Genomic DNA, 230,686 nt, shown 5'->3' with positions numbered 1-230,686 from the left:
CCACGTTTCCGTTCGGATGACCGACCGCCATGACGGCTGGGTGCATCCCCCGCTCGTCTCCAGGACTACCGACACGAGCCGCACTAGTCGCGCCAGGTGAACGCTGTGCTCCTCCACCCGGACGACGTGATCTTCGTCCGGCAGGCGGAGCTGGTCCACGTTGCCGGAGACGTTGAGGAGTGCGGCCGGGGGCGAGCAGAGGCTCACGCCCTCGGCTTCGGGGACCGGGCATCGGTCCGCCGGATCGGTGGCCAGGTCGATCACGAGACTCGTCCGGCCGGCGTGTGCCAGCTCGTCGAGGACGGGGAGCAGGGTGCCGGCGTGACGGGAGGACCACGACAACGCGACGACGTCGGTCTGCGGAAGTTCCGAAGGAGGTGGACTCGGCGCCGCAGTGGCCAACGAGACAGGAGGAAGGCCGCGTAACTGCGCGGAACGCAGCGGGTTGTACGGCGCTGCGGCTCCCAGTACGTAGGCGACGCCGGACCATGTGACGGTGTAGGACCGGTACTCCCGGGAGCTGTTCGACCGTAATCCGACGAAGCCCTCGTACGGCGCCAGCCCCAGCGGTCCCGGTGCCTTCGCGAAGGGCTCCCAGGTGCTGAGAGCCAGCAGCTTGCGTACGAGCTGTGTCACCAGGCGCCGCGTCGGCACGTGCTGCGCGTACAACCATCCAGCACCGCCTGGTGTACTCGCGAGGTCGGCGCCGTACGCCTCAAGCTCCGTCATCACGTGGTCGACCAGTGTCTCCACGCGGTGCGCGTCGAGCGGCAGGGCCTCCAGATCACCCGTGGTGATCCCATCGGCCCGCATGCTTTCGAGGGCACCCTCGCCGACCAGCGCCCAGAGCGGCCGGCCACGGAACTCGGTGTGGACGATGCCGAGAGCGCTCCCTCCAGGAGTCTTCACAGCAGGCTCCCTTCGAGGAACGGGGCCCTGTTGCCGGCGGTTGCGAGGAACCGCCGAAGGTCCTCCGGGGAGTCGGCGACCTCGGGGGTGGGGGTGCTCGGACGGCCGTAGCCCCAGCCCGCGTGCACGAACGCGACACCGGCGCGGTGGGCAGCTTCCTGGTCGACCGCCATGTCGCCCACGTACATCGCGTCAGCCGGGTCGGCGCCGAGGTCGATCAGAGCGAGCAGGATCGGATCCGGCGCCGGCTTGCCGCGGCCGACCCCATTCGGCGTCCGCACGGTGGCGAACGGGACGCCGAGCTGGGCCAAGAGCGGGGCCGCGCGGTCCAAGGGCTTGGACGTGACGATCCCGAGCAGCCAGCCCGCGGTGGCGAAGGAGTGGAGAACCTCCGCGACGCCCTCGAACTGCCGGGCGAGGTGAGAGGCGGCCGTGGAAGCCTCTGCGTACGTCCGGTGAATCAGCTCGGCGTCCGCGAGTCCGAGCTGCTCCATGATGTCGCCGAAGGGCCGGCCCAGGTGGCGCTCGTACGCCTCGAGGGGCACGTCGAGGCCGTGAGCTTCCTGGACACTGCGCCAGGCGCTCTCCATGACGGGGCGCGTGTCGACGAGCCCACCGTCCAGGTCGAGCAGCAGCACGCGCGGTGCTTCGGAGCCGGGGTTCGACCACCTCCTGCTGGCGTGGCGTGAGGTCGGGGGCGTAGGCCGTGATGGCATGACGAAGATCTCCAGGGGAGTGGGTCAGTGAGAGACGGTGGCCTCGTGGCGCCGCACGAAGGCGATCACCCGCTTACCGCTGCCGTCGTCCTTGGGACAGGCGGTCCAGGCGGCGGCCGTCGCGGCAACCAGGCACAGGCCGCGGCCACTGGTCGCGTAGAGGGAGGCAAGCCTCGGGACCGGGGACTCCGGGGAGTTGTCCTCCACCTCGATCCCCACGACGCCGGCCTGGACGGCAAGAGTCAGCGTGATCTCATCGGCCCGCTCACCCTCCACGCCCGGCCGAACCTTGGCGTTCTCTGCCGGAGCTCGACCGTGGCGCTCGGCGTTGGTGGTGAGTTCGCTGACGATCAGCACGGCGTCGTCCATGAGGTCCTCGACACCCCACGCCGTCAGCGTCTGGCGGGTGAACGATCGGGCCCTGCCCGGTGCCCGGTCATTGGCGAGCAGGGTCAAACTCTGCTGATGCTCGGGGGCGTTGATGACGCTTCCGAGGCTCTCGATGGGCTCCATGCTCGCCTTCTCACAGCTCGTGCTGAAGTCCGCGAAGGACTCGACCGGCGGTGGTGTCGGAGGTGTCGAAATGGCGGAAGTTCTCGACGAGCACGGCAGCCGCAGGAAGGTGGCCGGCGCTCGTTTCCTCGGATGCGAAGCAGCGGGAACCGAGGCTGCCCGGAGCGGTCCTGGCATCGACACGCGTCGAGTGGCTGGGAATCACCGGTTTCCTCTCGGGCAGCGGCAGTTGGTGGTTTCGTTGACCACGAGCGAACCGTGAATCCCGTGGAGGCGGTATCTCCGGACGGTGTCGGAGGCCGTCAAACCCGTCAAAGATCGTTTTGGTGAACCGAGGTAGACGATGGCGCGCGAGCGGAACGTGAAGCTGGCCGACGCGATCGCGGAAACGGGCTGGTCGCAGCCCAAGGTCGCGGCCGCCTTCGTGAGGGTGGCGGCCGAGGTCGGAGCGCGGGAACTCCTCGGAACGAGCCGTTCGCACATCGCCATGTGGGTGGCAGGGACGCACCCTTCGGGCAGAGCGCCCGCTATCTTGTGCGAGACGCTGTCCCGGCGACTTCAACGCCCCGTCACGCCAGCCGAGATCGGACTTTCGACGCCCGGCGAGAGCACGGCACAGGCATCCGAATGGCACGTGGATACGCTGAGCTCGCTGGTGGACCTTGGGAGGAGCGACGTGGACCTGGAACGCCGCCAACTGCTCGCAGGCGCTGCCTACTCCGTAGGCGGGCTGGCCCTGCCCGGGCAGCAATGGTGGGACGAGGCCCCTCAGCGGGCCAGGTCTCGCCACAGCGCCACGGGTCGCAGAGTCGGGCTCGCCGAGGTCGGCAACGTCCATGAGATGACGGAGTTCTTCTCCCGGCGGGACCAGCGACACGGAGGGATGGACGGCCGTACGGCTCTTCACCAGTACCTCGTGGACGACGTTGCGAGGTACGTCGGCGGGGCCTTCACCAGCGAGGAGACGCGTCGCGACCTCCTCGCCGCCGCCTCCGAGGCGGTGTACGTCGCCGGCTGGATGAGCTTCGACGCCTCCCACCACGAGGCCGCACGACGCTACTTCAGCCTGGCGCTCAAGCTGGCGGCCGAAGCTGACGACGCCCCGCTGGCGGGACACATCCTGAGAGCGATGGCGCACCAGGCGACGGACCTCGGACACCCGCGAGCGGCCGTGGACCTCGCCACCGCTTCCGTGGAACGCAAGCGGTACACCCTGGCAACGCCCCGCGAGCGGGCTCTGCTCTGCGTGGTGCAGGCCCGAAGCCTGGCCGCGAACGGGCAGAGGCAAGAAGCGATCGCCGCGCTCCTCCGGGCTGAGGACGACCTCGCTGCTGCGGCACCCGGTGACGGAGACCCGCATCGGGTCTGGTTCTTCCAGCGAGCTTCCTTGGCCCACGAGACCGCCCGCACTCTGTGGACGCTGGGCGACCTCGAAGGGGCGCTCAGGGAGTTCGACAACAGCGTCCTGACCAGGAAGGCGGACACCTTCAGCCGAACCCACGCCGTGACGCTGGGCTACATGGGAACGGTGCAGGCCCGAAAGGGCAATGTCGAAGCCGCCTGCACCACGTGGGCACAGGCCCTGGACGCCATGGAAGGGGTTCAGTCGGGTCGGGCCCGCGATGCCGCTGTGAACATGCGCCGGGTGCTCTCCCCCTTCCGTCACCGCGGAATCAGTGCCGTGACGGAGATCGACGAGCGCGCCAAGGCCGTACTCGAACGAGTAGCCTGACGGCGTCATCGCGGCGAACCGAGGCATCGTACGAGTGCCCGAATCGCCCTGCTGCGAGCCGAGAAGAGGGAGTCCGTGTCCACAGGGTCCATCGAGGTTCCGGTGATCGCCGACGTGGTCGGAGGTCACACCGGGAAACTCGACGACTTCAAGGGGGGAGTGGAGTCGATCATCCGACTCCGTCCAGAGTTCCCGGTGGAGACGCTGCAGGGGATCGAGGAGTTCTCGCATCTCCAGGTCACCTGGTTCTTCAACCTGGGCTCGCCCGAGGACGTCGCGCTGCATGCTCGCAGCCCACGCGACAACCCGGCGTGGCCGGCGACAGGCACCTTCGTGCACCACAATCACCGGCGCCCAGCGAGGCTCGGCGTCTCGTTCCCGCGGCTGCTCCGCGTGGACGGACGAGACCTGCACGTCACCGATCTGGACGCGGACGAGGGCACGCTCGTGATCGACCTGGTGGCGGTCTTCAAGGAGTTCCTCCCGCGCGGCCCCGTCACACAGCCTTCGTGGCCCGGCGAGATGTTGACGGACTACTGGCAGGACGCCGCTGAACGCTAACGAGGTACCGGAGCCCGGCCGGACGCCTGCTCTGGCCAGCCGGGTCTTCATAGCGGTCGGTGCCGGCACGAGCCCGTTCTGGGAGGCGTTCACGACGCGGCACCCCCTGCGGCTGGTGCTGGCGCGGAACCGCTCGTCGCCGTGGACTGACCGCCCCGGACGAGGAGGATCTGCGCTCCCGCGGCGGCGAGTCGACTCCGACGGTCAGCCGCTATGTCCCTGGGCCCCAGATGGGAAGGCGCGGGGATCACGATGCCGTACGGCCGCGTGACCACGAGTGCGTCGAGCATCCCGACGAAGGCCGAGGATGTCGAAGGGCAACGCTCCATGTACACGGCGGCCAGCGTCAGTTCGTGCCGACGGCAGTAGTCGCTGATCGTCGTCGCCAGTGCCTTCTGTCGGCGGGCGGGTACTCCCACGAGCCGGAGGAATCCGAACACGAGCGGCCCCGTGACGTTCCGCTGCTCCGTGAGGAGTTCCATGATCATGACCTTCCATCGGGCTCGGCTGAAGTGACACTCCGAGCCTGGCCGTGACGCGGCGATCGGGGAATCCACGCTTGTCCCACTTCTGTCCCACAACTGCCCCTCCCGCCGTGGCCCGCGTGCTTCGATGGCAACGGAAGGGAGAGGCAAGTGGCGACGGTTCACGAATGGACCGGGCTGGAGGCGCTTGCCCTCCGCAAAGCCCTCCGGTTGAGCGTGCGCGCCTACTCCGAGCACCTGGGCGTTGCGGTCAACACGATCAGCAACTGGGAGAAGCACCGGGCTACGCGGCGCCCCAACACGGAGAGCCAGGCCATCCTCGACACTGCGCTGGCCCAGGCGGATGCCACGACTCATGTCCGATTCGAGACGGAGCTCGCGAAACTCGGCGAGGGAAGCGCCCCCGCCGCGAGCGTCGCGCGAGTCACCATTCCCCGCCCGCGGGCATGGGAGTACGAGTCGTGGTCCGAGGACATCGAGCGCACCGTCGTCGCTCTGTCGCACCAGAACTTCACTTTCGCCACGGACCTGCTTCACCGGTGGACGTCTCGCTACAGCACGTCAGACCTGGATGAACGCGGCTTGTACCTCCTGGCCCGGGCTTCTGCTCTCCAGGGCGATCTGAAACGGGACCAAGGCGCCGTCGTCGGGCCGCTCTCGGCCCAGCGCTCGTATGCCGGTGCCCGCTCGCTCTACACACAACTGCAGATTCCACGCCGGGTGGCGCAGCTCGACCTCTCGCTCGCGGTCGTCACCGAGATGGCCGGCGATCTGGAGCCTGCGGCTCGTCAGTATGAGGACCTCGTCGGCGACGAACGCCTCGCAGCTCGCGACCGGGCCCGTGCCCGTCTGTGGGTGGGAACGGCGCTGAGCAAGGACGGGCACCACGACTACGCGGCCCGCGTGATGGAAACGGCGATCCGCGAGTTCGAAGACCTCTCCGAGCAGGAGGATTGGTCGGTCGCCCAGCAGAAGCTCGCACTCGCCCACCGTGGGGCAGGCAACCTCGACGCCGCGCTGCGGCTCATCGACGTCGCCCGCAGCACGGGCGTGACGGAATCCCCCATGCAGCGGGTACGTCTGGACACCGCGTACGGCCACATCCTGCTATCGGACCCGGCCACCCTGGATGATGGGTTACACGTCCTCGATGACGCCGCCAAGCGGGCGGCCCAGTACGGGCTCACCCACCAGCTACGTAGCATCACGGACATCCGGAGGACGGCCGACGGGGCATCCAGCCCCACACGACGGTGATCAGGGAGACGAGCGCGTGACCGACAACCAGCCGGCCATCAACGAAGAGCAGATCCACAACGCCAAACTGGTCTGGGACTTCCACCAGATGCGACACGACGTTCGCCCCGTCGACGTCGCGATCGGCCTCGGGAGCCACGACCTCGGCGTCGCCGCCTTCACAGCTGAGCTCTACCGCGCCGGCCTCTTCCCCACCGTGGTGTTCACCGGCGGCAACAGCCCCACCACCGCCAAGGTCTTCCCCCGCGGAGAAGCCGTCCACTTCCGCGAGCACGCCCTGACGCTCGGTGTCCCGGACAACGCGATTCTGGTGGAGCCGAACGCCGGCAACACCGGCCAGAACATCGACTTCTCCCGAACGATGCTCGCCTCCGCTGGCATCCACCCGAAGTCCGTGCTCCTCGTCTCCAAGCCGTACATGGAGCGCCGCTCCTACGCCACGGCCCGCAAGCTCTGGCCCGAGGTCGAGCTGACCTGCGCCTCGGAGCCCATGGAATTCGACGACTACCTCAAGAGCATCGGCGACGAGAAGCTCGTCATCGACATGCTCGTCGGCGACCTCCAGCGCATCATCGAGTACCCGACGCTCGGTTTCGCGATCGAGCAGCATGTCCCGGAGGACGTACATGCCGCGTACGAGTCCCTCGTCCACGCCGGCTTCACCAGCCGACTCATCGGCGCTTGAGAAACCCCCACCGGGCGGGCTGTGCGCGATTCACCAGCCCAACTTCTTCCCCCGGCTGAGCACTCTCGCCAAAATCTTCGCGGCGGACTACTGGATCGTCCTGGACGACGTCCAGTTCGCCCGCCGCGACTACCAGCACCGCGCTCGCCTGGGCAGCAGGTCCGACCTCGCACAGCGTCAGTGGCTCTCGCTCCCCACTCACCTCCCTCGCGGCCGGTCGGCCCTGGTGAGGGAAGCCGTGCTGGCCGACCCGGAGCGGTCCCGTCGGCGGGTCATGCTCCTGCTCGCGCAGCAGTACGGGGACTGCACTGACTGGCCGCTCTTCCGCCACGAGTTGGAGTCCGTACTGCTCCAGTTCAGGCGGGCCGGCCGGACGGCCGATGTAGCCGAAGAGTCCACTCGGATCCTGCTCCGCCTCCTGGGGTGGAAGGGCCGAATCCTGCACAGCAGCCGGCTCCCCGCTCGGACTGAGCGGTCGCACCGCCTCGCCGACCTGGCCGCAGCCACTGGTGCGCGCGGATACCTATGCGGCACCGGAGGCATGCGCTACCTCGAGTTGGCGCCGTTCGCGGCTCAGGACGTGTCCGTCATCCCTTTTCGAACGCCGGAGGCCGGAATCTGGCAGGGCGGCCGCGAGGTGAGCGCCGTCTGCCCTCTCATGGCCTACGGCATTCGGACCGTCTCAGGGGAGCTGCATGCCGTTGCATCCCGGCCCGGACCCTCCACTCGCTCCGTGTAGAGGGCCGAGCGGACGCAGCCCGCGTCCGTCTCTCGGCGGGAGTATGGGGACCAGGCTTGGGGACCAGTGCGTACTACACCGATCTCCGGCAGCATGTTCCCATTCCCGCTCGGCTTGATGAACGTGGCGGCCACGGCGGGCTCGCCGCGCCGATCTTCCTGGAGGAGTTTCGGAGTCACGAGCCCTGGCTCAAGTAGGCAGTCAGGCTTCACGTTCCTCGCACTGAGTGTGCTCGGTCCCTTCCAGGACTGGCTGCTGCGGAGGCTCGCTGACGGGCGATCCGCCGATGGGCCGGGCGCCGCCGCGGGCTGTAAGCACGGGCCCATTCGTTGTGCACCCGGCGCAGGGTGAGGAAGATGAGCAGGGCGAAGGAGGCGAACGCGGCTCCTGTGCGGGCGGAGGCGAACGCCTACTAGCGGTTCGGGATCTGCTCGTGATTGCCAAGTGCCGAGGTGTCCGCCGATTCCTTGTGCGGCCGTTGCCGAACAGGGTGATCAGGAAGGATGCCAGGGCCAGCCCCGCCCCGCCGGCGACTTGCTCGCCACGGATTCGGCTGCCGGATGCCGCGACCATTAGCTCATCCACCTCGCTACGGAGTAATCGGGCCGTAGTCTGGCAGCCGCAGTCGTGGAGAGCAGCGGAGGAGGAAGCCAATGGCGTTTGCGGACAACGCTGGTGGGGGCGACGGTACATCAGCGCTTCTCTGGTCCGCTCCCATGGGTTCGCTGCCGGCGCCGCCGATCAACACTAGGGCTCAGGTGCTGCCTATCGGCGGACTGGAGTGGCCGGACGTCGAGCGCCTCTTCCTCAGGCTGCTACATACAGTCCGTCCGGTCCAGTTCGCCAAGCTCTTCGGAGTTCCTGGCCAGTCTCAAGCCGGTATCGACGCCTACGCTCGGCTGCCGCTCGACCTATCGCGTGGCGAATCAGGCGGGCGGGACTACGTCACCCTGCAATCTCGGCGGATCAAGGTGCTGACCGCAGCCAAGATCAAGCAGGCTGTCGACGATCTGCTCGATGGGGAGTGGGCGGACAAGACAGCGACGTTCTACTTCGCCACATCGTTCGACCTGCAGGACGCCAAGCTGGACGCTGCGATCCGTCAGCAAACCGAACGGCTGGCAAAGCTGAAGATCACCTTTGCTCCGTGGGGTGTGCAGGAAGTCTCGAGGCTACTCAAAGGGCACCCTCGTATTGTCGACGACTTCTTCGGTCGACCTTGGGTCGAGCGCTTCTGCGGACCAGGCGCAGCCCATGCCCTTGCCGACAACCTGCCTCGCCAGGACAGCAGAGAACTGCGCTCGGGACTTCGGCATCTCTACCGCGCTGTCTTCTCCGCTCAAGGCGGGGCTCACCCGGCTGAGACGGCGGGGTCCGATGGCGAGTTCGTCATCCTGGATGTCGATCCCAACCACCAGCGGGCCGACCTCAGCGATATTGAACAGTCCGAGTCGGGCACTGACGAGCGGCGACCTGAGCGAGAGTCGGCCGACAGTCACGCCTACATCGCCTCGCGTTTGGGCACTCGCCGACAGTCTTTCAGGTCAGCACGCAACCTTCTCAAGCGCAGTAGCCCCGCAGCGCCGACCAACGCTGGGACCATTGCGGCCGACGAGTGGCTGGCCAGCGGTACGTACCGGTTGCTTGTTGGCCGTCCGGGAGTGGGAAAGTCCAGTCTTCTACGCTTCATGGCAACGGATCTGCTCTCGCCCCAACCGCAGTCGATCACCCTGCAGCGGGAGCACGCGGGCGACCTCCCGATTTGGCTGCCGTTCGGGTACCTGTGTCGCCACCTCGAAGAATCGACGGAGAACTCGTTCATCTCGGCGGTCGAAGCCTGGCTAGCCTCGCAGAGCGCCCCCCAGCTCTGGCCTCTGGTCCAACGCGCACTGCGGGATGACCGCTTGCTCCTGCTCATCGACGGCGTCGACGAGTGGACCGATGTCGACGCAGCCGAACGCGCCCTGGGCGTCCTGGAGGCTTTTCTTGGACATACCGAGGCGTCGGCGATCCTCTCTACTCGCTCCTACGCTGTTGACCGGCTCAACTGGCAGCTTCACTGGACGCAGGCTGAGATCTCCCCGCTGACGGACCGGCAGCGCCGGACAATCGCAGCCGGGACCCTTCGATCCGTCGCACAGAGGGAAGCCGCAACTGCATTCCCGTCGACGTGGAGCGCCGGTGTCGAATCGTTCCTTGATCAAGTGGAGGCCGCCCCGGAACTGTCCGAGCTTTCTAGGTCGCCACTGTTCCTTACGCTGCTGGCTGCGACGTGGCAGGGTGAGGCCCTGCCGCGTCAGCGGTTCGAGATCTACGCTCGGCTTGTCGAACTGCTCGTGGCAAAGCACCCTCAGATGCGGAAGCGCGCATCCCATGCGCGACGCGCTGTCCTGGCCGCCTCCGTGGCGACGACACTTTTCGCCGCCGTGGCCTACCGCCTTCGTGTCAAGGACCCCACCGGCGCCGTCACGCAGTGGGAGATGCGAGAGCTCATCATCGAGTCGATGACTGACGACGACGTTCTCGGCTATCAGCGGGCTGACGCCCGCCGGATCGCGGACGAAGTTCTCGCCATGGCGGAGAACGAGTTCGGGCTCATCGTGTCGCACGGTGCTGGTTTCTACGGCTTCCTGCACCGAGTAGTGCTCGACCACCTTGCCGGCCAGTACCTTGCGATGCTGCCTGTGGAAGAGCAGATCGCGGCTATTCAGCGGCTCGTGCACGATCCGGCGTGGCGGGATGTGCTCCTGGCGCTGCTGACTGCACAGCTCAGCTCTCAGACAACCATGTCGCTGCTTTCCGCGGCCCTCGACACGGATGGCCGACGATGGGCGGACGTCGACGGATACGAGCTGCTCGCCGAGGCCCTCGCGGCAGGTATCAGGCTCACACCGAGAGCGCGGAGCGACTACATCAGCAGTCTTGTGGAGCGCGTGGAGACTCATCCGTCGCTGCGACATCGAGCGAACCTCATCACTGAGCTCACTGGCATGCTTGTCGGCCAGGCAGCTCGCACCCAACTGCTGCCGATCATGAAGCGTTGGCTCACAGCGCCCCGCCCGGACCCTTCGCCGACCATGTGGGCGCTGCGTGATCTCGACATCGCCGACGAGGTGGCACTCGAGTACCTGCTGTGGGGCATTCGACACCCAGAAGACAACGTGAAGGTCAACGCTGCAATGGCCATCGCACATCGATTCGGTGGCCGGCCTCGCGTGTTGGGCCGACTGTTGGCCTTCGCCGAGACCGGACCTTCCTCGGCGATCCAGGCCGCTGCCATCCTCGCTCTTGGCAACGGCTGGCCTGACGCACCCCAAACCACACAGCGGATCGACTGGGCGCGGCGTCAGCCATCGAGGTCGCTAAGGCTCGTTGGTCTACACCTGTTGCAACAGGGCAGCACCTCACGTGACACCGCACTCTTCCGACCGGAGGAACGTGACTGGCTGCTGTCCTTGCTTCGCCGGGAGGACCACTTCTCCGGTCCCTGGCCCGTAGTGGATCTCGTTACTATCGCTGCTACGGGTGATTCAGAAGTAGCTGATTTCGCGCTGGAGACCTTGACAACGAACGGGCGAAATGGCGGGGACCGTAGCCTTGCGTGGATGCTGGCCTGTAATACCTTCGCCTACGACCGTCGATTCAAGGACTGGGTGATCACAGAGCTCGAAACCCCGGATAATCATGGCCTGATCTTGTACAACGTCGGTCTGATCCCAGATAGTTGGAGTGCCGATGCCGCATTTGCTCAGGCTCTAAGCTCCTATGTGGAAACCGAGCTGCGGCAGTCGATGGCTCAAGGGGTGGCCGGTCTCGCTACCGCCCTGTCAGCCGCTGACGCCCGGACGGTGTTGCTGCGTGGTCTTGACGCCTCCCGCCCGTACGCCGCAGCCAGGACGTTGGTCGAGCGATACGCGGACGATCAGCACGTCCAAGCGGTCCTCGCCAGCCGGCTTCACGGAGACTTCGCCCAAGCCGCGCCATTTGCTGGCGTCGCCGTCGACGTGCTTGGTCATCAGAAAGGCTTTGCCGTCCTAGTGTCCCTGCTGCGGCAGACTGACGAAGATCCTTGGTCAGAGCGGCGCGTTGTCGTTGCTCAGGCCGTAGCCGAAGCCTGGCGACAGCTTGAGAACGCCGTCCGCGAGCCTGATCTTTCAGCTGAAGCCGCGCGAGAGACGCTGGCCAGCTACGATCCCGCCGAACTGGCTGCACTGTGCGCGGCGGTGAAGCCCCATCCGCTGATGTGGCACGTCCCAGTCGTCATCAATGCCTGGCCCGAACAGCCAGCTGTCCAAAGGTTTGCCGAGGATCTCATCCGCGACACGAGACCCATTACGGCTGGCATTCCGGACTCCATTCCCGCCGCTATCCTCAGGGCATACTGCGGCAGGTCCGAAGAAGCCTCGCTTCGAATCGTCGACAAGACTCTCAATTTGCTCAAGCATATCGAGCCGGAGCTCCGTGAAGTCCTCGCGTTCGAACTTTCGAGCAGCTCGCTCACTGCAGCCGACCTCATCGACGTTGTGGGCGAATGGAAGGATGAACCGGATACCGAAATTCGCCGGAGTGTCTTCATCGGACTAATTCAATCGGTCAAGCGTTACCAGCAGTCCCGTAATGACCTTTCCAATTCTGATGCGTCTACGCCCGAAATGGAATGGGCGCGCGATCAGGTCAAGAGCGCCCTATGTGCCTACGGCCCTGAACTCGAAGAGCGTCGGCAGCTAGCGTGGATCGGAATGCTCCTGCTAGGCGACCTAACACTGATTGACGGCATCAGTGAAACTATCGGTAGGTCAGGTGTGCCCGGAGTCAAACTCGGCACCTTGTACAACGGTGACGTGGACCAGATCCTTGTCGACCTCGTCGCCGAAAAATGGGAAGACTTGCGCGCTCACTTCGGTAACGGGGTCTTCGAGCGGCTGAACGGGAGGTCCGACAGTTCCCGAACGGCCAGTGAGCAGCGGCTCCATGTCATGTCAGCGCTCGCAACCGTCGCATCCCGACATCCCGACATCGCTGAGATGCTCCGTCGAGAGGCTGGCAATGACGTCACACTGCGCGGAGATGGGCGCTTCCTCTTGTGGGCCAAGGAGGAGAACAGGGGGATGAAGAAGTCCTCCGCGCGCTCGTGACGAAGCTCGGCCGAGCGACGCATCACGGGCAGGATCCAGTCCTCGACTCCATCCTCGATCGAAGCAGCTGGAATGTATCCGACGAGGTACTCAAACGTATTCTCGTTGGGGAGTCCATCGATGCCCGGCCACGATTCATCGATGCGAGCGGCCATCTAGCCGTCTACACCCAACTCTTTCCAACTGACGCCCTGTCCGTTGCCGCATACCGAGACCTTGAATCGTGGTTCGGGGAAGACCCTGAAACGCGCCAGCCCCGCGTCTGGGGTGAAACCTTGGCTATCGCATTTGGTGCAGCCGAAGCGAAAGATCTGCCGACCCTTGCAGTGCGCGCTCACTCACGAATCCGTATGGGTATGTCGGACCTCCATCTTCCCATTTTTGCCAAGCCGTTGCTGCGGCGACTGCGAGTGGATACGGACGCCGTTGATGCCTTCAAGGACGCTCTTGGTGCGCCCATGAGTATTTCTGAGGACAGCCCCATTATGGCAGCCTCCTGGGACCCGATTTCCGACGCGCACCCGGCAGCGCAATTGTTGCAGCGGACATATCTGTTCGCTGTCGTGCTGCGCCAAGCGGGCGTCCTTCCGCAGGCGCATGCGGCAGCAGCTACGCATGCTCTTGGAGCTGCGTCACCGGACACTGTCGTATACAACCCCTTCACCGGCCACGAGGGGCCACTCTGCCTCGCCGTACTCGACCTTGCTCCGCACTGACATCGTGATCGGGGCCAGCGTCTGACTGGGCGAATGGAGGGATGCCTCGACAGCGCGACGGCCTTGTCCTGGGCCTCGTGAGTAAAGAACTTCGCCATGCTTGGGATGATGTGTTGATGAGTCATGATGACAAGGTCCGAAGGTTGGGCACGAAGTTTGAGAAGGCGTGCTACCCGACGTTCGGTCCCATGCTGTTGGGGATGAGAGTCCAGGGCTTTCGCGGCGTGGCGGACCTGACGCTGGAGTTCAAGTCCCCTGTAACGGCCATCTCGGGGCTGAACGGCACCGGGAAGAGCACGGTTGCGCAGCTCGCGGCAGCTGCGTTTCGTCAGCCGGCCAGCCACCCTTGGAACCGCTACTACGTCGCCTACTTCTTCCCTGTTTCTGTCGCAGATCCCGAACCTTTCACTACTGGTGCCCAGGTGCAGTACCTCTACGCTGCTGACAGCGGGTCGGGCGTACAACAGGTCACTGTGACGAGGGCCGTGAAGGAGTGGTCCGGTTACAAGCGGCAGCCCGAGCGGGCCACCTATTACCGTGGCTTCACCCAGTTCATTCCGAAGGTTGAGAAGCGAGACCTGTCCATCTACGGCGGGTCCAGTCTGGAGCTGGGAAAGGCGAATCCGCTCGACCCGACGGCTGCCAGCCACGTCGGGCGGATCTTGAGTGTTCCCTACGAGCACCTGGGCTTCACCGAAGTGCTGAACACTCAGAAGACGGCAACGCTCGCGATGGCGGGGCGCGGCGGCCGACGCTACTCCGAGAACCACATGGGGACCGGGGAAGGGCGAGTGCTCTACATGGTGAACACTATGGAGACGGCGCCGCCCAAGAGCCTCATCATCCTTGAGGAGCCCGAGACCTCCTTGCACGGCGACGCTCAAGTCCGCCTCGCCAAGTACTTCGTCGAGGTGGCCTTGAGGCGTGGGCACCAGATCATCATCACTACACACAGCTCCGCGATCCTCGGACAGCTAGGCCGAGATTCAGTCGCCTACCTTCGACGCACGCCAACAGGAGATGTGACAGCCACGCACGGGCTCAGCACGTATCAGATCGACTCGCACCTCCAGCGGGAAGGTCGCACCCCCGGCGGTATCACGGTTTGCGTGGAGGATGCGTTCGCGCGTCATCTCGCCACCGAGATCTTCCGAACCGCTGACCCAGACCTTCTCGCTGGCTGTTCATTCCTCACCATCGGAGGAGGCCAGGAGATTCCAAAGGCGGTCAAGCTGTTGCGCGAAGCGAAGGTGCGCGCTGTTGGACTCAGCGATGGAGACATGCCCCACGACGGCACAGACGGCGTTCGGACGCTACCTGGTACCGACCCTCCAGAGAAGGAAGTATTTGCTCACCCCGCAGTCAAGAGCCATTTCGCCGACGTGCCGTACTCGATCGACCTGGACGAAGTCCTTGCAGGCGTAGCCGATCACCATGACTACGCCAAGACTGTGGCGTCGCGCCTCATGCTGGATGAGATTGCAGTGGTGAGTGTTGCGTGCCGGACATACGCGTCTGCGCATCGCCAGGGTGATTTTGATGCAGTCGTTAGCTTCGTCCGCAAGGAGGTCGGCGATAGACGGTAGTCGGCGCAGCCATCGAGAGGATCACAGAGTGCAGGTACCTGAGCCGATGAACTGACGAGAGTCCGTGTAGGCGTCGTAGACGGCGACAGACCAGCGTGTGTACTCCCAGCTCTTGTTGCTGTGGAACTCGAGCGTGAGCTTGCGGCAGACGGCCTCTTCGACCGTGCCTCTGAGGTTGGACTGGGAGGCGTGGCTGGTGAATCGGCTGTTGGGGTCGTCGGTCCAGACGTAGGCTGCGTGTTCGACGGGGTCGAAGCCGAGGCTGATGCCGTCGTTGAGGGTGATGGGGTCGTCTTTCGTCTCGGTGGTGTTGGTGTTCCAGGTGGCGACGATGGCCTTGACCGTGGCGTCGGCGACGCGGATCTCCGGCATGTCGCTGCTGGGGATCTCGGCCGTGGCCATGCCGGACTCGTCTCCGTGCCACTCGCCGGCTATCTCTGAGATGCAGCCGTCAGTGGCCTCCCCGTAGCCGAGGGCCGTTGCATCGAGATCGGATGTCTTCCAGTAGATGGCGAAGCGGCCGTAGGACCAGGTGGCCGGATCATTCTTGAGACGATGCGCGAGGGCGGAGCAGGCCGCCATCTCACCGGCCCTGCGAAACACCTCTTGGTAGTTCTCGGGCAACTGCGGGACGGGGCCACCGGTCACTATCATGGTCTGTGCCCGCTGGTTGAACGTAATGGTCGGCTTCATGAAGTCCATGTCCTTCGTAGCCAGCATGGACGTCATCCGGTCCCGGATCGTCTTCTCGGCGTCCCGCTCTTCGGGGCTGCTGGCAGTGGTGCTCGCTCTCCACTCGTCCGGGTGTGGTTGGGTCTCGTCGCCGGCTCTCGTGTAGGCGGGATTGGCCACCCCGGCGAGTGGATCCTTGGGGATCCTGATGGTCCGCGGATCGACCGCAGGCGCGAACGTGGTTTCGGCAGGCGTGCCAGAAGCCGTGGTTCCAGAAGCGCCGATCGGAGCGGATATCTCGGTGGAGGGTGTCGAAGGGGTGGTGCGGTCGGACGTAAGGGTCACATCCGTACGGTCGTCACTGTTGTACAAGGCGACGATGCCACCCGAGACGGCGGTGACGGCGATTGCGGTGACGGCGGCGGCGGTGATGAGTGCGCGCTTGCGCCTTGGGGGCGTGGGCAGGCTCCAGGCGGGGTCCTCCACGCTGGGGAGGTTCCACGCGGTGGTGAGGCGGTCACTGATCTGCGTCGGCTCAGGTTCGGCGGCTGCGCCGAGGACCTGGGTCGCCTGACCGGCGAGGAGCCGCGCACATTCCTCCGCTGCCGCGTCGGCGCTGATTCGCTCGGCGGGGTTCTTCGCGAGCGCCTTCGTCAGGGGCTCGCGCAGTTCGTCGGGGAGGCCGTCGAGATCGGGTTCCTCGGACATGACGCGATAGGCGACCACGTCGGGAGCTCCGGTCCCGAAGGGCGGGCGCCCCGTGGCGGCGTAGGCAACGAGCGTGCCCCAGGCGAACATGTCGCCCTCGGGGCCGGCGGTACCCGTGCGGTAGTGCTCGGGGCTGATCCAACCGGGGGTACCGGTCATGACACCGGTCCGGGTCACGGAGGTGCCGTCGGCGGCGTGTGCGATACCGAAGTCCAGGACTCGAGGACCGGCCGGGGTGAGGATGACGTTTTGCGGCTTCACATCCCGGTGGACGACGCCGGTGGAGTGGATTGCAGCGAGGGCCTGGGCGGTGCCGGTGGCGAAGGCGTACAGGGTGGCGCCGGTGAGCGCTCCGTGGGCGGCGAGATGCTGGTCGAGGGTGAGCCCGGGCGCGTAGGCGGTTGCCAGCCAGGGGGTCTCGGCATCCGGGTCTGCTGCGAGGAGAGGGATGAGGCACGGTCCGTGCACGCGAGAGGAGAGCTGGACCTCTCGGCGGAAGCGGGCCCGGAATTCATGGTCCTCGGCCTGTGCGGGGTGGATCACCTTCACAGCGACACGGAGGCCGGCTGGATCGAGACCGGCGTGGACGGTGCCCATGCCGCCCGAGCCGAGACGGCCGATGATCCGGTAGGGACCGACCCGCTTCGGGTCACCGGAGCGGGCAGGCTGCACCCGCCCGTCTACGCGAGCGATGCTCACAGGGTGTTCGTTCCTCTTCTGCGATGAAGCGCCATGAGGCTGACACACACCCATGAATGGAGTCCCAGCCCAGGAACGGGATGGTATCGGCAGACTGCATGCATGAGCGGGGCAGTTCGCTGCTTTTGTCGCTCGGAAGGATCGCGGAGGGGGATGAGGTCGAGCCCGTACGTGAGTTGGGGACTAGTTGGGGACCACACGGCATGCGCGATGGTGCACGACGGGCCGTCACGCTGGAGGTCAAGGGGGCGCAGGTTCAAATCCTGTTGCCCCGACCATGCGGAAACGCAGGGTCGGAGGCCGTTCTCTCATCCATGAGAGGGCGGCCTTTCGTGCGTTCCGGGCCATGGTGGTCGCAGTGTGGTCGCACGCCCGAGCCGGGGCTGGTTCGCCGCGGCACTGGCGTCGGGTGGTGCGGGGGAACGGAGCTTGTGGAGGGTTCGCGGAGCCGGTGGATGTAGTCGCGCGGTGGTCGCAGCCACGCCGGCCGGCCCGTACGACCGACCGTCTGCTCGGCTCCGCTGAGTACGTGGTCGATGGTGCCGACGGCTTGGTGCGCGGCTTGCTGGGTGAGGTGGCTGTAGAAGTTCGCGGTGGTCGGCAGTGGAATGCCGCAGCGCCTTGGACACCACGGTCAGCGGGACGCCGGCGGAGATGGTGATCGTGGCGGCGAAGTGCCGCAGGTCGTGGACCGTGCCCCGGGGGACGCCAGCTTCCTCAGACAGCCGGTGGAGGCGGTCTAGCACCAGACGCGGTCCGAGCGGGCGGCTGTCGGGTCGGCCTGCCCACGCCGCCGTCCGACCGCCGCTTTCTATGGCGTCATGCCAGCCTTAGCATGTTGAGTCACATCGAGCGGCCTGTCACCCCACCACCGCACAGCCGGCCGCATCAAAGCAACGCAAGCCGCAATTATCAAATCCGAGCTGAATTTGGTATCAGCGCCGAGCTGGCGCAGCAGGTCATCGACCTGTGCGTCCGCTTCCTCGGACCAGTGGATTGAGCATTCTGTCAACTCATCACCGGAGAGAGGGGATGAGATGTTCAGCTCGCACTCCACATCAGGAAACTTCGCTGCCAATACCGAGCTCTCCACGAGCTCCGTAAGTGACATCTTGAGCGCCGCAGCCTCGGAGGATACATCCACGGCTAGAGATATCGGCCAGTAGACGGTGCGTCGAACGAACGGGGAAAGAGTCCAGGCTGCAGTCGAGGCCATAGCGGCACCCCTATTTCAGGCGGCCAATGAAGCAGGAATTGTACGCCTGCTTGGAGTATTTTGTCAACGTACATATCTCCTAAGGATGCGATCCGACATCAATCCGAGACACATTAGGCTTGGGAAGCCAGGCCCCTGCCCCTCGGCCAGCATGGGAAGGTGAAGCGGAGGATCGAAGTTTCTGAGCTCCAAACTATCCCCTATGGCAAGTCCGCCGTTCCGCTTCCCTGGCACCCTCGCAGCATTAAAGGGCGCCATCCCCCGCAGATCATCCTCAAGCAGGTCGTCAATCCACCACAATCCGTCGAAGCCAGTTGCATTTATAACCCGATCATAGTGGAGTGGATCATCCTCGCCCGTTGAGTAGACGCTCACTCCGCCAAAGGATCCCCAAACCTTTATGTCTGCGACATCGAAACATTTTGTATAGAGATTTTCCGCCAAGCCAATCTCCTGCTTAGCCTCGAGAGAGAAGACTCCAGCGCTGGTGTGCTCGTTAAACTTCCTCCTTCCGTCGCTGCTGAATTTTATCCACTCCTGCGGATCGGAGTAGTGCCTATTCTCGTCATAGCTCTCTCCACGCGAATATACAACGCCATCCGGAGTCAGGATATCTACCATGAACGGGTTCTGTTTGGGGTCTGCAGATATGCGGGATTCAGATACTTGGAGCAAAGCCATGGCGACGGATGCCGCGGCTCCGCCCGCTCCGATCACTCCAAATCTGAGACTCCTGCCATCGACTACGTCCTCAAGGTACTTCCAAAAATTCCTGGCGTCTGTAGCGATGGGTGGGTGGTTCTCTGGGTCGTAACCCTTTAGCGTCTTAGGCCCGCCAGGGCCCGTGACAACCAATCCATCTCCAGGCACTGTCTCTTCTATGCCGAATTTGTCTACAACGACCACCTCCCACCGGTTCCCCACTTTCGATGCGGCCTTCACGCGTCGCTCATCTGGCGTGCAACCCGACTGCATAGCCACCCATTCGAGGTAGCCAGCCCACTCGGACAGGAGCGGAACTATTTCTCCTCGATCTACCCACGTCGCATAGTAATTCTTCTTCTCGAATTTCATCGTGCGGCGGGCGATCAAGTAGGCCGGCCAGCTGAACCTAAGCATCTCCTCGTCGACTTGAGCATTCTTCTGCGCATCTCCCCATTTTGACGCGTAGGGGAACCCGACATCCTTTAGGGGTGAGCTGGCGAGCCTCTGGCGCCCGTTGGTGTATTCCCCTTCCGTCCCTGTCCAATTTGCCGCCACACCGCTGTGATCAAATATCCTCACGCGGGGAACGTGAAGCCCGCAGGTTCTAAGCGCAGATACTTTCGCCCCCAGAGCTATTCCTTTGGGGCCTGCGCCCACCACGATCAGGCATGGGTCGTCCATCAAATCTCCAAGTGCTATCAACGATGGAGGCACCCCGAGCATCTCAACTCGCTGACAGGGCGAGTGGGTCGCACCTCCATCGTCACACCTGGTCCACTTCTCGGCGCGCCAAGCAGGGGCGTGCCCGCGGCGGTGGCTTGAGGGTGCCGAACGTGGGGACGAGGTCGTTGCGTACGTAGTCGGGATAACGGGCATCCGAGGTTGGCTCAGCACATGGGCGGCGACTGTTGGCGCGGTCCGCGTCGATTCCCTGGCCTCACCCTCCAAGGAACCGGCGCAGTGCACTTCGGCCGAGTCCTGACTGGCGAATCCGTTCCGGCGCACGTCCGGCGACGGTCTGGGGTGGGGACATCCACGGCGAACTTCCAGGTTCCGTGCCGTCGGTGAGCAGGTGCGGACAGCGAGCATCGGCCTGGTGACGGTGGGGGTCCCTGCAGCCACAATGGCGATTGACAAGGCTGCAGCCGGGGCTGGTACGAATGGCACACGCCTCCAGGCGGCGGAGAAGTTCGACGTCGGCCTGCGACGGCACGCCTCGACCACTCCTGTCGGACGTCTTGTGAGCAGCGCGGTTCCCTTGTCCGAGGGCCAGGGGCCCTGGGACAGGAGGTCGCCAGCGGCTCTTCGTCTGCTGGCGGTACACGGTTGCGCTGTTGCTGGTCAGGAAGGACGCCGCTGGGACGGCCAGTCGTTGGAGCGCAGCACGGCAGCTATCGGGCTCTGCCAGTGCCGGGCAGAGGAGTCTTAGGTCTTGGGTTCCTGGGAGCCTGTGTTGTCGGCTGCTTTCGGCGGGCGTGCGGCGCTGATGGGGAAGAACCCGCGGCGGCCCTCGGCCGAGCCAGTGAAGCGATAGGCGGTGACGTGGGGCAGGACGTCATCCGGGGGGTCACCGTTCTCGATGATGACGGCCTGGCCTGGGAATGTGGCCATGTCGCGGTAGAAGTGGTCGACGACGTGTCCGGTGATGTCGACGTCCTCACCTACGGGCTCTCGGTAGGTGACGACCGGGGAGTCGAGTACGACGAAGCCGGGGTGTGGGAGGTCGTGTTCGTGGCAGTAGCGGGCGAGCGCGGTGGTGAACGCCGAGTGCAGCACGGAGCGCACACCCTTGCCTCGTCCGGCGCGGGGCCGGCTTCCGGCGCGGATGTCGGCGGTGTACTGGTCGTACTCGGCGAAGTCGACAGCGGGCACCTTCCAGGTGTCGAGGGTGTCTCTGAGAAAACTGTCGAAGGCGTTCACGACGCGCGTGGGGATGTGGTCGGCCGGTCGGCTTGTCGCGACTGCGCCCTCGCCGTCGAGGGTGGAGCGTCGGTGTTCGAGTTCGCTGATGCGGGAGTGCAGCTCCAGTTCCCGCTCCACTGTGGATCGGGCAGCAAGAAGCTCGTCCATGTGTGCTCGCAGGGGTGCGAGCTGGCTCTCGGCTGTGTCGATCTGTGCGTCGAGGTCGGCAGCCTGAGCCCGGAGGGATTCGTGGCGTCTGCGCAGGGTGGCCAGCTGCGTGTCCAGCTCGGTGATGGTAGGCAGAAGGTCGGTGAGCAGGTTGGTGGTCTTGCCTGTCTCCGCCTGGACGGCCTGTTGGAGCTGGGTGGTCTCCTCGGCGCTGTGGCCGGGGTGTTGGTGCTCGGTTTCGGCACCGCAGAAGACGCAGGTTCCCAAGCGGAAGAACCCTAGGAGGCTGCCGACTTCACTGACCGTCTCCAACCGCTCCAGGTCGGAGCGGTACTGCTGCTCGAGGAGCCTGAATCGGGTGAGGAGGTCAGTGACCTCAGCCAGGCGGTTGTCCAGTGCCGCCAGTTCCTGGGATGTATGCATGCGGCTGGTGACGGCGTTCATGTGCCGGTCGGCGATGAACCTCAGGGACTGGGACTGCGCGTCGATGGTGGTCTGGATTCGGGTCAACCGCTCGCGCAGCTGCGTCTCGTTCTCCTGGGTGGTGAGCTTGCCCGTGAGTTCGAGGACGATCTGGTCCAGAAGGGTGATCTGTCCTTTGTGGACCCGGCGCTGGCCCTGGTTCGGGCCGGTGTCGATGACAGGGTCGTCTTGGCCGGTGAGGAGAAACTTCATCACCGAGGTGGCGGGAGTCTTGGTCGAGTTGGCGTGAGAGGTCAGGACCGGCGAGAGCGGGTCGACCATGCGGGTTTCCGTGACAACCGACAGGTGCGCGAGGTCGGCAAGCATCAGGTCGCGCGTTCCGCCCGCTTCGTTCTTGCGGATGCATACGTCGCCCAGGCCGAGCTCGCCCAGCAGGAACATGGACAGGCTGCGGGTGCTGCGTGCGGTGTGGGTGGCTGTCAGCTGACGGTCCGCGGGACGTGTCACCAGGTCTCTGAGGTCGGCGAAATGCGCCTGTACGGCGTTGCTGTCGGGCCGGCGCACGAGAGTGAGGGGGCTGCCGTCCGGCATGCGTAGGCCGAGGAGGATCTGACTGTAGCCCTCGGCTTCGGGGATGAGAGTCAGGTTGCTATTGCCGAGCATGTAAGCGATGGAATCGACGATGAACGACTTGCCAGTGTCGGAGGCTCCATAGATGACAGTCATGTCGTCGTCGAAGACGACTTGCGCGGGGGGCCTTGCTGATCCGGCATAGGTGAGGTGGAGCAGTCTCAGATCAGTCACGGTGGACCTCGGGCGGCAGAGGTGTGTCGGCGGGGCGGTTGATGAGGTCGCGAGTGAAGGCGTCCACTTCGATGTGGGGCGCGTACTCGTGCACGACCCACTCGGCGCGGTCGCGCAGGCGGTCGACATAGGGTGTTTCGAGGATGTCGATGAATGCCGGTCCCCGCTCAGTGGCCCGGTACATCAGGCCCTGCTGGTGTGCTTCGATCCCAGCCAGCCCGGCACGGATAAGTACGAGCAGGCCCTGCTCGAGGACCCGACGCTTCATGCCCAGCTCCCCGGTTCGCGCGGGTAGGTCGGGGTGCAGGCTTGGCGGGCCGTCGAATTCCGCGCTGTGCAGAAGGGCGTAGTCGAGCACGACCAGCTGGGCGAGGTCCATGGGTTCGGGGTGACTCTCGGCCAGCAGAGCCAGGGCACGCACACCGACCTCCAGCGGGCTGTTGAGCGGGTTCATGCCTTACCTCCTTGGCGCCAGGTGAGCCGATCGTCGTTCGCCAGGTGGTGACATACCCCTTTACGGTCGAGAGGTCTCACTTGCTTGGCGAGGATCGTCTCGGTGAGCGCCACGTGGCCGGCTGTGACGAGAACGGCTTGGAGTCGCTCAAGGGCGCTGGGGTGCCGGCCGCGGGCTACCTCGACGACGATGGCGTGGATGTCGTCGAGAACGGCTTCGAAGTGGCCCTCGGGAGTGGCGTCGCGGGCGAAGACGCGCAGGGACTCGGCGCTGTAGAAGGCTTCACGCTGACGGTTGAGGTGATCGCGGGCGTCCTCGTTCTCGGCGACACGCTCCAGCGTGTCGGTTTCTTCGCCCCATTCCTCGCGGTAAGCGTCGAGGAGTTTCTGGATGTACCGCGCCTCGAGGGGAGTGTGCTCGGCCGGAGGGTTCATGATCTGCGGGCGAGGGGGCAGCGGCTGGGTGAACCGGTCGGCCCAGTGCCGGGTGGTCTTGTGGAGGTCGAGCATCTCGTCCATGTTGACCGGTTCGAACATGGAGAAGTCGGTGCTCTGCGCCAGACTGACAACGCTCTCGCGCTCGGCAGAGCTGAGCGAGGTGATGACGGGGTCCTTGGTGGAGGAGAGTTCGGCGAGGAACTTCGCCCGCGTGTCAGAGGGTCTGGCGAACTGCTTCACCAGGCTGCGGCCGATGATTGGCGCGGCGAAGATGTACCGGCTCGGCAGTGTGTATCGCTTCTGTACGACTGAGGCGAAGAGCTTCCTGATCTCCGGTGCGGCCTTCGACCAGGTGAGAGCGTCGCCGTAGTGCTTGCACTGGTAGTTGTGCCACTCCCCTTCCATGGCCTGCGGTGTGAGGTATGCGGCGACGTCCACTCCGTGATCCCCGGTACCGCCGTGCCGTTCCACGCGCACGTAGCGGGTGTTGAGGGCTGGTACCCATTCCTCGACGAACTCTTCGAACTCGTTTGGGCCGTAGTCGAAGACCTGCTTCTTGGGGCTCGGCAGGGTCGGGAAGTGCAGCCCGGCTCCTGACAGCCTGAGCTTGACAGGCTTGTCACGATTCGCCGCGGCGTCGCCATCGTCCAGCACGCTTTCCCCCCGGTCGGCCACGTCCCGTAGTGATCAACACGGAACGGCGAGGCAAGGAATACCACTGGGCGCCTGTTCAAAGAAGAGTGGCCGCACGCTCTCCAGCCAGATTCGGCCATGCACGCGGTGCATGTGCTTACCCGGCCAGTCTGGAGTCGGCCGCCGACCGAACGGCAGCAGGGGGCGTTGATCGTGAACTGCGTGATCGACGTGTCGCAGAAGCAGTGAGCCCCGACGGGGTCGGCGCGCACGCGCATACGGATCCGCCTTCTGGTGGCACGCTCACGTCGTACGCGCTCGAGGCGAAACGTCAGAACGGCATCGGTCTCATGGGGACCAGTTGGGGACCACACGGTGGGCGCGATAGCGCACGACGAACGCTCACATACACCACCTGCACCCGGATTAAGTCTGCTATATCCAGAAAATACCCTTGACCCTCACTCCTGGGGGTCAAGGGGTCGCAGGTTCAAATCCTGTCGTCCCGACTAGAGTTCTACTCATAGTCGTAGGTCAGAGCCCTGTCTCACTTCGGTGAGGCAGGGCTCTTGATCGTTTTCTGGGCCAGTCGTGTCACATCTCGTCACAGATCCTGTCGATCATGCTGCTCCGGCCAGCAGCTCGCCCAGCTTGTCAGAGCCGGCCTTGAGGCTCTGCGGGTCGGGGTGAACGTAGACCCGCTTGGTGAAGGACAGGTCGCTGTGACCCGCCCACGCGGAGACGACGGTGTCAGGGACCCCGTTGTTGGCCATCCACGAGAGGCACGCGTGGCGGGCGTCGTACAGGCGCACCTTACGCACGCCGGCCTCAGCCATCAGCCGATGAGCCTCGCGACGTAGCTTGTCCGTCTTGAAGGGGCGGCCAAGATGGTCCACGACCACGTAGCCGCTGGCTTCGTACGCTTCCCCCCGCGGCGAGCCTCTCCTCGGCCTGGCAGGCATGAAGGGTCACGAGCGCCGCTTGCAGCGGCTTAGGCAGGGGCAGAACCCTCCTACCGTTTCGGGTCTAGGGATCCTTCTCTACGACCTTGTTTCGTGACCCTTTCGGCAGGCTGCGGTCGTAGACGATAGTGCGGGTGTTCCCCACCGCGATCGTGCCCGACCCGGTAAGGTCAGCGTCCTCCTCCCAGCGGGTGCCACGCACCTCGGCGGGACGCTCGGCAATAAGGGTCAGGAGCATCACGCCAAACAGACGGTCACCCTTGATCGCCTCGATGAACGCCTTGAACCCCGCCTCGTCCCAGGGCCGACGCTTCGCATCCGCCTGAGCCGCTTTTCTCACCGCTTCGCGTGAGACACGAACATGCTCTGCAACATTCCGGGCGACCCAACCACGACGAACCGCAAGGTTCAAGGCCGAGCGCAGTCGGCCAAGCGTGAGTCGCACAGAACGAAGACTCAGGCCCGTTCCTGCTTTCCCACCTCGCTGACGACCGGCGGACTCCTTGTGGGCCTGGTCCTGTTGCCTGATACGGGCAGCTCGTTGTAGCGGATGCTCGTCCTGCAAGCTCTGAGACTCAGCGTCTTGCGCCTGCCCGTTGGTCGTGGGATCCGGCTCTGTTGTCACAACGTGTTGGATCACCGGTCGTTCATCCGGGAAGGCCCCAGGCATCCGCTCCGGGCCGGCCTTCTCAGGAGGCTTGGGACCCGCAACGACGACAGGTGCTGTCTCCGGCTCTGGCTCAACGAGTTCATTAGTAGGCGTCTGGACGGCTTCGTGATTGGTGATGATCTGCGCGGTGTCCTGGACGTCGTCAGGCAAGCCTGCGACGGAGACTGCTCCAGTGTCGACCTGGTACCCCAGCGTCAATGCGCCATCAGGATGCAGTGCAACCGTTGAGTGCTCGTGCTCCCGGTCCTTCTGCAGAAAGACGATGCCCTCGTCTTCGACTGCAGGGAGTGTCCCGCCAAACAGCTCGATCCTCGCACCCTTAGTGGTGATGCGGGAGACGCCGGCTTCGGGGAAGGTGTCGAGACTCAAGAATGCCTTATCTGAGCTGACTTGGAAGTGCTGGCCCTCGCCGTAAGCGGGATCGGTGGCCTCTTGGGCCTTTGTCCTTAACGCCTTGGCGACTGCTTCCTGGTCAAATGATTGTCGTCCTCGTTCTGCCATATGAGGACGGATTATACGAAGCCAGGGCGAGGAAAGATGTAGGACAGATTACCAATTCACTCAATCCTGAAGTGATGAATCCAGAGGAGCGTAAATGCGATAGCCAGTAGGGTGAACAGTTCGATCAAGAGAATGAATTGACGGATCCGACGGAGCCATGCGCTGAGCGTTGAGGAATCCCTAATCAACAGGAAAGATGCGGCGAACGCGACAGGGACTAGGATGAGGGTCGCGTTCTTCGCTGTGAGTCCATCATCAATCAGAGATGTTGACTCCTTTGCGGGGTTGTGAGGCGGAGCCATATCTACAGGCGATAGCCCACGATTGAGCAACAAGAAAATGCCGAGCGCGGTAAGAAACATTGTGAGCCAGAGCATCCCAGAATGAAGCCGTGTCAGGCGTAGTGGACACTTAATATACACACGTTCAGGACGGCCCCTAGTTGAGTCTTGAAGCAAAAACACCTCAAAGGTGCTTTCCTCCTCGTCAACATTTCCGATGAACGGCTTATTGTCTTCGGTTAGAACCTCCGGACGGCCCATACGGACGGCAGTATCGTTGACTCGGATACTGACATGATTGGTTTCGGCATCGGCAAATGAAACCATCTGCCAAGCATCCTTACGGCGTTGACTCCGCAAGGAGGGCTTTCGATTGAGCCGCCTTTCTGGCTCGAAGTAGATGGCTCGTTTTTCCTCCACCGTCACAATGAATGGCCTGTTGACTGGGACAGTACATTTAGCGAAGGTCATCCAACGGTGCCCATAAGCGAAGTATGCACTTAGGAACTTGTCTTCGGCGGCAGGAGCTTCACTCCGTTCAGCTAGTGCATTACTCACGGCTTCGTACGCGCCGGATACCGCCTCGCTCACATACCTCATGAGTCGCGTAATATCTAGGATGTTTGGTACTTCCTGGCCATGTCGGTTTTCCATCTCTTGCAAAAAATACGGCAATGCAATGAGAGGATTCTCCGCACCGCTCGCGTAGTCGTGAACAACGTAATGCCTAGCCGCCTTCTTAATTTCTCTAACACAGGCCGTCCATGTGTAGTATTTCACGGGAATTTTCGCATCTGAAAGATACCGGAAGGTCGCGTCTTCTGTATTGAAGTTCGCGTCTTCTGTATTCGGATTATTTCCGCTTCTCAGGATTTGTTCATAAGGATAGTCCGGATGGTAGAAGAGGAAGGTGAGAAAGTCGAGAAGGTGCTTTGGCTCATCCTCGGGGAGCATTCGACCTGCATCTCGGGCCAAGCGAATAACGTATTTTGCTACAATTCTCGCACTTTCATCCTTCGAGAGACGGTAGACGTGGTGTCCGTCAACCGTGATATGGAGATCAAAAACCGGAACCTTGGGCAGCTCCGTAATCGGGAGCAGTAGTTCAATGTCCTTCTTTTGGCGCCCTTGCGGGCTAGATAGGTACCCCCGAAGTTCAACCGCCCCATTTGTCTGTTCCCCCATAATCTCCTCAAACGACCTAACGTGAATTTCTCGATGCCTTTCTGACCAAAAGGCGCTTGAAAGCTCCACCCGCTCGACCGCGCGCAGTCGCCAAGCGCGCATATTGGCAAGAAGCGCTACGGCGCCACCATCAAAAAGCCCGCCAATGTCATCCATTTGAAAATAACCCAACTCTTGTGACGGCGTGATGGCCGGTATCAGTACCCCTCTAGTCCTTCTTTCAAATTAGGTTTAACCCAGTCGTCGCAGAGGATTCACTCCTGCGGCTGAATTTTCACCTCTTGACTTTCTCCCGCTATTGTGTCTCAATTCATAGTGGTATGGAAAATGAAGAAGGGAGTCAAAATTTCTTTCAGCGTCGCAGGGCGGCCAGAGAGGCTCGCTATGAAGAAGCGCGAGACGAGCTGAACAAGGAGCAGGAAGTCCGAGTGGAAACAAGTAATCCAATGACGGTATCTGAATATAAGTAGCGATCGGCGAAGATACTCAAATCGAGAACACGAAGACAAAAGAATGAAGACAAGAAGTACTTGCAGCGCCACAATGGGGCCTGATGGCAGGAAGCTAGATTTACCCCCAATTTAATCCCCATTTCAAGCTCCAGCCTTGCAACGCACGAAGGCCTACTGATAGCCAACAGCCACATTCAGCACGTTGACACCATCCTTAAACCAGGATGATGCTTGAAGGCACACTCGCCTGAGAGTCGCGTGCCATGGCAAGACACTCTGAACCCCGCTACGTACGCGCGACCTACGTTGCTCCGACGATGGTCGCGGAGCTGAAGGCGCACAAGCTCACTGCCGACGCACTCACGGCGTGGGGCCTCGCCCACCTACTCGCCGACACCCAGCTCATCGTGACAGAGCTGGTCCGTGGCGCAGTCTTGGGTCTCACGCTCCGTGAGCAGTCCCCTGCCGAGATACGTCTCAGACTCGGAACGGTTGGCCACAACCTCGTGATTGAGGTTGAGGACCCCCTCATCGAGTGGATACCCGAGGTCTACTCAAACAACGACGTCAACCTTGTCGAGAAGATCAGTGACCTCTGGGGCGTCCGGCGATCCACGATGGGCAAGGCCATCTGGGCTCTGCTCTGGGATGACGATCAAGAACCGCCCCTCTATCTCTCGGGCGAACCCTGGCCGGCGTCTGGTGAACCGTGGCGACAACAAGAACCAGGATCGGGCTAACGCGCCATGTAGCTCCATTGAGCGGACGCTACGCGCCAAATGATCAAGTAGCAGAGCGGCGCCCCGCGCCGGCTTCCTGGAGGCTCAGGTGCCCTCACAGGGGCACCCCTGCACTGCCCCACCCGTGTCACTGATTTGTCACGCATCCCAACGCCTACGCCGACGCGTAGGCGCTCTGACCTGGACGTTTGCCGGACTGTGTGGACTGGACGGACGGGAAGGACTAGGCGTCAGCTTCTGGGGGTCAAGGGGTCGCAGGTTCAAATCCTGTCGTCCCGACTCGAAAGAGTCGCAGGTCAGAGGCCGTTTCAGAGCAATCTGAAACGGCCTCTGACTCGTCTTCGGGGACCGGTTGGGGGCCAACTCGCCTTGACCGCGTCAGCGCGCGACCACAATCGCGCTCGGCAGGGACCGAGGGGCGCGCAGCGCGCTGAGGTGTGCCGAGAGGGCGGCGCCTGCGGCGGTGATCTTGTGCACGTGGGGGCGCGGGGGCTTCCGTGGAGCTTGCCCTTGCTTGTCGCCGAGACGTGGCAGGCAATGAGTACGTCCCGGGTCGGTCCCAGCGGAACCTCAGGCGTGAAGAGGGAACCGAGTATGACGTGGCGAAGCCCATCGCGAGTCGAGGACATGTCGGCAGGCTATGCGCAGGCACTGACAATCCGCCGGTCAATCCGCCCTCTCCACCCTGCAGTGACCAGAGATGCCAGAGCGTGCCTCGCCGCCAGGACGGTGATCCTGGGGACCAGTTGGGGACGACACGCTACGCGGAAGACCGGCTGATTGACGAGCTGTTGTCCCGGGCTCAGGCCGAGGGTCTGCAGCTGACCGGCGAGGGTGGGCTGTTGCAGCAGCCAACGAAGCGGCTGCCCGCCCTGGACGGGAAGATCACCGACCGCCTCGGCTATGACAAGCCCAACCCGGTCGGGAAGAACGACGGCAACTCCCGCCACGGCGCTCGGGCAGCACGCCGACCCGATCGTCTTCCTGTCCGACGGGCGCGTCACCGCCTGTGGCCCCCAGCACCTCCTCGCCGCCAGTCCGGTCCCTTGCCGCCCTGGCCGCCGCCCAGACGCTCGCCCCCCAGCAGAACAACTGCGGTCTAGGAGAGGGCACTGCCGGCGGCGGGCAGGATCTGTTCGGCCCAGATGACCTTGCCGTCCGGTGTGTACCGGGTACCCCAGTGCTCGCTGAGCTGGGCCACCAGGAACAGTCCGCGGCCTCCCTCGTCCGTGGTGGCGGCGTACCGCAGATGTGGGGCGGTACTGCTGCCGTCCCACACCTCGCAGGTCAGCGTGCGATCGCGCAACAGACGAACGCGAACTGGCGCGGCGGCGTACCTTATGGCATTGGTGATGAGCTCGCTGAGGATCAGTTCTGTGGTGAAGGCGAGTTCCTCCAGGCCCCACTCCTCGAGTTGCTCGGCCGCGAGGCCGCGCACGGCGCCGACCTCGCTCGGGTCGAACGGTACGTCCCACTCTGCGACCTGGCTGGGGCCCAGGGTCCGTGTCCGGGCGATGAGCAGCGCGATGTCGTCGGCCGGCCGGACGGGGAGCAGGGCGTCGAGTACGGCGCGGCGGCTGGCTTGCGGGTCTCGGTCGGGGTGGCTCAGCGCCGTGCGCAGCCTTTCCAAGCCCTCTGAAATGTCCCGGCTTCGCTCCTCGACCAGCCCGTCGGTGTACAGGACGAGCTGACTGCCTTCCGCCATGTGCAGTTCCATGCTCTCGAACGGCATGCCTCCCAGCCCCAGCGGGGGACCGGCCGGCAGTTCCGAGATCGTCGTCGTGCCGTCCGGGGCGACCACGAGCGGTGGCATGTGCCCTGCCCGCGCCATGGTGCAGTTCTGCGAGACCGGGTCGTAGACGGCGTACAGGCAGGTCGCGCCCAGGACACCGCCGTCCGAGGGCGTGCTGTCGCCTTCCTGGTCCATGCGCTGGACGAGGTTGTCGAGACGGGCGAGGAGTTCGTCGGGCGGCAGGTCCAAGGAGGAGAAGTTGTGCACGGCCGTGCGAAGCCGCCCCATGGTGGCCGCGGCGTGCAGGCCGTGCCCGACGACGTCTCCGACGACGAGCCCGACGCGGCTGCCCGGCAGTGGGATCACGTCGAACCAGTCCCCGCCCACTCCGGACTGGGCGGGCTGGTAGAAGTGCGCGACGTCCACCGCGCTCTGCTCGGGCAGATCCCGCGGCAGCAGGCTGCGCTGGAGCGTCACGGCGAGATGGTGTTCGCGGGTGTAGCGGCGGGCGTTGTCCATGGTGACCGCGGCGCGGCCGACGAGCTCCTCGGCCAGGGACAGGTCGTCCTCGTCGAACGGTTCCGGCTTCTGAGACCGCCAGAAGTTGACCACCCCGAGCACGACGCCCCTGGCCTTCAGCGGAGCCGCGATGAGCGAGTGGATCCCGTAGCCGACGATCGCCGACGCCCGCGGCGCGTCCTGGGCGTGCCAGCCCGGCGCGTCATGGAGATCGGGCACGATTTCGGCTGTGCCCGTGCCGTATCCGCGGGCCTGCGGCGTGGACGGCAGGAATTCGATCAGGCTGCCGAGCGGATACAGCGGGTGATCGGAGCGAATGCCGCTGACCGCCGTGCGCCGCATGTCGGCGCCCGGGCCAGGCTCGTCGCCCTTCAATACCCGGTCGGCCAGGTCGACCGTGACGAAGTCGGCGAACTGGGGAACGGCGACATCGGCCAGTTCCTTCGCGGTACGGACCACGTCGAGGGTGGTGCCGATGTCACCCCCCGCGTCGTACAGCAGCTTGAGCCGCTTGCGGGCCGTCTCCGCCCGGCTGCTCAGGAGCTGCATCTCGGTGGAGTCGCGGATGGTGACTGCCGAGCCCTGCGGGAGCGTGGGCCGCTGATTGACCACGAGCAACCGGTCCCCGGCCTCCAGCACCTCGTCGGTGGCCACCCGGCCGGACAGCAGCAGCTCCGCCATTCGGCGATCCATGCCGACCTCGTCGACGGGGCGTCCTTCGGCGTCGTCCGGCAGGCCGAGCAGCCGTCCGGCCTCGTCGTTCGCCAGGAGTAGCCGTCCGTCGCCGTCCGTGATCAGCACTCCTTCGCGGACGGAGTGGAGCACTGCGTCGTGGTGCTCGTACATGCGGGTCATCTCCTGCGTGCCGAGCCCGTGGGTCTGGCGGCGCAGTCTTCGGCTGATCAGCGCCGTGCCGACGGTGGCCAGAGCCAGACCGATGGCGATGGCCAGGAGGATGACGGGAAGCTGACGGTCGGCGATGCCGGTCACGCTCTCCACCGTCAGACCTGCCGAGACCAGGCCGACGACCTCACCCTCGGGCGAGGTGACCGGGACGATCGCCTGGATCTCCTTGCCGAGGGGTCCCTCCACGCTCTCGGTGTGCACCTGGCCGGCGACTGAGGGCTCGATCGTGCCGACGAACCGCTCGCCGATGCGGTCGGGCTGGGGGTGGCTGTAGCGGATGCCGTTCGTGTCCATCACCACGATGAAGTCCACGCCTGCGTCCTTGCGTGTCTCCTCGGCGAGCGGCTGCAGGATCGCGGACGGGTCCGGCGACCTCAGCGCTTCCTGCAGGCCCAGGGAGTTCGCGAAGGTCTGAGCCACGGAGACCGACCGGTTGCGCGCTTCACGGTCGATGTCGTAATGCGACTGCAGCACCAGGGCCAGCAGGGCCCCGGCGGCGAGCAGCACCACGATCGCCACCTGAAGGACGAATACCTGTCCGGCGACGCTTCCGAGTCTTCTGCCTAGGTTCGACCGCACCGGTACGCCGGGCACGAGAGACGAGACGGGCTCACAACCCCAGTTGTAACACCTCTCCGCGGCCAGGGCTCCCGGCGTTCACGGTAAGCATCGGGGCCACGACACAAGGTTGCCACCGCTGCAGTTCAGGGGGGTGGGCGCGGCTCGCGAGCCACGGTCGGGAGGCGTCGACAGCTGGACGCGTGCGGTCATGCCCGCGCGCCAGAAGCGCTGCAGGGCCCGGAAGGCGATGAACAGCGGGACGACCGAGACGAGCGAACCGATGACCACGCGCGGAGCCGGTACGGCGACACCGTGAGTGGCGTTCCAGCCGATCAGGCCGACGGTGACGGGCTGGAGGTGGTCGTCGCCGCCTCCGGCCCGCGAGGCCACGCCACTGCCACCGCCCTCGACAGGAGCACGCAGGTACAAGCCGAAGCGCTTGCTCACCTGGAGAGTGCTTCTGTCCGTGCAGCCAACAGGACCCCCATAGGAGTTCCATCCTTGCAGGTCAGAAGCACTCTCCGCCTTCTTGATCAAGGCGTGGAGTGTCAGGCCGGGTGGCTGAGAACGGTCAGCCGGCGTTGCCGATCAGTTTCCAGGGCTCGTGGTCGGCGTCGGCCCCGGTGCCCGGGGCGCTGCCCTTCGTCTCCCACTTGGCCTTCCAGACCTTGCCGTTGTACTTGACCGTGGTCTGCTCGATCGGCTGGCCGGCCGGGGAGTAGATCTTGGTCGCATCCCAGTTCCCGGCACTACAGCCACCGGCCGGCGGGATCGCCGTACCGAGTCCCTTGAGGTTGTCGTTCACCGGCGCGTACGCCGTACCGCCGATCGACAGGCTCGTGTTCACCGGACCGGTGATCGGGAGGAAGTAGATGATCGGCAAGTCGAGCGATTTCCCGGCCGGGATGATCTGGCAGTAGTCCAGTGTCGTGCTGACCCGGTGGAACGTCGTCCCGGGCGCCAGCTTCCACTGGCCACCCTGGGCGCCGGTCTGCCAGTTGGCGTCCTTGACCAGCGGCGACGTCGAGGCCGGAATGTCGAACGACAGCTTGGTGTCCTTGCCACCGCCGAGCGTGCGCCCGGTGTTGTTGGTGATCCGGACGGTCGGCTGCAATGGCCACAGGTTCGCCGTGGCGGTCGGGTAGTTGACCATCTCGACGATCAGGTTGGCGGTCACCGTCGGCGCGACACCGCTGCTGCCGGTGCGCAGATTGTTGTCATAGGCGCCGATATTGCCCAGCTTCTCGTTCAGTCGGGTGGTCAGCGTGTACCCCATCCCGCACGGGGTGTCCGGCTGGACGTCCGCCGGGCAGGAGTAGTCGCCGCCGAGCTCCCAGATCATCACGCCGCCCGCACCGGTCGACTTGACCAGATCGGTGACCGCGTCGATGCCCTGCTCGTCCTCGGTCGACAGGAACACCTTCTTCTCGGCGTTCCACAGCCACGACGTCTTCGTGGTGTCGTCCCAGTACCGGGTGTACCGGCCCGTGCGCCGGTCGGTGACGTCGGTCTCCGGCTTCAGCCCGACGCTGCGTGCGTAGACCGGCGTGATGTTCTTCTCCAGGTTCTCGGTGTGCCACAGCGGGTTCGTCCCGGAGCCGAGCTCGCTGCCGTTGTTGGTCTCGTCGTGCCAGATGTTGTCGATGCCGAAGGCACCGTCACCACACGGTCGCTTGATGCCCGTTCCCGGCTCGCAGCCGCTCGGCTTCCGCGACGTGCCCCATAGGCCGTTCGTACCGCCGGTGACGTTCTGCCAGCCGCGCGTGTAGTAGGGCACACCGATGTTGACGCGCCCGGCCTGCATCGCGCCACGCATGTACTTCATGGCCCAATCGGTGTTGAAGTACCCGATCTTCCCGTACTCCGGAGTGGCGTACTGATCGGCCAGTTCCGGGTCCTTGCCGTCGTCGAACAGCGCCGCGTTCGGACCCACGACGTCGTTCCAGGTGCCGTGGTAGTCGTAGGCCATCAGGTTGGTGAAGTCCTGGTGGTCCAGCGCGGTCTGGTTCGCCATCCCGCGGGCCAGGTAGCCGGAGGCCGACGACGCCGAGGTGAGCAGGTAGTACCTGTCGTCCGCGACCGAAGCCCGGTTCAGCGAGTCCCGCAGCGTCTTCATCAACGCGGCGTACGTGGTGGGCAGACCCTTGCGACGCGGGTTCGACACCGCCCAGTCGGTCGGATTGCCGGTGTCCTCGAGGACCGTGGGGTACTCGAAGTCGATGTCGACGCCGTCGAACCCGTAGGTCCGCAGGAAGTCCACGACCGAGCGCGAGAACGTGTCGATGCCGCCCTGGTTGACCGAGCCGTCGGCGTTGGTGGTCATCGCGTAGAAGCCACCGGAACCGGCCCAGCCACCGACCGAGATCAGCGTCTTCACCCGCGGGTGCAGGCGTTTGTACTTCGTCAGCAGGTTGAAGTGCCCCTTGTAGGGCAGCGAGGGATCCATCTCGGCGCCGACCTCGCCGGGCCACTCCTTCTGGGTGGCGTTGGAGTCGACCTTGATCTGGTTGTTCTCCACCGACGCGAACGCGTAGTTGAGGTGGGTCACCTTCGACCACGGGATGTTCTTCACCAGGTAGTGCGGCGTGCCGTCGGCGCCCGTGCGGCCACCGTTGAAGTAGCCCACGACCCGGCGGTCCCGGCCCTGGCCGAGCCATTCCCGGCCGTCACTCTGATAGACCTTGCAGTACGGCGTCGCCACGCCCGGCGTGGCCGCCAGACCGTCCGGCCGGCAGTCGCCGGACGCACCCGGCCGCGAACCGCCGTCGTCGCCACCGGGGTGCGACTCCATCGGGTCACCGGCACCACCGTTGACACCGAGATCACCGGCACCGCCGTCGCTGCGGCTGCCGTCGCCGTAGCTCGGCACCAGCCAGCCGTCGATGTCGCCGGCGCCACTCGCCACGGCCGCCCTGACGGCGGTCTTCGCCGTCGTACCGGAGCGGATCATGGCGAAGTCCTCGATCCCGTCGCCGTCCAGGTCGGCGAAGGTCCCGACGGTGCCCTGGAACGGGTCGTCGGCGCGGATCACGCCCAGCGACTTCCAGCCCTTGGTGACGCTCCACGGAGCGCCGGTGTTCTGCCAGGCCCGGACCTCACCGGTGGTGTACTCGACCCGGACCGTGTCGGCCTTGCCGTCACCGGTGATGTCGGCGAAGGCGACCTGTGCGCCACGCGCCTCCCCCGGAGTGCCGAAGCCCTCGACCTTCTCCCAGCCGCCCGGAGTCGGCATTCCCCTGCCCTTGTTCTGCCAGGCGGTCGGGAAGCTCATCCGGTCCAGCGTGATCAGGTCGTCGCGGCCGTCACCGTCGAGGTCGGTGAAGTACAGGTCCGGCTCGTAGACGAGGTTGTTCGCGACGATCGTCGGGCTGTCCCAACTGATCTTGCCGCCGCTGCTGGTGTTCCTCGACATCCGCATCGCGGGGATGCCGGTCGGCGAGTCGGGCGGCATCAGGATCCGGATGTAGTCGTCCTTGCCGTCACCGTCGAGGTCGGCGAAGTAGACGCGGTCCGGGTCGTTCCCGCGGTCGGCCGGGCTGATGTCGCCCAGCGAGACCGCGGCCTTGCGCGGGTCGTCGTTGCGCCAGCCGGTGACCTTGCCGTCCGTACCGACCACCGCGTAGTCGGACCTGCCGTCGCCGTTCAGGTCGGGGAACGCGATCTTCGAGCCGGCCGGGGCGGCGTCCCGGATCTTGCCGAGCGGCTCCCAGCCGTACGAGCGGCCGCTGACCATGCGCTGCAGGACCGCGATCCGAGCGCCTTCGGCGAAGGCGTCCGCGATCTTCCGGTGGCCGGCGTCGGTCGGATAGATCTCGTTGGTGATGTCCTGCGGGGTGACCTCGCCCAGGTCGACCAGCACCAGCCGTGCACCGCCCTTGATCTTGGCGTAGGCGATCGTGCGGAGCTCGCTGTTGTAGGCGTCGATCCGGGCCTGGTAGGTCGGGTTCGTCGACGGCGGCAGGGTCCCGAGCAGGACCGTGGTCGTCGGCGAGGCCCGGTAGATCTCGTCCAGGAAGTCCCGCATCTTCCCGGCCGTCGCCGCACCGTCGGCACCGCCGGCCAGGTCGGCCGTGCCCGCGACCAGGGTCATCATGTTCGGCCGCAGTGTCCGCAGCGCGGGGATCGACTCGGCCTTGACGGCGTCGATGCCCTTGCCGTCGAACCCCATGTGGTCGGGGTCGCCCCGCTTGCCGTTCTTCAGCTCACCGACGAAATCCGTGCGCTTGAAGACGAGCTCGGCCACGGTGCCACCGACCACCGCAATGGTCGTCAGGCCGCCCAGGATGGCCTTCAGGTAGTCCCGGAAGCCACCGTCGTCGGTGCTGTGTACACCGGCCGTGATCCCGTCACCGGTCGGCATCACCCGGAGCTCTTCGATCGCGCCGGGCGACGGGCTGGGAAGGGGCGGCGGGCTGGTGCCGCCCGCGGTGAGCCGGCCGGACTGGGTCGGCCGGTGGTCGGAGTTGCCCTCGGGCCGGACCGTGACCGTCAGCGCGTGGTCGAAGTGGGTGGTGACGAAGTAGTCCAGCTCACCACCTTCCTGGTGGGTCCCCTGCCCCGAGCCGTGGATCCGCATGGTCGGCGGGAAGCTCGTCCGCTCCTCGAGGACCTCCGGTTCGACGTTGAAGTCGCCACCGACCGTCGCGTTGTAGGTGACGCCACGCTGGTTGCCCAGCCTCTCGATCTCGTCGTCGATGGCGTCCAGCAGCGTCCCGGAGTCGCCGCCACCGCCGGACAGGCCGTGCACGGTGAAGTACCACTCGTTGCCGAACCGCGCACCGAGCGCGTTCCGGCCGGCGTCGATCGGGTTGCCGACGACGGTCAACTCGTCGGGCGCCTCGGTCAGGACGAGCGCGTTGTTGACCCGGCCGCCGATCCGGCGCGGGTTGGTCGCGTCGTCGGCGGTCTGCAGGAAGTAGACCTCACGGGTCGGGATGGTGCTGCGGTAACCGCTGTCCACGGTCCAGGTCCGGTGCAGCACGGTGAACTGATGCGTGGCGTTCTGGCTGTCGGTCGTGGTGAAGGTCTGGTCGGGCTGGGCGACGCTGTTTTCAGGCGGGTGCGGGCCGACCTCCTGAAGCATCAGGATCGGCACCTGCAACGCCAGCCGCTGGACCGTGGTCCATTTGCTGCCGCTCTTCGCCTTGTTGTCGGCCCCCTGCATGTTCCAGGTGATCAGGGGCGTGGTGGCCGGAGGGAACTCGGTGGCGGCGGCCGGCACGACAAGCGACGCCGTCAACCCGGCCATCACCACCACTGCGGAGATTAATCGGCGGAACAAAAGTCCCCCTTCTCATTCAACAGATCGGGAACGACGGAATCGTTGGAAGCTACACGGTTCTCGACTGCAATCCTCCATCGGCCATGAGGATCCGTCAGCTCGCCCACGCCCTGGTGGCGAGTTCTCGTCGTGACTGCGGAGTCCGGGGACGGCTGGGCGCACGGCTGTCGCCTCGGGTGGGCGCCGGGTTCCACGGCTGCGGTGGGCGGAGCCGCAGGAGGCGGGGCTCCCAGAGCCGGGCCGGGCCACACTCTGGTCGGCGTGGCCCGGTCGTGCACCTCCCGCATCACGCCGTCCTCGTACTCCCGTACCCCGTCCACCCGGCGTGCCCCGGCGCTCCGGTCGCCGCTCACCTGCAGGATCCCCGAGGGGCTGAGGTAGCTCGGCGCGGTCGGCGGGGCCGATGACGCGCATGCGGAGTCTTTCGGCCAACCCTGCCTTCGATCATGGGATTTGACGCGTCGGCCTGTTAGCTTCGGCAGCAGTCTGACGGGGTCGGGGGGACTCATGGGACGGGAACAGGGCACGGGTGCGTACGCGCACTCCCGCGCGGCGAGCGCGACGTGCGGAACGGGCAGGAAGCGCCGGTGAGTACGCCGAGCCCGAGCCCGACCGGTACGGCATCGCCGAGCCCCAGCCCCAGCCCGAGCCCGCAGCCCACCACGACACCGACACCCGGCACGACGCATCTGCCGTCGCCGGGGCAGCCGTCAGGCACACCCAGTCCGCAGCCGACGCCGTCGCCGAGCCCGAACGCGTCGCCGACCCCGCCGGTTCCCGGTCCGCCGCCCCAGCAGCCTCCGTCGACCCCGCCCGCCGTGACCAACCCGTGGACGGGCCCCGGCGGCTTCGACGTTCAGCCGCTCCATCTGTACCAGGTGTCGGCGGCTCTCTCCGTCGAGCAGCAGTCGTTCCACAGGGCGCTCGTGCAGTTCCTCGACGTGCACGCGGGCTACTCCAAGGTCGGCGGATCCGGCACCGTCACGGCCGAGTTCGCCACCCAGTACGCCGCGGTCGTCGCCCTGCTCATGGAGGCACACGGAAAGGCCGTGGTCGCCATCGGCGGCGCGGCGGTCGGTTTCACCACCACGGCCAACAACTTCCGGCAGGCGGACGCGGCCACCCACCCGCTCAATCCGCCCTTCGCACCGCAGCCGCCGCCGCAGGTCATCTCCGCGCCGCCGGCATACACGGCTCCGCCGCCGTTCGGTGTCCGCGACGGCAACGCCGTCGACGAATTCGCCGACGTCTTCGACGGCGGCGACATCCCCGGCTCCCTGATGCGCACCGTGATCGAGGAGGCTCTGGGTACCGGCCGGGCGCTGGAGATCCTGCCGCTCCCGAACTACCTCAGGGTCAACCAGCTCTCGCAGGCATGGCTGCCGTACCAGACGGGCGTCGGCATCATCCAGGGGCAGCTCACCGCCACCATCGATGTCATCACGGACCACGCCAACGGGGACTGGCACGGGGCGATGCTGCAGTTCGTGTCGTCGGTGTGGGGCACGACGGCCTGGGGCAAGAACACGGCCGGCTACGAGTGGGGGCACAAGCCGCCGACCGGCGCGGGCACGAGCCTCCCGGTCTTCGGCGTCCTCAGCACCACGGCCCAGATCCTGGCCCAGGCCATCCGCACGTACGCGGAGGCCGCGGAGAAGGTCCGCACCGAACTGCGCGAGATCCTGTACAAGGCGATCAAGGACGCCTTGGCTCTCCTGGAGGCCACCGACCTCAAGGACTTCATCGGGAACTTCTTCGAGCGCCTCAAGAAGCTGTGGAAGGGCCTCGGCGCCGCAGTGCTCCTCAGCATCGACACGGACGCCGTCAACAAGGCCGTCGACACCTACGAGACGACGCTGCGGGCCCAGACGCAGAAGGTGAAGGGCCTGCTCGAACCGCTGCAGGAGGCCTCGCGCGCGGTGCCGACCTTCCAGTCGGAGTCGGCGAGGGCGGAGGCGTTCGGGGCGCGGTCGCTCTTCGAGTTCGACCGGTCGATCGTCCCGCTCAACGAGCAGTCGCGGGACCCGAGCAACAGGTTCGGCATCGACCTCGCGTCCATGGAATGGGAGCGCAACGATTTCCAGCCCCCGCCTCCCGAGGCGCTCAGGGCCGGCAAGGAAGCCCACACGATCGACAAGCACATCGGACTCACCCCGGAGCAGCTGATGCACCGGCTGCGCGACCAGGGCGGCGCCGACGCGTCGACATTCCGCGATCTGCGGTCCGCCCAGCAGTACGTGCAGACCGGGGTGAACGACCCCGCGAAGAAGACCGAGTTGGAGACCTGGATGCGCAACCAGGAGCGGAAGGTAGCCGACGGTACGTTCAGACCGGGATCCGTCAAGGCCTGGGACTTTCCGGTCACGGACGCGAACGGGCAGCCGGTGGCCGTGGGGAGCTCCGTGAGTCAGTCGGACTTCGCCGCGTCGGGCTTCTCGGCCCGGCCCAAGGACGTGCACACGGTGCACGTGGTCCTCGCCTACTCGCCCGAGTCGAAGTCCTTCTACGTGCTCACCGCCTATCCGAAGGCCCCTTAGCATGCGTCAGGTGAACGAACCGACCGACGCCGTCCTCACCAGCGGGGTGCTCGCCCGCCTCGTCGACCTCGCCGCGGCCTCGCGGAACCCGGGGGCCGCCCCCTTGGAGGACGAACTCCAACGTTTCGCCCGCCTGATGCAGGACTCGCACACGATCGCCTGGGTCATGCCCTTCGACGCGGTGGCCTCACTCCTGGAGGCCCTGGCGGACGAATACGGCACGGAGCGGTTCGCGGCGAGGCCGACAGTGTTCCTTGATCGGCTCGCCCGGGCGGCCGGCGACGAACACGCCGACGCCTTCCTGCGTACCCTGGCGGCACTCCTCCGCGACCCCTGGTTCGGCGACTGCCCGGGCTTTGACGAACTCCCGCTCTCGCAGTGGGAGGCACTCGCCCGGTTCGACGTCGTGAACGAGTTCGCGTCACAGCTGCCCACCGGTGAGTACGGCAGCGACCCTGAGGCGGAGGCACGCGACCTGGTCGCCATGGATCACCCAGACTGTCACGGCAGAATCGCCGATCTCGCCGGACAGCTCCAACGAGTCCTCTACATGTTCCGCTCGTCCGCCGAGCTCGACGCGGCCTTCGCGCCCGTCATGCCGTCGGTGACGACCGCGCGGCTGCGGCTGCTGCTCGACGCCGTCCACGCCCACTTCGCCGAGCAGCACTGACCCACCACTCCATCGCCCCGAAATGAGCCGCCGCCATGCCCATCGATCCGAACCTCGCCGTCGCGGACGAGGACCTGAAGCGTCTCGCGGACGATCTGGACGCCATGCGGACGTACATCGACGGGCAGGTGCGGCGGATGGACGCGATCGTCGACCGGGCCGAGGCGCGGTGGCGCAGCGAGGCGGCGACGGCGTACCGGAAGCTGCACCGCGAGGCCGGGGCGGACGCCGTTCGGGTCCGGGAGATCCTGGGAGTGCTGGCGCAGGCGGTCCGGATGAGCCGGGACGGGTTCACGCGCCAGGAGCTGGACACTCTGCGGCAGTTCCGGGCCGAGGTGAAGAAGGTCGACATCGACGCGGAGGTACGGGAGCTGTCCGGCGAGGCGCCGGGTGTCGGAGCGGCGCCGACCAGCAGGATCAACGACATCTGATCGCACATCTGATCGCACATCTGAACGTTCGTAAGGCAGGGGGAACATGAGCGACGACGGCTCGATCACCGTCGACCTGGTCGCGCTGCGCGAGATAGGCGGCGACCTCGAGGACATCGTGAAGACGCTCAACGAGCGACTGAGCGCGCTCTACGACCGCACGGTGCCGGTCGTCCTGGCCTGGCAGGGCGAGGCCCGCGAGGCCTTCGTGGACGAACTCGACCGCTGGGACCGGCAGATAGAGGATCTGCAGGCCGCGCAGAAGTGGCTGCACGCCGTGGTCACCACCGGGCACGCCAACTACTCCGCCGCCCAGCGGGCCACCCTGCGCGGCTGGGGCGGGGCCTGACATGACCCCCGACATGACGAAATCCTCGGGGCCCGCGCCGGCCCGCGCCGACCGCGCCGCGACCTTTCCGGACCGGGTGACCGCCCAGTGGGCCACCCAGCAGGTGATCACGCTGAACGAGCAGGTCATCCACCGCTGGCTCGCCCAGTCCACGCGGCAGCGGCTCGTGATCGAGGCCGCCTGGCCCTCGCGGCCCGATCCGGTGGGCACGCTGCTCACCACCGGGATGGCGCTCGCCGGCCAGGAGCCGATCCCGGTGCACGCCGCCAGGGTCGTGCTCCGCCGGACCGGATCCGGCGAGCCCGGAGGGTACCCCTTCACCGTGCACTCCTCCCTGCCCGTCGACCTGTAGAGGCCACCGTGTCCCTGAACCCTGCCGAGCACGACCGCAAGTACGGCGAGCTCGACCAGGTCGTCCGAGCTCACCTGGGCCTCGGTCCGCACGCTCCCGAGGCGGTGGCCGGCTATCTGCGGCAGACCTGGCGCACCCGGCCCTGGGCGATCGCCGTCGCGGCCGAGCAACTGCGCGTCTACGCCGACAATCCGCCGGGGCGGCTGCGGATGCGGCTCGGCGAGTACTACCGGCTGCCCGACGTGGGGCTACCGCCCGAGGAGACCCGGGACTGGCTCACGGGCCTCGCCGACCGGCTCGACGGCAGCCTGGCGAACGGACAGGCGCCACCGCCTGCCGCGCCCGCGACGCCCTGGGAGTGGCGGGCCCGCTTCCCCGAGCTGGCGCAACTGCTCGGCGGCTGGTTCTCGCAGGACATGCCGGACGAGTTCGGCGACCACGAGGCCGCGCTCGCCGACTACCTGGCGGGCACCGATACGGGGCTCGTCGCCCAGCTGACGGGGGAGTTGCACGACCTCCTCGCCCTCGGCCTCGACGAGGACGGCCTGGCCCTGGCGCTGGTGACACTCGGTGCGGAGGTCGAGCCCCCGGTACCGTTCACCCCCGGCGCCTGGCTCGCCACGCTCGCCGTACGGCTGCGTGCCTGAGCTGGTCCGTGATCGGGCCCGCAGTGGTGTCGTTGCGGTCTCCTGGCCGCGTGTCCGAGCAGATGGGCCGTGCTCGTCGGCGATCCAGTTCTCGGACACGGTCTCAGCCGCGGGAGCAGGGATCTCACGGCGATCCAACTCGCAGGGTGCAACGTTCGCGCCCATACTTGAACTCAGAGTCTGATGTAGACCACTGGCAACCGGGGGTGGTCGGGTCCATGCGCTCGCAGTAGCGAAGAGGCGGGGCTTCTGAAGTCCAGCGATGCCGAACGGCTGTCACGCACGGCAAGCCGGTAGCGACATCGCGGAGTACCACCGCTCCCGAACCCCCGAAGCGACGCTCCCGGCACGGGCCGGCGACGACAACTTCCTCTGCGGGTCGCTCGATCACGAAGGTCATGTAGTAATGAACGTACCCAACACCGAAGAGCTGCGTGTCGTAGCCGACATCCCGGTGGGAGCGAAGCCGGTTGGTGTGGCCGTGAGTGTCCACGACCGCGTCTTCGTGACCAACAGCGGTGCCAACACCGTGTCCGTGATCGATTCTTCGACCAACACGGTGACCGACACCATCATCGTCGGATTGCGTCCGGAGAGCGTCGCAACCGATCCTCAATTCGGCGCCTGCGTGGCCAACGGCGGCGACAACACCGTGTCAATGATCGACAGACTCAACGCCGTCATCGGCACTGTCGGCGTCGAAGGCCTGCTCATCCCACTACCCCACATGGTGGGGGTGGCGATCGATCACCATCTGAGTCGCGCGTACGTGACCAACCGTGGTCTCGGCAGGGTGTCGCTGATCAACATCAGCGGCGCGCTGCCCCCATTCGCCCCCGACTTCATCGATGTTCCCGGTGCACTTGGTGTGGCGGTTGATTCCGTGAGTCACCTCGCCTTCGTCACGCGACCCGACTTCAACAGCGTGTCGGTGATCGACCCTGCGACCGACGGGATCGTGGCGACCATCCCCGTACGACAGCAGCCCACCGGCATAGTGGCCGATGCCCAGAGGCGTCGTGTCCTTGTCGCCAATTCAGGCTTCCACACAGTGTCTGTGATCGATACCGCTACGGGTGGCGTCGCTGATATCGACGTGGCAGCAGGACCCGTTGGTGTAACGGTCGACTCTCGAGGCGACGCCTACGTCACTCACGTCGAAGGTACGGTGACGGTGATCGATGCCACGTCCAACAGCGTGAGCGCCACCATCCCGGTGGGCTCCCGACCGGAGGGCCTGGCCTTCGAGCCCCACAGCGATCGCGTCTATGTCGCCAACAGCGGCGACGACACCGTTTCGGCAATTGATCTCGCCGCCGGCTAGACGTCACCCCATCCGTGACATCGTGGTGCCATGACCATCGTGGTTCGCCCGGCTTCGGTCTTCGAGGATGTCCGCACCCTGGTCGGGCCGAAGTCACCCGGGGCCAACGTCTGCTGGTGCCTGAGCTACCGGATCCCGTCCAAGCTCAACAACGAGCTCCGTGGGCCGGCCCGCGGGGAGTACGTCGCCGGGCTGTGCCGGTCGGTCCCCGCCCCGGGGGTGCTCGCGTACGACGGTGACGAGCCGGTCGGATGGGCCGCCGTGGCGCCGCGCTCGGACACCGCCTTCGCGCGCAGCCGTAAGATCCCGCACGTCGACGAGCTGCCGGTCTGGTCGCTGTGGTGCATCCGCGTACGCCCCGGTCATCGCAAGAGGGGCATCTCGCACGCCCTCATCGCCGACGCGGTCGAGTTCGCCCGCAGCCACGGCGCACCGGCGATCGAGGCGTACCCGATCGACAGCGGTGACGCGAAGGTCGACATGACGATGGCGTACGCCGGGATCCGGAAGAACCTCGAACGCGCCGGGTTCACCCACGCCGCCGACACCACATCGGTGCTTGCCGGTCACCCCCGGGTCCTGATGCGACTCGACCTGCGCTGACAGACCGGCCCCGCGGGCCCTCAGCCGACGTGGACGCGGGGGCGGCGGTCGCGGTCGGGTTCCGCCTCGCGCAGGACCTCTCGGGTGACCGGGGCGACCTCGCCCTGGCCGAGGAGGAAGAAGCGGAGGAAGTTGGCGAAGGGGTTGCCCTCGGTCCACTCGAAGTAGATGTGGGGGCTGACGCCCGTCATGTCGCGGGAGTGGAGGAGCAGGGCCGCCAGCGCGTTGGGGACTGAGGAGGACTCCACGGTGAGGACGCGGAAGCGGCCGTGCAGGACCTCGCCCCGCACCGTCAGGCCCGCCTCGAACTCCGAGGGGTCGGTGACCGTCACCTCGACGAAGACGAAGTCCTCGGTGGTCGGCAGGTCGTTGTCGGCGCGGATCTGCTCGATCTTGTCGCGGTACTCGGCGACGTCCCGGTTGTCGGGCTCGTTGGCGATGAAGCGCGGAGTGCGGCGGGAGATGTCCTGGATGAAGCGCTGGGCCATCTCGTCGAGGTCGACGTGGGTGACGCGGAGCTCGAAGGCGCGGCCGAGGCGGGAGAGGAGGGAGATGAGGATGATGCCGGCGATGAAGCAGGCGCCGATCTTCACACCGTCGGGGCGCTCGATGACGTTGACGACGGTGGTGTAGAGGAACACGGCGGAGATGACCCCGAAGCCGATGGTCCAGCCCCGCTGGCCGGCCTTGCGGGCCGCGATGGTCACCGCGATGGCGGCCGAGCAGATCAGGACCAGGACACCGGTGGCGTACGCACCACCCTGAGCGTCGACGTCCGCGTCGAAGATCCACGTCACGAGGAACGCGACCAGGGTGAAGACGATGACCATGGGGCGGACGGCGCGGGCCCAGTGCGGGGCCATGCCGTACTTCGGCAGGTAGCGCGGCATCAGATTGAGCAGGCCGGCCATCGCCGAGGCGCCCGCGAACCACAGGATCAGGATGGTCGACACGTCGTAGACGGTGCCGAACGCGTTGCCGAGGTACTCGTGCGCGAGGTAGGCGAGGGCGCGGCCGTTGGCCTTGCCGCCGGACTCGAACTCCTCGTGCGGGATGAGGACGGTGGTGATGAAGCTCGTGCAGATCAGGAAGACGCTCATGATGAGCGCGGCCGTCGTCAGCAGCTTCTTCGTACCCCGGATGCGTCCGGCGGGCTTCTCCTCCGTGTCGCCCGGCTCGCCCTGGACGTGCGGCATGACCGCCACACCCGTCTCGAAGCCGGACAGGCCCAGCGCGAGCTTCGGGAAGACGAGCAGGGCGACGCCGATCATGGCGAAGACGTTGCCGTGCTCGGTGGTCAGTGCGGCAGTCCAGTCCGTGACCACGTGGCCCTCGGTCAGGACGTGCCACAGGCCCGTCACGACGACGACCGCGTTGAGCGCGAGGTAGACGCCCACGAGGACGACGGCGACGCCGATGGCCTCCAGGAAGCCCTTGAGGAACACCGCGCCGAGCAGCGCGATCAGGACCATGGTGATCAGGACCTGCTTGTCGTGCAGGGCCTCTTCCAGGTGCGGGTTCTCCACCAGGTGGGTGGAGGCGTCGGCCGCCGACAGGGTGATCGTGATGAGGAAGTCGGTCGCGGCGAAGCCGAGGAGGGTGAGGACGAACAGCTTGCCCTTCCAGAAGGACAGGAGCCGCGACAGCATCGCGATCGAGCCCTCGCCGTGCGGGCTCTCCTCCGCCACCCGCCGGTACACGGGGAGCGCGCCGGCCAGGGTGACGATCACCAGGACGATGGTGGCGATGGGGGAGAGCAGGCCGGCGGCCAGGGCGGCGATGCCGGGCTGGTAGCCGAGGGTGGAGAAGTAGTCCACACCCGTCAGGCACATGACCCGCCACCAGCGCTGCCCCTTGTGTCCGGCGTCCGGCGCCGACTCCTTGGGCCGGGAGGGCTTGCCCTTCCCCATGTCGGAGAGGCCCTCCAGCATCCACGCGCGCAGTCGCCCGGTGCGCGCGTCCGGTGTGGTGGCCATGGGGGTACTCCTGAGCTGCTGCTGGATGAGGGGATTCGCCGTCGTGCGGACGGGCCGGGCCAGCGTAAGCAACGCGTCAACGGCCGATCAGGCCGGGCGCGTCAGGAAAGCGTCAAGATGCACCGGTCAGGCTCATCCTCGGCGCTGACCGATCGAGCGCGCGGGCGGTCAGCGCGACCGGGAGACGCCGACGTGTGCCTCCGCGGGAGCGCGTCGGCCTTGATGGCAGGGCGTCGCTGGAGCGGTCATGGGCGGTAGACGAGCTCGATCAGGACGGCCGCGATGAGGAGCCAGGCTCCTGCGCCGAGCAGCCACAGGGTGTCGTACGCGACTCCGAGGGCGCAGACGGGCAGAGCCGTGGCGGCGAGCGACAGCGACATGCGTCGCATGCGGCTGTCGGCGGGCGTCCGCGCGCTGTTCCGGCTCATGGCACGACCGTAGCCCCGTGGACGCCCGTGGTTGCCGAGCGCTCGCGTCAAGAAGGTGTGAAGAGAGCGCCGCCGGGCGCCAAGAACCCGCCAGGAACGAGGGGGAGCGTGCTGACCGGGACACACCCTGAGCGGACCTGAGCACGAAGGAGAACACCCGCATGTCCGCTCCGACCACCGAGAACGGTGCCACGCCCGTCGTCGAGGAACCCCCGGACACCGGTGCGCGGCACAAGCTGACGACCGTCACCGGACTCGCCGCGCTCTCGCTCGACGCGATGGCCTCGGTGGCGTACGGCCCCGAGGCCGTCGTTCTGGTCCTCGCGGCAGCCGGCGGATACGGGATCGGCTTCACCCTTCCGGTCACGCTGGCCATCGCGGGCCTGCTGGCCGTCCTCGTGGCCTCGTACCGGCAGGTCATCGCCGCGTTCCCCGACGGCGGCGGATCCTACGCGGTGGCCAAGGCGCACCTCGGTCGTCGCACCAGCCTGGTCGCGGCGGGTTCGCTCGTCCTCGACTACGTCCTGAACGTCGCCGTGGCCGTGACGGCCGGCGTCGCCGCCCTGACCTCGGCCCTCCCCGAGCTGTACGGCGACCGGCTGTGGATCTGTCTGGCGGTCCTCGTGCTGATCACGGGCGTGAACCTGCGCGGGATCGTCGACTCGGCCCGTGTGTTCATCGCCCCGACCGCCGTCTTCATCGGCGCGATCCTGGTGCTGATCGTCGTCGGCCTGTTCCGCGACGCCCCCGTCTCCACGGCCGCGTCCGACGGGCACGCCTCCGTCCTCACCGACAACGCCACCACCGTCGGCGCGCTGCTCCTGCTGAAGGCCTTCGCCTCCGGCTGCTCGGCCCTCACCGGCGTCGAGGCGATCGCCAATGCCGTGCCGTCGTTCCGCGCCCCGGCGGCCCGCCGGGCGATGCGCGCGGAGGTCGCGCTCGGCGCGCTGCTCGGTGTGATGCTGATCGGCCTGTCGGTCCTGATCTCCCGCTTCGGGCTCCAGCCGGTCGAGGGCGTCACCGTCCTCGCCCAGCTCGCCGACGCCTCCCTCGGACACAACTGGGCTTTCTACGTCGTGCAGTTCGCCACCATGGTGCTGCTGGCGCTCTCCGCGAACACCTCCTTCGGCGGCCTTCCCGTCCTGCTGAAGCTCCTGGCCCGCGACAACTGTCTGCCGCACGTCTTCGGCCTGAAGGCCGACCGCCAGGTCCACCGCCACGGTGTCGTCTGGCTCGCCGTCGTCTCCGCCGCGCTGCTCGTCTTCTCCGCGGGCGACACGAACACGCTCGTCCCGCTCTTCGCGATCGGCGTCTTCGTCGGCTTCACGATCGCCCAGACCGGCATGGTCCTGCACTGGCGCCGCGAGCGCGGCCCCAAGTGGGCCGCGAAGGCCGTGCTGAACGGTCTCGGCGCGGTTCTCACCGGTGTCTCCGCGGTCGTCGTCACCGCCACCAAGTTCCACGACGGGGCCTGGCTGATCGTCATCGCCCTGCCGGTCCTCGTCCTCGCCTTCGAGGCCGTGCACCGGGCGTACGGGCGGATCGGCGAGCGTCTCGGCGTCGGCCGGATCCCCGAACCGCCGCACCGCGAACGCTCTCTCGTCCTGGTCCCCGTCTCCTCGCTGACCCGCCTCACCAGCGAGGCCCTTACGGCCGCGGTCTCCCTCGGCGACGAGGTCCGCGCGGTCACCGTCTGCCACCCGGACCCCGAGGACGTGGCCGCCACCGAGGCCCTGGAACGCGACTGGGCGCTGTGGAACCCCGGCGTCCCGCTGGTCCGGCTCCCCTCCGAGCGCCGTTCGCTCGGCCGGCCCATCACCGCGTACGTACGCGACCTGGCGGCGACCGAACCGGGCACCCGGGTCACCGTCCTCGTCCCCGAGGCCGAACCCGAGCACCTGTGGCAGCGGGCCCTGCAGAACCAGCGGGGCGCGGTCGTCGCCCACGCCGTCCGCCGCGACACGAACGCCGTCGTCTGCCGGCTCCGCTTCCGCTGCTGAGCATGCCGGGGACAGCGGGGGCCGGATCCTGCGAGGTGGATCATGAGGATTCCGCTTCGGGACACGGCTGCCGTCGCCGCCGGAGTCCTGGACACCTGGTGGACGTACTCGTGGGCCAGCCGGAAGCCCGCGGTCCAGGCGAGGAGGCGGCTCGGGCGGTTGTCGCGGGAGCAGCTCCAGCCGGCGCGGCGGCCGCGGGCCGCGATGTCGGCGGTCAGTCCGGCGACGCAGGCCAGGGCCAGGTGCTGACGGCGCTCGTCGGGCGCGGTGGACGTAGAACATCCCCTCCCAGGGGGCGAGTTGCTCGAAGGCGGTACCGAGCACGGGGACGAAACGGCCCGGCGGGATCGACGAGGAACTCACCGCCCGCATCCGTGACCTGCGGGCGACACAGAGGCGCCTGCGCCGACTCGCCGCCGGAGAGTTGGCACCGGTGCCTGCGGAGGTCGCCGCCCACCTGACGCAACTGGCCGACTGGGGATTCACCCCGCGCTGGGTGGACCTCCAGCGAGACCTGTGGATCCTCGTCTTCGCCACCCATCCGGACCATGCGGGCGCGCTCTTTCGCGACCAGTCCGAGTCCCTCGCCGACCCGGCGCTACGGCAGCTCTTCCTCGACTACGACCGCGCTCACGACCTCGACGCCGGGGATCCACGCGTCGACGCACTCGCCCACCGCATCGTCGACGCGACGCGGCGACGCTACGGCCCCGGCGAACCGCCCGAGGTGGACTCGGCCTCCGAGATCCCCGCCCTCATCCAGGCGGCGGTCAACGCCTCTTCCCCGGCCTGGCGCCGACTCGACACACTGATTCGCGATCGACCGGAGGCGTGACCGGCCCCGGGACTCCGGTTGGTGTGTTCGACGACCTGCCCCTGTCCGCCCTCGCTGCGGCCGCACTCGCGGGGTGGTGTGGAAGGTGGGATCGGGGGCAGGCGGGTGATGAGCGCATGGGACCGCTCCTCGTGCTCGCGGACTTGCCGTCCCCCCTTTCCGGCAAGCCCGTGAGCAGGCGAACGGCCCGCACCTGGCAGGGGTGCGGGCCATTCGGCCTTCCGCGGCCTGCGGACCGCTCCGGCGTACGTGCACCTCGGCCCGTGACGACGTATGAGCGGCGTACCTGCACCTCGCCCGTGACGCAGGGTGCGGTGCCATGTGGTCCAGGTGGCCCCCGTGGCCGTGCGAGCGCCTGTCCGGCGGGTCACCATCGACGTGACCGGGGAAGCGGGGGACGCGGGAGAGACGGAGGCCGTCATGGCAGCAGGTTGGGAGCCCCGGCCCACGGACGGCGCCGGTGCCGACGGGTTCGGCGGGGCCGAATGGCGGCCCGTTCTGGACGTGCCCCCGCCGGGGCAGCAGCGTCGGTGGACGGTGTTGCTGCGCTGGCTGCTGCTCCTCCCGCAGTTCATCGTCGTCGCCCTGCTGTCCTTCGCCGCCTTCTTCGTCACGATCGCGGGTTGGTTCAGCGCCCTGGTCCTGGGCCGGCTGCCCGACCCGATCGCGTCCTTCCTCGGCTCGGTCCTCGCCTACCAGACCCGCGTCTCGGCGAGTGCGGCCCTCCTCGTCGACCGGTACCCCCCGTTCGCCTTCGACGCGCCCGACTACCCGGTGCGCATCGAGCTGCGCGCCACCCCGCTCAACCGGCTCGCTGTCCTGTTCCGGCTGATCCTGATGATCCCGGCGGCCATCGTCAGCAGCCTCGCGCAGTCCGGCTGGTTCGCCATCAGCTGGGTGTTCTGGCTGATCGGCATCATCCTGGGCCGCCTCCCCGAACCGGTCTTCGGAGCCACGGCGGCCGTCGTCCGGTACCGGATGCGGCTGGCCGCCTACGCGATGATGCTGACGCCCGTGTACCCCAAGGGGCTCCTGGGCGACGCCCCCGAAGCCGCCGCACAGCCCGCGTACTCCGCGACCCGTCCGCTCCGGCTGAGCACCGCCGCGCAGGTACTGGTCTGGCTCTTCCTGCTCCTCGGGCTCGCCGGTCATCTGACCTCGGGCACGATCGACTACGACGACACCGGCGACGACTACCCGGGCGCGGCCGCCGGTCGAGTCGCGGGGTGACCGCCCCGGCGGGCTTGCGTATGTACTGGACGCCGCCGCGCGGGGAACACGGCTGACGCGTTCCCCGTGGTGCGGTGGGGGAAGAATGCCTCGTCTTACGGTGGTTCGATGCGATTCGTTCCCAGATGGGCTCTGTTGTCCTCGGGGTGTGCCCCGCTGCTGCTGGTCGGTGGCTGGATCGTCGCGGCGCTGCTCGAAGGACCCGCCTACGATCCCGTCACGCAGACCATCAGCGTCCTCGCGGCCTACGGGGCCGAGGGGTCCTGGGTCATGACCGGGGCGTTCCTCGCGCTGGGCGTCTGCCACCTCGTCACCGCATGGGGGCTGCGGCCCGCTGCTCCCGCCGGGCGGGTGGCGCTCGCCGGTGGCGGTGTGGCGGCCTTCGTGGTCGCGCTGGTGCCCGCGCCGAGCAGTGGGGGGTCCCTGAAGCACGGAGCGGCCGTCGTGGCCGGCTTCACGCTGCTCGCGGTGTGGCCGGTGCTGGCCGCCGTACGCCGTGGCGGCGTGCCGTGGGGGCTGCGGCTGACGCCCTCCGTCGCCGTGACCGTACTGATGGCCCTCGGTGCGGTCTGGTTCCTCGTCGAGATGGACCGGCAGGGGTCCGCCGGTGTCGCCGAGCGGCTCGTGACCTGCATCCAGTCCACCTGGCCCCTGGTGGTGGTCGCCTCCTGCCTCCGCTACGCCGGTGACTTGAGCGGCAAGGGAGGTAAGGGAGGCAAGAGTGGTGAGAGTGGTGTCAGTGACGAGAGTGATGAGAGCGACGAGACGTCTGCGCCGCCTCGATGACCGTGGCGTGGGGAAGCGAGGCGCGCCGCGTCGTCGACTCTGCTCGCTTGTATGTTCGATTTGGCGTTATGGTGGGTCCGTGACCGACGCACGACCCGCCCTGCCCGGACTCCAGGGTTCCTTGTTCGACCAGGGCGACGAGATCCGCTACGGCCCGCTGGACGGTCTCCGGCGGACACCGCTCGACGGTGGCGCCTGGGTCGACCACCTCCCCGGCTGGCTGCACGGCGCCGACGCGCTGTTCGAGGAGCTCGTCGGCCGGGTGCCCTGGCGGGCCGAGGAACGGCCGATGTACGACAACGTCGTCGCCGTACCCCGGCTCCTGGCCCACTACGGCGAAGGAGCACCCCTCCCGCACCCGGCCCTCGCCGAGGCCCGGGAGACGCTCGGTGCCCACTACGCCGCCGAGCTCCGGGAACCCTTCGTCTCGGCCGGTCTCTGTCTCTACCGCGACGGCCGCGACAGCGTCGCCTGGCACGGCGACCGCACCGGCCGTTCCGCCCATCACGACACGATGGTCGCCATCCTCTCCCTGGGCGACCCCCGCGACCTCGCCTTCCGCCCGCGGGCCGGCGGCCCCACGTATCTCCGCCTTCCGCTCGGCCACGGCGACCTCGTCGTGATGGGCGGCTCCTGCCAGCGCACCTGGGAACACGCCGTCCCCAAGACGAGCCGCGCCGTCGGACCCCGCATCAGCGTGCAGTTCCGCCCCCGCGGAGTCCGCTGAGACCCGAGCCCGTGTCCGGACCTGCGCCCGGACGGTGTCTGGACCTGCGCCTGGACCGGGGGCTGGACCGGCGGCTGGACCTCGGTTCGGGGCTAGACCTCGGCCCCGGTCTCCGTCTTCGCCCGGTGCGGGCGGAGTGCGATGGCGCACCAGACGGCCGCCACGATCAGGGCCGCCGCCGCCATCGCGCCGGCCGGCGGTGCCTCCGGGCGCCAGCCGAGGGAGATCCGGGTGCCCAGATACGTCAGCCCGGCCGCGATCCGGCCGGGGGCGTAGACCGGGACCTTCGCGGCGGTGGCTCGCAGGACGGCCGCCACGGCGAGGCCGATCGCGGCCCAGGCGACCAGGTACGGCCACAGCGCGCCGGGCGCGGCGGGCGGGAGGCCGTACTCCTCGGGGCCGATCCGGAACAGGGAGGTGAGCCAACCCGCCGCCACCGCGGCGGCGCTGACGCCCACCACCCAGAGCGCGTGGCGCCAGAAGGGGCCCGGTCGTACCGTCTCCTCCTCGTCGAACGAGTCGGATCCGGAGGGGGAGTCGGGTGCGAAGAGGTCGGTCACGGTCGGTAGGACGCCGCGCGGCGGTACGGGGTTGCCCCTCGGCGCCCCGAAGATCGTCGGCCCGTCAGCCGGCCCAGCGCCCGGTCAGATACGTCAGGGCGAACAGCGTCGACAGGGGTGCGGCGAGGCAGAAGTAGGCGGTCCTGAAGCGTGGTGAGCGAAGGGTCCACGCGGCCAGCGTGATCCACAGGGGCCACCACAGGAGGGTCGCCCGGGGGATGGACTGGTACCAGTAGGACGTCCCCAGGGCCCACAGGCTGAGGCCGACGTAGGCGGCTTCGGGCCAGCGGCGGCGGCGTACCAGGAGGGCCACCAGCGCGAGGCCGACGACCATGGCGAGGAGTTCGGCCTGGAACATGAAGGCGTAGCCGGTCGTCTGGACCTGGTCGAACGCGGACTGCCAGGTGTTGCTCCAGGCGTCCCACGGTGCGTGGAACTGGCGGTACCACCCCCGCTCCTGGGCGTGTTTCCAGGCCATCCAGTCGCCGGTGTGGGCGTGCAGATACCAGGCGTACAGGGCCGCGGGAAGGGCCGGCAGGGCGAGCCAGGGCAGCGGCCGCCAGTCGGACCGGGCACGGGCCGTCAGGACGAAGTGCAGGGCGAGGGCCGCGGCGAGGAACAGACCGCTGATGCGGACGGTCGTCGCCAGTGCGGCCAGCGCGGCGGCCAGGGGCCAGTTGCGGCGGTGGGCGGCGAGCCAGGCCGGCAGGGCGAGGGAGAGGAAGAGCGACTCGCTGTACCCGGTGGCGAGGAAGACCGCACACGGCGAGAGCAGCAGGAGCTGAGCCGTCCGTCGGCCGGCGTTCGCGTCGGGCAGATACAGGCGTGCGATCCGTACGAGTGCCAGAACCGCGATCCCGCCGGCGACGAACGAGATCAGCAGCCCGGCCGCGGTCCAGCTCGGTACGACGGTGTGGAGGGCCCGCAGGGCGAGGGGGAATCCCGGGAAGAACGCCTCGCGGTTGTCCCACTCGGCGTCCCACGGGCCGCTTCCCGCCGGGAAGTAGCCGTCGCGCGCCACGTTCAGGAAGTGTCCCCAGTCCCAGCGTTCGAAGGGCGCGAGGACGGGGCCCGCGTCGCGTGCGCCGGCGTCGGCCGGGAAGAGCCATCGTGCGCCGTAGGCGGTGATCCACAGGGCCGTGCGGGTGAGCAGATACAGCCACAGCACGTCCCGGTCCTCGGCGCTGAGCGGCAGCGTCAGCAGCCGCCGGCGGCGGTCGGTGCGGGGGAGGGGGAGGGGGAGGAGCGGGGGAAGCGGCGTCGTCTTTTCCCGCGACCTCGGGGATATCGCAGACATAGGGGACTTTCGTCGGGGTGGGAGGGCACGGCGGATCGCGCGACGGCGGCGCGTCACGGGGCGAGGGGGCCATGCGGCGGAGGTCAGGTCGGGCGGGGGCTGGGGTGGTCAGGGGCCGCCCGGGGAGGTCAAGTGGCCCGCCGGGGTGGGCAGGGGCGCGGTTCGGTGGTCCGGCCGGTTCGAAGGTCCCGGCGGTTCGGTGGTCCGGCCGGTTCAACGGTCCCGGCGGTTCGGTGGTCCGGCCGGTTCAGGGATTCGGCCCGCGCTGTGCTCAGGGCGGCGACGTCGTCACCCGTCCCGACGGCTCCGTCGTCGTCGCCGACGGATCGCCGTCGGGGCCCTCCTGGGTGGGCGAGCCCGGTGCTGTCGAGCTGCTCAGCGGCGGGCCGGTGGTCTCCCCGGGGGACGGCGCGTCGGCCGAGGGGCTGACCGCCGGTACGACCGGAGTCGGCGCGTCCGACAGGAGAGCCGCCGCGGTCACCCCGCCACCGGCGAGGATCAGGCACGCGGCCCCTGCGGCCACGGCGACGCGGCGCCGGTGCGCGCGCCTGGCGCGTTCGGCGATGCGCGCGACCGATACGGCGCGGGCGCGGGCCTGCCCGGAGGCGGCGGCCTGCCGGAACATGTCGCGAAGAGGGTCCCGGGGGTCCTGGGCGTCCTGGGGGTCAAGCACCGGGGTCCTCCTCAACGTTCCGGGGCTGCAGTCGATCGGCGAGGGCGACCCGGCCACGGACCAGGTGCGTCTTGACGGTGCTGGCGGACTGGCCCGTCTCGCCGGCGATCTGTTCGACGCTCAGGTCGCACAGGTAGTGCAGGGTCACCGTGCGGCGCTGCTGGGCGGGCAGGTCGCGCAGCGCGTCGATGAGCACCACGTACTCGGGGCCGGGTCCCTCGACGGGCGGTGGAGCGCCCGCGCGGTCCCAGGCGTCCGACGTGCGCCTGCGGAAACGCCAACGACTCACCGCCAGGCGCCAGGCGACCGTACGGATCCACGCCTCCGGCTGCCCGTCGCGGTCGAGCTGCCGTCGCCGGCTCCATCCCTTGACGAACGCCTCCTGTACGACGTCCTGAGCCTCGTGCAGATCGCCCAGCATCACGTACAGCTGCCCTGTGAGTCGCGCGACCGCCTGCTCGTAGAACGCCTCGAACTCCTCAACGGTCAACACTCACTCCCGGATCTTTCGCTTCACCACGCATACGCCTGGCGCCAGGCGTCCGGTTGACACGGTTCGCGCATCCACAGAGTGATGGTGGTCACAGAACCGGGGCGGTCGCACGACGTGCGGCGGACGGCGCGAAGGCGTGTCCACGACGGTCCGGTCCGCGTCGACAGCCCGGTGGGACCTCCCGGGGGCTTCGGCTCGGCCAAGGGGGCGAAAGGAATCCGGACGCCGATGTCGAGAACCCGCGGTCGGCTCCGTCCCGGGGGTGGAAGTGACCACAATGGGTCGCACCGGCACCGAGGAGACGATCCGCCATGGCCAAGTACCTGCTGCTGAAGCACTACCGAGGCGCTCCCGCCGCCGTCAACGACGTCCCCATGGACCAGTGGACGCCGGAGGAGATCTCGGCGCACGTGACGTACATGGACGACTTCGCGGACCGCCTCAAGGAGACCGGCGAGTACGTCGACAGCCATGCGCTCTCCCCGGAGGGCACCTTCGTCCGGTACGACGGTGAGGGGCGGCCGCCGGTCACCGACGGCCCGTTCGCCGAGACGAAGGACGTCATCGCCGGCTGGATGGAGATCGACGTCGACAGCTACGAGCGGGCGGTCGAACTGGCCGGCGAACTGTCCGCGGCGCCGGGCGCGGGCGGCAAGCCGATCCACGAGTGGCTCGAACTGCGCCCGTTCCTGTCCACGGCGCCCACCATCACGGAGTGATGAGCCCTTCCGTGGACGACGCCCTGCTCAGGAGCCTCACGCCGGGCGTGCTCGGCATCCTCGTCCGCCGCGGAGCCGACTTCGCGGCGGCCGAGGACGCCGTACAGGACGCCCTGGTCGAGGCGGTCCGTTGCTGGCCGGAGGACCCGCCCCGGGACCCGAAGGGCTGGCTCGTCACCGTCGCCTGGCGGAAGTTCCTCGACGCGACCCGGGCGGACACCGCCCGGCGCCGGCGCGAGGACCTCGTCGAGGAGGAGCCGCAGCCCGGGCCCGCGCCCGCGGTCGACGACACGCTCCGGCTCTACTTCCTCTGCGCCCACCCCTCGCTGACGCCGTCCTCCGCGGTCGCGCTCACGCTGCGCGCCGTCGGCGGGCTCACGACCCGCCAGATCGCCCAGGCCTATCTGGTGCCCGAGGCAACCATGGCGCAGCGCATCAGCCGCGCCAAGCGCACCGTCTCGGGAGTGCGGTTCGACCGGCCGGGCGATGTGGCCACCGTGCTGCGCGTCCTCTACCTGGTCTTCAACGAGGGCTACTCCGGCGACGTCGACCTCGCCGCCGAGGCCATCCGGCTCACCCGGCAGCTCGCGGCCGTCATCGACCACCCCGAAGTGGCCGGGCTGCTCGCCCTCATGCTGCTCCACCACGCGCGGCGGGCCGGCCGTACCGCACCCGACGGCAGCCTGGTGCCGCTCGCCGAGCAGGACCGGGGCCGCTGGGACACCGCGCTGATCGCCGAGGGCGTCGAGATCCTGCAGGCGGCCCTGGCCCGCGACCGGCTCGGCGAGTACCAGGCCCAGGCCGCCGTCGCCGCGCTCCACGCCGACGCGCCCACCGCGGAGGAGACCGACTGGGTGCAGATCGTCGAGTGGTACGACGAGCTCGCACGGCTCACCGACAGCCCCGTCGTCCGGCTCAACCGCGCCGTGGCCGTCGGCGAGGCCGACGGGCCGCGGGCCGGGCTCGCGGCGCTCGCGGATCTGACCTCCTCCGTGGGCTCGTCCACCCGTGGCCATGGCCACCCCCTGCCGCGCGCCACCGCGGCGGCGGCGTACCTCCACGAGCGGGCCGGGGACCTGGGGACGGCGGCACGGCTCTACGCCGACGCGGCCCGGGTGGCCCCCAACCTCGCGGAACGCGACTACCTGACCCGCCAGGCCGCGCGCCTCAACACCCGCCTGCGCGGCTGAGGACGGCCGGGCCGGATGCGGAGCCGGTCAGTTGAGGGCGTCGTCCATGGAGCTCTGCCAGTACGTCACGCGCAGCGAGCTGTCGACGTACACGCCCTTGCCGGCGAGCCGGGGCCTGGCGGTCGTGCCGTTGGTGAAGCCGACCGTGAGGCTCGTCGTCGTGTAGCCGTCCTGTCCGCTGCCGTCGGCGGCGGACAGGATCACGCCCGCGTACCCGGACTCACCCGGAGCGAGGGTCACGACCGCCTGCGGGTGGGTCTCCTCGATGACCGGCGGGACGGACTGGGCCTCGCCGAAGCGGGCGACCGGGTAGCCGAGGAGGTCGCAGAGGCCGGAGCCGGTGTTGGTGACGGTGAACAGCATGTGGTTGAGCGGGCGGGCGACCGGGGTGGCGGTGGTCTTGGTGTTGCCCGCGCCGCACTGCTTGTTCCGCGAGGGCCCGCTCGTGTCGTCGCCGCCGCCGGACGTCGAGGCGTTGGCCCCGCTGTTGCCGCCGGTGCCGTTGCTTCCGGCGGAGCCGCTGCTTCCGGCGGAGGTGGTGCCGCCGGACTTCCCGCCGGTTGCGGTGCCCGTTCCGGCGCCCGTGGTCGTACCGCCGCTCTTCGATCCGCCGCTCTTCGATCCGCCGGTCGAGCCGGCCGTCGAGCCACTCGTGGAGCCCGCCGTGCTGCCGGACGAACCGTCCTCGGGCTTCGTCGTCGTGTCGCCCGTGGGGGTCTTGGTCGGGGTCTCGGCCTGCTGCGTGGCCGAGGCGGTGGGTGCGACGGACGTCGTGGCGGCACCTTCGTCCTTCGCGGCGCCGCTGCCGCAGGCGGTGAGCGAGAGCGCGGCGACCGCGAGCGTCGTGGCGGCGAGAAGACGGGTGCGGGTGGTGCGTCCGGACATGGGAGTCCCCCTCAAGGATGGGGTCGGAAATCGGTCGTTGTGCGGCGTCGGCCACCGGTTCCCCGTGGCGGCCTTGCTTCGCCGACCACAGCTTGTGACAAGATCCGTTCCAGCTGCCGCTCCTGGCGGGTGGTACGGGACGCTGGAATGAAATCAAGGCGCTGACCTGCACTGATGTCCCTGTCTTGGGACGCGGGGACGAACGCCGGAAGAGGGTGGAACGGTGGCGGGGGACGAGTTCGCGGCACTGTTGGGGCAGCTCAAGGAACGCTCGGGGCTCAGCTACGGCACGCTGGGCAAGCGTCTGCACATGAGCGCCTCGACCTTGCACCGGTACGTCAACGGCGACGCCGTACCGGTGGATTACGCGCCCGTGGAGCGGCTCGCGCGGCTGTGCCGAGCGACCCCCGACGAACTCGTCGAGCTGCACCGGCTGTGGGTGCGGGCGGACGTCTCGCGCGGGCGGAAGGCCGCGGCCGTCCCGGTGGACCCGGCTGCCGCCCGGGCCTCGGCCCCGGCTGCCGCGACGGAGCCGAGGGCCGAGCCGTCGGCCGAGGCGCGGTCCGAGCCGTCGGCCGAGGCCTCGTCGACGGAGTCGGCGTCGGCGTCGGCGGACGAAGCAGCCGTGCCCGGGGCGCCGCCCGCGGTGGCGGCCCCGTCCCCTCCGAAGCGCCGGCGGCTCCGGCGTACCGCCGTGGTCGTCGGCACCGCCGTGGTCGCCGCCGCCGTGGCGGTCGTGCTCGTCATGAACCTCTCGGGCGGGGACGGACCGGAGAAGGGGCGGTGGGCGGGCGACGCGACCGCGCCCTCCGGAGCGCCGGGGCGGTCCGGGCCCTCCGAGGGCAAGGCGACGGGGACGGCGTTCGCGCCGACCGTCGTCACCGCGCCCCACACCTGGGAAGGGCCCTGCAGCCAGCACTATCTGATCGACCGGGAGCCCGAGCAGGTTCCGCCGCCGCCCACGGAGCAGGACGCGCCGGGATGGATCGCCGCGCTCGACGCGGTGCCGGGCGCGGACCAGTTGCTCCGGCTGACCGTGCAGGGCACCGGGAGGCAGACGGTCGTCCTGGAGGCCCTCCACGTCCGGGTCGTGAGCAAGAAGGCGCCCCTGTCCTGGAACGACTACGTGATGGGTGTCGGCTGCGGCGGCAACGTGTCGACGAAGGCCTTCGCCGTCGATCTCGACGCCGGCCGGCCCACCGCCGTTCCCGTGGGCGGGCAGCGGACGTTCTCGTACAAGACGAGCGAGTCCGACCCCGTGATCTTCAACGTGGCCGCGCGCGCCCAGGCGCACGACGTCAGCTGGTACCTGGAACTCGTCTGGTCCAGCGGCGAGGAGCACGGCACGCTCCGCGTCGACGACAACGGCCGCCCGTTCCGTACCAGCGGCAACCTCGCCCGGCCCGCGTACGCCTACCCCTTGGGCTGGACCGAGTGGATCGACAACAACGTCGATACCGAGGGGCGCTAGGAACCGACCCGACACCCGCGGTCGGGCCGCCCCGACGTCTTCCACCTCACGGCCTGCGCGACGGCCACGGCCTCGCCAAGCCCCCTGTCTCGGCACGCCGCTCGCCGACCGGTCGGCGGGCGACGCTCCGCACGACGACCTCGGCACGGCGTGGTTGACCCGGCCGGCGTTCGCTCCCTCGCTCCTCACGGCGCCGGTGCCGCGCGCGGTGTGGGCGGCCGACCGGCTCGGGGACCGCCTCGGTGGCGGCGCGGTGTGAGGGCCGGGCAACAATGGCGTGACGTCGCCCGCACGCAACGGCACTTTCGACGAAGAAGAAGGCGAGAGACACCCATGAACGTCAGCGCACACATGGAAGCCGTCTACGCGGAGGTCCGCCGACGCAACCCCGGCGAGGCGGAGTTCCACCAGGCGGCCGCCGAGGTCCTCGACTCCCTCGCGCCCGCTCTTGAGCGGCACCCCGAGTACGCCGAGACCGCGATCCTGGAGCGACTGTGCGAGCCCGAGCGGCAGTTGCTCTTCCGGGTGCCGTGGGTCGACGACCAGGGCACCGTGCGGGTGAACCGGGGTTTCCGGGTGGAGTTCAACAGCGCCCTCGGCCCGTACAAGGGCGGGCTGCGCTTCCACCCGAGCGTCAACCTCGGCATCGTGAAGTTCCTCGGTTTCGAGCAGATCTTCAAGAACGCGCTGACGGGCATGGCGATCGGCGGCGGCAAGGGCGGCGCCGACTTCGACCCCAAGGGCCGCTCGGACGGCGAGGTCATGCGCTTCTGTCAGTCCTTCATGACCGAGCTCTACCGTCACCTCGGTGAGCACACGGACGTGCCGGCCGGGGACATCGGTGTCGGGGCGCGCGAGATCGGCTTCCTCTTCGGCCAGTACAAGCGGATCACCAACCGTTACGAGTCCGGCGTCCTCACCGGCAAGCCGGTGGGCTGGGGCGGCTCCCACGTCCGTACCGAGGCCACGGGCTACGGCGCGGTCTACTTCGCGGAGGAGATGCTCGCCACCCGCGGCCAGGGCTTCGACGGACGGCGGGTCGTGGTCTCCGGCTCCGGCAACGTGGCCGTGTACGCCGCGGAGAAGGTGCACGCCCTGGGCGGTCGCGTGGTGGCCTGCAGCGACTCGTCCGGGTACCTCGTCGACGAGGACGGCATCGACCTCGACCTGCTCAAGGACATCAAGGAGGTGCGGCGGGCCCGGATCTCCGCCTATGCCGAGGCGAAGCCGACCGCGCGCTTCTCCGCCCGGGGCACGGTGTACGACGTCCCGTGCGACATCGCCCTGCCGTGCGCGACCCAGAACGAGCTGGGCCTCGACGACGCCGTGGCCCTGGTCAAGCACGGGGTCCTCGCGGTCGCCGAGGGCGCGAACATGCCGTGCACGCCCGAGGCGGTGAAGGTGTTCCGGGAGGCCGGCGTCCTCTTCGGCCCCGGCAAGGCGGCCAACGCCGGCGGTGTGGCGACCTCGGCGCTGGAGATGCAGCAGAACGCGGCCCGCGACAGCTGGACCTTCGAGCAGACCGAGACCCGGCTCGCCGCGGTCATGCGCGGTGTCCACGCCGAGTGCCGTGCCACGGCCGAGGCGTACGGCGGCAACGCCGAGGACTATGTCCTCGGCGCCAATGTGGCCGGATTCCTGCGGGTGGCGCGGGCGATGACCGCGCAGGGCGTGATCTGAGGCCGCTGCCCGCACGGACACCCCCGCTCCGCGTGCCACCCGGCGCGCGGCGCGGAGCCGTCCGCCGCATGCCGGTCATACGGGCATGATCCGCAAAAGCGTATCAGCGCGGCCCTTCCGGGACCGGATGTTCACGCACTCTCCGCGCCCGAATGTGTTCATACGGTAGTCATGGGGGCCGGGAGGAACACATTGATCTTCAGTCGCAGCCGCCGCCGGAAGTCTGTCCCCAGCACCGGCACCTGCCCCTACGCGTCCGGGGACCCCGCGCCCGCAGCCACCGCCCACGAGGCCCGTGGCCGGCTGCCGCAGCTCGTGGACCGACACGAGGCGGAGCGGTTCATCCGTCAGTTCCACGACGAGCAGCCGGGTGCCGGAGAGGACGTACGGGGCCGGATGCGTGAGGTGCTGGCCGAGATCGACCGCACCGGGACCTACACGCACTCCCCGGCCGAACTCGCCTTCGGTGCCCGCGTCGCATGGCGCAACGCGGCCCGCTGCATCGGCAGGCTCTACTGGCGCAGCCTCGTGGTGCGCGACCTGCGGCACCTCACCTCCGCCGACGACATCGCCGCCGCGTCCTTCGAGCACCTCAGGCTCGCCGGCAACGGCGGCAGGATCCGGCCCGTGATCACCGTCTTCGCCCCCGACCGGCCGGGCCGCCCCGGCCCCCGGATCGTCAACGACCAGCTCGTGCGCTACGCCGGACACCGCACGCCGGAGGGAGCGAGGCACGGCGACCCGCGCGGCGCGTCCCTGACCGCCCAGGCCCGCGACCTGGGCTGGAAACGAGACGAAGAACCCTTCCAGGTACTGCCGTTGATGGTGCGGGAGCATCCCGCCGCCCGGCCCGAGTGGTACGAGCTGCCGGACGACGCCGTCCGCGAGGTGCCGCTGAGCCACCCCGACCACCCGTGGTTCGCCGGCCTCGGCCTGCGCTGGTACGCCGTGCCCGCGATCAGCGACATGACGCTGGAGATCGGCGGCGTACGGTATCCGGCGGCGCCGTTCAACGGCTGGTACATGGGCACCGAGATAGGCGCCCGGAACCTCGCTGACACCGAGCGGTACGACCTCCTCCCGATGGTGGCGGACCGGCTCGGGTTCGACCGGTCGAGCGAACGCACCCTGTGGCGGGACCGGGCGCTCGTCGAGCTCAACGTGGCGGTGCTGCACTCCTTCCAGGAGGCCGGGGTGACGATGGCCGACCACCACACCGAGTCCCAGCGGTTCCTGCGGCACATCGCCCAGGAGAGCCGCCACGGGAGGGAGACGCCCGCCGACTGGAGCTGGATCGTGCCCCCGGTCTCCGGCTCCGCCACCCCGGTCTTCCACCGGTACTACGACGCGGTCGACCCGTCCCTGCGGCCGGCCTTCCTGGCCCGTCAGCCGCCTGCCCCGGGGACCCAGTAGTCGTGCACGGGACCGGCGCCGCCCCAGGACGGATCAAGCCGCCCCCGGGTCGATCAGCGCCGCCCCAGGACCTCGGAGACCCGGGTGAAGCCCTCCGCGCCATGGCCCAGGCCCACCGTCCGGCGGGCCAGGCCCTCGGCGGCGCGCATCAGGCTCGCGTCGATGCCGTGCGCCTCGGAGGCGTGCACGATGTGGGCCATCGTCGACACCGCCGAGGTGAGCGGGTTGTCCTCGCCGGAGTAGCTGGCGCTCTCCACGTCCTCGGCCAGCTTCTGGAACAGCGGCGGCAGGATCGCCCCGATGCCCTGGGCGAACGGCGCCAGCTCGGTCGGGGAGATCCCCTCGGCGCGCGCCACCGCCAGGGCGTGGGCGTAGCCCGCCATCGAGGTCCAGAAGATGTCGAGCAGTGCGATGTCGTACGCCGCCGCCCGGCTGATCTCCTCCCCGAGGTGGGTGTGGGTGCCGCCCAGGGCGTCGAGCACCGCCCGGTGCTCGACACGGAGCGCCTCCGGGCCGCTGTACAGGAACACCCCGGCCGGAGTGCCGATGGAGGTGGTCGGGGTCATGATGGCGCCGTCGAGGTAGCCGATGCCGTGCTCGTCGGCCCAGCGCCCGGTGTCCCGGGCCCGGTCGGGGGTGTCGGCGCTGAGGTTCACGACGGTCCGCCCCTTCAGCGCGGCCGTCACGGCCTCCTGCCGCAGTACGGAGTCGGTGGCGTCGTAGTTGACCAGGCAGACCACGGTCAGCGGGCTCGCGGCGGCCGCCTCCTCGGCGGTCGCGGCCGCGACGGCCCCGGCGGCCACGAGCTCCCGGTCCTTGCCCGGCGTCCGGTTCCATACGGTGGTTCGTACGCCGGCCGCCAGGAACGCGGCGGCCAGCGCCCGGCCCATCGGTCCGAGACCGACGACCGTGACGGCGGTGTCGCGGGAAGAAGACATGGGTGAACTCCCTTGTAGACATGTGGAGACAGTGAAGAGAAGGACATCCCGGAAGAAGGAGAAGGACGCGGATGGCACGCGCCAGGGCCCAGGACTCGAACATGTGCGGAGTGAGTGCCGCGATCGTGGTCATCGAGGGCAAGTGGAAGACGTACCTGCTGTGGCTGCTCGAGTCCGGCCCGCACCGCCCCGGCGAACTGCGCCGGAAGATCCCCGAGATCAGCGAGAAGGTGCTGACCCAGGCCTTGCGCGAGCTGGAGGAGGACGGCCTCGTGCACCGCGAGGTGCACGACGTCCTGCCGCCGAAGACCGTCTACTCGTTGACCGGCTTCGGACATGAACTCTGCGGGGCGCTCGCCCCGTTGTCCGACTGGGGCCACCGTCGCCTGGAAAGGCTCGCGACCACGCCCGTCGCTTCCTGAGGCCCTGCTCTCTCCTTCCTCCGGGCCGCTCTCAGCTTCGCCCGGCGCCCGCACCCCCGACAAGTACGTACAAAAAAGTGGGTATGCGGGGGAGCACGCGAAAGGGGGCCTTCCCGAAAGGAAGGCCCCCTGAAAGGTCACGCGTCAGCCGTTCCGCTCCCCGAACGCGTCCAGGATCTGCTCGGCGGCCAGCGTCGCCGTCAGCTCGCCCGCGCGCACCCGCTGCTCCAGGGCGGGCGCGAGGTCCTGGACCGCCGGGTCCGTGTGGAGGCGGCGGAGGAGCTCGTCCTGGACCATGGTCCAGGTCCAGTCGACCTGCTGGTCGTGACGCTTGGCCGTGAGCCGGCCGGTCGAGTCCAGCAGGGCGCGGTGCTGTTCGAGCCGCCCCCAGACCTCGTCGAGGCCCGCCGACTCCCGGGCACTGCAACTGAGCACCGGCGGCGTCCAGAAGGAGTCCGCGCCGTGCATCAGCCGCAGCGCGCCCGCGAGTTCACGGGCCGCGGCGCGCGCGTCCCGCTCGTGCGGGCCGTCCGCCTTGTTGACGGTGACCACGTCGGCGAGTTCCAGGACGCCCTTCTTGATGCCCTGGAGCTGGTCGCCCGTGCGGGCCAGGGTGAGCAGCAGGAACGAGTCGACCATGTTGGCGACGGCGGTCTCGGACTGGCCGACGCCCACGGTCTCGACGAGCACCACGTCGTAGCCCGCGGCCTCCATCACGACCATGGACTCCCGGGTCGCCTTGGCGACCCCGCCGAGGGTGCCGGCGCTGGGGGAGGGCCGTACGAAGGCCGCCGGGTCGACGGCCAGCCGCTCCATCCGCGTCTTGTCGCCGAGGATGGAGCCGCCGGTACGGGTCGACGACGGGTCGACGGCGAGCACCGCGACCCGGTGGCCGAGCCCGGTCAGCATCGTGCCGAACGCGTCGATGAACGTCGACTTGCCGACACCGGGCACTCCGCTGATCCCGATCCGCACCGCGTTCCCGCTGTGCGGAAGGAGTTCCGTCAGGAGGTCCTGGGCGAGTGCCCGGTGCTGCGGGCGGGTCGACTCGACGAGGGTGATCGCGCGGGCGACCAGCGCCCGCTTCCCCTCCCGTACGCCCCGGACATACGTGTCGAGATCGATCACCGCTCGTGTCCGAGGTCGGCCGCCAGACGCGTCACCAGGTCGTGGGCCGCGTCGGGGATCACGGTGCCGGGCGGGAACACGGCGGCCGCGCCCATCTCCAGGAGCGTCGCCACGTCCTGCGGAGGAATCACCCCGCCGACCACGATCATGATGTCCTCGCGGCCCTCCGCCGCCAGTTCCTCCCGCAGCGCCGGTACGAGCGTGAGGTGTCCGGCGGCGAGCGACGAGACCCCGACGATGTGCACGTCCGCCTCGACGGCCTGACGTGCCACCTCGGCCGGGGTCTGGAACAGCGGGCCGACGTCCACGTCGAAGCCCAGGTCGGCGAAGGCGGTGGCGATGACCTTCTGGCCGCGGTCGTGGCCGTCCTGGCCCATCTTGGCGACCAGGATGCGCGGCCGACGGCCCTCGGCCTCGCCGAAGGCGTCCACCAGGGCCCGGGTGCGGTCCACGGAGGGGGACGCGCCGGCTTCGTTGCGGTACACACCGGAGATCGTACGGATCTGGCCGGCGTGCCGTCCGTAGACCTTCTCCAGGGCGTCGGAGATCTCGCCGACGGTCGCCATCGCGCGGGCCGCGTTCACCGCGAGTTCGAGGAGGTTGCCCTCGCCGCCCGCGGCCCGGGTGAGTGCGGCGAGCGCGTCCTGGCAGGCCTGCTCGTCGCGCTCCTCGCGCAGCCGCTTCAGCTTGGCGATCTGCTGGGCGCGCACGGAGGAGTTGTCGACCTTCAGGACGTCGATCTGCTCGTCGGTCGCGACCCGGTACTTGTTGACGCCGATCACCGGCTGCCGTCCGGAGTCGATCCGGGCCTGGGTACGGGCCGCGGCCTCCTCCACGCGCAGCTTGGGGATGCCCGCGTCGATGGCCTTCGCCATGCCGCCGGCCTGCTCGACCTCCTGGATGTGCTTCCAGGCGCGCCGCGCGAGGTCGTGGGTGAGCTTCTCGACGTACGCGCTGCCGCCCCACGGGTCGATGGTCCGGCAGGTGCCCGACTCCTGCTGGATCAGCAGCTGGGTGTTGCGGGCGATCCGGGCGGAGAAGTCGGTCGGCAGGGCGAGCGCCTCGTCGAGGGCGTTGGTGTGCAGCGACTGGGTGTGGCCCTGGGTGGCCGCCATCGCCTCGACGCAGGTGCGCGTGACGTTGTTGAACACGTCCTGCGCGGTGAGCGACCAGCCCGAGGTCTGCGAATGGGTCCGCAGGGAAAGGGACTTGGCGTTCTGCGGGTCGAACTGCTTGACCAGCTTGGCCCACAGGAGCCGCGCCGCCCGCAGCTTCGCGATCTCCATGAAGAAGTTCATGCCGATCGCCCAGAAGAACGACAGGCGCGGCGCGAACGCGTCCACGTCGAGCCCGGCCTCACGGCCCGCGCGGATGTACTCCACACCGTCGGCGAGCGTGTACGCCAGCTCCAGGTCGGCCGTCGCACCCGCTTCCTGGATGTGATAGCCGGAGATGGAGATGGAGTTGTAGCGCGGCATCCGCTGCGAGGTGTACGCGAAGATGTCGGAGATGATCCGCATCGACGGCCCGGGCGGATAGATGTACGTGTTGCGGACCATGAACTCCTTGAGGATGTCGTTCTGGATGGTCCCGGCCAGCTTCTCGGGCGGTACGCCCTGCTCCTCGGCCGCCACGATGTACAGCGCGAGGACCGGCAGCACGGCGCCGTTCATCGTCATCGACACCGTCATCCTGTCCAGCGGGATGCCGTCGAACAGCTGGCGCATGTCGTAGATCGAGTCGATGGCCACGCCGGCCATGCCGACGTCACCGGTGACGCGCGGATGGTCGCTGTCGTAGCCGCGGTGGGTCGGCAGGTCGAAGGCGACCGACAGGCCCTTCTGGCCGGCCGCGAGGTTGCGCCGGTAGAAGGCGTTCGACTCCTCGGCCGTGGAGAAGCCCGCGTACTGCCGGATCGTCCAGGGCTGGTTGACGTACATCGTCGGGTACGGGCCGCGCAGGTACGGGGCCATGCCCGGACGGGTGTCCAGGAAGTCCAGGCCCTCCAGGTCCTGCCCGGTGTACAGCGGCTTGACGCCGATGCCCTCCGGGGTCTCCCAGAGCAGGTCGTCCCCGCCCGTGGCCTTCTTGACGGCCGCGCGCCACGCGTCGGGACCGCCGTCGGCGGTCGGCGCCCCGAGCTCGATCCCGGAGAAATCGGGGATGGACATCAGGACACTCCCATGCGGTCGAGGGCGGTGGAGAGCAGGGCGACGGCGTCACAGCCCGCGAAGAGGTACGAGTCGACACCGGGGTGGTCCGCCGGGCGACCGGCGAGGAGGACGTGCTCGGCGCCCGCCGCGCGCAGCTCCGCGGCCACGGTCCCGGCCTGTTCCGCGTACAGCGCGTCGCTGGAGCAGAGGCAGACCTCGCGGGCGCCGCTCTCCTCGAACGTGCCCTCGGTGACCGGCTCGATGCCGCCCGCCTGGAAGAGGTTCGCGGCGAAGGAGAGGCGGGCCGAGTGCGCGACCGCCGGGCCGAGCGCGGCCAGATAGACCCGGGGCCGGGCGCCGGTGGCCGCGAGGTGCGCGTCCGAGCGGGCGCGCAGTGCCTCGTACGCCTCGTCGCGGCGGACCCGGGGAAGGCCGCCGGTCGGCTGTGCGGGAGCGGGCGCCCGCTCGACGGGCTTCTCCGTGAGGTGGGGGAACTCGCTGACGCCGGTGATGGGTTCGCGGCGGGTGGCGAGCTTCCTGCTGCGCGCGGACCAGGTCTCGGCGAGGCGCTCGCCGACCGTCCCGGACCGCAGCGCGGCCTCCTGGCCGCCCGCCCGCTCGATGACCTGGAAGAACTCCCAGGCGGCGTGCGCGAGTTCGTCGGTGAGCCGCTCCACGTACCAGGAGCCGCCCGCCGGGTCGACGACCCGGGAGAGGTGCGACTCCTCGATGAGGACGGTGGAGGTGTTGCGGGCGATGCGCCGCGCGAACGCGTCCGGCAGGCCGAGGGCGTCGTCGAAGGGGAGCACGGTGACGCTGTCGGCGCCGCCCACTCCGGCGGCGAGCGTGGCCACCGTGGTGCGCAGCATGTTCACCCACGGGTCGCGGCGCGTCATCATCACCGTCGAGGTCACGACGTGCTGGCGCTGCGCGCCCGCGTCCGGGGCGCCGCACACCTCGGCCACCCGGGCCCAGAGCCGGCGCGCCGCGCGGAGCTTGGCGATGGTCAGGAACTGGTCGGCGGTCGCCGCGTACCGGAACTCCAGCTGTGCGCACGCTTCGGCGACGCTCAGTCCGGCCCCGGTCAGACCCCGCAGATAGGCCACGCCGGTCGCGAGGGAGCAGCCGAGCTCCTGCGCGGCCGAGCCGCCGGCCTCGTGGTACGGGAGGGCGTCCACGGTCAGGGCCCGCAGCCCCGGGTACCGGTCGGCGCAGCGGCGCGCGAGTCCGGTCACGGACGCGAGGTCGTACGCCGGGCGGCCGGTGCGGGCCTCGTGGCCGAGCGGGTCCGCGCCGAGGTTGCCGCGGGCCGCGTCGTCGGCGACGCCCCGCTCCTCGTAGAGACCGAGCAGGATCTCGGCGGCCGCCGCGGTCTCGTCGCCCGCGTCGAGGACGACCGGCGCCAGGTCGAGGTAGACGCCGTCGAGGACCTTGGCGAGCGAGGAGACCGGGATGCCGGTGCCGCCGGCGCCGAGCCAGAGGGAGGTGACGCCGTTCTCCAGGTCCGCGAGGACCGCGTCGTTGTCGGCGGCGAGGTGCCGCTGGCGCACGTCCCAGCCGCCCAGGGTGTTGCCCTCGGCGCGGCCACCGCGCACGAAGGGCGCGAAGCCGGGGAGTCCGGCGTCGGGCGCGGTCTCGCGCGCCGTGTAGAGCGGACGGACGTCGAGGCCGTCCTCCAGAAGGGTGGAGAGGGCGTCCTCGGCGGCGTCGCCGGACACCTCTTTGCCGGACTTGCGCAGGACGCCTGCCACAAGGTGTTGCCACTGTTCGTGTGGCGCGTCGGGAAATTCGGACGCCAGGGTGAGCCCGTCGTCAGGCAGGACCGTCATGCTCGGATGCTAGGGGAGATCGACAAAGCAGCAGGAGGGCGTACGACTGTGACCTTCTTCTCGTTGTCAGTGGCGGCTGCGACGCTGTGGCGTATGGACAGGGACGAGGAGCTGCTGAGAGGCCGGGTCTACGGCCAGGACCACGACGACCCCAGGCCGGGCCCGAGGCCCGGCCGCGTCTACGCCGAGCTGGTCGGCGGCCCGCTCGACGGGCTGCTGCTCGACGTCACCGACCGGACGCCGGAGCAGCGGGCGGCCGGTGTGGCCCTGGAGACGGAGCTGGGGCGGTACGGCGCCGGGGGCCGGTCGCTGTACGACCCGCGCCCCGGCGATCCGAGCCGCCTCGACTGGTCCGGCGACACGCCGTGACGGGCGTGTCGCCGGGCCGTCGAGGGGTTCAGCGGGGCCGGCACCGGCCTCCCGCCGGCCTCGGCGCGTGAGGCCGGCCTCGGCGCATGAGGCCGGCCTCAGCGTGTGACATCGGCCTCAGCGCATGACGGAGGAGAAGTTGTCCAGCTGGATCCAGGTCACCTTGTTGGTCGCCTGGGGGCCGTAGACGTTGACGGCGCCTGCCGTGTTGGCCTCGATGCGGACCGCGTTGATGCCCAGGCTGTTGTTGCGGGGGCAGACGCCGCGGGTCAGCTTGGGCGGGCGGATGGTGGCGGGCAGCGTGCCGAGACGGCCGTCGGCGGTGAACGCGCAGGTGACCGTGCCGCGCAGCTGGAGGAACTCCGTCCCGGCGAGCCGGATCACGCGGGCCTCGGCCGGCGCGCCGGGCTCGTTCACCACAGCGGGGTCCACGGTGATCGCCGTCCAGTCGACGACGATCTGGCAGCCGTCCACGGGGTCCGCGGCGGCGGCCGGCGTGGCCGTGAGCAGCGGCCCCGCGACGGCGACGGCGGGGGCGGCGAGGGCCGCGGCGAGCAGGGAGCGGCGGCTGGTGGTGGGCTGGGTCATGCTCGATCCTCCGGATCGGGTGGGGCGTGCGGGCGGGGTGACGGGGCTGTTCACGAGGCTGTTCGCGGAGCTGTCCACGAGGCTGCTCATCGCCAGGCGACGGAGACGCCGTCGAAGTCGATCCAGGTGATGGCGTTGTCGCTGGTGGGGCCGTAGACGCGGAGGGCGCCGGTGACGTCCGTCTCGATCCGGCACACACAGCGGCCGGTGTTGTTGTTGCGGGGCACGTTCTGGCGCGTGAGGTGCGTCGCGCGCAGCCGGTGCGGCAGGGTCGCGATCCTGCTGTCCGCGGTCAGGCCGGGGGAGCAGGTGACGGTGCCGCGCAGCTGGAGGTAGGTGGTGCCGGCGAGGGCGATCAGCCGTCCGCGCGGGCGCTCGGCGCCGGGGGAGACACCGGCTTCGAGCGCGAGGTCCTCCCAGTCGGCGAGCACCTTGATGCCGTCCACCGCGGGCTTGGTGGGGTACCAGCCGATGGTGACGTCACGGGAGCCGGTGGTGCCGGGGACGGTGTTGCTGAAGCCGAAGAGCAGCCGGGTCTCGCCGGTCACGGGGTCGACCTCGGTGGCGATGCCCTCGGGCTCGCGCCGGGTGAGTCCGTCGGCGTTGGTGACCACCTGCCGGTCGATGCGCTCGCCGGTCGTCCACGAGTACGAGGTGATGAAGGCGATCCCCGGGAACGAGTCGGGTATCTCGGGGAAGTTCTTCTTGTCGTACGGCGCCCACTGGTAGGCGTAGAGGACGTCGCCCAGTGCCGTGTACCCCTGGGAGACGAGGGTCTTCTGCAGCGGGTAGGGGGTCGGCACGTCGGGGGTGACGTCCTCGCCGGCCGGCATGACGAAGGTGGTGCCCACCGGAACCCACGAGCCGGCGGCCGCCGCGGCGGGGTCGTAACGGGTGAAGTGCCGCTTTCCGTCCTTGTGGTACATGACGCACAGCTGGTTGTTCACCGGGTCGAGCGACGGGCCGGTGCTCGACGTGCTGCCGGGCGGGGTGAACTTCCGGCTCTGCGGTATCAGGGCCCCGTCGAGGACATCGCCGTCGACGAAGCGGAACCGGGTGACGGCCTTGCCGAAGGCGGCGTCGTCCGCGGAGAGCTGCAGCGGGCCGACCTCGGTCCAGAGGTAGGTGTCGGCGCCCACCGGCTCGGCGCCCATGGAGAGCCCGTGACCGAAGCCCTTCAGCTGCATCGAGCCGGTGACCGCGCCGGTCCTGCGGTTGATGCGGTTGAGGTAGAGGTTGCCCTGCGGGGCCGTGGCCGAGCTCTCGACCTGGAGCACGAAGACGTGCCCGTTGACGGTGTCGGTGGCGATCGCCTGCGGTGCGGGCCCCTTCACCAGGTCGACCGTCTGAATGAGTCTGCCGGTGACGCCGGACAGATCGACGCCGTTGGCGTCCGTTGTTCCCATGGTCTCTCCCCCTGGGGCGTGCGGTGGATCCGGAATGCGAAAGGGAGATCATCACATGAGGTGTCAGCCGCCCCGCGCGGTGCCGGATTTCGCCGTTCCGTAGCGGGCTCGGCATGAGTTAGCTTAGGCTTACCTAAGTAACGGTCCTGAGCGGCAGTCTCTGGTCTGTCTCCGTCACCTGTCCCGGGAGAACTCGGATGCGTCCCTTCACCACCCGCGTCACGCGGCCCACCCCTGCCGAGCGCGTGCGATCGATCCTGGCCGCCGCGCACTCGATGACGGTCGTGTCCGACGGACTCCACCAGGAGGTGCACCTTCTGGACGGGACCGGCCCCATGGGTCACATCCACCTCCACGACCCGTCCGGGGAGAGCCACACCGGGCAGGCCGCGCGGGTCCCCGTGCGCCTGGAGTTCACCGACATCGCCCCCACCCCCGTGCGCGAACGGCTCCGGGCGCGCGTCACCCTGACGGGACTCCTCGCCGCCCCGTACGAGCCGGAGGCGACGGCGAGCATCTGCATGGAGTTCGGCCAGGCGCTCCTGGAGGACCCCGACGGCCGCAGCTACATCACCCTGGAGGAGCTCCACGCGACGGACATCGACCCGATGGCCTCCTGCGAGGCGTCCATGCTGACCCATCTCGTCGACGGTCACAGCGAGCTCGTCCCCCTGCTGCTGCGCCTCGTCCGGCCGCGCCCCGCACGGGACATGGTCCGCGCCCTCCCCGTCGCGCTCGACCGGTACGGCATCACCCTGCGGCTCGAACACCCCGCCGGTCACCAGGACGTCCGGCTGCCCTTCCCCACCCCCGTCACCGACATCGACCAGGCCGGCCCGCGGATCCACGCCCTGCTCGCCGCGGCCCGCCGCTCCTCCCACCCGAACAGCCTCCTGACCTGACCTGACCTGACCCGACCTGATCGGCCCGGCGGGCCCGATCCCGCCCGTCACACCCCTCCTGGCCTGCCCGAACGCCCGCCCGCGCCGGTCGAGATGCCGGAGGGGCGAGGCAGGCGAACAATGGACGGGTAGACCCGCGCACGGTCGGTGCGGGGGACCGCTCGGGGACTTCCCAAACGGACACGGCCTTGCCATGAACGCAGGAAGCCCGGCCGCTACCCGGCCGACACCTCCCAGGGGTGCGCTGTACCGACTGGGACACTGGTGCGCCCGCCACTTCATCGTCGTCATCGCGCTGTGGCTGGCGGCGATGGTGGGACTCCAGATCACCGACAGGGCGGTCGGAGGACAGTACTCCGACGACTTCGACCTCCCCGGGGTGCAGTCGACGGAGGGCCTCGACGCCCTCCAGGCGCACGACCCCGCGGCCGCCGGCTACACGTCGCAGATCGTCCTGAACAGGACCTCCGGGCCGCTCACGGACGAGGCGTCCGTCATCAACTCGACCGTCGCCGCCCTGGAGAAACTGCCCGACGTCATCGGCGCCCAGAACCCCCTGCCGCCGCCGGGCACCACCCCGCCCGCCCTGCCGGCCGGGGTCCCCAACACCGGCCCGCTGTCCACCGACGGCAAGACCGCCTACATCACCGTGCGCTTCAGCGTGCCGCCCTCCACCCTCGGCACCGACTACCTGCCCGGGGTCGACACCGCCGTCCAACCGCTCCGCGACGCGGGCGTGGACGTCGAGTACGGCGGCCCGCTCGGCGAACTCGCCCGGCCCGCGGCCGACGACCGCACCAGCGAGGCGATCGGCTTCGCCGTCGCGATCGTGGTCCTCCTCATCGGCTTCGGCAGCGTCATCGGGGCCGTCCTGCCGCTGATCACCGCGCTCCTCGGGGCGATCTGCGGCCTCGCGCTCCTCGGCCTGATGGCGGCGGCCTTCACCTTCGGCACGGTCTCGCCCACGCTGGCCACCATGATCGGCCTGGGCGTCGGCATCGACTACGCGCTCTTCCTCATCACCCGCCACCGCCAGAACCTCATGAACGGGCACGATCCGGCCGAATCCGCGGGCCTCGCGACCACCACCAGCGGCCGCGCCGTCCTGGTCTCCGGCTGTACGGTCATCATCGCCCTCTCGGGCCTGTGGGTCTCCGGCGTCAGTTTCATCGGCAAACTGGGCCTCGCGGCCGCCTTCACGGTCGTCACCGCGGTCCTGGCCGCGCTCACCCTGGTCCCGGCCATGCTGGGGCTCGTCGGCAAGCGCATCGACCGCTACCACGTGCGCAAGCCCGTGGCGGAGACCGACGCCGAGCCCGGAGCGCCGGCGCACGGCACCTGGCACCGGTACGCGCAGCGGGTGGAGAAGCGCCCCTGGTGGTTCCTGACCGGCGGCGTCCTGGTGCTGCTCGTCCTGGCCTTCCCGCTGCTCTTCATCCAGCTCGGCCACATCGGCGACGGCGCCGACCCCAAGTCCTTCACGGACCGGCGGGCGTACGACCTGATCTCCACCGCCTTCGGGCCGGGCGCGAACGGGCCTCTGACCGTGGTCGTGGACCAGACGGCCGTACCCTCCGCGGACCGCGCGGACCTCGCCGACAAGCTCAAGCAGTCACTGACCGGAGTCCCCGACGCGGCCTACATCACCCCGCTCCAGGCCACCCCGGACGGGGACGTCCTGGTCGGCACCGCCTACTCGGTGGCCTCCCCGCAGGACGAGAAGACCACCCAGCTGACCAACCATCTCGTCGACGACGTACTGCCGCAGGCCGCGGCCGGCACCGAGGCGAAGACCTACATCACCGGCACGACGGCCGCCCAGGTGGACTTCCTCGACCTCGTCTCCAGCCGGCTCCCGCTGATCATCGCCGTGGTGGTGGGGCTCGCCTTCCTCGTCATCCTCATCGTCTTCCGCGGACTCCTCGTCGCGGTGAAGGCCGCCGTCCTCAACGTGCTCTCCATCGCGGCCTCGTACGGCGTGGTCGTGGCCGTCTTCCAGTGGGGCTGGGGCGGGCCCGCGCTCGGTGTCTCCGGCAAGGTGCCCATCGAGAGTTACGTCCCGATGATGATGTTCGCCATCGTCTTCGGCCTGAGCATGGACTACGAGATCTTCCTGCTGTCCCGTGTCCGCGAGGCGTGGCTGCGCACCGGCGATCCGAAGGCCAGTGTGGCCCATGCCCTTGAGATCACCGCCAGGGTGATCACCTGTGCCGCACTGATCATGGTGAGTGTCTTCGCGGCCTTCATCGTCTCGGACAACATCGTGGTCAAGATGCTCGGCCTCGGTCTGGCGGCCAGCGTCCTCATCGACGCCACCGTGGTGCGCCTGCTGCTGGTACCGGCGGTGATGACCCTGCTCGGCAAGCACGCCTGGTGGACCCCGGGCTGGCTGGACCGGATCCTGCCGCACCTGGACACCGAGGGCGAGGGAGAGGTGGAACCGGCGGCGGCCGGCGCGAAGAAGGGCTGAGGCTCAGCCCCGTGACAGTTCGCCGAGCAGCTTCCAGGTGCGTACGCGGTCGTCCTCCCCGTTCAGCTCCGTCGCCGTGAACACCACCTCGGTCGCCCCCGCCTCGCGGTAGCGCCGTACCTCCGCGGCGACCGTCTCCTCGTCGCCGATCACGGCGATCTCGGCAGCCCGGGCGGCGCCGGACGCCTCGATCGCGCGCCGGTACGACGGAATCCGCTCGTACAGCGCGAGCGCCTCGGCCGCCTTCTCCCGTACGGCTTCCACCTCGGCGTTCGCGGTGACCACGCCCGGGACGAGGGCCACGATCCGGGGCGCGGGGCGGCCGGCCGCCGCGGCGGCGGCGCTGACGGTGGGGACGATGTGCTCGGCGAGCGCGCGCGGCCCCGCCAGGAACGGCAGGACCCCGTCGGCGAGTTCACCGCTGACGCGCAGCGCCTGCGGACCCATCGCGGCCACCAGGACCGGCACGGTCGGCCGGGCGCCCGGCACCGCGGCCGAGTACGGCGTCGTCGCGGTGAGCAGTTCGCCGTGGAAGTCGGCACTGCCCGTTTCGAGCAGCGGGCGGAGCGCCGTCAGGAACTCCCTGAGCAGACCGATGGGCCGCCGGTACGGAATGCCGAAACCGGTCTCGGTCAGGTGCTGGGTGCCGAGGGCGAGCCCGAGGTGATAGCGGCCGCCGGTGGCCGCCTGGGCGGTCTGCGCCTGGCTGGAGACGAGCAGCGGATGGCGGCCGAAGACGGGGATGGCGGAGGTCCCGACCTGGAGGCCGGGTACCTCGCGCCCCACGATCGCGGCCAGGGAGGGCGAGTCGTACGCGAAGGTCTGGCCGAACCACGCCGAGTGCAGGCCCGCGTCGCGCGCCTCCCGCGCGAGCCGCACCGTGCTGTCGATCGTGCGCTGGACGGAGGTCGAACCGAGCGTTACTCCGAGAGTCATGCCATCGCCAACCGGCCCGCCCGCGAACGGGATTCCCGCCGGTGTGTGAACAGTGTGTTGCACGGTCGGGGAGCGGGTCGGCGAGGAGCCGGGGCGGGGGAGGCGAGGGGCGGCCGGGGGCGCCCCGGGATGATGGGGCGATGACGACTCTCGCCGAGGTGGACGCGCTCGCCGGCCGCGCGCACGCCGGACAGACCGACAAGACCGGTGTCCCGTACGTCGAGCACGTCCGGGCGGTCGCCGCCGGCCTGGAACCGCTCGGCCCGCACCTGGCCATGGCCGGGCTGCTGCACGACGTCATCGAGGACACCGCGTGGACGGCGGAGCGGCTCCGCGCCGCCGGGATCCCGGACCGCGTCGTCGCCGTCGTCGAGGCCGTGACCAACACGCCCGGCACGGCGTACGAGGAGAAGATCCGCCGGATCACCGAGGACCCCGACGCCACCCTCGTGAAGATCGCCGACAACGCCCACAACAGCCGCTCGGACCGGGCCGCCGCCCTGCCGCCCGAACAGCGGGAACGGCTCGCCGCCAAGTACCGCGCGGCCCGGGAGACCCTGTGGGCGGCCGCCGCCCCCGAGTACATCGCGACCATCCTGCGCATCGTCAACCCCGAACTCCTGGCAGAGCTCGCCTCCCGCTGTGACGCGGGTCACGGGAACCCGCTCCGGGGGCCGGACAGACGAGAGACGTGAACAACGACATGCGCGCACGCGTCCGGGACGGAGACCCCTCGGCCTTCGCCGAGCTCTTCGACTCCTACGCCCGGAGCGTCTACAACCACGCCTTCCGGCTGACCGGCGACTGGTCGGTCGCCGAGGACGTGATGGCGGCGACCTTCCTGGAGGCCTGGCGGCTCCGGCAGAAGGTGGACCCGGACGGGGGATCACTCCGGCCCTGGCTGCTCGGCGTCGCCACCAACGTCTCCCGCAACCACTGCCGCGGCAACCGCCGCTACCGGGCGGCCGCCGACGCGTACGCCGCCGCCGGACGGGCCGAGGCCTCGGTACCCGACCACGCCTCCGAGGTCGCGGGCCGCATCGACGACCGGCGCCGCATCGCGGCCACCCTGCGGGCGCTCGGCACCCTCCGCCGCACCGAACGCGAAGTCCTCGTCCTCTGCCTCTGGGAGGGCCTCGCCTACACCGAGGTCGCCCAGGCCCTGCGCGTCCCCGTCGGCACCGTCCGCTCCCGGCTCTCCCGCGCCCGCGCCAAGCTCCGTACCGGCGCCGAGGAGGAACTCGCCAGAGAAAGAAGCGAACGCGTCCCGGAAAACCGGGAACCCGCCTCCCGCACCCGACAGACAACAGGTGATCGCGTGAACGCGGTCCGGCCCGCGCAGGAAGGAATCCGATGAACCCCGACCCGTCCAGGAACCGTACGGCGAACCGGCACGAGACCGGAGGCCTCCCGGCGATCGAGGAACACGACCTTCCTCAGGGCCGCCACCAGTTCCACAAGGAGCGCCTGATGAGCCAGATCCACGAAGACCGCAGCGCCGCCGCCGCGCGTACCCCGCGCAACCCGTTCCTGCGGAAGGCGATCCTGCTTCCCGCCGCCACCGCACTCGCCGGGGCGCTCGCCGTCGGCGTCCTCGTCCTCACCCCCGGCGATGCCCAGAACCCCCTCGACCGCGCCACCGGCCCCGCCCTCACCACCACCATCGGCGCCGTGGACGCCAAGGGCGCGCCCCGGCTCCTCGACCGCATCTCGCTCGCCGCGGCCGGGGCCGAGGTCCCGAATGGCCGCGCCGGCCAGTACATCTACATCGAGACGCGGTCCGCGAACACCCATGTGAAGACCGTCAACGGCGAGAGCAGCCTCGTCAGCGACCCCCTGCACACCCGGCAGTCCTGGCGGTCGCCCGACGGCCTCAAGGGCTGGCTGATCGAGCCCGGCAACACCGGCCCCGAGGGCATCACCCTGGAAGGCCGCGACGAGAAGGGCGACGTGCCGAAGCCGCACCTCGGCGCGCCCTCGCACGACTACCTCGCGAGCCTCCCCACCGACCCCGACGCGCTGCTCCGGAAGATCTACGAGGAGACCGAGGGACAGGGCAGCGGCAAGGACCAGCAGGCCTTCACCACCATCGGGGACCTGCTCGTCGAGAGCTGGCCCACCCCGAAGCTGACGGCGGCCCTCTACCGGGCCGCCGCGAAGATCCCCGGCGTCGTCATGGTGGACGGCGCCACCGACGCCGCCGGCCGCAAGGGCGTCGCCGTCGCGCGGCTCGACGAGGCCAGCGGACAGCGCACCGAGTGGATCTTCGACAGCAAGACCTTCACCTTCCTGGGCGAGCGCACGGTCCAGGTCGAGGGTGACGGCGGCGAGGGCGGCCTGATCAAGCCCGGGACCGTCGTCTTCACCCACGCGATCATGGTGCGGGCCTTCGTGAACGACATCAAGGTCGTGCCGTAGCGGCTCAGCTCGGCAGGCCCGAAATCCAACCGCCCAGCTCCGTCGGGCGGTTGGTGATGATCCCGTCCACGCCGAGTGCCGTCAGGGCCGCCCAGCGGGCGGGGGTGTCCACCGTCCAGACGTTCACCGCCACACCCGCCGTCCGCAACTCGCCGACCACCTCCGGACGGGTCGCGAGCGCCGCGTCCGACACGTTGTACGCGGAGAGGCCCAGCTCCTTCGCGAGCGCCACCGGATCGGCGTCGAGGGTGCTGCGCAGCAGACCGATCGGCAGCTCGGGCGCCAGATCGCGCACGTGCTGCAGCGACGGGATGTCGAAGCTCTGGACGAACACCCGGTCCGTCATGCCCTGGTCCCGGACGTCCCGCACGATCCGGGCCACCTCGGCGTGACTGTGCCGGCCCTTGATCTCCAGGAGCAGCTTCCCGCCGCGCACCCGGAGGTCCGCCAGCTGGGCGGCGAGGGTCGGCACGCGGGTACCGGTGTAGGCGGGTGCGAACCAGGAGCCCGCGTCCAGCGCGTTCACCTGGGCGGCGGTCAGGGAGCGGATCGCGCCCGTGCCGTCGGTCGTCCGGTCGACGGTCGTGTCGTGCAGGATGTACGGCACGCCGTCCTTGCTGGGCTGGACGTCGTTCTCGATCCAGACGGACCCGCCCCGGCGGGCCACCTCGTCGGAGACCAGGGTGTTCTCGGGGGCGGCCGACGGGGCGCCCCGGTGGGCGATCACGGTCGGCGGCGCGGCGGCGCGGCGCATCCAGGGGCCCGCCGGTGCCCCCGCCCGCACCTCCGCCGGACGCGGCTCGGACCGCGAGGGCGGGGCCGTGACGACGAACGCGGTCGCGAGCCCCGCCACGGCGGTGGCCACCGCGAGCAGGGTGGCGACCCCGCGTCGACGGGACCGGGGGGCGGGCGGCTGAACGTCTCTCATGACCGCCCACCCTAAGGGGTGAGGGGCCGGCCGGGCCGAATCGCGGCGCGGTGCTCGCGTCGCGTCGCGTCGCGAGAACCGGAGACAGGGAGGAGTTCCGGAGATTCCCTCGGGGGCGTCCATCGGAACCGACGGCGACCTTCACCCGGCCCTCACCGATCGTCGACCGGGCCGCCCGGTCGATGGCGATATGACCGAATCATCACCAACTGTGCCCCGGTCAACGTGCCGTTGCCGGAAATGCGAACACGTTTGCGCTTCGCGCAAGCGTTCTGGAACTCTCCGTTCGACTTACTGACCCAGGAGCAACGGAGACAACCTCACATGCCCACAAGGCGCATACGTCGCGCGTGGCTCACGGCCGCCGCCACGGCCTCGCTCGCTTTCACCGGCCTCGCGGCGCCGGCCCAGGCGGAGGACCTTCCGCCCACCGTCCCGCAGAGCTGGATCCAGGAGCCCCGTACGACCGAGGCGACCGCCTCGCCGTTCACCACCCGAGCCTGGACCGAGCCCGGCGGCGCGGCCTCACCCGGTGACTTCACCATGTCGCCCGGCGCGCTGAACGCCGAGACCACCACCCGGGTGAACCGCCTGGACGCGGTGCTGCCCAAGTCCGGCGTCCAGAACCTGCTGGTCGGCGCCAACCGCACCGTCCAGCCCTGGTGCTCCCGGGACCCGTTCGGCACGGCCCCGGACCCCGACATCAAGTACTGCCTGCAGAACGACGACTCCGTCTCGCAGGAATGGGTCCCCCAGGGCATGACCGGCGTCTCCGACGCCAAGGTCAACGAGCTGTGGGGCGACGCCGGCAACATCCAGCTCTTCGCCTCCTACGACGGCTGGGACCCGGGCCGCGAGAACGACCCGCTCCCGACGGCCGGCGACTGCACCACGGCCGAGCTGGAGGCGAACGACGCCTGCAACCAGAAGGGCGTCCGCATCACCTTCGTCCAGAGCCGGACCAACCCGGCCACGGGCAGCCCCGAGGTCAAGTACCGGCACGTCCTGCTGGGCTGGACCTATGTGAACTCGGCCGACCACGTCTCCTTCGACGGTCTGCACGCCGCCGAGTACCCGATCCAGAAGGGCGTCCACGCCGGCGGGATCGTCTGGTACGGCAACTACCTCTACGTCGCGGACACCCGCAACGGCCTGCGCGTCTTCGACATGCGCTCCATCATGGACCTCGACCCGGACGGCGACCCCAAGACGCACGACGCGATGGGGTCCGACACGGACGGCGTGAAGACCACCGCCAACGTCGAGGACAAGACGAAGGTCGGCCGGCACGACAACGTCTGGTACAGCTTCGGCTACCGCTACGTGATGCCCCAGGTGGCCGCCTGGAAGTTCAAGGCGACGCAGAGCAACCCGCAGGGCTCGTACGCCTGTGTCTCCACCGGAGCACCGAAGGCCTCCTACATCTCGCTGGACCGCAGCACCGTCCCGGACCGGCTCATCATGGGTGAGTACTGCCGTCCCGAGAGCGGCTACCCGTCCACCGGCCGCATCGCCTCCTACCCGGTCGCGGCCCTGGAGGGCCGCTCGGCCGACGTCGCCGCCGAGGGCTGGGCGAACTACCTGCCGCTGGCCAACGGCGGCGCGCAGGGCGCGGCGGTGCACAAGGGCACCCTCTACGTGAACGAGTCGAAGGGCACCGACGAGCCCGGCAACCTCTGGCGCTACACGTGGGACGGCGGCCGGCTCGTCCAGAACGGGCAGGCCGTCAAGACCGCCCGGGGCGCCGAGGACCTCTATGTCGAGCGCGGCACCGGCCGGCTGTGGTCCCTCTCCGAACACCGCCCGGGACAGGCGTCGGACTGCGGGGCGAACCGTGACACCGGCGACCCGGCCGGCACGGACTACTGCCAGCGGGTGCTCTACGGGCACAAGCTGAGCTGGCTCGACGGCCAGCCGTAGCACAGAGAGGAAGGCCGTGCCGGTCGCCCGGCCCGGCCTTCCTCTCATGAACGCGGATCAGCCGCCGTCGGGAGCCTGCAGCTCACCCGTCCGCGCCACCTTCGCGTACCAGCGGGCGCTGGACTTCGGGGTCCGCTCCAGGGTGTCGTAGTCCACCCGGACCGCACCGAAACGCTTCGCGTAGCCGTACGCCCATTCGAAGTTGTCGAGCAGCGACCAGAGGAAGTACCCGCGGACGTCCACCCCGTCCGTGAGCGCCCGGTGCACCGCCTCCAGGTGCGCGTGCACATAGGCGGCGCGCTCCGGGTCGTGCACCGAGCCGTCCGGCGACACCACGTCCTCGTACGCCGCCCCGTTCTCGCTGATGACCAGCGGGAGTCGGGGGTACGCCTCCGACACCCGGGTCAGCAGGTCGTACAGCGCGCTCGCGTCGACCGGCCAGCCCATCGCCGTCCGCTCGCCCGGCGCCCGGTGGAAGGCGACCGAGTGCGAGCCCGGCCACGGCGAGTGGTCGCTGTTGCCGTGACCGTCGTCCTGCGGCTTCTCCGCACCCTCCGGGACGTGCGAGACGACCGTCGGCGTGTAGTAGTTGATCGCCAGCAGGTCCAGCGGCTGCCGGGCCGTCGCGGTGTCACCGTCCCGGACGAAGGACCAGTCGGTGACCTGCGCCGTGTCGAGGAGCAGGTCCTCGGGGTAGGCGCCCTCCAGCATCGGCCCCAGCCAGATCCGGTTGCCCACGGCGTCGATCCGGCGGGCCGCGTCCAGGTCCTCGGCGGAACCGGTGAGCGGCCGCACCTCGTGGAGGTTGAGCGAGACCGCGATCTGCCGGTCCGCGGGCAGCGAGGACCGGAGGGCCTGGACCGCGAGACCGTGCCCGAGGTTCAGATGGTGGGCGGCGCGCAGCGAGGCCACCGGGTCCGTGCGGCCCGGGGCGTGCACTCCGGAGCCGTATCCCAGAAAGGCGCTGCACCAGGGCTCGTTGAGGGTGGTCCAGCGGGTCACCCGGTCGCCGAGGGCGTCGGCGACGATCCCCGCGTACTCGGCGAACCGCTCGGCGGTGGACCGCTCGGGCCAGCCGCCCGCGTCCTCCAGCTCCTGCGGCAGGTCCCAGTGGTAGAGCGTGAGCGCCGGCTCGATCCCGGCGGCGAGCAGCTCGTCGACGAGGGCCCGGTAGAAGTCCAGGCCCTTCTGGACGGCCGGCCCGCGCCCGGTGGGCTGCACCCGGGACCAGGAGACGGAGAACCGGTAGGCGTTCAGGCCGAGTTCGGACATGATCCCGACGTCCTCGCGGAACCGGTGGTAGTGGTCCACGGCCACGTCACCGGTGTGCCCCTCGAAGACCTTGCCGGGGGTGTGCGAGAAGGTGTCCCAGATGGACGGAGTACGGCCGTCCTCGGCCGCCGCTCCCTCGATCTGGTACGCGGCGGTGGCCGCGCCCCAGAGGAAGTCGGACGGGAACGAGCGGGTGGCGGTGAGCGGCCGGGTTTCGGACGCGGTCATAGGAGAGGGCTCCCAACGCGGGTACGGGGTCGGTACGTTCGAGACGTTCGAGACGTTCGGTAGAGAGGGGCGGGGCGGCCGGTCAGCTCTTGACGGCGCCCGCGGTGATGCCGCCCACGATGTGCTTGCCCAGGAAGGCGAAGACCAGGAGGAGCGGCACGGTGGAGATGAGGGCGCCGGTCAGCACGACGGCGTGGTCCACCGTGTGGTTGCCCGCGCCGAGCCCGGCGAGTGCCACCTGAAGGGTGGGGTTGCCGTCCGGGGTGAGCGCGATGAAGGGCCAGAAGAAGTCGTTCCAGGCCTGGACGAAGACCAGCATGCCGAGCACGGCCATGGCGGGCCTCGCCACCGGGAAGACCACGTGCCAGATGATCCGGAGGCTGTGCGCGCCGTCCATCCGGGCCGCCTCCACCAGCTCCATCGGCAGCGCCTCCACCAGGAACTGGCGCATGAAGAACACGCCGAACGCGGCGACGAGCGAGGGCAGGACGACCGACTGGAGCTGGTCGAACCAGCCGAGGTCGGTGATGATCTGGTACAGCGGGATGACACTGAGCTGCGGCGGGATCGTCATGGTGGCGACCACCAGGGAGAGCAGCATGCCCCGGCCCCGGAACGGCAGCTTGGCGAAGGCGAAACCGGCGAGCGTGGAGAACAGCACGGTGGACAGGGCCACCAGGCTCGCCACGATCGTGGTGTTGACCAGCGCCTCGCCCATGTCGACCTGGTTCCAGGCGAAGCTGAGGTTGTCCAGGAGGCGGTTGCCGGGCAGCAGCGGCGCCGGCGCCTCCACGACCCGCTCGCCGCTGTGCGAGGCGGCGACCACGTTCCAGTACAGCGGGAAGAGCGAGACGAACGCGGCCACGACGAGCAGCACATAGGTGAGCGGTCCCGCGTGATGCTGCCGGCCGGCGGTCTGCCCGAAGCGGCGCCCGGGGCGGGCCGCCGCCGGGGCGGCGGCCGGGACTCCGGACTCGGCCGGACTCCTGTCGAGCGTGTGCGTCATGAGATCAGCCCCCCAGCTTCTTGCGGTTGTGGCGGGAGACGAGCGCCTGGACGCCGCCGACGAGCAGCAGGAGCAGCAGCATGACCCACGCGATCGCCGAAGCCTGGCCCAGTGCGCCGGTCACCCAGCCCTTCTCGTACATCAGCAGGCTCAGCGTCTGGAACTGGTTGCCGCTGCCACCGCTGATTCCGACGCTGCCGCCGAAGAGCATCGGCTCGCCGAACAGCTGGGTGGCGCCGATGGTGGAGACGATGATGGTGAAGAGGATGGTCGGCCGGATCGACGGGATCGTGACGCTGATGAACTGGCGCCAGCGCGAGGCCCCGTCGAGCGAGGCCGCCTCGTACAGGTCCTGCGGCACGGCCTGCATGGCGGCCAGGTAGATCAGCGCGTTGTAGCCGGTCCAGCGCCAGGTGACGATCACCGAGATGGCGATCTGCGCCGGCCACTTGGACGACTCCCAGTTCACCGGGTCGATGCCGATCCAGCCCAGGACGCCGTTGATCATGCCGTAGTCGGTGTTGAACAGCTGGGCGAAGACCAGGGTCGCCGCCGCGATCGAGGTGGCGTACGGGGCGAGGATCGCGACCCGGAAGAAGCCCCGGCCGCGGAGCTTGTAGTTGAGCAGATGTGCCAGGCCCAGCGCCATGAGCAGCTGGGGAACGGTCGCGATCACCCCGATGGTGAAGGTGTTGAACAGCGCGTTCCAGAAGAACTCGCTGGTCGCGAGGTCGGTGTAGTTCTCCAGACCCTTCCACGTCGGGTCCCCGCCGAGCTCGACCCGGTGCAGCGAGAGCCAGCCGGTGTAGATCAGCGGGAACAGGCCGAAGGCGGCGAAGGTGAGGAAGAAGGGGGCGACGAAGACGTACGGGATCGCCTTGATGTCCCAGCGGTAGAGCCTGCTGCGCAGGCCGCCGGGGGAGCGGCGGCCGCGCGGGCCGGGGGAGGCGGGCGGTGCGGCGGGCGGCGGGGAGCCGTCCGGCCTCGCCCGAACGGAGGTGGCCACGGGGGCGTCCTTCCAGGGTCGATGCGTGCGGTGGTGCGGACGGTGCCGGTCCGCCGCACGCGGGCGGCGGACCGGCGGGTGTCCCCGCTACTGGTCGATCTTGTCGTCGACCAGCTTCTTGACGTTCTCCCAGGCCTTCGCCGGGTCGGTGCCGCGCTGCTCGATGTCGAGGATGCCGTTGTCGGTGAGGAAGGTCTTGACCTGGCCGTCGTAGCGGCTGATCGCGGCCGGCGTGATCCCCGACGCCGCGCTGGAGAAGATCTTGCCGACGGGGGTGTCACCGAAGTACGGCAGCTTCGCCTCCTGGACGGCGGTGGAGGTGAGCGTGTCCCTGGACGAGGGGATGTTGCCGTTGACCGCGAAGACCTTGGCGTGCTGCGCCGGGGCGGTCAGCCAGGCGGCCAGCTCGGCGGCCTCCTTGGTGTGCTTGCCCGCCTTGGGCACGGCGAGGAAGGCGCCGCCCCAGTTGCCGGCGACCGGCGGCGCGGCGATGTCCCACTTGCCCTGGTTGGCGGGGCCCGCCTGGTCCTTGATGATGCCGGTCATCCAGCTGGGGCAGGCGACCGTGGCGAACTTCGAGTTCTTGAAGGCGGCGTTCCAGGTGCCCTTCTCGTCGAACTGGCGCAGCTTGGCGGTCAGTCCGCCCTGGGCGGCCTTGACCGCGGTGTCCCAGGCGTTCTTCACGCCGGGGCTGTTCTCCCAGTCGAGTTCGCCGCTGGTGTTGGCGTACTGCACCGGGTCGCTGGAGACGACGGCGTTGAAGAGGCCGCTCGCCGAGTCGTGGAAGGCGGTGCCGGCGGGCGCGGCGGCCTTGTACTTCTCGCCGGTCGCGAGGAACTTGGCCCAGTCGCCGGACCACAGCTTGCCCACGGCGTCGCGCTCGGTGGGCAGCTTGGCCTTGGCGAAGAGCTCCTTGTTGTAGCAGATCGCCATGGGGCCGATGTCGGTGCCGAGGCCGATGACCTTGCCGTCGCCGGTCGTCGCCTGCTTGACCTTCCAGTCGAGGAAGGCGTCCAGCTTCGCGCCGCCCTCCTTGCTCAGGTCGACCCACTTGTTCGCCATCGTCGTACCGGTCGCCTCGGCGATGTAGCCGACCTCGACGGCCTGGATGTCGGCGACGCCGCTGTTCTGGGTGAGGCGCAGCTTCAGCGTGTCCCAGTACTTCTGACCGTCGGAGACGTTCGACTCCTCGATCTTGATGTTCGGGTGGAGCCGCTCGTACTCGGCGTAGAGCTTCGCGCCGGTCTTGTCGTCGTAGCCGAAGGAACCGAAGGTCCCGACCCGCAGTGTGATCTTCTCGTTGCTCTGGCCGCCCCCGCCGCCCTTGCCGCCGTTGTCGTCGTCGCTGCCGCAACCGGTGAGCAGGGTCGTGCCGGTCACGACGACGGCGACCGCCGCGATCGCCGCACGGCGTCCGCGTCTGCTGCTGGAAGTGCGCATTCCACTCTCCTCGTCCAAGGTGGTGCTCGTTGTGCGCCAGGAGGTCCGGCCGGCTGATCGCGGCTCGGCGGCGCCTGCCAGGACCTGATGCAAGGCTGTGCGCATCCCGGATGGGAGCGCTCCCACGTCGTTGCCGGAAGGTTGCTCTCTGGCGGGTGTGGGTGTCAAGACATGAACGCGGATTCGTTACCGGAAGGTTTTCCGGGGGTTTCGCGGGCCCGGGCCGGGGCGGTCGCGTCATCTCCTGAACGCACCTCGTGGCGCGGAGGTGTGGGCTTGGACTACGGTGGGAGCGCTCCCATTCCCTGTGTTCGTTTCCGGCGGGACCGTGGTGAGCAGCGCGTTGTCCTACGAGGGGAGTTCGGGAGTTGTGAGCGGACGGCAGAGCGGCAGACCCACCCTGGAGCAGGTCGCGGCCAGGGCCGGGGTCGGCCGGGGCACGGTCTCCCGGGTGATCAACGGCTCCCCCCGGGTGAGCGAGCAGACCAGAACGGCCGTCGCCAGAGCAGTCGCCGAACTCGGTTACGTACCCAACCAGGCCGCCCGCGCGCTCGCCGGCAGCCGGACGGACGCGATCGCGCTCGTCATCCCCGAGGTCGAGGCCCGGCTCTTCGCGGAGCCGTACTTCCTCGACCTGATTCGCGGAGTCAGCGCCGAACTCGCCGAGGCCGACAAGCAGTTGCTGCTCACTCTGGTCCGCAGCGAGCAGGAACGGCAGCGCTTCGAGCAGTACCTGGCCGCCCAGCGCGTCGACGGCGTCCTGCTCGCCTCCGTCCACGGCGACGACCCGCTCCCCGACCGGATCAGGGAACTGGGCCTGCCGGTCGTGATGAACGGACGCCGTGCCGAGGCCGAGCCCGTGCCGTACGTCGACTCCGACAACATCGGGGCAGGCCGGGCGGCCGTCGCCCACCTAGTGGGGCGCGGGCGGAGCAGGATCGCGACCGTCACCGGTCCGCTCGACATGTACGTGGCCCGCGCCCGGCTCGGCGGCTACCGTGCGGGGCTCGCGGAGGCCGGACTCGCCCCCGACGAAGAGCTGGTCTCGGCGGGCGACTTCACCGAGGAGGGCGGCCGGCGGGCGATGCGGCTGCTGCTCGACCGCAGCCCGGACCTGGACGCCGTCTTCGCCGCCTCGGACGTCATGGCGGCCGGGGCGCGGGGCGCGCTGCGCGAGGCGGGCCGCCGGGTCCCCGAGGACGTGGCCCTGGTCGGTGTCGACGACTCGCCGGTGGCACGGCTGATGGACCCGCCGCTGACGAGCGTGCGGCAGCCCATCGAGGAGATGGGCCGCACGATGGCCCGGATGCTGATCCAGGAGATCCAGGGGATCGCCGAGGCACCGGAGGAGCCCCGCCGACGGGTGCTGCCGACGGAGCTGATCGTGCGGGAGTCGTGCTGAGCCGGTCCGGGGGCGTACGCGGCGGGCCGGGCGTTCGGGCGGATCTCTATCCCGGCGGCCGGGTGTCGGGGAGACCTCGAACCCGGTGGGCCGGGCGTCGGGCAGGCCTCGACCCCGGCGGGCCGGGTGTCGGCCGGGCGTCGGGTGGACCGGGACCGGTCGGGCGGGGTGGTCGGGCGGGGCGCACGAAGGCTCCCGCGGCCGGCCGGGACCCTGGGGTCCGGCCGGCCGCGGGGCCTGTGCGGGGTGTTACAGCGCCGGGTGGGCGTTCTTCAGGAGCTCCTGGAACTGGGCCGAGAACCACTGGCCCGAGATCGGGGCGTCCGGCAGTGCGCCCGACATGCTGTTCCCGTTACGGGCGTTGCCCGTGTACGTCGGGTCGCACATCCGGTCGAAGCCCTTGCCCTCGTTGTTCGGGATCTCCTTGCTGGCGCCGTCGGACTCGCCCGGCGGCTTGACCCAGACGTACGCGTCGATGCCCGCGGCGGGCGCCGCCTGGGGCCGTTCGCCGAGGCCCGCGCCGGACTGGTTGCACCAGTTGCCGAGGTGGATGCGACGGTCGTACTTGCCGCCGTTGACGTACGTGTCGACGGTGCTCGTCGGGCCCGCGGCGGTGGGCCGGGCGGTGCCGCCCCAGCCGTTGCGGGAGGTGTCGATCAGCATGCCGAGGTTGCTGTCGAAGCCGAGCGAGACGAGCTTGGTGCGCATCGCCTGGGCGTAGGACAGCTCGTCGGTGTAACGGTTCCAGTCGACCCACTTCGACTGGCGCACGGAGACGCCGTTGACGCTGTCGTTGATGGTGAAGTGGTCCTCCTTCAGGGCGCTGTAGTTGGCGGTGTTCACGATGAAGCCGTGGACGTTGGCGACCGTGGAGCCCTCGGCCGTGGCGGCCTGCTTGAACAGCTCGGCGGAGGCGCCGAAGTTGTCGTCCCAGCCCAGCCAGCCGTGGTGGCCGGCGTCCACGTAGTTGTAGACGTTGCCGATCGCGCCCAGCTTCCTCAGCGCGTAGCCGACGCCGGTGATGTAGTTGCCGTTGGCCTTCATGACGTCACAGTTGGCCGTGGCGGTCGGGCGTCCCGAGACGTTGGTGACCAGGTTGGGCAGCGAGTCGATCTCGACCGTGGTGACGATCCGCAGGCCCGCGTACTTCGAGTCGGCGAGGATCGCGGCGATCGGGTCGATGTACTCGGTCTTGTAGCGGCCGATCTCGGTCGGGCCGAGCTCGCCGTTGGAGGCGAGTGCGGCACAGTCGCGGCCCGGCAGGTTGTAGACGACCAGCTGGACGACGAGCTCTCCGGTGCCCTTCTGCCGCAGGGCCTCGTCGAGGTGGGCACGGAGGCCCATGGAGGTGGCGGAGCCGTTGACCGCGGCGATCCGGTCGAGCCAGACAGCGGTGGGCTGGTTGGAGACCTTGGTGCCGCCCGGCTCGGCCGCCGCCTTCGCGGACCACTCGGGGTTCACGTACACCTTGGCGCCGGCGTACGGGTTGTCGGCCTTGGTGCCGGCCGGCGGCGTCGTCGGCGGGGTGGTCGGGGGAGTGGTGGGCGGGGTGGTCGGGGGCGTCGTGGGCTCGGTGGCGCCGTTGCAGACGACTCCGTTGAGCTTGAAGGTCGCGGGCACGGCGTTGGTGCCGCTGTACGAGCCGTTGAAGCCGAAGGAGGTGGAACCGCCGGTGGCCAGGGTCCCGTTGTAGGAGACGTTCTTGGCGGTGACGGCGGCGCCGGACTGGGTGATGGTGGCGTTCCAGCCCTGGGTGACCTGCTGGTTGCCGGCGTAGGTCCACTCCAGGGTCCAGGAGGCCGTCGGGTCACCGGTGTTGGTGACGGTCACGTTGGTGCCGAAGCCGGTGCTCCACTGGTTGGTGATCTGGTAGTCGACCTTGCAGCCGGGGGTGGCGGCGCCGGCGGTGGCGGTGCCGAGGACGGTGGCGGTGGCGCCGGTGGCCGTGATGAGGCCGAGGGCCGCCAGGAGGGCGGTGCGACTGGTGCGGCTCATGCGGGTGGGGATTCCTTTCAGGGGGTGAGGCCGCGCAGGTGATCGCGCAGTCCGATGCCGAATGCGGTGGGGGTGCCGTCGTACGAACTGATCAGCGCGGGGCCGGAGTTGCAGTTCCAGGTGTTCCAGGTCCAGCCCAGGTACGAGAGGCCGCGGTCGTCGAACCACTTCATGACGCGGTCGATGAACGCGTGTCCGCAGGTGTTCTCACCGATCTCGCCCGCGAGGAGGGGAACCTCGGCGGCTACCGGGGCGAGGGTGTTGTTCCAGCACGTCTCGTCGGCGCAGGTGTTGAAGTTGTAGACGTGCCAGGCGGCGGCCAGATTGCCCGCCGGGTCCGTGGGGCGGTACGTGAGCCACTGGCTCAGGTCGTTGGAGTACGCGACGCCCGGGACGAGGACGAGGTTCTTCGACCCCGTGGCCCGCACGGCGTCCAGCAGGTCCTGCATGCCGGCGACCTCGTAGCCGATGCCGGGGCAGGTGCCGCCGTCACGCCAGCAGGACCAGGCCTGGGTCGCGGTGGAGGTCGCCCGGTCCGGATAGGGCTCGTTGAACAGGTCGAAGACGACCCGCTTGTCGTTCTTGAAGGTGTTCGCCACCGAGGTCCAGAACGCCGGTGTGTACTGGGCGTCGGGCATCGGCTTCTGGCAGGAGGCGTGGATGTCGGCGCAGCCCGCGGAGTTGCCCGTGTACTGGCCGTACGTCCAGTGGAGTTCGACCACCGGGGTCATACCGTGTGCGATGACCTTGGTGACCAGGTCCTTCACGGCGTTGATGTAGTTCGTGCCCCGGTACTCGGGCTTGATGTTGTCCAGGCCGAGCCAGCACTCCTCGTTGAGCGGAATGCGGACCGTGTCGGCCTTCCAGTCGGCGATGGCCTTGACGGAGGCGTCGTCGACGGGACCGTCCCAGATGCCGTAGCCCTGGACGCACATGAACTCGCCGCCGGAGCGGTTGACGCCGAGCAGGCGTCGGGTCGCGCCGTTCTGATCGATGAACCTGTTGCCGGACACGCTGAGTTCGGGCGCGCCGGTGACCGGTGTCGGCGTGGTCGGGGGAGTGGTGGGCGGGGTGGTGGGTGGCGTGGTCGGGGGAGTCGTGGGCGGTGTCGTCGGATCGGTGGGTGTGGGTGTGGGTGTGGGTGTGGGCGTGGGCGTCGGGGTCGTGCCCGAGTCGCACGGTGCGCCGTTGAGCGTGAACGCGGTGGGCGCCGTGTTGGCACCCGACCAGGACGCGATGAAGCCGCCCGTGGCCTTCGCGCCCGTACCGAGCGCGGCGTTCCAACTCTCGTTCACCACCGTGACGTCGGTCCCTGACTGGGACCACTTGCCGCCCCAGCCCTGGCTGACGACCTGGCCGGCCGGGAAGGCGAAGCCGAGGGTCCAGCCGTTCAGCGCGGCACTGTCGTTGGTGACGGTGACGGCACCCTGGTAGCCGCCGGCCCACTGGCCGACGACCGAGTACTCCACCGTGCAAGCGGGTGCGGCCGCGGCTCCTGAGGCCGTACCCATGAGGGCGAACGTGGTGCTCGTCATCGTGAGCGCCACTCCGGAGAGCAGCGCGGAGAGACGTGGGAGATGTCGCATGAGCGAGTCCTCGCAGCGAGGGCACACCCCTGACGGTGTGCCGGCCGGACGGATTCGCTCCCACTGGTCGGGCAGACCGTAGCGTCAACTACCGCCAAGCAAAAGAGGTGTTGGGTAAATTCCCCCGCCAATTGCCTTCGACTCTTCACGCACCTTGACGCCGATGCGTCCCAACTGCACAGTGGGAGCGCTCCCACTGGTTCAGAGCTTGTTTCCATGCACCTTCGCTCTTCGCTCCCCCGACCTCCCGAGCCGCGAGGAGAACCACCCGCATGCCACGCCTCCGACCAAGAACGCGACCCCGCCGACAGCTGACCGCGCTGGCCGCGGCGCTCTCCCTCCCCCTCGGCCTCACGGCCGTCGGCGCCACCACGGCCCAGGCCGCCGACGTGCAGTGCAGCGTCGACTACACGAAGAACGACTGGGGTTCGGGCTTCACCGCCGAGCTCACCCTCACCAACCGGGCCACCACCGCGCTCAACGGCTGGACCCTCACCTACGCCTACGCCGGTGACCAGAAGCTCACCAACGGCTGGAACGGCGTCTGGTCCCAGTCCGGCAAGAACGTCACGGTGACCAACGCCTCCTGGAACGGCACCGTCGCCGCCGGGGCCGCCACCACCACCGGCGCCCAGTTCACCTACACCGGTGCCAACGCCGCCCCCACCTCCTTCGCGGTCAACGGCACCCCCTGCACGGGCGCCCACCAGCCGCCCGTCGCCGTCCTCACCAGCCCCGCACCGGGCGCCGTCTTCACCTCGGGCGACGCGGTGCCGCTCGCCGCCACCGCCGCCGCGGCCGACAGCGCCACCGTGAGCAGGGTGGAGTTCTACAGCGACACCGCGCTCCTCGGCACCGACACCACCGCGCCCTTCACCTTCAGCGCGGCCGGGCTCGCCACCGGGGCCCACTCCCTCTACGTCAAGGCCTACGACAGCCTCGGCGCCTCCGCCGAGTCCGCGCCCGTCGGCATCACCGTCGCCGCCGGCCCCGCGCTCGTCGCCGCCCCGAGCCGGCTCGGGGTACGCCAGGGCGCCACCGGCACCTTCGACCTGAAGCTCTCCACCGCCCCCACGGCCAATGTCACGGTGAGCGTCGCACGCACCTCCGGCAACACCAGCCTCACCGCGACCCCGGCCTCGCTCACCTTCACCCCGGCGAACTGGAACACCGCCCAGAAGGTGACCGTCGCCGCCGCGGCCACCGGCACCGGCTCCGCCGTCTTCACCGCGACCGCACCCGGCCACGCCAAGGCCGAGGTGACCGTCGCCCAGCTGGCCGCGAACTCCACGTACGACGCCCGCTTCCTCGACCTCCACGGGAAGATCACCGACCCGGCCAACGGCTACTTCTCGCCCGAGGGCATCCCGTACCACTCCGTCGAGACGCTGATCGTCGAGGCCCCCGACCACGGGCACGAGACGACCTCGGAGGCGTACAGCTACCTCATCTGGCTCCAGGCCATGTACGGCAAGGTCACCGGCGATTGGACCGAGTTCAACGGCGCCTGGGAGACCATGGAGAAATTCATGATCCCCACCCACGCCGACACGCCCACCACCGGCTCCTACAACGCCTCCAAGCCGGCCACGTACGCCCCCGAGTGGGACCTGCCCTCCCAGTACCCGGCGCGCCTCGACTCCGGTGTGACCTCGGGCTCCGACCCGATCGCCGCCGAACTCAAGAGCACCTACGGCACCGACGACATCTACGGCATGCACTGGATCCAGGACGTCGACAACGTCTACGGCTACGGCAACGAGCCCGGGAAGTGCTCCGCAGGTCCGACGGCCACCGGCCCCTCGTACATCAACACCTTCCAGCGCGGGCCCCAGGAGTCCGTCTGGGAGACCGTCACCCATCCCACCTGCGACAACTTCACCTACGGCGGGCGGAACGGCTACCTGGACCTGTTCACCGGGGACGCCTCCTACGCCAAGCAGTGGAAGTTCACCAACGCCCCCGACGCCGACGCCCGCGCCGTACAGGCCGCCTACTGGGCCGACCTGTGGGCCAAGGAGCAGGGCAAGGGCGGCCAGGTCTCCGCGACCGTCGGCAAGGCCGCCAAGATGGGCGACTACCTGCGGTACGCCATGTTCGACAAGTACTTCAAGAAGGCCGGGAACTGCGTCGGCCCCACCACCTGCCCCGCCGGCACCGGCAAGGACAGCGCGCACTACCTGCTGTCCTGGTACTACGCCTGGGGCGGCGCCACCGACACCTCCGCCGGCTGGTCCTGGCGCATCGGCTCCAGCCACGCCCACGGCGGCTACCAGAACCCGCTCGCCGCCTACGCGCTCAGCGAGTACGCCCCGCTCAAGCCCAAGTCGACGACGGGCGCCGCCGACTGGGCGACCAGCCTCGACCGGCAACTGGAGTTCTACCGCTGGCTCCAGTCCGACGAGGGCGCCATCGCGGGCGGCGCCACCAACAGCTGGCAGGGCCGCTACGCCACCCCGCCGGCCGGCACCCCCACCTTCCACGGCCTCTTCTACGACGAGAAGCCCGTCTACCACGACCCGGCGTCCAACCAGTGGTTCGGCTTCCAGGCCTGGTCCATGGAGCGGGTCGCCGAGTACTACCAGCAGACCGGTGACGCCCAGGCGAAGACCGTCCTCGACAAGTGGGTCTCCTGGGCGCTGTCCAAGACCACGATCAACCCGGACGGCACCTACCGCGTCCCCTCCACCCTCCAGTGGTCCGGCGCACCCGACACGTGGAACGGGGCGAGCCCCGGCGCCAACGCCGGCCTGCACGTCACCGTCGCCGACTACACCGACGACGTCGGCGTGGCCGCCGCCTATGCCAAGACCCTCACCTACTACGCGGCCAAGTCCGGCCACGCCGAGGCCAAGCGCGTCGCCAAGGCCCTCCTCGACGGCATGTGGGACCACCACCAGGACCCGCTGGGCATCGCCGTCCCCGAGACCCGCGCCGACTACAACCGCTTCGACGACCCCGTGTACGTACCGAACGGCTGGACCGGCACCATGCCGAACGGCGACACGGTGAACACCTCCTCCACCTTCGCCTCGATCCGCACCTTCTACCAGGACGACCCGGCCTGGCCGAAGATCGAGGCCTATCTGGCGGGCGGCGCCGCGCCCGTCTTCACGTACCACCGGTTCTGGGCCCAGGCGGACATCGCCCTGGCCATGGGCTCGTACGCGGAGCTGCTCGAATAGCAGCCGCCCCGCACGGAGCGGCTCCGCGTACGACGAGGCCGGGCGGACCCCGAGAAGGGGACCGCCCGGTCTTCCGCCGTTCCGCCGGCACCTCCCGACGCCCTGTCACTGTCGTCCCCGACGTGGCAGACGGTCGCTTCTCGTCGCCCCGGCGGTGCTGCCGGTCCTGGGCCGGGGTCCATTGACGCGCGTGATCTCCCCTCCTACGTTCTCGTTCGGACATACGACCGTCGGTCGATATCTCGAACATCTTGAACGAGAGGGAATCGCGTGTCCCACGCCGAACGCACCACCCGCACCGCTCGTTTCACCCTCGACCCCGACTTCGCCGTCGGACCCGTCGACCCCCGACTCTTCGGCTCCTTCGTCGAGCACCTCGGCCGCTGCGTCTACACCGGCATCCACGAGCCCGGCCACCCCGCCGCCGACGAGGACGGGCTGCGCACCGACGTCCTGGAGCTCGTCCGCGAGCTGGGCGTCACCGCGATCCGCTACCCCGGCGGCAACTTCGTCTCCGGATACCGCTGGGAGGACGGCGTCGGGCCCGTCGGGGAGCGCCCGCGCCGGCTCGACGTCGCCTGGCGGTCCACCGAGACCAACCGCTTCGGCCTGCGCGAGTTCATCGCCTTCCTGAGGAAGGTCGGGCCGCGGGCCGAGCCGATGATGGCGCTCAACCTCGGCACCCGGGGCATCACCGAGGCCATGGACCTCGTCGAGTACGCCAACCACCCGGGCGGCACCGAGCTCTCCGACCGCCGGATCGCCCACGGCGACAAGGACCCCTTCGGCATCCGCCTCTGGTGTCTGGGCAACGAGATGGACGGCACATGGCAGACCGGGCAGAAGACCGCGGAGGAGTACGGCCGGCTCGCCGCGCAGACCGCGCGCGCCCTGCGCCAGATCGACCCGGGGCTCGAACTCGTCGCCTGCGGCAGCTCCGCGCGCGGACTTCCGACCTTCGCCTCCTGGGAGGCCACCGTCCTCGCCGAGACGTACGAGGTCGTCGACCACGTCTCGCTGCACGCCTACTACGAGGAGACCGACGGCGACCGCGACTCCTTCCTCGCCTCGGCCGTCGAGATGGAGGCCTTCATCGAGGAGGTCGTCGCCACCTGCGACCACGTCGGGGCCCGGCTGAAGTCGGCGAGGAGACTCACCCTCTCCTTCGACGAGTGGAACGTCTGGTACCAGCGCCGGCCCAACCCCCACCCGGTGGAGGACTGGCAGGAGGCCCCGCGCCTTCTGGAGGACGTCTACACGGTCACCGACGCCGTCGTGTTCGGCAGCCTCCTCGTCACCCTGCTCCGGCACGCCGACCGAGTCGCGATCGCCTGTCTCGCCCAGCTCGTCAACGTGATCGCACCGATCATGACCGAGCCCGGCGGCCGCGCCTGGCGCCAGACCACGTTCTTCCCCTTCGCCCAGGCCTCCCGGTACGGCCGGGGGACCGTTCTCGACGTGCGCGTCGACTCACCGACGTACCCCACGGAGCGGTACGGCGACGTCCCGCTGCTGCACGCCACGGCCGTACGCGACGAGGACGGCGGTGTCACCGTCTTCGCGGTCAACCGTGGCCGGAACGCACCGCTGACACTCGAGGTCGCCCTGCGCGGGTTCGAGCCGGGCCGGGTCGTCGAGCACAGTGCGCTCGCGGACGCGGACCCGGAGGCGTCCAACACGCTCGACGATCCGGAGCGGGTGGCGCCGCACGCGGTGGCGGGTGCGACGCTCGTGGACGGGACGCTGCGGGCCGTCCTGGAGCCGATGTCGTGGAACGTGATCCGGCTGCGCTGACGGCCGCGTCGTGGAAGGCTCTGACAGGCCCTTGGTTGAATCCTTTCAGCCTCCCGCTCGCGACCCCCTCGGCGAAGCGCTTCGAAAGATCCTGTCCGAAGCGTTGACGTGACTGACGGGCGAACCTACTTTGTCCCAGCAAGCGCTTTCCTGAAACGTTCAAATCACACGCGCGGGAGGACGAACTGTGCGTACTCACAGCACTGTCGACCGTCGGAATCTGCTGAAGTTCGCAGGCGGGTCACTGGCGGCTCTCGGCCTGACCGCCGCGGGATGCGGCGCCGGCTCCGGATCCGGGGACGGCACCGTCACCCTCCGATACGCCTGGTGGGGCTCCGACGACCGGGCCAAGCGGATCAACCAGACGATCGCCCTCTTCGAGAAGAAGCACCCGAAGATCAAGGTCAAGACCGACTTCCAGCCGTACGCCGACTTCTGGAAGAAGTTCAACACCCAGGCCTCGGGCGGCAACGCCCCCGACGTCTTCCAGAACGCCATCGGCTTCCTGCGCAAGTACGACGCGAAGAACGTCCTGCTCGACCTGCGCGAGCAGGCCGAGCGGGGCAACCTCCGACTCGACGGGTTCCGGGCCGGCCTGGAGACGTTCGGCGAGGTCGACGGCAAGCTCCTCGGCGTACCCGTCGGAAGCAACTCGATGGCCCTGGTCGTCGACCAGACCGTCTTCGGCAAGGCGGGCGTCACCCCCAAGGCCGGATGGACCTGGGACGAGTACCACGCCGCCCTCGCCAGGATCCGCGACACCCAGGGCCGCGCCGGAGACGCCGGCCCCTACGGAATCATGTACCTGTACGACCTCTACCTGCGCCAGCAGGGCAAGGCCTTCTTCACCACCGCCGGACTCGGCTTCACCGAGGCGGATCTGACGGACTGGTGGACCACGGCGCACCAGGGCGTGAAGTCCGGCATCTACGCCGACCCGAAGCGCACCATCCAGGCCAAGCCGAAGTCCGCGGTCACCGCCGAACTCGCCGCCTGCGAGTTCACCTGGGACAACTTCACCGTCCGCTACGCCTCCGAGGGCAAGAGCCGGTACGGTCTCGCCCCCATCCCGACCACCGACGGCCGCAAGACCGGCCAGTACCTCGGCTCGCTCATGCTCAGCGGCTCCCGGCGCACCAAGCACCCCGAGGAAGTCGCCCGGTTCATCGACTTCATGGTCCACGACCCCGAGGTCGGGAAGATCATGGGTTACGACCGAGGCGTCCCGGCCACCACGGCCCAGTACCAGGCGTACGTGCCGAGCGACCCGGTCGGCAGGCAGATCGCCGCGTACGAGAAGCAGCTGGTGGAGTCCCGCGTCCTGGAGCCCATCACCCCGCACCCGGCGGGTGCCGACGTCACCGAGGCCGCCTTCCTGCGGCTCGGCGAGGAGATGTCGCTGGGCACGAGGCCCGTGCCGGACGCGGTGAAGCAGTTCTTCACCGAGGCGAAGACGGCGCTCTCCTCCTGATGGACGCCGCCGTGACCTCCGTACCGAACGCCGGGCCGAACCCCGCACCGCATCCCGCGCCGGGGACCCCGCCGGAACCGGCGACCGCACCCGCGGACGCCGGCTCCGGCGGCGGGGGGCGGAAGGGCGCCGCCGGACCGCGCGGCCGGGGCCGCCGCGAGAACCTCGCCGGCTATCTCTTCATGTCCCCCTGGATCGCCGGCTTCCTCCTGCTCACCGCGGGGCCCATGGTCGCCTCGCTCTACTTCGCCTTCACCGACTACAACCTCTTCGACGCCCCGCGGTGGATCGGCCTCGACAACTTCACCGAGATGTTCGGAGACCCGCGCTGGCGCACCTCCGTCGAGGTGACCAGCTGGTACGTGGTGATCGGCACCCCGCTCAAACTGGCCGCGGCACTCGGCGTGGCGCTGCTGCTCAACCAGAGCCGCCGCGGGCAGGGCTTCTACCGGGCCGCGTTCTACGCACCCTCACTCGTCGGCGCCAGCGTCTCCATCGCCATCGTCTGGCGGGCGCTGTTCTCCGACGGGGCCGCGATCGACCGCGGCCAGCAGTTCCTCGGCATGGAGGCCGGCGGCTGGATCGGCGACCCCGACCGCATCATCTACAGCCTGATCGCCCTCACGGTCTGGCAGTTCGGCGCCCCCATGGTCATCTTCCTCGCCGGACTCAAACAGGTGCCGCGGGAGCTGTACGAGGCGGCGGAGGTCGACGGCGCGGGCCCCTTGCGCAGGTTCTGGAGCATCACCCTGCCGATGATCTCCCCGGTGCTCTTCTTCAACGTGCTCCTGGAGACCATCCACTCCTTCCAGATCTTCGGATCCGCCTACATCATCGGCAGCCAGGGCAACGCCTGCGGACCGGCCGACGGCACCCTCGTCTACACCTGCTACCTCTACATCCAGGGCTTCGAGAACAGCCGGATGGGCCTCGCCTCGGCGATGGCATGGATGCTGCTGCTCGCCGTCGCCCTGGTCACGGCGTTCCTTTTCTGGTCCCAGCGGCGCTGGGTGCACTACGAGGAGGGGGCCCGATGAGCCTCGTACGCACCCGGACCGGCGCGCGGGCGGGAGCGGGCCGCTCGGCGGGCTCGTTCGCCTGGCACCTCGGTGCCCTCGCCGTCCTCGCGGTCATCCTCTACCCCGTGGTGTGGGTCATCGGCGGCTCCTTCAAGCCGAACGACGAGATCGTCGGCAGCCTGTCCCTCTTCCCCACCGACCCCCTCACCGACAACTACCGGCGGCTCGCCGACGGCATCGCCGACATCCCCATCACCACCTTCTTCGGCAACTCGCTCTTCCTGGCCGTCGGTTCGGTCATCGGCGTGGTCCTCTCCAGCTCGCTCGCGGCCTACGCCTTCGCCAAGGTCCGCTTCGCCGGGCGCGGACTGCTCTTCACCGCGATGATCGGCACGCTGCTCCTGCCGTACCACGTGCTGCTCATCCCGCAGTACGTGCTGTTCCAGAAGCTCGAACTCATCAACACCTACACGCCGTTGCTGCTCGGGAAGTACCTGGCCACGGACGCCTTCTTCGTCTTCCTGATGCTCCAGTTCATGCGCGGACTGCCGAAGGAACTCGACGAGGCGGCGCGGCTCGACGGCTGCGGGCACCTGCGGACGTACTGGTCGATCGTGCTGCCGCTGTGCCGGCCCGCGCTCATCACCAGCGCGATCTTCACGTTCATCAACGCGTGGAACGACTTCATGGGGCCGCTGATCTATCTCAACGAACCCGAGAAGTACACGGTCTCGCTCGGCCTCAAGATGTTCGTCGACCAGGACGGGGTCGCCAACTACGGCGGCATGATCGCGATGTCGCTTGTGGCGCTGCTGCCCGTCGTCGCGTTCTTCCTCGCCTTCCAGCGGTACCTCATCGACGGCATGGCCACGTCCGGGCTCAAGGGCTGAGGGGCGGTGCCGAGATGAGAGCCAGGTTCCTGGCGCGGTTCGCCGTCTTCGCCGAGTGTCTGCTCGTCGGGGTGTGGATCGCCGTCGCCGCGCTGCCCCTCGTCACCCTCCCCGCGGCGCTCGCCGCCGGCGCCGCGCACCTGCGCCGCTGGACCGCGGACGAGGAGACCGGGCTGCGGTCCTTCGTCGCCGACCTGCGCGGGGCCCTGCGGGGCGGGGGGTGGTCGGCGGGCCTCGGCTACGGGGCGGTGCTCGCCCTGGTGGGCGCCGACCTCCTGTTCGTACGGGCGCTGCCCGTGCCCGGCGGTCGGGCCGCGGGAGCCCTCGCCATCCTCGCGGCGCTCTGGCTGACCGTCAGCCTGCTGAGGGCGGTCACGGCCTGGCGCCCGGACCGGCGCTGGCGCGACCTGCTCGGCCCCGCGGCCCGCCGCGCGCTGCGCGACCCGGCGGGCTCCCTCCTCGTCGTCTGCGGCCTGGCGGTGATCGTCGCGTCGGCCTGGTTCTCCGCCCCCCTGGCCCTCCCGGCCCTGGGCGTCCTCGTCGCCTCGGCCCTGGCGGCGGAACGCCGCCGGCCGTCTCCGGCCGCGGCCTGATCCGTCGGTCCGAACCGGGGCCCGGTCCCGCACCCCGCCCCTCCCCGCACCCCGCCCCTCCCCGCACCCCACCCCTCCCCGCCTCCTCCCGCTTCCGTCGGCATGCCCTCCTCGGCATGCCCATGAAAGGAGCTCCCTTTGTCCTCCGTACCTCGTCGCTCCCTCCTCAAGGCCGCCGCCGCGGCCGGGGCCGCCGTGCAGTTCAGCTGGGCGCTCGGGCGTGGGGACGCCCGGGCCGCCGCGGCCGCCGAGGCTCCGGCGGACGAACGGCCCGCGAGCGTCAGCTGGCTGGAGCCCGGTGGGCTCGGTGCCGCCGCCGGGTCGACCTTCGGCGTCGCCTGGCCCAAGGGCGTCCACCCCGGCGACCAGGCCTTCGCGCTCACCACCGCCGACGGTGCCGACGTGCCCGTGCAGACCTGGACCACCGCCCGCTGGCCCGACGGCTCCCTCAAGTGGACCGCGCACGCCGTCGGTCCCGAGGCCGCCGGGGCCGAGCGGTTCACCCTCGCGCCCGGCACCCCCGCGACCGCCGCGAAGACCGTCTCCGTCACCGAGACCGGGCGCCGGATCACCATCGACACCGGCACCGTCCGGGCCGTCGTCTCCAAGGACGGCGGGAAGCTCGTCGAGTCCGTCACCCGCGACGGTGTGAAGATCGCCACCGACGGGCGGCTCGTCCTGCTGCGGCAGAGCGACCTCGACGACGGCGACCACGGCGACGCCAAGTGGGACCGGTTCGACGGCGAGATCTCCGATGCCGTCGTCGAACAGCGTGGCCCCGTCCGGGCCGTGGTCCGCATCGACGGCAAACACCGCAAGGGAAGCCGCAGTTGGCTGCCCTTCTCCGTACGCCTCTACTTCTACGCGGGCTCCGAGTCGTTCCGTATGGTCCACACCATCACCTATGACGGCGACCAGCGGAAGGACTTCATCCGCGGCCTCGGCGTCCGCTTCACCGTCCCCCTGCGGGACGCCGTGTACGACCGCCACGTCCGGATCGCCGGCGAGGGCGCCGGGTTCCTCACCGAGGCCGTCCAGGGCATCACCGGACTGCGCCGTGACCCCGGGGCCGCCGTCCGCACCGCCCAGGTCAAGGGCGAGAGGCTGCCCGACCCCGCCACCTGGGACCAGCGCGTCACCACCCGTATGCAGTACGTCCCGACCTGGGGCGACTACACCCTCGCCCAGCTCTCCGCCGACGGCTTCACCCTCCGCAAGCGCACCCGGCCCGGCCACGGCTGGATCCCCGCCGGCGGCGGCCGTCGCGCGAGCGGCTTCGGCTACGTCGGAGGCGTGACCGGCGGACTCTCCTTCGGCCTGCGGGACTTCTGGCAGAAGCACCCCGCCCAGCTCGACATCCGCGGCGCCGCCGGTGACGCGGCCGAGGTCACCCTCTGGCTCTGGTCGCCCGAGGCCCAGCCCATGGACCTGCGCTTCTACCACGACGGCATGGGCCAGGACACCTTCCCCGAGCAGCTCGAAGGCCTCAACATCACCTACGAGGACCACGAGCCCGGCTTCGGCACCCCGTACGGCATCGCCCGCACCAGCGAGCTGATGTTCTGGGCCAACGCCGCCACCCCCACCGCCGCGAAGCTGGTCGACCAGGCCGCCGCCGTCCGCACCCCGCCGCAGCTCGCCGTCAGCCCCGAAGACCTCGTCCGTGCCCGGGTGTTCGGCGGACTGTTCTCGCCCGTCGACCGCTCCACCCCCGCCAGGGCGACCATCGAGGACCACCTCGACTACCTCTTCACCTACTACAAGGACCAGGTGGAGCAGCGCCGTTGGTACGGCTTCTGGGACTACGGCGACATCATGCACACCTACGACGAGGACCGGCACCAGTGGCGGTACGACGTCGGCGGCTACGCCTGGGACAACTCCGAGCTCTCGCCCGACCTGTGGCTCTGGTACGCCTATCTCCGCTCCGGCCGCGCCGACATCTTCCGCTTCGCCGAGGCCATGACCCGGCACACCGGCGAGGTCGACGTCTACCACCTCGGTACGTGGGCCGGCCTCGGCACCCGGCACGGCGTCCAGCACTTCGCCGACAGCGCGAAGCAGCAGCGCATCTCCACCGCCGTCTACCGCCGCCCCTACTACTTCCTCACCGCCGACGAACGCGTCGGCGACCTCATGCACGACCTGGTCGACTCCGACGAGACCTTCCTCGCCCTCGACCCCATCCGCAAGATCCGTACCGAGCCCTACACCCCCGACCGGCACGCCCTCTCCATCGGTTTCGGCACCGACTGGAGCGGTCTCGCCGCCGCCTGGCTCACCGAATGGGAACGCGGCGGACCCAAGGCCGCCAAGGCAGAGGCCCGGCTCCGCTCCACCATGGAGACCATCGCCGCCCAGCCCAACGGCTTCGTCCAGGGCACCGGCCTGTACGACCTCGACACCGGCCGCTTCGCCATCGCCGACAAGCCGGTCGTCGGCGTCTCCCACCTCTCCGCGATGTTCGGCCTGGTCGAGATGTGCGCCGAGCTCATCGAGCTCGTCGACCAGCCGAGGTTCAAGGAGGCCTGGCTCGACTACTGCCGCTACTTCAACGCCTCCAAGACCGAGCAGGCCGCCCGCTACGGCCAGAACTTCGGCACCCTCCTCCTCTTCCAGGGCCACTCGCGCCAGGACGCCTACGCGGCGGCCCAGTCGAACGACACCAGGCTCGCCCAGCGCGCCTGGGCCAAATTCGACAAGAGCGACGGCTACACCGCCGCCATGGTCTGGGACAAGACGCCCGTCCAGGGGCCGGCCGCCCTCGAACCGGGCTACGAGCACCTGTGGATCAGCACCAACACCACGGCCCTGTACGGACTGGCCGCCATCCAGAACCTCGCCCTCGTCGGCGACCACCTGCCCACGTGACCATCGGAGGCCACCCGATGAGGAAGACGGCCCTGCCCGCCGCCGCGGCGTCCCTGCTCGCACCCTCGCTCTGACGACGGAGAAGCGGGCGGCGCGGCTGCTCCGCCAAGCCGGGCCCGAGTGGCCTCGCCATCCTTGGACGTCCTGGCCGAAACGCACCTACTATGCCGGTGATCACCGCCGCCGTGACGTTCCACGGCGGCGTCACCGCATCCCGGGGGGGATTTCATGGACGCCTACAACGTGCCGGTCGGACCGGCTGCCGTGCGGGGCCCGCGCTTCAGATTCCGCAACCCGATCGGACCGGCGCTCGTCGTCCAGTCGCTGATCGCCACCCAGGCCCTCGCCGACGTCTACATCATCGCGTCCGGCGGCGAGGACTCGCCCTGGCTCGCCGAGGACATGGTCCCGTTCCCTGCCGTGCTCCAGGTGTCGTGCTGGATCGCGTTCATCGTCTGGTTCTTCCGCGTCCGCAGCAACGCCGAGGTCCTCGCCCCGGGCAGCCACAAGTACCCGGTGGGCTTCGCCATCGGCGCCTGGGCCATCCCGCTCGCGATGTGGTGGCTGCCGCGCCGCATCACCCTCGACATCCACCGGGCCGGCGGCCCGCCCCGCGACGCCTGGCTGATCAACGCCTGGTGGTTCGTCTGGCTCCTCGACGGCCCGCTCTCGGTCGCCTTCCACTTCCTGGTCCTCGACCACTTCGACTACCGCAACCCGGTCGACCAGAGCCTCAACATCCTCTGCGCGATCCTGGCGATCGCGGTCATCCGCCGGGTCACCGCCGCCCAGCCGGCCGGTCCCCTGCCGTACTTCAACATGACCTGAGCCCCGGCCCCCCGCCGGGGGACCGGGGAACACGGTCAGCCGAGCGGGGTGAAGGCGAGGGAGAAGGCGGCCGGGGCCGCGTCGAGCCGGTGCTCCGGCAGCACCCCCGGTCCGCAGGACTGCGAGCCGATGCCGTGCTGGGCGTGGTCCAGGTGCAGCCACAGCGTGTCGCCCGGCACCAGCTCGCCGCGGTGGGCGGCCGCGTCCAGCCGCTCGGTGGTCCAGCGGCGGGCCGTGAACGCGAACACCGGGTCGCCCTCCACCCGTAGACCCGCCGTCGGGGAGGTCAGCTCCACCCACCGCGTGTCGATCCGGGCCCCGTTCTCCTGCGGCCGCAGGTACGGGGTGTGGAGTGCGCCCACGGTCGCCTCCCAGCGGCCGAGCCGCGCCGCCTCCCGGGTGTCGGGGTACGCCTCGCCCGGCCCCGCGCCGTACCAGATCGCCCGGTCCAGCACGGCCGGCAGCCCGAGCCGGACCCCGAGCCGGGGGAGCGGCACCCGCCAGTCGCCCTCGGGGACCACCTCGACGTCGAGCCGCAGCGCGGTGCCGTCCGAGGTCCAGCGGTACGTGGTGCGGAGGCCGACGTCCGACGCGGCGGGTGCGACCCGCGACCGCACGGTCAACCCCCCGTCGTCCGCGACGACTTCGTCCGTACGGTGCCGCATCCGGTGCAGTCCGAGCGCGCGCCAGGCCGGGCCGTGGCGGTCCTCGGGCTGCCAGGGCGCGCCCTCGTCGTTGTCGGTCGGCGCCCGCCAGACGTCGAGGCGCGGGGCGGCGGTGACGGGCAGGGAGCCCAGGGCCAGGAGGAGACCGCTCCGGGAGTCGAAGACGCCGGGACCGAGAGTGGTCCGGTCGGCCGTGCGCGCCGGGTGGACGGTCGGCAGAGGCACGCGGCGGGCCGGCGCGCCGGCCGGGATCTGTCCCCAGGCGATCTCGTGCCCGGCGGGCGCCCACGCCGTGTCGTGCGCGAGCAACGCCCGTACCGTCCAGAGGGTTTCCGCCCCGGCGGGGTGTGCGGGCGGTGCGGGAAGCGCGATCCGCGCGCTCGCTCCGGCGGCGAGCGCGGGCACCTCCAGGGGGCCGGTGGCGAGGCTCTCCCCGTCGGCCAGGAAGGCCCAGGTGAAGGCGAGATGCGCGAGGTCGGAGACGTCATGGCCGTTGGTCACCAGGACCGTGCCGGCTCCTCCGTCGGCGATGCGGACCGGCTCGACGACCTTCTTGTACTCCAGGAGTCCCGGCGACGGCGTCCGGTCGGGGAAGAGCAGTCCGTCACAGACGAAGTTGCCGTCGTGCAGCTCCTCCCCGAAGTCGCCGCCGTAGCCGTACCCGTGGACCGGATGGACGAGACCGTGGTCGATCCACTCCCAGACGAAGCCGCCCTGGCAGCGCTCGTACGTCTCGAAGAGCCGCTGGTAGTCGGCGAGTCCGCCGGGACCGTTGCCCATCGCGTGCGCGTACTCGCAGAGGATGAACGGGAGTCGGCGACGGGCCTCGGGCCCCTCGTCGGCCCGGCGGCCGATCTCGTCGACCTCGGCGTGCGGCGGGTACATCCGGGAGTAGACGTCGGTGTCCGCACAGGAGTGGTCACCCTCGTAGTGGACCAGGCGGGACGGGTCCCGGTCGCGGATCCAGCGCGCCATCGCGGTCAGACCGGCCCCGGTGCCGCACTCGTTGCCCAGCGACCACATCACCACCGAGGGGTGGTTCTTGTCCCGCTCGACCAGCCGGGCCGCCCGGTCGAGCAGCGCCGGGGTCCAGCGCGGGTCGTCGACCGGGTTGCCCTCCCAGGCCAGCTCCGCGAAGCCATGGGTCTCCAGGTCGCCCTCGTCGATCACCCAGAGCCCGTACGTGTCGCAGAGGTCGAGGAAGGCGGGGTGGGGCGGGTAGTGGGAGGTGCGGACGGCGTTGATGTTGTGCCGCTTCATCAGCTCGACGTCCTGGCGCATGGTCGCGAGGTCCAGGCTGCGGCCGCGCTCCGGGTGGAACTCGTGCCGGTTCACGCCACGGAAGAGCACCCGGCGCCCGTTCACCGTCAGGACGCCGTTCTCGACGGCCACCGTCCGGAAACCGATGCGCAGCGGCACCCGCTCCCCGCCGGCCGCGAGCTCGGCCTCGTACAGGCGGGGGACCTCGGCGCTCCACGGCTCGACCGGCACCGTGGCCGCCTCGCCGGTGGCGAGGTCGAGGCCGAGCTCGGGCACGGTCACCCGGCCCGGCACGTCGCACTCCACCCGCAGGGTTCCGGCGCCGGTGACGTGGTCGTACGAGGCATGGGTGAAGAAGTCGCCGGGCGCGCCCTCCGGCCGGTGCAGCAGGGTCACGTCACGGAAGACGCCCGGCAGCCACCACTGGTCCTGGTCCTCCAGGTAGGAGCCGGAGGACCACTGGTGGACGCGGAGGGCGAGGACGTTGTCCCGGGGCTCGAGGAGGTGGCCGACCGCGAACTCGTGGGCGAGGCGCGAGCCCTTGAACTCGCCCAGCTCCACGCCGTTCAGCCAGACCCGGGCGCAGGACTCGACCCCGTCGAGACGGAGCACCGCGCCGCCGGCCACCGGCCAGTCGGCGGGCAGGTCGAAGCGGCGCAGATGGTCGCCGGTCGGGTTCTCGGTGGGGACGCGGGGCGCGTCGACGGGGAAGGGATAGCGGACGTTGGTGTAGACGGGGCCGCCGTACTCGCCGCCCGCGGGGTCGCCGTACCGGCCGCCCGCCGGCCCGCCGTACGCCTTGCCCTGGAGCACCCAGTGGCCCGGCACCGCCACGGTCCCCCAGGCGCCCGCGTCGAAGTCCGGCGCGGCGAAGGACTCGTCCTCGGCGTCGGCGGTGGGGGAGAGCCGGAAGGCCCAGTCCCCGTTCAGGGACAGGACGGCGGCGTCGGAGCGGGCGTACCAGGCACGCGGCGGGAGCGTGCCGCGACCCGGGGTGACGTCTTCGTACCAGGGCAGGGCGGACATGGTTCTCCTGTCGGAGACAGTGCGGGAGACAGTGCGGGAGAGAGCGTGTGAGAGGGCGCGGGAGAGAGCGTGTGAGAGGGCGGGGGAGGAAGGAGAGGGGAAACGGAGAACGAGGAGATCAGCGGCGCAGAAAGCGCCTTCCGTCCGCTGTCCATCCCATCGCGCGCGACGCCCCGGCACAACCCCGCTCGGCCACCCGACGCTTGGACTCTTCGCGGCCCGCCTGGACAGCTCGACGAGCGGCCGCTTAGGGTCGGGGTCCGAATCATCGACGGGCGCCGTTCGCCCGGAACACCGGGAACAGCCGAGGAGCGCGCACGTGATCACCCTCGCCGATGTCGCCCGCCACGCCGGGGTGTCGGCCAGCACCGTCAGCTACGTGCTCAGCGGCAAGCGCTCCATATCCGCCCCCACCCGCGAGCGGATCCAGCACAGCATCGACACCCTCGGCTACCGGCCGCACGCCGGCGCCCGCGCGCTCGCCAGCAGCCGTACCGGCATCCTCGCCCTGATGATGCCGCTCCGTACCGGTCTCTACGTGCCGGTCATGATGGAGATCGCGATGGCCGTCACCACCACGGCCCGCTCCCACGGCTACGACGTCCTGCTGCTCACCGGCGAGGAGGGCCCCGAGGCCGTCCGTCGCGTCGAGGGCAGCGCGATCGCCGACGCCATGATCGTCATGGACGTCGGACTCGACGACCCCCGGCTCCCCTGCCTCCAGGAGGCCGAGCGGCCCGCCGTCCTCATCGGCCTCCCCACCGAATCCGCGGAATCCGCCGACGCCGCCGGACTCGACTGCGTCGACCTCGACTTCGAGGCCGCCGGAGCGCGCTGCGTCGAGCACCTCGCCGGACTCGGCCATACCGGCATCGCCGTCCTCGGTGAACCGCCCGCCGTCTACGAGCGGGGTACGGGCTTCGCCGCCCGCACCCTCACCGGACTGCGCGCCGCCGCCGGGACCCATGGCGTCGGCCTGCTCCACCGGCCCGTCGACGGCACCTACGCGGCCGTCACCGCCGCCGTCACCCGCGTCTTCGAGGAACGCCCCGGCACCACGGCTTTCGTCGTCCAGAACGAGGCCGCCGTCGAGCCGCTGCTCGCGCTCCTGCGCCACCAGGGCCGCGCCGTGCCCGAGGACGTCTCCGTGGTCGCCATCTGCCCCGACCAGGTCGCCGTCCACGCCTCCGTACCGCTCACCGCCGTCTCCGTACCCGCCCCGGAGATGGGCCGCCTCGCCGTCGAACGGCTCGTCGGGCGCCTCGCCGGGGAGACGCCCCGGGGTACGGAGCTCATCCCGCCGCTGCTCACCGCGCGCGCGAGCACCGGCCCCGCCCTCACCGGCCCCACTGCCGGGGCCGCCCTGCCCGGACCCCACGGGTCCGGCTCCGCCCCCACCGAGGACCGTCGTGGTCGCGGCGGACACTGAGGCCGAGGAGAGCGCGGCCGAGTTCCGGGCGTTCTTCGAGCGCCACTACGCCGAACTCGCCCGTCTCGCCCACCTGTTGACGGGCGAGACCGACGCCGCCGACGACCTCGCCGCCGACGCCATGCTCGCGCTCTGGCACCGCTGGGACCGGGTGCGCGCCGCCGACCACCCCGCCGCCTACGCCCGCGGCGTCGTCACCAACCTCGTCCGCACCCGGATCCGCGGCACCGTCCGAGAGCGGCGCCGTATCGCCGCCTTCTGGGACCGGCGCCCCGACCACACCGAGGACCCGGACGTGCCCGCCGTCGTCGACGTGCGGACGGCGCTGCGCGCCCTGCCGTTCCGCAAGCGCGCCTGCGTCGTGCTCCGGCACGCCTTCGACCTCTCCGAACGCGACACCGCTCACGCGCTCGGCGTCTCCGTCGGTACGGTCAAGAGCCAGACCGCCAAGGGCATGGCCGAGCTCCAGAGGCTGCTCGGCCCCCAGGCCGCCACCGAACTCGCCGCGGGGAGGCGCTGATGGACGAGACACGGCTCCGCCACGAGCTGAGGGAGGCGGCGCTCGCGCACCGGCCCGACCACGCCCGCATGCTCGCCCGGGTGGAACGCGGCATGGCCGCACCCGCCCCTGCGGCCCAGCCGCCCCGGCCCGCGACCCGCTGGACCGGACGCCGCTGGACGGCCGTCGTGGCCGTCGCCGCGGCCGTCGTGGGAGTCGTCGGCCTCGGTGGTCTCGCCGCGACCACGCTGCACGACCGGCCCGCCGCGCCCGCCACCACGCTCCCCGCGCCCGGCCCGAGCGCACGGGCCACCGCCGCGATCGACCCCGGCAGCAACCGCTGGTGGGCGCAGAGCGATCTGGGCCTGACGACGGCCACCCCGGTCAGCGGCCTCACCGTCGAGCTGAGGATCGTCCGCAGCCCCGGCGTCGTGAGCACGGGCCACTGGCGCACCCGCCCCGCCGAGGACTTCACCGTGACGGTGACCGAGGAGGGCCGGGAGCTGGTCTACCGCTGGACACTCAAGCCGGGCCGGACGGTCCCGCCGGGCCCCCATGTCTTCGCCGGCCAGTACAACCACGCCGAAGGGGTACGGGACGCCTCGGCCGACACGTACACCGTCGTCCTGACGGGGGCCGACGGCGGCCGGTCGACCCTGCGCGGCGACTTCGGGACGCCCCGCCCGAAGTGACGACAGGGTCGGAATGACGACCAGGCCGGAATGACGACCATGGCGGAATGACGACCAGGCCGGAATGACGACCATGGCGGAATGACGACCAGGCCGGAATGACGGGCCGCCCGGGACGACGACCGGGCGGCCGGGTTCAGGCGCCCGTCGTGGAGCCTGGGCGGACGATCATCAGGACGACGACGACCGCCCAGAGGACGTTGAACATCCCGGTCACCATGGACAGCCGGGACGCGATGGGCCGCGCCTCCTCCTCCGTGGCCGCGCCCTCGGCGAGGGCGAGCAGGCGCCGCTGGCCCGGCAGGACGGCGAGGCCGAGCAGGGCCGCGGCGGCGACGGTCAGCACGAGCGAGACGATCAGCCACGCGTCGGTCAGTACACCGAGCTGGGCGCCGGTGGCGATGCCGAACACCGGCACGACGACACCGGCGACGGCGTACCCGGTGCAGACCCGGTGGAGGAGCACGGCCGCCCCCGTCCCCTCGGACCGGCCGTCCCCCTCCTTCCCGCCGCCGCAGGCCCGGAGCGCGAAGCGCGGGAACATCGAGGCGGCCACGGTGATCGACCCGACCGTGACGATCGCCACCAGGACGTGGACGGACAGCAGGAATTCGGTCACGGCGCATGCCTCCGGGCAAGAGCGGGATGTTCTGGCTGCCAATAGGTTGGCTACCAATACATACACTGCCTACGGCTCCCTTGTGTAGGCTGCCTACCCATGAAGGCGGATGCGGTGCGAGGGCACCTGGACGGACTGCTGCTCGCGGTGCTCGAACCGGGACCGCTGCACGGGTACGCGATCATCGCCGCGGTCCAGCAGCGCAGCGGAGGCGTGCTCGAACTGCGCACGGGCACCATCTATCCGGCCCTGAACCGGCTGGAGCGCACCGGCCTGCTGAGCAGCAGCTGGCAGTCCTCCGGGGAGCGGCGCCGCCGGTGCTACGAGCTGACGGACGAGGGCCGGCGCACGCTCGCCGGCGAACGCACGGCCTGGAACGAGTTCACCGCGGCGATCGGTTCGGTCCTCAACCCCACCACACCGCACGGGCTCGCCACATGACCGCCGCAGGTGTGGGCGCCGACACCGATGCCGCCGACACCGATGCCGCCGACGCCGATCCCGCCGGCACCGACACCGATGCCGCCGATCCCGTCGGCGACCCGCTCGCCGCGTACGTCGCCGACCTCACCGCCGCCCTGCACGGGCCCGCCCGGACCAAGGACCGGATGATCGAGGAGATCCGCGGCGGACTCGAGGACACGGCGGACGCGCAGATCGAGCGGGGCGTCCCACGGCGCGAGGCGATCGGTGCGGCGGTCCGGGAGTTCGGGACCGTCGACGAGCTCGTCCCGAGCTGTCAGCGGGAGCTGACCCTCGCCCAGGCCCGGCACACCGCCCGGGTCGTGGCGCTCACCGCACCCTTCCTGATCGCCTGCTGGTACCTCACCGGCGTGACCGCCCGGGAACCCGCGGGATCGGTTCTCCACACCTCACGACTTCTGGCCGCGCACCTGTCCGGAGTCTCGATCGCCGCCACCCTGCTCGCCGCCGCGGCTCTGGCGACCACCGGAACCCTCGCCCGCCGGCTGTCCCCACCGGCCCGGCTGCCGGCAGTGGTCGCCTGGACCGGCACGACCGCCGGAGCCGCCATGGCGGTGACGACGCTCGCCCTCGTCACCGCCGCCGCGCTCGCGACGAACTGGCCGCTGCTCGCCTTCGCCGGCGCGCTCGCGGCCGCCTCCCACGCCGTCGTGGCGACCTCGGCCCGCGCCTGCCGCCGCTGCGCGCGGCTGCCGGTCCTGGGGGCGCCGGAGCCCGGCTGATGCCGGACGTCGCGCGAGGGCACCCGGGGGGACCTCCCCGGGGCGTCTGCGTGGGGCGTTTGAGAAGGCCGTCCGCTCCGTCACGATGAGGGGATGAGCAACGGTTTCGCCACACGCGTCCTGGACGTCACCACCGGAGGATCGGAGAGGGTGTACGACCTGACCGGGGAGTGCGTCGCCTTCCTTGCCGAGGTGGCACAGGGGCGGGGAGGCCTCCTCAACGTCTTCACGCCCCACGCGACGACGGGCGTGGCGCTGATCGAGACGGGCGCGGGCAGCGACCACGACCTGCTGACGGCCCTGCACCACCTGCTCCCCGCCGACGAACGCTGGCAGCACCGCCACGGAAGCCGGGGCCACGGCCGTGACCACGTCCTGCCGGCCCTCGTCGCCCCGCACGCGACGCTCCCCGTGATCGACGGCGAACTGGCGCTCGGCACCTGGCAGTCGGTGTGCCTGGTGGACACGAACAAGGACAACCCCGACCGCCGGGTCCGCCTGTCGTTCCTCGGGTAGCGGACACGGCGGGTCGTCCCGGAAGCGGGCGAGGGCTCAGCAGGAGCGGCCGGCGCCCGCGTGGCGGTCGACGAGGGCCGGCACGGCCCGCGGGTGGTCGACCCGGGTGCGCAGGACGGGGGTCCAGCCCGCGTCGGCCCGCAACAGCTCCTCGGGGAACCGGGCGTTGTGGACGGCGAGGAGGTCGACCGGCTTGCCGTTCACGTAGTTGCCCACGGTGGTGACGGGCGCGTCCTTCCACTTCTTGAGGATCCTGCCCGCCGGTACGTCCCCGGCGAGCGTGAACGCGTTCTTCTCCGCGAAGAGCTGGGACTCCTGCCCGATGCCGAGGCTGTACGCGTACGCCGAACTCGGCACCACGAAGTGGTTGTTGTACGCGTCGACCTGCCCGAACCGGACCCGCGGCGCCCGCTCGATCACGTTCTTGAAGAGGTTGTGGTGCAGGGTGACCCGCAGCCTGCCCCGGTCCGTGGCGCCCGCGCTGTCGCTGTTGCCGATCATCAGGGTCTTGTCGTGGTCGGCGAAGACGTTCCACGAGATCGTGACGAGGTCCGCGCCCCGCACGACGTCCAGCTCGCCGTCGTGCTGCTGGTAGACCTCGCCGTAGTACGAGGGCAGCGAACTGTCCGGGTGGGCCCCGTCGGTGAAGGTGTTGTGATCGATCCAGACATGGGTAGAGCCGTACACGACCAGGCTGTCGTACTCGGAGTTCCACGCCCCGGTCGCGCCGTCCGTCGGGTCCCACTGCGGGAAGCAGTCGAGCGGGCTCTCCATCGTCAGATTGCGGACCACGACGTTGTCGACGCCCTGCACCTGGAGGCTGCCGCCGGTGATCCCGGCGTGCCTGCCGACACCGACGATCGTGGTGTTCGCGGGCACCTTGACCTTGATGGCCTTGCCCTGGGCGGTCGCGGACGCCGCCCGCAGGTCCTCCTGGGGGCCGCTGACCACGTTCTCGTAGCCCCAGACGGCGGGGTCGTAGTCGGCGAGATAGCGGGCGAAGTCGTAGCCCGGGGCCTCGAAGGCGGCGCAGCCGGCGGCGGTGGCGTTCAGTGTGCCCACGACCTTGACGATCCGGGGCTCGGTGCCGGGCACGGCCAGCGCGTCCCGGAACTCCTCCCAGCTGGTGACGGTGAAGACCCGGGAGGCGACGGCGGCCGCCCCTCCGGTGGTGCCGGTTCCCTCGGACGCCCAGCCGTCACCGGCCGGCAGCGTGGCGCGGGCGGGGTCGGCCCCGGGGCGCGGGGCGGCGTGGGCACCGGCCGCGGGTGCGGTCACCGTCAGGGTGAGGGCGGTCGCGGCCACCACTCCCAGTCGCGTGCGTCGGTTCACGATCGGCTCTCCTCGAACTCGGAAGCGGCAGGGGCGGGTTCGGGCCAGGTGATGAGCCCGGCGGGAATGTGGTCGTCCACGCGGCGCGTCTCGCGCGGGGCGAGGACATGGGTGCGGAGCAGCTCGGCGGTGACCAGCCGGGCCACCTCGATCGCCCCCGGTGGGTTGAAGTGGGTGTTGTCCTGCTCGGCCGCGGTCCAGTTGAAGTACGTCTTGGTGGCCTCGGGACCGAGCCGCTGCCACAGGGCGATCGACAGCGCCTCGACGTCGAGGAGGGGGACGTCCGACTCGCGGGCGGTCTCCCGCATCGCCGCCGGGTACGCGCCGAGCGTCCGCAGCGCGGTGCCGTCCACGTCGAACCTGCGCCGTTCGACGGAGGTGGCGAACACCGGAAGGGCGCCCCGGGACCGCGCGCCCTCGACGAAGACCCGCAGGTTGTCCTGGTAGGTGGTCCACGGTTCGGTGTAGCGGGTGGGATCGGCGGCCTTCTGGTCGTTGTGGCCGAACTGGATCAGGAGCAGGTCGCCGGGGCACAGCGCGGCCAGGATCGCCTCGAGCCGTCCCTCGTCGAGGAAGCTCTTGGTGCTGCGCCCGTTGACGGCGTGGTTGGCGACCCGAACGCCCCGGTGCAGGAAGAGGGGGAGGGCCATGCCCCAGCCGGTCTCGGGCGCGGCGTCGGCGTACTTCTGGGCGGCGGTGGAGTCGCCGGCGATGAAGAGGGTGCGCATGCGGGGGTGTCCTTGGGAACGGGCCGGGGGAGCCCCGGCCAGGGCGAGCGCGAGGCCCGCCCCGGCCGTGACCACCGCGCGGCGGCCGACGCTCACGGGTTCTGCTGCTTCCACTCGGCCTGCGCCGTGTTCAGCTGCTCGGCCAGGTGGTCGAGGAACTCCTTGGCGGTGGAGGTACCGAGCAGGACCTTCTGGAAGCCCGGCTCGTTCTCGGCCTTGGAGACCGTGTTCCAGTCCGGCAGGTAGTACGGCAGCTCCACGATCGTGGCCTTGCCGCTGAAGAGGACCTCGGCGCCGAGCTTCGTCGGCTCCGCCTCCTGGAGCCAGGGGTCCTGGGCGGCCTCCGTGTTGGCCGGGATGGCGCCGGCCGACTTGTTCCACTTGCTGTTGGAGGCGTGCGAGGCCGCGAACTCGATGAACTTCCAGGCCGCGGCCTTGTTCTTGCCGGAGGAGAAGAGCCCGAGCCCGTCGACCGGGTTGGAGACCTGCACCCGGGTGCCGTCGTCGAGGGTCGGGTTGGGGATGCCCCGGAACTTCTCCGTACCGAGGGCCTTCACGTGGTCCTGGTACGAGCCGAGGTTGTGGTTCAGCATGCCGATCTGGCCGCTGTCCCACTGCGCGACCATCTTGGTGAAGTCGTTGTTGACGTCGGCGGCCGGGGTGGTCTTCTTGAACAGGCCGGCGTACTTCTCGAGCGCGGCCACGTTCTTGGGGTCGTTGACGGTCGTCTTGTCGCCGTTCCAGAAGCTCGTGATGCCGCTCTGGCCGTACATGGCGTCCAGGGCCTGGGCGATCGAGCCCGCGCCGCCGCGGATCGTGTAGCCGAAGCGGTTCTTGTCGGTGGCCGTCAGCTTCTCGGCCGCCGTGTAGAACTTCGACCAGGTGGTGGGCTCCTGCAGGCCGGCCGCCTTGAACAGATCGGTGCGGTAGTACAGCACGCCGTTGCTCGCGGAGGTGGGGACGGTGAACAGCTTGTCCCGTCCGCCCGCCGACTTCACGCTCGCGACCATGCCGGCGTTCAGCCTGCCCTTGAGCGCGCTGCCCTCGATCCGTGCGTCCAGCGGCTCCAGGGCGTTCTGCGCGGCGATCCCGGCGAGCATCGCCGCGCCGACGCCGCCGACGTCCGGCAGGCCGTCGCCCTGGATCGCGGTGTCGTACTTCGACTGGACCTCCTTGGAGGCGATCCCGACGTACTCGACGTCGATGTCGGGGTTCGCCTTCTCGAAGTCCGCGATGATCTCCTTCCAGACGTCGGTGCGGACACCGCCGTTGTTGTCCCAGAAGGTGATCTTTCCCTTGCCCGATCCCTCGGCGCCCTTGCCGCCGCCCCCGCCGCTGCCGTCGTCACCGCAGGCGGTGGCGGTCAGGGCGAGGACGCCGGTCAGGGCGAGGGCGAGGGCGGCTCTGCGCCGTCCGCCGGGGAAGATGGTCATCGTCGGCTCTCTTCTCTCGGGGTGTTGCGGGGAGTACGGGGATGGGGTGTGGGGGAGTTCGGGGCGGGGCGCCGGTGGGGTGCCCCGGGTGATGCCGCTCAGGCGGCGGTGACGCGGAAGTCGGAGAACACGGCCGTCCCGGCGTGTCCCGTGCCTTCCGGCGCCCCGGCGAAGAGGCCGAGCAGTGCGCCGACCCAGCGCCAGGGCGTGGCGGCGAACTCCGGCCCGACCCGGATCGGACCGCCGTCGGAGCCGCCGTCGGAGCCGCCACCGGACCCGGACCCGGAGCCGGAGCCGGAGCCGGAGCCGGACCCGGAGCCGGAACCTGACCCGGGATCGGCGCCGGGAGCGGTGTAGTACGAGAAACGGCAGCGCGCGTCCGCCGTGACCTCGATGCGGAGCAGGACCCGGTTCCCGGTCAGCGGCCGGGAGCGGGCCGCGTCCCGTTCGCGGTCCGTGTTCGCCGGGGCGAACCGGTGGACGAGCCGGGCCGTGCCGTCCGGTGCCCGCTCCAGACCGATCCACGCGTACGCGTCCCCCAGGACGACGAGCCCCGCGCGGGCCCCGGGCGCCACCGAGTCGAGCCGGAGCCCGACCTCGACGACCACGGCCCCGGCGGGCAGCCGCTGGGTGAGGACGTGCGGCACGCTTCGGAGATCGGCCGACCGGTCCGACCGCACACAGTCGAGCCGCAGCCCGTCGCCCGTGTGCTGACTGGCCCAGCCCTCACCCGGGTTGGCGGTCCACTGCCACTGCCGGCCGAACCGGCCGCCGGGAAACGTGTCGTTCACGGCCGGCCGTGCGGGCGGCTGCTCCGGCAGGTCCGGCTTGCGGTGCACCCGGACCGGGGCGCCCTCGTCGCCGAGCACGGGCCAGCCGTCCGCGTCCCAGCGCATCGGCTGGAGATGGACGAGCCGGCCGTGCGCGCCCGACTGCTGGAAGTGCAGGAACCAGTCTTCGCCCGGCCCGGTGCGCACCCAGCCGCCCTGATGCGGGCCGTTGACGTCGGTGTCGCCCTGCGCGAGGACGATCCGCTCCTCGTACGGGCCGAAGAACGACCGCGACCGGAAGGCGCCCTGCCAGCCGGTGGCCACGCCCCCGGCCGGGGCGAAGATCCAGAACCAGCCGTCGTGCCGGTACAGCTTCGGGCCCTCCAGGGTGAACCAGCCGGGGAGCCGGTCGGCGTCCACGAGGACCCGGCCCTCGTCGAGGAGCCTCGTCCCGTCCGGGCTCATCCGGTGCCCGGTGAGCCGGTTGTTGAAGCCGGCGCGGGACTTCGCCCAGGCGTGCACGAGAAACGCCTCGCCCGACTCCTCGTCCCACAGCGGGCAGGCGTCGATCAGACCCCGGCCCGCCTTCACCAGGTGCGGGGCCGTCCACGGGCCGCGTACGGAAGGGGCGTTGACCTGGTGGATCCCGTGGTCGGGGTCGCCCCAGAAGATCCAGAACCGGCCGTCGTGATACCGGAACGAGGGCGCCCAGACCCCACGGTCGTGCCGGGGCTCCGTGAACGCGGCGGCCGGTTCGAGCCGCTCCAGGGCGTGTCCGACGAGCGTCCAGTTGACCAGGTCCCGGGAGTGCAGGAGCGGCAGCCCGGGGGCGCGGCCGAAGCTGGACGCCGTCAGGTGGTAGTCCTCGCCGACCCGGACCACGTCGGGGTCGGACCAGTCGGCGGCCAGCACGGGGTTGCGGTACGTACCGTCGCCGAGGTCCCCCGTCGGAAGGGCGGCACCGGCCCCCGTCACGACGTCACCGCCTTGCGCACCAGAGCCGCGGCCCCGTCCCGGTCGAGGCGGCCGTCGGCGACGACGGTCACCACCCGCCGTACGAAGGTCTCTCCGGCGGCCACCGGAAGCCGCTCGTCGTGGGCGAGCGAGGAACCGACGCCCGGGTACTCGGCCGCCCGGACGAACCACGGGTCCTCACGGGTCCGGGCGGTCGCCCCGGCGAACACCAGGGTCCAGCCCTCGCCCGCGAGGGCCACCCAGTTCGCGCGGGCCCCGTGCACCGCCGCCTCGCCGTCCGCGCCCGAACCTTCGGCGCCCACCCCGGACCCGAACACCACCGGAGCCGTCGCCTCCTTCGGCGCGCGCCAGAAGAAGCCGCCGTACGCGGCGCCCGGCCGGCCGTTCGTCGCGGGGCTGCCGATCGACAGGTCCCGCCCGGACACGTTGGTGAGGGAGAAGGTGAGGTCGAGCGCCCAGGCCGTCTCGGCGAGCGTGGTGGCCGCCACCGTCCGGTGCTCGCGGAGCAGCCGCTCGCCCCCGGCCGTCCAGGTCAGCTCCTCCACGAAGCCGTCCGGGTCGCACAGCTTGAACCCGTCGTGCCGCTGCACCCCGTGGTTGTCGAGCTCGACCGACCCGCGGTCGCGGACGAAGGTGCGGCCGCCCCAGAAGTTGTGGCCGGCGGCGTCGGGCACGGCGACGCCCACGCCGAGGTGGTGCGGATGGTCCTCGGGCACCGTCTCGGTCACCGGCCGGCCGCCGAGGGTCGTGACCGGGTGGAAGTACGGCCGGGGGGAGTGGTCGGGGGCCAGTTCGGGCCGGGTCGTGTACCGGGCGACGGCGCGGCCCGCGCAGCGCAGGACCGTCGGGGGCTCGGGGCTCATCGGGCCTCCGCCCGGGTCGACGGGGCCCAGGAGGCGCCGAGTTCGGAGAACAGCCTGAGCCCGTCGGCACTGGCGTCCACCAGGGCGTCGACGCCGTCGACGACCCGGCGCGGCGCGCTCTCGCCGGGCTCGGTGTGCCAGTGCGCGGCGGGTATCGCCAGCGGGTCGGGGGCCGTCCGTACCGCCTCGACGACCCGCATGAACGCGCCGGTCGCCGCCGGCGGCACCCACAGCGGCTCGCCGTCGGTGACGTGCGCGACGAGGTTCTCCAGGAGGTCGGTACGGGCGTACTCGGTCTCCACCGGTCCGTGCCCGGCGCGCTGCACGAGCACCCGGTCCTGCCGGTACCAGAAGGTGATCCGGCCCTGGGTGCCGTGGACGATGACGTACGGCTCCGAGGACCGCTCGGCGCAGAGCGTCGCCGCGACGGTGACCTGGGTGCCGGCCGAGGTGACGATCCGTACCGCAGAGGTGTCGTCGGACTCGATGGCGTGGGCGTGCAGCAGCTCGGTCTCGATGTGCTCGACGTCCTCGGCGCGGGTGGAGCCGGACAGGGCGAGCGCCGTGGCGACGGCGTGCGCGAGGGGGTTGGTGAGTGCCCCGTCGACGACGTCGGCGCCGCCGAGCCGGCGGTGGCCCGCCCAGGGGGCGCGTCGGAAGTAGGCCTCGTCACGGACCCAGGCCCCGGCCGCGCCGACGCCGAGGAGTTCGCCGATCGCACCCTCCGCGACCATCCGGCGGATCGCGGGCACCGCGTGCGACCCCAGCGACTGGAACCCGATCTGGCAGGCCACTCCGGCCGCCTCGACGCCGTCGGCCATCCGGCGGTACTCCGCGTACGACGGGGCCGGCGGCTTCTCCAGGAGGATGTGCGCCCCGTGCCGGGCGGCGGCGAGCGTCATGTCGGTGTGGGTCTGGATGGGGGTGCTGAGCACGGCGATCCGGGCGCCGGTGGAGGCGAGCAGCGCCTCGAAGTCGGCGGACTGCTCCGGGTGCCCGATGCCGTCGAGCTCGGCGGCGTCGAGCGGGCGCAGCTCGCAGACCCCGGCGAGGCGGACGAGTCCGCGCTCTTCGAGCCGGCGGATGTTCAGGAGGTGGCTGCGGCCGTGGCCGCGGGCTCCGGCGAGGACGACCGGCAGGGGTGTGTGTGCGGTGTTCATGTCTTCCCTGTGCACGGGGTTGCTGGTCATCCCTTCACCGCCCCGGCGCTGAATCCGGTGACCAGCCACTTCTGGATGAAGCCGAAGACGATGACGACGGGTACGGCGGCGATGACGCCGCCCGCGGCGAGCGCCCCGAGGTCGACGCTGTCGGCGCCCATGAGGGTGTTGAGGCCGACGGGGATCGTCTGCTTGTCCTGGCTGCTGAGGAACATCAGGGCGAAGAGGAAGTGGTTCCAGGCGTGCACGAAGGCGAAGGAGCCGACGGCGACCAGGCCGGGCCTGAGCAGTGGGAGGACGACGATCCGGAAGGCGGAGAAACGGTTGCAGCCGTCCACCCAGGCGGCCTCCTCCAGGGAGTACGGGACGTTCCTGATGAAGCCGCTGATAAGGATCATCGACAGCGGGAGCTGGAAGACGGTCTCGGCGATGATCACACTCCCCAGGGAGTTGATCATCTTCAGCTCGGCGAAGATCTGGAACAGCGGGACGAGGAGCAGGGCGCCCGGCACGAACTGCGAGCAGAGCAGGGCCAGCATGAAGCCCTTCTTGATCCTGAAGTCGAAGCGGGCCAGCGCGTAGCCGCCGGCGAGGGCGACCACGGTGGTGCTGATGAGCACCGCGACCCCGATGAGCAGGCTGTTCTGGAAGAAGACGCCGAAGCTCCGCTCGTTCCAGACCTTCTCGAAGTGCGCGGTCGTCATCGGCCAGGGCAGCAGTGAGGTGGAGCCGGCCGGGCGTACGGCGAAGAGCAGGATCCAGTAGAAGGGGACGAGGGTGAAGAGGAGGTAGATCCCGAGGGGCAGATAGATCTGCCAGCGGGGCACCTCGTCCCACGCCCTCCGCCTGGCGCGGGCTGCGGCGGGCGGCGTCCGGTCGGGGGGCGGCGGGACCTGCGCGGTCCCCGGGGAGGGAGCGGCCGTCAGGGTGGACTCGGCTGTCATGTGACGTCGCCTCCGAACTTGCTCAGGCGCAGATAGACCATCGAGCAGAAGAGAAGGATCACGAACGCCACCGTGGTGAGGGCGGAGGCGTATCCGAAGTTGTGGGCGTCGACGCTGGTGTGGGCGATGTACAGCGGCAGCGTGGTCGTCTCGCCCGCGGGGCCGCCGCCGGTCAGCGTGTACAGCAGGTCGACGTTGTTGAACTCCCAGACCGCGCGCAGCAGCGTGGAGAGGACGATCGCGTCCCGGATGTGCGGCAGGGTGATGTGGACGAACTGCCGTACCCGGCCAGCCCCGTCGACCTCGGCCGCCTCGTACAGGTCCTTCGGCACGGACTGCAGGTCGGCCAGGATGAGGATGGCGAAGAACGGCACCCCGCGCCAGAGATCGGCGACGATGGCCGCCGGGAACACGGTCGAGGTGTCGGAGAGCCAGGACGTGCCGTACGTGCCGAGGCCCATGTCGGCGAGGTAACGGCTGATCCCGGTCTGGGAGTTGTAGAGCAGCACCCAGATCGCGGAGGTGAGTACGCCCGAGACGGCCCATGGGGAGAAGACCAGGGCCCGGCCCAGGGCGCGGCCCACGAAGGTCTGGTTCACGATGAGCGCGAGCGCGAGACCGAAGAGGAGCTGGAGCGTCACCTCGACGACGACCCACTTGAGGCTGAAGGTCAGCGTTCCCCAGAACCGTGGGTCGTCCGTGAGGATCCGGGTGAAGTTGTCGAGTCCCGCGAAGCCGTTCCGCCAGGGCTTCGTGGGGTTGTAGTGCTGGAGGCTGTAGTAGAAGACGCTGATCACCGGGTAGGCGATGAAGCCCAGCATCAGCAGGCCGGCGGGGGCGATCAGCAGGTACGGCAGTCGTCGGGGGGTCGCTCCCGTGCGACGGCGGCTCCGTGCCGTGACGGCTTGGGGCGGTGGGGTCACAGCTGAGGCCATGACGGCGGCTCCGTTCTCGGTGAAGCGCTTCGCGAACGACGTTCGAGATTTCGGACAGGATGGGGTGGGTGGAGCTGATGGCGCTGCTGGGCAGGGTGGGGCTGTTCGGAGGGACGGGCTGGCGAACCGGCGCTGCTGTGCGGCGGGTTATCAGCCCGCGTACGGATCGGGGGTGATGCCCGGACGCGCCAGGAACGCGAAGTCGCAGCCGGTGTCGGCCTGGGAGATCTGCTCCATGTAGAGCGCGCCGTAGCCGCGCTCGTACCGGGCCGGCGGCGGTGTCCAGGCGGCCCGGCGGACGTCCAGCTCCTCGTCCGTGACGTGCAGGTGGAGGGAGCGTGCGGCGACGTCGAGGGTGATCGTATCGCCCGTACGGACGAGGGCAAGGGGTCCGCCGACATGGGACTCGGGTGCCACATGCAGCACACACGCCCCGTAACTCGTCCCGCTCATCCGGGCGTCGGAGATCCGCACCATGTCCCGCACTCCCTGTTCGAGCAGGTACCGGGGGATGGGCAGCATGCCGTACTCCGGCATCCCCGGACCGCCCTTCGGGCCCGCGCCGCGCAGCACCAGCACATGCTCGGGCGTGATGCCGAGCGCCGGGTCGTCGATGGTCCGCTGCATCGACCGGTAGTCGTCGAAGACGACCGCGGGACCGGTGTGCTCGAGCAACCGCGGCTCGGCCGCGATGTGCTTGATGACGGCGCCGTCGGGGCAGAGGTTCCCCCGCAGCACCGCGACCCCGCCCTCGGCGGCCAGCGGCCTCGAACGGTCCCGGATCACCTCCTCGTCGTGGACGAGCGCGCCGTCGAGCTGCTCCCGCAGCGTGGCGTGCGAGACCGTCGGGCGATCCAGGTGCAGGACGTCGGTGAGCCGGGAGAGGAAGCCCGGCATTCCGCCCGCGAAGTGGAAGTCCTCCATCAGGAACCGACCGCCCGGCCGCAGGTCCGCGAGCACCGGCACCGTCCGCGCGATCCGGTCGAAGTCGTCGAGCGTCAGCTTCACCCCCGAGCGCCCCGCCATCGCGATCAGATGGATCACCGCGTTGGTCGAGCCGCCGAGCGCCAGGACGGCGGCGACCGCGTCCTCGTACGCCTCCCGCGTCAGGATCCGCGACAGCCGCAGGTCCTGCCGTACGAGTTCCACGATCCGCAGCCCCGAGGCCGCCGCCATCCGGTCGTGCCCCGAGTCGACCGCCGGCACCGATGAGGCACCCGGCACGGTCACGCCGAGGGTCTCCGCGGCGGCGGTCAGCGTGGACGCCGTCCCCATCGTCATGCAGTGTCCGGGGGAGCGGGCGAGACCGCTCTCCAGCTCCGCCATCTCGCAGTCGCCGATCCGTCCCGCCCGCTTCTCGTCCCAGTACTTCCACATGTCCGTACCGGAGCCGAGCGTCTCGCCCCGCCAGTGCCCCGGCAGCATCGGCCCCGCCGGAACGAACACCGTCGGCAGGTCGACCGAGGCCGCACCCATGAGGAGCGCCGGGGTCGTCTTGTCGCAGCCGCCCATCAGCACCGCCCCGTCCACCGGGTACGAGCGCAGCAGCTCCTCCGTCTCCAGGGCGAGGAGGTTGCGGTAGAGCATCGGGGTCGGCTTCTGGAACGTCTCCGAGAGGGTGGAGACCGGGAACTCCAGCGGGAAGCCGCCGGCCTGCCACACCCCGCGCTTCACGGCCTGCGCGCGGTCGCGGAGGTGGACGTGGCAGGGGTTGATGTCGGACCAGGTGTTGAGGATCGCGATCACCGGCTTCCCGAGGTGCTCCTCGGGCAGATAGCCGAGCTGCCGGGTGCGGGCGCGGTGGCTGAAGGAGCGGAGGCCGTCGGTGCCGTACCACTGGTGGCTGCGCAGCTCCTCGGGGCGCCGGCCCCCTTCGGCGGGGCGCCGGCCTTCGCCGACGGGGTTCCGTCCTTCGTCGACGCTGCGCCGGCCCGTGTCGGCGGGCCCTTCGCCGCTCATACCGGCCACCCGGCCGCGATCGTGGCGACCTCGGCCCGCTCGCTCCCGGGGAGTTCACGGCTCGGCGGGCGGACCGCCCGGCGGCAGAGGCCGAGGGAGGCGAGGGCCTCCTTGACCACCGTCACGTTGTCGGCACTGCCGTTGGCCGCGCGCAGCTCCTCGAAGCGGCGGATCCGCTCCCAGACCTTCATCGCGGTCGGGTAGTCGCCGGACCGGAGTGCGTCCAGCATCTCCAGGGAGAGCGCGGGGGAGACGTTGACCAGGCCGGAGGTGAATCCGGTGGCGCCGCCGGCGAAGTAGGCGGGGGCGTACGGCTCGGCCAGGCCCGCCACCCAGACGAAGCGGTCGAGGCCCGCGTCCCGGGCGAAGCCGGCGAACCGGGCCGCGTCGGGGACCGCGTACTTCACCCCCACGACGTTGGGGCAGGCGGCGCCGAGCTCGGCGAGCCGGGCCCCGCCGAGCAGCGGGTTGCGGATGTAGGGGACGACCCCGAGCTCGGGGACGGCCTCGGCGATGGCCCGGTGGTAGTCGACCCAGCCGCTCTCGGAGACGTACGGGTGGACCGGCTGATGGACCATCACCAGGTGGGCGCCCGTGGCGCGGGCGTGCCGGGCGGCCTCGACCGCCGTCGGCACGTCGTGGCCGACGCCGACGAGGATCGCGGCACGGTCGCCGGCCTCGTCGACGGTGATCTCGGTGAGCAGGCGGCGCTCCTCGGAAGTGAGCGCGTAGAACTCGCCGGTGTTGCCGTTGGGGGTGAGGGTGCGGACCCCGCCGTCGAGGAGCCGGCGCAGCAGCGCGCGGTGGGTGACGGTGTCCACGGAGCCGTCCTCGGCGAACGGGGTGACCGGGATGGCCACGACGTCGGCGAGGGCGGCCCTCATCGTCTCGAATTCCATGCTCACTCGCTGTTCGGGGGGGACTGGTTCTCGGGGTACTGGGGGAAGGCGCGCTCGACGAAGGACGCGATGTGGTCGTGGACCGCGCGGCCCACCCCGCCGACGTCGCCGGCGGCCGCGAGCCGCAGGATCTCCTCGTGCTCGGCGGCCTCCCGCTCCCAGGAGGGGATGGCCGCCCAGGCGACGGTGGAGACCAGGGCGGCCTGGTCGCGGACCTCGTCGAGCATCCGGCCGAGCAGCGGGTTGCCGCAGGGCAGGTAGAGCGCCCGGTGGAACGCCCGGTTGGCCAGGGACCGTTCGGCCGGGTCCTCGGCCCCGGCCGCCCGGCGCAGGGCCTCCCGCGCCTCGTCGAGCGGGGCGCCGGACGCCACGGCGCGGCGGACCGCCTCGGGTTCCAGGAGGAGGCGTACGTCGTAGACGGCGCGGGCCATGTCGGCGTCGACCATCCGGACCGTGACGCCCTTGTACTGGTTCATCACCACGAGCCCGCTGCCCGCGAGGGTCTTGAGCGCTTCGCGGACCGGGGTCTTCGACACCCCGAAACGCGCGGCGAGTTCGGCCTCGACAAGTGCCTGGCCGGGTCTGAGCCCTCCGGTAAGGATGTCGTGCTTGATCGCTTCGAGCACGTACTGGGTGCGGGAGGGGATGGGGCTGGGGGCGAAGGCCATGGAGCACTCTCAGATCTCATGTATCGCGTCTCATATATGACGTACGAAGTGCAACGGGCATGAAACTAAGGGGGTGTTCGTGTTTCGTCAATGCTTCGCGCAAGCGCTTTCTGCGCGTGGCGACCGGCTGGACGGCCTGACGCTGCCTGTCGCCCCGGCAAGCGCGGGAGACCGGCAGCGGAACGGAACTCCCCTGCGCGGTCCGGGTCCTGGGCTCGGGCGGGTGTGATCGCGACGGCGTAGGGTCGGGGCCATGACGACGCATCCCGCGACACGAGAGCCCGAACAGCGCAAGAAGGACGTCCTCGCCCGGCTGGCGGAGGAGGTGGACATCTGGGTGGCCTCGGCGAGCGCCGACGCGCTGCCGTACCTCGTGCCGCTGGCCTTCCACTGGGACGGCACGGACGTCTGGCTGTGCACCCGGCTGACGAATCCCACCGGCCGCAACCTCGCCGCCGGCGGACGGACCCGGCTGGCGCTCGGGCACACCCGGGACGTCGTCCTGATCGACGGCGACGTGACGACCCTCGGCGGCGACGACGTACCGACGGAGGCGATCGAGGGCTTCGCCGCGAAGTGCGGCTGGGACCCGCGGAACTCGGGGCCCGCGTACGGCTGGTTCCGGGTCCGCCCCACCGCGGTGGAGGCCTGGCTTGAGGAGCCGGAACTGGCCGGGCGCCACCTGATGCGGGACGGCGTCTGGGCGGTCTGAGCGGTCGGGGACCGCGTCCCCGAGGACGAGAGGCGGACGCGCCGGGGGCCGGCGCCGCCGAGGAGCCGATCGTCAGTTCCTGAACCCGGCCGGGGACGGAGGGGGGCCCGAGCTGTCCCGTACGGTCAGCGCCGGCGTGAGCAGTTCGACCCGCGCCGTGTCCGCCCCCTCGCGGCGGGAGAGGCCCGCGACGAGCCGTTCCACCGCCCTGCGGCCCAGCTCCTGCGCGGGGATCGCCACCGAGCTGAGCGGCACCGAGGCCTGGGCGGCGATCTGGTCGGCGCAGACCGCGACCACCGACACGTCCTCGGGCACGGCCCGGCCGGTCCGCCGCAGCAGCGCGAGCAGCGGCTCGACCGCCGTCTCGTTCTGCACGACGAACGCGCTGACCCCGGGCCGCTCGTCGAAGATCCTGGTGAGTGCCCCCGCCACGGCGTCGTGGCCGCCTTCGCACGGCCGGTGCAGCAGCCGGACCCCTCGCTCGGCCGCCCGGTCGCGCAGCCCGCGCAGGGTGCGCTCGGCGAAGCCCGTGTGGCGCGCGTAGACGCCGGGCGACTCGCCGATGACCGCGATCTCCCGGTGCCCGAGGTCTGCCAGGTGCTCCACGCACAGCGCCCCGGCCGCCGCGAAGTCCAGATCGACGCAGTGCAGCCCCGCGGGGTCGGCCGGCAGCCCGACCAGGACGGCCGGCGGGCCCGCCACGCGCAGCACCGGCAGCCGCTCGTCGTCGAGCTGGACGTCCATCAGGATCATCGCGTCGGCGAGCCCGCTGCCGGTCACGCGGCGGAGCGCCGAGGGGCCCTCCTCGCCGGTGAGGAGCAGCACGTCGTAGCCGTGCGCGCGGGCGGCGGTGGCGACGGCGACCGCGATCTCCAGCATCACCGGCACATACATGTCGGTGCGCAGCGGGACCATCAGGGCGATGATCCGCGAACGGCTGCTGGCGAGCGCGCGGGCGCCCGCGTGGGGCTGGTAGCCGAGCTGCTCGATGCTGGCCCGCACCCGCCGCCGGGTGGGGTCCGAGATGGGGCGCCTGCCGCTGAGGACGTAGCTCACCGTGCTGGCCGACACTCCGGCGTGCCGGGCGACCTCGGCAAGCGTGACCATCCGTTCTCCCCGCGGGCCGTGACTGAGGTGAGGCGATGCGAATCGCTTCGACGATGTCACTCGAACGATCGCTTCGACGGCTCAGCGAGACCGTAACCCGGGTGTGTTGACGTGTCCAGAGAAGTGGGTCAAGAAGATCGAAGCGCTTCGACGGACGAGCTGTCGGAGTCGAAGCGCCGGAGTTCCCCCGGGTGCCGGGAACCGAGCGGGGACATTCCGCCGTCCGCCCCGTGCCGGGCGAGCAGGTCCAGGACGAGCCGGCCGCGCCGTACCCGCTCCCGCGCCGTGGCGAGGGCGAGCTCCCGCAGGTGGGCCCCGTACGGGTAGATCCCGGCCGCCCGGCTCAGCCCGAACTTCAGGTACAGGGGCGCGCCCCGCCGGATCAACTCGGCCGCCTCGTACATCCGGACGTAGCCGCCGAGGTCGTCCGGGGCCTCGACGTACAGGTCCATCGGCGCCCGGCTGACCCGCCGAATCTCGGTGAGATGGGCGAGCGTCAGGTCGGACGGCACATTGAGGGAATCGGCCCCGAGCCGCTCGTGGACCGCGTACGAGGCGGGGTTGACCGGCCCGATGAGCGCGGACACCTTGAACGTGGTGTCGGCGGGCAGCGTCCCCGCCTCGCGCATCCGGTGCAGCGTCCACAACACGCCCTCGTCGGCCACGAGCAGACACCGCACGCCCGACGAGGTGGCACGCAGGGCGTCTTCGACGCATCCGGCGAGCCCGTCGTGGCCGCGGGCGCGCAGGCCCGCGCCGCCCGAGTCGGTACGGGTGGCGGCCCCGGTGTCCCACGTTCCGCGCGGCCCGGTGAACAGGCAGAGCTCCACGGCGCGTTCGGCGCAGGCGGAGACCATCTCCGCGATCTCGGCGTCCGTGAGCATCCAGACACCACTGCCCTGGCTGACCCGGTGGACGGGGACGCCGAGCCGCTCGCTCTCCGCGAGGACGACGGCGAGCGCCTCGGGACTCTCGACGGAGGGGACCTCGGTGCGCCAGCGCCCCCCGTCGGGGAAGGAGTGCGGGGAGGCGTCGGCGGGGTCGGTCGGCGGTACGGGGTGGCCGATACGGCGGAGGGCGTCGCCGCCGGGGAGCCGGGGGGCCGGTCGCGTGGTCATCGGAATCCTCTGCTGGGGAGCGCGGACGCGGAACGGGGGTGGCTGCGGGACCGGTTCAGGGGCGGAGGAGGACCTTGCCCGTGTCCGGGGCGCCGCCGCCCACCAGGGCGAGGGCCTCGCCGAACCGGTCGAGGGGGAATTCGTGGGTGATCAGCGGGGCCGGGTCGAGAAGACCCAGCGAGAGCGCGCGGACGGCGTCGGACCAGGCCGCGGAGGAGGCGCCGAAGACGCTGCGGATCTCCAGCTGGCTGACGGACAGATGGACCGGGTCGATCCCTGCGGCCCCCGCCGTGAACATGCCGGTGAGGACGACCCGGCCGCCCCGGCGGGCGAGCAGACAGGAGGAGGCGGCGGTGGTGGGCGCGCCCGCGGTCTCCACGACGAGGTCGAAGCGGCCGGACAGGCCGTCCGCCTCGGCCGGGGTGAGGGCGCGGTCGGCGCCGAAGGCCGGGGCCTGAGCCGCCCGGTCCGTACGCGGGTCCACGACGGCCAGTTCGGCGGGGGAGGAGGCGGCGAGCCACTGGACGGCGAGCAGCCCGAGCGTCCCGGCGCCGACGACGGCGATCTGTTCACCGGGGCGCGGCCGGCCGGCCCGTACCGCGGCGGCGACGACGGCCGCCGGTTCGAGCAGTGCGGCGGCCCGGAGGTCCACCCCGTCCGGCAGCGGGTGCAGGAGCCGGGCGGGGACGAGGAGGTGGTCGGCGAAGGCACCCGGCTCGGTGAAGCCGGTCTCGGCGTATCCGGCGGTGCAGAGGCTGGTCTCCCCGTACCGGCAGCGCTCGCAGCGGCCGCAGGCCCGGAAGCCCTCGGCCACGCACGGCCGGCCCAGGAGCGCGGGATCGACTCCGGCGCCGACGGCGTCCACGGTGCCGGACCACTCGTGGCCGGGGACGATCGGGTAGCGGACGTAGCCCGGGGCACGGTGGCCCTCGTACAGCTCGCGGTCGCTCAGGCAGATCCCGGCGGCGGCGACCCGCACCCGGACCTCGCCGGGGCCGGGTGCGGGGACGTCCCGCTCGATCAGCCGGTGCACGCCGGGCCGTTCGACGAGGACGGCGCGGCTCACGGCGGGCGCGGGGCGGTTCGCGGCGGACGCGGGGCGGCTCTCGGCGGGGTCGGGACGGCCCGCGGCATCTGCGCCCGCATCGGCATCGGCCCGGCTCACTTCGGCTGCCTCTTCTCCCAGCCCTCGGCCCACAGGTCGAACCGGGCGCGCTGCTGAGGGAACTCGGCGGCGGCGTCCGCGTCGAACTCCACCCCGAGACCCGGCTCGTGGGAGACGGCGAAGCAGCCGGTCTCCGGGTCGACCTCGGGCGCGCCGCGCACGACCTTCTTGATCTCCGCGTCCGCGAAGTCGTTGAAGTGCTCCAGGACCTTGAAGTTGGGGGTGCAGGCCGCGAGTTGGAGGGAGGCCGCGGTGAGGACCGAGCCGCCCACGTTGTGCGGGGCGACGAGCACGTAGTGGGTCTCGGCGGTCGCGGCGAGCTTCCTGGCCTCCAGGATGCCGCCGATGTGACCGACGTCGGGCTGCACGATGTCGACGGCCTGTGACTCGAAGAGCTCCCTGAACTCGATCCGGTCGTGGATCCGTTCACCGGTCGCGATCGGCAGGTCCACCTTCTCGGCGACCTTCGACAGGGCCTTGAGGTTCTCCGGCGGCACCGGCTCCTCCAGCCATGCGGGCCGGAACGGGGCGAGTTCGCGCGCGAGCCGGACCGCGGTCGAGGGGGAGAAGCGGCCGTGCATCTCCACCATCAGCTCGGTGTCCGGGCCGACGGCGTCCCGTACCGCCTCGATGAGCGCGACGGCCTCCCGTGAACGCTCGGCGTCCAGCTCGTAGTGACCGGTCCCGAACGGGTCGATCTTCAGCGCCCGGTAGCCGCGCGCCACGACCTCGCGCGCCGCCGCGTGGTACGCCTCCGGGGTGCGCTCGGTGGTGTACCAGCCGTTCGCGTACGCCTTCACCCGGTCCGTCACCTTCCCGCCGAGCAACTGCCAGACGGGTACGCCGAGAGCCTTGCCCTTGATGTCCCAGCAGGCCATCTCGACGACGGCGATCCCGGACATGACGATCTCGCCGGCCCGCCCGAAGTCCCCGTACTTCATACGCCGTACGAGATCCTCGACCGCGAACGGGTCGGAACCGGCGATGTGGTTGTGCTCGGCCTCGCGGAGGTAGCCGACGAGCGCGTCGGTGTGCCCGAGCATCCGGGTCTCGCCGACACCGGTCAGCCCCTCGTCGGTGTGGACGAGCACATAGGTGAGATTGCGCCAGGGCGTGCCGACGACGTGTGTGGTGATTCCCGTGATGCGCACGGTGGTTGCTCCTCGGGGTTGTGGAAGTGGGCGCCTGCTTGTTCGAGATATCGAATATCGTTCGGTGGGTCGGCGTGACGGTAGGCAGCGGCCCGCCGGGGTGTCAACGGGAGCGTGCCCACGCGCCCTGTTCGCGGCGGGATCCCCGACGACCCGTTGCCCGGCGTGGGGCGCGCCGCTAGTCTCTGTTCGCGATTTCGGTCGTAGTACGGAATATCGAACGGGCAGAGGCGAGGTGGGGGACCCATGGGACGACTCGTTCCGGCGGTGACCAGGGCATTCGACGTACTGGAGCTCTTCCTGGAGGGCGACGGCACCCTGTCCGCCCCCGAGATCACCCGCAGGCTCCAGCTGCCGCGCACGACCACGCACGAGCTGGTCACCACCCTGACCGCCCGCAACTACCTCGTGCCGGTGCCGGGACAGCCCGGCCGCTACCGGCTCGGCGTCCGCACGTACCAGCTCGGCAGCCGGTACGCCGAGCAGCTCGACCTCGCGGCCGAAGGCCACCAGGTCGCGCGCGAGGTCGCCGACACCTGCGGCGAGACGGTGCATGTGGCCGTCCTGGAGGACATGGACGTCATCTATATCGCGAAGGTCGACTCGACCCACGCGGTACGGATGGTCTCCGCGGCCGGACGCCGGCTGCCCGCCCACTGCACGGCCGTCGGCAAGATGCTGCTCGCGTCCCTCCCGGAGGCCGACCTGGAGGAGCGCCTCGACGGGTACGACCTGGCGGGCATGACGCCCCGCAGCATCACCGACCCGGACGCGCTGCGCGCCGCGCTCGCCGAGATCCGGATCCTCGGCGTCGCGGGCGAACAGCAGGAGTCCAACCCCGACGTGAGCTGTGTGGCCGCGCCGGTACGGGACCGCTCCGGCCGGGTCGTCGCGGCGCTGTCCGTCTCGGTGCCGGTGCACCGCTGGAGCGAGGACCGCGAGAACGAACTCACGGCGCTGGCCGTGAAGGGCGCGAGCCGGCTGGCGGAGCGGCTGGGGTACCGGACCGTGCACTGAACCCCGGCCCGTCCTGCCGCAGTCGGGGCTCCACCGTGCCGGCTCCAGGAAGCCCGGGCCCGGCTTCGGGAGGCCCGCGCCCGGCTTCGGGGCTGCGCCGCCCGGCGTCAGGACTCCGTCCCCCGGCGTCAGGGCTCCGCGCCGGAGGACCCGGAGCGCCCGCCGTCCCGTCGATCCCGGGGCTGGCGCATCCGGCTGACCGGGCCGAAGACGTCCCGGTCGTCGAGGAAGCCCTCAAGGGCGAAGGCGGCCGCACCCCGGGTGACCGCGTTGTGCGGCACCGCGCTGCGTCGCAGGGTCGCCGCCCGGTGCGGCAACGCCAGCGCGTGCCGGGTGACGGCCTCGTACGTGGCGGTCAGCAGACGCTCTCCCAGCAGGTCGACGACCTGGTTGCCGAGGACGAGGGCCCGGGGGTTGAGCAGATTGACCAGATTGGCCACCGCCGCCCCCAGGTAGCGGCCGGTCCGGTCGATGACCTCGACGGCCGCCGGGTCCCCCTCCGCCGCCGCGCGCGCCAGGGCGGCGACCGTGGCCGCGTCGTCCGGCCCGGTCGCACGCTCGTCGCCGGGGGCGAGCTCGCGCCAGGTCTGGACGATGCCCCGCGTGCTGACGTACGCCTCCACGCAACCCCGGTTGCCGCAGGTGCAGAGTCGGCCGTCGATCGCGAGACAGGTGTGGCCCCACTCGCCGGCGCTGTTGGTGAACCCCCGGTAGAGCTGCCCGTCGATCGCGATCCCGGCGCCCACCCCGGCCCGCAGGGTCAGCACCACCAGGTCGTCCACCTCCCGGCCGGCGCCGAACCACAACTCGGCGACCGTGCTGGCCCGCAGGGGGTTGTCGAGCCGCAGGGGCAGCCCGAGGCGTTCGTCGAGCAGCGCCCGGAGCGGCACCTCGTGCCAGGACCAGTAGGGGGAGAAGGAGGAGACTCCGCCCTCGCGTTCCACCATGCCGGGCACGCTGACGCCGGCCCCGAGCACGCGCGCGCGGGGTACGCCGGAGACGCGCAGCAACTCCTCGACGCAGGCGGCGAGCGCGTCGACCACATCGGCGGGCCGGACATCGCCCGGGGGCAGGGGCCGCTCGACGGAGTGACGGACCTCCAGGGCGAGGTCGAAGAGCTCGGCGTGCACCGAGGTCTCGGCGATGTCGATGCCGATCAGCGCGCCCCGGTCGGCGTTGACGGCGAGCCGAGCGCGGGGTCGGCCACCGCTGGAGTCCTCGTGGCCCGCCTCGACGAGGACGCCGGCCTCCAGGAGCTCGGAGGTCAGATTGGCCACGGTGGCGAAGGACAGGCCGGTCGCGGCGGCGAGGTCCTGACGGCTCATCGCACCGGCCCCCGCGTAGAAGCGCCGCAGGACCTCGAAGCGGTTGAGACGGCGAATGTCCTGGGACGTCCGCTTGATCATGTGTGCTGTCCTCCGCTCGCGGGGTCCGTGCGTCCGTACGGCCCGTACGCGGCATCTTATTCAAAGGGTTGGAAGAAGCGTGGGGCGGGATATTTACAACCGTTAGACGAACCCGTAGCTTTTCTCCTGTCGCACCACTGGCACGACACCGAGGAGGCCAGATGCAGCACCTGAGGGCCCAGCCCTGCTCCCCCCTGCCCGGACGCCTGACGGAGGGGCCCGTCTGGGACGCCCGGCGCCAGGAACTGCTCTGGGTGGACATACCCGACGGCCTCGTCCACCGGGCCGCCCTGACGCACGAGGACGCGAAGCCGGACCTGGTCGGCGTCTCGACGCTCCGTTTCGACCGCCCCGTCGGCGCGGTCCAGCCCTGTGCCTCGGGAGCCCTGCTCGCGGCGGCAGGCACGTCCGTCCTCCGTCTCGAGGAGGACCGCCCGATCGCGGAGGCCGTCGAACTGGCCGCCCCGGTCCTGCCCGAGGACGGCCTGCCCCGCCGCATGAACGACGCCGCCGTCGACCCGGCGGGCCGGCTCCTCGCCGGAACGATGGCGTACGACGAGAGCCCCGGCGCGGGCGCGCTCTACCGCCTCGACGACGACGGCCTCACCACGCTCCTGGAGTCGGTCACCATCTCGAACGGCCTCGGCTGGAGCCCGGACGGCACGCTCCTCTACTACGCGGACAGCCCGACCGGCCGGGTCGACGTCTTCGCGTACGACGTGGCCACGGGCACCCTGAGCGACCGCAGGCCGTTCGCGGTCCTCGACCGAGGGGTGCCGGACGGACTCACGGTGGATGCCGAGGGACGGGTGTGGGTGGCGGTGTGGGGTGGCGGCGAAGTGCTCGCCTTCACGCCGGAAGGCACCCTCCACGCGCGCGTGGAGGTGCCCGCCTCCCACGTGACGAGCTGCGCCTTCGCCGGGCCGGACCTCGACGTCCTGGTCATCACGACGGCCACGGAGGGCCTCCCCGAGCCCCGCCGCCGGGCGGAGCCGGACGCGGGGCGGCTGTTCGTCTGCCGTCCGGGCGGGAGGGGATTGCCGAGCGTTCCGTACGCCGACCGCTGACCGGCCGCCGCCGGGGGAGCGGGAGGCGGCTTGAGGTGTGTCGGGGGAGGGCCCGCCCACAGGACGCCGACGGGCCCGACGGGTCCGGCGGGTCCGCGGACGTCCGCCCGACGGGTCTGCGGACGCCCGCCCGACGGCGGTGATCTGTGCCGACCGCCGGGCCAGATGGGCATGCAGCCGTGTGCCCGCCCCACTGCGGATGATCCGTGCCGACCGACGGGCCGCGCTGGTTGGGGTGCCCGTGAGAACGCCGGCCTCGCTCGCTCGCTCGCGCGGGCGGGCGCGCGGAGCGCCGTTGCCGTGGCCTGCCGCCGCATCTCCGCAGACCTGACCGCTCGTTCCGCCGATTCGCCCGGTGACGTCATGCCGGACGGCCTGCGGCGCGCCCGCCGTGAGCCGACTGCCGACCGCGACCGTCACACGGCTGCGGGCCCGGCCATTGCTCGGCCTCCGGCCGACTCCTGCGCCGTCTGCGCGGCCTTGCGCCGTCTCGGCCCGCCGCATCGCCTCCGCCTCCTCCGCCGCCTTCTCCTCGGTCTGCCGCCTCGCCGCCGTCGCCGGCCTGCGCCGCCCACCGTCGAGGAGCGGGGCTGTCAGCCGCGTCAGCCACACCCCCGTATCTCCCTCGGCCCCGACCCGATCGCGCGGCGGGCCGTCGGCTGCCGAGGCCTGCCCGTCGCCCGCCCCGTACCCCCCGACCCCACCCACCCCCGAGGAAGCACCCAGCCATGACCACCCCGCCCGCAGCCACCACACCTCCGCCCGAGCGGCCCAGCGCACCCGGGGGCGCCACCCCGTCCGAGGAGGGCGCCCCGCCCGAAGCGCGTACCCGGGCACAGGCGTCCGCCCACGAACTCCGCGCCGCCCTCGAATCCGCGCCCGTCATCGCCATCCTCCGCTCCACCTCCGCCGCCCGGTTCGCCGAAGTCACCGACACCCTGCTCGCGTCCGGCATCCGCGCCGCCGAGTTCACGCTCACCACCCCCGGCGCCCTCGACGCCCTGAGCGAGTACGCCGCCGACGCCCCGCCCGCGCTCGCGCTCGGCGCCGGGACCGTGACCACGCCCGCCGAGGCGCAGGCCGCCGTCGAGGCCGGGGCGACGTACCTCATCACCCCCACCACCTCCACAGAGGTCATCGCGGAGGCGGCCCGCCTCGGCGTCCCGGTGCTCCCCGGCGCCTGCACCCCCACCGAGATCCTCACCGCCTGGCGGGCGGGGGCCACGATGGTGAAGCTCTTCCCCGCCGCCACCGGCGGACCCGAGTACCTCCGCGCCGTCCGGGCCCCGCTGCCGTACGTCCCCCTCGTCCCGACCGGCGGCATCGGCGTCACCGAAGCCCCCGCCTATCTGGCTGCGGGCGCCACCGCCCTCGGTATGGGCGGTCCCCTCGTCGGCGACGCCTGCGAGGGCGGCTCCCTCGCCGCCCTCGGTGAGCGCGCCGCCGTCCTGCTCGACGGAATACGCCGATGAGCGCCGCGCGTCCGCCCGCCCTCGTCACCCTCGGCGAGGCCATGGCCGTGGTCGCCGCGACCCGCCCCGGACCACTCGCCCCGGGCGCGCCCCTCCGGCTGGGCTGGGCCGGTGCCGAGGCCACGGTCGCGATCGGCGTCAGCCGGCTCGGCCACGCGGCCGCCTGGACCGGCCGGGTCGGCGAGGACGCCGCGGGCACGATGGTCCTCGCCGGACTCCGCGCCGAGGGCGTCGACGTCGCCGCCGCCCGTACGGACCCGGCCGCGCCCACCGGTCTGATGCTCCGCGAGCGCCGCACCGCCGACCGGCTCCGTGTCAGCTACTACCGAGCCGGCCTCGCGGGCTCCCGGCTCGCCCCCGAGGACCTCGACGAGGTGCAGCTCACCGGAGCCCGGGTCCTCCATGTCACGGGTATCACCCCGGCGTTGAGCGCATCCGCCCGCGCCGCCGTCGAGCACGCGGTGACCCTCGCCCGCGCCGCCGGGGTCACGGTCTCGTTCGACGTCAACCACCGCGAACGCCTCTGGAGCCGCGCCGAGGCCGCCGAGGCCCTCGCCCGGCTTCTCGCGCACGCCGACATCGTCTTCGCCGGTCCCGAGGAGGCCGCCCTCTTCGTGCCCGAGGAGTCGCCGGAGCGGATGGCCCGCGCCCTCACCCGGCTCGGGCCCGGCCAGGCCGTGCTCAAACTCGGCGCGCGGGGAGCCCTCGTGGCCACGGACGACGGCGGTCTTCTCGCCCGCCCCGCCGTGCCCGTCACCGCTGTCGACCCCGTCGGCGCCGGCGATGCCTTCGTCGCCGGCTACCTCGCCGCCGTCCTCGACGGCGCACCGGTGGAGGAGCGCCTGCACCTCGCCACCCTCTGCGGGGCCTTCGCGGTCTCCGTCCCCGGCGACTGGGAGGGCCTCCCGCGCCGCGCCGAACTCGGCCTTCTCGCGGCCCAGGACATCAGCCGCTGAGCCCCGCCTCCCCGGCTCCCTCCGCACATCCACGCAGGCGCTGACGCTGACTCAGGCGCAGGCGCAGGCACGGACGTAGACACAGACATACACAGACACAGACACAGACACAGACACAGACACAGACACACCAGGGACCCACACCCATGAACCGATTCTCCGGCCGGACCGCCGTCGTCACCGGCGCCGCCTCCGGCATCGGCGCGGCCAGCGCCGCTCGGCTCGCCGCCGAGGGCGCCGCCGTGCTCGTCTCCGACATCGCCGACGAGGCCGGCGAGGCCGTCGCCGCCGCGATCCGCGCCGACGGCGGCCGAGCGGCCTACGTACGCTGCGACGTCTCCTCCGAGGCGGACTGGACCGCCCTCCGCGCCGAGGCCCACGCCCGCTTCGGCCCCGTGGGCATCCTCCACAGCAATGCCTTCACCCACACCCCGGCCGCCGCCCACGACCTCCCCGTCGCCACCTGGGACCGGGAGATGGCGGTCAACCTGCGGGCCCTCTACCTCGCCACCCGCACCTTCCTCGACGACCTGCGCGCCGAGCGCGGCAGTCTCGTCGCCACCTCCAGCGTGCACGCCGACTTCGGTCTGCCCGGCTATCCCGCGTACGCCGCCGCCAAGGGCGGCATGTGCGCCCTCGTACGGCAGTTCGCCGTCGAGTACGGCCCCGACGTCCGCTTCAACTGCGTACTGCCCGGCCCGATCCTCACCGACGTCTGGAACGACGTCGACGAGGAGGGCCGCAGGCTCTCCGCCGGCGCCACCGCGCTCGCCCGGCTCGGCAGGCCCGAGGAGGTCGCCGCGGCCGTCGCGTTCCTCGCCTCCGCCGACGCCGCCTACATCACCGGAACCAACCTGGTCGTCGACGGCGGCTGGACCGTGAAGAAGGAATCCAAGTGAAGATCACCTCCCTGCGCACCTACCTCGTCGCCCCCCGCTGGTGCTTCCTGCGCATCGACACCGACGAGGGCATCACCGGCTGGGGCGAGCCCGTGGTCGAGGGCCGCGCCCACACCGTCGCCGCCGCCGTCGACGAGCTCGCCGACCACCTCGTCGGCCAGGACCCGATGAGGATCGAGGACCACTGGCAGGTGCTCACCAAGGGCGGCTTCTACCGCGGCGGTCCCGTCCTCTCCAGCGCCGTCGCGGGCATCGACCAGGCCCTCTGGGACATCACCGGCAAGGCCCTCGGCGTCCCCGTCTGGCAGCTCCTCGGCGGCAACGTCCGCGACCGCGTCCGTGTGTACAGCTGGATCGGCGGCGACCGGCCCGACGAGGTCGCCTCCGAGGCCGTCGCCCGGAAGAACGAGGGCTTCACCGCGATCAAGATGAACGCCTCCGCCCAGCTGCGCCTCATCGACACCCCGGCCGCCGTCCACGGCATCGTCGACCGGGTCGCCTCGATCCGGGAGGCCGTCGGCGACGAGTTCGACATCGCCATCGACTTCCACGGCCGGCTCACCGCCTCCATGGCCCGCCGCGTCCTTCCGCTCCTGGAGCCGTACCTCCCCCTCTTCGTGGAGGAACCGGTCGTCCCCGAGATGAGCGACCACATCGGCGACATCGTCCGCTCCACCTCCATCCCCATCGCGACCGGCGAACGCCTCTACTCCCGCTGGGACTTCAAGAAGGTGCTCGGCCAGGGCATCGCGGTCGCCCAGCCGGACCTCTCGCACGCCGGCGGCATCTCGGAGGTGCGCAGGATCGCCGCGATGGCGGAGGCGTACGACGTCTCCCTCGCCCCGCACTGCCCGCTGGGCCCGATCGCCCTCGCCTCCTGCCTGCAGGTCGGCTTCGCCGCGCCGAACCTCCTGATCCAGGAACAGAGCCTCGGCATCCACTACAACACCGGTTCCGACCTGCTCGACTATCTGGTCGACCCCTCCGTCTTCCGGTACGAGGACGGGCATGTGGGCCTGCCCACGGGGCCCGGTCTCGGGATCGAGGTCGACGCGAAGGCCGTCGAGCGCGCCGCCGAGGTCGGCCACCGCTGGCGCAACCCGGCCTGGCGGCGCGACGACGGCTCCCTCGCCGAGTGGTAGCCGGAACGAGCGGAACGAGCGGAACGAGCGGAACGAGCGGGAGGGGCGGGCCCGTGAACGAGCCCGCCCCTCCTTGCGCACGGTCGGGTCAGCGGTGCGCCAGCCAGTTCGCCGCCGGAAGCAGCTTGCTGTCGTAGTCGAACAGCGCCTGGTTCTCCCAGCCGTTGCCGGACGAGGGGTCGGCCGGGTCCCAGCCGTTGCCCGTGACGGCCGTCCAGGTCGGCTCCCAGTAGAAGACGCCGAGACCGCGGCCGTTCGGGACCGCCTCGACGACGTTCATGACGTCCCGCAGCCAGGCCGACTGGCCGGCCGCGCTCGCCGGGTAGCCGGAGACCAGCTCCGAGGACAGGTCGATGATGTTCTCGTGGGCGTCCTCGCTGTCGAGGCGGAACGGATACGCGGTCTCGGCGACCATCACCTTCTTGCCGTAACGGGCCGAGATGTCGTCGAGGTTGGCCTGGAGCGAGGACAGGGCGCCGTGCCAGTAGCCGTAGAAGGAGAACGCGATCACGTCGTAACCGAGGCCCTGAGCCTTGGCGTTGTCGAACCATGCGCGGTACAGCGCGTTGTCGCCGCCGTTCGCGAGGTGCAGCGCGATCTGGGTGCCGGACGAGACCGCCTTGGACGCGGAGATGCCGGAGCCGAGCAGCCCCGCCAGCTGCGACCAGTTGCTCGTCGAGCCCTCCGGCCACAGCATGCCGGTGTTGATCTCGTTGCCGATCTGCACCATGTCGGCCGTGGTGCCCTGCGCCTTCAGGGCGTTGAGGACGTCGTACGTGTGGTTGTAGACGTCCGTCTTCAGCTGCGCGTACGAGTGTCCCTGCCAGGCGGCGGGCTTCGTCTGGGCGCCCGGGTCGGCCCAGATGTCGGAATAGTGGAAGTCCACGAGCAGCTTCATGCCCTGGGCCTTGATCCGCTGGGCGGTGGCGAGGACCCGGGCCTTGTTGTTGTAGCCGTCGGCCGGGTTCACCCACACCTTGAGGCGGCCGTAGTCGGCGCCCGCGTTCCTGAGGAGCGCGACCGCGTCACCCGTGGTGCCGGAACTCGACTTGTAGGTCCCGCCGAGATCCTCGCTCTTCCTGAGGGAGGACACGTCGACGCCCCTGATCGTGAGACCGGTCGTGCCGGAGGTGAACGTCAGGTCGTCCACGTTCAGCCAATTCCCGCCTTTGGCATCGGAGTTGATGCTGATGGTGCAGGCGCCGCCCGTCACGGTGACGGGAGTGACGATCCGTATCCAGGTGGACGTCACCGGCAGGTCGGTGCGCTGCTCGGCCGAGCCGCAGTTCCGCAGGGCGAGGTAGGCGGAGTTCTGGCCGCCGCCCGAACGGACCCAGGCGCTGAGCGTGTACGTGCCGTTGGCGAGTCCGGAGAGGTACTGGTACGTCTCGACCTTGTACGTGGACGCCGACCAGTGGCTCAGGCGGTATCCGCCGCCGTGGCCCCCGGCCTCGGTGAACGAGGCAGCGTTCTGGCCGGCGGCCGAGTAGGTCGACCAGCCGGCCGGGGTCGCGGTTCCGGTGGCGTCGCTCTCGAACCCGGCGTTCGTGAGGGTGGCGGCGGCCTCGGCCTGCTGTGCGGCGGGCAGCGGAGCCAGGAGTAGGGCGCCCAGTGCGGCGGCGACGGCCGCGGCGCGCAGGCGGATGCGGCTTCTGACAGGGGTGGGGTGCAACGTCGAGTCCCTTCGACGGTGGCCGATGTGAAGTGTGGTGCGGGCGGTTCCTTACGGGTGGTGCGGTTCACCCGGGGGCGGCGCAGCGGGCGCAGCCGCCCCCGGGTGAGATCAGGGCCCCGGCCGGGGCCGGGGCGGGGGAGGGGCGGGGAGGGGAAGGGGGCGGTCAGGCGTCGAGACGTACGACCCGCACGGCACCGGCCGGGACGATGACCTTCCCGTCGACCGGCGTGCCTCCCGAGGCGCCGCCGAGCAGCTCGGTCCCGGAGCCGTCGAGCGGCACCTCGGCGTCCTCGGCGGAGTGGTTGAGGGCGAACAGGTACTGCCCGCCGTCTCCTGCGCGGCGCACGACCTCCACGTCACGCGGCAGCGCACCGCGCGCCGCGACCCCCGCGTCCTCGCACGCCGCGGCGACGATCGCGTCGAGCGACGCCGCGTCCAGCCGGGTGGAGACGTACCAGGCGGTGCCCCGTCCGAGCCGGTGCCGGGTCACCGCGGGGCCGCCGGCGGCCGGCCCGTCGGCGTACGTCCACACGGTCTCGGCGCCGCGCGGCCGGACGAACTCCGTCCACACGTCGCCGGTGAGCGAGGCGCCGTCGGGTCCGGTGATCCGTACGCGCCGGTCGTCCAGGAGCGGCGACCACTCGTCCACGGTGAGGCCGAGGACGTCCCGCAGGGCGCCCGGGTAGGCGCCGGGGTGCACGGCGTCGTGCTCGTCGACGATCCCGGAGAAGTACGAGACCACGAGCGTGCCGCCGTTCTCGACGTACTCCCGGAGGTTCTGTCCGGCGGCCTCGCTCATGAGGTAGAGCGCGGGGACGACGACCAGCGGGTGGGCGGAGAGGTCGGCCTCGGGGTGGGCGAAGTCGACGGTGAGATGCCGGTCGTAGAGGGTCTCGTAGAAGCTGTCGGCGCGCTCGCGGGCGTCGTGGGCGGCGTTCGGCCGCCACTCCAGGTTCTGCGCCCACCAGGAGTGCCAGTCCCAGAGCATGGCGACGTCCGGGACGGTCCGGCTGCCACGTACCTCCTCCAGGGCCTCCAGGTCGGCGCCGAGGGCGACGACCTCGCGCCAGATCCGGGTGTCGGTGCCGCCGTGCGGGACCATCGCGGAGTGGAACTTCTCGGCGCCGCGCCGGGACTGGCGCCACTGGAAGAACATGGCGCCCTCGGAGCCGCGGGCCACATGGGCGAGGGAGTTGCGGGCCATCTCGCCGGGGCGTTTGGCAGGGTTGCGGGGCTGCCAGTTCACGCCGGACGTGGAGTGTTCGAGGAGCAGCCAGGGGGCGCCGCCGGCGACGGAGCGGGTGAGGTCGGCGGCCATGGCCAGGTTGACGTGGGTGCGGCGGCCGTCGGTGATCAGATAGTGGTCGTTGGTGACGAGGTCGACCTCGCGGCCCCAGGCCCAGTAGTCGATGGAGTCGCACTGGCTGAGCGCGGTCATGAAGTTGGTGGTGACGGGGACACCGGGCGCGAGCTCGTGCAGGATGTCCCGTTCCGTCCGGAAGTTCTCCCGGATGGTGGCGTCGGCGAAGCGCCGGTAGTCGAGCTGTTGGGCGGGGTTGCCGACGGTGGGGGTCACCCGGGGCGGGTCGATCTCCTCGTACGAGGAGTAGCGCTGCCCCCAGAACGCGGTGCCCCAGGCCTCGTTCACGGCCTCCACCGAGCCGTACGTGACGTCGAGCCAGCGGCGGAAGTGGGCGGCGCAGCTGTCGCAGTAGCAGGCGCTGACGGGGACGCCGTACTCGTTGTGGACGTGCCAGAGCGCCAGCGCCGGGTGGCTGCCGTAGCGGCGGGCCAGCTCGGTGGTGATGCCCGCGGCGGCCGTCCGATAGGCGGCGGAACTGTGACAGATCGCCCCGCGTGAGCCGTACGAGTAGCGCACGCCCTCGGCGGTGACGGGCAGCGCCTCGGGGTGCGCCCGGTAGAACCAGGCGGGCGGTGCCACGGTCGGTGTGCCCAGGTCGACGCGGACGCCGTGCTCGTGGAGCAGGTCGAGGAGCCGGTCGAGCCAGCCGAAGTCGTACCGGCCCGGCTCCGGTTCGAGGAGGGCCCAGGAGAAGATCCCGACGCTCACCATGGTGACGCCGGCCTCCCGCATGAGCCGGACGTCCTCCTGCCAGACGCTTTCCGGCCACTGTTCGGGGTTGTAGTCCCCGCCGAACGCGAGCCGGTGCAGGCCCTTGGGAGTGGTCTGCGGCATGGGTCTCTCCTGAAGCCTCGAGCGATGAAAGCTTTGGTTCGTTGTGAACGTGCACACAGTCGATCTCGATGTGGCAACGCAACATAACCGCACACGAACAACCATTGACAAGTGTCTGGAACGTTTCTCTACTGTGAACGCTCACAGATGCATGGTCGGCCTCCCCGCCCTAGGGAGAGGCCCTTTCGGTCAGGGAGAAGTACCCCATGCCCCACACGATGCGCCGCAGCCTCGCCGCCGCCACCGCCGTCCTGCTCGGCGCCACCGCGCTCACCGCCTGTGGATCCTCCGACTCCGGGGACGGGGCATCGGCCGACTCCGGCCCCGTCTCGCTCACCTACTGGGCCTGGGCCCCCGGTATGGACAAGGTCGTGGCCCTCTGGAACGCCGAACACCCCGACATCAAGGTCACGGTGCAGAAGCAGGCCTCCGGCGACGACCTCGTCACCAAGATCATCACCGCCGCCAAGGCGCACAAGGCCCCCGACCTGGTCCAGGCCGAATACCAGGCCCTGCCGACCCTCGTCTCCAACGACGCCCTCGCCGACATCGCCCCCGACGTCGCCGGCGTCCAGGACAAGTTCGCCCCCGGCGTCTGGCAGCAGACCACCTTCGGCGGCGAGGCCGTCTACGCCCTGCCGCAGGACTCCGGGCCGCTGATGTTCTTCTACCGCCAGGACCTGTTCAAGAAGTACGGCCTCTCCGTCCCCACCACCTGGGAGGAGTTCGCCGCCACCGCGCGCGATCTGAAGCAGAAGGCCCCGAAGCAGTCGCTGACCACCTTCTCCGCCAACGACGCGGGCCTCTTCGCCGGACTCGCCCAGCAGGCCGGCGCCACGTGGTGGACCTTCGAGGGCGACACCTGGAAGGTCGGCATCGACGACGCCGCCACCAGGAAGGTCTCCGACTTCTGGGGCGGCCTGGTCGCCGAGGGCGCCATCGACAACCAGCCGATGTACACCCCCTCCTGGAACAAGGCCATGAACACCGGCGAGCAGCTCGCCTGGGTCTCCGCCGTCTGGGCACCCGGCACCCTGACCACCGCCGCTCCCGACACCAAGGGCAAGTGGGCCATGGCCCCCCTCCCGCAGTGGACCGAGGGCGGCTCGTCCACCGGCAGCTGGGGCGGCTCCTCCACCGCCGTCACCACCGACTCGAAGCACAAGAAGGCCGCCGCGCAGTTCGCCACCTGGCTGAACACCGACCCGGTCGCCCTCGCCGCCCTCGTCAAGGAGAGCGGCATCTACCCGGCGGCCACCGCCGCCCAGACCAGCGGCGCCCTCGCCAAGGCCCCCGACTACTTCGCCAACCAGCCCGACTTCTACACCCGCGCCGCCGAGATAGCGAAGACCACCGCACCGGCCGCCTGGGGCCCCAACGTGAACGTCGCCTACACCGCCTTCAAGGACGAGTTCGGCAAGGCGGCCAAGGCCAGGTCCGGCTTCGACACCGCCCTGACCGCCGTCCAGTCCGCCACCGTGACGGACCTGAAGAAGCAGGGCTTCGAGGTCGCCAAGTGACGCAGCCCCCCAAGGGCGCGCGCCGGTCGTACGGGGTCAAGGCGGCCCCGTACGGCTTCCTCCTCCCCGCAGCCCTCCTCTTCGCCCTCTTCTTCGCCCTCCCCATCGGCTACGCCCTCTGGCTCAGCCTCCACAAGGTCGAGATCAAGGGTCTCGGCCTCGGCAAGGGCGCCAAGTCCGAGGTCTGGGCAGGCCTGGAGAACTACACCTCGGCCCTCACCGACTCCGAACTCGCCGCCAGCGCCCTGCGCGTCCTCGGCTACGGCGCCATCGTCGTCCCCGTGATGCTCGGCCTCGCCCTCTTCTTCGCGCTCCTGCTCGACTCCGAGCGCGTCCGGGCCCGCTCCTTCGCCCGGCTCGCGATCTTCCTGCCGTACGCCGTCCCCGGTGTCATCGCCGCCGTCCTCTGGGGCTTCCTGTACCTCCCGGACGTCAGCCCCTTCCACTTCGCCCTCGACAAGCTCGGCCTGCCCCAGCCCGACCTCATGGACGGCGGACCGCTCTACCTGGCGATGTCGAACATCGCGATCTGGGGCGGCACCGGCTTCAACATGATCGTCATCTACACCGCGCTGCGCTCGCTGCCCGCCGAGGTGTACGAGGCGGCCAAGCTCGACGGCTGCTCGGAGCTCCAGATCGCCCTGCGCATCAAGATCCCGATGGTCGTGCCCTCGCTGGTGCTCACCTTCTTCTTCTCGATCATCGCCACCCTCCAGGTCTTCAACGAGCCCATGACGCTCAAACCGCTCACCAACGGCATCCCCTCCACCTGGAGCCCCCTCATGAAGGTCTACAACGACGCCTTCACCGGCGGGAACATCCACGCCGCCTCGGCCACCGCCGTCGTCCTCGCCCTCGCCACCTTCGTCCTCTCCTTCGCCCTCCTCAGGATCTCCAACCGCCGCACCACGCAAGGAGCCGGCCGATGACCGGGCTCGCCTCCCCGCCGCTCCACAAGGACGCCACTGCCGCAGGCCATGCCGCGGGCACCACCCCGGGCGCCTCCCAGGGCACTCCCCGCCCCCGCCGCACCGCGCTGCTCCCCACGGCCGCCCTGGTCCTCGGGGCGCTCTACTGCCTGCTGCCCGTCGCGTGGGTCGTCGTCGCCGCCACCAAGCCCGACAACGAGCTCTTCTCCACCTTCACCTTCCTGCCCGGCGGCGGCCTCGCCGACAACGTCACCGACCTCAGCGCGTACCGCGACGGCATCTATTGGCGCTGGATGCTCAACTCCGTGTTCTACGCGGGCCTCGGCGCCGTCCTGTCCACCGTGGTCTCCGCACTCGCCGGCTACGCCCTCGCGATCTACCGCTTCCGCGGCCGCGAGGCCTTCTTCAACGTGATGCTCACCGGCGTCCTCATGCCCCCGGTCATCCTCGCCATCCCCCAGTACCTGCTGATGGCCGAGGCCGACCTGACGGACAGCTACGCCTCGGTGCTGCTGCCGCTGATCCTCTCCCCGTACGGCGTCTACCTCGGCCGTATCTACGCCGAGGCCGCCATCCCCACGGAGCTCGTCGAGGCAGGCCGCATGGACGGCGCGGGCGAGTGGCGGATCTTCCGGCGGATCGCCGTCCCCATGATGGCCCCGGGCCTGGTGACGATCTTCCTCTTCCAGTTCGTCGCCATCTGGAACAACTTCCTGCTGCCCTTCATCATGCTCGGCGACGACGAGAAGTTCCCCATGACCGTCGGCCTGTTCACCCTGCTCAAGCAGGGCGCCTCCCAACCCTCCCTGTACACCCTGGTGATCACCGGCGCGCTCCTCGCGATCGCCCCGCTCATCGCCCTGTTCCTCGTCATCCAACGCTTCTGGAGCCTTGACCTGCTGTCCGGCGCCGTAAAGTCCTGAGCACAGGGGATCGAGGGGAAACACACAGCATGAGCACAGCAGCGAGCAGGCGCCGCCCGGCGACCATCCACGACGTGGCCCGCGAGGCCGGGGTGTCGCGCGGCACCGTCTCCCGTGTCCTCAACGGCGGCCACTACGTCAGCCCGACGGCCAAGGCCGCCGTGGACGCCGCGATCCGCAGAACGGGCTACGTCGTCAACCGGCACGCCCGCTCGCTGATCACCGGCAAGTCCGACTCGGTCGCCTTCCTCCTGACCGAACCCCAGGAGCGGTTCTTCGAGGACCCCAACTTCAACGTGCTGCTCCGCGCCTGCACCCAGGCGCTCGCGGCCCAGGACATCCCGCTCCTCCTGATGATCGCGGGCACCGAGGACGAGCGCCGCCGCAACCTCCGCTACATCGAGGCAGGTCACGTCGACGGCGTCCTCCTCGTCTCCAGCCACTCCGGCGACCCCGTGGTGGCCCGGCTGCACGAGGCCGGTGTCCCCGTCGTCGCCTGCGGCAAGCCCCTCGGCCAGACCGCCAGGATCGGCTACGTCGCCGCCGACGACCGGGAAGGCGCCCGTGACATGGTCCGCCACCTGTACGCCTCCGGGCGGCGCCGGATCGCCACCGTCACCGGCCCGCTCGACACCCCGGGCGGGGTGGAGCGCCTCGCCGGATACCGCGAGACGCTCGCCGAGTTCGGGCTGCCCGCCGACGAGACGCTGATCGCCACCGGCGACTACAGCCGGGCCAGCGGCGAGGACGCCGCCCGCGCCCTCCTGGAGCGCGCCCCGGACATCGACGCCGTGTTCGTCGCCTCCGACCTGATGGCACAGGGCGTCCTCGACGCCCTCTCCCGCGCGGACCGGAAGGTCCCCGAGGACATCGCCGTCGGCGGCTTCGACGACTCCCCGGCGGCCCTGTCCTCCCGCCCCTCGCTGACCACCATCCGCCAGCCCTGGGACCGGATCAGCACCGAGATGGTACGGACGCTCCTCGCCCGGATCGCGGGCGAGGACCCGGCGACGGTGATCCTGCCGACGCAGCTGATCCAGAGGGAATCGGCCTAGGGCCCGTCCGGCGGATCATGGCCGGGGCCGCGATCCGCCGGACAGGCCCTAGCCGACGGCCTGACGCGGAGTCACCAGGATCACTTCCAGCGTCCGGGGGCCGTGGACGCCCTCGACCCGGTCGAGTTCGATGTCGCTCGTCGCGGACGGCCCCGAGATCCAGGTCAGCGGGCGGGCCGGGTCGAGCCGGGGGAGCGCCTGCGGCACGGAGGCCACCACCTGCTCGGGGGCCCCGACCACGCACACGTGCAGATCGGGCACGAGGGTGAGGGCGCGACGGCCCTGTCCCGGACCGCCGTCGAGGACGATCGTGCCGGTCTCGGCGACGGCGAGCGCGCACCCCGTCACCACCGCGTCGATGCCGTCGAGTTCGTACGGGGTGAGCCGGGGCGTGTCGCTCCGCCGCTCGGCGCCGGTCGCGGCGAGCCACTCCTCGGGCAGTCCGGGCGGTACGACGACACTCCGGGCGCCGCGCTCCGCGAGGAGCCGGGCGATGAGCTCCGGCAGGCCGTCCGGCGCGGAGCGGTGGACGTGGGCGCGGTAGTCGGCGAGGTTCTCGTGGAGCAGGTCGAGAAGCACGTCGGGGTCTTCGGCGCTGTGGCTCGTGCGGTAGTCGCGGGTGACGTCCGGGGCCTCGGGGGCGTCGGCGACGGCGGCGCGGATGCGGGCGAGCACGCGCGCGCGTGAGTCGGTGGTCATCGGCGGTTCTTCTTCCACCAGTCGCGGAACGGTTCGGCGGGCAGTTCGGGCAGGTTCCGGTGCTCGGACCACTGGCGGGCGCCCGGCCCCGGCAGCCGTTTCGGATGCAACGCGCGCGTGGCGGAGGCGATCCGCTCGCCCGCCGCGAAGGCGGCCGGGTGGTCGAGCACCCACGAGGAGGCCTTGATCGCCGCCCGCTCGAGGCGGTGTCCCTTCCCGCCCTCGGCCGCGACCCGCTCGCGCAGATGCACCAGGACCTCGGGGATGTCGATGGCCACCGGACACACCTCGTAGCAGGCCCCGCAGAGGGAGGAGGCGTACGGCAGGGAGGCGTCGACCTCGCTCACCGTGCCCCGGAGCTGAGGGGTGAGGATCGCGCCGATCGGCCCGGGGTAGACGGAGCCGTACGCGTGACCGCCGGCCCGCTCGTACACCGGGCAGACGTTGAGACAGGCCGAGCAGCGGATGCAGCGCAGCGCCTGCCGCCCGACCTCGTCGGCGAGCGCGTCCGTGCGTCCGTTGTCGAGGAGCACCAGATGGAAGTCGGACGGCCCGTCGTCGTCGCTCGTGCCGGTCCACATGCTCGTGTACGGGTTCATGCGCTCGGCGGTCGACGAGCGCGGCAGCGTCTGGAGGAACACCTCGAGGTCCTGCCAGGTCGGCACCACCTTCTCCACGCCGACGACGGAGATCAGGGTCTCGGGAAGCGTCAGGCACATCCGGCCGTTGCCCTCGGACTCGACGACGACGAGGGTGCCGGTCTCGGCGACCATGAAGTTCGCCCCGGAGATCCCGACCCTGGCCCGCAGGAACTTCTCCCGCAGGTGCAGCCGGGCCGCCTCCGCGAGCTCGGCCGGGGTGTCACTCAGCCCCTCCGGTGCGGGCCGCCCCCAACTCCCCATCTTCTCCCGGAAGATGTCACGGATCTCGCCCCGGTTGCGGTGGATGGCGGGGACCAGGATGTGCGAGGGCCGGTCGTCGCCGAGCTGCACGATCAGCTCCGCGAGATCCGTCTCGTACGCGGCGATCCCCTCGGCCTCCAGGTGCTCGTTGAGCCCGATCTCCTGGGTGGCCATCGACTTGACCTTGACGACCTCCGTCTCGCCCGTCGCCCTGACGAGGCCGGTGACGATCCGGTTGGCCTCGGCAGCGTCGGCGGCCCAGTGCACGGTGCCGCCCGCCGCCGTCACCGCGTCCTCCAACCGGAGCAGGTGCTCGTCGAGGTGACGGAGCGTCCGGTCCTTGATCTCCTTGCCGGCCTGCCTGAGCTCCGCCCAGTCGTCGAGTTCCGCCACGGCCCGCGCCCGCTTGTCGCGGATGGTGTGGGTCGCGTGCCGCAGGTTGGCGCGGAGCGTCGCGTCCCCGACCGCGGCCCGCGCCGCCTCCGGGAAGGCCGGCATACCCACGAAGGTCCCGCCGAACGTCTCGCTCACCGCCAGGGCTCCTCTTCCGTGCTCGCCAGGATGTCCGCCAGGTGCACCGCGCGCAGCGGCGCCCCCTGCCGGCTCAGCATGCCGCCCACGTGCAGCAGACAGGAGTTGTCCGCGCCGCACAGGACCTCGGCGCCCGTGGACAGCGCGTTCGCGATCTTGTCGGCGCCCATCGCCGCCGACACGTCCGGGTTCTTCACCGCGAACGTGCCACCGAAGCCGCAGCACTCCTCCGCGCCCGGCAGCTCCACCAGCTCCAGCCCCTTCACCGCCTCCAGAAGCCGGCGCGGCCGCTCCCCGAGCCCGAGGAGACGCAGACCGTGACAGGACGGGTGGTACGTCACCCGGTGGGGGAAGTACGCGCCGACGTCCGTCACCCCGAGCACGTCCACCAGGAACTCCGTCAGTTCGTACACGCGGGGAGCCAGGCCCGCCGCCTCCGCGCCGAACGACGCGTAGTGGTGGCGCACCATCGCCGCGCACGAGCCCGACGGGGTGACCACGTACGCGTACCCGTCGAAGGCCCCGACCGTGCGCCGTACCAGCGGTGCGGTCTCGGCGCGGTACCCGGTGTTGAACTGCGGCTGTCCGCAGCAGGTCTGCGCGGCCGGGAAGTCGACCTCCACGCCGAGGCGTTCGAGGACGCGGACGGTGGCCACGCCCGTCGCGGGGAAGACGGCGTCGTTGACGCAGGTGACGAAGAGGGCGACACGCATCACGGGGTCCTCGGGCTCCTCTGCCTTCACGCGCTGCTCTGCCTTCACGGGTTCCTCGGGGTTCACATGGTCCTCGGGGACGGTTCGATTCGGTCGGCGGCCGTGTCCCAGGCGGCCCGGCCGGCGCGGTCCTCGCGCGGTTCGTAGTGTCGCAGGGGCTGGGTGCGTGCGACGAGCCGACGCATCGCGGCGAGGTCGCCGACGAGCCCGGCGGCCCGCGCCTGGACGAGGACGTTCCCGAGGGCGGTGGCCTCCACGGGTCCCGCGACCACGGGCAGTCCGGTGGCATCGGCCGTCCACTGGCAGAGCAGCGGGTTACGGGCTCCGCCGCCCACCAGATGGACCCGCGCGACCTCCCGGCCCGCCAGCTCGGCGGCCTGCCGCAGCGTACGGCGGTGGGCGAGCGCGAGGCTCTCCAGGACGCACCGGACCACCGCCCCCCGGCTGCGGGGCGCGGGCTGTCCGGTGCGGCGGCAGTACGCCCGTATCCGCTCCGGCATGTCACCGGGAGCGAAGAACTCCGGCGCGTCCGGATCGACGAGCGCCGCGAACGGCTCCGCGGCCGCCGCCTCCGCGAGCAGCTCGTCCAGACCGACGGGCGGTCCGTGCGCCGCCCAGGTCCGCCTGCACTCCTCCAGGAGCCACAGCCCCATGACGTTCCGCAGGAAACGGACGGTGCCGTCGACCCCGCGTTCGTTGGTGAAGTCGGCCGCCCGGGACTCCTCGGTCAGGACCGGGGCGTCGAGCTCGAGGCCGGCGAGGGACCAGGTCCCGCAGGAGACGTAGGCGAAGTCCGGAGCCGTGGCGGGGACGGCGACGACGGCCGACGCGGTGTCGTGCGAGGCGACCGTCGTCACCGGTGTGCCGACGGGGAGACCGGTGAACTCGGCCACGTAAGGGAGGATTTCACCCGCCGGATCGCCGGGTGAGCGCAGCGGCGGCAGCAGACCGGGCGTGATGCCGATGCCGTCGAGCAGCTCCTTGGACCACGTGCCCGCGCGGGCGTCGAAGAGCCCCGTGGTGGAGGCGTTCGTCTGCTCGGCGCCGACCGACCCGGTCAGCCAGTGGACCAGCAGATCGGGCATCAGCAACAGCGTCCGGGCCGCCGCGAGTTGCGCGCTTCCGGCGGCCGAGGCCAGCTGGAAGACGGTGTTGAACGGCAGATGCTGGAGACCGGTGATCCGGTACAGCTCCGCCGCCCCGACCCGCGCCAGAACACCCGCCGCAGCCCCCTCCGTACGCCGGTCGCGGTAGTGGTGGGGCGCTCCGAGCAGCGCGCCGTCCGCGTCGAGGAGCCCGTAGTCCACCGCCCAGGTGTCGACGCCGACGGAGGCGACCGGACCGGACCGGGCGGCCGCGCGCAGTCCCTCCAGGACGCCCTGGAAGAGTCCGAGGACGTTCCAGCGCAGCCCGTCGGGCAGCAGGACCGGGGTGTTGGGGAAGCGATGGGCCTCGGTGAGTACGAGCCGGCCCGCGCCGACCTCGCCGAGCATCACCCGGCTACTGGTCGCCCCGAGGTCGGCGGCGGCGAAGACACGCCCGGTCGAGGGGGAGGACGGGACGCTCACCGGAGGAAGGCCGCCGCCACGCCCGCGTCCACCGGCACGTGCAGTCCGGTGGTGTGGGTGAGGTCGCCGCCGGTCAGGGCGAAGACCGCGTTGGCCACGTGCTCGGGCAGCACCTCGCGCTTGAGCAGCGTGCGGCCCGCGTAGAACGCGCCGAGCTCCTCCTCCGCGATGCCGTAGGTGGCGGCCCGCTGCGCGCCCCAGCCGCCCGCGAAGATGCCCGAGCCGCGCACGACCCCGTCGGGGTTGACGCCGTTGACGCGGATCCCGTGCTCGCCCAGTTCGGCGGCCAGCAGGCGTACTTGATGGGCCTGGTCGGCCTTCGTGGCGGAGTAGGCGATGTTGTTCGGGCCCGCGAACACCGCGTTCTTGGAGGCGATGTACACGATGTCGCCGCCCAGGCCCTGCGCGATCATGACCCGAGCGGCCTCCCGCGCGACCAGGAACGAGCCCCGGGCCATGATCGTGTGCTGGACGTCCCAGTCCCGCGCCGTGGTGTCCAGAAGCGGCTTGGAGATGGAGATGCCGGCGTTGTTGACGACCAGGTCGACCCCGCCGAACGCGAGCAGCGCCGTCCGGAACGCGGCCCCGATCGCCTCCTCCGACGTGACGTCCATGGCGACGGCCACCGCCCTGTCGGGACCGCCGAGTTCCTCCGCGACCGCCCCGGCGCTCGCCGCGTCGAGATCGGCGACCACCACGCAGGCCCCCTCGGCGGCGAGCCGGTGCGCGATCGCGCGGCCGATGCCGCTGCCCGACCCCGTCACGAGCGCCACACGGGTCGCGAGCGGCTTCGGCCCGGGCATCCGCCGCAGCTTGGCCTCCTCGAGCTCCCAGTACTCGATCCGGAACTTCTCCGGCTCCTCGATCGGCGCATACGACGAGACGGCCTCGGCGCCCCGCATCACGTGGATCGCGTTGACATAGAACTCGCCCGCCACGCGCGCGGTCTGCTCGTCCCGGCCGAAGGAGAACATCCCGACCCCGGGCACGAGCACGATCGCCGGGTCGGCGCCCCGCATCGCCGGGGAGTCCTCGGTGGCGTGCCGGGCGTAGTAGGCGGCGTACTCCTCGCGGTACGCCGTGTGCAGCTCCCGCAGTCGCGCGACCGCCCGGTCGAGCGGCGCGTCGGCCGGCAGGTCCAGGACGAGCGGCCGGACCTTCGTCCGCAGGAAGTGGTCGGGGCAGGAGGTTCCCAGGGCCGCGAGCCGCGGGTGCTCCGCGCGCGCCAGGAAGTCGAGCACCGTGTCCGCGTCGGTGAAGTGCCCGACCTGCGGGTTGTCCTGGGAGGCCAGCCCCCGGACGTACGGGGCGAGGGCGGCGGCGCGCTCCCGCCGCTCGGCCTCGGGGAGCGGGCCGAAGCCCTCGACCACCGGCCCGAACGGCTCCGGTCCGCCCCGCTCGGCGAGGAAGGCCTCGGCGGTACGGACGATGTGCAGGGAACGCCGCTCGCACTCCTCCGAGGTGTCGCCCCACGCGGTGATGCCGTGACCGCCGAGGACGCAGCCGATCGCCCGCGGATGGGCCTCCTTGACCGCCGCGATGTCCAGGCCCAGCTGGAAACCGGGTCGGCGCCACGGCACCCAGACCACCGCGTCGCCGAAGCACTCGGCCGTCAGTCTCTCGCCGTCGGCCGCGCAGGCGAGCGCGATGCCCGCGTCGGGGTGGAGGTGGTCGACATGGGCCGCGTCCACCAGACCGTGCATGGCGGTGTCGATCGACGGGGCCGCGCCGCCCTTCCCGTACAGGCAGTGGTCGAGGGCGGCGACCATCTCGTCCTCGCGCCCGACCCCCGGGTACGCCTCGGCGAGGGCGCGCAGCCGGTCGAGGCGGAGCACCGCGAGCCCGTCCTCGGTGAGCGTGCCCAGGTCGCCGCCGGAGCCCTTGACCCACAGGAGGGTGGTCGGGGTCCCGGTCACGGGGTCGGTGACGGCGCCCTTGGCGGAGGCGTTGCCGCCCGCGTAGTTGGTGGTGCGCGGATCGGAGCCGAGCCGGTGGGCGCGGGCGAGGAGGTCGGCGACTTGGGGAGGGCTGGTCGAGGCCATGAGGAACGTCCTTCGGGGCGGGGCGGGGGAAGGTGGGGTGGGGCGGGGCGGGGGAAGGTGGGGCGGGGCTTTGGGCGTGGCGGGGCTGCGGGACGGTCGGAGAGTCGCGCGAGGGGCCGGCGCGTCGGTCACCCGCTCAAGGGCCGGGCTACGCGCCCCAGCCGGCCTGTTCGCCGCCCACGCGTTCGGCGGCGATCCGTTCCTGCCGTCCGGAGCGGAGGTAGGCGCCGACCGGATCCGGGTCGAGCCCCCGCTCCTCGCGCAGCCCGCGCAGCAGGGGCCGTACGTCGGTGGCGTAGGCGTCCATCAGGACGGAGTTGGCGGCCAGCACGTCACCGTCCCGCTGGGCGGCGTCGAGGGCGTCGGCGTCGACGAGCAGCGCCTTGGCGGTGGCCTCCTGCACGTTCATGACCGACCGGATGACGGCGGGGACCTTCGCCTCGATGTTGTGGCACTGGTCGAGCATGAAGGCGATGTCCGCCGCCGGCGCCAGGCCGCCGTTGCGGACGACCTCGTGCATGATCCGGAAGAGCTGGAAGGGGTCGGCGGCCCCGGCCATCAGGTCGTCGTCGGCGTAGAAGCGCGAGTTGAAGTCGAACCCTCCGAGGCGTCCCTCCCGCAGCAGCAGGGCGACGATGAACTCGATGTTGGTGCCCGGAGCGTGGTGGCCGGTGTCCACGACGACCCGCGCCCGTGGGCCGAGCGCGAGGCAGTGGGCGTACGCGGTTCCCCAGTCCGGCACGTCGGTGGCGTAGAAGGCGGGCTCGAAGAGCTTGTACTCCAGGAGCAGCCGCTGTCCCTCGCCGAGCCGCCCGTACACCTCGGCGAGGCACTCCGCGAGCCGCTCCTGCCGGGCGGAGATGTCGTCCTGGCCGGGGTAGTTGGTGCCGTCCGCGAACCAGAGCTTCAGGTCCGCCGAACCGGTCGCGTCCATGATGTCGACGCAGGCGAGGAGGTGGTCCACGGCCCTGCGGCGTACGGCCGGGTCGGGATGGCAGACGCTCCCCAGCCGGTAGGCGTCGTCCTGGAAGGTGTTGGAGTTGATCGCGCCGAGTTCGACCCCGCGCTCCTTCGCGTACGCGGCGAGACCGGCCCAGTCGTCGACCCGGTCCCAGGGGATGTGCAGGGACACCTTGGGGGTGATGCCGGTGTACGCGTGGACCTGCGCCGCGTCGTCGAGCTTCTCGTACGGGGTGCGGGGCACGCCCGGCTGCGTGAACACCTTGAAGCGGGTCCCGGAGTTGCCGTAGCCCCAGGAGGGCGTTTCGATCCGCTGGGCGGCGAGTGCGGCCTTCACGGCAGCGATGTCGGGCATGTCCACCTCGATCTAATGAATCGATTCAGTCCATCGGCGAAGCTAGTCACCGAGCAGGAAGCGGTCAAGGCTCTTGACGCTGCTCCGATCGGCGCCCTAGCGTCCGAGCACGGCGCAGTGAAACATTTCAGTCGATCAGGGGGAGCCGATGGCGGCGATGCGGCGGGTCTGTTTCCTGCTCAAGGTCAGGGCCGAGCGGGTGGACGAGTACCGGGCGCGCCACGCGGACGTCTGGGCCGACATGCGCACGGCGCTCTCCGCGGCCGGCTGGCACAACTACTCCCTCTTCCTCCGCGAGGACGGGCTGCTCGTCGGCTACCTGGAGACACCGGACTTCGACCGGGCGCGCGCCGCGATGGAGTCGACCGGGGTCAACGCCCGCTGGCAGGCGGAGATGGCGGAGTTCTTCGAGGAGCTCGAAGGGCAGGCACCCGACGCCGCCATGCGCCCGCTGACGGAGGTGTTCCACCTCGCGTGAGGCGGTGGGAGCCGGGATGCGGGAGGACTTCGCGGCGACGATCCGGCCCGGAGGGGCCGCATAGGATGAAAACCGGGGCGGGACCTCGCCCGGACGGGGCGGTAGGGGCAGGACGGACCAGGTGGGACGGATGACGGACACCGCGCGGACGGTCGGGAACGTCGGCATCAAGGACGTGGCACGCGAGGCGGGAGTCTCCGTCGGCACCGTCTCGAACGTGATCAACCAGCCGGACCGGGTCTCGCCCGCGACGCTCGAACACGTACGGCGGGTCATCGCCCGCCTCGGTTACGTGCGCAGTGAGTCCGCCCGCCAGCTGCGGGCCGGCCGCAGCCGGATCATGGCGCTGCTCGTCCTCGACATGGGCAACCCCTTCTTCGTCGACATCGCCCGGGGCGCCGAGCGCACCGCGCGGGCGGCCGGTCTGGGCGTCATGGTCTGCAACAGCGACCAGAACGCCCGGGACGAGGCCGACTACCTCTCCCTCTTCGCCGAGCAGCGCGTCCGGGGCGTCCTGGTCACCCCCGCCGACCCCAGCGGCGCGAACCTGCGCGATTTCCGCCGCCACGGCATCGCGTCCGTGCTCGTCGACCGGGTGGCGGGCGACGACACCGGCTGCTCCGTCTCCGTCGACGACGTCGTCGGCGGCTCGCTGGCGATCCGGCACCTCACCGCGACGGGACACCGCTCCTTCGCGTACGTCAGCGGCCCCTCCCACCTCCAGCAGATCCGCGACCGGCGCGAGGGCGCGCTGCTCGCGCTCGCCGAGGCCGGACTGCCCGCGTCGGCCCTCCGGGAACTCCCCGCCGAGCGGCTCGACGTGGCCTCGGGACGCGACGCGGGGGCCCGCCTGCTCGGCCTCGCCGACCGCCCGACGGCCGTCTTCTGCGCCAACGACCTGCTGGCGCTCGGGGTGCTCCAGTCGCTGTACGCGGCGGGGGTCCGGGTCCCGGAGGACATGGCCATCGTCGGCTACGACGACATCGAGTTCGCCGCGGCCGCGACCGTACCCCTGACGTCGGTGCGCCAGCCGGCGCTGACGCTCGGGGCCAAGGCCGCCGAGCTGCTCCTGGACGAGACCGGCGAGCGGGCGGCCGACCACCGGCACGAACACGTGGTGCTCCAGCCGGAACTGGTCGTCCGCCGCTCGACACTCGCCGGGCACTGACCTCCCCGGAGTGCGGGCGTCAGCGGACGCCGAGCAGGTGCTCCAGGGCCAGCTGGTCGAGGTGCTCGAAGGCCATGGAGCGGGCGGCCGCCGCGTCCGGGTCGAAGGTCTCGTACGCCGTGGGGTCGGCGAGCAGCCCCGCGAGGCCGTCGGCGGCCGTGGGGACGGCGAGTTCGGGCAGGCGGGAGGCGGCCAGGGCCTGCTGGACGTCCGGGTCGGCGCGGAAGGCCGCCGTGCGCTCCTTGAGGATCAGGTAGTTGCGCATGCAGTTCTTCGCGGACTCCCACACCCCGTCGGAGCCGTCCGTCCGCACCGGCTTGAAGTCGAAGTGGCGCGGGCCCTCGTACCCGGCCGTCTCGAGCAGGTCCACCAGCCAGAACGCCTGGCGCAGGTCGCCCGCCCCGAAGCGGAAGTCCTGGTCGTACTTGATGCCGGACTGACCGTTCAGGTCGATGTGGAAGAGCTTGCCCGCCCAGAGCGCCTGCGCGATGCCGTGCGGGAAGTTGAGTCCGGCCATCTGCTCGTGGCCCGTCTCCGGGTTCACGCCCACGAGTTCGGGGCGCTCCAGGCGCTCGATGAAGGCCAGGGCGTGCCCGATGGTGGGGAGCAGGATGTCGCCGCGCGGCTCGTTCGGCTTGGGCTCGATGGCGAAGCGCAGGTCGTAGCCCTGCTCGGTGACGTACTGGCCGAGCAGGTCGAAGGCCTCCTTCATGCGGTCGAGCGCGACCTGGACGTCCTTCGCGGCGCCGGACTCGGCGCCCTCGCGGCCGCCCCAGGCGACGTAGGTGGTGGCTCCGAGCTCGACGGCCAGGTCGATGTTGCGGAGGGTCTTGCGCAGGGCGAAGCGGCGCACGTCCCGGTCGTTGGCGGTGAAGCCGCCGTCCTTGAAGACGGGGTGGGTGAAGAGGTTCGTCGTGGCCATCGGCACCGCGAGTCCGGTGCGGTCGAGGGCGGCCCGGAAGCGCTTGACGATCGCGTCGCGCTCGGTGTCCGGGGCGCCGAAGGGGATCAGGTCGTCGTCGTGGAAGGTGACGCCGTACGCGCCGAGGGCGGCGAGCCGCTCGACCGTCTCGACGGGGTCGAGGGCCGGGCGGGTGGCATCGCCGAACGGGTCGCGGCCCTGCCAGCCGACGGTCCACAGGCCGAAGGTGAAGCGGTCCTCGGGGGTGGGGGAGAAGAGCTCCGGCATGGTGTGTCCCTCTCTTGCTCTCGGGATTTGTTTTCTGAGATAACTAATACGGGACGGACACACCGGGGCGCCAGTCCCCGCCACGAATCGGCCCCGGTGACGACCTACGGTGACGCACTACAGGAAGAGGTGAGGACGTGCCCACGAGGCGCTCCGTCGTGATCGGCGTGGACAGTTCCACGCAGTCCACCAAGGCCGCGGCCGTCGATGCCGACACCGGCGAGCTCCTCGCCGTCGGCCGCGCCCCGCACACCGTCACCGGCTCCGCCGGCGCGCGCGAGAGCGACCCCGAGGAGTGGTGGACCGCCCTTGTCGCAGCGGTCCGCGCGGCGGTACGGGACGCGGGCGTCCCGGCCGCAGCCGTCACCGGCATCGCCGTCGCCGGACAGCAGCACGGTCTCGTCACCCTCGGCGCCGACGGCCGCCCCCTGCGGCCCGCACTGCTCTGGAACGACACCCGCTCCGCCCCGCAGGCCGCCGCCCTCGCCGCCCGCCTGGGCGGCCCCGCCGCCTGGCTGAACCGCACGGGGTCGGTGCCCGTCGCCTCCATGACCGCCGCGAAGTGGCAGTGGCTGCGCGAGCACGAACCCCGCCACGCGGAGGCCGTCACGGGGGTCCGCCTCCCGCACGACCACCTCACGGAGCGGCTCACCGGAATCGCGGTGACCGACCCGGGGGACGCTTCGGGGACGTGCTGGTACGGGAGGGGTGAGGGCGCCCAAGACGGCGGGGACGGGAAGGGAGCCGCGGACGAGGTCACCGGTGCGGGCGGCTCCGGTGCGTACGACCCCGAGATCCTGGACCTCATCGGTCTCGACCCGGCCCTGCTGCCCGCCGTCGCCCCCGGCGGCGCCACCCGCGTGGGCACCCTGACCGCGGCCGCCGCCGAGGCCCTCGGGCTGCCCCGTACCGTCGTCGTCGCCGCCGGGACCGGCGACAACATGGCCGCCGCGGTCGGCCTCGGCCTCGGCGGTGCCGGTCTCCTCGACCACCCGGTCGTCAGCCTCGGCACCTCGGGCACGGTCTTCGCCGCGACCCGCGCGCGCCCGGCGGACCCGGGCCTCGCGGGGTTCGCCGCCACCGACGGGACATACCTCCCCCTCGGCTGCACCCTCAACTGCACGCTCGCCGTGGACCGGTTCGCCACGCTCCTGGGCCTGGACCGCGAGGACGCGTCACCGGGCGGAGACGGAGGCGGCGGAGTCGTCGTCCTGCCGTACCTCGACGGCGAACGCACCCCCGACCTGCCCCACGCGGCCGGCCTGGTCACCGGCCTGCGGCACGGCACGGACCCGCGGTCGATCCTCGGCGCCGCCTACGAGGGCGCGGCCTTCACGGTGCTGCGCGCCCTCGACCACCTCCTCGCCGCCTGCGGCCTCGACCCGGCCGACCCCGGCGTACGGGACCGGCCGCTGCGCCTCATCGGCGGCGGGGCGCGCGGCCGGGCCTGGACCGAGACCGTCCGCCGGCTCTCCGGCCGCCCCCTGGTCGTCCCGGCCGCCGAAGAACTCGTCGCCCTCGGCGCCGCGGCCCTCGCCGCGGCCGCGGTGACGGGTGCGGACCCGGTGGCCCTGACGACGGCCTGGGGCACGGGCACGGGCGAGATCCTGCCCGCGGTCGGCCGCGACGAGGAGACCTGGAACCGCATCGCGGGGGTCCTGTCGGCCGCGACGCCGGCGTTGCTGTCATCGACCGTCGAAGAGGTGGGCCAAGGTGGTCGGGGTGAGACGGATGTCGTCGAAGTCGACGCGGCATCCCTCGCCGACGGGTGACTGGACCTCGATACCCGCCCGTACGGGACCGGGGCCGTCCAGGGCGAACTGCCGTACCAGGCGCCAGAACTCGCCGTCGTCCGAGACGTGGAAGGCGAAGCCCTCGCCGATCCGGCTGACGCGCAGCCACAGCGCTTCTCCCGCGACCGGGCCCGCGAGCGCGTCGTCGGACCGGCCGCGGGTCACGACGGAGTAGACGCTGGGAGTTCCGTCGGGCGCCTGCTCGAAGTTGAGCTTGGCCCAGTGGTCGTCGTCGGAGCGGATGAACAGGGCCCCCGCGTCCCATGCCGACCGGAAGCCGACGCGAAGGCGCGCCGAGAGCTGCCAGTCGCCGTCCGGGGGAGTGGTCAGGGCCACGGCGGCGTCACGCCGGGCCGCCCCGCCGACCGGGTCCGTGAAGGCGTCCGTGCGCGGGGCGGCCGTGACGGTGAGGACGCCGCCGGCGAGGGACCACGAGGCGGGGGCGGTCACCCAGTCGAGGCCGAGGGGGAGTGAGGTGTCGACGTTCATGACCTCATGATCGTGAGCCGGCCGGAAGCGTGCCACGGACTTCGCCGAGGATCCAAGAAGTGGCACGAGAGTCCAACTCGGCGCCTCCGCCGGGAAGAGAGCGAGTGCCCCGAACTGCCGCCCGTGGGCGTCCTGTTGAGGCCGACCCCCGGCCGACCGGTCGGCGGTGACGGCGTCCGGCGTCCGGCCTGGCGGTGACGGCGTCCGGCGTCCGGCCTGGCGGTGACGGCGTCCGGCGTCCGGCCTGGCGGTGACGGCGCCCGGCGTCCGGCCTGGCGGTGACGGCGCCCGGCGTCCGGCCTGGCGGTGACGGCGCCCGGCGCCCGGCGCCCGGCCCTTGGTCTGGCGGCGATGATGTCCGTCGCCGGCCCCCGCCCCCGGCCGACCCGCTCCTCTCCCTCAGGCTCCGCCGCCCGCCCCCGCCGTGACGCGCCGCTGGTGCACCCGCAGGTGCAGCGTCGCCAGGTCCAGGAGCGGGGTCGCCACGCCCAGGGCACGCGCGCGGGTGGTGAGGTCGCCGAAGAGGTGCTCGACCTCGGTCGGGCGGCCCGCCGTCAGGTCGCGGTAGAGGGACGGCACCATCGGCGACCCCGACGCGGCCACCACGGCGAGCGTCGCCGCCCGCTCCGCCTCCGGTACGGGGTGTCCGGCCGAGGCGGCGACCGCGGACGCCTCGTCGAGCAGCGCCGGGGCGAGGGCGGGACCGCCGGGCGCGTCGTGGACGTCGCCGACCGTGCCCCGCATCAGGCTGGTCACGGCGCCGAAGGTCGTGATGAACACCCACTTGTGCCACATCGCCGTGACCACGTGCTCCGGTTCCGGCGAGGCGATGCCCGCCTCTTCGAGCACCGCCCGGAACTTCGCCGCGCGCGCGGAGCGCGTGCCGTCCTGCTCGCCGAGGGTCAGATGGGCCAGCGGGGCGAGGCGCCGGATGTCACCGCTCTCGTCGAGCGTGGTCACCACCTTGGCCACGCCGCCGAGGACGACCGAGGTCCCGAAGCGGGCGTTGAGGGCGTCGATGTGCGCGAGACCGTTGAGGAGCGGCACGACGGCCGTGTCGGGTCCGACGGCCGGCGCTATGTCCTCGACCGCCTGATCGAGACCGGTGGACTTCACCGACAGGAGCACGAGGTCGTACGGGGTGTCGAGCGCGTCGGCCGTCACGAGGCGGGGCGCGAGGACCCACTCCTCGTCCCGGCCCACCACCCGAAGCCCGCGCTCGCGCAGCGCCGCCGCCCGGGCCGGGCGGACCAGGAAGGTGACGTCCTGTCCGGCGCGGGCGAGCAGGGCGCCGAAGTAGCCACCGGTGGCACCGGCGCCGACGACCAGGATCTTCATCGTTGTGGACCTCTCGTGGGGCGCCCCGAGGGCGCGGAAGTGAGCGGGGGGCGGAGCAGGGGCCGGAGCAGCCGGTGGGGCCGGGCGAGCGCGGCCGTCACCGGGTCGTCGTCCGGAGTGACAGGTGCGAGCCCCGGGCCCGGGGCGACCACGACGTCCGCGACGGGCACGGCCGTGCCGCAGCCCGTACAGCCCCCGTCCGCGTCGAGCGGGGCCTCGTCCCCGGCGTGCAGGAAGACGCGGCGCGGGCCGCCGTCCGCCGGGTGGAACTGCTCGCCCCAGGCGGTGAGCGCGCGGACCGCAGGCCAGAGGGCGACCCCCTTGGGCGTGAGCCCGTACACCTCGCGGCGGCCCGTGCCCGTCTCGGGGCGGCGCTCCAGGACGCCGGCCTCGGTGAGGGTGGTGAGCCGGTCGGTGAGCACGGCGCGGGGCACGCCCAGGTGCGCGGCGAACTCCCCGAACCTGCGGACCCCGTAGAAGGCGTCCCGCAGGATCAGCAGCGTCCAGCGCTCGCCGACGACCTCCATGGAGCGGGCGAGCGCACAGGTCTGACCGCGGTAGTCGCGCGGAAGCGTCATGGCCATGACCCTAGCGCAGAAGAGTTCGGTCATTGAACTGTTTGGGGCAGGAGGTGCAGATCTCCGGCGGCGGAGCCGTTTTCGGGTGAACGAACGGGGCGGCTAGGCTCGCGCTCACCATGAACCAGCCCACGGAACCCAAGGCCGACAAGTCGGGCGTGCGCCGGCACAACCTGAGTCTCGTCCTGCGGACCGTCCACGACGCGGGCGAGACCACCCGGGCGGCGGTCGCCGCCCGCGTCGGACTCACCAGGCCCGCCGTCTCCTCCCTCGTCGAGCAGCTCCTCGAACTGGGCTTCCTCGTCGAATCGGGCAAGACGTTCAGCGGGCAGGCGGGACGGCCGGGCACCGTCCTGAAACCCGCGGACACCGGTCCCGCCGGACTCGGCGTCGAGATCAACGTCGACTACGTGACGGTCTGCGTCGTCGACCTCACCGGCACCGACCGCGTCCGCCGCACCGAGCGCCTCGACAACCGGACCGCCGGTGCCCCCGGCGTGCTGGCCCGCGCCGCCCGTATCGCCGCCGACGTCCTCGACACGGCCGCCGGGCGAGGCCTCGCCCCGGCGGGCGCGGGACTCGCCCTGCCGGGCCTCGTCTCCGGCGGAGCCGTCCGGCAGGCACCCAACCTCGGCTGGTACGAGGTCGACGCCGAGCGCCTCTTCGGCGAGGCCCTCACCGCGCTGCGCCCCGGCACCGCGGGCCTCCCCCTGACCTCCGACAACGAGGCCAACATGGCGGCCCTCGCCGAGCTGTGGTTCGGCACGCTCGGCGACCTCCGCACCTTTCTGCACCTGACGGGCGAGATCGGCGTGGGCGGCGCGATCGTCGTCCACGGCGAACTCCTGCGCGGCGCCCACGGCTTCGCCGGCGAGATCGGCCACCTGGTCGTCGACGCCGAGGGCCCGCGCTGCCGCTGCGGCTCACGAGGGTGCCTGGAGCAGTACGCGGGCCAGGCCGCGCTCCTCGGAGCGGCGGGTGCCGCCGGCGTCCCCGAACTGGCGGACCGCGCCGGGGCGGGGGACCCACAGGCCCTCGCCGCGCTCGCCGAGGCGGGCAGGATGCTCGGGCGCGCCCTGTCGGGCGCGGTGAACCTCCTCGACCCCGAGGCGGTCGTCCTCGGCGGCATCTACCCGCAGCTGATGCCGTGGCTCGTCCCCGCCCTGGCCGAAGAGCTCTCCGGTCGCGCCGTCTCCGGCCTGTGGACCCCGGACGCGGGCCGCCTCCGTGCCGCCTCCGCCGCCACCGACGCCTCCCGGGGAGCGGCGGCCCTGGTCCTCCACGACGTCCTGGCCGACCCCCTGGCGTACGCCACGGTGACGGGGATGGGAACGGGAACGGGAACGGGGACCTGATGGAGGGCCCGTCCGCGGGGACGGGAGCGGGGACCTGATGGAGGGCCGTCCGTGGGGTCACAACCCCGCGGAGGGCCCCGGTACTTCGACGAACGGCCGGGTCAGGTGGGCCGTCGCGAGGACCGCCCCGCTGTCGGCGGCGCGCGCGAGCAGCTCCTCCCGGGAGGCCCGGGCGGTCGCGGGGTCGCGCTCGTGGGCGTAGGCCACGGCCGGCGCGGCGAGCTGCACGGCGTGTACGAGGAGATCGCCGGTGACCAGGACGTCCCGGCCGTCGGGCCGTTCGACCAGGACGGACTGGTGGCCGGGGGTGTGCCCGGGGGTGGGCAACAGCGTGACACCCGGGCGCAGTCGGTGCCTGCCGTCGACCTCGTGCAGCTGCCCTGCGGTGCGGAGCGGTTCCACCACCCAGTCCCACACCGGGTCGAGGCGGTCGAGAGCGGCCGTCTCCGCGCGCTGGACGATGTACCTGGCGTCCGGGAAGAACGGCCGGCCGGCGGCGTCGGCGGCCCAGCCGGTGTGGTCCTCGTGCAGATGCGTCAGAACGACGGTGTGGACGTCCGCCCGCTCGATGCCGGCCCGCGCGAGGACGTCCGGCAGCCGGCCGGGCACGGGGCACCAGGGCGCCCCGGGACCCTCGGCCGGTCCCACGCCCGCGTCGATCAGCGTCCAGCCCGAACCGTCCGGGTCGGCGACGGCGAAGCAGCGGAAGTCCAGCCGCCACGCGCCGTCGGGCCCGACCGCACCGGGGTCGAGGGCCGCGGCGGCCGCCCAGTCCGCCGCGACCGCCCCGGGGAAGGCGTCCCGCGCCGACCTGAAGAACAGCCCGGAGGCGTCCAGGAGTGCCGTCACCGGGCCCATTCGCGTCACTTCGGCGCTGCTCGACATGGCACCGACCCTGCCATCGCCGGGACCCGCGCGTACAGGAGACCGCTCACTCTCATCCCGCTCTCACGCCGGCCTTATCCCGCCATCACGCGCCGCCCCTAGCTTCACGCCCATGTTCTTCACCTACCTCCGGCGCGAACTGCGCCGCCGCAGAAAGGCGGCGCTCGTCGTCGCCTCCGGGCTCGCGCTCGGGATCGCGTTGGTCATCGTCGTCAACTCCGTGTCCTCCGGCATGAACCAGGCCCAGGGCAAGGTCCTCGAGTCCCTGTACGGCCTCGGTACGGATCTGACGGTGACCAAGGCACAGGAACGGCCCGCGGACGGTGCGCAGCCGCAGCGCCCCCGGTTCGAGTTCCAGGGCAAGGACGAGGGCGAGGAGCAGAGCAGCGACCGGCTGATGGTCCAGGGCTTCCAGACCCTCGCGGACTCCACCGTCGCCACGGTCGCCGGACAGCCCGGTGTCGACCGTGCGGTGGGCGGACTCAGCCTCGTCAACCTGAAGATCAACGGGGAGTTCGCGCGGGGCCGGATCCAGCGCGGCCAGACCCAGCCGGGGCAGCCGGGGCAGCCGGGCGCCGAGACCGGCGGTGGCAACGGTGGCGGCTCCGGTGGCGGCTCCGGCCCCGGTGACACCGTCACCGGCGGCGGCGCGGCCTTCGACGTCGACTCCTTCACGCTCTACGGCACCGACGTCACGGCCCCCGACCTCGGCCCCCTCACCACCTCCACCGTCTCCCAGGGCCGTACCTTCAAGACCTCCGAGACGGACGCCAAGGTGGCTGTCGTCGACAGCGCCTACGCCCAGGAGAAGGACCTCGCCGTCGGTGACGAACTGACCGTGAAGAACGTCAAGTTCGAGATCATCGGCATCGCGACCGCCGACCGCGGGCAGGCCGCCGCCCAGGTCTATCTGCCACTGAAGCAGGCGCAGACGCTGTCGGCCTCCGCGGCCAAGATCACCACGATCTACGTGAAGGCGACCGACTCGACGCGGATCGACGCGGTCAAGACCGCCATCCAGAAGAACGTCACCGGCACCACCGTCACCACCTCCGCCGACCTGGCCCAGACGGTCTCCGGCTCGCTCGACACCGCCGCCAACCTCGCCTCGAACGTGGGCAAGTGGCTCTCGTACGCCGTGCTGCTCGCCGCCGTCCTCGTCGCGGGTCTCCTCACCTCCTCCGCGGTCACCCGCCGGGTCCGTGAGTTCGGCACGCTCAAGGCGCTCGGCTGGAAGAGCGGCCGCGTCACCCGTCAGGTGGTCGGCGAGGCCCTCGTCAACGGCTTCATCGGCGGCGTCCTCGGCATCGCGATCGGCCTGGCCGGCGCGTACGCGGTCACCGCCGTCAGCCCGACGCTGACCGCCGAACTCGGCTCCACCGGCGGCATGTTCGGCGGCGGTGGTGGTGGCCGTGGCGGCATGGCCTTCGGCGGCGGCCCCGCCGCCACGGCCGCCGGAAAGACCGTCGACATCGCCCTCACCGCCCCGGTCAGCGTCACCACGGTGGGTCTCGCCGTCCTCCTCGCCCTCGGCGGCGGCCTCGTCGCGGGAGCCTTCGGCGCCTGGCGCGCCTCGCGGCTGCGCCCCGCCGACGCGTTGCGCCGCGTCGAGTAGCAGCGCCCGAACCCACCTACGTTCCAAAGGAGTTGGACCATGTACGAACTCATCGGCGTCACCAAGCAGTACCGGCGGGGGCAGGAGAGAGTCGACGCGCTCGCCGGGGTCGACCTCACGCTCGCCCAGGGCGACCGGCTGGTCATCCAAGGGCCCACGGGCGGCGGCAAGTCGACGCTTCTCCAGATGCTCGGCGGTCTCGACCGCCCCACCTCGGGCCAGGTCCTGCTCGACGGAACCGACCTCGCCGCGCTCCCCGAGCGCAAGCTGACCGCGGTCCGCGGCCAGAACATCGGCTTCGTCTTCCAGAGCTTCAACCTCATCCCCACGCTCACCGCCCAGGAGAACGTGGAGACCGCGCTCGTCCCGCTCGGCGTCAAGCCCGCCGAGCGGCGGAGCCGGGCCGCCGAGGCCCTGGAGTCGGTCGGGCTCGGCGAACGCAGCGGGCACCTCCCGTCCGAGCTCTCCGGCGGTCAGCAGCAACGGGTGGCGATCGCCCGCGCGCTCGTGAAGCGCCCGAAGGTGCTGCTCGCCGACGAACCCACCGGAAACCTCGACGAGTCGATGCGCGACGAGATCGTCGAGCTGCTCGAAGGGCTGTGGAAGGAACACGGGTTGACCTTCGTCATGGTCACCCACGACAGTGCGATCGCCCGCCGGGCGCCCCGCCTCGCCACGATCCGCAAGGGCCGGATCACGATCAGGGAGAACCCCCAAGCGGCGGTGCCGGAGCGGGTGTCGGGCCTGGTGTCGCCGGACCCGCTGCCAGATCCGGCGTCGGACCCGGCGTCGGACCCGGTCGAGGCCTGACCGACCGCCCCGACCGCCCCGACCGATCCGACCGCCCGACCGGCCTGACTCCTGGGCCGACCGGCCGACTCATGGGCCGCTACACGGGCACGCCGTGGCCCCGTAGGCAGCCCAGCGGGTCGATGCCCGAACCGCAGTACGGCGTGGTCCGCACCTCGAAGTGCAGATGCGGACCCGTCACCCGTCCGGTCGCCCCCGACCGCGCGATGTGCTGCCGGTACGTCGTGGCACGGCTGGTCCAGCGCCATTCGCCGGCCGCGTTCCGGAACCCACGTTCCTCTTCATTCCTGACGGGGGTCGGCCGGGCTGCCGCTCCGGGTGCAGAAGGCGACGGTCAAGTCCTTGACCAGGGCCTGGCGTTCGTAGTCGTCGAGGTCGACGAGTCCTCGCGCGGTCAGCCGGGTCACGGTGTCGTCCACGGCGTCGATCACGCCGGTGAGGACGGAGTCCCGGTGCTTGGCGTCCAGGACGGCGATCTGCCGGCGGTGCATGGCGGGGGCGACCTCGGGGGCGTACTCGATCCGGGTCGGCTGTGCGGAGAAGACGGCGACGCCGACCGGCCGGCACTCGGCGGCGAGCATGCGCGTGAGCGCGTCGCCGACCGCCTCGGCGTCGCGCAGGGTCGGTGTGTCGCCCCGGAAGGCGTCTGCGGGCAGCTGCGAGAGCACCCGTGCGACGGCGGCCTCCACCTGCGCGCGCAGATAGCCGAGATGGTCGTCGACGGAGAACAGCGCGCGCGCCGTGTCCCGTACCGACCACACGACCAGGACCACGACACGCAGCGCCGAACCCTCGGCGTCGACGACGGCGATCGGTTCACTGCGCCAGTGCCGCAGGCGTACGTCGATCCGGCGGCGGAGCACGACGGGGCTGATCCAGACGAGCCCGGTGCGGCGGACGCTGCCCCGGTAGCGGCCGAAGAGCGAGAGCACCCAGGCGGAGCCGGTCCGCCCACGGGTCAGGCCGCCGAACGAGACGACGGCGACGACGACGCAGCTCGCGACGGCGGCCCATTCCCGGGGGAGCAGTTCGACGTCGCCGAGCGGTCGGGCCCGTCCGAGGGTGGTGGCCATGCCGGTGAGCGCCGTGAGCCCGGTCAGGACGGCCACCCAGCCGGGGACGGCCGGTCCGGGGCGTTCCTCGATGCCGGGGTCGACGGGTGGGGGGCGGCGGGGAAGTGGGGTGGAGGCCGCCTCCGAAGCCCTGGAGGGAGCTGACGGCGCCGAGGCCTCCGAGCGGCCTGCGGGGTCGGGCCCGGGTCCGGGTCCGGGTTCGGTCCGACCCTTCGTCGGAACCGTGGTCCTCGGCAGGGCCGTGGTCCGTTGCCGGGTGGGGGCCGACCTGAAGAGGTCGTCCATCGGTATGCCGTCCGCGGGTCGGCGCGCACGGACGGGCAGGGGCCGCTTCTGGTACTCGGTCATGAGGCCCTTCCGGCCGTTCCTGAGGTGACGGCACGTCGGATGATCTTCAGGAGCCATCGTCACAGGGGTGTATGTCCGGAATGCCGCGACGAACGTCCTGAATGTCAGGGGCTTAGGTCCCTTGGTCAAGGCTTCACCGGGGGCCGTTGTCAGTGGGTGCCCCTACCGTTTTCACCATGACGACGACGACCTATCTGGAGCTGTCGCAGGACGACGGCGGCGCCCACAAGTTCTACGAAGTGACCGTCGAGGACCTCGCGGTGTCGGTCCGTTACGGCCGGATCGGGACCGCGGGCCAGACGCAGAGCTCCACGTTCCCCACGGCGGCGAAGGCGCAGGCGGCCGCGGCGAAGAAGATAGGGGAGAAGGCCCGCAAGGGATACGCCCCGGCGGTCCGGGGGCAGCGGGCGGCCCGCGCCGTGACGCGTCGCGCGGTGACCTCCGCGCCGTCCACCGCGCGCGCCGTCGCCCCGGTCCTGTGGCGCTTCCGGACCGGGTCGGCCGCCTTCGGCATCCACGTCGACGAGGAGCGCTGCTGGGTCGGCAACCAGGCGGGGGACGTCTTCACCCTCGACCGCTCGGGCGAGGTGCAGGCCCGGTTCAGCCTGCCGGACGGCGTCAAGTGCCTGGTCGCCGACGACTTCTGGATCTACGCGGGCTGTGACGACGGCAAGGTGTACGACCTGTCGTCGAAGCTGCCCTTCGCCGCGTACGACATCGCCACCGACGTCGACATCTTCTGGCTCGACATCCACGAGGGCGTCCTGCACGTCGCCGACCGCTCGGGCCGGCTCACCGTCATCGACCACGAGGACGAGCACCAGTGGGCGCGCGGCGGCCAGGGCGAGCACGCCTGGATGGTCCGCGCCGACGGGGACGCCGTCTACTACGGGGACACGCGGGGCGTCGCCGCCCACGCGCCGGACGGCGGCGGCGAGCTGTGGCACACGGCCACCGAGGGCGGGGTGCTCTTCGGCTGGCAGGAGGACACCGCGGTCTACGCGGGCACGGCCCGCAAGAAGGTCCAGCGGCTCGCCAAGAAGGACGGGCGCGTCGAGGCGGTCTACGGCTGCGACAGCCCCGTGTACTCCTGCGCCACCTCGCCCGGCGGCCGGTTCGTCTTCGCGGCCGACTCGGCCTCCTCCGTCTACTGCTTCGCGGAGGACGGCACCAGGCTGTGGAAGCTCGGTACGGGAGGGGGCTCGGCGCTCTCCATGCAGTACCGCGACGAGCGCCTCTACCTGGTCACCACGGACGGTTCGCTGGTGTGCGTGGACGCGAGCGAGGCGGCGATCCAGGCCGCCCAGGGCGGTACGGTGCCGGTCGCGCGGGACATCAAGCTCGCCGCGGCCATGCCGGTGTACGAGCCGGCGACGACCGTCAGCGCCGTCACCACGGTCAGTGTCGCGCCGGCCGGATCGGTGGTCGTGGAGTGTGTGAGCGAGTCGGGCAGGACGCGGGTCCGGGTCGTCTCCGAGGGCTACGACTCCGCGTGGAACGTGCAGTTCCCGCGCGCGATCCGGGAGCCCGGCGCGCGGTACGTGGTCGATGCCCTGCACACGGCCGCGGGAGGCTTCTACCGGGTCCGCGGTGACATCCGGCGGCTGCAGTGACGGCGGGCCACGGGGGCGGCGGCACGTTCGACGCGGCCACGGGGGACGGCCCGCCGGTGCCCGCTGCGGACATCGAGCAGCGGTCGAGGGAGGTCAGGGCCGCCCTCGACGGGCTGCTCCAGATCAGACGGCTGACCCACCGCCCGGACGGCGGTGAGCCGAAGGCCGTCCCGGCGGACTGGGAGCGCCGGCAGCCGGTCCGTGCGGTGGCCCTCGCCCTGGAGTCGGGCGGCCTCACGCCCTCGGCCGTGGACGCCTCCGGGGCGCGGATCACCACGGGCTACCGCGTCCGGCCGGGGGACCGGCCGGGAACGGCCGTGGTCGAGTGGCTGGGCCCGGCAGGCTCGGGAGCGGCTCAGGAGGAGGCGACGGCCCTCGGCGCCTGCGTACCCGCCCTGACGCGACTCGGCTGGGAGGCCCTGCTGTACAAGGGGCCGCGCGGGCGCCGCTTCCTGGAGGCGGAGCCGATGGCGGGCTGAACCTCGAAGGGCACGGCCGTCCCCGGTGGGCTCAGGCGATCGAGGCCGAGACGATCGCCGAGACGGCGATGTTGCAGGAGGCGGTCACCCAGACCGCCGGGTGCGGCTCGGGGTCGACCAGGGTGGCGCCCAGCTTGCCCGGCGTGACCAGGTCCACGACCAGGAACGCCACGGCCATCATCACCAGGCCGAGCAGGCCGAACGCGGCCGTGGACACGAGGCCCTTGCCGAAGTTCTCGTACGTCGTCCAGATCGAGGTGAAGACGATGCCGCCGATGCCCAGGAGCGCCGAGCTCAGCAGGATCGCGGCATTGCGGTTGCGGTCCTCCCAGATCTGCCGACGGAGCTTTCCGGGGGTCAGCAGATCCACGAGGACTATGCCGAGGATCAGCAGGACCACGCCGAGGGCGCCGTAGGCGCCGGCCCGGCCGAGGCCGTTGACGATGTCGCTCATGGTGTGCCGGTCTCCGGGAGAAATCACGATCACGGGGGATCGGTGGTCAAGGACCGGCAAAATGTAGCGCACGCGTCAACAGCACTCGCCGCCCGCCCGGGAATCGGGCGGACGGCGAGGGTCGGGCGAGCGGCCGGGGTGGGGAGGCGCGGATGCCGTCAGGCCCCCGGTGGCAGGTTCTTGGCGCGGGCGCGCACCTGGAACGCCGTGACGATCTCGACCGCGCCGACGGCGAGCAGCATGGACGGTTCCCGTCCTTCCGTGGAGGGGCGGGTCAGAGCGGGGTGGCGTAGCCGCTGAGGAAGAGCGCCTCGGCCAGCGCCATGTGCTCGATCTCGGAGGGGTCCACGCTCTCGTTGGGCGCGTGGATGAGACAGCCGGGCTCCTCGACGCCGATCAGGGCGATCTCGGCGGTGGGGAAGTGGGCGGCGAGCACGTTGCAGAGCGGGATCGAACCGCCCTGCCCCGACTGGACCATGTCCTTCCCGTACGCCTCGCGGAGCGCCGTCGCCAGGGCCCGGTAGGCGGGGCCGTCGGTCCTCGCCCGGAACGGCTGGCCGCCGCTCTCCGGCTCCACCTCCACCCGGGCGCCCCACGGGGCGGCCGAGGTCAGATGGGCGGCGAGGGCGCGCTGGGCGTCGTCGGCGTCGACTCCCGGCGGGATCCGCAGGCTGACCCGGGCGCTCACCTTCGCCTGCACGGCGGCCGAGGAACCCACCACCGGCGGGCAGTCGATGCCGAGCACGGTGACGGCGGGCCGCGCCCAGAGTTCGTCGGCGACCGAACCCGTACCGACGAGGGACACCCCGTCGAGGACGCCGACATCGGCGCGGAACTGTTCGGCCGGGTAGTCCACCCCGTCCCAGTCGCCGTCGCCGCTCAGCCCCTTGACCATGGTGTTGCCGTGTTCGTCGCGGAGGCTGTCGAGGATCCGGATCAGCGCGGCCAGGGCGTCGGGCGCGGGGCCGCCGAACATGCCGGAGTGCATCGCTCCCTTGAGGGTGGAGACGGTGACGACGACGTTGGCGAGCCCGCGCAGCGAGGTGGTCGTGGTGGGCAGGCCGCGCGCGAAGTTGCCGGTGTCGCAGATCAGCAGGGTGTCGGCGGCGAAGAGTTCGGGCTGCAGAGGAACGAGTTGCTCCAGGCCGCCGGTGCCCTGCTCCTCCGAACCCTCCGCCACGAACTTGATGTTCACGGGGAAGCCCCGGCCGTCCGGCCCGCCGAGCGCGCGGAGGGCCGTGAGGTGCATGGCGATGTTGCCCTTGCAGTCGGCCGCGCCGCGGCCGTACCAGCGCCCGTCGCGCTCGGTGAGTTCGAAGGGCGGGGTCTCCCATGCCGCGTCGTCCAGCGGCGGCTGTACGTCGTAGTGGCAGTACAGGAGCACGGTGGGCGCCCCCTCGGGGCCCGGCGCGTGCCCCACGACCGCGTCCGTGCCGTCCGGGGTCGTCACCCGTCGCATGTCCTGGAGTCCCGCCTCCGCGAAGGCCCGTACGAGGAAGTCGGCGGCCTTCGCGCACTCCTCCGGCGGGAACTGGCGAGGGTCGGCGACCGACCGCATCGCCACGAGCTCGGTGAGGTCCCTCTTAGCCCGGGGCATCAGGGCCCGGACCTTCTCCCGCAGGGCTGCGGTCCCGGTGGACTCGGCGGTCATGCGTACCCACTTCCCTCGGGCCGTGGCGGGTCGCGGCTCGCGGGGCCCGGCACGGCGACGGCCCTCTCACCCAAGCATTCGTGGACAAGTGCCGCAAAAGGTGACTCGTACGGAGTATTCGCCCGGGGTCCCGGGCGGCGGGTGCCGGGCAGGGCGACGACAGTGGACCGCGTACGAGTCCGCCCTTTCCTCCTCCCGCACCTGGAGAACCACATGGGCCACCCCAACCGACGCGACCTCGGGCTCCTCGTGCTGCGGGTCGGCACCGGAGCCGTACTCGCCGCGCACGGCACCCAGAAGCTCTTCGGCTGGTTCGGCGGCGGCGGCATCGAGGGCACCACCAAGGCCATGGAGGCCATGGGCTTCCATCCGGGCCGGGAGAGCGCCATCGCCGCCGGTCTCGGCGAGGCGGGCGGCGGCGCCCTGCTCGCCCTCGGCCTCGCCACCCCGGCCGCCGGAGCCGCGGCCGCCGGGGCGATGACCGGCGCCGTCGCCGTCCACGCCCCGGCCGGATTCTTCGCCCAGGGCGGCGGCTACGAGTACCCGGCGTTCCTGGGCTTCGTCGCCGCGGCGATCGGGGTCACCGGCGCCGGCCGGTACTCCCTCGACCATGCCACGGACCATGTCCTCGACCGTCCCTGGGTGGTGATCACCGCCTTCCTCGGCACCGCGATCGCCGCCGCGGCCGTGGTCAACCGGCGGGCCGACGACCAGGCCGCCGCCGAGGCCGCGGCGGAGGAGGCGGGACCGGAATCCGCGTGAAGCCGGTTGAAGCCGGGGGCCCGCACGCGTCCGCCGCGCGGGAGGGTTAGGCTCGCCGCAGAGGAAGGGACGGTCGCCGCGCATGAAGATCGATCTGACGGACACCAACTCCAGCAAGATCAACAAGGCGATCCTGGAAGGCCGCAGGGCCGTCGGCACACCCGCCGCCGGTGTCGTGCTCACCCTCGTCGTCGTCACCGACGAGGAGAACGCCTACGACGCGGTCAAGGCCGCCAACGACGCCTCCCGGGAACACCCCTCCCGCATCCTGGTGGTCATCAAGCGCCACGCCCGCTCGCCCCACGGGCGCCACGAGACCCGCCTCGACGCCGAGGTCCGGCTCGGCACCGACGCCGGTTCGGGCGAGACGGTACTGCTCCGGCTCCACGGCGAACTCGGCGACCGCGCCGACTCGGTGGTCCTGCCGCTGCTCCTGCCCGACGCGCCCGTCGTCGTCTGGTGGCCCGTCGACGCCCCCGAGGTGCCGTCCCTCGACCCGCTGGGCTCACTCGCCCAGCGCCGCATCACCGACATGTACGCGGTCGAGGACCCCCTCGCCGCGCTGGAGAAGCGGGCCGCCTCGTACGCCCCCGGCGACACCGACCTCGCCTGGACCCGGCTCACCCCGTGGCGCTCGATGCTGGCCGCCGCACTCGACCAGGCACCGCTGACCGTGACCTCGGCCGCCGTCGAGAGCGAGGCGGAGAACCCGAGCGCCGAACTCCTCGCCCGCTGGTTCGAGGTCCGGCTGGGCGTCCCCGTCGACCGGGTCGTCACCGACGGGCCCGTCGTCACGGCCGTCCGCATGGGCACCGCGGACGGCGAGATCCGCATCGACCGGCCCGAGGGGCCGGTGGCGCGGCTCTCCATTCCCGGTCAGCCCAGCCGGGTCCTTGCCCTCAAGGTCCGGACGACGGCCGAGCTGATCGCCGAGGAACTGCGCCGCCTCGACCCGGACGACGCCTATGCGACGTCCCTGCGCGGCCGCGGTGGAGCGGCGAGACCGACGGCCGGTCTGCGGTCCCGGGACTGACCTGCGGGACCGGGGCGCGACCTTGTGCCACCTGTGGGACCTGCGCCAGATCTCGCGAGACCCGAGCCCGAGCTCGTGGGACCCGAGCCCGAGCTCGTGGGACCCGAGCCCGAGCTCGTGGGACCCGAACCCGAGTTCGTGGGACCCGAACCCGAGTTCGTAGGACCCGAGCCCGCGGGACCCGCGCCCGACCTGGGCCGGCGCCCCCGCCTCGGCGCCGGCCCCGACGCGCGGCCTCAGGGCTTCTCGAACACCATGACGAAGTCGGCCATCTCCCGGACGCGGGGAACGTCCGGGTCCGGGAGTGCGAGGAGCCGCTCCTGGGCCTCCGCCACCAGGCGGGTGGCGTCGCCCGTGACCGACCAGGCGCCGGTGAAGAGGCCGCCCGACAGGGAGCGGGCCATCGCGCGGGGCGACACCCGGAAGGTCGTGGGGCGTTCGGACGCCGCGCCCCGGTAGACGAGCCCCCGCGCCTCGGCGATCGGCGCGAGGGTCCACGGCCCGTCCTGACGGGTCCGGAGCGGGTCGAGCCGGTCCTCCAACTCGCCCACCACGACCCCGATGTCGTCCGTGGGACGGGTGCCCCCGGCCGGGATCACCAGGTAGCGGCCGCCCGGGCGCAGGACCCGGGCGACCTCGTCGAAGACCGTGCCGTGGTCGGGCCCGGTGTGCAGCAGCCAGGTGGACACCGCCTGGCTCACCGAGGCGGTCCGTACCGGAAGCCGGCAGGCGTCCGCCACCGCCACCCGCGGACCGAGCCGTTCCAGGGCGCGGACCAGCATCCCGGTCGAGAGGTCGAGCCCGTACACCACATGGCCGCGCGCGGTCAGTTCGGCTGCCACGATGCCCGTGCCCACGCCGATGTCGAGCACCGGGCGGCCGGGGTCGAGCAGCGGCGCGAGCTGCTCGGCGAAGCCGGCGGCCCGGGTCGTGCCGCCGCGCGAGGCGTCGTAGCCGGGGGCGATCGCGTCGAACTCCGCCGTACCGGAGGCCGAGGTCATCCGTCTGTCTCCGTTCGTCTCTCCGTCGTCGGGACGACGGGTCAGGCCTCGGGCGTGAAGGCCACGGGCAGGGTCGCCATGCCGCGCAGGATGCCCTCGCGCCGGCTCAGATCCGCGTCCGGGTCGGCGAGTCGCAGGTCGGGGAAGCGGCGCAGCAGCGTACCGATGGCGATCCTCGCCTCCGCGCGGGCCAGCGGCGCACCCAGGCAGAAATGCACACCATGGCCGAAAGCGAGCTGTTGCGGAACCTCGCGGCGTGCCACGTCGAGGATGTCGGGACGGTCGTAACGGGCCGGGTCGCGGTTGGCGGCGGCGAGTCCGATGATGATCATCTCGCCCGGCGGGACGGTGACCCCGCCGATCTCGTACGCGTCGGTGGTGAAGCGGGCGACGCCACGGCTCACCGGGCCCTCGTAGCGCAGGAGTTCGTCGATCGCCCCCGGCAGCAGCGAGGGGTCGTCGCGGAGCGCGGCGAACTGGTCCGGGTGACGCAGCAGGGCGTGGACGCCGTTGGCGATGAGGCTCGCCGTCGTCTCGTGTCCGGCGAGCGTGAGCAGGATCGTCATCGCCGTCAGCTCGCGGTCGCTGATCCGCTCCTCCGCCTGCGCGGCGCACAGCGCGCTCAGTAGATCGTCCTTCGGATCCGCCTTCCGCTGCGCGATCAATGGCTCGAAGAACTCCGTGAGTTCGGCCCGTGCGCGAGCGCCCTTGGCGAGTCGCTCCGGGGTGTTGGGCGGCATGATCAGACCGACCGCGAGACGGGCGAAGTCGGGCTGCCCCTCGGCCGGGATGCCGATGAGTTCGCTGAGGACGGCCATGGGCAGCGGCAGTGCGAACTCGGAGACCAGATCGGCGGTTCCGCGTGCCGCGAAGGCGTCGAGGAAGGCATCGGTGTGCGCCTGGACACGGGGCGCGAGCTGCTCCACCCGACGGGCCGTGAAGGCCTTCGAGACGAGGTTGCGCAGCCGGGTGTGGTCCTCGCCGTTGGCGACGAGCATGCTCGCCATCAGGACGTTGGTGCGCTCCTGGTGGGCCATCTCCTCCTCAAGTCCGTTCACCCCGACGGGACTACTGCTGAGCCGAGGGTCGGTGAGCGCGGCGACGGCCTCGTCGTAACCGGTGACCATCCAGACTTCAAGAGTGGGATTCAGCCGCACGCGCTGGACGACACCGTGCTCACGGATGCGCTCGAAGAGCGGGTAGGGGTTGGGCTGTTGGGCAACGTTTACCGGGACATCGTGAATGATTGACTGCTCTTGACCGGTCATCTTCCGTAACTCCCCGAAGCTTTGTGAAAGATCTCTGGCAGGTAGTCATACCAGCCACCCCAGTTGCGTGGTAGCGTCACCGGCGCTCGGCTCGGATTGATGTTCGGAGAAGGACCGGCGAACTGTCGGTGACAAGATCAGCGAGGCGTTCAACCCACCGGTGACCGGCGTCTCGTACAGCTCGACTCGGTAGCAGCCAGGGCCTCAACCAGGCCCCATGCGCAGGGGGAGACGTTTCGTGGAGCAAGCGGCAGCCGTGGACCCGATTCTGGATCTGGCCCGTCCGTCGATCCTGCGGAACCCGTACCCCTCGTACGTCCGGATGCGGGAGGCCTCTCCCGTCCTGTGGCACGAACTGCTCGGTTCCTGGGTCCTGACCCGGCACGCCGACTGCCTCGCCGTGCTCACCGACAGCAACCGTTTCGCCTCCGACTGGCGGCGCGCCGGGGAGGAGATCCCCGCCCCGCTGCTCAGCGTGCAGACCCTCGACCCGCCGGAGCACACCGCCATCAGGCACCTGTTGCTCGACGGCTTCCGGGCACAGGACCGGCAGGCGCTCCACGACGACCTGGAGGGGCAGATCGCCGATCTGCTCGCGGAGTTGGCCCGCCGACCCTCCTTCGATCTGGTCGGGGAGCTCGCCGAGCCGGTGGCGCTCCGCTTCGTGACCGCCTTCCTCGGCGTCGAGGCCCCCGGGCTCGACTGGTTCGTGCCCATGTCCCGTACCGTCGTCGACGGCATGGACGCCGGCCTCTGGCCCGAGAAGCACGAGCCGGCCGTCGCGGCCCGCGCCCGGCTCGCGGAGTACGCGGGCGGCTGGCTCGCGGACCCGCCCAAGGAAGGCCTCATCGCGTACGTCGCCGAGCACGCGGCGGACAGCGGCGTGGCAGAAACGGTTCTGCGCAACAGTCTGCGCGCCGTCCTCCACGCCGGCTACGAATCCGCCTCCCGGCTCCTCGGCAACGCGGCGGCCGCCCTCCTCACCACCCCCGGCGCGCTCGAAGCGTTCCGGGCGACCCCGGCCACGGCCGTGGACGAACTCATCCGGTACGACGCACCGGTCCAGGCGGACGCCCGGGTCTGCGTCACCGACACCGAACTGGGTGGCGTCACGATGAAGGCGGGTGATCCGGTCACGCTCTTCCTGGGCGCGGCCAACCACGACCCGCTCCGTTTCGCCCACCCCACAGAGCTGCGACTCGACCGCGCCCCGAACCCTCACCTCGGGTTCGGCCGCGGGGCCCATGCCTGTCTGGGCGCGTCCATGGCGATCCGGCTCACCGGATCGGTCCTCGGCGCCCTGGCCAGGGACTATCCGCAGGCACGGGCAGTCGCGGAACCAGAACACCGGCGCAATCTGACCCTTCGCGGTCTCGACCGCTTCGAGGTCACCCTGCGTCCAGACACGGGGGAGGAGGTACGACCATGAAGTACTGGCACTGAAACCAGTGAGCGTGCGGCCCGTCCATGAGGCGGGCACCACGCCCGTGCACGACATCCGTGCACTTCGCCGGAGCCCGAGTCCGCTGCACGGCTCGGGCTCCGGCCCCTGCGCGCGGCGCGCGCTCGACGAGGCGCCGCGCAACCGACGAGCCGAGGAGTCGGGCCGAGCGGTGGGTCACCGGCCGTGTCCCGGCGCCACACTCGCGTCGTCGACGAGCAGGCACAGCGCGCCGTCGACGGGACACCGCAGGGCGACCGACAGGCGGCGCAGGTGGCCGTCCGGGCCGAGCGTGTAGGCGGCGGCCACCTGGAAAAGGTCGTGCCCGGCGGGACACGTCACCATGTCCATGTCCGTCCCCGGGGACAAAGCCGCGGGCGGCCGAAGCTCCAGGACCACCGGGTCCGCACCGCCGCACTCCTCCTCCTCCTCCTCCTCCTGGACGTCGAGCGGCAGGCAGCAGCCCTCGCAGAAGCACTCGTCCGACGTCACCTCGAACCGGTCCCAGGCGCAGTACCGGCAGACGAGGGGCCCGGTCACGATCCGCCGCTCGGCCCCGCCGGACTCCGTACCGGACTCGGCCCCGCCGGACTCCGTACCGGACTCGGCCCCGCCGGACTCGATACCGGCCTCGGCTTCTCCGGCCTCGATGCCGGCCTCGGCCTCTCCGGACTCGATACCGGGCTCTGCCCCGCCGACCTCGGCCCCGGACCCGCCGCCGAGCAGCCGCAGCAGGCCGCCGCTCGCGGCCGCCTCGTCGCCGACCGGTCCGTCACTCCATATCCGCGTGCTCTCCACGACAGTGATCCTTTCACCGCCGGGGCGGGCAGGCTCGACCGACCGCGCGTCAGCCCCGCAGCCTCCCCGGCAGCCAGCGGAGTTGGGCCGCCTGCTGGAAGGTGCCGCCGCCCTCGTGGTCGTTGAAGTCGTAGACCTCGATCGCCTTCTCGTCCCCGGCGTACGCGTTGAAGGCCGCGAACACCGTCGACGGCGGGCACGTCAGGTCCTCCAGGGCCGTCGAGAACAGGGCCGGGGCCGAGGCGCGGGCCGCGAAGTGGACCCCGTCGAAGTAGGAGAGGGTGTCCTGGACCAGGCGTACCCGGCCGCGATGCGTCTTGAGGTAGTTGCCTATCTCGCGGTACGGCGTGCGGTCCGTGACCGTCGTCGCACGCGGGAAGTCGCACAGGAACGGCACGTCCGCCGCCACCGCCACCAGGTCCCGTACGAGCCCCGCCACGGCGAGCGTGATCCCGCCGCCCTGGCTGACGCCCGTCACCGCCGTGCGGCTCGCGTCCACCAGGGGATGTGAGCGGGCGGCCTCGACGGCGCGGACCGCGTCGGTGAAGAGGCGCCGGTAGTAGTAGGTGTACGGATCCTCGACGCCGCGCGTCATGAAGCCGGGGAACGAGGGCGCGCTGCCCACCGGGTCGGGGGTGTCGCCGGTGGCCCAGCCGCTGCCCTGGCCGCGGGTGTCCATCACGAAGTGCGCGAACCCGGCGGAGGCCCAGAGCAGATGGGTGTGCGGAAGGCCGCGCCCGCCGCCGTACCCGATGAACTCCACGACGACGGGCAGCGGTTGGGAGGTGCCGGCGGGCAGGACGAACCAGCCCTTGACCGGCTGTCCGTCGAATCCGGCGAAGGTGACGTCGAACGTCTCGACCGTGGAGAGCCCCGTCGGAACCGGCTCGAAGCGCGCGTCCAGCGCGTGCGTACGGGCCTCACCGAGGGTCTTCGCCCAGAAGGCGTCGAAGTCCTCGGGCTCCACGGATGCGCTCCGGTAGGTACGGAGTTGGTCGAGGGGCAGGTCGAACTGCGTCATGAACACCGCCTGGTGAGTCGCCTGGTGAGGGAGGGGCACATTCGAAATCTCGACCGGTTCACCCCGGCCTGACCCACCCTAATCCGGGACCACCCGGATTCATATACGTGAATGTCGACAGGGTCTGCCGGACACTCCGCGCCGTCGGCGTCACGAGAAGGGCTCCGGGCCGGTCGCCATGGCATCCTCGGACGAACCGCCCACAGCGTGTCCAGTTGTGGGCCTTCGTCGTCCTGCGCGGAGGGACACCATGCTCATCAGCCACGTCGTACGTCACCATGTGCTGCACGTGACGCTCCACCGCGACCTGGACGTCACCAACCGGGCCGCCGCCGCCCTCCAGATCCAGGCCCTGGTCCAGGCGAACCGCCCGATCCGGGTGACCGTCGCCGTCCCGACCGCCGACCCCACGCCGGCCACCCTCAGCGCCCTGGCCCGCGCCCACCGCATGTGCGCGAGCCTGGACATCCCGCTGACCCTGAGCGGCGCGAGCGCCCGCACCCGCAGACTCCTGGACGTGACGGCCGAGTAGCCGGCCTCGTGGCCGGTGTCAGAGCCCCCGGCGCCGGGGCGCTGCCGAGGGGCGCCAGGCACGCAGCCGCAGGCTGTTGCCCACCACCAGGACCGAGCTCGCCGACATCGCGGCCGCCGCCACCATCGGGTTGAGCACGCCGAGCATCGCCAGGGGCACGGTCACGACGTTGTAGCCGAAGGCCCAGACGAGGTTGACGCGGATCGTGGCCAGGGTGCGCCGCGCGAGCCGTACGGCATCGGGCAGGGCCTCGATTCCCGTGCGCACCAGGGTGACGTCCGCGGCACCGATGGCGGCGTCGGTGCCGCTGCCGAGGCCGATGCCCAGGTCCGCCCCGGCGAGCGCGGCGGCGTCGTTCACGCCGTCGCCCACGACCGCGACCCGATGTCCCCGTTCCCGCAGAACGCGTACCAGGGCGGCCTTCTCCTCGGGGGTGCAGCGGGCGTGGACCTCCTGGATGCCCAGGTCGGCGGCCACGGCCAGGGCCGGAGCCTTCGCGTCCCCGGTGGCCAGGACGGGACGTACGCCGAGACGGCGGAGGGCGTCCACGGCTCGGTAGCTCCCGGGGCGCACCACGTCCCCGATCTCGACAAGAGCGGCCGCCTCGCCGTCGACGCGCACGAGGACCGGCGTACGGGCGGTGGCCTCGGCCGCCGTCAGCGCGTCGGCGAGGACGGCCGGCAGTTCGCCCGTCGGCGACCCGACTTCGACCAGCCTGCCGTCGACGACGCCGCGGGCCCCTCTTCCCGGCAGGGCGCGGAAGTCGACGACGCCGGGAAGTTCCGCATCGGCCCGCACCCGCGCGTAGTCGACGACGGCCCGGCCCAGCGGATGTTCCGAACCCTGCTCCATGGCCCCGGCGTACCGCACGACGTCCCCCTCGCCGAGACCGCCGGCACCGGGGACGGCGGTGAAGCGGGCGACGGTCATCCGGCCGGAGGTCAGCGTGCCGGTCTTGTCGAGCACCACGGTGTCGACATGCCGGAGCCCTTCCAGCGCCGCGGGGCCGCCGACCAGGATCCCGAGCTGGGCTCCCCGCCCCGTCGCGGCCATGAGAGCCGTCGGCGTGGCCAGGCCCAGCGCGCACGGACACGCCACGACCAGGACGGCCACGCAGGCCGTGACCGCCGACTGCGCGTCCCGGCCGGTCCCGAGCCAGAAGCCGAGGGTACCGACGGCCAGGGCCAGGACGACGGGGACGAAGACGCCGGCCACCCGGTCGGCCAGCCGCTGGGCGCGGGCCTTCCCGGCCTGTGCCTCCTCCACCAGCCGGGCGATGCGGGCGAGGCGGGTGTCCGCACCGACCGCCGTGGCGCGCACGAGCAACAGCCCGGCGATGTTGACCGAGCCTCCGACCACCTCGGAGCCCGGTTCGACCTCGACCGGCTCGCTCTCCCCGGTCACCAGGGACAGGTCCACCGCCGAACCGCCCTCGACCACTTCGCCGTCGGTGGCGACCCGCTCGCCCGGCCGCACGAGGAAGGTCTGCCCGGCACGCAACCGCTCAAGGGGTACGAGGCGTTCGCCACCGTCCTTCTCCCGTACCGCCACGTCCTTGACGCTCAGCCCGGCGAGCGAGCGAAGGGCCGCCCCCGTACCCCGTCGGGCCCGGGCTTCGAGGAAGCGGCCCGCCCACACGAACAGCGGTACACCGACGGTCGCTTCGAGATAGACGTGCGCCATGCCGTCCGCGGCTGCCCCGGGGGCCAGGGTGAAGGGCATCCGCATACCGGGCTCTCCCGCCCCGCCGAGGAACAGCGCGTACGCCGACCAGCCGAACGAGGCGACCACGCCCAGCGAGACCAGCGTGTCCATGGTCGACGCGGAGTGACGCAGCCCGCGCAACGCCCGTACGTGGAACGGCCACGCTCCCCACGCTGCCACCGGGGCGGCCAGCGCGAAGCACAGCCACTGCCAGTTGCGGAACTGCAGCGCGGGCGCCATGGACAGGACGAGCACGGGCAGCGCGAGGACCGCCGTGATCACGAGCCGTCGGCGCTCCGCCTCCTCCCCGTTGCGGACGGGGGCGGGCCGCCGGTCGGCCGGAGGCTCCGGAAGCGCCGCCGTGTAGCCGGCCTTCTCGACCGTGGCGAACAGCTCCTCGACCGGGAGACCTGAGGGATGGCGCACCCGCGCCCGTCCGGTCGCCAGATTGACCGAGGCGGTGACTCCCTCCAGGCGGGAGAGCTTCTTCTCGACCCGGTTGACGCACGCCGCGCACGTCATGCCGCCGACCAGGAGGTCCGTCGTGACCGAGTCCGCGGAGGCCGGCTCCGCCCGGGCGGCGGCCGGTCCGCGCGTCACGAGTGACCCCCGTGGTGGGGGTTCTCCGTGGCGGGCGCCGGGCCCGTCGTCGAAGACGGGTCCGGCGTGGGGCCGATCGGCCCCACCGCCGCTCCCAGCGCGTACGACCCCGTGAAGACCAGGGCCAGCAGCAGGAGGAAGCCCCCCAGAACGACGGGAGGAGAACCGAACCGCCCCGTGGCTCCCGCGGGGGACGAGGATGCGCGTGACTTTTCCATCGGTCGCCTCTCCAGAGCGCGTCGTACGGCACCGGAGGGATCGGGCCGTGTTTCCGGAGGAGTCGGACGGCCGAGCGTTCCGGTTCCCGCGAGAGGGGACAGGTCCGGGACGGGTCCGGGACGGGTCCGGGTCCGGGGCGGGGCGAGTCCGGGTACGGGTACGGGTGCGGGGCGGGTCCGGGTACGGGGGGGGCGGGGCGAATCGCGGCGCGATGCCGTGACTCCGCCCTCGCCCCCGCCCTCGCCCCCGTCGGCTGCGCGACGCGAACGGTCAGGCGAGCGCGGGCGCCCGCGTGAACCGCCTGCGTGCCGGAACGTCGCCACTCGGGGCGAGCACCGGCGACGGCAGCGGTTCCTCGGCGCCGCGCACCAGGGCGACCAGGGAGGTCCGGGCCCGTGCGACCCGCGAGCGGACCGTGCCGACGGGACAGCCGATGGCTTCGGCGGCCTCGGCGTAGGGCAGGCCGAGGAGCTGGGTGAGGACGAAGGCGTCCCTCCGCTCGGGCGGGATGGCGGCCAGGAGCTCGGCGAGCGCGACGCCGTCCTCGAAACCGGGAAGCCCCCGGGGCTGGGTGTGTTCGGCCTCCGCCTGCCAGTCGTCGCGGTCGGACAGGCGAGGGCGGGCGGCCGCGTGGCGCAGGCTGTCGACCACCGTCCGACGGGCTATCGACAGCAGCCACGTGCGGGCCGAGGAGCGCCCCTGGAAGCGGGGCAGTGCGGCGAGCGCGCGGAGGAACACCTCCTGGGTGAGGTCGTCGGCCGCCTGGCGGTCGGCACTGAGGTAGGTCACGTAGCGCCGGACGTCGCGGTGCAGAGCGCGTACGAAGAGATCGGCCTTGGCCGGGTCGCCGTCCCGGGCGGCCAGCGCGAGCCGGGTCGTCGCCGCGTCCGTGTCGGCGTCCGGTGCGTGCGCCGAGCGGGAGGTGCTCGTCGGGCGCTGAGGGAGGGTTTCGTGGGCAGGAGTCATCGCCACAAGTCCTTACGAGGCAAAGGGAGTCCGACCGGGCGCGCGGATGAGGTCGGCGCCGTGGCCGGTGACTGGTACGGCCGGCCGCGACCGGGTGGAAGCGGCATGACCGATGCCCGAGGGACGGAACGGAGCCGTCGAGCTCGGGGAGCCGGCTGTCAGAGGACAGCGAGTGCCTGGGGAGGACCTCGGGAGATGAGCGAATGAGCGAGGAGGAGCCGGCGTGGCGCCCGCTCGTCACCGGCTCGCACCGGCCGGAGCCGGGGCCGGTTCCGTACGACGGGGACGAAGAAGGCGAGCAGCGGACGCAGGGGGCGGAAGAGCCGCAGGGACGCGGCGAGCAGCAGGCGGAACGCCGCCCGCTCGCCGAACGCCATCCACAATCCGCTCAGGAGCGCGGCCAGGAGGTGGGCCGACAGCATCCCCAAGGACGACGACACATCTGTCATGTCGTGGCCGGCCGGAGCCTCGGACACCATGCCGGCGGACGCGGTCACGTCCCCGTGCCCCATGGCCGCGTGCGCCATGTGCGCGTGCGCCGCGTGCACGTCGTCCATCGGCATCGGCATCGGCATCGCCGTCCGCATCGGCGTGGTCGCCGGTGCGGTCGTCGTCGGCACGGCCGTCGTCTGGGACCACGAGAAGGCCGTGTGGAGCACGCTCTGCACGGCCATGCTCGCCGCGGTGACGGCGAGGAGGCCGCGCTCGCGGCCGGCGAGGACCCAGGTGACCGCCACGGTGGCGGCGAAGGCGAGGGAGAGGGTCCAGGCGGGCACGCCCCGGCCCGACATCAGGATGTGGCCGGTGGCGGCGAGCAGCACGCAGACGGCCGCGAACATCGCGGCCCGCACCCCTCGCGAACATCGGCCTGGTGTCATGGCGCGCCCATCCTTGCACCCTCCCCGGAGGAATGAGGGCGGGAACGGCCGTCCCGCGGCCGCCCCCACGACCTGTCGGGACATGAGTACGCGACTGTGACGGGTCCCACAAGTTCGCCTCGGGAACTTCCGGCACGGCCGCCACGACTCCTCGAAGGCGAGGGCGTTCGGCCCGATCGCCGAACGGGGGAGGGACACGCGGTGACGAGCGCGGGTACGGCGGCGGAGGCACCTGCCGATACCGGAGAAGGGCCGGCCCGCGGGCTGACCGCGCTCCTTACGACGGCCATGGCCTTCTCGATGATGCAGCTGTTCCTGCTCGGTGCGCTGGGTCCGCGTCTCGTCGACCGACTCGGTGTCACGGAGACCGTGTTGGGTCTGACCACCACGGTGGGCTTCGGCACGGCGGCCGTCCTCTCGCCCGTCGGAGGTCGGCTCGTCGACCGCGTCGGCCCCCGCCGGGCCCTCGTGGCCCTGCTGGCCCTCTCGGCGGTGGCGTTGGGCCTGATCGGCTCCGCGCCCGGCCCGGGTCTGCTGCTCGTGGCCGTCGCGCTCGGCGGGTTGCCCCAGGCGCTCGCCAACCCGGCGACGAACAAGGCGATCCTGGCGTCCGTACCGGCACCGAAGCGGGGCGCGGTCACCGGCACCAAGCAGTCCGGTGTCCAACTGGGGGCCTTCGTCGCCGGGTTGCCGCTCGCCGTGGCCGCCGGCGTGATCGGCTGGCGGGGTGCCGTCTGGGTGGCCGCCGGTGCCGCGCTCATCGCGGCCCTGTGGGCCTGGAGAGCGCTGCCGGCCGACGCGCCACCGCCGCCGACCGGGGCCGCCGGCGGTCCGGCACCGTCCCGCCCCGGTGGTCCCGTGCCGTGGCTGGCCGCCTTCTCGCTCTTCCTCGGTGCGGGCATCGCCTCCGTCAACACCTACCTCGCCCTCTTCGGAGCCCAACGCCTCGGCATGGGGCCGACGGTGGCGGGCGCGCTGGTCGCCGTCCTCGGCGTCGCCGGGATCGGCGGTCGGGTCGGCTGGTCCCGGGCCGCCACGCCAGGCCGGGCTCCATGGCTGCCCGCCCTGCTCGCGGGTGGGGCGGTGGGGGCGGCCCTGCTCCTGACCGCCGCCGTCCACGTCGAGCTGCTGGTGTGGGCGGCGGCCGTGGCGGTCGGCGTGTTCGCCGTGTCCGGCAACGCGGTCTCGATGGTCCTGGTGATGCAGCGCTCCGCGCCCGGCCGGGCCGGGCAGGACTCCGCCCTGGTCGCCGCCGGCTTCTTCGCCGGATTCGCCGTGGGCCCGCCCCTGTTCGGGCTCCTCGCGGAGCGCGGGCGGTACGGGGAGGGCTGGATGCTGGTCGCCGTGGAGTTCGCCGTCGCGGGGTCGGTCGCGCTCGCCTGGGCGGTACGGGACGGCCGTACGCGCGCGGAGGGTCCGCGGTGACCGCCACGGGACGGCCGTCCACGCGCGGACGGTCCGCGGTGACCGGCACGGACTGGGCCGAGGAGGCCCTCGGTCTCCTCCTGGGGCGGGTGGGGGAGACCGCGGAGCAGGTGGATGACCGCTTCCCTCTGTACGCCGAGCCGGCCGACGGCCGATGGACGACCACAGGGCGCGGATCATGGACGGGCGGCTTCTGGGCGGGACTGCTGTGGCTCCGGGCCGGCCGCACCGGGAGCGACCAGGACCGTACGGCGGCCGCCGCCGTCACCGGCCGGCTCGCCCCCTGGGTCGAGGCGGACACGGCGACCCGCGGCCTCATCCTCTGGTACGGCACGGCCCCGGCCACCGGGGACGCGATGGCGCAAGCCCTTCGGGAGCGGGCGGCGAAGGCCGCCGTCGACGCCTTCGACCCGGAACTCGGCCTCGTCCCGTGGGGCTCGGCCCTCGGCGGTGCGCGGTTGCGGGCCCGTGCGGACGGTGTCCCCGGTCTCGTACCCCTGCTGGCCTCGGCCGGACCCGAGGGGCGGGCGGCGGCCGCCGGGCACCTCCACCGCCATCTTGACCTGTGCCTGCCCCGCGACGGCACCGGGCGGCCCGCCCCGGCATGGCGCCGGGACCGGACGCACGGCTGGCTGGCCGAAGCCGATCCCGCGCCCGGCTGGACCCGGGGTGAGGCGTGGCTCCTCCTGGCCGTCGCGGACGCCCTGCTGCTCGCGGACGCCGTCTCCTGGCGCGCGGACCGGCTGACCCGGGCGGCCGAACTCCTCCTCGCCGGCTGCGCGATGCTCGCCGGCCCCCTGGTCCCGCCGACGGACGCCCGTCATGCGGACGGCCCGCTCGACACCTCCGCGGCCGCCATCACCGCGGTCGCCCTCCTGAAGCTCGCGCTCGTCCCCGGAGCCGCGTGGTCGACCGTGTGCGCGGCCCGGGCGGAGGCCGTTCTGTACCGGCTCGCGCACGACCACCTCACCCGGCCGGGCGGGCCCCGCCCGGCGGGGATGCTCCTCGACGGCTGCTACGACGCGCACAGCGGCACGGCCGTCCGCCACGAACTCGTCTGGGGAGACTTCTTCCTGACCCTCGGCCTTGCGGCGCTCCTCGGCCGGGTCGACCTCAGGCGGGTGTGACGGCAGAGTCCCGACGGCCCCGCAGGACGCGCCGGGCGACGGAGGAGACGTGCTGCTCGTCCGGCCCGTCGAGGATCCGGGCCGTCCGCCCGGTACGGAACAGCGCCGGCAGGGGCGTGTCCGGGCCGAGCCCGGCAGCGCCGAACACCTGGACGGCCCGGTCCGCGACGTCCTGGAGGGTGCGGGCCGCCGCCGTCTTCGCCAGGCCGACCTCCACATGGGCGTCGCGTCCGTCCGCGACCAGCGCCATCGCCTCGTGCACGAGCGGGCGAGCCGTCCTGAGTGCCAACAGGGCTTCGAAGACGTGCTGTTGGACGAGCTGACGGTCTGCGAGCGGGCCCCGGGTGCCCTGACGTCCGCCGGCGCGGTCGCAGAGGAGGTCGAAGGCCCTCTGGGCCTGGCCGAGCCATCGCAACGCCCGGAGGGTGCGCCCCAGTTGGAGACGCTCACCCGCGACCGCCAAGGCCTGCCCCAGGTCGCCGACGAGATGGTCCTCGGCGACCTCGACCCCGTCGAAGTCGATCTCGTACTGCCCGGTCGCGCCCAGGATCGGCAGCTCGCGCACGACCCGGAAGCCGGGTGAGCCGGTCGGCACGAGGAGGAGGGAGAGCCCGGTGCGGTCTCCGGCCGATCCGCTCGTCCGGGCGAGCACGGTCACCAGGTCCGCGTGCCCCGCGTTCGACACGAACCACTTGCGGCCGGTCACGCGCCAGCCGCCCCCCGGCAGCCGCTCCGCCCGGGTAGCCGTCAGCGCCGGCTCCGTCCCGGGCGTGTCCGGCTCGGTCATCGCGTAACAGGTGCGGAGACCGCCGGAGACCAGGCCCGGGACGTACGCCGAGCGCACCGGGGCCGTACCGTGCCGGGCCAGCATGGTCACGTCGAGGAGCGAGGCCGACCCGAGCGCCACGGGGCCGTGGTCGCTGGCGCCCTCCACCTCGGCGATCGACGCGTACGCGCCCAAGGGAAGGCCGCCGCCGCCCAGTTCGGCCGGGAGGGGGAGCGCCCACAGGCCGTCCTTCCGGGCCTCCTCGCGCAGCCGCTCGCGCAGATCCCCGGCGGGCCGCCCGCCGGCGTCGAGCAGGTGCTCCACGGGGAACACGTGGTCACGGACGAACGCGGAGACCCGCTTCCGCAGCAGATCGACATCCGGTACGTCATGATCCGTCACTGTTTCCTCCGTCTCGGGAACTCGGCAGAACACGCGTCCGACTGCCTGCCCGTGGAAGAGGTCGGGCCCACCGCCCCCCGAGTTCCCGTGACCGTGACAGTCCCCGCGCGACGGCCATCGCCGCCGCGCCAGGAGAGGAGAGGCATGGCGTCATCGCCGACCGCGCACACCGCGGTCCGCCGCCCGCTCGACACAGCCCGTCCGCTCGACGCACTGCGGTGCGACATCGGCGGCCCCGAGCCCCTGACCCGGGTCGTCTCCGGCCACCTGAGCCGCCTCGGGGCGACGGTGCGGGACGGCGGCCCGGGGGACATCGCTCTGGGCGGCGGGGAGTTCGCGCCCGTCATGGCCCGTACCGCCTGGGGGTCCGCCGGCTCCGGGATCGAGGACGAGGCCACCGCCCAGGCCGTCACCGGTGTCATGGCCGTCCACGGCCGCCGTCACGGGGCCCCGCGCGGCCTCGCCGTCGACTACCTGGCCACCGCCACCGGCGTGCTCACCGTCCAGGGCCTGCTCGCGGGGCTCGTCGGGCAGGCCCGGGGCGGCCCGCCGCCCCGCGTGCGGACGACGACGGCCGACACAGCCGGGCTGCTCACCGTCTCCCAGTACCTCGCGGCGGCCGGGGCCGACGAGCCGGAAGCCGTCGAACCCGCCCCGGGAGGACCGCCGTTCACCTCCGCCGAGGGCGTCCTGTTCGAACTGGAGACGCTCGACCCGGGAGCCTGGGCGGCGTTCTGGCGCGCCCTGGAGGCTCCCGCCGACGCGATACGGGCGGGCTGGCGGCCCTTCCAGTTCCGGTACGCCACCGCCTGCGCGCCGTTCCCCATCGACCTGCACGAGGTGACCCGCCGGCACCCGTGGGCACGGATCCGGCAGGCCGCCGCGCGGTCCGAAGCCGAGGTGTGCCGCCTGCGTACGCTCGCCGAGCGCGCCGCCGAGGACGACGGCGCCGACCCCTGGTCCCTGCGCGCGCTCGGCCCGGGCCGCCCGGCGACCGCCGCGGCCGGCACGACCGTCACGGCGGACCGGCCGCTGGCCGGACTGACCGTCCTGGAGGCGGGCCGCCGCATCCAGGCACCGCTCGCCGCCCACCTGCTCGGCCTGCTCGGCGCCCGTGTGATCCGGATCGAGCCCCCGGGCGGCGACCCGCTCCGGGGCATGCCGCCGGCCTGTGACGGGATCTCCGCCCGCTGGCTCGCGCTCAACCGGGGCAAGGAGGCTGTCGAGATCGACATCAAGGCGCCCGGGGACCGGACGCGACTGCGTGAACTCGTCGCCGAGGCCGACGTGTTCCTGCACAACTGGGCACCGGGCAAAGCGGCGGACCTTGAGCTCGACGCCGAGCACCTCACCACCGTGAACCCGTCCCTCGTGTACGCGTACACCGGCGGCTGGGCCGACCGGATCGACGACGCCCCCATGGGAACCGACTTCATGGTGCAGGCCCGGACCGGCGTGGGGGAGGCCGCCCACCCGGCCGGCGAACCGCCCGTGCCCTCCCTCATGACGCTCCTGGACGTCCTGGGCGGCCTGCACGGTGCCGAGGCCGTCCTCGCGGGCCTGCTCCTGCGCGAGCGCACGGGTCACGGCGTACGGGTCGAGTCCTCACTGCTCGGCGCGGCCGACACCCTCCTCGCCCCCGTCCTGCGACGGGCCGCCGGCGGCGCCGATCCCCGTCGTCCCGCCGGGTTCCGGCACCCGCTCCGGACCTCCGACGGCTGGATCGCGCCGAGCGACGCCGGCGCGGCCGCCGCCGCGGCGTACGACGTCACGGGCATGTGCACCGAGGACGCCCTGGACCAGCTGCGCGGCCACGGCCTGACCGCCACCGCCGTCACCACCGACCTGTCCGCCCTTCACCACGACCCGCGCCTGTCCGGCCCGATCGGCCGGGACGCGCACGGCGCCCCCGCCGTTCCCGACCCCTGGAGCCTCGCGTGACCGTCACCCTGACCGACCTGCTCCCCGCCGACCTCCGCCGATCGTGGGTGGTGGACGGCAGCTGCCCCGACCTCGACGTCTACAGCCTCTACCGGGCCAGACAGATCGCCGATCTGCACCGCACCGCCGTGATCGACGCCAAGGGCAAGCTCTGTTACACGGCCCTCGACCGCAAGGTCCGATCCCTTGCCGAGGGCCTTCGAGGGCTGGGCATCGGCGCCGGTGACGTCGTGGGCGTCCAGTTGCCCAACCACCGCAACGCCGTCATCGCGGATCTGGCGCTCGCCGCTCTGGGCGCGATCGCCCTTCCCTTCCCGGTCGGGCGCGGGGCGGTGGAGGCCGAATGCCTGCTGCGCCGCGCGGAGGCCGTCGCGGTCATCGCCGCCGTGGATCACCGGGGACAGACCCACGCCGCCGACCTCCAGACCCTCGCTCCGGCACTGCCGGCCCTGCGCCACGTCATCGCCGACGGCCGTGGCCCGGTACCTGACGGAACGATTCCGCTGTCCCCGCTGCTGCGTACCGACCCCGCCCGCTTCGTCCCGGCCCGCCCCGACCCCGACAGCGCGGCCCGCATCCTCGTCTCGTCCGGCTCGGAGGCCGAGCCGAAGATGGTGGCGTACTCCCACAACGCCCTGGCCGGAGGACGCGGCAACTTCCTCGCCTCCCTCATGCCCGACGACACCCCGCCCCGTTGCCTCTTCCTGGTTCCGCTGGCCTCGGCCTTCGGCTCCAACGGCACGGCCGTCGCCCTCGCCCGCCACGGCGGCACGCTCGTCCTGCTCGACCACTTCACCCCCGAGGCCGCCCTCGCCGCCGTACGGGACCACCGGCCGACCCACATCCTCGGCGTCCCCACCATGATCCGCATGATGCTGGAGGCCCTGGAGCGGACGGACGAGCCCCTGCCCGCCCCGACCGCGCTCGTCCTCGGCGGCGCGCCCCTCGACGAGGCGACCGCCAAGGCGGCGGCCGACGCCTTCGGCTGCCCCGTCGTCAACCTGTACGGATCGGCCGACGGCGTCAACTGCCACACCGGGCTCCAGCACACCGTGCCGCCCACCGACCGCTCCGGCGTCGTCGCCGGCCGCCCCGACCCCCGGGTCGCCGAGATCCGCATCACCGACCCCGACACCCACGAGCCGCTGCCCGAAGGGCGGATCGGCGAGATCGTCTCCCGCGGCCCCATGACCCCGCTCTGCTACGTGGGCTCACCCGAGCTCGACGCCCGCTACCGCACACCCGAGGGCTGGGTCAGGACCGGCGACCTCGGGTTCCTCGACGCCGACGGCGTCCTGCACGTCGCCGGCCGCCTCAAGGACGTGGTGATACGCGGCGGCGCCAACATCAGCCCCGCCGAGGTCGAGCGCGAACTCGTCTCCCACCCCCGGGTCCGGGACGCGGTCTGCGTGGGCGTGCCCGACCCGCTCATGGGCGAGCGGCTCGCCGCCTGCCTGGTCGCCAAGGGCCCGACGGCCCCGTCCCTCGCCGAGCTCGGGGCGTACCTGGCCGAGCGCGGACTCGACCGGCACAAGCACCCCGAGCACCTCCTCGTCCTGCCCGAACTGCCGCTCACCGCCGCCGGAAAGCCCGACCGTGCCGCGCTGCGGACCCGGATCGCGGAGGGCCGGAAGTCCGTTCTCGTCCAGGCGTGACGACATGGGTCTGCCCGGCGGATCCGGCGTGACGACACGGGCCTGCCCGGCGGATCAGGTGTGACGACGAGGGCGTGTCCGGCAGATCAGGCGTGACGACGAGGGCGAGTCGGGCGGATCAGGCGCGGCCCCGGCCCTGATCCGCCGGACAGGCCGAAGGGGGAGGGGCGCGGTGCGACCCTCCCCCTTCGGCCTGCCGTGCGGTCAGGAGCCGCTCATGGCCTTCTTCAACTCGGCCGCCGCGTTGCGGTACACCGCCAGCAGATCCAGGTCCTCGCCCGGGTAGTTCACGATCGTGACCTGCTTCGCGCCCGAGTCCGGCAGCACGGTGCCGGTCGACATGTGCGCGTTGTCGAGGACGAAGGCGGCCTTCTTCGCCGAGAGGGAGGCCAGCTGCGCGGGGGTGACCGGCTCGGGGCCGTAGGCGCCCACCGGGGTGGCGCCCGCGAGACCGGCCGCCCAGGCCGTGAAGACCTGGGAGACGACCGTCGGGCTCTTGCCGTCCGGCCAGGCGGCCTTGAGCTCGCCGTTCAGCTTCGTGACCTCTGCGTCGAGACGGGACTTCCACCGCGAGGCGGTGTCCTTCGTGCCGAACAGGCCGCCGAGGCGCTCGACTTCGGCTCCGGCCTTGGCCGGGTCGTTGTCGAGGTTCACCTCGACGAGCTTCGCCTTCGAGCCGGCCGCCTCCTTGATCTTCGCCGCGTACGGCTCGAACGGCGCGTACAGCACGAAGTCCGCCTTCGCGACGGCCGCCAGGTCGGAGGGCTTCGGGTCGTAGTCCGGGGCGTGGTGCACGGACTGCGGCACGATCACCGTGACGTCCTCGGCCCCGGCGGCCTTGGCGAAGGCGCCCTCCCAGGTGGTCGTCGCGACGACCACCGGCCTGTCTCCCGCCCCCTTGGTGTCGGTGCCGGAGGCCGGCTTGTCCTCCCCGCACCCCGCGAGCAGCGGCAGCGCCGCGCTCAGTGCGACGAGGGAAGCGAGACGGGCGGTACGGACGCGGGTGCGCGCCATGAGCTGTTTCTCCGTTCGGGGATGAGATGCACGGCGAGGACGACAACCCCCGCCGTCAGGACGAGGACCGGGCCCGGAGGCCAGTCCAGCCACAGGGCCAGCAGGAAGCCCGTGACGTTGACCGCGACGCCGATGCCGACCGCCCACAGCGTGATCGACCCCAGCGAGCGGCCCAGACGGCGGGCCGCGAGCGCGGGCAGCAGGGTCAGCGCGTCGACCAGGAGCGCCCCGGTCAGCTTGATCGCGCCGGCGACCGCGACCGCGACCAGCACCAGAAGAGCCGTGGTGAGGAAACGGACCGGTACCCCCGAGCACTGGGCGAGCTCGCGGTCGTACAGCAGCAGCGCCACCTCTCGGCGCCGCCACCAGAACAGTGCGGGCACGACCACGGCCAGCGCGCCGAGAACCACGAGGTCCGTCGTGCCGACCGAGAGGATCGACCCCCACAGCAGGGCGAAGGCCCCCGACGCGTTGACGCCGGAGACGGCGAGGAGCAGCAGCGCGGCGGCGATCGCGAGGCTCATCAGCAGACCCATCGCCCCCGAGAGCCCCGCCGGCGTCCGGGCCAGCGGCGCGACACCCGCCCCCGACAACGCGCACGCCACCAGCGCGCAGACCATCGGATCGATCCCGGTCAGCAGCCCGACCGCGATGCCGAGCAGTGCCACGTGCATCATCGCGAACCGCACCGGCATGATGTCGAGGCCCACGATGACGACGCCGATCACCGGCAGGCCGACGGCCGCGAGGAGCAGGGCCACCCCCGCCCGCTGGACCGGCACGAGCTGGAGCATGGCGCCGAGGTCGGCCGCCGCGAGCGCGCTCACCGCACCTCCCGCAGCCGCCCCGCGGCCATCTCGAGGACCCGGTCGCACCGGTCCGCCAGCGCCCGGTCGTGGGTCACGACCACGAGCGTGACCGGCAGCTCGGTCAGCACGTCGGCCGCCTCCTCCTGCCCCTCGAAGTCGAGGGCGGCGGTCGGCTCGTCGGCGAGCAGCACCTGGGCGCCCGCCGCGACACAGCCGATCGCCCGCGCCAGGTACATGCGCTGCAACTGCCCGCCGGACAAGGTGCCCACGGGACGCGAGGTCAGTGCCCCGACCCCGAGCCGTCCGGCCGCGCGCGCCGCATCGCCGGGCGCCCCGCTGCTCGCGAGCAGCTCGTCGCCCCGCAGCGGGAACCGTCCGGCGGCGGGCTTCTGCGGGATCCAGGCGCACGACCGGCGCCGCCACGCCCACTCGGCGGCCGAGCGCGCGCCGCGCCCGCCGACCTCGATGGAGCCGCTCGTCTGCCGGTGCATCCCGAGGACCGCACGCAGCAGCGTCGTCTTCCCGGACCCGTTCGTCCCCGTCAGGGCGACCCGCTCGCCGGCGGCGATCTCCAGGTCCACCCCCACCACGGCCTCGGCGCGGCCGTGCCGGCAGACGACCCCGCGCATGCGTATGTCCAGTCCGCCCATCCCGTGCCTCTCGCCGCTTCCGTGCCGGTGCGGTGGAGGAGTCGTACGGCGGAGCCGCCGAGTTCCCGGACCGTCCGGGGAACCGCAGCGGCGCACGGCCCGACCTCCTCCCCGTCATCCCTTCCGAAGCGGGATCGTGCTGCTCTCCGCCGCCGGGCTCGCTCACCACCAGCCGACGGACACCGCTCGTCGCCCCCCATCCTGCGGGGGGACGGGATCGAGGGCCTCGGGCTCGAACAGGACCTCACCGGCCTGGCGGACCGAGTACGGCTCGCCTCCGCCGGCCACACGGGGGCGGGCGTCGGCAGGGTGGGAACAGGCCACGCTATATCCCGCATTGATCGTTTGCCTATCCCCTTCCTCTTTCATCGAGCCTGAGGGGCGCGGAGCCCTTCGATCGACCGCCAGTGATCCAAGGGACAGGAGCCGACGCATGCGTCCGCGATGGAGTGACGACGACCGGCCTCATGACGAGGTCGCGCCACAGGGCGCGGACGGCGACGCCTACGTCGACCCGCCGGCCCGGGGTACGGAGACCGGACCGGCGCCGGAAGGGCGGCTGCTGCTCGCCGCCGATGACCACGTGCTCCGGGCGCTCACGGCGGCCGCGGAGCGGGCCGGATGCCGCGACGTCCGGGTCCGCCGGACGGGCGCGGGCGATGCAGAGGCGCGCGGCGGCCTCGCGGAGTGGGCGGAGAAGGAGACGCTCACGGCCGCCGACGCCGTGCTTCACGTCGCGCGTTCGGCAGCCGAGTTGGCGGCCACGGCCGACCAGTGCGCCGACGCCGGTGCGTGGCTGGGGCAGGTGCTGGTCCACGGGGACGAACTGTGGACCGGCCCGCTCGGTCCCGCGGACCGCACCGCGGCGGCCTCGGCCTGGCGGCGACTGCGCGGTTCTCGGGCGCAGGGCCGGCCGGACGGGCCGGTGGGCGCCGCGCCGGACGGCTTCGGCGCCGCGTCGATGGGCGGTGCGCCGGACGGCACCGCCGGCGCCGTGCTCGCCGACGGGCGGGCGGAATGGATCGCCGACCGGCTCCTGGGCGCCTGGCTGGGCCGCGGCGCCGCGGGGGCGGCGGGCGCCGTGGAAGGGACCGGAGGCGCGGGAAGCGTCGGAGACGCGGCAGCGGGTGGAGCGGGAAGCGGCGCAGCTGCGGGAGAGGCAGAGGCAGAGGCAGAGGGAGAGGCCGGAGCCGCGGGAGCTGCACGGGTCGGGGGCGTCGCAGGCGGCTGCGGGCACACCGGAGAGCCGTACCTCGTGCGTACCGACGTGCGGACGTCGTCCAGCGGTCGGCACCCCGTGGTGCCCCTGCCCCGGCCCGGCCGATCGGTCACCCGGGCGGGTACCGAGACGGGGGCGCGGGTCGCGTTCCTCGGGCGGATCGGGGGCGCGGCCGTCGAGCCCGCACGGCTGCTGGAGCGGATCGACGCCGTGGCGGACGCCCGGACCGGGCTTCTCGGGCCGGTCCCGGAGGCCACGCCGGGGCCGACCGGCCTGTGGGGGTGCGCGGTCGAGGTGCCCGACCCGTTCGGGCCGCTGCCCGCCGACGCGCCGGGTGTCACCGTGTGGGGTCACGGGCGGGACGCCCGGAGCGCCCGCCTCGCCGCCCTGCTCGACGCGTTCGCCGTGTACGGGACCCTCGCCGCCGCTCCGGACGCCCGGGGCGGTCGCGAGGTCTGGGGCCTGGACCTCGTCACCGACCGGCTGCGTCGGGTCCCCGCGGCCGAGGCGTACCCGGCCCCGGCGCACGGCACGCCGTACCGGCTGCCGACGGGCGCGGCGGCCGGGCTCACCTGGGTGGCCGCGGTGGAGGCCGCGCTGACCGGGCACTGCGAGGCGCTGGTGGTCCACCGGCTCGCCCAGCCGGGCGTACGCGTCCCCCGGCTCGCGCTTCCGGACCACGGGGGCCACGCCGCCCTCCGCGCGCTGCGTGCGGCGGGTGAGCCCGTCGCCCATGACCTGTCCGCGCTGCTCTCCGTGCCTGCCTGCGCGATCCGGCTCGGCGGCGACACCGTCGTCGCCGTCGCCGCCACGCGGAGCGAGGCCCTCGCGGCCGCCGCGGAACGCGCCCTGATCGCCCGGGAAAGGGGTGTCCCGCCCACCGGCGCCGGTCCCGTCGTCCCGACCGTCCCCTCCGTCACGCCGGACCGGGAGGCGGCCGGAAGGCCGCTCCCGGTGGAGGACGGTGAGTCCGGGCGGGCGGGGCTCGTCGAGGTGCTCCGGGCCCGGGGGCGCACCCCCGTCGCGGTGCTGCTCGACCACGATCCGCAGGCCGTCCGCCTGTTGCCGTATCTCGTCCATGTGGCGCTGCTGGACGGCTGACGCCCCCTCATGCCCGGTTCGTGCCCGATGCCGGGCACGGGCTCGCGGGGGGAAACATTCCCGGCGGCAGGTGCCGCTTCCGCGCGGCCCGTGTAATGATCTCGTGATCCGACGCCTGGCGTCAGGTCACTGTGCGACGGGGGTCGCGTAGCCGCGAGTGCAGAAGGCAGGATCCATGGGGGGGTCGATTCGGTTCAGCGTGCTCGGAGCCGTGTCCGTGCACAGGGGCGAGACGCCGATCACCATTGGTTCTCCGCAGCAGCAGGCCCTGCTCGTGGCGCTGCTGTTGCGCTCCGGCCGGGTCGCCTCCACGCACGAACTGATCGTTTCGGTCTGGGGCGAGGAGCCCCCGAGCTCCGCGCTGGCGAGCCTGCGCACCTACGTGTGGCGGCTGCGGCAGCTCCTGGAGGAGGACTCCGCCGAACCTCGGCTGCTGCTCTCCCAGCCCGACGGCTACCGCATGGTGGCGCCGCCGCTCTCGGTGGACCTGCACCGTGCCGAGCAGCTCGCCGTCGACGCCGGCCGGGCCCGGGCCGGGGGCGACGGCGAGGCCTGTGGGCGGCTGCTGGCCGAGGCGCTCGGCCTCTGGCAGGGCGCGCCGCTGGCCGGAGTGCCCGGCCCGTACGCCGAGCAGCAGCGGGCCCGCTTCACCGAGCTGCGGATCGGGCTGGAAGAGGAACGTTTCGCTCACGAGTTGCAGGCGGGCCGGTACGGCGCGGTCATTCCCGACCTCACCGTGTTCACGCAGGAACACCCGCTCCAGGAGCGGCCGTACGGCTTTCTCATGCGCGCCCTGTACGCCTCCGGGCGGCAGGCGGACGCGCTGGCGGTCTACGCGCGAGCCCGGCGCGTCCTCGCCGAGGAACTCGGCGTCGACCCCGGTCCCGAACTGACCGCGCTGCACGAACGGGTCCTCGCGGGCGACCCGCTCCTCGACGTCTCGGTCCGCGGCACCGCGCCGGCCGCAGCCGCTCCCGAGGCCCCCCGCGACCCGCGGAGTCCCGAGGATCCGCAGCCCTCCCCGGCGCTTCGAACCGCCGAACCCGACACCGGCCCCACACCCGCACCCGCCCCCGAGTCCGCCGCACCGGTCCTTGACCGCCCTGCCCAACTTCCCGCCGACGCATTCGACTTCACCGGCCGCGCCGAACAGGTCGAGGAGCTGAGCCGGGTCCTCACCGCCCCGGATCGGACCTCGCTTCCGGTCGCGTCCATCAGCGGCATGGGCGGCCTCGGCAAGACCACCCTCGCCCTGCGGGTCGCCCACCGGATCAAGCACGAGTTCCCCGACGGGCAGCTCTATGTCGATCTGCGCGGCAGCGGTCTCGAGCCCGCCGACCCGTCGGCCGTCCTCGGCAGCATGCTCGCCGCGATGGGCGTGCCGCCGCACGCGCTGCCGGCCATGACCGACGACCGCGCCCGGCTCCTGCGCACCCTGCTCGACGGGCGGCGCATGTTATTGCTCCTCGACAACGCCAGGGACCCCGCCCAGGTGGTCCCACTGCTGCCCGGATCGGCCGGCTGCGCCGTGATCGTCACCAGCCGGACCCGGCTCGTCGGGATCCCCAGCGCGGTCACCGCCGTGGCCCTGGAGGCCTTCGCGACCGACGAGGCGATCGAGCTGCTCACCGCGATCGTCGGCGCCGCACGCGTGGCGGCGGAGCCCGCCGCCGCGACCGATCTGGTGACCGCGTGCGGACATCTCCCGCTCGCCGTCCGGATCGTGGCCGCCCGGCTCGCCGCCCGGCCTCGCTGGCAGATCGAGACCATGACCCGTCGGCTCGCCGACGAGCGCCGCCGCATCGGCGAGCTGCGCGCCGGCGACCTGGCTGTCGCGGCCACGTTCGAACTCGGCTATCGCCAGCTCCCGCAGGAGCAGGCGTGCGCCTTCCAGCACCTCGCCCCGGTCGCCCGGCCCAGCATCGGCCTTGAGGTGGCCGCCGCGGCCCTCGGTCTCGACGCGTACGACGCCGAGGAGATCCTCGAGTCCCTGGTCGACGCGGCCATGCTGGAGGCCCCGCAGCCCGGCCGGTACCGCTACCACGACCTCGTCTGGGCCTTCGCGCTCCAGCTCGGCGTGTCGCCGGGCGACGGCGGTGCCGAGGCCGGCATCCCCGTGCTGCCGCCGCTCCTCGACCACCTGCTGGCCGCCGGGCGCGCCGCCTTCCAGTGCATGGTGCCCGGCGACCCGGACGGGATCTTCCTCACCCCCGGCTCCCTCGCCCCCGGCTCCGCGCCCGCGCCGCATTTCGCCGGGCTCGCCGAGGCCCGCGCCTGGGTGACCGCTGAGTTCGAATGCCTCACCAACGCGGTGATGCTGGCCGCCCGCAGCCCCGCCGGGGCGGCCCCGCGGATCCTGCGCGTCGCCGCGGACCTGCTCATCGCCCTCACGCCGTTCGGCAAGGACATCCCGTACGGGCAGCTCGCCGCCGCCGCGCAGGCGCTGGCCGAGACCGCCGCGCTGCGCGGCGACGACCATGTCGCCGGGCGGGCCCGCTTCGTCTGCGGGAACGCCGCCCTGCAGAGCGCCCGGCTCGCCGAGGCCGAGCTGTTCACCCGGCTCGCGGCGGAGGCCTGCGAGCGGGTCGGCGACCGGGTGATTCTCCGTCAGACACTCAACGACCGCGGCCTGATAGCACAGTTCCAGCACCGCTACGAGGACGCGGTGCACTGCTACGACCAGGCGATCGATCTGGCGGAGAAGCTCGGACACCGCTCGGGTGAACTGGTGACGCGGCTCAACGCGGCACAGGCCCGGCTGCGCGGCGGCCGCGCCGAGGAGGCGCTCGTCGCGTGCGCCGAGGCGCTGGCCGCGCTGCGTGAGGTCGAGGACCACCACGGCGCCGCCTACGCGCTCTATGTGCAGGGCATGGCCCTGCACGAACTGGGGCGGTACGACGAGGCGGTCGCGAGCCATGCCCAGTGCCTGCGCCTCTGCGAGGCCTGGCAGTTCCGCGGACAGGAGTCGCAGACCCGCTTCCGGCTGGCCGAGACCCTACGGATCACGGGCCGCCGGGAGGAGGCCGTCAGGGAGGCGAGCCGTGCGCTGGTGCTGTGCGAGCAGCGCGGCGCGGAGCGCGACCAGGGGCTCGCCCTCCTGGTGCTCGGCCGTACCCTCGCCGACCTCGGCGACTTCGGGGTCGCGGCGGCCAGGGCCCGGCAGGCCCACACGCTGTTCACCCGGCTCGGGCTGCCCGACGCCGACCACGCGGCGGCCCTCCTCACGGCCCTCGGCGAACCACTGTGAAGCTGCCCCCACCCCTCCGGCAGGAACGATATATCCGCAGCTCAGAGCGCATATCCAGGATTTATCCAGCATAGATCGGCAGTTGGCAGAGTCTCACTCGGCAGCACGAACGACGAGCGAACGGAAGACCGAGACATGCGAGCGATCACCTCCACTCCCCGCACCGCCCACACCCTGCGCACCGCCTGCGTCGCGGTCACCGCGCTGCTCGGCCTCTCGGTTCTGGCCGTCGCCGAACAGCAGCTCACGGCCCCCGCGCCGAGCACCGTCGTGGCCGACGGCCCGATCGTCACCGACCCCCAGGAGGAGTGGAACAGCCGCGGCTGACCACGTCGGCGCGTCCGTCGCAGACGACGGGGACGGACGGCGAAACGAACGAGCATGCATGGGGGAGTCATGACGGGTGGTAGTCCGGCGGCGTTGGCGGAACGAGACGTCGCCACCCTGGTCCGTGCCGCGCGGACCCGCAACGGGGTCAGTCAGCGGCACCTCGCCGAGAAGTCCGGGATCGGTCTGCGGACGCTCCGTGAGATCGAACGGGGCCGGGTCCGCGCCCCGAGATCCGGATCGCTGCGCAGAATCGCCGAAGCCCTGGACGAACCCGCGCTGCTCGCGCAGGTCGGCGCCACGGCCGGCGCCGAAGGGGAGGTCCCCGAGGACGCCCCGCTGGTCCTGAAGATCCTCGGCCGGCTCTCCGCCACGCGCGGCGCCGCCGAACTGCTCACCGGAACGCCGAAGCAGCGGACCCTGCTCGGACTGCTCGCGCTCCAGGCCCATCAGGTGGTCGAACGCGACGAGATCATCGAGGTCCTCTGGGAGGACGGCGAACTGCCGGACACATTCGGCCAGTTGATCCACACCTACATCTCACGCATCCGGCTGATGCTGGAGGCGCACACCCTCCCCGGCACCGGCCGGACCGCGGTTCTGCGGCGCGGCGGCGGCTACGAGCTCCGGATCGAGGGAGACAGCCGACTCGACGTCCTGGAGTTCGGCAGGCTGACGCACGAGGCCGCGCGGGCTCGCGCCGGCGACGACCCGCTGCACGAACAGGCCCTGCTAGCCGAGGCGTTGCAGCTCTGGCGCGGGCCGCTCCTGGAAGGCGCCCCACCACGGCTGGCACGCCATGCCGCTGCCGTCGAGCACGCCCGCCTGCGCGTGGCCTCCGCGCTGCGCCTCGCCGATCTCGCCCTCGCCCGTGGGCAGTACGAGGAGGTGCTCGCCCAGCTCGGGCCGATCGCCCGGCACGAGGTGCTGCACGAGGGCTTGCACGCCCGGCTGCTCGCCGCGCTCGCCGGTTCCGGCCGCCGGGCGGAGGCGCTGGAGCTGTTCGCCGCGGTCGACCGCAGGCTCCGCGTCGAGAGCGGCATCGAGCCCGGTGCCCAACTCCGCGAGGCCCAGATGGCCGTGCTGGGGGAGGACACCCCGGCCGCGACGGCGAGGACGGCGCAGCCCGCCGGCCGGGCCGACGCGCCGAGCTCCGTCCACCTGCCGCAGAGCGTCGGGGACTTCGTGGGCCGGGCCGAGCACTTCCAGGTCCGGCAGTACCTGACCGGGCAGGGGCCGCTGGCCGCGTTCGGCGCGGCGCCGGTCGCCGTGCTCCACGGACCCGTCGGCGTCGGCAAGTCCGCCCTGACCGTCCAGATCGCCGCGGCCGTCTCCCGCCACTTCCCCGACGGCGTCCTGCATGCCCGGCTGCGCACCGGCACGCCCGACGAGGTCCGCACCGTGCTGCGCGACTTCGCCCGGGCGCTGGGTGTGCCGACGGCCGGGCTGCCTGCCGGGCTGACCGAACTCGCGGCGCTCTACCAGGAGTCCGTCGCCGGCCGCCGGGTGCTGGTGGTCGTCGACGAAGCGCCCGGGGAACGCGCCGTCCGCCCGTTGCTGCCGTCCGGCCCCGGCGGCGCCGCGCTGCTGGCCGGCCGGACCCCGCTGTCCGGTCTGGAGGGCGCCCAGCACTTCCGCGTCGAGCGCTTCACCGCCGACCAGTCCGTCTCCCTGCTCGCCCGGATCGCCGGTGAGCGGCGGGTGCTGGCCGAACGGACGGCGGCCGAGACCGTTGCCGAGCTGTGCGACGGGATCCCGCTGGCCGTGCGGATCGCGGGCATGCGGCTCGCCGCCCGCCCGCACTGGACCCTCGCCCGGCTGGCGGACCGGCTGGCCGACGAGGAGCGGCGGCTGTCGGAGCTGGTCGCCGGAGACCTGTCCGTACGGGAACGGCTGACCTCCGCGTACGAGGGCCTGGACCCCGTGCTCCGCGACGCCGTGCGCGCCCTCGCCCGGTCCGCGGACCGGGCGTTCACCCCCGCCGGTGCGGCCGCCGTGCTGCGCTGCGGCGGACGCCAGGCGGAGGACCTCCTGGAGCGGCTTGTCGACCACCACCTGCTCGACCCCCCGGCGGGTGCCGGCGAGGAGTACGCGTTTCCGCCCCTTGTACGCCTCCACGCCTGGGAGCAATGAACGGCGTGAGGGGACGGTCGTCGATGCCCACCGTCCCCGTCCCCTCACGCGTCCTTCACGGCGGCGGAGCGCTCACGCGTCGCGGGTGCGGAGCGTCAGCCAGCCGCCGACCGCCGCAGCGGCCGCCCACACCGCCATGACCAGCACCCCGGTCATGGGGCTGTAGGGCGCGGCGACGGCGGGGTCGAGCCGCAGCCCGTACTGGCCGGCCCGGTCGGGCAGGTACCAGGCCAGCTCCTTCAGGCCGGGGATCTCGGCCAGCACGGGGGAGACCAGGAACAGCACCGGGATCAGGACGCCCATGGAGAGCATCAGACTGCGCAGCATCGCCGTGAACCCCATGCACATGACCGCGAGCAGCGGGAAGTACAGGGCCCCCACCACGATCGCCCGCACCGTCCCCGGATCGCCGAACGCCGTGCCGTGCTCGCCGAGCAGTTGCTGCGAGAGGAAGAACGTGCACAGCGAGGCGACCACGCCGGCCACCAGGGCCAGCACCGCCCCGACGGTCAGCTTGGCCGCGTACATCAGACCGCGCCGGGGCACCGCCGCCAGCGAGACCCGGATCGCGCCGTGCTGGTACTCGTTGCCGACCACCAGAACGGCGAAGGCGATCACGACGACATGGGCGAAGAGGATGCCGTAGTAACCGAGCTGCACCGGGTCGAAGCCCGGGCCGTCCGCCTCCTCGGGGCCGACCGACCCCGACACGCCGGCGCCGATGGCGACGAGCAGGGCCGCGGCCAGCGGCAGCGACCACAGGACCGGACGCACCGAGCGGATCTTCGTCCACTCCGAGCGGAGCACCGCGTTGACAGACATCGTCAGACCACCTCTCCGAGGGGTCGCCCCCCGTACTCCACCGAATCGGCGGTCATGCGCATGAAAGCCTCTTCCAACGAGTCCTCGACCTGGACCAGTTCCAGGACGGCGGCCCTCTCGTGAGCCGCGATCCGGCCGACATCGGCGGCCTCCGCCGCGTGCACCTCCAGCGCGCCGCCGTCGCCCGCTACCACCCGCAGCCCCTTGCGCACCAGGGCCTCGCGCAGCCGCTCCGGCTCGTCGGCCCGTACCCGCACCCGGGAGCGGCCGTGCTCCGCGGCGAACTCGGCCATGGACACGTCCGCCAGCAGGCGGCCCCGGCCGATCACGACCAGCCGGTCCGCAAGCAGCGCCGTCTCCGTCATCAGATGACTGGAGATCAGCACCGCCCGGCCCCGGGCCGCCAGTCCCTTGAGGAAGTGCCGCAGCCAGCGGATGCCCTCCGGGTCCAGGCCGTTGACCGGCTCGTCGAGGATCAGCACCTCGGGGTCGCCGAGCAGAGCCGCGGCGATGCCCAGCCGCTGACGCATCCCCAGCGAGAACCCGCCGACCCGCCGACGGGCCGCGGACTCCAGGCCGACCTGCTCCAACACCTCGTCGACCCGCGCCCGCGGCATGCGGCCGGTGTGGGCGATGCAGAGCAGATGGTCGCGAGCGGTCCGTCCCGGATGCGCCGCGCCGGCGTCCAGCAGCGCGCCGACGTGGCGCAGCGGCTCGACCAGCCGGCCGTACGGCCGCCCCGCGATGAGCACCTCGCCCGCCGTGGGCCGGTCCAGCCCCAGGATCATCCGCAGGGTGGTCGACTTCCCCGCACCGTTCGGGCCGAGGAAGCCGGTGACCGAACCGGCCCGCACCTGGAAGGTGAGGCCCTGCACCACCGTTCTGTCGCCGTAGGCCTTCGCCAGACCCCGTACTTCCACGGCGGGTGCGTCGCCCGCACCGTGCGCCGTTCCGTTGTCCCTGTTCATGTCCTCAAGCCAATCGTCCGGCGGACCCGGACGGATCCCCCGGCGGCGGGAGTCACCTCCCCCCGGGGAGGGAGTTGATCCCCATGAGACGTCTGCCGTCGACGCTCCACGACGCCCTGCGCCAGGGCCGTACGTACGCCCGCGGGCTCCATCTGCTGCTCGGCGGGGCCGTGGGACCGGTCTGCGTGCTGGTGTGGCCCGGCATCACCGACAACCTGGGCCGTACCCTCGCGGCCTGCGCCCTCGTGCCGGTGGTCCCCCTGCTGCTGCTCGGCCTGGTGCCGGGGACGCGGCGCGCGGAGGGCATCCAGGCGCGGCTGCTGCTCGTGCCGGACGACGAGAACGACATCGGCCGTGCCCCGGCCCGGAGCCTCTCCGACCGTCGGCGCACCAGCGTCTGGCTGGTGCTGCGCTGCTGGTGGGGACTGCTCGTCGCCACGGTCGTCGCCCAGCTGCTGTCCGTCACGGGAACGCTGGCGTCCGCGCCCGCCGTCGAGGGAGCCCGGACGATCCTCGGCGTCACCATCCCCGGCGGCCACCGGCATATCTGGTACCTGGGCCTGGTGCCGCCGCTGCTGCTCGCCGCGTTCGTGCTGGTCGTATGGGCCGGGCACGTACAACTCGCCCTCGCGCGCCGGCTGCTGGGCCCCTCGACGGCCGAGCGGCTCGCGGAGGCGGAGCGCCTGGCGGACGAGCTGCTGGCCCGCAACCGGCTCGCGGGCGAACTCCACGACTCCATCGGCCACGCCCTCACGGTCACCGTGCTTCAGGCGAGCGCGGCCCGCGAACTCATCGACACCGACCGGGACTTCGCGATCCGGGCGCTGACCGCCATCGAGGACACCGGCCGCCGCGCCATGGACGACCTGGAGCGCACCCTCGGCTATCTGAAGGAGGACGAGACGGCCGCCCGCACCGTCCGGCCCACGCTCGCGGACGTCGGGCAGCTCCTGGAGGCCAGCCGCGCGGCGGGCGTCACGGTGCGCTCGCGTACCGTCGCCGAGGTCGACGCAGTCCCGGGCGTGGTCTCCCGCGAGGCGTACCGCATCCTTCAGGAGGCGCTCACCAACGCCATGAAGCACGCGCCCGGTTCACCCGTGGACGTCGACCTGGACGTCACCGGCGAACAGGTGCGGCTCACCGTCGCGAACGCGCTGGTGGAGGAGGCCCCGCGGGCTCCCGGCACCGGCAAGGGGCTGCGAAGTCTGCGGGAGCGCGCCGCGCTGCTGGGCGGCCGGGCCACCGCCGGAGCCGCATCGGGGCGCTGGACCGTCAGCGCCCGTCTTCCCCTACGCTTGGGATCGTGATCATGGACATCTCCGTACTCCTCGTCGACGACGAGGAGCTCGTCCGGGCCGGCATGTCGGCCATCCTCGGCAACGCCGAGGGCATCACCGTGGTCGGCGAGGCCTCCGACGGCTGCGAGGTGGTGCCGCTCGTCCGGAGGCTGCGCCCGGACGTGGTCGTCATGGACGTACGGATGCCCACCGTCGACGGCATCACCGCGACCCGCGATCTCATGGCCGCCGTCGCCGACCCGCCGAGAGTCCTGGTGATCACCACGTTCGAGCGGGACGACTACGTCTACGAGGCGCTCAGGGAAGGGGCGTCGGGGTTCCTGCTCAAGCGGTCCCGGCCCGCCGAGATCGTCCAGGCCGTCCGTACCGTGGCGACCGGGGACTCGGTGCTCTTTCCCGCCGCGATCCGCTCGCTGGTAGAGGGGCGTCAGGCCCGTGAGCCGGGCGACGCGCTGGCCCGCGCCCAGCTCACGGAGCGGGAGGCGGACGTGCTGCGGCTGATGGCGCGGGGGATGTCCAACGCGGAGATCGCCGCGCAGCTGTTCCTGGGGGTGCAGACGGTCAAGACCCATGTCAGCGGCACCCTGGCGAAGCTGGGGGCGCGCGACCGGACGCAGGCGGTGGTCCTGGCGTACGAGTCGGGGTTCGTCGGCGCGGGCTGAGAAGGCTCCGGGGCTCACGGGGCCGACGGCATCCGTCAGCCGACGAGGTCCTTCAGGCGGGAGACCACCGTCGCCTCGGACTCGCCCTCCTGCGGCACCGGCACGACCTGGAGATGGGTGACCCCGGCCTCGCGGTAGGCGTCCAGGCGATCCCTCACATAGCTCTCCGTGCCGCAGATCGTGGTGGCTTCGAGCAGTGCGGCGGGCACGGCGGCCGCGGCCCCGGCCTTGTCGCCGACCCGGAACAGCCGCTGGATCGTCTCGGCCTCACGGGCATAGCCGTACCGGCTGATCAGGTCGTAGTAGTAGTTGTGGCCGGGCGCGCCCATGCCCCCGACGAACAGTGCGAGCTGGCCGCGGGCCAGCTCCCGGGCCCGCTCGGCGTCCGGGCCGATCGCGAGCAGCCCGCCCGCCGAGATCTGGAGCGGGCCCAGCTCGGGCGCGCGGGTCGCGGCGCCCTCCTTGAGCGCCGGCCCCCACACCCGGTCGCACCACTCGGGGACGAAGAACAGCGGCAGCCAGCCGTCGGCGGTCTCCGCGACCATCCGGACGTTCTTCGGGCCGAGCGCGGCCACCCACACCGGGACGGACGGGCGGACCGGCGGCGTCAGCAGCCGCATCGGCCTGCCGAGGCCGGTGCCCTGCCCCTCGGGCAGCGGCAGCGTGATCGTGGACCCCTGGTGGCGCACCGGCTCGTCCCGCCGCCAGAAGGCGCGCATGACCTCGATGGTCTCGCGGGTCCGGGCCACCGGCGCGCTGTACGGCACCCCGTGCAGACCCTCGACGACCTGCGGGCCCGAGGAGCCGAGGCCGAGGTGGCAGCGTCCGCCGGACAGGGCGTCGACGCCGGCCGCGGTCATCGCCAGCAGGGCGGGCGTCCGGCTGAACACCGAGAGGATGCCGGAACCGATCTCGATCCGCTCGGTGCGGGCGGCGAGGAAGCCCATGAAGCTGGGTGCGTCGTAGCCGTACGCCTCCGGCACCCAGACCAGGTCCAGGCCGGCCCGCTCCAGTTCGGCCACCTGGCCGGCCGCGGCGACGATGTCGGTGTCGTACTTCAGCTGCATGGAGATCTTCATGGCGGGGGCTCCGGGGGTGCGTCGGCGGGGTGACGGGACGTCGGGGGCGGGATTCGGCAGCACGCGTCAGGCGCGCGGTGCGTCGAGGCGGGGGAGGGCGCCCTCGGCGATCAGCTCCCGGACCCGGAACTTCTGGATCTTCCCCGAGGCGGTCAGCGGCAGCCCGTCCGCGAGGTACCACCGGGCCGGGATCTTGTGCGGGGACAGCTGCTCGCGGCAGAGGGCGACGCACTCCTCGGCGTCCGGGCCCTCCGGGCGGTCGGCGGCGGGCAGCAGCACCGCGGCGACGATCTCGCCCCACCGGTCGTCCGGCACCCCCACCACCAGGGCGTCGCGGACGCCCGGCAGCGTGCTGAGGAAGGACTCGACAGGCCCGGGCGCGATGTTCTCGCCGCCCCGGATGATCAGGTCGCTCAGCCGGCCCTCGATCCGGACCGCGCCGGTCGCGTCCATCGAACCGAGGTCCCCGGTGTGCAGCCAGCCGTCCGCGTCCACCTTCCGCGCGGTGGCCTCCGCGTCGCCGTAGTACGCGAGGAGCTGCTGGTAGCCGCGGGCGCAGATCTCGCCGGGGACGCCGAGCGGCTGCACCCGGCCGGTGTCCGGGTCCACGATCTTGCACGCGACGTGCGGCAGCGGCCGGCCGACGGTGCTGGTCTTGTCCTCGGCGGTGTCGTCCGGGCGGGTCAGGGTGACCACGGAGGCCAGCTCGGTCTGCCCGTACAGGTTGAACACCGTGGTCGAGAACAGTTCCTCGGTCTCGGTGATGAGCTGCGGGCGCACCGGCGCCGCGCCGGTGAGGACGGAGGAGAGCCGGACCGGCGTGCCGTCGGCGGAGCGTGCCACGTCGTTCAGGGCGGTCAGCACCGTCGGCACACTGGTGAGCACCGCGCCGGGGGAGCGGCGCAGCACCTCGAAGAGGACCTTGGGGTCGAAGCGCTCCAGGAGCGTGAAGACGCCGCCGCTCCACAGCGGCCCCAGGCAGGAGATGACACAGCCGGCGGTGTGGAACATCGGCAGCGGGGAGACCACGGTCGCGCCGTCGTGGACGCCGAGCCCCTCGAAGGTCAGCCGGGCCACGTTGACCACGGACCGGTGCGAGAGCAGCACCGCCTTCGGGTCGCCGGTGGTGCCGGAGGTGAACTGTATCTGCGCCGGGACGGCGGCGATCTCCTCCTGCGAGGGCAGCGGCGCGGCACCCCGCAGCGACTCCCACGCGGCGAGCGGCACGACGTGCCGCAGACCCGGCAGGTCCGGCGTCACCGCCCGTACCGTCCCGGCCATGTCGTAGCCCCGGACGGCGTCCGCGTGGATCAGCATCTCGGCCTCGGAGGCGCGCAGGGCGTGGGCCAGCTCGCCGGCCCGCAACGCCGGGTTGAGCGTCACCAGCGTCACCCCGGCCATCGCCGCCGCGTACGCGACGATCGGCCACTCCGGGACGTTCGGCGCCCACAGGGCGACCCGCGCGCCGAGTCCGACGCGCTCCCGCAGCCCGCCGGCCACGCTCTCGGCCTCGGCCAGCAGTTCGGCGTACGTCCAGCGGCGCGGGGCGCCGCCGTCGTCCGGGACCGACTCCAGGGCCGGGGCGTCCGGCCGGCCCGCGGCGACCTCGCGCAGCAGGGAGCCGACGGTGTGGTCCGAGAGCGGCGCCCCGGTGTCCGCGGGGCGGAGCGACTCGACGAGGGGGGTCTTGATGTGCGGCACGTCGGCGTGCGGGGTGGCGGTGCGCGGGGCGGCCGGTGCGGCGCTGACCTGCATGGTGAGTCTCCTCGGCGGTGGGCTGCCGGTCCGTCCGGCGCTGGTCCCATCCCACCGCGCGGGCCCCAGCCGCCGGATCCCCCGGCGGCTGGAAGCCGTTCCCTCCCGGGAGGGAACCGGACGAGGGAGGCAGGAGCCGTGCAGATCCCGTCCAGGACCGGCCGTCCGGCCGCCGGTAGCGTGCGCCCGGCTTGTGCCCGCCCTCGACCGGAGGCCGCGGGAGCGAAAGGAGTCGCAGGTGGAAGTGACGGCGGGCTGGCCGGCCCTGGACGGCATAAGGGTCCTCGATCTCTCGCGGCTGCTGCCCGGCGGATTCGCGACGGTGCTGATGGCCGACCTCGGCGCCGACGTGGTCAAGGTGGAGAGCCCGGACGGCGGCGACTACGGCAGGCTCGTCGAGCCGGAGACGTTCGCGGCGCTCAACCGCAACAAGCGCTCCCTCGTCCTGGACCTGCGCGATCCGGCCGGGCGGGACACCCTGCTGCGTCTGGTGGAGCGCAGCGACGCCGTGGTGGAGAGTCACCGGCCCGGCGTCCTCGACGCCATGGGCCTCGGGTACGCGCGGCTGCGCGAGGCCAACCCGCGGGTGGTGCTGTGCTCGATCACCGGCTTCGGACAGCACGGCCCCTACGCCTCCCGGCCCGGCCACGACCTCAACTTCCTCGCCCTGTCCGGCTTCTTCGCCGTGCCGCACCGCCCCGGCGAGCGCGTCGACCGGGTGGGCCTGAGGATCGCCGACCTCGCCGGAGCGATGTACGCGGCGCTGTCCACCGCGGTCGCCGTCGCCTCCGCCCGCGCCACCGGCCACGGCCAGCACCTCGACGTGTCGCTGCACGAGGCGGCCGCCGCCTGGGCCGGACCGCTCGCGCTGCCTCTGCGCACACTGCCCGACCCCGCCGACAGCCCCCTGGTCACCGGCGACAACGACGTGTTCACCGCCGCCGACGGCGGCCGGATCGCGCTCGCGACCTTCGAGGACAAGTTCTGGCTGACCTTCCGCACGGCCTTCGCCGGGGAGTTCCCCGAGCTCGACGACGACGCGTACGACCGCCGCGCGGCGCGCACCCGGGCCCGTGGGCCGGTCCGGGAGCTGCTCACCGGCGTCTTCGCCCGCCGCGACCTGGCCTGGTGGTGCGCCGCGCTCGCCGGACTGGATCTGCCCTGGGCGCCGGTGTACGAGACCACCGACGCGTTCCTTGCCGACGCGCACGTCGAAGCCCGCGACCTGGTGGGGACCCTGCCGGGGTCGCCGACCGAGGAGCCGCGCCGGCAGGTCCGCTTTCCCGTCCTGTTCGGTGCCGGACTCGACTCGCTGCGCGGCGCCGCCCCCGGCCACGGCGAGCACACCGCCGAGATCCTCGCGGAGCTGGATCGATGAGCGGGCGCGGCGCGTTCGCGGAGAGCGCCGAGCACCGGGCGCTGCGGGAGGCCGTCGCCGCGTTCGCGCGCGGCCGGGGCGACGGCGGTCCCGACCCGCGCTCCCCGCAGGAGCTCTGGGCGGAGGCGGGACGGCTCGGATACCTCGGGGTCAACCTGCCGGAGCAGTACGGCGGCGGGGGCTGCGGCATCACCGAACTCTCGCTCGTCATGGAGGAACTCGGCGCGGCCGGCAACCCGTTGCTCATGCTGGTGGTGTCGCCCGCCATCTGCGGCACGGTCATCAGCCGCTTCGGCACCCCGGAACAGAAGCGCCGGCTGCTGCCCGGACTGGCCGACGGCTCCTCCCGGATGGCCTTCGGCATCACGGAGCCGGACGCCGGATCCAACTCCCACCGGCTGACCACCTTCGCCCGCCGGGACGGCACGGACTGGCTGCTCACCGGCCGAAAGGTCTTCGTCTCCGGGGTCGACGAGGCCGACGCCACCCTGGTCGTGGGCCGGACGGCGGACGCCCGCACCGGCCGCCTCAAGCCCTGCCTCTTCGTCGTCCCGCGCGACACCCCCGGCTTCGCCCACCGCGAGATTCCGATGGAACTCAGCGCCCCCGAGCGCCAGTTCGAGCTCGTCCTGGACGACGTACGGCTGCCCGCGGACGCGCTGGTCGGCGAGGAGGACGCGGGGCTCCAGCAGCTCTTCGCCGGGCTCAACCCCGAACGCATCATGATCGCCGCGTTCGCCGCCGGTCTGGGCCGGTACGCCCTGGACAAGGCCGTGGACTACGCCCGCACCCGGCAGGTGTGGTCGGCCCCGATCGGCGCCCACCAGGCCGTCGCCCACCCGCTCGCCCGGATCCACGTCGAGCTGGAACTCGCCCGGCTGATGACCCGCAAGGCCGCCGAACTCTACGACGCGGGCGACGACATGGCCGCGGGCGAGGCCGCCAACATGGCCAAGTACGCCGCCGCCGAGGTGTGCGCCCACGCCGTCGACCAGGCGATCCACACCCTGGGCGGCAACGGCCTGACGACCGAGTACGGGCTCGCCTCGCTGCTGACGCTCTCCCGGGTGGCGCGGATCGCCCCGGTGAGCCGGGAGATGATCCTCAACTTCGTCTCGCACTACACCCTGGGGCTGCCGAAGTCCTACTGACCCCGTCCCTGCGTACGACCGTGGCCCCGCCGGAGAACCGGCGGGGCCACGGTCATGAGGGGCCGGACGCGGCGGGGGAACCGCGAGCGGCGGGGGCCGTACGGCGGGGGCGCCGTTCGGCCCCCGGAGCCGTACAGCCCCGGATCAGTGGGCCAGGGAGAGGCCGACGCCCTGCTCGACGGCCCGCGCGTACACGGCGGCGGCCAGCGCGATGTCCTGGACGCCCATGCCGAACGGGTTGATCACCACCCGGTCGTCCCCGGCGACCGTCCGCGCGTAGTCGCCGGCGAACAGCTCCGGCAGGGAGGCGTCCACCGACCGGCCGCCCGCCGGGGCGTCGGTCCCCGGGCCGGCGACGCGGCCGGCTCGGGCCAGCCTGCCCAGCAACCGGTGGTCGTCCTCGACGACCAGCTCCCAGTCGTCGACGAACAGGTGGTCGCAGCCCAGCAGCAGGCTCTCGGCCGCGTCGTCGAGGGACACGTTGACGAAGGTCCCGCCCGCCGGCACCCAGTCCAGCTCCACGTACGGCTCGGTGGTCGTCGTCACCGCGAACGTCACCTGGGCCCGCTCGACGGCGGAGCGGGCGTCCGCGGTCACCGTGACGGCGACCGCCGGGTCCGCCGCGCGCCAGCGGGCGGCCAGCTCCTCGGCCCGGTCCGCGTCCTGGTCGTGCACGAACAGCTCCTCGACGCCGGGGCAGGCGCTCGCCAGCAGCTCCCGGTGGACCTCGGCCTGCCGGCCGCAGCCGAGGAAGGCCACCCGTCGGACCGCCGCCAGGTCGCGTACGGCGCGCAGCGCGGCGATCGAGACGCCGGCCGTGCGCAGGGCGCTGATCCGGCCGCCCTCCATGATGCAGACCGGCCGCGCGGTCTCCGGGTCGTCGAGCACGACCAGCCCGGCGGCACGCGGCCGGCCGAGGAGCCGGTTGCCCAGCGAGGCGTTGATGATCTTGCAGCCGTAGGCGCCGTCCGCCCAGCCGGGCAGGATGAGGCTGCGCGCCGACGCCCCGGACGGGGTGGTCCAGCGCAGCGCGGCCTCGGGGGTGAGCCCCGCCTCCTTGCGCCGGTAGGCGAGCAGCGTGTCGTGCGCCAGGTCGGCGACGGGCAGCCCGTCGCAGAGCCGGGCCACGTCGGCGCTGTCCAGATAGGTGAGCGTCGTGTCGTCGTGCGGGGTCATCGGTGCGTTCCCTTCCGAGGGTTCGGCAGCTTCCGCGGGTTCGGCGGGGTGGGCGTGGGCGGTTCCCCCGCACGCACCCGGTCCAGCAGGTCCAGGGCCGCGCGGATCTCCCCGGTGCAGCCGGGACCGCCGTCGGCCGGGGCGTCGCGGAGCTGCGGGTACTTCTCCCCGCTGTCCGGGCAGACGCAGGCGATCTCCCGTAGCGACGGGTCGAGGAGCGCCCGGGAGACGGCGGCGAGCACCGCGGCCCCGCCGCTGCCGCCGAGCGAGATCCCGGTCCGCCGTGCGACCAGCGCGCAGGCCGCGGCGGCCGCCTGGTCCGTCAGCCGCACCACGTGGTCCACGTGGTGCGGCTCGACGAAGCCCGACACCTGTCCGGAGCCGAAGCCCATCAGCTTGAACGGCCGGTCGGCGGGGGTCCCGCCGAGCGCCGAGGACCCGACGGCGTCCACCGCGACGACCCGGGTGTCCGGGGCGTGGTCGCGGAAGAACTGCGCGATCCCCGCCAGGGTGCCCCCGGTCGACACGGCCACGGCGACCGCGTCGAACCGGCCGTCCGGTGCGGCCTTCATCAGTTCCGCGGCGGTCTGCCACTCGTGCACCCCGGGGTTGGCGGGGCTCTCGTACTGGTTGGTCCACACGGCGTCGGAGCCGGCCGCCACGATCTCCCGCACGGCCTGGAGCCGGGCCCCGAGGGTCCGGCCGCCCGGCACCTCGCGTACGGTCACCACGTCGGCGCCGTACGCGCGCATCCGCGCGACGCTGGCGGGCGGTGTGCTCGGCTCGACCACCAGCGTGCAGCGGTAGCCGCGCTGCGCGCAGAGCCCGGCGAGCGCCACACCCAGGTTGCCGGAGGTCGACTCGACCACCCGCATCCCCGGACGCAGCGCACCGCTCGACTCCAGGGCGTTCAGCAGGGCCTCCGCCGTACGGGCCTTGATCGACCCGAAGGGGTTCTCGGCCTCCAGTTTCAGCCAGATCCGCACGGTCCGGTCGCCGACCGGGACGACGACCGGCCGCAGGGGCGTGTCGCCGATGGCCGCCAAGGGCGCCGCGAGAGCTGTGGTTTCGGTCATGGTGCTCAGTCCTTGAGGCTGTCGACACGGGCCGTCGGCTGTTGCCGCACGGTCGGGACGGTCCGCTGGGGACCGATGTCGGCGAGGTCGTAACCGTGCGGGTAGCCCGGGTACGTCCGCGCGGTCGGCCGGGTCATCAGCCGCGCCATCAGCCGCGGCGCGACGCGCTCGGCCCCTGCGTGGCCGCGCAGCCCGGCGCGGTGGACGGCCCGCACCCACCGGGGCGGGGTGGGCAGGTCGAGGGCGTCCAGGGCCGGCGCGTCCAGCCGGCACGGCAGCGTGGCTGCGACCAGGTCGCTGACCGGGCGCCGGTACCAGGACGCGTACAGGTTCAGGATGTTGGTGCCGACGCGGTGGTTGCTCGCGGCCCGCTGGAAGCGGGCCTGCTCGTACTCGCTGTTGAACTGCTCGAACGAGGCGTAGTCGGTGGGGAGTTCACGGATGTTCATCCGCTCGCCGACACTGGTGAAGAAGTAGAAGGCGGCCAGCCGCTCCGTCTCGGAGGTGCGCCGCCAGGCCCAGCGGTCGATCCAGCGGATCGGCTCGAAGATGAAGGTCGACAGGACGTACAGCATGTCCTCGTTGGCGATGTCGAACCTGCGGTGCGCCTGGTTGATCTGCCGGATCGTCTGGCGCCCGCGCGTGGAGTCGTAGCCGCCGCGCACCAGTTCGCCGAGCAGGATCCGGGTGTCGTCGTATCGTTTCTGCGCGTGCAGGGCGAACTCGCCGCTGCCGTCCAGGACGTCGGAGATGGTGGGCACGCAACAGGTGCGCCAGATCGCCACCTCGAGCCCACGGCCGTAGTCCCAGGGGAACTCGCGGTCGGAGGAAATGCGATGGATCTCCTGGTGGTCCGCCTTCGGGTCGAGGGTCTCCAGATGTCTGAGTGTCGCGTAACGGTCTCGCATGCGTACCCCGTTCACAATGGGTCACAGTGGGGGAATTCGGTCGAGGGCGTGTGCCTACAGCGGGGTGGACCCCGCGGCGCTGGTGACCTCGGGCCGAGTGGGGTCGAACCGCAGCGTCTCGAAGCGCCACTGGAGCTGGCCGGTGAGCCAGCTCCGCAGCCCCGCGACGTGGCGCTCCAGGCGGTCCGCAGGGAGGAGCCCGCGCTGCGCGGGCGTCAGGCGCTCCGCGAAGGAGGAACTGAGCTCGGTGAAACGGTCGAAGCGGCCCTGGACCATCTCCCCGACGGCGTCCGCGGCGGTCTGCAGGTCCGTGCCGTGCGCGTGCCGGTGGACCAGGACCAGGTTGTGCGGGTCGCCGAGCAGCGCCTCCTTCTCGCAGCTGAACAGGTCGTTGGTCCACAGGTCCGCGTCGGAGAGCGCCGCGTTCATCTCGGCGAACGCCGGCAGCGTGTATATCTCCTCCGGCACCTCGAAGTGCGTGGTGACCTCGATGAGGTCGAGGTACGGCATGAGCGCGCGGCCGCGGTGGGCGATGTACTCGTCCAGGCCGGGGACGCGGCCCGTGAGCCGGTTCTCCGACTCCCACACGCAGGTGTCGAAGAAGGCCCCGATGTGCGCGGCGAGCCGCCGGCGCCAGGCCGGCGAGGTCAGCGGGGCGGTGCGGCGCCACAGGTCCGCGTAGGCGGGGCGGAACACCTGGGTGAGGGAGTGCGCCGCCGGGCCGGGGTCGTCGTCGACGGAACCGTCCTCGGTGAACCAGCCGAGCACCTCGTCGCAGACCTCGCGCAGGCGCTCCGGCTCCGTGCCGAGGGAGGTCTCGTCGAACTGGTCGTCCAGGACCAGCATGCAGCTGATCCAGTCGGTCACGAGCTGGAGCTCCTCGGCGCCGGAGTGCGGGTACGCCCTGCCCATCAGGGTGCCGAGCAGGGAGCGTTCGTGGTGGCGGCGGGCGGCCTCGTCGGGGGCGAGGCCGAAGCGGGACACGAAGGCCCGGGCTCCGGCCTCCGCCCGGTCGGCGAACGGACTGAGCTCCGGAGGGAACTCCACATGGATGTGCGGCATGCGCAGGGACACGGTGTCACCCGTCGTTTCGAGTCGCGGTGCAGGGATCAGGGGCGCGGAGGGGGTGTGGGGGGTGTGTGTGTGGGGGGGGGTGAGGGAACAGCGGGGGCCTCCGTCCGGCGGCATCCGCCGGGCGGGCTCAGCCGGGCAGCTGGAGGGACTTGACCTCCTGGAACTCCTGGATGCCGTGGCGGCCGAGCTCCCGGCCGATGCCGGACTGCTTGTAACCCCCGAACGGCGCCGCGGCGTTGAACTTCGCGCCGTTGACGTCGACCTGGCCCACCCGTAGCCGGCGGGCCACGGCGACGGCGCGGTCCCGGTCGCCGGACCAGACGGTCGCGGCGAGGCCGTAGTCGGAGTGGTTCGCGAGGGACACCGCCTCGTCGTCGTCCTCGAACGCCATGACCGCGAGAACGGGTCCGAAGACCTCCTCACGGGCCAGCGGCGAGGACGGGCTGACGTCCGTCCAGACGCTCGGCGCCACGTAGTGGCCGGTCGGGGGCAGCGCGGCCGCGGCGTCCTGGCCGGCGACCTGACGGGCGCCCGAGCGGGCGGCCTGCGCCAGATGGCCGAGGACCCGCTCCCGCTGCCCGGCGGAGGCGAGCGGTCCCAGCAGGGTCGCCGGGTCCTCGGGGTCGCCCGGCAGATAGCCGGCGACGACCGCGCGGGCGATGTCCAGCGCGTCGTCCAGCCGCGCCCGCGGCACCAGCAGCCGGGTGCGGGCGGTGCAGGTCTGTCCCGCGTTGTGCAGGGCGCTGCGGACCCCGTCCTCGACCGCGGCGGCCAGGTCGGCGTCCGGCAGGACCAGCGTGGCGGACTTGCCACCAAGCTCCAGGCAGGTCTTCTTGACCGTACGGGCCGCCACCGCGCCGACCTCCCGGCCGGCCTCCAGCGACCCCGTGAAGGACACCAGGTCGACGCCGTCGTCGACGGTCAGCGCGGCGCCCGCCGTCGCGCCCCGGCCGGGCACCAGGTTGAAGACGCCCGGCGGCAGCCCGATCCCGTCGATGAGCTCCGCGAGGAGGTACGAGGAGAGCGGGGCGAGTTCACTCGGCTTGAGCACCAGAGTGCAGCCCGCCGCGACGGCCGCACCGATCTTGGCGACCGCCTGGTGCAGCGGGTAGTTCCACGGCGTGATGGCGCCGACCACGCCGACCGGCTCGCGCACCACGAGGGAGTGCCCGATCCGCTCCTCGGCCGTGGCCGCGGCGAGCTCCGCCGTGAAACCGTCGAGCACCCGCACCGGCAGCCCCGCCTGGACGCGCCGGGAGAACGTGATCGGCGACCCCATTTCCCGTGTGACGGTCTCCGCCAGCTCGTCCTGGTGCTTCACCAGGGCCTCGCGCAGCGCCGTCAGGGCCGCCGCGCGCTCCTCGACGCCGGTCGCCGCCCAGCCGGGCAGCGCCCGGCGGGCCGCGTCCACCGCGCGCCAGACGTCCTCGCTGCCGCAGTCCGGGACCTCGCCGACGATCCGCAGGGTCGCCGGGTTCTCCACGGCGATCGTGCCGGTGGCGCGCGGGGCGGTCCACCGGCCGCCGACGTAGACCTGGTGCAGGGGGAGGGAATTCATGGCGTGACGGGTCTCTTTCGGCAGGGTCGAATGATGTGAATTCCTCCGGCGAACGGGCGGGAGGGAGGAAATTGACGACGTGACGGCGGACCAATGTACGGAGCCCAGCCGCCCGCGGACTGGATGAATTCTGTATGTCGAACTGCCGCCCGAATCGGGTGGTGACGACCCGTGAAAAGGCGTTAAAGTGCGGTGCTTGAAATGCCGGGACGGGTGAGTTCCCGGCCGTTCGGGAAGACCAGGGAAGCAGGTCGTCAGTGATACCGAGCCCGGTACGTGCCCGGAATACCGCAAGCCCCGACGGGCGCTGGCTGCGCCGGCCCCGCCCGGTGCCCGCGCCGAGGATCCGCCTGGTGTGCCTGCCGCACGCGGGCGGCACCGCCGGCGCGTTCTACGGCTGGGCCGAAGCCCTGCCGGACGACGTGGAACTCGTCACGGTGCAGTACCCCGGGCGGCAGGACCGCTTCGGCGAGGCGTGCGTCAGCGCCATGGGTCCGCTCGCCGACAGCGTCGCGCGGGAGCTGCTGCCGCTGTTCGACCGGCCGGTCGCACTGCTCGGCCACAGCATGGGCGCGGCCCTCGCGTACGAGGTCACCCTGCGTCTGGAGACGCTGTACCGGGCCCGGCCGCGGCACCTGTTCGTCTCGGGACACGGCTCGCCGCTGAGCCCCCGCGGCGGCCGGGATCTCCATCTGCGGGACGACGACGCCATGGTCGAGGGTCTGCTCGCGCTCGGCGGCATGGACCCGGCGGTGGTCGCCGAGCCGGAACTGCTGGCCCTGCTGCTGCCGTCGTTCCGCGCCGACCTGACCCTGATCGAGACCTACCGGCCCGCCGCGGCGCGGCCGGTGACCGTGCCGGTGACGGCGTACGTGGGGAACGCCGACCCGGGCGTGCCCGTCGCGCACGCCGCCGCCTGGTCGGACGCGACGTCCGGTGAATTCTCCCTGCAGGTCTTTTCAGGAGACCATTTCTCCCTCGTGCAGGGGAGCGAGATCGTCACGGACGTCGCCCGCGTTCTTTCCGGCCCGAACTGATCCCCCCGCATACCCCTCTCCTGAACCCCCGGCTTCCCCCCTTCCCCGACTTCCCCGCGCACCCGACCGCCGGCCGCCGCGGGAATTCTCTCCGGCGCCGTATCGGCGCCGCCCGCACGAAGCCATCCCGACCCGACGTATTTCCTGTTCCAAGGAGCCTTTCGACATGCTGCCCGACGACGACGTGGCCACCAAGGTCCGCGCACTCATGGTCGACGCCCTCGATCTCCGCCTCGACCCCCAGGACATCGGTCCTCAGGTCTCGCTCTACTCGCCGATGATCCAGCTCGACTCGCTCAACCTGCTCCAGCTCCTGCTCGCCGTCGAGACCGAGTTCGGCGGCCACGTCGAGGACGAGGACGTCATGGAGGCCGACCTGGAGACCGTCGGCGACCTGATCGAGCTCGTCCGCCGGCACGTCGCCGGCCTGCAGACGGAGACCCCGGCATGAAGGCCGTGCGCAACCAGTACCTGCTCGACGAGGACGACGTCCCGACCCACTGGTACAACATCCTCGCCGACCTCGACGTGCCGGCCTCCGACGTCCGCCGGGCGCGGCCTGCCGCACGGCCGGACGACGAAGCGGCCGGCGCCGCGCAGACCGCCGACCGCGGGTCCACCGGGGCCAACATCCCGCTCTCCATGTACCGCGGCAGCGTCGGCACCGAGCGCCATGTGAAGATCCCCGACCCGGTGCGCGCGCAGTACCAGCGCTGGCGCCCCACGCCGCTGATCCGCGCCCACCGCCTCGAGCAGGCGCTCGACACCCCCGCGCACATCTACTACAAGTACGAGGGCGCCAACGCCTCCGGCAGTCACAAGCTCAACTCGGCGCTCGCGCAGGCCTACTACTACAAGAAGGCCGGCGTCCAGGAGGTCACCACCGGCACCGGCGCCGGCCAGTGGGGCACCGCGCTGTCGATGGCCTGCCACGCCCTCGACCTCGCCTGCACCGTCTTCATGGTCAACTGCAGCTACCGGCAGAAGCCCTACCGCCGGGTCCTGATGGAGCTCAACGGCGCCCGCGTCATCCCCAGCCCGAGCGGCACCACCGAGGCGGGCCGCGCCCTGCTCGCCGCCTCGCCCGACGGCGACGGAAGCGTCGCCATCGCCAACGCCGAGGCCCTCGAACACGCCAGGACCGTGACCCGCGGCGCCTTCTCCGTCGGCAGCGGCGAGAACCACGTCCTGCTGCATCAGACGGTCATCGGCGAAGAGGCCCTGCTCCAGATGGAGCTGGCCGGGGAGTTCCCCGACGTGGTCATCGGCGCGATGGGCGCGGGCAGCAACTTCGCCGGTCTCGCCTTCCCCTTCCACCGGGAGAAGATCCGCACCGGAGCCGCGACCCGGCTGGTCGCGGTGGAGCCCGAGGCGTGCCCCAAGATGACCCGGGGCCGCTACGCGTGGGACTACAACGACTTCTCCGGCACCACCCCCATGACGAAGATGTACACCCTCGGCCACACCTTCGTCGCACCCGGCGTGCACGCCGGCGGACTGCGCTACCACGGCGCCGCGCCGCTGGTGAGCGCCCTCTACGACCGTGGCCTGATGGAGGCCGTGGCCTACGGGCAGAAGGACGTGTTCGAGGCCGGGGCGTTCTTCGCCCGCACCGAGAACCTCATCCCCGCCCCCGAGTCCGCGCACGCCGTCAAGTGCGCCATCGACGAGGCCGTACGCGCCCGCGAGGAGAACCAGCCGCGCGTCATCCTCTTCAACGTCAGCGGCCACGGACTGCTCGACCTGTCCGCGTACGACCAGTACCTGGCGGGAACTCTGGAGGACCACGTGGTCTCCGACAGCCACATCGCCGCCTCGCTGGCCGGGCTGCCCGCCCTCGACCCGGTCGGCGGCCGCCCGTGAACCTCAGCCCCACCGAGGAACAGACCGCCCTCGTCGACCGGTTCCGCCGGCTCGGCCGGGACCTCGGCGCCGACCTCCCGGCCCGGGAACGCACCGGGACGCTCCAGCCCGGCGACTGGCAACGCTGCGCCGACGCCGGAGTCCTCGGCCTCCCCGTGCCCCGCGCCTACGGCGGCCTCGGTCTGAACCCGCTGACCTGCGCCCTCGCCCTGGAGGGACTGGGCGAGGGCTGCCGCGACAACGGCCTCATGATCGCGCTCGGCGCACACATCTGGGCCGCCGAGATCCCGCTGCTGCTCTTCGGCAGCGAGGAGCAGAAGAACCGCTATCTGCCCGGACTCTGCGACGGCCGGCTGATCGGCGCCCACGCCATCACCGAGGCCGGATCCGGCTCCGACGCCCTCTCCCTCACCGCCACCGCCCGCCGCGACGGCGACCACTACGTCCTCGACGGCGCCAAGCGCTTCGTCACCAACGCGCCCCTCGCCGACGTCTTCCTCGTGTACGCCACCGTCAACCCGGCCCTCGGGTTCACCGGCGTCACCGCCTTCCTCGTCGAACGCGACCACGCGGGACTGACCGTCGAGACCCGCTACGAGAAGGCCGGACTGCGCACCGCGCCCTGGGGCGAGATCACCCTCAGCGGCTGCCGCATCCCGCTCTCCGCGCGGCTCGGCGCGGAGAAGCAGGGCTCCCGGATCCTCGCCGCCACCATGACCTGGGAACGCTCGCTGATCCTGGCCCCGCTGCTCGGCGCCATGGGACGCCAGATCGACGACTGTGTCCAGTACGCGCGCACCCGCGAGCAGTTCGGCCGGAACATCGGCAAGTTCCAGTCCGTGTCCCACCGCATCGTCGAGATGCGGATCCGGCTCGACGAGGCCCGGCTGCTCACCCACCGGGCCGCCTGGGACCTCGAGCGGGACGTCGCCTCGCACTACGCCGAGGCGGCCCAGCTCCGCACCAGCGAGTCCGCCGTCGAGACCTTCCTCGACGCCCTCCACGTGTACGGCGGCCTCGGCTACACCACCGACACCGACGTCGAACGGAATCTGCGCGACGCGCTCGGCACCCGGATCTCCTCCGGCACCTCCGACATGCAACGGCTGGTGATCGCCGAGAAGCTCGGCCTCACCACCCGCGCCCGCGCCGCGTCTCCCCGCCCCGCAGGAGCCCGCCATGCGCACGCTGAATGACCTGCTGACCCACACCGCGGCTGCCCGGCCCACGGCCGAGGCGGTCCGCCACCGGGGCCGCTCCACCGACTACGCCGGCCTGGACCGGGCGGCCACCGCGTTCGCCGCGACCCTGCGCGAGCAGGGCGTCCGCCCCGGCGACCGGGTGGGCCTGTGGTTCGGCAAGTCGACCGAGACCCTCGTGACCCTCCACGCGATCCTCAAGTGCGGGGCCGCGTACGTCCCGGTCGACCCGGCCACGCCCGTCGCCCGCGCCGCGTACATCCTCGGCGACTGCGCCGTCCGCTGCCTGGTCACCGACGCGCCCCGGCTCGCCCTGCTCCAGGAGCACGGCGTTCCCGCCGCGCTGCGCACGGCCGTCCTCGTCGGCGACGAGCCCGTCCTGCCCGGCGACCCGGCGCTCCGGTCGACGAGCTGGGCGCAGGCCGTGGACCGGCCGGCGCCCGACGGGTTCACGCCCGCCGACGTCGGCCCCGACGACCTCGCCTACATCCTCTACACCTCCGGATCCACCGGCACGCCCAAGGGCGTCATGCTGTCCCACCGCAACGCGCTGGCGTTCGTCGACTGGACCGTGACCGAGTTCGGGCTGACCGCCGAGGACCGGCTGTCCTCCCACGCCCCCGTCCACTTCGACCTCTCCGTCTTCGACGTCTTCGCCGCCGTGAGCGCCGGCGCCTGCCTCGTCCTCGTGCCCGAGCACCAGCGGGCCCTCGGCCCGGCGCTCAACCGGCTGGTCGCCGAGGAGGGCGTCACCGTCTGGTACTCGGTGCCCGGCGCCCTCATCCGGATGCTCGACGCCAAGAACCGTGCCCTGCTGGAGAGTTCACGGCTGCGGACCGTGCTCTTCGCGGGCGAGCCGTTCGCGCTCAAGCATCTGCGGCGGCTGCGCGCGGCGCTGCCAGAAGCGGCCCTGCACAACCTGTACGGCCCGACCGAGACCAATGTCTGCACCCACCACCGGGTCACCGACGGCGACCTCGCCCCCGACCGCACCGCATCCCCGCCCATCGGCCGCCCCTGCCCGTACGCCGACGCCCGGCTCCTCGGCCCGGACGGCCGGCCGGTCCCCGACGTCCCCGGCGCCGAGGGCGAACTCTGCGTCACCGGCGACTCGGTGATGCTCGGCTACTGGGGCCGCACCCCGCCCGTCGAGGCCGCCGGGGGAGCGGCCCGGACCCACCGCACCGGCGACCTCGTCCGGTCGCTGGAGGGCGGCGCCTACCTCTACCTCGGCCGCCGCGACCACATGATCAAGATCCGGGGGCACCGGGTCGAACCGGAGGAGATCGAGGCCGTCCTGATGCGGCTGCCCGACGTCCACGAGGCGGTCTGCGTCGCCGTCCCGGACGCCGACGGCAACCACGAACTCCAGGCCCATGTGGTGCCCGCCGACGGCGCGGCCCCCGAACCTGCCGACCTGCGCGCCCACTGCATGGCGACCCTCCCGCGCTACATGGTCCCCGCCGCCTTCCACCTCGCCGGCTCCTTCCCCCGCACCTCGACCGGCAAGACCGACCGTCGGGCCCTGGCCGCCCTTCCCCTCCAGGAGGCGGCGTGACCGCCCGCGTGCTCACCCTGCGCCGGCCGAGCCGGCTCCTCGGCCGCGACAAGGGCGTCAACATCGTGCTGCCCGGCGGCTACAGCGAGGACGGCCCTGCCCACCCCGTCCTGTACCTGCTGCACGGCTACGGCGGCAGCAAGGACACCTGGCTCGTCAACACCCGTCTCGTCGACCTGGTCAGGGACAGCAGGACCATCGTCGTCCTGCCGCAGAGCGGTCGCCGCTGGTTCGTCAACGACCACGCCGGAATGCGGTACGAGGACCACCTCGTCCACGAGCTCGTGCCGGCGGTCGACGCGCGGTTCCACACCCGCGCCGACCGCTCCGGGCGCGCCGTCGGCGGCTTCTCCATGGGCGGGGCCGCCGCACTCTTCCTGGGTCTGCGGCACCCCGATGTCTTCGGAGCGGTCGCCTCGCACGCCGGGGCCTTCGAGGCGCCGCTGCGGACCGGGGACCCGTACGCCACGTTCCGCTCGGACCCCGCGTTCGCCATGCCCACGGTGGAGAGCCACGAGCGGGTCTGGGGCCCGCCCGGCAGCGAGACCCGGCGGCGCTACGACCCGTACCGCCTGATCGGACAGGACAGCCTCACCCCGCCGCCCGCCCTCTACCTGGACATCGGCACCGAGGACCACGACCGGATGCGGGCCATGAACCGCCGGGTCCGCGACGCGCTGCGCGAGCGCGGCCACGAGGTCGCGTACCACGAGCGGCCCGGCGGCCACGACTGGCGGTTCGTCGACGGCGCCCTGCCCGCCTCGCTGGAATTCGTCGCCCGCCACACAGAGGAGCGGACGCATGAACGCATCTGAACCCTCCCTCCTGGTCACCCGCCCCCTCCCGGGCGTCGTCGCTGCCGCCCTGAACCGGCCCGCCCGCAGGAACGCCCTGAACGAGGACCTGTTCGCCCGCCTCACGGACCTCTGCGCCGGACTGCGTGCCGACCCCTCCGTACGGGTGCTCGTCCTGACCGGCGCCGGGGACACCTTCTGCGCCGGGTACGACATCGACGAGGTCGGCCGGATCGCCGCCCTGCCCCCGCTCGACCTGCTCGACCTGCTGCACCGGCAGGCCGAGGCGATCACCGGACTGACGGCTCTGCCGCAGACCGTGATCGCCGCCGTCGACGGCTCCGCCGTCGGCGCCGGGCTCTCCCTGGCGCTCGCCGCCGACATCCGGCTCGCCGCCCCCGGCGCCCGCTTCCGGGCCTCCTTCGTGAAGATGGGGCTCTCCGGCGGCGACATGGGCGCCTCCTGGCTGCTGCCCCGGCTGACCAGCCTCGGCTTCGCCTCCGACATGATGCTCACCGGCCGGTTCGTGGCCGCCGACGAGGCCCTCGCCCGCGGCCTGGTGAGCCGGGTGACCGCCCCCGGCGAACTGGCCGCCGCCGCGCTCCGCTGCGCTGCCGAGATCGCCGCGAACAGCCCGGTCTCGCTGGCCCTCACCAAGCAGGTGCTCCAGGCCAACACCGGCGCGCCTTCGCTGGCGGCCGCCCTCGAACGGGAGGCCCCCGTCCAGGTCGTCGCCGCCCACTCGCCGGACGTCCGCGAGGCGGTGGCCGCCTTCCGGGCCCGCCGCGCCCCCGACTTCGCCGCGGCCCGGCCCACCGACCCCCAGCACGCCGGGGACGCCGTCCCGTCGGCGAACCCCTCCTGAAAGGAACCACACATGACCACCGAGAACGGCTGGCAGCCCCGGATCCTGCGCCCCGCCGACGTGGGCGCCGACGCCACCCCGCAGGGCCTGGAGGAGTACCTGCGGGCCACCGACGTCGGCCGGCTCCTGGCCGAGGAGCGCGCCGTCTACTTCCGTGGCTTCGGGATCACCGCCGACAGCTACGACGGCGCCGCCGACCTGCTGCTGGCGAACCGGCTCGCGTACGTCCACGGCAACTCGCCGCGCACCAAGGTCGGCCGCAACCTCTACACCTCCACCGAGTACCCGGCCGAATTCGAGATCTCCATGCACAACGAGATGTCGTACGCGCACACCTGGCCCTCGCGGATCCTGTTCTACTGCGACGTGGCGGCGGCCACCGGCGGTGCGACCCCGCTCGTCGACGGCCGGCTCTGGCTGGAGTCCATCGACCCGGAGATTCGAGCGGCCTTCGCCCCCGGCGTCCGCTACACCCAGAACCTCCACGACGGCATGGGCTTCGGCAAGAGCTGGCAGGCCACTTTCGAGACCGAGGACCGGTCCGAGGTCGAGGCGTTCCTCGACGGCGCCGAGGCCGAGTGGAGCTGGCAGTCCGACGGCACCCTCCGTGTCACCCAGCTCCGCCGGGCGACGCTGGAGCACCCGGTCACCGGCACGGAGGTCTGGTTCAACCAGGCCGACCAGTGGCACACCGCCGGACTCGGCGACGACGCCGCCGCGCTCGCCGAACTCATCCCCGAGGACGAGCTCCCGCAGAACGCGTTCTTCGCCGACGGCAGCCCCATCCCGGCCGAGTTCATCACCCACGTCCAGGAGATCGGCATGAAGACCGCCGTGGACGTCGCCTGGGAGGTCGGCGACCTGTTGCTCGTCGACAACGTCGCGGTCGCGCACGGCCGCCGCGCGTTCACCGGGCAGCGCCGGATCCTGGTCGCCATGGCCTGATCCGCGCCCGCTCCCGTACACGCCTCGAAGGGCCGGCCCGAGTGGGCCGGCCCTTCGAGGCGTTCACGGTGAGGGCGGGAACCGTCAGGACGCCCATCGGTCGAGGGCGGCCAGGAACGCCGGCACGTCGTCCGCGATCCGGCCGGTCGCCGCGAACCGCCGCGACGGCAGCTCTTCGACGACGCGCCGCAGTGTCTCCTCCGTCTCCCGGACGACCGGCGCGAAGTCGAGCCGCAGCAGCTTCGCCACCGCGCCCAGCGTGCTGCGCGGGCCCGCGCCCAGGACCTGCCCGGCGCGGCCCCCGGAGGAGACCGGGGCGTCGCCGCCCCGGTCCACGAAGACCACCAGGTCCACCGGCAGCGGCCGGGCCGGGACGGGCCCGGCCTCGGGGCGCACCGGAAACAGGTACTCCCGCCCCCGGTGGTCCGCAGGCAGTTCCGAGGCGTGCCCCTCGACCGGCGTCCCGGTGACCCGCTCGATCAGAGCCCGGTCGTCCGGATGCGCCCGGCACTCCCAGGCGCCGCTCAGGAACAGCGGGACGACGGCCCGGTCCCCGGTCACGAACACCAGATCCTCCGCGACCACCCGCCAGCCGTGGGCGAAGGCCGCCAGACCGAGGGTGGACTTGCCCGACCCGGACGCCCCGGCGAGCAGCACGGTGAACCCGTCGCCGCGGGTGACGGCCACGCCGTGGATCAGCGCCATCCCGCCGCTCAGCATCAGCGGGGCGATCAGCGCCATCCGCGTCAGCTTGCGCCGGAACGCCTCGTGGCTCGCGGACACCTCCACGAGGGCGCCGGGCGCGCCGCCGGGGAGGGGAGCGCCGTCGGCGCGCGGCGTCCCGTCGGCTGCGCCGTGGGCATGGGCATGGGAAGGGTCGGGCGACGCCGTCAGCAGTCCGGCCGTACCCGATGCCTCCCGGGCCGGCCAGTGGATCCGGCGGACGTGCCCGCTCTCGCTGTACGCGGCCCAGGGCCCGCCCGGCGCCGGTGGCGGCTCGCCGGACGGCGGGCGGTACGCGTCCACCGCCCGCACCCGCAGCCGGACCGCCCCCGGGTCGGGGAGCGGTCCGGCGCCGCGGGCCAGCGCCCCCGCGAAGACGTCGAGTCCCTCGACCGGGTCGACCCCGTCCCAGAACGACCCTCCCGCGCCCGGCGGCACGGCGAACTCCCAGTCCGCCACGACCCGTTCGGAGACCAGCCGCCCGGAGACGGCCGGGCTCGGACGGCCGGGCGCGGCCGGGCCCGCGGCGGACGCACCCGGGGCGGCCCGGCCCGGGGCCGCCGGGCCAGGGGCGCTCAGGTCACTTGTCACGGTAGGCGGCCTGCCTCGCCATCGTGTGGAGCTCGGCGGCCCAGTCCGGGTCCAGCGCCCCGCGCACCGCGGCTCGCGCGGTCTCGATGCGCTCCGCGACCACCGCCTCCACCCGGTCGCGCACCCCGGTCCGGATGAGTACCTCGTGCAGCCGCTCGGGGTCGGCCCCGGTGAGGTCGTCGCCGACCAGCTCCCGTACCTCCGCCTCGTGGCGCAGCGCGATCGACATCAGCAGCGTCATCTTGTGCTGCTTGAAGTCGAGCTGGGCGGGCTTGCCGATCACCTCTGAGCTGCCGAACGCGTCCAGCAGATCGTCCCGGAGCTGGAACGCCTCGCCGAGCGCGAGACCGTACCGCTCGAACGCGGGCTGCAGCTCCTGCGCGCCGGCCAGCTCCGCGCCCATGGCCAGCGGCCGGTAGACCGTGTAGCGGCCGGACTTGAACAGCGCTATCCAGCTCGACAGTTCGGGGTCCGGCACGAATCGGGCGGCGGCCCGTACGTCCAGGAACTGGCCGATCATCAGCTCCGTGCACAGCTCGCCCCAGATCCGCCGGGCGTGCGGCGGACAGTCGACGAGCAGCCGCTCCGCGTACACCAGCGCGAGATCGCCGGCGAGGACGGCGACGCTCTCGCCGTACCGGCGGGGCTCGCCGCGCCAGTCCCGCTCCGTGTGCAGCGTCGAGTGCAGGACGTGCGCGGTCGGCTCGTTGCGGCGCAGCCCCGAGTCGTCCATGACGTCGTCGTGCAGCAGCGCGAAGGTGTGCAGCAGCTCCAGGGCGGCCGCCACGTCGACGACGACCTGCGCTTCCGGGTCGCCGCCGCCGGCGAGATAGCCGGCGATGCAGAACGCGGGACGCAGGCGCTTGCCCCCGCTGCCCACCATGCGGCTCACGCAGTCGATCAGTTCGGCTGAATCCGGGTTGAGCGCCGCCCAGGAACGGCGCTCCTCGGCGAGGAATTCATGAATACGTCGCTCCACCCGCGCCAAGACGCGGTCGCGTGTTTCGCGGGCGGCGACACCAGTGAATTCTTGACTCACCGGGAAGGTAGTGGACATGCGGATCTCCTGATACCGGGTAGACCTCAACATGCTCTTTCTCGCACACCCAAGAGCCCGCGAAAAGAGGCAGCTTGGCGTATAGGCGCTGTCCAGAGGGGTCGGCGCGCCGCGGACTATGGTCCTGCGCAGTGTGCAGACGCTGTCTGCGGAGAAATCACTGACCTGTTTGTTCTTGCGGTGTGTCAGGAATTACCTGTCGCACACCTGTAGGTGGATGGCGAGGAATCATGGACCAGTCTCAGTCTTTTGCCGACGGCGAGCAGCAGCTTCCGCTGACCGGGGCTCAGGCAGGGGTGTGGTTCGCGCAGGCCGTCGAACCCGACAGCCCGATCTTCCGCGCGGCGGAGTACCTGGAGATTCACGGCGCCCTGGACACCGCGGTCTTCGAGCGGGCGCTGCGGCGGATGACCGCCGAGGCGGACGCCCTGCACATCCGGTTCGTCGACACCGAGGACGGCCCCCGCCAGGTGATCGGGGCCGAGCCCTCCTGGACCCTGCGGACCGTCGACGTCTCCGGCGAGGCCGACCCCCGTCGCGCCGCCGAGGAGTGGATGGGCCGCGATCTGCGCCGCCGCATCGACCTGACCGGCTCGCCGCTGTTCACGTACGCGCTGTTCAAGGCCGCCGAAGACTGCTGGTTCTGGTACCACGCCTACCACCACATCCTGCTCGACGGCGTCGGCGCCGCCCTCCTGGTCCGCCGCGTCGCCGACGTCTACACCGCGCTCGCCGCCGGCGCCGACCCCGGCCCCACTCCCTTCGGCTCGGTCCGCACGCTCCTTGCCGAGGACGCCGCGTACCGCGACTCCGGGGACCTCGCCGACGACCGGGAGTTCTGGCGCGGCCGTTACGCGGACCAGCCCGAGCCGGTCGCCCTCTCCACCCGCCCGCTGAAGCCGTCCGCCGACTTTGTCCGGCGCAGCGCGCACCTGCCCGAGGACGTCCGGCAGGACCTGGTCCGCGCGGCGGAGCAGGCCGGCACCGCCCGGTCCCGCGTCGTCATCGCCGCCACGGTCGCCTACATGCACCGTATGACCGGCCTCACCGACATCGTGCTCGGACTGCCGGTCACCGCCCGCCCGGGCCCCAAGTCCCGCACCGCGCCCGGCATGGCCGCCAACGTGGTCCCGCTGCGGGTCGCCGTCGACGACGCCACGACCGTCGGCGAACTCCTGGAGCGCACCCGGGTCGCGCTGCGCGGCCTCGTCGCCCACCAGCGCTACCGCGGCGAGGAGCTGCGCCGCGACCTCGGCCTGCCCAACGACCACCGCCGCTTCTTCGGCCCGCTGCTCAACGTCGTCCCGTTCGACTACGACCTGAGCTTCGCCGGACTGCCCGCCGACGCGCACAACATGTCGCTGCGGCTCATCGAGGACCTCGCCGTCTCCGTCTACGACCGGGGCAACGGCGGCGGCATCCGCGTCGACTTCGACGCCCACCCGGAGCTGTACGCCCCCGCCGAGCTGGCCGCCCACCAGGACCGCTACCTGCGCTTCGTCGGCCGGATCGCCCGCGCGCTCGACGAGCCCGGGACGCCGCTCGGCCGGATCGGGCTGCTCGGCGACGAGGAGCGGGACGCGGCCGTCGCCCGCCTCACCACCGCGACCGTGCCCGCCGCCGAAGGTCCCACGCTCGCCGCCCTGTTCGAGCGCCAGGTCCTCGCCTCGCCCGACGCGCCCGCCCTCGCCTTCGAGGACACCGTCCTCGACTACGCCGAGCTGAACCGGCGCGCCAACCGGCTCGCCCGGCTGCTGGCCGCCCGCGGCGTCGGACCCGAGGACCGGGTGGCCCTGCTGCTGCCGCGCTCCGCCGAGTTCGTCGTCGCGATCCTCGCCGCGGTCAAGGCCGGAGCGGCGTACGTCCCCGTGGACCCGGGCTACCCCGAGGCCCGCATCGCGCACATCCTCGGCGACGCGGCCCCCGTCCACGTCCTCGTCGACGCCTCCACCGCCGCCGTCGCCGAGGCCGCCGGGCGCACCCCGCTCGCCCTCGACGGCCCCGACATCGTCTCCGAGCTGGCGTCGCTGTCCGGCGCCGACCTCACGGACGCCGACCGCACCGCCCCGCTGACCGCCGCGCACGCCGCGTACGTCATCTACACCTCCGGCTCCACCGGCCGCCCCAAGGGCGTCGTGGTCACCCACGCCGGCCTGCCGGGCCTCGCCGACACCTTCGTCCGGCGGCTGGACGTCCGCCCGGGCAGCAGGGTCCTCCAGTTCGCCTCCATGGGCTTCGACGCGATGGTGCCCGAGCTGTGCATGGGCCTGCTCGCCGGCGCGGCCTTCGTCCTCGCCCCCGCCGAGCGGCTGCTGCCCGGCGACCCGCTGGCCGCGTTCGCCCGCGAGGCCGGGATCACCCACGCGATCCTGCCGCCGTCGTCGCTGGCCGTCATGGACCCCGCCACCGACCTGCCCCCGGGCATGACCATCCTCATCGCCGGCGAGGCCGCCGGTGAGGAACTGGTCTCCCGCTGGGCGCCCGGCCGACTCTTCGTCAACGGCTACGGACCCACCGAGACCACCGTCTGCGCCACCATGAGCGAGGCCCTCGACGGCTCCCGCACGCCCCCCATCGGCGACCCCATCGCCGAGACCCGGGTGTACGTCCTCGACAGCGCCCTGCTGCCCGTGCCGCCCGGCGTCACCGGCGAGCTGTACGTCGCCGGCCCCAGCCTCGCCCGCGGCTACCTCGGCCGCTCCGCGCTCACCGCCGAGCGGTTCGTCGCCCACCCCTTCGGGCTGCCCGGCGAGCGCATGTACCGCACCGGCGACCTCGTACGCCAACTCCTCGACGGCTCGCTGGAGTTCGTCGGACGCGCCGACGAGCAGGTCAAGATCCGCGGCTACCGCGTCGAGCCCGGCGAGGCCGAGGCCGCGCTGCTGCGCCTGCCCGCCGTGGCCCAGGCCGCCGTGACCGTACGCCGGTCCGCCGACGGAACCCCCGCCCTCGCCGGGTACGTCGTCCCCACGACCCAGGCCGCCGCACTCGACCCGGCCGCCGTCCGCGACGCCCTCGCCGAGGTCCTGCCCGGCTACCTCGTCCCCGCGACCGTCACCGTCGTCGACGCCATCCCCGTCACCCCCAACGGCAAGGTCGACCACAAGGCCCTGCCCGAGCCGGGCCCGGCCGCCGCCGGTGCGGGCCGGGAGCCGCGCACCCCGCTCGAACACGCCCTCGCCACCCTGTTCGCCGACGCCCTCGGCCGCGACGGCGTCCTCGCCGACGACGACTTCTTCGCGCTGGGCGGCCACTCCCTCATGGCCGCCCGGCTCGCCCGCCGGATCTCCGCCGAACTCGGCCGGGACTGCGGTGTCGAGGCCCTCTTCGCCGCGCCCACCGTCCGCCGACTGGCCGGCCGCCTCGAAGGAGCGACCGCCGAGCGCCCCGCTCTCACCCCCGCGCCCCGCGACGGCGACCTCGCCCTCTCCTACGCCCAGCAGCGCCTGTGGTTCCTCGACCAGCTCGAAGGGCCCAGCTCCGCGTACAACATCCCGCTCGTCCTCACCCTCGACGGCACGCTCGACCGGCCCGCCCTCGCCGCCGCGCTCGGTGACCTCACCGACCGCCACGAGATCCTGCGCACCGTCTACCGCGAGACCGGCGGCGTCGCCGCCCAGCACATCCTGCCCCCCGGGGGCGCACCCGCGCTCACCGTCCGCACGGCGAACGACGACACCCTGGACGCCGAGCTGTCCGCCGCCGTCGCCCACCGCTTCGAGCTCGCCGGAGAACCCCCGCTGCGGGCCACCCTGTTCTCCCTCGCCCCCGACCGGCACGTCCTGCTGCTCCTGCTCCACCACATAGCCGCCGACGCCGGCTCCCTCGCCCCACTGCTCGGCGACCTCGCCGACGCCTACACGGCCCGCCGCGCCGGACACGCCCCCGCACAGGCCCCGCTCGCCGTCCAGTACGCCGACTACGCCGCCTGGCAGCGGCGCGCCCTCGGCGACGAGAGCGACCCCGACAGCGCCGCCGCCCGCCAGATCGCCTTCTGGAAGCGGCAGCTCGACGGCCTGCCC

186 protein-coding genes and 4 pseudogenes (2 of these 190 cut by a window edge) are annotated in these 230,686 nt (G+C 71.6%); 95 read left to right on the top strand and 95 right to left on the bottom strand.

Features of this window, described 5'->3' with window-relative positions; genetic code table 11:
• From E0F75_RS06495 to E0F75_RS06485, 3 genes are all read right to left on the bottom strand, one after another.
• On the bottom strand, nt 1-909 hold the beginning of the coding sequence (locus E0F75_RS06495; RefSeq protein ID WP_187621498.1) for a hypothetical protein. Its footprint begins 942 nt before the window's first position; the window shows 909 of its 1,851 coding nt (coding positions 1-909); it begins with the start codon at nt 907-909; its stop codon lies off the left edge, out of view.
• Nucleotides 906-1,547 carry an HAD family hydrolase gene (locus tag E0F75_RS06490; protein WP_229312538.1) on the bottom strand — a complete coding sequence of 214 codons (642 nt, stop codon included), beginning with the start codon at nt 1,545-1,547 and terminating at the stop codon, nt 906-908. Before E0F75_RS06490 ends, E0F75_RS06495 begins: the two co-directional genes overlap by 4 nt.
• Before the next feature lie 102 nt (nt 1,548-1,649).
• The gene (locus E0F75_RS06485; protein ID WP_187621496.1) at nt 1,650-2,138 is read right to left on the bottom strand and encodes an ATP-binding protein; all 489 of its coding nucleotides are present in this window, start codon (nt 2,136-2,138) and stop codon (nt 1,650-1,652) included.
• 343 nt (nt 2,139-2,481) lie between these two features.
• On the opposite strand from E0F75_RS06485, the gene E0F75_RS06480 reads away from it, so the two are divergent.
• Both E0F75_RS06480 and E0F75_RS06475 read left to right on the top strand, forming a co-directional pair.
• Nucleotides 2,482-3,870, top strand: coding sequence for a Tat pathway signal protein (locus E0F75_RS06480; protein WP_187621495.1), 1,389 nt, complete (start codon nt 2,482-2,484; stop codon nt 3,868-3,870).
• Nucleotides 3,871-3,945: 75 nt separating this feature from the next.
• Nucleotides 3,946-4,431, top strand: a complete 486-nt coding sequence (locus E0F75_RS06475) for a TrmO family methyltransferase (protein WP_187621494.1) — start codon at nt 3,946-3,948, stop codon at nt 4,429-4,431.
• Nucleotides 4,432-4,520: 89 nt separating this feature from the next.
• Here the strand turns inward: E0F75_RS06475 and E0F75_RS06470 are convergent, their stop codons facing one another.
• Nucleotides 4,521-4,913, bottom strand: a complete 393-nt coding sequence (locus tag E0F75_RS06470) for a hypothetical protein (RefSeq protein WP_229312537.1) — start codon at nt 4,911-4,913, stop codon at nt 4,521-4,523.
• A 153-nt stretch (nt 4,914-5,066) separates the two neighbouring features.
• Here E0F75_RS06470 and E0F75_RS06465 point away from each other — a divergent pair, with 153 nt between their 5' ends.
• The 6 genes from E0F75_RS06465 to E0F75_RS06440 all read left to right on the top strand — a co-directional run bounded on the left by E0F75_RS06465 (nt 5,067) and on the right by E0F75_RS06440 (nt 15,034).
• A complete protein-coding gene (locus E0F75_RS06465; protein WP_187621492.1) occupies nt 5,067-6,173 on the top strand; it encodes a DNA-binding transcriptional regulator in 1,107 nt (368 codons plus the stop codon).
• Between the two features lie 16 nt (nt 6,174-6,189).
• Nucleotides 6,190-6,858, top strand: a complete 669-nt coding sequence (locus E0F75_RS06460; RefSeq protein ID WP_187621491.1) for a YdcF family protein — start codon at nt 6,190-6,192, stop codon at nt 6,856-6,858.
• Nucleotides 6,782-7,597 (top strand): WbqC family protein, encoded by an 816-nt coding sequence (locus tag E0F75_RS06455; protein WP_308189553.1) that lies wholly within the window; start codon nt 6,782-6,784, stop codon nt 7,595-7,597. The genes E0F75_RS06460 and E0F75_RS06455 overlap by 77 nt, the downstream gene beginning before the upstream one ends.
• Before the next feature lie 653 nt (nt 7,598-8,250).
• Nucleotides 8,251-12,732, top strand: a complete 4,482-nt coding sequence (locus E0F75_RS06450; RefSeq protein WP_187621489.1) for an NACHT domain-containing NTPase — start codon at nt 8,251-8,253, stop codon at nt 12,730-12,732.
• The gene (locus E0F75_RS06445) at nt 12,729-13,448 is read left to right on the top strand and encodes a hypothetical protein (RefSeq protein WP_187621488.1); all 720 of its coding nucleotides are present in this window, start codon (nt 12,729-12,731) and stop codon (nt 13,446-13,448) included. The genes E0F75_RS06450 and E0F75_RS06445 overlap by 4 nt, the downstream gene beginning before the upstream one ends.
• A 116-nt stretch (nt 13,449-13,564) precedes the next feature.
• On the top strand, nt 13,565-15,034 hold the full coding sequence (locus E0F75_RS06440) for an ATP-dependent endonuclease (RefSeq protein WP_187621487.1): 1,470 nt from the start codon (nt 13,565-13,567) through the stop codon (nt 15,032-15,034).
• Nucleotides 15,035-15,055: 21 nt separating this feature from the next.
• On the opposite strand, the gene E0F75_RS06435 is transcribed toward E0F75_RS06440, so the two are convergent.
• The 9 genes from E0F75_RS06435 to E0F75_RS06395 all read right to left on the bottom strand — a co-directional run bounded on the left by E0F75_RS06435 (nt 15,056) and on the right by E0F75_RS06395 (nt 27,610).
• On the bottom strand, nt 15,056-17,113 hold the full coding sequence (locus E0F75_RS06435) for a serine/threonine-protein kinase (protein WP_229312536.1): 2,058 nt from the start codon (nt 17,111-17,113) through the stop codon (nt 15,056-15,058).
• Between the two features lie 811 nt (nt 17,114-17,924).
• Entirely contained in the window at nt 17,925-18,257 is a 333-nt protein-coding gene (locus E0F75_RS06430) for a hypothetical protein (RefSeq protein WP_187621485.1), read from the bottom strand.
• A 135-nt stretch (nt 18,258-18,392) separates the two neighbouring features.
• Nucleotides 18,393-19,736, bottom strand: a complete 1,344-nt coding sequence (locus E0F75_RS06425) for a hypothetical protein (protein ID WP_187621484.1) — start codon at nt 19,734-19,736, stop codon at nt 18,393-18,395.
• Nucleotides 19,737-20,459: 723 nt separating this feature from the next.
• Nucleotides 20,460-22,331: a hypothetical protein gene (locus E0F75_RS06420; RefSeq protein ID WP_187621483.1), complete on the bottom strand. Its 1,872-nt coding sequence runs from the start codon at nt 22,329-22,331 to the stop codon at nt 20,460-20,462.
• Nucleotides 22,324-22,785: an ABC-three component system middle component 2 gene (locus tag E0F75_RS06415; protein ID WP_187621482.1), complete on the bottom strand. Its 462-nt coding sequence runs from the start codon at nt 22,783-22,785 to the stop codon at nt 22,324-22,326. The genes E0F75_RS06420 and E0F75_RS06415 overlap by 8 nt, the downstream gene beginning before the upstream one ends.
• A complete protein-coding gene (locus E0F75_RS06410) occupies nt 22,782-23,897 on the bottom strand; it encodes an ABC-three component system protein (RefSeq protein WP_229312535.1) in 1,116 nt (371 codons plus the stop codon). Before E0F75_RS06410 ends, E0F75_RS06415 begins: the two co-directional genes overlap by 4 nt.
• A gap of 578 nt (nt 23,898-24,475) precedes the next feature.
• Nucleotides 24,476-24,817, bottom strand: coding sequence for a tyrosine-type recombinase/integrase (locus tag E0F75_RS06405; protein ID WP_229312534.1), 342 nt, complete (start codon nt 24,815-24,817; stop codon nt 24,476-24,478).
• A 64-nt stretch (nt 24,818-24,881) separates the two neighbouring features.
• On the bottom strand, nt 24,882-25,988 hold the full coding sequence (locus E0F75_RS06400) for a hypothetical protein (protein WP_187621480.1): 1,107 nt from the start codon (nt 25,986-25,988) through the stop codon (nt 24,882-24,884).
• A 56-nt stretch (nt 25,989-26,044) separates the two neighbouring features.
• Nucleotides 26,045-27,610, bottom strand: a complete 1,566-nt coding sequence (locus tag E0F75_RS06395; protein WP_187621479.1) for a hypothetical protein — start codon at nt 27,608-27,610, stop codon at nt 26,045-26,047.
• A 613-nt stretch (nt 27,611-28,223) separates the two neighbouring features.
• Between E0F75_RS06395 and E0F75_RS06390 the strand changes: the two genes are divergently transcribed.
• Both E0F75_RS06390 and E0F75_RS40690 read left to right on the top strand, forming a co-directional pair.
• A complete protein-coding gene (locus E0F75_RS06390) occupies nt 28,224-28,646 on the top strand; it encodes a hypothetical protein (protein WP_187621478.1) in 423 nt (140 codons plus the stop codon).
• Between the two features lie 746 nt (nt 28,647-29,392).
• Nucleotides 29,393-29,608: pseudogene (locus tag E0F75_RS40690) on the top strand (IS256 family transposase); the annotation flags it as partial.
• Between the two features lie 137 nt (nt 29,609-29,745).
• On the opposite strand, the gene E0F75_RS06385 reads toward E0F75_RS40690, so the two are convergent.
• The 3 genes from E0F75_RS06385 to E0F75_RS06375 all read right to left on the bottom strand — a co-directional run bounded on the left by E0F75_RS06385 (nt 29,746) and on the right by E0F75_RS06375 (nt 37,603).
• A complete protein-coding gene (locus tag E0F75_RS06385; protein ID WP_187621477.1) occupies nt 29,746-32,322 on the bottom strand; it encodes a SpoIIE family protein phosphatase/ATP-binding protein in 2,577 nt (858 codons plus the stop codon).
• A 138-nt stretch (nt 32,323-32,460) separates the two neighbouring features.
• Nucleotides 32,461-32,811, bottom strand: a complete 351-nt coding sequence (locus E0F75_RS06380) for a hypothetical protein (RefSeq protein WP_229312533.1) — start codon at nt 32,809-32,811, stop codon at nt 32,461-32,463.
• Between the two features lie 124 nt (nt 32,812-32,935).
• Nucleotides 32,936-37,603 (bottom strand): glycosyl hydrolase family 18 protein, encoded by a 4,668-nt coding sequence (locus tag E0F75_RS06375; RefSeq protein ID WP_229312532.1) that lies wholly within the window; start codon nt 37,601-37,603, stop codon nt 32,936-32,938.
• An 860-nt stretch (nt 37,604-38,463) separates the two neighbouring features.
• On the opposite strand from E0F75_RS06375, the gene E0F75_RS40370 reads away from it, so the two are divergent.
• From E0F75_RS40370 to E0F75_RS06335, 8 genes are all read left to right on the top strand, one after another.
• Complete coding sequence (locus E0F75_RS40370) at nt 38,464-40,182, top strand: RNase A-like domain-containing protein (protein ID WP_187621475.1); 1,719 nt, start codon at nt 38,464-38,466, stop codon at nt 40,180-40,182.
• 10 nt (nt 40,183-40,192) lie between these two features.
• A complete protein-coding gene (locus E0F75_RS06365) occupies nt 40,193-40,852 on the top strand; it encodes a hypothetical protein (protein WP_187621474.1) in 660 nt (219 codons plus the stop codon).
• Nucleotides 40,853-40,887: 35 nt separating this feature from the next.
• A complete protein-coding gene (locus tag E0F75_RS06360; RefSeq protein WP_187621473.1) occupies nt 40,888-41,283 on the top strand; it encodes a WXG100 family type VII secretion target in 396 nt (131 codons plus the stop codon).
• A 46-nt stretch (nt 41,284-41,329) separates the two neighbouring features.
• Nucleotides 41,330-41,632, top strand: coding sequence for a WXG100 family type VII secretion target (locus E0F75_RS06355; protein WP_187621472.1), 303 nt, complete (start codon nt 41,330-41,332; stop codon nt 41,630-41,632).
• Between the two features lie 13 nt (nt 41,633-41,645).
• On the top strand, nt 41,646-41,984 hold the full coding sequence (locus tag E0F75_RS06350) for an RNase A-like domain-containing protein (protein ID WP_187621471.1): 339 nt from the start codon (nt 41,646-41,648) through the stop codon (nt 41,982-41,984).
• Between the two features lie 8 nt (nt 41,985-41,992).
• Nucleotides 41,993-42,631, top strand: coding sequence for a contact-dependent growth inhibition system immunity protein (locus tag E0F75_RS06345; protein WP_187621470.1), 639 nt, complete (start codon nt 41,993-41,995; stop codon nt 42,629-42,631).
• Nucleotides 42,632-43,037: 406 nt separating this feature from the next.
• Nucleotides 43,038-43,955, top strand: coding sequence for a YncE family protein (locus E0F75_RS06340; protein ID WP_187621469.1), 918 nt, complete (start codon nt 43,038-43,040; stop codon nt 43,953-43,955).
• Nucleotides 43,956-43,985: 30 nt separating this feature from the next.
• Nucleotides 43,986-44,558, top strand: a complete 573-nt coding sequence (locus E0F75_RS06335; RefSeq protein WP_187621468.1) for a GNAT family N-acetyltransferase — start codon at nt 43,986-43,988, stop codon at nt 44,556-44,558.
• Between the two features lie 20 nt (nt 44,559-44,578).
• Here the strand turns inward: E0F75_RS06335 and E0F75_RS06330 are convergent, their stop codons facing one another.
• Both E0F75_RS06330 and E0F75_RS06325 read right to left on the bottom strand, forming a co-directional pair.
• A complete protein-coding gene (locus E0F75_RS06330; protein WP_187621467.1) occupies nt 44,579-46,534 on the bottom strand; it encodes an APC family permease in 1,956 nt (651 codons plus the stop codon).
• A gap of 245 nt (nt 46,535-46,779) precedes the next feature.
• Nucleotides 46,780-46,962: a hypothetical protein gene (locus tag E0F75_RS06325; RefSeq protein WP_187621615.1), complete on the bottom strand. Its 183-nt coding sequence runs from the start codon at nt 46,960-46,962 to the stop codon at nt 46,780-46,782.
• A 161-nt stretch (nt 46,963-47,123) separates the two neighbouring features.
• On the opposite strand from E0F75_RS06325, the gene E0F75_RS06320 reads away from it, so the two are divergent.
• Complete coding sequence (locus tag E0F75_RS06320) at nt 47,124-48,962, top strand: APC family permease (protein ID WP_187621466.1); 1,839 nt, start codon at nt 47,124-47,126, stop codon at nt 48,960-48,962.
• Between the two features lie 161 nt (nt 48,963-49,123).
• Here E0F75_RS06320 and E0F75_RS06315 read toward each other — a convergent pair.
• A pseudogene (locus E0F75_RS06315) lies at nt 49,124-49,180 on the bottom strand (hypothetical protein); the annotation flags it as partial.
• 215 nt (nt 49,181-49,395) lie between these two features.
• Here E0F75_RS06315 and E0F75_RS06310 point away from each other — a divergent pair.
• The 4 genes from E0F75_RS06310 (at nt 49,396) to E0F75_RS06295 (ending at nt 52,540) form a co-directional block, all read left to right on the top strand.
• A complete protein-coding gene (locus E0F75_RS06310; protein WP_187621465.1) occupies nt 49,396-49,797 on the top strand; it encodes a MerR family transcriptional regulator in 402 nt (133 codons plus the stop codon).
• 420 nt (nt 49,798-50,217) lie between these two features.
• A complete protein-coding gene (locus E0F75_RS06305) occupies nt 50,218-51,027 on the top strand; it encodes a DUF4389 domain-containing protein (protein WP_187621464.1) in 810 nt (269 codons plus the stop codon).
• Between the two features lie 108 nt (nt 51,028-51,135).
• Entirely contained in the window at nt 51,136-51,813 is a 678-nt protein-coding gene (locus E0F75_RS06300) for a DUF998 domain-containing protein (RefSeq protein WP_187621463.1), read from the top strand.
• 79 nt (nt 51,814-51,892) lie between these two features.
• Entirely contained in the window at nt 51,893-52,540 is a 648-nt protein-coding gene (locus E0F75_RS06295; protein ID WP_229312531.1) for an alpha-ketoglutarate-dependent dioxygenase AlkB, read from the top strand.
• A gap of 92 nt (nt 52,541-52,632) precedes the next feature.
• Here E0F75_RS06295 and E0F75_RS06290 read toward each other — a convergent pair whose 3' ends face one another.
• The 4 genes from E0F75_RS06290 to E0F75_RS06275 all read right to left on the bottom strand — a co-directional run bounded on the left by E0F75_RS06290 (nt 52,633) and on the right by E0F75_RS06275 (nt 55,560).
• The gene (locus E0F75_RS06290; RefSeq protein ID WP_187621461.1) at nt 52,633-53,100 is read right to left on the bottom strand and encodes a hypothetical protein; all 468 of its coding nucleotides are present in this window, start codon (nt 53,098-53,100) and stop codon (nt 52,633-52,635) included.
• Nucleotides 53,101-53,164: 64 nt separating this feature from the next.
• A complete protein-coding gene (locus tag E0F75_RS06285) occupies nt 53,165-54,397 on the bottom strand; it encodes a mannosyltransferase family protein (protein WP_187621460.1) in 1,233 nt (410 codons plus the stop codon).
• 271 nt (nt 54,398-54,668) lie between these two features.
• On the bottom strand, nt 54,669-55,070 hold the full coding sequence (locus tag E0F75_RS06280) for a hypothetical protein (protein ID WP_229312530.1): 402 nt from the start codon (nt 55,068-55,070) through the stop codon (nt 54,669-54,671).
• Nucleotides 55,063-55,560 carry a SigE family RNA polymerase sigma factor gene (locus E0F75_RS06275; RefSeq protein ID WP_030313934.1) on the bottom strand — a complete coding sequence of 166 codons (498 nt, stop codon included), beginning with the start codon at nt 55,558-55,560 and terminating at the stop codon, nt 55,063-55,065. The genes E0F75_RS06280 and E0F75_RS06275 overlap by 8 nt, the downstream gene beginning before the upstream one ends.
• Before the next feature lie 314 nt (nt 55,561-55,874).
• Between E0F75_RS06275 and E0F75_RS06270 the strand changes: the two genes are divergently transcribed.
• Nucleotides 55,875-56,282, top strand: a complete 408-nt coding sequence (locus tag E0F75_RS06270) for a YciI family protein (RefSeq protein ID WP_187621459.1) — start codon at nt 55,875-55,877, stop codon at nt 56,280-56,282.
• Nucleotides 56,282-57,472 carry an RNA polymerase sigma factor gene (locus E0F75_RS06265; protein WP_187621458.1) on the top strand — a complete coding sequence of 397 codons (1,191 nt, stop codon included), beginning with the start codon at nt 56,282-56,284 and terminating at the stop codon, nt 57,470-57,472. The genes E0F75_RS06270 and E0F75_RS06265 overlap by 1 nt, the downstream gene beginning before the upstream one ends.
• Before the next feature lie 27 nt (nt 57,473-57,499).
• Here E0F75_RS06265 and E0F75_RS06260 read toward each other — a convergent pair whose 3' ends face one another.
• Nucleotides 57,500-58,357, bottom strand: a complete 858-nt coding sequence (locus E0F75_RS06260; protein WP_187621457.1) for a DUF4232 domain-containing protein — start codon at nt 58,355-58,357, stop codon at nt 57,500-57,502.
• A gap of 223 nt (nt 58,358-58,580) precedes the next feature.
• Here E0F75_RS06260 and E0F75_RS06255 point away from each other — a divergent pair, with 223 nt between their 5' ends.
• The 3 genes from E0F75_RS06255 (at nt 58,581) to E0F75_RS06245 (ending at nt 62,921) form a co-directional block, all read left to right on the top strand.
• Nucleotides 58,581-59,828, top strand: a complete 1,248-nt coding sequence (locus E0F75_RS06255; RefSeq protein ID WP_187621456.1) for a helix-turn-helix transcriptional regulator — start codon at nt 58,581-58,583, stop codon at nt 59,826-59,828.
• A gap of 333 nt (nt 59,829-60,161) precedes the next feature.
• Nucleotides 60,162-61,508 carry an NADP-specific glutamate dehydrogenase gene (gene gdhA, locus E0F75_RS06250; protein ID WP_187621455.1) on the top strand — a complete coding sequence of 449 codons (1,347 nt, stop codon included), beginning with the start codon at nt 60,162-60,164 and terminating at the stop codon, nt 61,506-61,508.
• A gap of 171 nt (nt 61,509-61,679) precedes the next feature.
• Nucleotides 61,680-62,921, top strand: coding sequence for a nitric oxide synthase oxygenase (locus tag E0F75_RS06245; protein WP_187621454.1), 1,242 nt, complete (start codon nt 61,680-61,682; stop codon nt 62,919-62,921).
• A gap of 53 nt (nt 62,922-62,974) precedes the next feature.
• Here the strand turns inward: E0F75_RS06245 and E0F75_RS06240 are convergent, their stop codons facing one another.
• A complete protein-coding gene (locus E0F75_RS06240) occupies nt 62,975-63,859 on the bottom strand; it encodes an NAD(P)-dependent oxidoreductase (RefSeq protein WP_187621453.1) in 885 nt (294 codons plus the stop codon).
• Nucleotides 63,860-63,930: 71 nt separating this feature from the next.
• On the opposite strand from E0F75_RS06240, the gene E0F75_RS06235 reads away from it, so the two are divergent.
• Nucleotides 63,931-64,281 (top strand): helix-turn-helix domain-containing protein, encoded by a 351-nt coding sequence (locus tag E0F75_RS06235; protein WP_187621452.1) that lies wholly within the window; start codon nt 63,931-63,933, stop codon nt 64,279-64,281.
• A gap of 144 nt (nt 64,282-64,425) precedes the next feature.
• On the opposite strand, the gene meaB is transcribed toward E0F75_RS06235, so the two are convergent.
• Genes meaB through E0F75_RS06220 form a run of 3 tightly spaced genes read right to left on the bottom strand, consistent with a single transcriptional unit; the run spans nt 64,426 to nt 69,391 of the window.
• Nucleotides 64,426-65,409: a methylmalonyl Co-A mutase-associated GTPase MeaB gene (gene meaB, locus E0F75_RS06230; RefSeq protein ID WP_187621451.1), complete on the bottom strand. Its 984-nt coding sequence runs from the start codon at nt 65,407-65,409 to the stop codon at nt 64,426-64,428.
• Nucleotides 65,406-67,580 carry a methylmalonyl-CoA mutase gene (scpA, locus tag E0F75_RS06225; protein WP_187621450.1) on the bottom strand — a complete coding sequence of 725 codons (2,175 nt, stop codon included), beginning with the start codon at nt 67,578-67,580 and terminating at the stop codon, nt 65,406-65,408. The genes meaB and scpA overlap by 4 nt, the downstream gene beginning before the upstream one ends.
• Nucleotides 67,580-69,391, bottom strand: a complete 1,812-nt coding sequence (locus E0F75_RS06220) for a methylmalonyl-CoA mutase family protein (protein WP_187621449.1) — start codon at nt 69,389-69,391, stop codon at nt 67,580-67,582. The genes scpA and E0F75_RS06220 overlap by 1 nt, the downstream gene beginning before the upstream one ends.
• Before the next feature lie 93 nt (nt 69,392-69,484).
• On the opposite strand from E0F75_RS06220, the gene E0F75_RS06215 reads away from it, so the two are divergent.
• Nucleotides 69,485-69,760 (top strand): hypothetical protein, encoded by a 276-nt coding sequence (locus E0F75_RS06215; RefSeq protein WP_187621448.1) that lies wholly within the window; start codon nt 69,485-69,487, stop codon nt 69,758-69,760.
• Nucleotides 69,761-69,877: 117 nt separating this feature from the next.
• On the opposite strand, the gene E0F75_RS06210 is transcribed toward E0F75_RS06215, so the two are convergent.
• Both E0F75_RS06210 and E0F75_RS06205 read right to left on the bottom strand, forming a co-directional pair.
• Nucleotides 69,878-70,348, bottom strand: a complete 471-nt coding sequence (locus E0F75_RS06210; protein ID WP_187621447.1) for a hypothetical protein — start codon at nt 70,346-70,348, stop codon at nt 69,878-69,880.
• 86 nt (nt 70,349-70,434) lie between these two features.
• Nucleotides 70,435-71,754, bottom strand: coding sequence for a hypothetical protein (locus E0F75_RS06205; protein WP_187621446.1), 1,320 nt, complete (start codon nt 71,752-71,754; stop codon nt 70,435-70,437).
• 197 nt (nt 71,755-71,951) lie between these two features.
• Between E0F75_RS06205 and E0F75_RS06200 the strand changes: the two genes are divergently transcribed.
• Together E0F75_RS06200 and E0F75_RS06195 are read left to right on the top strand one after the other, a co-directional pair.
• Complete coding sequence (locus E0F75_RS06200; protein ID WP_187621445.1) at nt 71,952-72,656, top strand: DUF2470 domain-containing protein; 705 nt, start codon at nt 71,952-71,954, stop codon at nt 72,654-72,656.
• A gap of 193 nt (nt 72,657-72,849) precedes the next feature.
• Nucleotides 72,850-75,126, top strand: a complete 2,277-nt coding sequence (locus E0F75_RS06195) for an MMPL family transporter (RefSeq protein WP_187621444.1) — start codon at nt 72,850-72,852, stop codon at nt 75,124-75,126.
• Nucleotides 75,127-75,129: 3 nt separating this feature from the next.
• Here the strand turns inward: E0F75_RS06195 and E0F75_RS06190 are convergent, their stop codons facing one another.
• Nucleotides 75,130-76,062 carry an LLM class F420-dependent oxidoreductase gene (locus tag E0F75_RS06190; protein WP_187621443.1) on the bottom strand — a complete coding sequence of 311 codons (933 nt, stop codon included), beginning with the start codon at nt 76,060-76,062 and terminating at the stop codon, nt 75,130-75,132.
• A gap of 140 nt (nt 76,063-76,202) precedes the next feature.
• On the opposite strand from E0F75_RS06190, the gene E0F75_RS06185 reads away from it, so the two are divergent.
• The 3 genes from E0F75_RS06185 to E0F75_RS06175 are packed head-to-tail and all read left to right on the top strand — an operon-like array spanning nt 76,203 to nt 78,480.
• Nucleotides 76,203-76,757, top strand: coding sequence for an HD domain-containing protein (locus E0F75_RS06185; protein WP_187621442.1), 555 nt, complete (start codon nt 76,203-76,205; stop codon nt 76,755-76,757).
• Complete coding sequence (locus E0F75_RS06180; RefSeq protein ID WP_229312527.1) at nt 76,754-77,419, top strand: RNA polymerase sigma factor; 666 nt, start codon at nt 76,754-76,756, stop codon at nt 77,417-77,419. The genes E0F75_RS06185 and E0F75_RS06180 overlap by 4 nt, the downstream gene beginning before the upstream one ends.
• Nucleotides 77,416-78,480: a CU044_5270 family protein gene (locus E0F75_RS06175; protein ID WP_187621440.1), complete on the top strand. Its 1,065-nt coding sequence runs from the start codon at nt 77,416-77,418 to the stop codon at nt 78,478-78,480. Before E0F75_RS06180 ends, E0F75_RS06175 begins: the two co-directional genes overlap by 4 nt.
• A 4-nt stretch (nt 78,481-78,484) precedes the next feature.
• Here E0F75_RS06175 and E0F75_RS06170 read toward each other — a convergent pair whose 3' ends face one another.
• Nucleotides 78,485-79,408 carry a glycerophosphodiester phosphodiesterase family protein gene (locus tag E0F75_RS06170; RefSeq protein ID WP_187621439.1) on the bottom strand — a complete coding sequence of 308 codons (924 nt, stop codon included), beginning with the start codon at nt 79,406-79,408 and terminating at the stop codon, nt 78,485-78,487.
• 324 nt (nt 79,409-79,732) lie between these two features.
• Here E0F75_RS06170 and E0F75_RS06165 point away from each other — a divergent pair, with 324 nt between their 5' ends.
• The gene (locus E0F75_RS06165; RefSeq protein ID WP_187621438.1) at nt 79,733-81,328 is read left to right on the top strand and encodes a hypothetical protein; all 1,596 of its coding nucleotides are present in this window, start codon (nt 79,733-79,735) and stop codon (nt 81,326-81,328) included.
• Nucleotides 81,329-81,385: 57 nt separating this feature from the next.
• Here E0F75_RS06165 and E0F75_RS06160 read toward each other — a convergent pair whose 3' ends face one another.
• From E0F75_RS06160 to E0F75_RS06145, 4 genes are all read right to left on the bottom strand, one after another.
• A complete protein-coding gene (locus E0F75_RS06160) occupies nt 81,386-82,828 on the bottom strand; it encodes a GH1 family beta-glucosidase (protein WP_187621437.1) in 1,443 nt (480 codons plus the stop codon).
• Nucleotides 82,829-82,910: 82 nt separating this feature from the next.
• Complete coding sequence (locus E0F75_RS06155) at nt 82,911-83,834, bottom strand: carbohydrate ABC transporter permease (RefSeq protein WP_187621436.1); 924 nt, start codon at nt 83,832-83,834, stop codon at nt 82,911-82,913.
• Nucleotides 83,835-83,838: 4 nt separating this feature from the next.
• Entirely contained in the window at nt 83,839-84,840 is a 1,002-nt protein-coding gene (locus E0F75_RS06150) for a carbohydrate ABC transporter permease (protein WP_187621435.1), read from the bottom strand.
• Between the two features lie 87 nt (nt 84,841-84,927).
• Nucleotides 84,928-86,280, bottom strand: coding sequence for an ABC transporter substrate-binding protein (locus tag E0F75_RS06145; RefSeq protein ID WP_187621434.1), 1,353 nt, complete (start codon nt 86,278-86,280; stop codon nt 84,928-84,930).
• A 370-nt stretch (nt 86,281-86,650) separates the two neighbouring features.
• On the opposite strand from E0F75_RS06145, the gene E0F75_RS06140 reads away from it, so the two are divergent.
• A complete protein-coding gene (locus E0F75_RS06140; protein WP_187621433.1) occupies nt 86,651-87,682 on the top strand; it encodes a LacI family DNA-binding transcriptional regulator in 1,032 nt (343 codons plus the stop codon).
• 249 nt (nt 87,683-87,931) lie between these two features.
• Here E0F75_RS06140 and E0F75_RS06135 read toward each other — a convergent pair whose 3' ends face one another.
• Together E0F75_RS06135 and E0F75_RS06130 are read right to left on the bottom strand one after the other, a co-directional pair.
• A complete protein-coding gene (locus tag E0F75_RS06135; RefSeq protein ID WP_187621432.1) occupies nt 87,932-89,677 on the bottom strand; it encodes a glycoside hydrolase family 6 protein in 1,746 nt (581 codons plus the stop codon).
• 17 nt (nt 89,678-89,694) lie between these two features.
• The gene (locus tag E0F75_RS06130; RefSeq protein WP_187621431.1) at nt 89,695-91,263 is read right to left on the bottom strand and encodes a cellulase family glycosylhydrolase; all 1,569 of its coding nucleotides are present in this window, start codon (nt 91,261-91,263) and stop codon (nt 89,695-89,697) included.
• A gap of 272 nt (nt 91,264-91,535) precedes the next feature.
• Here E0F75_RS06130 and E0F75_RS06125 point away from each other — a divergent pair, with 272 nt between their 5' ends.
• The 8 genes from E0F75_RS06125 (at nt 91,536) to E0F75_RS06090 (ending at nt 103,914) form a co-directional block, all read left to right on the top strand.
• Complete coding sequence (locus tag E0F75_RS06125; protein ID WP_187621430.1) at nt 91,536-94,448, top strand: glycoside hydrolase family 48 protein; 2,913 nt, start codon at nt 91,536-91,538, stop codon at nt 94,446-94,448.
• 270 nt (nt 94,449-94,718) lie between these two features.
• Entirely contained in the window at nt 94,719-96,242 is a 1,524-nt protein-coding gene (locus tag E0F75_RS06120) for an alpha-N-arabinofuranosidase (RefSeq protein WP_187621429.1), read from the top strand.
• A gap of 187 nt (nt 96,243-96,429) precedes the next feature.
• A complete protein-coding gene (locus E0F75_RS06115; protein ID WP_187621428.1) occupies nt 96,430-97,713 on the top strand; it encodes an ABC transporter substrate-binding protein in 1,284 nt (427 codons plus the stop codon).
• Entirely contained in the window at nt 97,713-98,750 is a 1,038-nt protein-coding gene (locus tag E0F75_RS06110) for a carbohydrate ABC transporter permease (protein WP_187621427.1), read from the top strand. The genes E0F75_RS06115 and E0F75_RS06110 overlap by 1 nt, the downstream gene beginning before the upstream one ends.
• Complete coding sequence (locus E0F75_RS06105) at nt 98,747-99,622, top strand: carbohydrate ABC transporter permease (RefSeq protein ID WP_187621426.1); 876 nt, start codon at nt 98,747-98,749, stop codon at nt 99,620-99,622. The genes E0F75_RS06110 and E0F75_RS06105 overlap by 4 nt, the downstream gene beginning before the upstream one ends.
• A 14-nt stretch (nt 99,623-99,636) precedes the next feature.
• Nucleotides 99,637-100,215: a hypothetical protein gene (locus tag E0F75_RS06100; RefSeq protein WP_187621425.1), complete on the top strand. Its 579-nt coding sequence runs from the start codon at nt 99,637-99,639 to the stop codon at nt 100,213-100,215.
• A 138-nt stretch (nt 100,216-100,353) separates the two neighbouring features.
• A complete protein-coding gene (locus tag E0F75_RS06095; protein ID WP_187621424.1) occupies nt 100,354-103,086 on the top strand; it encodes a Tat pathway signal sequence domain protein in 2,733 nt (910 codons plus the stop codon).
• Between the two features lie 228 nt (nt 103,087-103,314).
• Nucleotides 103,315-103,914: a DUF4328 domain-containing protein gene (locus E0F75_RS06090; protein WP_187621423.1), complete on the top strand. Its 600-nt coding sequence runs from the start codon at nt 103,315-103,317 to the stop codon at nt 103,912-103,914.
• Between the two features lie 35 nt (nt 103,915-103,949).
• On the opposite strand, the gene E0F75_RS06085 is transcribed toward E0F75_RS06090, so the two are convergent.
• The gene (locus E0F75_RS06085; RefSeq protein WP_187621422.1) at nt 103,950-106,865 is read right to left on the bottom strand and encodes a glycoside hydrolase family 2 TIM barrel-domain containing protein; all 2,916 of its coding nucleotides are present in this window, start codon (nt 106,863-106,865) and stop codon (nt 103,950-103,952) included.
• Between the two features lie 319 nt (nt 106,866-107,184).
• Between E0F75_RS06085 and E0F75_RS06080 the strand changes: the two genes are divergently transcribed.
• Genes E0F75_RS06080 through E0F75_RS06070 form a run of 3 tightly spaced genes read left to right on the top strand, consistent with a single transcriptional unit; the run spans nt 107,185 to nt 109,485 of the window.
• Nucleotides 107,185-108,294: a LacI family DNA-binding transcriptional regulator gene (locus E0F75_RS06080; protein ID WP_187621421.1), complete on the top strand. Its 1,110-nt coding sequence runs from the start codon at nt 107,185-107,187 to the stop codon at nt 108,292-108,294.
• The gene (locus E0F75_RS06075; RefSeq protein ID WP_187621420.1) at nt 108,275-108,814 is read left to right on the top strand and encodes a SigE family RNA polymerase sigma factor; all 540 of its coding nucleotides are present in this window, start codon (nt 108,275-108,277) and stop codon (nt 108,812-108,814) included. The genes E0F75_RS06080 and E0F75_RS06075 overlap by 20 nt, the downstream gene beginning before the upstream one ends.
• Entirely contained in the window at nt 108,814-109,485 is a 672-nt protein-coding gene (locus E0F75_RS06070) for a hypothetical protein (RefSeq protein WP_187621419.1), read from the top strand. The genes E0F75_RS06075 and E0F75_RS06070 overlap by 1 nt, the downstream gene beginning before the upstream one ends.
• Nucleotides 109,486-109,621: 136 nt before the next feature.
• Here E0F75_RS06070 and E0F75_RS06065 read toward each other — a convergent pair whose 3' ends face one another.
• A complete protein-coding gene (locus E0F75_RS06065) occupies nt 109,622-110,104 on the bottom strand; it encodes a hypothetical protein (protein WP_187621418.1) in 483 nt (160 codons plus the stop codon).
• A gap of 99 nt (nt 110,105-110,203) precedes the next feature.
• Here E0F75_RS06065 and E0F75_RS06060 point away from each other — a divergent pair, with 99 nt between their 5' ends.
• The 3 genes from E0F75_RS06060 to E0F75_RS06050 all read left to right on the top strand — a co-directional run bounded on the left by E0F75_RS06060 (nt 110,204) and on the right by E0F75_RS06050 (nt 111,825).
• Complete coding sequence (locus E0F75_RS06060) at nt 110,204-110,545, top strand: PadR family transcriptional regulator (protein WP_187621417.1); 342 nt, start codon at nt 110,204-110,206, stop codon at nt 110,543-110,545.
• The gene (locus E0F75_RS06055) at nt 110,542-111,309 is read left to right on the top strand and encodes a permease prefix domain 1-containing protein (protein ID WP_187621416.1); all 768 of its coding nucleotides are present in this window, start codon (nt 110,542-110,544) and stop codon (nt 111,307-111,309) included. The genes E0F75_RS06060 and E0F75_RS06055 overlap by 4 nt, the downstream gene beginning before the upstream one ends.
• A gap of 93 nt (nt 111,310-111,402) precedes the next feature.
• A complete protein-coding gene (locus E0F75_RS06050; RefSeq protein WP_187621415.1) occupies nt 111,403-111,825 on the top strand; it encodes a YjbQ family protein in 423 nt (140 codons plus the stop codon).
• Nucleotides 111,826-111,861: 36 nt separating this feature from the next.
• Here the strand turns inward: E0F75_RS06050 and E0F75_RS06045 are convergent, their stop codons facing one another.
• From E0F75_RS06045 to E0F75_RS05995, 11 genes are all read right to left on the bottom strand, one after another.
• A complete protein-coding gene (locus tag E0F75_RS06045; protein WP_187621414.1) occupies nt 111,862-113,157 on the bottom strand; it encodes a polysaccharide lyase family 1 protein in 1,296 nt (431 codons plus the stop codon).
• Complete coding sequence (locus E0F75_RS06040; protein WP_187621413.1) at nt 113,154-113,981, bottom strand: rhamnogalacturonan acetylesterase; 828 nt, start codon at nt 113,979-113,981, stop codon at nt 113,154-113,156. The genes E0F75_RS06045 and E0F75_RS06040 overlap by 4 nt, the downstream gene beginning before the upstream one ends.
• Entirely contained in the window at nt 113,978-115,318 is a 1,341-nt protein-coding gene (locus E0F75_RS06035) for a sugar ABC transporter substrate-binding protein (RefSeq protein ID WP_187621412.1), read from the bottom strand. The genes E0F75_RS06040 and E0F75_RS06035 overlap by 4 nt, the downstream gene beginning before the upstream one ends.
• A gap of 98 nt (nt 115,319-115,416) precedes the next feature.
• Nucleotides 115,417-117,063, bottom strand: coding sequence for a glycoside hydrolase 43 family protein (locus E0F75_RS06030; RefSeq protein ID WP_187621411.1), 1,647 nt, complete (start codon nt 117,061-117,063; stop codon nt 115,417-115,419).
• Nucleotides 117,060-117,926 (bottom strand): PmoA family protein, encoded by an 867-nt coding sequence (locus tag E0F75_RS06025; protein ID WP_187621410.1) that lies wholly within the window; start codon nt 117,924-117,926, stop codon nt 117,060-117,062. Before E0F75_RS06025 ends, E0F75_RS06030 begins: the two co-directional genes overlap by 4 nt.
• Complete coding sequence (locus tag E0F75_RS06020) at nt 117,923-119,086, bottom strand: Gfo/Idh/MocA family protein (protein ID WP_374115372.1); 1,164 nt, start codon at nt 119,084-119,086, stop codon at nt 117,923-117,925. Before E0F75_RS06020 ends, E0F75_RS06025 begins: the two co-directional genes overlap by 4 nt.
• Before the next feature lie 26 nt (nt 119,087-119,112).
• Complete coding sequence (locus E0F75_RS06015; RefSeq protein ID WP_187621408.1) at nt 119,113-120,030, bottom strand: carbohydrate ABC transporter permease; 918 nt, start codon at nt 120,028-120,030, stop codon at nt 119,113-119,115.
• Complete coding sequence (locus tag E0F75_RS06010; RefSeq protein ID WP_187621407.1) at nt 120,027-120,965, bottom strand: carbohydrate ABC transporter permease; 939 nt, start codon at nt 120,963-120,965, stop codon at nt 120,027-120,029. The genes E0F75_RS06015 and E0F75_RS06010 overlap by 4 nt, the downstream gene beginning before the upstream one ends.
• Before the next feature lie 150 nt (nt 120,966-121,115).
• On the bottom strand, nt 121,116-122,924 hold the full coding sequence (gene araD / locus E0F75_RS06005; RefSeq protein ID WP_229312526.1) for an L-arabinonate dehydratase: 1,809 nt from the start codon (nt 122,922-122,924) through the stop codon (nt 121,116-121,118).
• Complete coding sequence (locus E0F75_RS06000) at nt 122,921-123,829, bottom strand: dihydrodipicolinate synthase family protein (RefSeq protein WP_187621406.1); 909 nt, start codon at nt 123,827-123,829, stop codon at nt 122,921-122,923. Before E0F75_RS06000 ends, araD begins: the two co-directional genes overlap by 4 nt.
• The gene (locus E0F75_RS05995) at nt 123,826-124,491 is read right to left on the bottom strand and encodes a GntR family transcriptional regulator (RefSeq protein ID WP_187621405.1); all 666 of its coding nucleotides are present in this window, start codon (nt 124,489-124,491) and stop codon (nt 123,826-123,828) included. Before E0F75_RS05995 ends, E0F75_RS06000 begins: the two co-directional genes overlap by 4 nt.
• Before the next feature lie 253 nt (nt 124,492-124,744).
• Here E0F75_RS05995 and E0F75_RS05990 point away from each other — a divergent pair, with 253 nt between their 5' ends.
• The gene (locus E0F75_RS05990; protein ID WP_187621404.1) at nt 124,745-125,203 is read left to right on the top strand and encodes a pyridoxamine 5'-phosphate oxidase; all 459 of its coding nucleotides are present in this window, start codon (nt 124,745-124,747) and stop codon (nt 125,201-125,203) included.
• Nucleotides 125,204-125,275: 72 nt separating this feature from the next.
• Here the strand turns inward: E0F75_RS05990 and E0F75_RS05985 are convergent, their stop codons facing one another.
• The 4 genes from E0F75_RS05985 to E0F75_RS05970 all read right to left on the bottom strand — a co-directional run bounded on the left by E0F75_RS05985 (nt 125,276) and on the right by E0F75_RS05970 (nt 129,744).
• On the bottom strand, nt 125,276-126,310 hold the full coding sequence (locus tag E0F75_RS05985) for a LacI family DNA-binding transcriptional regulator (protein ID WP_187621403.1): 1,035 nt from the start codon (nt 126,308-126,310) through the stop codon (nt 125,276-125,278).
• Nucleotides 126,311-126,438: 128 nt separating this feature from the next.
• Nucleotides 126,439-127,428, bottom strand: a complete 990-nt coding sequence (locus E0F75_RS05980) for a hypothetical protein (protein ID WP_187621402.1) — start codon at nt 127,426-127,428, stop codon at nt 126,439-126,441.
• A gap of 55 nt (nt 127,429-127,483) precedes the next feature.
• Nucleotides 127,484-128,494 carry a zinc-binding dehydrogenase gene (locus E0F75_RS05975; protein WP_187621599.1) on the bottom strand — a complete coding sequence of 337 codons (1,011 nt, stop codon included), beginning with the start codon at nt 128,492-128,494 and terminating at the stop codon, nt 127,484-127,486.
• Between the two features lie 95 nt (nt 128,495-128,589).
• Nucleotides 128,590-129,744, bottom strand: a complete 1,155-nt coding sequence (locus E0F75_RS05970) for a mandelate racemase/muconate lactonizing enzyme family protein (RefSeq protein WP_187621401.1) — start codon at nt 129,742-129,744, stop codon at nt 128,590-128,592.
• A 246-nt stretch (nt 129,745-129,990) separates the two neighbouring features.
• Between E0F75_RS05970 and E0F75_RS05965 the strand changes: the two genes are divergently transcribed.
• The gene (locus tag E0F75_RS05965) at nt 129,991-130,761 is read left to right on the top strand and encodes an IclR family transcriptional regulator (RefSeq protein WP_187621400.1); all 771 of its coding nucleotides are present in this window, start codon (nt 129,991-129,993) and stop codon (nt 130,759-130,761) included.
• 128 nt (nt 130,762-130,889) lie between these two features.
• Here the strand turns inward: E0F75_RS05965 and E0F75_RS05960 are convergent, their stop codons facing one another.
• Entirely contained in the window at nt 130,890-132,167 is a 1,278-nt protein-coding gene (locus tag E0F75_RS05960; protein ID WP_187621399.1) for an ROK family protein, read from the bottom strand.
• 161 nt (nt 132,168-132,328) lie between these two features.
• Between E0F75_RS05960 and E0F75_RS05955 the strand changes: the two genes are divergently transcribed.
• The 5 genes from E0F75_RS05955 to dgoD all read left to right on the top strand — a co-directional run bounded on the left by E0F75_RS05955 (nt 132,329) and on the right by dgoD (nt 137,703).
• Nucleotides 132,329-133,234, top strand: coding sequence for an SMP-30/gluconolactonase/LRE family protein (locus tag E0F75_RS05955; RefSeq protein ID WP_187621398.1), 906 nt, complete (start codon nt 132,329-132,331; stop codon nt 133,232-133,234).
• Between the two features lie 728 nt (nt 133,235-133,962).
• Nucleotides 133,963-134,706: a bifunctional 4-hydroxy-2-oxoglutarate aldolase/2-dehydro-3-deoxy-phosphogluconate aldolase gene (locus E0F75_RS05950; RefSeq protein ID WP_187621397.1), complete on the top strand. Its 744-nt coding sequence runs from the start codon at nt 133,963-133,965 to the stop codon at nt 134,704-134,706.
• Nucleotides 134,703-135,662 carry a sugar kinase gene (locus E0F75_RS05945; protein WP_187621396.1) on the top strand — a complete coding sequence of 320 codons (960 nt, stop codon included), beginning with the start codon at nt 134,703-134,705 and terminating at the stop codon, nt 135,660-135,662. The genes E0F75_RS05950 and E0F75_RS05945 overlap by 4 nt, the downstream gene beginning before the upstream one ends.
• A 146-nt stretch (nt 135,663-135,808) precedes the next feature.
• Complete coding sequence (locus E0F75_RS05940) at nt 135,809-136,561, top strand: SDR family NAD(P)-dependent oxidoreductase (protein ID WP_187621395.1); 753 nt, start codon at nt 135,809-135,811, stop codon at nt 136,559-136,561.
• Nucleotides 136,558-137,703: a galactonate dehydratase gene (gene dgoD, locus E0F75_RS05935; RefSeq protein ID WP_187621394.1), complete on the top strand. Its 1,146-nt coding sequence runs from the start codon at nt 136,558-136,560 to the stop codon at nt 137,701-137,703. Before E0F75_RS05940 ends, dgoD begins: the two co-directional genes overlap by 4 nt.
• An 88-nt stretch (nt 137,704-137,791) precedes the next feature.
• On the opposite strand, the gene E0F75_RS05930 is transcribed toward dgoD, so the two are convergent.
• Together E0F75_RS05930 and E0F75_RS05925 are read right to left on the bottom strand one after the other, a co-directional pair.
• Nucleotides 137,792-139,375 (bottom strand): arabinogalactan endo-1,4-beta-galactosidase, encoded by a 1,584-nt coding sequence (locus E0F75_RS05930; RefSeq protein WP_187621393.1) that lies wholly within the window; start codon nt 139,373-139,375, stop codon nt 137,792-137,794.
• 166 nt (nt 139,376-139,541) lie between these two features.
• Complete coding sequence (locus tag E0F75_RS05925) at nt 139,542-141,575, bottom strand: beta-galactosidase (protein WP_187621392.1); 2,034 nt, start codon at nt 141,573-141,575, stop codon at nt 139,542-139,544.
• Between the two features lie 206 nt (nt 141,576-141,781).
• Between E0F75_RS05925 and E0F75_RS05920 the strand changes: the two genes are divergently transcribed.
• From E0F75_RS05920 to E0F75_RS05905, 4 genes are read left to right on the top strand one after another with little or no spacing between them, the layout of a single operon-like run.
• Entirely contained in the window at nt 141,782-143,095 is a 1,314-nt protein-coding gene (locus E0F75_RS05920) for an ABC transporter substrate-binding protein (protein WP_187621391.1), read from the top strand.
• Nucleotides 143,092-144,024: a carbohydrate ABC transporter permease gene (locus E0F75_RS05915; RefSeq protein ID WP_187621390.1), complete on the top strand. Its 933-nt coding sequence runs from the start codon at nt 143,092-143,094 to the stop codon at nt 144,022-144,024. Before E0F75_RS05920 ends, E0F75_RS05915 begins: the two co-directional genes overlap by 4 nt.
• A complete protein-coding gene (locus E0F75_RS05910; RefSeq protein WP_187621389.1) occupies nt 144,021-144,947 on the top strand; it encodes a carbohydrate ABC transporter permease in 927 nt (308 codons plus the stop codon). Before E0F75_RS05915 ends, E0F75_RS05910 begins: the two co-directional genes overlap by 4 nt.
• 29 nt (nt 144,948-144,976) lie before the next feature.
• Nucleotides 144,977-146,002: a LacI family DNA-binding transcriptional regulator gene (locus tag E0F75_RS05905; RefSeq protein ID WP_187621388.1), complete on the top strand. Its 1,026-nt coding sequence runs from the start codon at nt 144,977-144,979 to the stop codon at nt 146,000-146,002.
• A gap of 48 nt (nt 146,003-146,050) precedes the next feature.
• On the opposite strand, the gene E0F75_RS05900 is transcribed toward E0F75_RS05905, so the two are convergent.
• The 6 genes from E0F75_RS05900 to rhaI form a co-directional block, all read right to left on the bottom strand.
• Nucleotides 146,051-146,701: a lactate utilization protein C gene (locus E0F75_RS05900; protein WP_187621387.1), complete on the bottom strand. Its 651-nt coding sequence runs from the start codon at nt 146,699-146,701 to the stop codon at nt 146,051-146,053.
• Nucleotides 146,698-148,101 carry a LutB/LldF family L-lactate oxidation iron-sulfur protein gene (locus tag E0F75_RS05895; protein WP_187621598.1) on the bottom strand — a complete coding sequence of 468 codons (1,404 nt, stop codon included), beginning with the start codon at nt 148,099-148,101 and terminating at the stop codon, nt 146,698-146,700. The genes E0F75_RS05900 and E0F75_RS05895 overlap by 4 nt, the downstream gene beginning before the upstream one ends.
• A 29-nt stretch (nt 148,102-148,130) precedes the next feature.
• A complete protein-coding gene (locus E0F75_RS05890; RefSeq protein ID WP_187621597.1) occupies nt 148,131-148,847 on the bottom strand; it encodes a (Fe-S)-binding protein in 717 nt (238 codons plus the stop codon).
• A 62-nt stretch (nt 148,848-148,909) separates the two neighbouring features.
• Complete coding sequence (locus E0F75_RS05885; RefSeq protein WP_308189551.1) at nt 148,910-150,415, bottom strand: rhamnulokinase family protein; 1,506 nt, start codon at nt 150,413-150,415, stop codon at nt 148,910-148,912.
• On the bottom strand, nt 150,412-152,457 hold the full coding sequence (locus E0F75_RS05880) for a bifunctional aldolase/short-chain dehydrogenase (RefSeq protein WP_187621386.1): 2,046 nt from the start codon (nt 152,455-152,457) through the stop codon (nt 150,412-150,414). The genes E0F75_RS05885 and E0F75_RS05880 overlap by 4 nt, the downstream gene beginning before the upstream one ends.
• A 148-nt stretch (nt 152,458-152,605) precedes the next feature.
• Nucleotides 152,606-153,772, bottom strand: coding sequence for an L-rhamnose isomerase (gene rhaI / locus E0F75_RS05875; RefSeq protein ID WP_187621385.1), 1,167 nt, complete (start codon nt 153,770-153,772; stop codon nt 152,606-152,608).
• A 157-nt stretch (nt 153,773-153,929) separates the two neighbouring features.
• Here rhaI and E0F75_RS05870 point away from each other — a divergent pair, with 157 nt between their 5' ends.
• The gene (locus E0F75_RS05870) at nt 153,930-154,250 is read left to right on the top strand and encodes an L-rhamnose mutarotase (RefSeq protein WP_187621595.1); all 321 of its coding nucleotides are present in this window, start codon (nt 153,930-153,932) and stop codon (nt 154,248-154,250) included.
• Between the two features lie 130 nt (nt 154,251-154,380).
• Nucleotides 154,381-155,418, top strand: coding sequence for a LacI family DNA-binding transcriptional regulator (locus tag E0F75_RS05865; RefSeq protein ID WP_187621384.1), 1,038 nt, complete (start codon nt 154,381-154,383; stop codon nt 155,416-155,418).
• Between the two features lie 19 nt (nt 155,419-155,437).
• Here E0F75_RS05865 and xylA read toward each other — a convergent pair whose 3' ends face one another.
• The gene (gene xylA / locus E0F75_RS05860) at nt 155,438-156,607 is read right to left on the bottom strand and encodes a xylose isomerase (protein ID WP_187621383.1); all 1,170 of its coding nucleotides are present in this window, start codon (nt 156,605-156,607) and stop codon (nt 155,438-155,440) included.
• A 137-nt stretch (nt 156,608-156,744) separates the two neighbouring features.
• Between xylA and xylB the strand changes: the two genes are divergently transcribed.
• Complete coding sequence (xylB, locus tag E0F75_RS05855) at nt 156,745-158,379, top strand: xylulokinase (protein ID WP_187621382.1); 1,635 nt, start codon at nt 156,745-156,747, stop codon at nt 158,377-158,379.
• On the opposite strand, the gene E0F75_RS05850 is transcribed toward xylB, so the two are convergent.
• The 3 genes from E0F75_RS05850 to E0F75_RS05840 all read right to left on the bottom strand — a co-directional run bounded on the left by E0F75_RS05850 (nt 158,293) and on the right by E0F75_RS05840 (nt 160,805).
• Complete coding sequence (locus E0F75_RS05850) at nt 158,293-158,889, bottom strand: DUF1349 domain-containing protein (RefSeq protein WP_187621381.1); 597 nt, start codon at nt 158,887-158,889, stop codon at nt 158,293-158,295. The two genes, xylB and E0F75_RS05850, sit on opposite strands and share 87 nt — an antisense overlap.
• A 399-nt stretch (nt 158,890-159,288) precedes the next feature.
• Nucleotides 159,289-160,227 (bottom strand): ketopantoate reductase family protein, encoded by a 939-nt coding sequence (locus E0F75_RS05845; RefSeq protein WP_187621380.1) that lies wholly within the window; start codon nt 160,225-160,227, stop codon nt 159,289-159,291.
• Entirely contained in the window at nt 160,224-160,805 is a 582-nt protein-coding gene (locus E0F75_RS05840; RefSeq protein WP_187621379.1) for a helix-turn-helix domain-containing protein, read from the bottom strand. Before E0F75_RS05840 ends, E0F75_RS05845 begins: the two co-directional genes overlap by 4 nt.
• 119 nt (nt 160,806-160,924) lie before the next feature.
• On the opposite strand from E0F75_RS05840, the gene E0F75_RS05835 reads away from it, so the two are divergent.
• A complete protein-coding gene (locus E0F75_RS05835) occupies nt 160,925-162,160 on the top strand; it encodes an ROK family transcriptional regulator (protein WP_187621378.1) in 1,236 nt (411 codons plus the stop codon).
• A gap of 57 nt (nt 162,161-162,217) precedes the next feature.
• Here E0F75_RS05835 and E0F75_RS05830 read toward each other — a convergent pair whose 3' ends face one another.
• Nucleotides 162,218-163,045 (bottom strand): MBL fold metallo-hydrolase, encoded by an 828-nt coding sequence (locus E0F75_RS05830; RefSeq protein ID WP_187621377.1) that lies wholly within the window; start codon nt 163,043-163,045, stop codon nt 162,218-162,220.
• A 112-nt stretch (nt 163,046-163,157) separates the two neighbouring features.
• Here E0F75_RS05830 and E0F75_RS05825 point away from each other — a divergent pair, with 112 nt between their 5' ends.
• Entirely contained in the window at nt 163,158-164,660 is a 1,503-nt protein-coding gene (locus E0F75_RS05825; RefSeq protein WP_187621376.1) for an ABC transporter permease, read from the top strand.
• Between the two features lie 39 nt (nt 164,661-164,699).
• Nucleotides 164,700-165,380, top strand: a pseudogene (locus E0F75_RS05820) (ABC transporter ATP-binding protein); the annotation flags it as partial.
• Nucleotides 165,381-165,549: 169 nt separating this feature from the next.
• Here the strand turns inward: E0F75_RS05820 and E0F75_RS05815 are convergent.
• Together E0F75_RS05815 and E0F75_RS05810 are read right to left on the bottom strand one after the other, a co-directional pair.
• Nucleotides 165,550-165,675 (bottom strand): annotated as a pseudogene (locus tag E0F75_RS05815) (peptidase); the annotation flags it as partial.
• A gap of 76 nt (nt 165,676-165,751) precedes the next feature.
• Nucleotides 165,752-166,891: an SPFH domain-containing protein gene (locus tag E0F75_RS05810; protein ID WP_308189550.1), complete on the bottom strand. Its 1,140-nt coding sequence runs from the start codon at nt 166,889-166,891 to the stop codon at nt 165,752-165,754.
• 176 nt (nt 166,892-167,067) lie between these two features.
• Here E0F75_RS05810 and E0F75_RS05805 point away from each other — a divergent pair, with 176 nt between their 5' ends.
• On the top strand, nt 167,068-168,504 hold the full coding sequence (locus E0F75_RS05805; protein WP_187621374.1) for a WGR domain-containing protein: 1,437 nt from the start codon (nt 167,068-167,070) through the stop codon (nt 168,502-168,504).
• On the top strand, nt 168,501-168,983 hold the full coding sequence (locus tag E0F75_RS05800) for a hypothetical protein (RefSeq protein WP_187621373.1): 483 nt from the start codon (nt 168,501-168,503) through the stop codon (nt 168,981-168,983). The genes E0F75_RS05805 and E0F75_RS05800 overlap by 4 nt, the downstream gene beginning before the upstream one ends.
• Nucleotides 168,984-169,014: 31 nt before the next feature.
• On the opposite strand, the gene E0F75_RS05795 is transcribed toward E0F75_RS05800, so the two are convergent.
• Complete coding sequence (locus tag E0F75_RS05795) at nt 169,015-169,437, bottom strand: DUF350 domain-containing protein (protein WP_073904594.1); 423 nt, start codon at nt 169,435-169,437, stop codon at nt 169,015-169,017.
• Nucleotides 169,438-169,711: 274 nt separating this feature from the next.
• Nucleotides 169,712-171,088 (bottom strand): dipeptidase, encoded by a 1,377-nt coding sequence (locus tag E0F75_RS05790; RefSeq protein WP_187621372.1) that lies wholly within the window; start codon nt 171,086-171,088, stop codon nt 169,712-169,714.
• 213 nt (nt 171,089-171,301) lie between these two features.
• Here E0F75_RS05790 and E0F75_RS05785 point away from each other — a divergent pair, with 213 nt between their 5' ends.
• On the top strand, nt 171,302-171,850 hold the full coding sequence (locus E0F75_RS05785) for a DoxX family protein (RefSeq protein WP_187621371.1): 549 nt from the start codon (nt 171,302-171,304) through the stop codon (nt 171,848-171,850).
• Nucleotides 171,851-171,932: 82 nt separating this feature from the next.
• Nucleotides 171,933-172,883, top strand: coding sequence for a glucose-6-phosphate dehydrogenase assembly protein OpcA (gene opcA / locus E0F75_RS05780; RefSeq protein ID WP_187621370.1), 951 nt, complete (start codon nt 171,933-171,935; stop codon nt 172,881-172,883).
• A gap of 236 nt (nt 172,884-173,119) precedes the next feature.
• On the opposite strand, the gene E0F75_RS05775 is transcribed toward opcA, so the two are convergent.
• Both E0F75_RS05775 and E0F75_RS05770 read right to left on the bottom strand, forming a co-directional pair.
• A complete protein-coding gene (locus tag E0F75_RS05775; protein ID WP_187621369.1) occupies nt 173,120-173,884 on the bottom strand; it encodes a class I SAM-dependent methyltransferase in 765 nt (254 codons plus the stop codon).
• Nucleotides 173,885-173,925: 41 nt separating this feature from the next.
• Entirely contained in the window at nt 173,926-175,041 is a 1,116-nt protein-coding gene (locus tag E0F75_RS05770; protein WP_229312524.1) for a cytochrome P450, read from the bottom strand.
• Nucleotides 175,042-175,390: 349 nt separating this feature from the next.
• On the opposite strand from E0F75_RS05770, the gene E0F75_RS40365 reads away from it, so the two are divergent.
• Nucleotides 175,391-176,581, top strand: a complete 1,191-nt coding sequence (locus E0F75_RS40365; RefSeq protein WP_187621367.1) for a cytochrome P450 — start codon at nt 175,391-175,393, stop codon at nt 176,579-176,581.
• Nucleotides 176,582-176,770: 189 nt separating this feature from the next.
• On the opposite strand, the gene E0F75_RS05760 is transcribed toward E0F75_RS40365, so the two are convergent.
• Nucleotides 176,771-177,391, bottom strand: a complete 621-nt coding sequence (locus E0F75_RS05760) for a hypothetical protein (RefSeq protein WP_187621366.1) — start codon at nt 177,389-177,391, stop codon at nt 176,771-176,773.
• A gap of 49 nt (nt 177,392-177,440) precedes the next feature.
• On the bottom strand, nt 177,441-178,412 hold the full coding sequence (locus tag E0F75_RS05755; protein WP_187621365.1) for an acetylxylan esterase: 972 nt from the start codon (nt 178,410-178,412) through the stop codon (nt 177,441-177,443).
• A gap of 250 nt (nt 178,413-178,662) precedes the next feature.
• Between E0F75_RS05755 and E0F75_RS05750 the strand changes: the two genes are divergently transcribed.
• The gene (locus E0F75_RS05750) at nt 178,663-178,944 is read left to right on the top strand and encodes a hypothetical protein (RefSeq protein WP_187621364.1); all 282 of its coding nucleotides are present in this window, start codon (nt 178,663-178,665) and stop codon (nt 178,942-178,944) included.
• Nucleotides 178,945-178,962: 18 nt separating this feature from the next.
• Here E0F75_RS05750 and E0F75_RS05745 read toward each other — a convergent pair whose 3' ends face one another.
• The 3 genes from E0F75_RS05745 to E0F75_RS05735 form a co-directional block, all read right to left on the bottom strand.
• Nucleotides 178,963-181,170, bottom strand: coding sequence for a cation-translocating P-type ATPase (locus E0F75_RS05745; protein WP_187621593.1), 2,208 nt, complete (start codon nt 181,168-181,170; stop codon nt 178,963-178,965).
• 567 nt (nt 181,171-181,737) lie between these two features.
• The gene (locus E0F75_RS05740) at nt 181,738-182,433 is read right to left on the bottom strand and encodes a sigma-70 family RNA polymerase sigma factor (protein WP_194480128.1); all 696 of its coding nucleotides are present in this window, start codon (nt 182,431-182,433) and stop codon (nt 181,738-181,740) included.
• Nucleotides 182,434-182,591: 158 nt separating this feature from the next.
• Entirely contained in the window at nt 182,592-183,311 is a 720-nt protein-coding gene (locus E0F75_RS05735; RefSeq protein ID WP_229312523.1) for a hypothetical protein, read from the bottom strand.
• A 201-nt stretch (nt 183,312-183,512) separates the two neighbouring features.
• On the opposite strand from E0F75_RS05735, the gene E0F75_RS05730 reads away from it, so the two are divergent.
• Both E0F75_RS05730 and E0F75_RS05725 read left to right on the top strand, forming a co-directional pair.
• Complete coding sequence (locus tag E0F75_RS05730) at nt 183,513-184,736, top strand: nitrate/nitrite transporter (RefSeq protein WP_187621362.1); 1,224 nt, start codon at nt 183,513-183,515, stop codon at nt 184,734-184,736.
• Entirely contained in the window at nt 184,733-185,863 is a 1,131-nt protein-coding gene (locus E0F75_RS05725; RefSeq protein WP_229312522.1) for a sugar ABC transporter permease, read from the top strand. The genes E0F75_RS05730 and E0F75_RS05725 overlap by 4 nt, the downstream gene beginning before the upstream one ends.
• On the opposite strand, the gene E0F75_RS05720 is transcribed toward E0F75_RS05725, so the two are convergent.
• Nucleotides 185,850-187,031 (bottom strand): acyl-CoA dehydrogenase family protein, encoded by a 1,182-nt coding sequence (locus tag E0F75_RS05720; RefSeq protein ID WP_187621361.1) that lies wholly within the window; start codon nt 187,029-187,031, stop codon nt 185,850-185,852. The genes E0F75_RS05725 and E0F75_RS05720 overlap by 14 nt on opposite strands.
• Nucleotides 187,032-187,175: 144 nt before the next feature.
• On the opposite strand from E0F75_RS05720, the gene E0F75_RS05715 reads away from it, so the two are divergent.
• Both E0F75_RS05715 and E0F75_RS05710 read left to right on the top strand, forming a co-directional pair.
• Nucleotides 187,176-188,972, top strand: coding sequence for a CoA transferase (locus tag E0F75_RS05715; RefSeq protein WP_187621360.1), 1,797 nt, complete (start codon nt 187,176-187,178; stop codon nt 188,970-188,972).
• Entirely contained in the window at nt 188,969-190,627 is a 1,659-nt protein-coding gene (locus tag E0F75_RS05710) for a class I adenylate-forming enzyme family protein (RefSeq protein ID WP_187621359.1), read from the top strand. Before E0F75_RS05715 ends, E0F75_RS05710 begins: the two co-directional genes overlap by 4 nt.
• Before the next feature lie 204 nt (nt 190,628-190,831).
• Here E0F75_RS05710 and E0F75_RS05705 read toward each other — a convergent pair whose 3' ends face one another.
• The 3 genes from E0F75_RS05705 to E0F75_RS05695 are packed head-to-tail and all read right to left on the bottom strand — an operon-like array spanning nt 190,832 to nt 193,100.
• Nucleotides 190,832-191,641 carry a metal ABC transporter solute-binding protein, Zn/Mn family gene (locus E0F75_RS05705; RefSeq protein WP_187621358.1) on the bottom strand — a complete coding sequence of 270 codons (810 nt, stop codon included), beginning with the start codon at nt 191,639-191,641 and terminating at the stop codon, nt 190,832-190,834.
• Nucleotides 191,590-192,468, bottom strand: coding sequence for a metal ABC transporter permease (locus E0F75_RS05700; RefSeq protein WP_187621357.1), 879 nt, complete (start codon nt 192,466-192,468; stop codon nt 191,590-191,592). Before E0F75_RS05700 ends, E0F75_RS05705 begins: the two co-directional genes overlap by 52 nt.
• Entirely contained in the window at nt 192,465-193,100 is a 636-nt protein-coding gene (locus tag E0F75_RS05695; RefSeq protein ID WP_187621356.1) for a metal ABC transporter ATP-binding protein, read from the bottom strand. The genes E0F75_RS05700 and E0F75_RS05695 overlap by 4 nt, the downstream gene beginning before the upstream one ends.
• 433 nt (nt 193,101-193,533) lie before the next feature.
• Here E0F75_RS05695 and E0F75_RS05690 point away from each other — a divergent pair, with 433 nt between their 5' ends.
• The 4 genes from E0F75_RS05690 (at nt 193,534) to E0F75_RS05675 (ending at nt 201,127) form a co-directional block, all read left to right on the top strand.
• On the top strand, nt 193,534-195,420 hold the full coding sequence (locus tag E0F75_RS05690; RefSeq protein WP_187621355.1) for a hypothetical protein: 1,887 nt from the start codon (nt 193,534-193,536) through the stop codon (nt 195,418-195,420).
• 211 nt (nt 195,421-195,631) lie between these two features.
• The gene (locus tag E0F75_RS05685) at nt 195,632-198,667 is read left to right on the top strand and encodes a BTAD domain-containing putative transcriptional regulator (protein WP_229312521.1); all 3,036 of its coding nucleotides are present in this window, start codon (nt 195,632-195,634) and stop codon (nt 198,665-198,667) included.
• Nucleotides 198,668-198,802: 135 nt separating this feature from the next.
• The gene (locus E0F75_RS05680) at nt 198,803-198,994 is read left to right on the top strand and encodes a hypothetical protein (protein ID WP_187621353.1); all 192 of its coding nucleotides are present in this window, start codon (nt 198,803-198,805) and stop codon (nt 198,992-198,994) included.
• A gap of 69 nt (nt 198,995-199,063) precedes the next feature.
• Entirely contained in the window at nt 199,064-201,127 is a 2,064-nt protein-coding gene (locus E0F75_RS05675; protein WP_187621352.1) for a BTAD domain-containing putative transcriptional regulator, read from the top strand.
• Nucleotides 201,128-201,199: 72 nt separating this feature from the next.
• Here E0F75_RS05675 and E0F75_RS05670 read toward each other — a convergent pair whose 3' ends face one another.
• Both E0F75_RS05670 and E0F75_RS05665 read right to left on the bottom strand, forming a co-directional pair.
• Entirely contained in the window at nt 201,200-201,949 is a 750-nt protein-coding gene (locus tag E0F75_RS05670) for an ABC transporter permease (RefSeq protein ID WP_187621351.1), read from the bottom strand.
• Nucleotides 201,950-201,951: 2 nt separating this feature from the next.
• Nucleotides 201,952-202,917: an ATP-binding cassette domain-containing protein gene (locus tag E0F75_RS05665; RefSeq protein ID WP_187621350.1), complete on the bottom strand. Its 966-nt coding sequence runs from the start codon at nt 202,915-202,917 to the stop codon at nt 201,952-201,954.
• 83 nt (nt 202,918-203,000) lie between these two features.
• Here E0F75_RS05665 and E0F75_RS05660 point away from each other — a divergent pair, with 83 nt between their 5' ends.
• A complete protein-coding gene (locus tag E0F75_RS05660; protein WP_187621349.1) occupies nt 203,001-204,224 on the top strand; it encodes a sensor histidine kinase in 1,224 nt (407 codons plus the stop codon).
• A 2-nt stretch (nt 204,225-204,226) separates the two neighbouring features.
• Entirely contained in the window at nt 204,227-204,877 is a 651-nt protein-coding gene (locus E0F75_RS05655; RefSeq protein WP_187621589.1) for a response regulator transcription factor, read from the top strand.
• Between the two features lie 35 nt (nt 204,878-204,912).
• Here E0F75_RS05655 and E0F75_RS05650 read toward each other — a convergent pair whose 3' ends face one another.
• Nucleotides 204,913-205,956: an LLM class F420-dependent oxidoreductase gene (locus tag E0F75_RS05650; RefSeq protein WP_187621348.1), complete on the bottom strand. Its 1,044-nt coding sequence runs from the start codon at nt 205,954-205,956 to the stop codon at nt 204,913-204,915.
• Nucleotides 205,957-206,022: 66 nt separating this feature from the next.
• Nucleotides 206,023-207,711: a class I adenylate-forming enzyme family protein gene (locus E0F75_RS05645; RefSeq protein WP_187621347.1), complete on the bottom strand. Its 1,689-nt coding sequence runs from the start codon at nt 207,709-207,711 to the stop codon at nt 206,023-206,025.
• A gap of 238 nt (nt 207,712-207,949) precedes the next feature.
• Between E0F75_RS05645 and E0F75_RS05640 the strand changes: the two genes are divergently transcribed.
• Together E0F75_RS05640 and E0F75_RS05635 are read left to right on the top strand one after the other, a co-directional pair.
• Nucleotides 207,950-209,089: a CaiB/BaiF CoA-transferase family protein gene (locus E0F75_RS05640; protein ID WP_206706115.1), complete on the top strand. Its 1,140-nt coding sequence runs from the start codon at nt 207,950-207,952 to the stop codon at nt 209,087-209,089.
• Nucleotides 209,086-210,240: an acyl-CoA dehydrogenase family protein gene (locus E0F75_RS05635; protein WP_187621346.1), complete on the top strand. Its 1,155-nt coding sequence runs from the start codon at nt 209,086-209,088 to the stop codon at nt 210,238-210,240. The genes E0F75_RS05640 and E0F75_RS05635 overlap by 4 nt, the downstream gene beginning before the upstream one ends.
• Nucleotides 210,241-210,384: 144 nt before the next feature.
• On the opposite strand, the gene E0F75_RS05630 is transcribed toward E0F75_RS05635, so the two are convergent.
• The 5 genes from E0F75_RS05630 to E0F75_RS05610 form a co-directional block, all read right to left on the bottom strand.
• Nucleotides 210,385-211,416, bottom strand: coding sequence for an ornithine cyclodeaminase (locus tag E0F75_RS05630; RefSeq protein ID WP_187621345.1), 1,032 nt, complete (start codon nt 211,414-211,416; stop codon nt 210,385-210,387).
• The gene (locus E0F75_RS05625) at nt 211,413-212,492 is read right to left on the bottom strand and encodes a cysteine synthase family protein (protein WP_187621344.1); all 1,080 of its coding nucleotides are present in this window, start codon (nt 212,490-212,492) and stop codon (nt 211,413-211,415) included. The genes E0F75_RS05630 and E0F75_RS05625 overlap by 4 nt, the downstream gene beginning before the upstream one ends.
• Nucleotides 212,493-212,497: 5 nt before the next feature.
• Nucleotides 212,498-213,400 (bottom strand): DUF2236 domain-containing protein, encoded by a 903-nt coding sequence (locus E0F75_RS05620; protein WP_187621343.1) that lies wholly within the window; start codon nt 213,398-213,400, stop codon nt 212,498-212,500.
• Nucleotides 213,401-213,454: 54 nt separating this feature from the next.
• Nucleotides 213,455-214,474 carry a hypothetical protein gene (locus tag E0F75_RS05615; RefSeq protein ID WP_229312520.1) on the bottom strand — a complete coding sequence of 340 codons (1,020 nt, stop codon included), beginning with the start codon at nt 214,472-214,474 and terminating at the stop codon, nt 213,455-213,457.
• Nucleotides 214,475-214,601: 127 nt separating this feature from the next.
• Entirely contained in the window at nt 214,602-216,032 is a 1,431-nt protein-coding gene (locus E0F75_RS05610; protein ID WP_187621341.1) for an aldehyde dehydrogenase family protein, read from the bottom strand.
• Nucleotides 216,033-216,385: 353 nt separating this feature from the next.
• On the opposite strand from E0F75_RS05610, the gene E0F75_RS05605 reads away from it, so the two are divergent.
• The 8 genes from E0F75_RS05605 (at nt 216,386) to E0F75_RS05570 (ending at nt 224,293) form a co-directional block, all read left to right on the top strand.
• Complete coding sequence (locus tag E0F75_RS05605; protein WP_206706114.1) at nt 216,386-217,069, top strand: thioesterase II family protein; 684 nt, start codon at nt 216,386-216,388, stop codon at nt 217,067-217,069.
• Nucleotides 217,070-217,235: 166 nt separating this feature from the next.
• Complete coding sequence (locus E0F75_RS05600; RefSeq protein WP_187621340.1) at nt 217,236-217,520, top strand: phosphopantetheine-binding protein; 285 nt, start codon at nt 217,236-217,238, stop codon at nt 217,518-217,520.
• On the top strand, nt 217,517-218,932 hold the full coding sequence (locus E0F75_RS05595) for a TrpB-like pyridoxal phosphate-dependent enzyme (RefSeq protein ID WP_187621339.1): 1,416 nt from the start codon (nt 217,517-217,519) through the stop codon (nt 218,930-218,932). The genes E0F75_RS05600 and E0F75_RS05595 overlap by 4 nt, the downstream gene beginning before the upstream one ends.
• Nucleotides 218,929-220,128 carry an acyl-CoA dehydrogenase family protein gene (locus tag E0F75_RS05590; RefSeq protein WP_187621338.1) on the top strand — a complete coding sequence of 400 codons (1,200 nt, stop codon included), beginning with the start codon at nt 218,929-218,931 and terminating at the stop codon, nt 220,126-220,128. Before E0F75_RS05595 ends, E0F75_RS05590 begins: the two co-directional genes overlap by 4 nt.
• Nucleotides 220,112-221,689, top strand: a complete 1,578-nt coding sequence (locus tag E0F75_RS05585) for an amino acid adenylation domain-containing protein (RefSeq protein ID WP_187621337.1) — start codon at nt 220,112-220,114, stop codon at nt 221,687-221,689. The genes E0F75_RS05590 and E0F75_RS05585 overlap by 17 nt, the downstream gene beginning before the upstream one ends.
• Nucleotides 221,686-222,504: an alpha/beta hydrolase family protein gene (locus E0F75_RS05580; RefSeq protein WP_229312519.1), complete on the top strand. Its 819-nt coding sequence runs from the start codon at nt 221,686-221,688 to the stop codon at nt 222,502-222,504. The genes E0F75_RS05585 and E0F75_RS05580 overlap by 4 nt, the downstream gene beginning before the upstream one ends.
• Nucleotides 222,491-223,348, top strand: a complete 858-nt coding sequence (locus E0F75_RS05575; RefSeq protein WP_187621336.1) for an enoyl-CoA hydratase/isomerase family protein — start codon at nt 222,491-222,493, stop codon at nt 223,346-223,348. The genes E0F75_RS05580 and E0F75_RS05575 overlap by 14 nt, the downstream gene beginning before the upstream one ends.
• 12 nt (nt 223,349-223,360) lie before the next feature.
• Entirely contained in the window at nt 223,361-224,293 is a 933-nt protein-coding gene (locus tag E0F75_RS05570; protein WP_187621335.1) for a TauD/TfdA family dioxygenase, read from the top strand.
• Nucleotides 224,294-224,377: 84 nt separating this feature from the next.
• Here the strand turns inward: E0F75_RS05570 and E0F75_RS05565 are convergent, their stop codons facing one another.
• Nucleotides 224,378-225,607, bottom strand: coding sequence for a hypothetical protein (locus tag E0F75_RS05565; RefSeq protein WP_187621334.1), 1,230 nt, complete (start codon nt 225,605-225,607; stop codon nt 224,378-224,380).
• Nucleotides 225,597-226,586, bottom strand: coding sequence for a polyprenyl synthetase family protein (locus tag E0F75_RS05560; protein WP_229312518.1), 990 nt, complete (start codon nt 226,584-226,586; stop codon nt 225,597-225,599). The genes E0F75_RS05565 and E0F75_RS05560 overlap by 11 nt, the downstream gene beginning before the upstream one ends.
• Nucleotides 226,587-226,894: 308 nt before the next feature.
• On the opposite strand from E0F75_RS05560, the gene E0F75_RS05555 reads away from it, so the two are divergent.
• Nucleotides 226,895-230,686: the start of a non-ribosomal peptide synthetase gene (locus E0F75_RS05555; protein WP_187621332.1), read on the top strand. Its footprint extends 10,440 nt past the window's final position; only the first 3,792 of its 14,232 coding nucleotides appear in the window; the start codon lies at nt 226,895-226,897; its stop codon lies beyond the right edge, outside the window.

The organism is Streptomyces sp. CB02980, assembly GCF_014451325.2.
Classification (GTDB): domain Bacteria; phylum Actinomycetota; class Actinomycetes; order Streptomycetales; family Streptomycetaceae; genus Streptomyces.
Note: the sequence above shows the minus strand (reverse complement) of the source record. Positions and strands in the feature narration are given on the sequence as shown.

What these genes read in the sequence shown, in the direction of transcription:
- E0F75_RS06485 (WP_187621496.1), bottom strand. Translation starts at nt 2,138, where the DNA reads ATGGAGCCCATCGAGAGCCTCGGAAGCGTCATCAACGCCCCCGAGCAT.
- E0F75_RS06480 (WP_187621495.1), top strand. Translation starts at nt 2,482, where the DNA reads ATGGCGCGCGAGCGGAACGTGAAGCTGGCCGACGCGATCGCGGAAACG.
- E0F75_RS06470 (WP_229312537.1), bottom strand. Translation starts at nt 4,913, where the DNA reads ATGGAACTCCTCACGGAGCAGCGGAACGTCACGGGGCCGCTCGTGTTC.
- E0F75_RS06455 (WP_308189553.1), top strand. Translation starts at nt 6,782, where the DNA reads ATGTCCCGGAGGACGTACATGCCGCGTACGAGTCCCTCGTCCACGCCG.
- E0F75_RS06450 (WP_187621489.1), top strand. Translation starts at nt 8,251, where the DNA reads ATGGCGTTTGCGGACAACGCTGGTGGGGGCGACGGTACATCAGCGCTT.
- E0F75_RS06440 (WP_187621487.1), top strand. Translation starts at nt 13,565, where the DNA reads ATGAGTCATGATGACAAGGTCCGAAGGTTGGGCACGAAGTTTGAGAAG.
- E0F75_RS06415 (WP_187621482.1), bottom strand. Translation starts at nt 22,785, where the DNA reads ATGAACCCGCTCAACAGCCCGCTGGAGGTCGGTGTGCGTGCCCTGGCT.
- E0F75_RS06405 (WP_229312534.1), bottom strand. Translation starts at nt 24,817, where the DNA reads ATGCCTGCCAGGCCGAGGAGAGGCTCGCCGCGGGGGGAAGCGTACGAA.
- E0F75_RS06400 (WP_187621480.1), bottom strand. Translation starts at nt 25,988, where the DNA reads ATGGCAGAACGAGGACGACAATCATTTGACCAGGAAGCAGTCGCCAAG.
- E0F75_RS06395 (WP_187621479.1), bottom strand. Translation starts at nt 27,610, where the DNA reads ATGGATGACATTGGCGGGCTTTTTGATGGTGGCGCCGTAGCGCTTCTT.
- E0F75_RS06390 (WP_187621478.1), top strand. Translation starts at nt 28,224, where the DNA reads ATGGTCGCGGAGCTGAAGGCGCACAAGCTCACTGCCGACGCACTCACG.
- E0F75_RS06360 (WP_187621473.1), top strand. Translation starts at nt 40,888, where the DNA reads ATGCCCATCGATCCGAACCTCGCCGTCGCGGACGAGGACCTGAAGCGT.
- E0F75_RS06355 (WP_187621472.1), top strand. Translation starts at nt 41,330, where the DNA reads ATGAGCGACGACGGCTCGATCACCGTCGACCTGGTCGCGCTGCGCGAG.
- E0F75_RS06350 (WP_187621471.1), top strand. Translation starts at nt 41,646, where the DNA reads ATGACGAAATCCTCGGGGCCCGCGCCGGCCCGCGCCGACCGCGCCGCG.
- E0F75_RS06340 (WP_187621469.1), top strand. Translation starts at nt 43,038, where the DNA reads ATGAACGTACCCAACACCGAAGAGCTGCGTGTCGTAGCCGACATCCCG.
- E0F75_RS06335 (WP_187621468.1), top strand. Translation starts at nt 43,986, where the DNA reads ATGACCATCGTGGTTCGCCCGGCTTCGGTCTTCGAGGATGTCCGCACC.
- E0F75_RS06330 (WP_187621467.1), bottom strand. Translation starts at nt 46,534, where the DNA reads ATGGCCACCACACCGGACGCGCGCACCGGGCGACTGCGCGCGTGGATG.
- E0F75_RS06325 (WP_187621615.1), bottom strand. Translation starts at nt 46,962, where the DNA reads ATGAGCCGGAACAGCGCGCGGACGCCCGCCGACAGCCGCATGCGACGC.
- E0F75_RS06320 (WP_187621466.1), top strand. Translation starts at nt 47,124, where the DNA reads ATGTCCGCTCCGACCACCGAGAACGGTGCCACGCCCGTCGTCGAGGAA.
- E0F75_RS06305 (WP_187621464.1), top strand. Translation starts at nt 50,218, where the DNA reads ATGGCAGCAGGTTGGGAGCCCCGGCCCACGGACGGCGCCGGTGCCGAC.
- E0F75_RS06300 (WP_187621463.1), top strand. Translation starts at nt 51,136, where the DNA reads ATGCGATTCGTTCCCAGATGGGCTCTGTTGTCCTCGGGGTGTGCCCCG.
- E0F75_RS06285 (WP_187621460.1), bottom strand. Translation starts at nt 54,397, where the DNA reads ATGTCTGCGATATCCCCGAGGTCGCGGGAAAAGACGACGCCGCTTCCC.
- E0F75_RS06270 (WP_187621459.1), top strand. Translation starts at nt 55,875, where the DNA reads ATGGCCAAGTACCTGCTGCTGAAGCACTACCGAGGCGCTCCCGCCGCC.
- E0F75_RS06265 (WP_187621458.1), top strand. Translation starts at nt 56,282, where the DNA reads ATGAGCCCTTCCGTGGACGACGCCCTGCTCAGGAGCCTCACGCCGGGC.
- E0F75_RS06260 (WP_187621457.1), bottom strand. Translation starts at nt 58,357, where the DNA reads ATGTCCGGACGCACCACCCGCACCCGTCTTCTCGCCGCCACGACGCTC.
- gdhA (WP_187621455.1), top strand. Translation starts at nt 60,162, where the DNA reads ATGAACGTCAGCGCACACATGGAAGCCGTCTACGCGGAGGTCCGCCGA.
- E0F75_RS06245 (WP_187621454.1), top strand. Translation starts at nt 61,680, where the DNA reads ATGGGGGCCGGGAGGAACACATTGATCTTCAGTCGCAGCCGCCGCCGG.
- E0F75_RS06240 (WP_187621453.1), bottom strand. Translation starts at nt 63,859, where the DNA reads ATGTCTTCTTCCCGCGACACCGCCGTCACGGTCGTCGGTCTCGGACCG.
- E0F75_RS06235 (WP_187621452.1), top strand. Translation starts at nt 63,931, where the DNA reads ATGGCACGCGCCAGGGCCCAGGACTCGAACATGTGCGGAGTGAGTGCC.
- scpA (WP_187621450.1), bottom strand. Translation starts at nt 67,580, where the DNA reads ATGTCCATCCCCGATTTCTCCGGGATCGAGCTCGGGGCGCCGACCGCC.
- E0F75_RS06220 (WP_187621449.1), bottom strand. Translation starts at nt 69,391, where the DNA reads ATGACGGTCCTGCCTGACGACGGGCTCACCCTGGCGTCCGAATTTCCC.
- E0F75_RS06215 (WP_187621448.1), top strand. Translation starts at nt 69,485, where the DNA reads ATGGACAGGGACGAGGAGCTGCTGAGAGGCCGGGTCTACGGCCAGGAC.
- E0F75_RS06210 (WP_187621447.1), bottom strand. Translation starts at nt 70,348, where the DNA reads ATGACCCAGCCCACCACCAGCCGCCGCTCCCTGCTCGCCGCGGCCCTC.
- E0F75_RS06205 (WP_187621446.1), bottom strand. Translation starts at nt 71,754, where the DNA reads ATGGGAACAACGGACGCCAACGGCGTCGATCTGTCCGGCGTCACCGGC.
- E0F75_RS06200 (WP_187621445.1), top strand. Translation starts at nt 71,952, where the DNA reads ATGCGTCCCTTCACCACCCGCGTCACGCGGCCCACCCCTGCCGAGCGC.
- E0F75_RS06195 (WP_187621444.1), top strand. Translation starts at nt 72,850, where the DNA reads ATGAACGCAGGAAGCCCGGCCGCTACCCGGCCGACACCTCCCAGGGGT.
- E0F75_RS06190 (WP_187621443.1), bottom strand. Translation starts at nt 76,062, where the DNA reads ATGACTCTCGGAGTAACGCTCGGTTCGACCTCCGTCCAGCGCACGATC.
- E0F75_RS06185 (WP_187621442.1), top strand. Translation starts at nt 76,203, where the DNA reads ATGACGACTCTCGCCGAGGTGGACGCGCTCGCCGGCCGCGCGCACGCC.
- E0F75_RS06175 (WP_187621440.1), top strand. Translation starts at nt 77,416, where the DNA reads ATGAACCCCGACCCGTCCAGGAACCGTACGGCGAACCGGCACGAGACC.
- E0F75_RS06170 (WP_187621439.1), bottom strand. Translation starts at nt 79,408, where the DNA reads ATGAGAGACGTTCAGCCGCCCGCCCCCCGGTCCCGTCGACGCGGGGTC.
- E0F75_RS06165 (WP_187621438.1), top strand. Translation starts at nt 79,733, where the DNA reads ATGCCCACAAGGCGCATACGTCGCGCGTGGCTCACGGCCGCCGCCACG.
- E0F75_RS06160 (WP_187621437.1), bottom strand. Translation starts at nt 82,828, where the DNA reads ATGACCGCGTCCGAAACCCGGCCGCTCACCGCCACCCGCTCGTTCCCG.
- E0F75_RS06155 (WP_187621436.1), bottom strand. Translation starts at nt 83,834, where the DNA reads ATGACGCACACGCTCGACAGGAGTCCGGCCGAGTCCGGAGTCCCGGCC.
- E0F75_RS06145 (WP_187621434.1), bottom strand. Translation starts at nt 86,280, where the DNA reads ATGCGCACTTCCAGCAGCAGACGCGGACGCCGTGCGGCGATCGCGGCG.
- E0F75_RS06135 (WP_187621432.1), bottom strand. Translation starts at nt 89,677, where the DNA reads ATGAGCCGCACCAGTCGCACCGCCCTCCTGGCGGCCCTCGGCCTCATC.
- E0F75_RS06130 (WP_187621431.1), bottom strand. Translation starts at nt 91,263, where the DNA reads ATGCGACATCTCCCACGTCTCTCCGCGCTGCTCTCCGGAGTGGCGCTC.
- E0F75_RS06125 (WP_187621430.1), top strand. Translation starts at nt 91,536, where the DNA reads ATGCCACGCCTCCGACCAAGAACGCGACCCCGCCGACAGCTGACCGCG.
- E0F75_RS06110 (WP_187621427.1), top strand. Translation starts at nt 97,713, where the DNA reads ATGGACGCCGCCGTGACCTCCGTACCGAACGCCGGGCCGAACCCCGCA.
- E0F75_RS06105 (WP_187621426.1), top strand. Translation starts at nt 98,747, where the DNA reads ATGAGCCTCGTACGCACCCGGACCGGCGCGCGGGCGGGAGCGGGCCGC.
- E0F75_RS06100 (WP_187621425.1), top strand. Translation starts at nt 99,637, where the DNA reads ATGAGAGCCAGGTTCCTGGCGCGGTTCGCCGTCTTCGCCGAGTGTCTG.
- E0F75_RS06090 (WP_187621423.1), top strand. Translation starts at nt 103,315, where the DNA reads ATGGACGCCTACAACGTGCCGGTCGGACCGGCTGCCGTGCGGGGCCCG.
- E0F75_RS06085 (WP_187621422.1), bottom strand. Translation starts at nt 106,865, where the DNA reads ATGTCCGCCCTGCCCTGGTACGAAGACGTCACCCCGGGTCGCGGCACG.
- E0F75_RS06070 (WP_187621419.1), top strand. Translation starts at nt 108,814, where the DNA reads ATGGACGAGACACGGCTCCGCCACGAGCTGAGGGAGGCGGCGCTCGCG.
- E0F75_RS06060 (WP_187621417.1), top strand. Translation starts at nt 110,204, where the DNA reads ATGAAGGCGGATGCGGTGCGAGGGCACCTGGACGGACTGCTGCTCGCG.
- E0F75_RS06055 (WP_187621416.1), top strand. Translation starts at nt 110,542, where the DNA reads ATGACCGCCGCAGGTGTGGGCGCCGACACCGATGCCGCCGACACCGAT.
- E0F75_RS06050 (WP_187621415.1), top strand. Translation starts at nt 111,403, where the DNA reads ATGAGCAACGGTTTCGCCACACGCGTCCTGGACGTCACCACCGGAGGA.
- E0F75_RS06035 (WP_187621412.1), bottom strand. Translation starts at nt 115,318, where the DNA reads ATGACCATCTTCCCCGGCGGACGGCGCAGAGCCGCCCTCGCCCTCGCC.
- E0F75_RS06025 (WP_187621410.1), bottom strand. Translation starts at nt 117,926, where the DNA reads ATGAGCCCCGAGCCCCCGACGGTCCTGCGCTGCGCGGGCCGCGCCGTC.
- E0F75_RS06020 (WP_374115372.1), bottom strand. Translation starts at nt 119,086, where the DNA reads ATGAACACCGCACACACACCCCTGCCGGTCGTCCTCGCCGGAGCCCGC.
- E0F75_RS06015 (WP_187621408.1), bottom strand. Translation starts at nt 120,030, where the DNA reads ATGACAGCCGAGTCCACCCTGACGGCCGCTCCCTCCCCGGGGACCGCG.
- E0F75_RS06010 (WP_187621407.1), bottom strand. Translation starts at nt 120,965, where the DNA reads ATGGCCTCAGCTGTGACCCCACCGCCCCAAGCCGTCACGGCACGGAGC.
- araD (WP_229312526.1), bottom strand. Translation starts at nt 122,924, where the DNA reads ATGAGCGGCGAAGGGCCCGCCGACACGGGCCGGCGCAGCGTCGACGAA.
- E0F75_RS05995 (WP_187621405.1), bottom strand. Translation starts at nt 124,491, where the DNA reads ATGGCCTTCGCCCCCAGCCCCATCCCCTCCCGCACCCAGTACGTGCTC.
- E0F75_RS05990 (WP_187621404.1), top strand. Translation starts at nt 124,745, where the DNA reads ATGACGACGCATCCCGCGACACGAGAGCCCGAACAGCGCAAGAAGGAC.
- E0F75_RS05985 (WP_187621403.1), bottom strand. Translation starts at nt 126,310, where the DNA reads ATGGTCACGCTTGCCGAGGTCGCCCGGCACGCCGGAGTGTCGGCCAGC.
- E0F75_RS05980 (WP_187621402.1), bottom strand. Translation starts at nt 127,428, where the DNA reads ATGACCACGCGACCGGCCCCCCGGCTCCCCGGCGGCGACGCCCTCCGC.
- E0F75_RS05965 (WP_187621400.1), top strand. Translation starts at nt 129,991, where the DNA reads ATGGGACGACTCGTTCCGGCGGTGACCAGGGCATTCGACGTACTGGAG.
- E0F75_RS05960 (WP_187621399.1), bottom strand. Translation starts at nt 132,167, where the DNA reads ATGATCAAGCGGACGTCCCAGGACATTCGCCGTCTCAACCGCTTCGAG.
- E0F75_RS05955 (WP_187621398.1), top strand. Translation starts at nt 132,329, where the DNA reads ATGCAGCACCTGAGGGCCCAGCCCTGCTCCCCCCTGCCCGGACGCCTG.
- E0F75_RS05950 (WP_187621397.1), top strand. Translation starts at nt 133,963, where the DNA reads ATGACCACCCCGCCCGCAGCCACCACACCTCCGCCCGAGCGGCCCAGC.
- E0F75_RS05945 (WP_187621396.1), top strand. Translation starts at nt 134,703, where the DNA reads ATGAGCGCCGCGCGTCCGCCCGCCCTCGTCACCCTCGGCGAGGCCATG.
- E0F75_RS05940 (WP_187621395.1), top strand. Translation starts at nt 135,809, where the DNA reads ATGAACCGATTCTCCGGCCGGACCGCCGTCGTCACCGGCGCCGCCTCC.
- E0F75_RS05925 (WP_187621392.1), bottom strand. Translation starts at nt 141,575, where the DNA reads ATGCCGCAGACCACTCCCAAGGGCCTGCACCGGCTCGCGTTCGGCGGG.
- E0F75_RS05920 (WP_187621391.1), top strand. Translation starts at nt 141,782, where the DNA reads ATGCCCCACACGATGCGCCGCAGCCTCGCCGCCGCCACCGCCGTCCTG.
- E0F75_RS05910 (WP_187621389.1), top strand. Translation starts at nt 144,021, where the DNA reads ATGACCGGGCTCGCCTCCCCGCCGCTCCACAAGGACGCCACTGCCGCA.
- E0F75_RS05905 (WP_187621388.1), top strand. Translation starts at nt 144,977, where the DNA reads ATGAGCACAGCAGCGAGCAGGCGCCGCCCGGCGACCATCCACGACGTG.
- E0F75_RS05900 (WP_187621387.1), bottom strand. Translation starts at nt 146,701, where the DNA reads ATGACCACCGACTCACGCGCGCGCGTGCTCGCCCGCATCCGCGCCGCC.
- E0F75_RS05895 (WP_187621598.1), bottom strand. Translation starts at nt 148,101, where the DNA reads ATGCCGGCCTTCCCGGAGGCGGCGCGGGCCGCGGTCGGGGACGCGACG.
- E0F75_RS05890 (WP_187621597.1), bottom strand. Translation starts at nt 148,847, where the DNA reads ATGCGTGTCGCCCTCTTCGTCACCTGCGTCAACGACGCCGTCTTCCCC.
- E0F75_RS05880 (WP_187621386.1), bottom strand. Translation starts at nt 152,457, where the DNA reads ATGGCCTCGACCAGCCCTCCCCAAGTCGCCGACCTCCTCGCCCGCGCC.
- rhaI (WP_187621385.1), bottom strand. Translation starts at nt 153,772, where the DNA reads ATGCCCGACATCGCTGCCGTGAAGGCCGCACTCGCCGCCCAGCGGATC.
- E0F75_RS05870 (WP_187621595.1), top strand. Translation starts at nt 153,930, where the DNA reads ATGCGGCGGGTCTGTTTCCTGCTCAAGGTCAGGGCCGAGCGGGTGGAC.
- E0F75_RS05865 (WP_187621384.1), top strand. Translation starts at nt 154,381, where the DNA reads ATGACGGACACCGCGCGGACGGTCGGGAACGTCGGCATCAAGGACGTG.
- xylA (WP_187621383.1), bottom strand. Translation starts at nt 156,607, where the DNA reads ATGCCGGAGCTCTTCTCCCCCACCCCCGAGGACCGCTTCACCTTCGGC.
- E0F75_RS05850 (WP_187621381.1), bottom strand. Translation starts at nt 158,889, where the DNA reads ATGAACGTCGACACCTCACTCCCCCTCGGCCTCGACTGGGTGACCGCC.
- E0F75_RS05845 (WP_187621380.1), bottom strand. Translation starts at nt 160,227, where the DNA reads ATGAAGATCCTGGTCGTCGGCGCCGGTGCCACCGGTGGCTACTTCGGC.
- E0F75_RS05840 (WP_187621379.1), bottom strand. Translation starts at nt 160,805, where the DNA reads ATGACGCTTCCGCGCGACTACCGCGGTCAGACCTGTGCGCTCGCCCGC.
- E0F75_RS05835 (WP_187621378.1), top strand. Translation starts at nt 160,925, where the DNA reads ATGAACCAGCCCACGGAACCCAAGGCCGACAAGTCGGGCGTGCGCCGG.
- E0F75_RS05830 (WP_187621377.1), bottom strand. Translation starts at nt 163,045, where the DNA reads ATGTCGAGCAGCGCCGAAGTGACGCGAATGGGCCCGGTGACGGCACTC.
- E0F75_RS05825 (WP_187621376.1), top strand. Translation starts at nt 163,158, where the DNA reads ATGTTCTTCACCTACCTCCGGCGCGAACTGCGCCGCCGCAGAAAGGCG.
- E0F75_RS05810 (WP_308189550.1), bottom strand. Translation starts at nt 166,891, where the DNA reads ATGACCGAGTACCAGAAGCGGCCCCTGCCCGTCCGTGCGCGCCGACCC.
- E0F75_RS05805 (WP_187621374.1), top strand. Translation starts at nt 167,068, where the DNA reads ATGACGACGACGACCTATCTGGAGCTGTCGCAGGACGACGGCGGCGCC.
- E0F75_RS05795 (WP_073904594.1), bottom strand. Translation starts at nt 169,437, where the DNA reads ATGAGCGACATCGTCAACGGCCTCGGCCGGGCCGGCGCCTACGGCGCC.
- E0F75_RS05790 (WP_187621372.1), bottom strand. Translation starts at nt 171,088, where the DNA reads ATGACCGCCGAGTCCACCGGGACCGCAGCCCTGCGGGAGAAGGTCCGG.
- E0F75_RS05785 (WP_187621371.1), top strand. Translation starts at nt 171,302, where the DNA reads ATGGGCCACCCCAACCGACGCGACCTCGGGCTCCTCGTGCTGCGGGTC.
- opcA (WP_187621370.1), top strand. Translation starts at nt 171,933, where the DNA reads ATGAAGATCGATCTGACGGACACCAACTCCAGCAAGATCAACAAGGCG.
- E0F75_RS05775 (WP_187621369.1), bottom strand. Translation starts at nt 173,884, where the DNA reads ATGACCTCGGCCTCCGGTACGGCGGAGTTCGACGCGATCGCCCCCGGC.
- E0F75_RS05755 (WP_187621365.1), bottom strand. Translation starts at nt 178,412, where the DNA reads ATGACGCAGTTCGACCTGCCCCTCGACCAACTCCGTACCTACCGGAGC.
- E0F75_RS05750 (WP_187621364.1), top strand. Translation starts at nt 178,663, where the DNA reads ATGCTCATCAGCCACGTCGTACGTCACCATGTGCTGCACGTGACGCTC.
- E0F75_RS05745 (WP_187621593.1), bottom strand. Translation starts at nt 181,170, where the DNA reads ATGACGTGCGCGGCGTGCGTCAACCGGGTCGAGAAGAAGCTCTCCCGC.
- E0F75_RS05740 (WP_194480128.1), bottom strand. Translation starts at nt 182,433, where the DNA reads ATGACTCCTGCCCACGAAACCCTCCCTCAGCGCCCGACGAGCACCTCC.
- E0F75_RS05735 (WP_229312523.1), bottom strand. Translation starts at nt 183,311, where the DNA reads ATGACACCAGGCCGATGTTCGCGAGGGGTGCGGGCCGCGATGTTCGCG.
- E0F75_RS05715 (WP_187621360.1), top strand. Translation starts at nt 187,176, where the DNA reads ATGGCGTCATCGCCGACCGCGCACACCGCGGTCCGCCGCCCGCTCGAC.
- E0F75_RS05705 (WP_187621358.1), bottom strand. Translation starts at nt 191,641, where the DNA reads ATGGCGCGCACCCGCGTCCGTACCGCCCGTCTCGCTTCCCTCGTCGCA.
- E0F75_RS05695 (WP_187621356.1), bottom strand. Translation starts at nt 193,100, where the DNA reads ATGGGCGGACTGGACATACGCATGCGCGGGGTCGTCTGCCGGCACGGC.
- E0F75_RS05690 (WP_187621355.1), top strand. Translation starts at nt 193,534, where the DNA reads ATGCGTCCGCGATGGAGTGACGACGACCGGCCTCATGACGAGGTCGCG.
- E0F75_RS05680 (WP_187621353.1), top strand. Translation starts at nt 198,803, where the DNA reads ATGCGAGCGATCACCTCCACTCCCCGCACCGCCCACACCCTGCGCACC.
- E0F75_RS05675 (WP_187621352.1), top strand. Translation starts at nt 199,064, where the DNA reads ATGACGGGTGGTAGTCCGGCGGCGTTGGCGGAACGAGACGTCGCCACC.
- E0F75_RS05670 (WP_187621351.1), bottom strand. Translation starts at nt 201,949, where the DNA reads ATGTCTGTCAACGCGGTGCTCCGCTCGGAGTGGACGAAGATCCGCTCG.
- E0F75_RS05665 (WP_187621350.1), bottom strand. Translation starts at nt 202,917, where the DNA reads ATGAACAGGGACAACGGAACGGCGCACGGTGCGGGCGACGCACCCGCC.
- E0F75_RS05660 (WP_187621349.1), top strand. Translation starts at nt 203,001, where the DNA reads ATGAGACGTCTGCCGTCGACGCTCCACGACGCCCTGCGCCAGGGCCGT.
- E0F75_RS05655 (WP_187621589.1), top strand. Translation starts at nt 204,227, where the DNA reads ATGGACATCTCCGTACTCCTCGTCGACGACGAGGAGCTCGTCCGGGCC.
- E0F75_RS05650 (WP_187621348.1), bottom strand. Translation starts at nt 205,956, where the DNA reads ATGAAGATCTCCATGCAGCTGAAGTACGACACCGACATCGTCGCCGCG.
- E0F75_RS05645 (WP_187621347.1), bottom strand. Translation starts at nt 207,711, where the DNA reads ATGCAGGTCAGCGCCGCACCGGCCGCCCCGCGCACCGCCACCCCGCAC.
- E0F75_RS05635 (WP_187621346.1), top strand. Translation starts at nt 209,086, where the DNA reads ATGAGCGGGCGCGGCGCGTTCGCGGAGAGCGCCGAGCACCGGGCGCTG.
- E0F75_RS05630 (WP_187621345.1), bottom strand. Translation starts at nt 211,416, where the DNA reads ATGACCCCGCACGACGACACGACGCTCACCTATCTGGACAGCGCCGAC.
- E0F75_RS05625 (WP_187621344.1), bottom strand. Translation starts at nt 212,492, where the DNA reads ATGACCGAAACCACAGCTCTCGCGGCGCCCTTGGCGGCCATCGGCGAC.
- E0F75_RS05620 (WP_187621343.1), bottom strand. Translation starts at nt 213,400, where the DNA reads ATGCGAGACCGTTACGCGACACTCAGACATCTGGAGACCCTCGACCCG.
- E0F75_RS05610 (WP_187621341.1), bottom strand. Translation starts at nt 216,032, where the DNA reads ATGAATTCCCTCCCCCTGCACCAGGTCTACGTCGGCGGCCGGTGGACC.
- E0F75_RS05600 (WP_187621340.1), top strand. Translation starts at nt 217,236, where the DNA reads ATGCTGCCCGACGACGACGTGGCCACCAAGGTCCGCGCACTCATGGTC.
- E0F75_RS05595 (WP_187621339.1), top strand. Translation starts at nt 217,517, where the DNA reads ATGAAGGCCGTGCGCAACCAGTACCTGCTCGACGAGGACGACGTCCCG.
- E0F75_RS05585 (WP_187621337.1), top strand. Translation starts at nt 220,112, where the DNA reads ATGCGCACGCTGAATGACCTGCTGACCCACACCGCGGCTGCCCGGCCC.
- E0F75_RS05575 (WP_187621336.1), top strand. Translation starts at nt 222,491, where the DNA reads ATGAACGCATCTGAACCCTCCCTCCTGGTCACCCGCCCCCTCCCGGGC.
- E0F75_RS05570 (WP_187621335.1), top strand. Translation starts at nt 223,361, where the DNA reads ATGACCACCGAGAACGGCTGGCAGCCCCGGATCCTGCGCCCCGCCGAC.